General features: G+C 62.0%; 203 protein-coding genes, 2 tRNA genes, 2 rRNA genes, 1 pseudogene and 1 riboswitch (2 of these 209 cut by a window edge). Of the genes and pseudogenes, 122 read left to right on the forward strand and 86 right to left on the reverse strand.

Annotated features, from left to right (window positions below):
* From ACFQ2F_RS03745 to fae, 3 genes are all read left to right on the forward strand, one after another.
* Positions 1–1,063: ribosomal RNA gene (locus tag ACFQ2F_RS03745) — 23S ribosomal RNA — on the forward strand; it begins 1,680 nt to the left of the window's first position.
* A 153-nt stretch (positions 1,064–1,216) separates the two neighbouring features.
* Positions 1,217–1,331: ribosomal RNA gene (rrf, locus tag ACFQ2F_RS03750) — 5S ribosomal RNA — on the forward strand.
* A 235-nt stretch (positions 1,332–1,566) separates the two neighbouring features.
* Complete coding sequence (gene fae / locus ACFQ2F_RS03755; protein WP_379085888.1) at positions 1,567–2,109, forward strand: formaldehyde-activating enzyme; 543 nt, start codon at positions 1,567–1,569, stop codon at positions 2,107–2,109.
* An 87-nt stretch (positions 2,110–2,196) separates the two neighbouring features.
* Here fae and ACFQ2F_RS03760 read toward each other — a convergent pair whose 3' ends face one another.
* A complete protein-coding gene (locus ACFQ2F_RS03760; protein WP_379085891.1) occupies positions 2,197–2,910 on the reverse strand; it encodes a cell wall hydrolase in 714 nt (237 codons plus the stop codon).
* A 172-nt stretch (positions 2,911–3,082) separates the two neighbouring features.
* On the opposite strand from ACFQ2F_RS03760, the gene ACFQ2F_RS03765 reads away from it, so the two are divergent.
* The gene (locus ACFQ2F_RS03765; protein WP_379085894.1) at positions 3,083–3,538 is read left to right on the forward strand and encodes an NUDIX domain-containing protein; all 456 of its coding nucleotides are present in this window, start codon (positions 3,083–3,085) and stop codon (positions 3,536–3,538) included.
* 144 nt (positions 3,539–3,682) lie between these two features.
* Positions 3,683–5,518 (forward strand): YbhB/YbcL family Raf kinase inhibitor-like protein, encoded by a 1,836-nt coding sequence (locus tag ACFQ2F_RS03770; RefSeq protein ID WP_379085897.1) that lies wholly within the window; start codon positions 3,683–3,685, stop codon positions 5,516–5,518.
* Here ACFQ2F_RS03770 and ACFQ2F_RS03775 read toward each other — a convergent pair.
* A complete protein-coding gene (locus tag ACFQ2F_RS03775) occupies positions 5,515–6,330 on the reverse strand; it encodes a phosphatase PAP2 family protein (RefSeq protein ID WP_379085900.1) in 816 nt (271 codons plus the stop codon). The two genes, ACFQ2F_RS03770 and ACFQ2F_RS03775, sit on opposite strands and share 4 nt — an antisense overlap.
* Before the next feature lie 33 nt (positions 6,331–6,363).
* Positions 6,364–7,854, reverse strand: a complete 1,491-nt coding sequence (locus tag ACFQ2F_RS03780; RefSeq protein WP_379085903.1) for an ArnT family glycosyltransferase — start codon at positions 7,852–7,854, stop codon at positions 6,364–6,366.
* A gap of 81 nt (positions 7,855–7,935) precedes the next feature.
* On the opposite strand from ACFQ2F_RS03780, the gene ACFQ2F_RS03785 reads away from it, so the two are divergent.
* From ACFQ2F_RS03785 to ACFQ2F_RS03855, 15 genes are all read left to right on the forward strand, one after another.
* Positions 7,936–8,694: a glycosyltransferase family 2 protein gene (locus tag ACFQ2F_RS03785; RefSeq protein WP_379085907.1), complete on the forward strand. Its 759-nt coding sequence runs from the start codon at positions 7,936–7,938 to the stop codon at positions 8,692–8,694.
* A gap of 37 nt (positions 8,695–8,731) precedes the next feature.
* The gene (locus ACFQ2F_RS03790) at positions 8,732–9,064 is read left to right on the forward strand and encodes a lipid-A-disaccharide synthase N-terminal domain-containing protein (protein ID WP_379085910.1); all 333 of its coding nucleotides are present in this window, start codon (positions 8,732–8,734) and stop codon (positions 9,062–9,064) included.
* A 24-nt stretch (positions 9,065–9,088) separates the two neighbouring features.
* The gene (locus ACFQ2F_RS03795) at positions 9,089–10,060 is read left to right on the forward strand and encodes a phosphatase PAP2 family protein (RefSeq protein ID WP_379085913.1); all 972 of its coding nucleotides are present in this window, start codon (positions 9,089–9,091) and stop codon (positions 10,058–10,060) included.
* 226 nt (positions 10,061–10,286) lie between these two features.
* The gene (locus tag ACFQ2F_RS03800) at positions 10,287–10,460 is read left to right on the forward strand and encodes a hypothetical protein (RefSeq protein WP_379085916.1); all 174 of its coding nucleotides are present in this window, start codon (positions 10,287–10,289) and stop codon (positions 10,458–10,460) included.
* 154 nt (positions 10,461–10,614) lie between these two features.
* Positions 10,615–11,505 (forward strand): cation diffusion facilitator family transporter, encoded by an 891-nt coding sequence (locus ACFQ2F_RS03805; RefSeq protein ID WP_379085919.1) that lies wholly within the window; start codon positions 10,615–10,617, stop codon positions 11,503–11,505.
* A gap of 163 nt (positions 11,506–11,668) precedes the next feature.
* Positions 11,669–11,745 (forward strand) — tRNA-Met (locus ACFQ2F_RS03810).
* A gap of 494 nt (positions 11,746–12,239) precedes the next feature.
* Entirely contained in the window at positions 12,240–13,415 is a 1,176-nt protein-coding gene (locus ACFQ2F_RS03815) for a transporter substrate-binding domain-containing protein (RefSeq protein WP_379085922.1), read from the forward strand.
* Positions 13,415–14,005, forward strand: a complete 591-nt coding sequence (locus ACFQ2F_RS03820) for an ANTAR domain-containing response regulator (RefSeq protein WP_379090590.1) — start codon at positions 13,415–13,417, stop codon at positions 14,003–14,005. The genes ACFQ2F_RS03815 and ACFQ2F_RS03820 overlap by 1 nt, the downstream gene beginning before the upstream one ends.
* Before the next feature lie 274 nt (positions 14,006–14,279).
* Entirely contained in the window at positions 14,280–16,334 is a 2,055-nt protein-coding gene (locus tag ACFQ2F_RS03825) for a hydantoinase/oxoprolinase family protein (protein ID WP_379085925.1), read from the forward strand.
* A 27-nt stretch (positions 16,335–16,361) separates the two neighbouring features.
* Positions 16,362–18,374, forward strand: a complete 2,013-nt coding sequence (locus ACFQ2F_RS03830) for a hydantoinase B/oxoprolinase family protein (RefSeq protein ID WP_379085928.1) — start codon at positions 16,362–16,364, stop codon at positions 18,372–18,374.
* A gap of 113 nt (positions 18,375–18,487) precedes the next feature.
* Positions 18,488–19,729 carry an urea ABC transporter substrate-binding protein gene (locus ACFQ2F_RS03835; RefSeq protein ID WP_379085931.1) on the forward strand — a complete coding sequence of 414 codons (1,242 nt, stop codon included), beginning with the start codon at positions 18,488–18,490 and terminating at the stop codon, positions 19,727–19,729.
* Between the two features lie 101 nt (positions 19,730–19,830).
* Positions 19,831–20,697, forward strand: coding sequence for a branched-chain amino acid ABC transporter permease (locus ACFQ2F_RS03840; protein ID WP_379085934.1), 867 nt, complete (start codon positions 19,831–19,833; stop codon positions 20,695–20,697).
* On the forward strand, positions 20,694–21,755 hold the full coding sequence (locus ACFQ2F_RS03845; RefSeq protein ID WP_379085937.1) for a branched-chain amino acid ABC transporter permease: 1,062 nt from the start codon (positions 20,694–20,696) through the stop codon (positions 21,753–21,755). The genes ACFQ2F_RS03840 and ACFQ2F_RS03845 overlap by 4 nt, the downstream gene beginning before the upstream one ends.
* Complete coding sequence (locus ACFQ2F_RS03850; protein WP_379085940.1) at positions 21,752–22,474, forward strand: ATP-binding cassette domain-containing protein; 723 nt, start codon at positions 21,752–21,754, stop codon at positions 22,472–22,474. Before ACFQ2F_RS03845 ends, ACFQ2F_RS03850 begins: the two co-directional genes overlap by 4 nt.
* Positions 22,471–23,142, forward strand: coding sequence for an ABC transporter ATP-binding protein (locus tag ACFQ2F_RS03855; RefSeq protein ID WP_379085943.1), 672 nt, complete (start codon positions 22,471–22,473; stop codon positions 23,140–23,142). Before ACFQ2F_RS03850 ends, ACFQ2F_RS03855 begins: the two co-directional genes overlap by 4 nt.
* Before the next feature lie 123 nt (positions 23,143–23,265).
* On the opposite strand, the gene ACFQ2F_RS03860 is transcribed toward ACFQ2F_RS03855, so the two are convergent.
* The gene (locus ACFQ2F_RS03860) at positions 23,266–23,814 is read right to left on the reverse strand and encodes a helix-turn-helix domain-containing protein (RefSeq protein WP_379085946.1); all 549 of its coding nucleotides are present in this window, start codon (positions 23,812–23,814) and stop codon (positions 23,266–23,268) included.
* A 713-nt stretch (positions 23,815–24,527) separates the two neighbouring features.
* Here ACFQ2F_RS03860 and ACFQ2F_RS03865 point away from each other — a divergent pair.
* Positions 24,528–25,427, forward strand: coding sequence for a hypothetical protein (locus ACFQ2F_RS03865; protein ID WP_379085949.1), 900 nt, complete (start codon positions 24,528–24,530; stop codon positions 25,425–25,427).
* A 401-nt stretch (positions 25,428–25,828) separates the two neighbouring features.
* Here the strand turns inward: ACFQ2F_RS03865 and ACFQ2F_RS03870 are convergent, their stop codons facing one another.
* Positions 25,829–27,490 carry a recombinase family protein gene (locus tag ACFQ2F_RS03870; protein WP_379085952.1) on the reverse strand — a complete coding sequence of 554 codons (1,662 nt, stop codon included), beginning with the start codon at positions 27,488–27,490 and terminating at the stop codon, positions 25,829–25,831.
* A 342-nt stretch (positions 27,491–27,832) separates the two neighbouring features.
* On the opposite strand from ACFQ2F_RS03870, the gene ACFQ2F_RS03875 reads away from it, so the two are divergent.
* From ACFQ2F_RS03875 to ACFQ2F_RS03890, 4 genes are all read left to right on the forward strand, one after another.
* Positions 27,833–28,066, forward strand: a complete 234-nt coding sequence (locus ACFQ2F_RS03875) for a hypothetical protein (RefSeq protein ID WP_379085955.1) — start codon at positions 27,833–27,835, stop codon at positions 28,064–28,066.
* Positions 28,067–28,108: 42 nt separating this feature from the next.
* On the forward strand, positions 28,109–29,317 hold the full coding sequence (locus ACFQ2F_RS03880; RefSeq protein ID WP_379085958.1) for a tyrosine-type recombinase/integrase: 1,209 nt from the start codon (positions 28,109–28,111) through the stop codon (positions 29,315–29,317).
* Positions 29,275–29,391: transfer RNA gene (locus ACFQ2F_RS03885), tRNA-Phe, on the forward strand. Before ACFQ2F_RS03880 ends, ACFQ2F_RS03885 begins: the two co-directional genes overlap by 43 nt.
* 205 nt (positions 29,392–29,596) lie before the next feature.
* The gene (locus tag ACFQ2F_RS03890; RefSeq protein ID WP_449288917.1) at positions 29,597–30,418 is read left to right on the forward strand and encodes an abortive infection family protein; all 822 of its coding nucleotides are present in this window, start codon (positions 29,597–29,599) and stop codon (positions 30,416–30,418) included.
* Between the two features lie 13 nt (positions 30,419–30,431).
* Here ACFQ2F_RS03890 and ACFQ2F_RS03895 read toward each other — a convergent pair whose 3' ends face one another.
* Both ACFQ2F_RS03895 and ACFQ2F_RS03900 read right to left on the reverse strand, forming a co-directional pair.
* On the reverse strand, positions 30,432–30,635 hold the full coding sequence (locus ACFQ2F_RS03895) for a hypothetical protein (protein WP_379085964.1): 204 nt from the start codon (positions 30,633–30,635) through the stop codon (positions 30,432–30,434).
* Between the two features lie 336 nt (positions 30,636–30,971).
* Positions 30,972–31,202 carry a hypothetical protein gene (locus tag ACFQ2F_RS03900; protein WP_379085967.1) on the reverse strand — a complete coding sequence of 77 codons (231 nt, stop codon included), beginning with the start codon at positions 31,200–31,202 and terminating at the stop codon, positions 30,972–30,974.
* Positions 31,203–31,573: 371 nt separating this feature from the next.
* Between ACFQ2F_RS03900 and ACFQ2F_RS03905 the strand changes: the two genes are divergently transcribed.
* The 3 genes from ACFQ2F_RS03905 to ACFQ2F_RS03915 all read left to right on the forward strand — a co-directional run bounded on the left by ACFQ2F_RS03905 (position 31,574) and on the right by ACFQ2F_RS03915 (position 32,816).
* On the forward strand, positions 31,574–31,804 hold the full coding sequence (locus ACFQ2F_RS03905) for a hypothetical protein (protein ID WP_379085970.1): 231 nt from the start codon (positions 31,574–31,576) through the stop codon (positions 31,802–31,804).
* Positions 31,805–31,912: 108 nt separating this feature from the next.
* Positions 31,913–32,287: an ankyrin repeat domain-containing protein gene (locus ACFQ2F_RS03910; RefSeq protein ID WP_379085973.1), complete on the forward strand. Its 375-nt coding sequence runs from the start codon at positions 31,913–31,915 to the stop codon at positions 32,285–32,287.
* Positions 32,288–32,345: 58 nt separating this feature from the next.
* Positions 32,346–32,816: a hypothetical protein gene (locus tag ACFQ2F_RS03915; protein ID WP_379085976.1), complete on the forward strand. Its 471-nt coding sequence runs from the start codon at positions 32,346–32,348 to the stop codon at positions 32,814–32,816.
* Between the two features lie 36 nt (positions 32,817–32,852).
* Here ACFQ2F_RS03915 and ACFQ2F_RS03920 read toward each other — a convergent pair whose 3' ends face one another.
* On the reverse strand, positions 32,853–33,164 hold the full coding sequence (locus tag ACFQ2F_RS03920; protein WP_379085979.1) for a hypothetical protein: 312 nt from the start codon (positions 33,162–33,164) through the stop codon (positions 32,853–32,855).
* Complete coding sequence (locus tag ACFQ2F_RS03925) at positions 33,157–34,827, reverse strand: type IV secretory system conjugative DNA transfer family protein (protein WP_379085982.1); 1,671 nt, start codon at positions 34,825–34,827, stop codon at positions 33,157–33,159. Before ACFQ2F_RS03925 ends, ACFQ2F_RS03920 begins: the two co-directional genes overlap by 8 nt.
* A gap of 117 nt (positions 34,828–34,944) precedes the next feature.
* Between ACFQ2F_RS03925 and ACFQ2F_RS03930 the strand changes: the two genes are divergently transcribed.
* The 4 genes from ACFQ2F_RS03930 (at position 34,945) to ACFQ2F_RS03945 (ending at position 38,732) form a co-directional block, all read left to right on the forward strand.
* Positions 34,945–35,847: a hypothetical protein gene (locus ACFQ2F_RS03930; protein ID WP_379085985.1), complete on the forward strand. Its 903-nt coding sequence runs from the start codon at positions 34,945–34,947 to the stop codon at positions 35,845–35,847.
* A 550-nt stretch (positions 35,848–36,397) separates the two neighbouring features.
* The gene (locus tag ACFQ2F_RS03935) at positions 36,398–36,751 is read left to right on the forward strand and encodes a plasmid mobilization protein (protein ID WP_379085988.1); all 354 of its coding nucleotides are present in this window, start codon (positions 36,398–36,400) and stop codon (positions 36,749–36,751) included.
* Between the two features lie 15 nt (positions 36,752–36,766).
* Positions 36,767–38,191: a relaxase/mobilization nuclease domain-containing protein gene (locus ACFQ2F_RS03940; protein WP_379085991.1), complete on the forward strand. Its 1,425-nt coding sequence runs from the start codon at positions 36,767–36,769 to the stop codon at positions 38,189–38,191.
* Between the two features lie 94 nt (positions 38,192–38,285).
* Positions 38,286–38,732, forward strand: coding sequence for a hypothetical protein (locus ACFQ2F_RS03945; protein ID WP_379085994.1), 447 nt, complete (start codon positions 38,286–38,288; stop codon positions 38,730–38,732).
* Positions 38,733–38,807: 75 nt separating this feature from the next.
* Here ACFQ2F_RS03945 and ACFQ2F_RS03950 read toward each other — a convergent pair whose 3' ends face one another.
* The gene (locus tag ACFQ2F_RS03950; RefSeq protein ID WP_379085997.1) at positions 38,808–39,143 is read right to left on the reverse strand and encodes a hypothetical protein; all 336 of its coding nucleotides are present in this window, start codon (positions 39,141–39,143) and stop codon (positions 38,808–38,810) included.
* A 652-nt stretch (positions 39,144–39,795) separates the two neighbouring features.
* On the opposite strand from ACFQ2F_RS03950, the gene ACFQ2F_RS03955 reads away from it, so the two are divergent.
* The 3 genes from ACFQ2F_RS03955 to ACFQ2F_RS03965 are packed head-to-tail and all read left to right on the forward strand — an operon-like array spanning position 39,796 to position 47,895.
* A complete protein-coding gene (locus tag ACFQ2F_RS03955; RefSeq protein ID WP_379086000.1) occupies positions 39,796–42,852 on the forward strand; it encodes a BPTD_3080 family restriction endonuclease in 3,057 nt (1,018 codons plus the stop codon).
* A complete protein-coding gene (locus tag ACFQ2F_RS03960) occupies positions 42,852–45,776 on the forward strand; it encodes a site-specific DNA-methyltransferase (RefSeq protein ID WP_379086003.1) in 2,925 nt (974 codons plus the stop codon). Before ACFQ2F_RS03955 ends, ACFQ2F_RS03960 begins: the two co-directional genes overlap by 1 nt.
* Positions 45,777–45,783: 7 nt before the next feature.
* Positions 45,784–47,895: a 3'-5' exonuclease gene (locus ACFQ2F_RS03965; protein ID WP_379086006.1), complete on the forward strand. Its 2,112-nt coding sequence runs from the start codon at positions 45,784–45,786 to the stop codon at positions 47,893–47,895.
* A 14-nt stretch (positions 47,896–47,909) separates the two neighbouring features.
* Here the strand turns inward: ACFQ2F_RS03965 and ACFQ2F_RS03970 are convergent, their stop codons facing one another.
* Entirely contained in the window at positions 47,910–49,202 is a 1,293-nt protein-coding gene (locus tag ACFQ2F_RS03970) for an ATP-binding domain-containing protein (RefSeq protein WP_379086009.1), read from the reverse strand.
* Positions 49,199–51,013, reverse strand: a complete 1,815-nt coding sequence (locus ACFQ2F_RS03975; protein ID WP_379086014.1) for an ATP-dependent nuclease — start codon at positions 51,011–51,013, stop codon at positions 49,199–49,201. The genes ACFQ2F_RS03970 and ACFQ2F_RS03975 overlap by 4 nt, the downstream gene beginning before the upstream one ends.
* Before the next feature lie 330 nt (positions 51,014–51,343).
* Between ACFQ2F_RS03975 and ACFQ2F_RS03980 the strand changes: the two genes are divergently transcribed.
* Positions 51,344–51,703: a DUF2958 domain-containing protein gene (locus ACFQ2F_RS03980; protein WP_379086018.1), complete on the forward strand. Its 360-nt coding sequence runs from the start codon at positions 51,344–51,346 to the stop codon at positions 51,701–51,703.
* Positions 51,704–51,757: 54 nt separating this feature from the next.
* Here ACFQ2F_RS03980 and ACFQ2F_RS03985 read toward each other — a convergent pair whose 3' ends face one another.
* Positions 51,758–52,354 (reverse strand): DUF3841 domain-containing protein, encoded by a 597-nt coding sequence (locus ACFQ2F_RS03985; RefSeq protein WP_379086021.1) that lies wholly within the window; start codon positions 52,352–52,354, stop codon positions 51,758–51,760.
* Positions 52,355–52,603: 249 nt separating this feature from the next.
* On the opposite strand from ACFQ2F_RS03985, the gene ACFQ2F_RS03990 reads away from it, so the two are divergent.
* Entirely contained in the window at positions 52,604–53,518 is a 915-nt protein-coding gene (locus ACFQ2F_RS03990) for an ArdC family protein (RefSeq protein ID WP_379086024.1), read from the forward strand.
* 141 nt (positions 53,519–53,659) lie between these two features.
* Here ACFQ2F_RS03990 and ACFQ2F_RS03995 read toward each other — a convergent pair whose 3' ends face one another.
* Entirely contained in the window at positions 53,660–55,210 is a 1,551-nt protein-coding gene (locus tag ACFQ2F_RS03995; RefSeq protein WP_379086027.1) for a Fic family protein, read from the reverse strand.
* A gap of 482 nt (positions 55,211–55,692) precedes the next feature.
* On the opposite strand from ACFQ2F_RS03995, the gene ACFQ2F_RS04000 reads away from it, so the two are divergent.
* Together ACFQ2F_RS04000 and ACFQ2F_RS04005 are read left to right on the forward strand one after the other, a co-directional pair.
* Positions 55,693–56,229, forward strand: coding sequence for a hypothetical protein (locus ACFQ2F_RS04000; RefSeq protein ID WP_379086030.1), 537 nt, complete (start codon positions 55,693–55,695; stop codon positions 56,227–56,229).
* Between the two features lie 14 nt (positions 56,230–56,243).
* Positions 56,244–56,615: a hypothetical protein gene (locus ACFQ2F_RS04005; RefSeq protein ID WP_379086033.1), complete on the forward strand. Its 372-nt coding sequence runs from the start codon at positions 56,244–56,246 to the stop codon at positions 56,613–56,615.
* A gap of 20 nt (positions 56,616–56,635) precedes the next feature.
* On the opposite strand, the gene ACFQ2F_RS04010 is transcribed toward ACFQ2F_RS04005, so the two are convergent.
* Both ACFQ2F_RS04010 and ACFQ2F_RS04015 read right to left on the reverse strand, forming a co-directional pair.
* On the reverse strand, positions 56,636–57,955 hold the full coding sequence (locus ACFQ2F_RS04010; RefSeq protein ID WP_379086036.1) for a type II toxin-antitoxin system HipA family toxin: 1,320 nt from the start codon (positions 57,953–57,955) through the stop codon (positions 56,636–56,638).
* Positions 57,955–58,206, reverse strand: coding sequence for a helix-turn-helix domain-containing protein (locus tag ACFQ2F_RS04015; protein WP_379086039.1), 252 nt, complete (start codon positions 58,204–58,206; stop codon positions 57,955–57,957). Before ACFQ2F_RS04015 ends, ACFQ2F_RS04010 begins: the two co-directional genes overlap by 1 nt.
* 133 nt (positions 58,207–58,339) lie before the next feature.
* Here ACFQ2F_RS04015 and ACFQ2F_RS04020 point away from each other — a divergent pair, with 133 nt between their 5' ends.
* Complete coding sequence (locus tag ACFQ2F_RS04020; protein ID WP_379086042.1) at positions 58,340–58,669, forward strand: hypothetical protein; 330 nt, start codon at positions 58,340–58,342, stop codon at positions 58,667–58,669.
* A gap of 310 nt (positions 58,670–58,979) precedes the next feature.
* On the opposite strand, the gene ACFQ2F_RS04025 is transcribed toward ACFQ2F_RS04020, so the two are convergent.
* Together ACFQ2F_RS04025 and ACFQ2F_RS04030 are read right to left on the reverse strand one after the other, a co-directional pair.
* Positions 58,980–60,152 (reverse strand): hypothetical protein, encoded by a 1,173-nt coding sequence (locus ACFQ2F_RS04025; protein ID WP_379086044.1) that lies wholly within the window; start codon positions 60,150–60,152, stop codon positions 58,980–58,982.
* A 10-nt stretch (positions 60,153–60,162) separates the two neighbouring features.
* The gene (locus ACFQ2F_RS04030; protein WP_379086047.1) at positions 60,163–60,807 is read right to left on the reverse strand and encodes a helix-turn-helix domain-containing protein; all 645 of its coding nucleotides are present in this window, start codon (positions 60,805–60,807) and stop codon (positions 60,163–60,165) included.
* A 612-nt stretch (positions 60,808–61,419) separates the two neighbouring features.
* Between ACFQ2F_RS04030 and ACFQ2F_RS04035 the strand changes: the two genes are divergently transcribed.
* The 10 genes from ACFQ2F_RS04035 to ACFQ2F_RS04080 all read left to right on the forward strand — a co-directional run bounded on the left by ACFQ2F_RS04035 (position 61,420) and on the right by ACFQ2F_RS04080 (position 75,268).
* Positions 61,420–62,238 (forward strand): transporter, encoded by an 819-nt coding sequence (locus tag ACFQ2F_RS04035; RefSeq protein WP_379086050.1) that lies wholly within the window; start codon positions 61,420–61,422, stop codon positions 62,236–62,238.
* A 204-nt stretch (positions 62,239–62,442) separates the two neighbouring features.
* A complete protein-coding gene (locus tag ACFQ2F_RS04040; RefSeq protein ID WP_379086053.1) occupies positions 62,443–63,726 on the forward strand; it encodes a 4-aminobutyrate--2-oxoglutarate transaminase in 1,284 nt (427 codons plus the stop codon).
* Positions 63,727–64,062: 336 nt separating this feature from the next.
* Positions 64,063–66,084, forward strand: a complete 2,022-nt coding sequence (locus tag ACFQ2F_RS04045) for a hydantoinase/oxoprolinase family protein (RefSeq protein ID WP_379086056.1) — start codon at positions 64,063–64,065, stop codon at positions 66,082–66,084.
* Between the two features lie 9 nt (positions 66,085–66,093).
* Complete coding sequence (locus ACFQ2F_RS04050; protein WP_379086059.1) at positions 66,094–67,878, forward strand: hydantoinase B/oxoprolinase family protein; 1,785 nt, start codon at positions 66,094–66,096, stop codon at positions 67,876–67,878.
* A 191-nt stretch (positions 67,879–68,069) separates the two neighbouring features.
* Positions 68,070–69,311, forward strand: coding sequence for an ABC transporter substrate-binding protein (locus ACFQ2F_RS04055; protein WP_379086062.1), 1,242 nt, complete (start codon positions 68,070–68,072; stop codon positions 69,309–69,311).
* 78 nt (positions 69,312–69,389) lie between these two features.
* Positions 69,390–70,268: a branched-chain amino acid ABC transporter permease gene (locus ACFQ2F_RS04060; protein ID WP_379086065.1), complete on the forward strand. Its 879-nt coding sequence runs from the start codon at positions 69,390–69,392 to the stop codon at positions 70,266–70,268.
* Positions 70,269–70,271: 3 nt separating this feature from the next.
* Positions 70,272–71,291: a branched-chain amino acid ABC transporter permease gene (locus ACFQ2F_RS04065; protein WP_379086068.1), complete on the forward strand. Its 1,020-nt coding sequence runs from the start codon at positions 70,272–70,274 to the stop codon at positions 71,289–71,291.
* Complete coding sequence (locus tag ACFQ2F_RS04070; protein ID WP_379086071.1) at positions 71,288–72,091, forward strand: ABC transporter ATP-binding protein; 804 nt, start codon at positions 71,288–71,290, stop codon at positions 72,089–72,091. The genes ACFQ2F_RS04065 and ACFQ2F_RS04070 overlap by 4 nt, the downstream gene beginning before the upstream one ends.
* Positions 72,091–72,804 (forward strand): ABC transporter ATP-binding protein, encoded by a 714-nt coding sequence (locus ACFQ2F_RS04075; protein WP_379086073.1) that lies wholly within the window; start codon positions 72,091–72,093, stop codon positions 72,802–72,804. Before ACFQ2F_RS04070 ends, ACFQ2F_RS04075 begins: the two co-directional genes overlap by 1 nt.
* A gap of 13 nt (positions 72,805–72,817) precedes the next feature.
* Positions 72,818–75,268: a GcvT family protein gene (locus tag ACFQ2F_RS04080; protein WP_379086076.1), complete on the forward strand. Its 2,451-nt coding sequence runs from the start codon at positions 72,818–72,820 to the stop codon at positions 75,266–75,268.
* A 196-nt stretch (positions 75,269–75,464) separates the two neighbouring features.
* Here the strand turns inward: ACFQ2F_RS04080 and ACFQ2F_RS04085 are convergent, their stop codons facing one another.
* Complete coding sequence (locus tag ACFQ2F_RS04085; RefSeq protein WP_379086079.1) at positions 75,465–76,085, reverse strand: helix-turn-helix domain-containing protein; 621 nt, start codon at positions 76,083–76,085, stop codon at positions 75,465–75,467.
* A gap of 316 nt (positions 76,086–76,401) precedes the next feature.
* On the opposite strand from ACFQ2F_RS04085, the gene ACFQ2F_RS04090 reads away from it, so the two are divergent.
* Together ACFQ2F_RS04090 and ACFQ2F_RS04095 are read left to right on the forward strand one after the other, a co-directional pair.
* The gene (locus tag ACFQ2F_RS04090; RefSeq protein WP_379086082.1) at positions 76,402–77,160 is read left to right on the forward strand and encodes an electron transfer flavoprotein subunit beta/FixA family protein; all 759 of its coding nucleotides are present in this window, start codon (positions 76,402–76,404) and stop codon (positions 77,158–77,160) included.
* Positions 77,160–78,089 carry an electron transfer flavoprotein subunit alpha/FixB family protein gene (locus tag ACFQ2F_RS04095; protein WP_379090592.1) on the forward strand — a complete coding sequence of 310 codons (930 nt, stop codon included), beginning with the start codon at positions 77,160–77,162 and terminating at the stop codon, positions 78,087–78,089. The genes ACFQ2F_RS04090 and ACFQ2F_RS04095 overlap by 1 nt, the downstream gene beginning before the upstream one ends.
* A 25-nt stretch (positions 78,090–78,114) precedes the next feature.
* Here ACFQ2F_RS04095 and ACFQ2F_RS15290 read toward each other — a convergent pair whose 3' ends face one another.
* Positions 78,115–78,399 carry a hypothetical protein gene (locus ACFQ2F_RS15290; RefSeq protein WP_449288921.1) on the reverse strand — a complete coding sequence of 95 codons (285 nt, stop codon included), beginning with the start codon at positions 78,397–78,399 and terminating at the stop codon, positions 78,115–78,117.
* A gap of 44 nt (positions 78,400–78,443) precedes the next feature.
* Here ACFQ2F_RS15290 and ACFQ2F_RS04105 point away from each other — a divergent pair, with 44 nt between their 5' ends.
* Both ACFQ2F_RS04105 and ACFQ2F_RS04110 read left to right on the forward strand, forming a co-directional pair.
* Positions 78,444–79,892, forward strand: a complete 1,449-nt coding sequence (locus ACFQ2F_RS04105; RefSeq protein WP_379086085.1) for an NAD-dependent succinate-semialdehyde dehydrogenase — start codon at positions 78,444–78,446, stop codon at positions 79,890–79,892.
* 159 nt (positions 79,893–80,051) lie between these two features.
* Positions 80,052–81,455: an NAD(P)/FAD-dependent oxidoreductase gene (locus tag ACFQ2F_RS04110; RefSeq protein WP_379086088.1), complete on the forward strand. Its 1,404-nt coding sequence runs from the start codon at positions 80,052–80,054 to the stop codon at positions 81,453–81,455.
* Positions 81,456–81,792: 337 nt separating this feature from the next.
* Here the strand turns inward: ACFQ2F_RS04110 and ACFQ2F_RS04115 are convergent, their stop codons facing one another.
* A complete protein-coding gene (locus tag ACFQ2F_RS04115; RefSeq protein WP_379086091.1) occupies positions 81,793–82,233 on the reverse strand; it encodes an Rrf2 family transcriptional regulator in 441 nt (146 codons plus the stop codon).
* A gap of 78 nt (positions 82,234–82,311) precedes the next feature.
* On the opposite strand from ACFQ2F_RS04115, the gene hmpA reads away from it, so the two are divergent.
* From hmpA to ACFQ2F_RS04160, 9 genes are all read left to right on the forward strand, one after another.
* Complete coding sequence (hmpA, locus tag ACFQ2F_RS04120) at positions 82,312–83,541, forward strand: NO-inducible flavohemoprotein (RefSeq protein WP_379086094.1); 1,230 nt, start codon at positions 82,312–82,314, stop codon at positions 83,539–83,541.
* A 116-nt stretch (positions 83,542–83,657) separates the two neighbouring features.
* Positions 83,658–84,257 carry an ANTAR domain-containing response regulator gene (locus tag ACFQ2F_RS04125; protein ID WP_379086097.1) on the forward strand — a complete coding sequence of 200 codons (600 nt, stop codon included), beginning with the start codon at positions 83,658–83,660 and terminating at the stop codon, positions 84,255–84,257.
* Positions 84,254–85,489, forward strand: coding sequence for a CmpA/NrtA family ABC transporter substrate-binding protein (locus ACFQ2F_RS04130; RefSeq protein WP_379086101.1), 1,236 nt, complete (start codon positions 84,254–84,256; stop codon positions 85,487–85,489). The genes ACFQ2F_RS04125 and ACFQ2F_RS04130 overlap by 4 nt, the downstream gene beginning before the upstream one ends.
* Before the next feature lie 342 nt (positions 85,490–85,831).
* Positions 85,832–87,082, forward strand: coding sequence for an MFS transporter (locus ACFQ2F_RS04135; protein ID WP_379086104.1), 1,251 nt, complete (start codon positions 85,832–85,834; stop codon positions 87,080–87,082).
* A 20-nt stretch (positions 87,083–87,102) separates the two neighbouring features.
* Positions 87,103–89,550 carry a nitrite reductase large subunit NirB gene (gene nirB, locus ACFQ2F_RS04140; RefSeq protein ID WP_379086108.1) on the forward strand — a complete coding sequence of 816 codons (2,448 nt, stop codon included), beginning with the start codon at positions 87,103–87,105 and terminating at the stop codon, positions 89,548–89,550.
* Positions 89,551–89,554: 4 nt separating this feature from the next.
* Entirely contained in the window at positions 89,555–89,887 is a 333-nt protein-coding gene (gene nirD, locus ACFQ2F_RS04145) for a nitrite reductase small subunit NirD (protein WP_379086111.1), read from the forward strand.
* Complete coding sequence (locus ACFQ2F_RS04150) at positions 89,888–92,554, forward strand: nitrate reductase (protein ID WP_379086114.1); 2,667 nt, start codon at positions 89,888–89,890, stop codon at positions 92,552–92,554.
* Positions 92,526–94,001: a siroheme synthase CysG gene (cysG, locus tag ACFQ2F_RS04155; RefSeq protein ID WP_379086117.1), complete on the forward strand. Its 1,476-nt coding sequence runs from the start codon at positions 92,526–92,528 to the stop codon at positions 93,999–94,001. The genes ACFQ2F_RS04150 and cysG overlap by 29 nt, the downstream gene beginning before the upstream one ends.
* Before the next feature lie 107 nt (positions 94,002–94,108).
* The gene (locus ACFQ2F_RS04160; RefSeq protein WP_379086120.1) at positions 94,109–95,293 is read left to right on the forward strand and encodes a hypothetical protein; all 1,185 of its coding nucleotides are present in this window, start codon (positions 94,109–94,111) and stop codon (positions 95,291–95,293) included.
* A gap of 74 nt (positions 95,294–95,367) precedes the next feature.
* Here ACFQ2F_RS04160 and ACFQ2F_RS04165 read toward each other — a convergent pair whose 3' ends face one another.
* Positions 95,368–95,673, reverse strand: coding sequence for a putative quinol monooxygenase (locus ACFQ2F_RS04165; protein WP_379086123.1), 306 nt, complete (start codon positions 95,671–95,673; stop codon positions 95,368–95,370).
* A 161-nt stretch (positions 95,674–95,834) separates the two neighbouring features.
* Here ACFQ2F_RS04165 and ACFQ2F_RS04170 point away from each other — a divergent pair, with 161 nt between their 5' ends.
* On the forward strand, positions 95,835–96,806 hold the full coding sequence (locus tag ACFQ2F_RS04170) for a GlxA family transcriptional regulator (protein WP_379086125.1): 972 nt from the start codon (positions 95,835–95,837) through the stop codon (positions 96,804–96,806).
* Positions 96,807–96,832: 26 nt separating this feature from the next.
* Here the strand turns inward: ACFQ2F_RS04170 and ACFQ2F_RS04175 are convergent, their stop codons facing one another.
* The gene (locus ACFQ2F_RS04175; protein WP_379086128.1) at positions 96,833–97,603 is read right to left on the reverse strand and encodes a competence/damage-inducible protein A; all 771 of its coding nucleotides are present in this window, start codon (positions 97,601–97,603) and stop codon (positions 96,833–96,835) included.
* A gap of 193 nt (positions 97,604–97,796) precedes the next feature.
* On the opposite strand from ACFQ2F_RS04175, the gene ACFQ2F_RS04180 reads away from it, so the two are divergent.
* Entirely contained in the window at positions 97,797–98,294 is a 498-nt protein-coding gene (locus ACFQ2F_RS04180) for a GNAT family N-acetyltransferase (protein ID WP_379086131.1), read from the forward strand.
* 26 nt (positions 98,295–98,320) lie between these two features.
* Here ACFQ2F_RS04180 and ACFQ2F_RS04185 read toward each other — a convergent pair whose 3' ends face one another.
* Together ACFQ2F_RS04185 and ACFQ2F_RS04190 are read right to left on the reverse strand one after the other, a co-directional pair.
* The gene (locus ACFQ2F_RS04185; protein WP_379086134.1) at positions 98,321–98,752 is read right to left on the reverse strand and encodes a MaoC family dehydratase; all 432 of its coding nucleotides are present in this window, start codon (positions 98,750–98,752) and stop codon (positions 98,321–98,323) included.
* Positions 98,749–99,726, reverse strand: coding sequence for a GTP cyclohydrolase II (locus tag ACFQ2F_RS04190; RefSeq protein WP_379086137.1), 978 nt, complete (start codon positions 99,724–99,726; stop codon positions 98,749–98,751). The genes ACFQ2F_RS04185 and ACFQ2F_RS04190 overlap by 4 nt, the downstream gene beginning before the upstream one ends.
* A 593-nt stretch (positions 99,727–100,319) precedes the next feature.
* Between ACFQ2F_RS04190 and ACFQ2F_RS04195 the strand changes: the two genes are divergently transcribed.
* The 10 genes from ACFQ2F_RS04195 to ACFQ2F_RS04240 all read left to right on the forward strand — a co-directional run bounded on the left by ACFQ2F_RS04195 (position 100,320) and on the right by ACFQ2F_RS04240 (position 111,196).
* Positions 100,320–101,528: an MFS transporter gene (locus tag ACFQ2F_RS04195; RefSeq protein ID WP_379086140.1), complete on the forward strand. Its 1,209-nt coding sequence runs from the start codon at positions 100,320–100,322 to the stop codon at positions 101,526–101,528.
* A 291-nt stretch (positions 101,529–101,819) separates the two neighbouring features.
* Positions 101,820–102,386, forward strand: a complete 567-nt coding sequence (locus tag ACFQ2F_RS04200) for an NAD(P)H-dependent oxidoreductase (RefSeq protein ID WP_379086143.1) — start codon at positions 101,820–101,822, stop codon at positions 102,384–102,386.
* Positions 102,383–103,609: a dimethylsulfone monooxygenase SfnG gene (gene sfnG, locus ACFQ2F_RS04205; protein WP_379086146.1), complete on the forward strand. Its 1,227-nt coding sequence runs from the start codon at positions 102,383–102,385 to the stop codon at positions 103,607–103,609. Before ACFQ2F_RS04200 ends, sfnG begins: the two co-directional genes overlap by 4 nt.
* Positions 103,606–104,838, forward strand: coding sequence for a 3,4-dihydroxy-2-butanone-4-phosphate synthase (gene ribB / locus ACFQ2F_RS04210; protein ID WP_379086149.1), 1,233 nt, complete (start codon positions 103,606–103,608; stop codon positions 104,836–104,838). The genes sfnG and ribB overlap by 4 nt, the downstream gene beginning before the upstream one ends.
* 4 nt (positions 104,839–104,842) lie before the next feature.
* The gene (locus tag ACFQ2F_RS04215; protein ID WP_379086152.1) at positions 104,843–105,397 is read left to right on the forward strand and encodes a flavin reductase family protein; all 555 of its coding nucleotides are present in this window, start codon (positions 104,843–104,845) and stop codon (positions 105,395–105,397) included.
* 139 nt (positions 105,398–105,536) lie between these two features.
* Positions 105,537–106,892: a carbohydrate porin gene (locus ACFQ2F_RS04220; protein ID WP_379086155.1), complete on the forward strand. Its 1,356-nt coding sequence runs from the start codon at positions 105,537–105,539 to the stop codon at positions 106,890–106,892.
* Between the two features lie 116 nt (positions 106,893–107,008).
* Positions 107,009–108,262, forward strand: coding sequence for a sulfite dehydrogenase (gene soxC / locus ACFQ2F_RS04225; protein WP_379086158.1), 1,254 nt, complete (start codon positions 107,009–107,011; stop codon positions 108,260–108,262).
* Complete coding sequence (locus ACFQ2F_RS04230; protein WP_379086161.1) at positions 108,255–108,824, forward strand: c-type cytochrome; 570 nt, start codon at positions 108,255–108,257, stop codon at positions 108,822–108,824. Before soxC ends, ACFQ2F_RS04230 begins: the two co-directional genes overlap by 8 nt.
* Before the next feature lie 151 nt (positions 108,825–108,975).
* Complete coding sequence (locus ACFQ2F_RS04235) at positions 108,976–110,070, forward strand: hypothetical protein (protein ID WP_379086164.1); 1,095 nt, start codon at positions 108,976–108,978, stop codon at positions 110,068–110,070.
* 508 nt (positions 110,071–110,578) lie between these two features.
* The gene (locus ACFQ2F_RS04240) at positions 110,579–111,196 is read left to right on the forward strand and encodes a TetR/AcrR family transcriptional regulator (RefSeq protein ID WP_379086167.1); all 618 of its coding nucleotides are present in this window, start codon (positions 110,579–110,581) and stop codon (positions 111,194–111,196) included.
* Between the two features lie 304 nt (positions 111,197–111,500).
* Here ACFQ2F_RS04240 and ACFQ2F_RS04245 read toward each other — a convergent pair whose 3' ends face one another.
* From ACFQ2F_RS04245 to cbiE, 7 genes are all read right to left on the reverse strand, one after another.
* On the reverse strand, positions 111,501–112,949 hold the full coding sequence (locus ACFQ2F_RS04245) for an LLM class flavin-dependent oxidoreductase (RefSeq protein WP_379086170.1): 1,449 nt from the start codon (positions 112,947–112,949) through the stop codon (positions 111,501–111,503).
* A 471-nt stretch (positions 112,950–113,420) separates the two neighbouring features.
* Positions 113,421–114,743, reverse strand: a complete 1,323-nt coding sequence (locus ACFQ2F_RS04250) for a type II toxin-antitoxin system HipA family toxin (RefSeq protein WP_379086173.1) — start codon at positions 114,741–114,743, stop codon at positions 113,421–113,423.
* A 164-nt stretch (positions 114,744–114,907) separates the two neighbouring features.
* Positions 114,908–116,299, reverse strand: coding sequence for a cobyrinate a,c-diamide synthase (locus ACFQ2F_RS04255; protein ID WP_379086176.1), 1,392 nt, complete (start codon positions 116,297–116,299; stop codon positions 114,908–114,910).
* The gene (cobA, locus tag ACFQ2F_RS04260) at positions 116,296–117,111 is read right to left on the reverse strand and encodes a uroporphyrinogen-III C-methyltransferase (RefSeq protein WP_379086179.1); all 816 of its coding nucleotides are present in this window, start codon (positions 117,109–117,111) and stop codon (positions 116,296–116,298) included. Before cobA ends, ACFQ2F_RS04255 begins: the two co-directional genes overlap by 4 nt.
* Positions 117,108–117,872, reverse strand: a complete 765-nt coding sequence (gene cobM, locus ACFQ2F_RS04265) for a precorrin-4 C(11)-methyltransferase (RefSeq protein WP_379086181.1) — start codon at positions 117,870–117,872, stop codon at positions 117,108–117,110. Before cobM ends, cobA begins: the two co-directional genes overlap by 4 nt.
* Entirely contained in the window at positions 117,869–118,252 is a 384-nt protein-coding gene (locus ACFQ2F_RS04270; RefSeq protein ID WP_379086184.1) for a cobalamin biosynthesis protein, read from the reverse strand. Before ACFQ2F_RS04270 ends, cobM begins: the two co-directional genes overlap by 4 nt.
* Positions 118,249–119,496, reverse strand: a complete 1,248-nt coding sequence (gene cbiE / locus ACFQ2F_RS04275) for a precorrin-6y C5,15-methyltransferase (decarboxylating) subunit CbiE (RefSeq protein WP_379086187.1) — start codon at positions 119,494–119,496, stop codon at positions 118,249–118,251. The genes ACFQ2F_RS04270 and cbiE overlap by 4 nt, the downstream gene beginning before the upstream one ends.
* Here cbiE and ACFQ2F_RS04280 point away from each other — a divergent pair.
* Positions 119,495–120,268: a cobalt-precorrin-6A reductase gene (locus ACFQ2F_RS04280; RefSeq protein WP_379086190.1), complete on the forward strand. Its 774-nt coding sequence runs from the start codon at positions 119,495–119,497 to the stop codon at positions 120,266–120,268. The two genes, cbiE and ACFQ2F_RS04280, sit on opposite strands and share 2 nt — an antisense overlap.
* On the opposite strand, the gene cobJ is transcribed toward ACFQ2F_RS04280, so the two are convergent.
* Genes cobJ through ACFQ2F_RS04320 form a run of 8 tightly spaced genes read right to left on the reverse strand, consistent with a single transcriptional unit; the run spans position 120,235 to position 129,194 of the window.
* Positions 120,235–120,999 carry a precorrin-3B C(17)-methyltransferase gene (gene cobJ / locus ACFQ2F_RS04285; protein ID WP_379086193.1) on the reverse strand — a complete coding sequence of 255 codons (765 nt, stop codon included), beginning with the start codon at positions 120,997–120,999 and terminating at the stop codon, positions 120,235–120,237. The genes ACFQ2F_RS04280 and cobJ overlap by 34 nt on opposite strands.
* A complete protein-coding gene (locus ACFQ2F_RS04290; protein ID WP_379086196.1) occupies positions 120,996–121,754 on the reverse strand; it encodes a precorrin-2 C(20)-methyltransferase in 759 nt (252 codons plus the stop codon). Before ACFQ2F_RS04290 ends, cobJ begins: the two co-directional genes overlap by 4 nt.
* Positions 121,751–122,398 (reverse strand): precorrin-8X methylmutase, encoded by a 648-nt coding sequence (locus tag ACFQ2F_RS04295; RefSeq protein WP_379086199.1) that lies wholly within the window; start codon positions 122,396–122,398, stop codon positions 121,751–121,753. Before ACFQ2F_RS04295 ends, ACFQ2F_RS04290 begins: the two co-directional genes overlap by 4 nt.
* A 12-nt stretch (positions 122,399–122,410) precedes the next feature.
* Complete coding sequence (cobG, locus tag ACFQ2F_RS04300) at positions 122,411–123,703, reverse strand: precorrin-3B synthase (RefSeq protein WP_379086202.1); 1,293 nt, start codon at positions 123,701–123,703, stop codon at positions 122,411–122,413.
* The gene (gene cobN, locus ACFQ2F_RS04305) at positions 123,700–127,137 is read right to left on the reverse strand and encodes a cobaltochelatase subunit CobN (protein WP_379086206.1); all 3,438 of its coding nucleotides are present in this window, start codon (positions 127,135–127,137) and stop codon (positions 123,700–123,702) included. The genes cobG and cobN overlap by 4 nt, the downstream gene beginning before the upstream one ends.
* 10 nt (positions 127,138–127,147) lie before the next feature.
* A complete protein-coding gene (gene cobW / locus ACFQ2F_RS04310; RefSeq protein ID WP_379086209.1) occupies positions 127,148–128,185 on the reverse strand; it encodes a cobalamin biosynthesis protein CobW in 1,038 nt (345 codons plus the stop codon).
* A 46-nt stretch (positions 128,186–128,231) separates the two neighbouring features.
* Positions 128,232–128,990, reverse strand: a complete 759-nt coding sequence (locus ACFQ2F_RS04315; RefSeq protein WP_379086212.1) for a CbtA family protein — start codon at positions 128,988–128,990, stop codon at positions 128,232–128,234.
* A 9-nt stretch (positions 128,991–128,999) separates the two neighbouring features.
* Positions 129,000–129,194, reverse strand: coding sequence for a CbtB domain-containing protein (locus tag ACFQ2F_RS04320; protein ID WP_379086215.1), 195 nt, complete (start codon positions 129,192–129,194; stop codon positions 129,000–129,002).
* 31 nt (positions 129,195–129,225) lie between these two features.
* A riboswitch (cobalamin riboswitch) is annotated at positions 129,226–129,418 on the reverse strand.
* 37 nt (positions 129,419–129,455) lie between these two features.
* On the opposite strand from ACFQ2F_RS04320, the gene cobU reads away from it, so the two are divergent.
* Genes cobU through ACFQ2F_RS04335 form a run of 3 tightly spaced genes read left to right on the forward strand, consistent with a single transcriptional unit; the run spans position 129,456 to position 132,110 of the window.
* A complete protein-coding gene (gene cobU, locus ACFQ2F_RS04325; RefSeq protein WP_379086218.1) occupies positions 129,456–129,995 on the forward strand; it encodes a bifunctional adenosylcobinamide kinase/adenosylcobinamide-phosphate guanylyltransferase in 540 nt (179 codons plus the stop codon).
* The gene (cobO, locus tag ACFQ2F_RS04330; protein WP_379086221.1) at positions 129,995–130,606 is read left to right on the forward strand and encodes a cob(I)yrinic acid a,c-diamide adenosyltransferase; all 612 of its coding nucleotides are present in this window, start codon (positions 129,995–129,997) and stop codon (positions 130,604–130,606) included. The genes cobU and cobO overlap by 1 nt, the downstream gene beginning before the upstream one ends.
* A gap of 28 nt (positions 130,607–130,634) precedes the next feature.
* Entirely contained in the window at positions 130,635–132,110 is a 1,476-nt protein-coding gene (locus ACFQ2F_RS04335; RefSeq protein ID WP_379086224.1) for a cobyric acid synthase, read from the forward strand.
* On the opposite strand, the gene cbiB is transcribed toward ACFQ2F_RS04335, so the two are convergent.
* Positions 132,100–133,074 carry an adenosylcobinamide-phosphate synthase CbiB gene (cbiB, locus tag ACFQ2F_RS04340; protein WP_379086227.1) on the reverse strand — a complete coding sequence of 325 codons (975 nt, stop codon included), beginning with the start codon at positions 133,072–133,074 and terminating at the stop codon, positions 132,100–132,102. The two genes, ACFQ2F_RS04335 and cbiB, sit on opposite strands and share 11 nt — an antisense overlap.
* Before the next feature lie 39 nt (positions 133,075–133,113).
* Between cbiB and cobD the strand changes: the two genes are divergently transcribed.
* The 6 genes and pseudogenes from cobD to ACFQ2F_RS04370 all read left to right on the forward strand — a co-directional run.
* Positions 133,114–134,142, forward strand: coding sequence for a threonine-phosphate decarboxylase CobD (gene cobD, locus ACFQ2F_RS04345; protein WP_379086230.1), 1,029 nt, complete (start codon positions 133,114–133,116; stop codon positions 134,140–134,142).
* Between the two features lie 54 nt (positions 134,143–134,196).
* Positions 134,197–135,087 carry a DUF1289 domain-containing protein gene (locus ACFQ2F_RS04350; protein ID WP_379086233.1) on the forward strand — a complete coding sequence of 297 codons (891 nt, stop codon included), beginning with the start codon at positions 134,197–134,199 and terminating at the stop codon, positions 135,085–135,087.
* A 50-nt stretch (positions 135,088–135,137) separates the two neighbouring features.
* Entirely contained in the window at positions 135,138–135,893 is a 756-nt protein-coding gene (cobF, locus tag ACFQ2F_RS04355) for a precorrin-6A synthase (deacetylating) (protein ID WP_379086236.1), read from the forward strand.
* A 144-nt stretch (positions 135,894–136,037) separates the two neighbouring features.
* Positions 136,038–136,895 (forward strand): MBL fold metallo-hydrolase, encoded by an 858-nt coding sequence (locus ACFQ2F_RS04360; protein WP_379086239.1) that lies wholly within the window; start codon positions 136,038–136,040, stop codon positions 136,893–136,895.
* Positions 136,896–137,042: 147 nt separating this feature from the next.
* A complete protein-coding gene (locus tag ACFQ2F_RS04365) occupies positions 137,043–137,930 on the forward strand; it encodes a phosphotransferase (protein WP_379086242.1) in 888 nt (295 codons plus the stop codon).
* Positions 137,931–137,954: 24 nt separating this feature from the next.
* A pseudogene (locus tag ACFQ2F_RS04370) lies at positions 137,955–139,175 on the forward strand (FAD-dependent oxidoreductase); the annotation flags it as partial.
* Between the two features lie 24 nt (positions 139,176–139,199).
* Here ACFQ2F_RS04370 and ACFQ2F_RS04375 read toward each other — a convergent pair.
* Together ACFQ2F_RS04375 and ACFQ2F_RS04380 are read right to left on the reverse strand one after the other, a co-directional pair.
* A complete protein-coding gene (locus ACFQ2F_RS04375; protein WP_379086245.1) occupies positions 139,200–139,883 on the reverse strand; it encodes a cysteine hydrolase family protein in 684 nt (227 codons plus the stop codon).
* Between the two features lie 79 nt (positions 139,884–139,962).
* Positions 139,963–140,556, reverse strand: coding sequence for a DUF1097 domain-containing protein (locus ACFQ2F_RS04380; RefSeq protein WP_379086248.1), 594 nt, complete (start codon positions 140,554–140,556; stop codon positions 139,963–139,965).
* Positions 140,557–140,661: 105 nt separating this feature from the next.
* Between ACFQ2F_RS04380 and ACFQ2F_RS04385 the strand changes: the two genes are divergently transcribed.
* From ACFQ2F_RS04385 to ACFQ2F_RS04405, 5 genes are all read left to right on the forward strand, one after another.
* Positions 140,662–142,113, forward strand: coding sequence for a glutamine synthetase family protein (locus ACFQ2F_RS04385; protein WP_379086251.1), 1,452 nt, complete (start codon positions 140,662–140,664; stop codon positions 142,111–142,113).
* Positions 142,114–142,155: 42 nt separating this feature from the next.
* A complete protein-coding gene (locus ACFQ2F_RS04390; protein ID WP_379086254.1) occupies positions 142,156–143,103 on the forward strand; it encodes a carbon-nitrogen hydrolase family protein in 948 nt (315 codons plus the stop codon).
* Between the two features lie 15 nt (positions 143,104–143,118).
* Entirely contained in the window at positions 143,119–143,799 is a 681-nt protein-coding gene (locus tag ACFQ2F_RS04395; protein ID WP_379086257.1) for a type 1 glutamine amidotransferase, read from the forward strand.
* The gene (locus tag ACFQ2F_RS04400; RefSeq protein ID WP_379086260.1) at positions 143,786–144,409 is read left to right on the forward strand and encodes a helix-turn-helix domain-containing protein; all 624 of its coding nucleotides are present in this window, start codon (positions 143,786–143,788) and stop codon (positions 144,407–144,409) included. Before ACFQ2F_RS04395 ends, ACFQ2F_RS04400 begins: the two co-directional genes overlap by 14 nt.
* Before the next feature lie 110 nt (positions 144,410–144,519).
* Positions 144,520–145,626, forward strand: a complete 1,107-nt coding sequence (locus tag ACFQ2F_RS04405; protein WP_379086263.1) for a linear amide C-N hydrolase — start codon at positions 144,520–144,522, stop codon at positions 145,624–145,626.
* A gap of 57 nt (positions 145,627–145,683) precedes the next feature.
* Here the strand turns inward: ACFQ2F_RS04405 and ACFQ2F_RS04410 are convergent, their stop codons facing one another.
* The gene (locus ACFQ2F_RS04410; RefSeq protein ID WP_379086266.1) at positions 145,684–145,905 is read right to left on the reverse strand and encodes a hypothetical protein; all 222 of its coding nucleotides are present in this window, start codon (positions 145,903–145,905) and stop codon (positions 145,684–145,686) included.
* Between the two features lie 158 nt (positions 145,906–146,063).
* On the opposite strand from ACFQ2F_RS04410, the gene ACFQ2F_RS04415 reads away from it, so the two are divergent.
* Positions 146,064–146,861 carry a hypothetical protein gene (locus ACFQ2F_RS04415; RefSeq protein WP_379086269.1) on the forward strand — a complete coding sequence of 266 codons (798 nt, stop codon included), beginning with the start codon at positions 146,064–146,066 and terminating at the stop codon, positions 146,859–146,861.
* 11 nt (positions 146,862–146,872) lie between these two features.
* Here the strand turns inward: ACFQ2F_RS04415 and ACFQ2F_RS04420 are convergent, their stop codons facing one another.
* The 4 genes from ACFQ2F_RS04420 to ACFQ2F_RS04435 form a co-directional block, all read right to left on the reverse strand.
* On the reverse strand, positions 146,873–148,426 hold the full coding sequence (locus ACFQ2F_RS04420) for a GMC oxidoreductase (RefSeq protein ID WP_379086272.1): 1,554 nt from the start codon (positions 148,424–148,426) through the stop codon (positions 146,873–146,875).
* A gap of 105 nt (positions 148,427–148,531) precedes the next feature.
* Positions 148,532–149,299 carry an SDR family NAD(P)-dependent oxidoreductase gene (locus ACFQ2F_RS04425; protein ID WP_379086275.1) on the reverse strand — a complete coding sequence of 256 codons (768 nt, stop codon included), beginning with the start codon at positions 149,297–149,299 and terminating at the stop codon, positions 148,532–148,534.
* Positions 149,300–149,351: 52 nt separating this feature from the next.
* Entirely contained in the window at positions 149,352–150,407 is a 1,056-nt protein-coding gene (locus ACFQ2F_RS04430) for an aldose epimerase family protein (protein ID WP_379086278.1), read from the reverse strand.
* Positions 150,408–150,537: 130 nt separating this feature from the next.
* Positions 150,538–151,530: an SMP-30/gluconolactonase/LRE family protein gene (locus tag ACFQ2F_RS04435; RefSeq protein ID WP_379086281.1), complete on the reverse strand. Its 993-nt coding sequence runs from the start codon at positions 151,528–151,530 to the stop codon at positions 150,538–150,540.
* Between the two features lie 209 nt (positions 151,531–151,739).
* Between ACFQ2F_RS04435 and cyoA the strand changes: the two genes are divergently transcribed.
* The 7 genes from cyoA to ACFQ2F_RS04470 are packed head-to-tail and all read left to right on the forward strand — an operon-like array spanning position 151,740 to position 157,569.
* Positions 151,740–152,684, forward strand: coding sequence for a ubiquinol oxidase subunit II (gene cyoA / locus ACFQ2F_RS04440; protein WP_379086284.1), 945 nt, complete (start codon positions 151,740–151,742; stop codon positions 152,682–152,684).
* A gap of 12 nt (positions 152,685–152,696) precedes the next feature.
* A complete protein-coding gene (locus tag ACFQ2F_RS04445; RefSeq protein WP_379086287.1) occupies positions 152,697–154,742 on the forward strand; it encodes a cbb3-type cytochrome c oxidase subunit I in 2,046 nt (681 codons plus the stop codon).
* Positions 154,739–155,347, forward strand: coding sequence for a cytochrome o ubiquinol oxidase subunit III (cyoC, locus tag ACFQ2F_RS04450; protein ID WP_379086290.1), 609 nt, complete (start codon positions 154,739–154,741; stop codon positions 155,345–155,347). The genes ACFQ2F_RS04445 and cyoC overlap by 4 nt, the downstream gene beginning before the upstream one ends.
* Positions 155,347–155,667, forward strand: coding sequence for a cytochrome o ubiquinol oxidase subunit IV (gene cyoD / locus ACFQ2F_RS04455; protein WP_379086293.1), 321 nt, complete (start codon positions 155,347–155,349; stop codon positions 155,665–155,667). The genes cyoC and cyoD overlap by 1 nt, the downstream gene beginning before the upstream one ends.
* Before the next feature lie 52 nt (positions 155,668–155,719).
* The gene (locus ACFQ2F_RS04460; protein WP_379086296.1) at positions 155,720–156,175 is read left to right on the forward strand and encodes a DoxX family protein; all 456 of its coding nucleotides are present in this window, start codon (positions 155,720–155,722) and stop codon (positions 156,173–156,175) included.
* Between the two features lie 14 nt (positions 156,176–156,189).
* Complete coding sequence (locus ACFQ2F_RS04465) at positions 156,190–156,639, forward strand: cupin domain-containing protein (RefSeq protein ID WP_379086299.1); 450 nt, start codon at positions 156,190–156,192, stop codon at positions 156,637–156,639.
* Positions 156,640–156,651: 12 nt separating this feature from the next.
* Entirely contained in the window at positions 156,652–157,569 is a 918-nt protein-coding gene (locus tag ACFQ2F_RS04470; RefSeq protein ID WP_379086302.1) for a VOC family protein, read from the forward strand.
* A 7-nt stretch (positions 157,570–157,576) separates the two neighbouring features.
* Here the strand turns inward: ACFQ2F_RS04470 and ACFQ2F_RS04475 are convergent, their stop codons facing one another.
* A complete protein-coding gene (locus tag ACFQ2F_RS04475) occupies positions 157,577–158,689 on the reverse strand; it encodes a helix-turn-helix transcriptional regulator (RefSeq protein ID WP_379086305.1) in 1,113 nt (370 codons plus the stop codon).
* A 167-nt stretch (positions 158,690–158,856) separates the two neighbouring features.
* Between ACFQ2F_RS04475 and ACFQ2F_RS04480 the strand changes: the two genes are divergently transcribed.
* Both ACFQ2F_RS04480 and ACFQ2F_RS04485 read left to right on the forward strand, forming a co-directional pair.
* Positions 158,857–160,257: an amidase gene (locus ACFQ2F_RS04480; RefSeq protein ID WP_379086308.1), complete on the forward strand. Its 1,401-nt coding sequence runs from the start codon at positions 158,857–158,859 to the stop codon at positions 160,255–160,257.
* A gap of 14 nt (positions 160,258–160,271) precedes the next feature.
* On the forward strand, positions 160,272–161,498 hold the full coding sequence (locus tag ACFQ2F_RS04485; RefSeq protein ID WP_379086311.1) for a M24 family metallopeptidase: 1,227 nt from the start codon (positions 160,272–160,274) through the stop codon (positions 161,496–161,498).
* Positions 161,499–161,586: 88 nt separating this feature from the next.
* Here the strand turns inward: ACFQ2F_RS04485 and ACFQ2F_RS04490 are convergent, their stop codons facing one another.
* The 5 genes from ACFQ2F_RS04490 to ACFQ2F_RS04510 form a co-directional block, all read right to left on the reverse strand.
* Positions 161,587–162,537 (reverse strand): cupin-like domain-containing protein, encoded by a 951-nt coding sequence (locus ACFQ2F_RS04490; protein WP_379086314.1) that lies wholly within the window; start codon positions 162,535–162,537, stop codon positions 161,587–161,589.
* Entirely contained in the window at positions 162,534–163,739 is a 1,206-nt protein-coding gene (locus tag ACFQ2F_RS04495) for a GNAT family N-acetyltransferase (protein WP_379086317.1), read from the reverse strand. Before ACFQ2F_RS04495 ends, ACFQ2F_RS04490 begins: the two co-directional genes overlap by 4 nt.
* A gap of 136 nt (positions 163,740–163,875) precedes the next feature.
* The gene (locus ACFQ2F_RS04500; RefSeq protein WP_379086320.1) at positions 163,876–164,706 is read right to left on the reverse strand and encodes a sulfite exporter TauE/SafE family protein; all 831 of its coding nucleotides are present in this window, start codon (positions 164,704–164,706) and stop codon (positions 163,876–163,878) included.
* Positions 164,707–164,865: 159 nt separating this feature from the next.
* Positions 164,866–165,261: a hypothetical protein gene (locus ACFQ2F_RS04505; RefSeq protein ID WP_379086323.1), complete on the reverse strand. Its 396-nt coding sequence runs from the start codon at positions 165,259–165,261 to the stop codon at positions 164,866–164,868.
* 18 nt (positions 165,262–165,279) lie between these two features.
* Positions 165,280–167,664 (reverse strand): efflux RND transporter permease subunit, encoded by a 2,385-nt coding sequence (locus tag ACFQ2F_RS04510; RefSeq protein WP_379086326.1) that lies wholly within the window; start codon positions 167,662–167,664, stop codon positions 165,280–165,282.
* A gap of 320 nt (positions 167,665–167,984) precedes the next feature.
* On the opposite strand from ACFQ2F_RS04510, the gene ACFQ2F_RS04515 reads away from it, so the two are divergent.
* Positions 167,985–168,533, forward strand: coding sequence for a hypothetical protein (locus tag ACFQ2F_RS04515; protein WP_379086329.1), 549 nt, complete (start codon positions 167,985–167,987; stop codon positions 168,531–168,533).
* 20 nt (positions 168,534–168,553) lie between these two features.
* Here the strand turns inward: ACFQ2F_RS04515 and ACFQ2F_RS04520 are convergent, their stop codons facing one another.
* From ACFQ2F_RS04520 to ACFQ2F_RS04545, 6 genes are all read right to left on the reverse strand, one after another.
* Positions 168,554–169,675, reverse strand: coding sequence for an ABC transporter permease (locus ACFQ2F_RS04520; RefSeq protein WP_379086332.1), 1,122 nt, complete (start codon positions 169,673–169,675; stop codon positions 168,554–168,556).
* A 3-nt stretch (positions 169,676–169,678) separates the two neighbouring features.
* On the reverse strand, positions 169,679–172,444 hold the full coding sequence (gene rbbA / locus ACFQ2F_RS04525; RefSeq protein ID WP_379086335.1) for a ribosome-associated ATPase/putative transporter RbbA: 2,766 nt from the start codon (positions 172,442–172,444) through the stop codon (positions 169,679–169,681).
* A complete protein-coding gene (locus ACFQ2F_RS04530) occupies positions 172,437–173,513 on the reverse strand; it encodes an HlyD family secretion protein (RefSeq protein WP_379086338.1) in 1,077 nt (358 codons plus the stop codon). Before ACFQ2F_RS04530 ends, rbbA begins: the two co-directional genes overlap by 8 nt.
* A gap of 100 nt (positions 173,514–173,613) precedes the next feature.
* Positions 173,614–174,831, reverse strand: a complete 1,218-nt coding sequence (locus tag ACFQ2F_RS04535) for a permease (protein WP_379086342.1) — start codon at positions 174,829–174,831, stop codon at positions 173,614–173,616.
* Between the two features lie 85 nt (positions 174,832–174,916).
* Positions 174,917–175,417, reverse strand: coding sequence for a DUF2231 domain-containing protein (locus ACFQ2F_RS04540; RefSeq protein WP_379086345.1), 501 nt, complete (start codon positions 175,415–175,417; stop codon positions 174,917–174,919).
* Positions 175,418–175,429: 12 nt separating this feature from the next.
* Complete coding sequence (locus ACFQ2F_RS04545) at positions 175,430–176,209, reverse strand: copper resistance protein B (protein ID WP_379086348.1); 780 nt, start codon at positions 176,207–176,209, stop codon at positions 175,430–175,432.
* Between the two features lie 250 nt (positions 176,210–176,459).
* On the opposite strand from ACFQ2F_RS04545, the gene ACFQ2F_RS04550 reads away from it, so the two are divergent.
* Complete coding sequence (locus ACFQ2F_RS04550; protein ID WP_379086351.1) at positions 176,460–176,921, forward strand: DUF305 domain-containing protein; 462 nt, start codon at positions 176,460–176,462, stop codon at positions 176,919–176,921.
* Positions 176,922–176,925: 4 nt separating this feature from the next.
* On the forward strand, positions 176,926–177,468 hold the full coding sequence (locus tag ACFQ2F_RS04555; RefSeq protein WP_379086354.1) for a DUF6692 family protein: 543 nt from the start codon (positions 176,926–176,928) through the stop codon (positions 177,466–177,468).
* 1 nt (position 177,469) lies between these two features.
* On the opposite strand, the gene fabI is transcribed toward ACFQ2F_RS04555, so the two are convergent.
* Complete coding sequence (fabI, locus tag ACFQ2F_RS04560; RefSeq protein ID WP_379086357.1) at positions 177,470–178,264, reverse strand: enoyl-ACP reductase FabI; 795 nt, start codon at positions 178,262–178,264, stop codon at positions 177,470–177,472.
* A gap of 263 nt (positions 178,265–178,527) precedes the next feature.
* On the opposite strand from fabI, the gene ACFQ2F_RS04565 reads away from it, so the two are divergent.
* Positions 178,528–178,764: a hypothetical protein gene (locus tag ACFQ2F_RS04565; RefSeq protein ID WP_379086359.1), complete on the forward strand. Its 237-nt coding sequence runs from the start codon at positions 178,528–178,530 to the stop codon at positions 178,762–178,764.
* Between the two features lie 84 nt (positions 178,765–178,848).
* On the opposite strand, the gene ACFQ2F_RS04570 is transcribed toward ACFQ2F_RS04565, so the two are convergent.
* The gene (locus ACFQ2F_RS04570; protein WP_379086362.1) at positions 178,849–179,646 is read right to left on the reverse strand and encodes an alpha/beta fold hydrolase; all 798 of its coding nucleotides are present in this window, start codon (positions 179,644–179,646) and stop codon (positions 178,849–178,851) included.
* 194 nt (positions 179,647–179,840) lie between these two features.
* On the opposite strand from ACFQ2F_RS04570, the gene ACFQ2F_RS04575 reads away from it, so the two are divergent.
* A complete protein-coding gene (locus tag ACFQ2F_RS04575; RefSeq protein ID WP_379086364.1) occupies positions 179,841–180,311 on the forward strand; it encodes a MaoC family dehydratase in 471 nt (156 codons plus the stop codon).
* Here ACFQ2F_RS04575 and ACFQ2F_RS04580 read toward each other — a convergent pair.
* The 3 genes from ACFQ2F_RS04580 to ACFQ2F_RS04590 all read right to left on the reverse strand — a co-directional run bounded on the left by ACFQ2F_RS04580 (position 180,274) and on the right by ACFQ2F_RS04590 (position 183,812).
* A complete protein-coding gene (locus tag ACFQ2F_RS04580) occupies positions 180,274–182,007 on the reverse strand; it encodes an FAD-dependent oxidoreductase (protein ID WP_379086367.1) in 1,734 nt (577 codons plus the stop codon). The two genes, ACFQ2F_RS04575 and ACFQ2F_RS04580, sit on opposite strands and share 38 nt — an antisense overlap.
* A gap of 116 nt (positions 182,008–182,123) precedes the next feature.
* Positions 182,124–183,137 (reverse strand): alpha/beta fold hydrolase, encoded by a 1,014-nt coding sequence (locus ACFQ2F_RS04585; protein WP_379086370.1) that lies wholly within the window; start codon positions 183,135–183,137, stop codon positions 182,124–182,126.
* Between the two features lie 81 nt (positions 183,138–183,218).
* Positions 183,219–183,812: a LysE family translocator gene (locus ACFQ2F_RS04590; protein WP_379086373.1), complete on the reverse strand. Its 594-nt coding sequence runs from the start codon at positions 183,810–183,812 to the stop codon at positions 183,219–183,221.
* A 250-nt stretch (positions 183,813–184,062) separates the two neighbouring features.
* Here ACFQ2F_RS04590 and ACFQ2F_RS04595 point away from each other — a divergent pair, with 250 nt between their 5' ends.
* The 4 genes from ACFQ2F_RS04595 to ACFQ2F_RS04610 are packed head-to-tail and all read left to right on the forward strand — an operon-like array spanning position 184,063 to position 187,701.
* Entirely contained in the window at positions 184,063–185,031 is a 969-nt protein-coding gene (locus tag ACFQ2F_RS04595) for a metal ABC transporter substrate-binding protein (protein WP_379086376.1), read from the forward strand.
* Positions 185,028–185,969: a manganese/iron ABC transporter ATP-binding protein gene (locus ACFQ2F_RS04600; protein ID WP_379086379.1), complete on the forward strand. Its 942-nt coding sequence runs from the start codon at positions 185,028–185,030 to the stop codon at positions 185,967–185,969. Before ACFQ2F_RS04595 ends, ACFQ2F_RS04600 begins: the two co-directional genes overlap by 4 nt.
* A complete protein-coding gene (locus tag ACFQ2F_RS04605) occupies positions 185,966–186,868 on the forward strand; it encodes a metal ABC transporter permease (RefSeq protein ID WP_379086382.1) in 903 nt (300 codons plus the stop codon). Before ACFQ2F_RS04600 ends, ACFQ2F_RS04605 begins: the two co-directional genes overlap by 4 nt.
* The gene (locus tag ACFQ2F_RS04610; protein WP_379086384.1) at positions 186,865–187,701 is read left to right on the forward strand and encodes a metal ABC transporter permease; all 837 of its coding nucleotides are present in this window, start codon (positions 186,865–186,867) and stop codon (positions 187,699–187,701) included. Before ACFQ2F_RS04605 ends, ACFQ2F_RS04610 begins: the two co-directional genes overlap by 4 nt.
* Here the strand turns inward: ACFQ2F_RS04610 and ACFQ2F_RS04615 are convergent.
* Positions 187,698–188,477 (reverse strand): helix-turn-helix domain-containing protein, encoded by a 780-nt coding sequence (locus ACFQ2F_RS04615; RefSeq protein ID WP_379086387.1) that lies wholly within the window; start codon positions 188,475–188,477, stop codon positions 187,698–187,700. The genes ACFQ2F_RS04610 and ACFQ2F_RS04615 overlap by 4 nt on opposite strands.
* Before the next feature lie 54 nt (positions 188,478–188,531).
* Between ACFQ2F_RS04615 and ACFQ2F_RS04620 the strand changes: the two genes are divergently transcribed.
* Positions 188,532–189,551, forward strand: a complete 1,020-nt coding sequence (locus tag ACFQ2F_RS04620; protein WP_379086390.1) for an MBL fold metallo-hydrolase — start codon at positions 188,532–188,534, stop codon at positions 189,549–189,551.
* Between the two features lie 140 nt (positions 189,552–189,691).
* Complete coding sequence (locus ACFQ2F_RS04625; RefSeq protein ID WP_379086393.1) at positions 189,692–191,824, forward strand: molybdopterin-containing oxidoreductase family protein; 2,133 nt, start codon at positions 189,692–189,694, stop codon at positions 191,822–191,824.
* A 105-nt stretch (positions 191,825–191,929) separates the two neighbouring features.
* Here ACFQ2F_RS04625 and ACFQ2F_RS04630 read toward each other — a convergent pair whose 3' ends face one another.
* Complete coding sequence (locus ACFQ2F_RS04630; RefSeq protein WP_379086396.1) at positions 191,930–192,328, reverse strand: response regulator; 399 nt, start codon at positions 192,326–192,328, stop codon at positions 191,930–191,932.
* 609 nt (positions 192,329–192,937) lie between these two features.
* Between ACFQ2F_RS04630 and ACFQ2F_RS04635 the strand changes: the two genes are divergently transcribed.
* The 3 genes from ACFQ2F_RS04635 to ACFQ2F_RS04645 all read left to right on the forward strand — a co-directional run bounded on the left by ACFQ2F_RS04635 (position 192,938) and on the right by ACFQ2F_RS04645 (position 196,203).
* Positions 192,938–194,302, forward strand: a complete 1,365-nt coding sequence (locus ACFQ2F_RS04635) for a porin (RefSeq protein WP_379086399.1) — start codon at positions 192,938–192,940, stop codon at positions 194,300–194,302.
* A gap of 267 nt (positions 194,303–194,569) precedes the next feature.
* The gene (locus ACFQ2F_RS04640; protein ID WP_379086402.1) at positions 194,570–195,346 is read left to right on the forward strand and encodes an ABC transporter ATP-binding protein; all 777 of its coding nucleotides are present in this window, start codon (positions 194,570–194,572) and stop codon (positions 195,344–195,346) included.
* Positions 195,343–196,203, forward strand: a complete 861-nt coding sequence (locus ACFQ2F_RS04645) for an ABC transporter permease (protein WP_379086405.1) — start codon at positions 195,343–195,345, stop codon at positions 196,201–196,203. The genes ACFQ2F_RS04640 and ACFQ2F_RS04645 overlap by 4 nt, the downstream gene beginning before the upstream one ends.
* A 78-nt stretch (positions 196,204–196,281) precedes the next feature.
* Here the strand turns inward: ACFQ2F_RS04645 and ACFQ2F_RS04650 are convergent, their stop codons facing one another.
* The 5 genes from ACFQ2F_RS04650 to ACFQ2F_RS04670 are packed head-to-tail and all read right to left on the reverse strand — an operon-like array spanning position 196,282 to position 201,167.
* Positions 196,282–197,031, reverse strand: a complete 750-nt coding sequence (locus ACFQ2F_RS04650; RefSeq protein ID WP_379086408.1) for an ABC transporter ATP-binding protein — start codon at positions 197,029–197,031, stop codon at positions 196,282–196,284.
* Entirely contained in the window at positions 196,991–197,788 is a 798-nt protein-coding gene (locus tag ACFQ2F_RS04655; RefSeq protein ID WP_379086411.1) for an ABC transporter permease, read from the reverse strand. The genes ACFQ2F_RS04650 and ACFQ2F_RS04655 overlap by 41 nt, the downstream gene beginning before the upstream one ends.
* Entirely contained in the window at positions 197,785–198,765 is a 981-nt protein-coding gene (locus tag ACFQ2F_RS04660; protein ID WP_379086414.1) for an ABC transporter substrate-binding protein, read from the reverse strand. The genes ACFQ2F_RS04655 and ACFQ2F_RS04660 overlap by 4 nt, the downstream gene beginning before the upstream one ends.
* A 3-nt stretch (positions 198,766–198,768) precedes the next feature.
* Complete coding sequence (locus tag ACFQ2F_RS04665; RefSeq protein ID WP_379086417.1) at positions 198,769–199,497, reverse strand: response regulator transcription factor; 729 nt, start codon at positions 199,495–199,497, stop codon at positions 198,769–198,771.
* Positions 199,494–201,167: a sensor histidine kinase gene (locus tag ACFQ2F_RS04670; RefSeq protein WP_379086420.1), complete on the reverse strand. Its 1,674-nt coding sequence runs from the start codon at positions 201,165–201,167 to the stop codon at positions 199,494–199,496. Before ACFQ2F_RS04670 ends, ACFQ2F_RS04665 begins: the two co-directional genes overlap by 4 nt.
* 434 nt (positions 201,168–201,601) lie before the next feature.
* Between ACFQ2F_RS04670 and ACFQ2F_RS04675 the strand changes: the two genes are divergently transcribed.
* Together ACFQ2F_RS04675 and ACFQ2F_RS04680 are read left to right on the forward strand one after the other, a co-directional pair.
* Positions 201,602–202,390: a hypothetical protein gene (locus ACFQ2F_RS04675; RefSeq protein ID WP_379086423.1), complete on the forward strand. Its 789-nt coding sequence runs from the start codon at positions 201,602–201,604 to the stop codon at positions 202,388–202,390.
* Positions 202,380–203,219 (forward strand): hypothetical protein, encoded by an 840-nt coding sequence (locus tag ACFQ2F_RS04680; RefSeq protein ID WP_379086426.1) that lies wholly within the window; start codon positions 202,380–202,382, stop codon positions 203,217–203,219. The genes ACFQ2F_RS04675 and ACFQ2F_RS04680 overlap by 11 nt, the downstream gene beginning before the upstream one ends.
* 18 nt (positions 203,220–203,237) lie before the next feature.
* Here the strand turns inward: ACFQ2F_RS04680 and ACFQ2F_RS04685 are convergent, their stop codons facing one another.
* The 4 genes from ACFQ2F_RS04685 to ACFQ2F_RS04700 are packed head-to-tail and all read right to left on the reverse strand — an operon-like array spanning position 203,238 to position 205,709.
* Positions 203,238–204,050: an energy transducer TonB family protein gene (locus ACFQ2F_RS04685; RefSeq protein ID WP_379086428.1), complete on the reverse strand. Its 813-nt coding sequence runs from the start codon at positions 204,048–204,050 to the stop codon at positions 203,238–203,240.
* A gap of 35 nt (positions 204,051–204,085) precedes the next feature.
* The gene (locus ACFQ2F_RS04690) at positions 204,086–204,529 is read right to left on the reverse strand and encodes an ExbD/TolR family protein (protein ID WP_379086431.1); all 444 of its coding nucleotides are present in this window, start codon (positions 204,527–204,529) and stop codon (positions 204,086–204,088) included.
* Positions 204,529–205,218, reverse strand: a complete 690-nt coding sequence (locus ACFQ2F_RS04695) for a MotA/TolQ/ExbB proton channel family protein (RefSeq protein WP_379086434.1) — start codon at positions 205,216–205,218, stop codon at positions 204,529–204,531. The genes ACFQ2F_RS04690 and ACFQ2F_RS04695 overlap by 1 nt, the downstream gene beginning before the upstream one ends.
* Positions 205,219–205,229: 11 nt before the next feature.
* A complete protein-coding gene (locus ACFQ2F_RS04700; RefSeq protein WP_379086437.1) occupies positions 205,230–205,709 on the reverse strand; it encodes a hypothetical protein in 480 nt (159 codons plus the stop codon).
* Between the two features lie 789 nt (positions 205,710–206,498).
* Here ACFQ2F_RS04700 and ACFQ2F_RS04705 point away from each other — a divergent pair.
* On the forward strand, positions 206,499–209,180 hold the full coding sequence (locus tag ACFQ2F_RS04705) for a TonB-dependent receptor family protein (protein WP_379086439.1): 2,682 nt from the start codon (positions 206,499–206,501) through the stop codon (positions 209,178–209,180).
* Positions 209,181–209,224: 44 nt separating this feature from the next.
* Here ACFQ2F_RS04705 and ACFQ2F_RS04710 read toward each other — a convergent pair whose 3' ends face one another.
* Entirely contained in the window at positions 209,225–209,362 is a 138-nt protein-coding gene (locus ACFQ2F_RS04710) for a hypothetical protein (protein ID WP_379086442.1), read from the reverse strand.
* A 168-nt stretch (positions 209,363–209,530) separates the two neighbouring features.
* Between ACFQ2F_RS04710 and ACFQ2F_RS04715 the strand changes: the two genes are divergently transcribed.
* Complete coding sequence (locus ACFQ2F_RS04715; RefSeq protein ID WP_379086445.1) at positions 209,531–211,810, forward strand: TonB-dependent receptor; 2,280 nt, start codon at positions 209,531–209,533, stop codon at positions 211,808–211,810.
* Positions 211,811–211,975: 165 nt separating this feature from the next.
* Positions 211,976–212,908: a pyrroloquinoline quinone biosynthesis protein PqqB gene (gene pqqB / locus ACFQ2F_RS04720; RefSeq protein ID WP_379086448.1), complete on the forward strand. Its 933-nt coding sequence runs from the start codon at positions 211,976–211,978 to the stop codon at positions 212,906–212,908.
* A 42-nt stretch (positions 212,909–212,950) separates the two neighbouring features.
* Here pqqB and ACFQ2F_RS04725 read toward each other — a convergent pair whose 3' ends face one another.
* The 9 genes from ACFQ2F_RS04725 to ACFQ2F_RS04765 all read right to left on the reverse strand — a co-directional run bounded on the left by ACFQ2F_RS04725 (position 212,951) and on the right by ACFQ2F_RS04765 (position 224,651).
* Positions 212,951–213,934, reverse strand: a complete 984-nt coding sequence (locus tag ACFQ2F_RS04725) for a CHAD domain-containing protein (RefSeq protein ID WP_379086452.1) — start codon at positions 213,932–213,934, stop codon at positions 212,951–212,953.
* A gap of 75 nt (positions 213,935–214,009) precedes the next feature.
* Complete coding sequence (locus tag ACFQ2F_RS04730) at positions 214,010–214,621, reverse strand: thiamine phosphate synthase (RefSeq protein ID WP_379086454.1); 612 nt, start codon at positions 214,619–214,621, stop codon at positions 214,010–214,012.
* A 14-nt stretch (positions 214,622–214,635) separates the two neighbouring features.
* A complete protein-coding gene (locus ACFQ2F_RS04735; protein ID WP_379086457.1) occupies positions 214,636–215,448 on the reverse strand; it encodes a thiazole synthase in 813 nt (270 codons plus the stop codon).
* 14 nt (positions 215,449–215,462) lie between these two features.
* Positions 215,463–215,660 carry a sulfur carrier protein ThiS gene (gene thiS, locus ACFQ2F_RS04740; RefSeq protein WP_379086460.1) on the reverse strand — a complete coding sequence of 66 codons (198 nt, stop codon included), beginning with the start codon at positions 215,658–215,660 and terminating at the stop codon, positions 215,463–215,465.
* Positions 215,638–216,645: an FAD-dependent oxidoreductase gene (locus ACFQ2F_RS04745; RefSeq protein ID WP_379086463.1), complete on the reverse strand. Its 1,008-nt coding sequence runs from the start codon at positions 216,643–216,645 to the stop codon at positions 215,638–215,640. The genes thiS and ACFQ2F_RS04745 overlap by 23 nt, the downstream gene beginning before the upstream one ends.
* Positions 216,646–216,664: 19 nt before the next feature.
* Positions 216,665–218,428, reverse strand: coding sequence for a gamma-glutamyltransferase (gene ggt / locus ACFQ2F_RS04750; RefSeq protein ID WP_379086466.1), 1,764 nt, complete (start codon positions 218,426–218,428; stop codon positions 216,665–216,667).
* A gap of 49 nt (positions 218,429–218,477) precedes the next feature.
* Positions 218,478–222,257, reverse strand: coding sequence for an error-prone DNA polymerase (locus tag ACFQ2F_RS04755; protein WP_379086469.1), 3,780 nt, complete (start codon positions 222,255–222,257; stop codon positions 218,478–218,480).
* Complete coding sequence (locus tag ACFQ2F_RS04760) at positions 222,254–223,843, reverse strand: Y-family DNA polymerase (protein ID WP_379086472.1); 1,590 nt, start codon at positions 223,841–223,843, stop codon at positions 222,254–222,256. The genes ACFQ2F_RS04755 and ACFQ2F_RS04760 overlap by 4 nt, the downstream gene beginning before the upstream one ends.
* Positions 223,758–224,651 carry an ImuA family protein gene (locus tag ACFQ2F_RS04765; RefSeq protein ID WP_379086475.1) on the reverse strand — a complete coding sequence of 298 codons (894 nt, stop codon included), beginning with the start codon at positions 224,649–224,651 and terminating at the stop codon, positions 223,758–223,760. The genes ACFQ2F_RS04760 and ACFQ2F_RS04765 overlap by 86 nt, the downstream gene beginning before the upstream one ends.
* A gap of 211 nt (positions 224,652–224,862) precedes the next feature.
* On the opposite strand from ACFQ2F_RS04765, the gene ACFQ2F_RS04770 reads away from it, so the two are divergent.
* The 3 genes from ACFQ2F_RS04770 to ACFQ2F_RS04780 all read left to right on the forward strand — a co-directional run.
* On the forward strand, positions 224,863–225,462 hold the full coding sequence (locus ACFQ2F_RS04770) for a L,D-transpeptidase (protein WP_379086478.1): 600 nt from the start codon (positions 224,863–224,865) through the stop codon (positions 225,460–225,462).
* A gap of 249 nt (positions 225,463–225,711) precedes the next feature.
* Complete coding sequence (locus tag ACFQ2F_RS04775; RefSeq protein WP_379086481.1) at positions 225,712–226,278, forward strand: type 1 glutamine amidotransferase domain-containing protein; 567 nt, start codon at positions 225,712–225,714, stop codon at positions 226,276–226,278.
* A gap of 252 nt (positions 226,279–226,530) precedes the next feature.
* Positions 226,531–226,997, forward strand: the 5' portion of a protein-coding gene (locus tag ACFQ2F_RS04780) for a peroxiredoxin (RefSeq protein ID WP_379086484.1). 169 nt of this gene lie beyond the right edge of the window; 467 of the gene's 636 nt are visible here — the first part of the coding sequence; its start codon is at positions 226,531–226,533; its stop codon lies beyond the right edge, outside the window.

Below are 226,997 nucleotides of genomic sequence, written 5' to 3' on the forward strand. Positions count from 1 at the left end.
CGTATAGGGTCTGACGCCTGCCCGGTGCCGGAAGGTTAAAAGGAGAGGTGCAAGCCTCGAATTGAAGCCCCGGTAAACGGCGGCCGTAACTATAACGGTCCTAAGGTAGCGAAATTCCTTGTCGGGTAAGTTCCGACCTGCACGAATGGCGTAACGACTTCCCCACTGTCTCCAACGCAGACTCAGTGAAATTGAATTCCCCGTGAAGATGCGGGGTTCCTGCGGTCAGACGGAAAGACCCCGTGAACCTTTACTATAGCTTTACACTGGTATTCGTGACCGCATGTGTAGGATAGGTGGGAGGCTTTGAACCAAGGGCGCCAGTTCTTGGGGAGCCATCCTTGAAATACCACCCTTGCGATCATGGATATCTAACCGCGGCCCGTCATCCGGGTCCGAGACAGTGTATGGTGGGTAGTTTGACTGGGGCGGTCGCCTCCCAAAGAGTAACGGAGGCGCGCGAAGGTTGGCTCAAGCTGGTCGGAAATCAGCTGTCGAGTGCAAAGGCATAAGCCAGCCTGACTGCGAGACTGACGGGTCGAGCAGAGACGAAAGTCGGCCTTAGTGATCCGGTGGTCCCATGTGGAAGGGCCATCGCTCAACGGATAAAAGGTACTCCGGGGATAACAGGCTGATGATGCCCAAGAGTCCATATCGACGGCATCGTTTGGCACCTCGATGTCGGCTCATCACATCCTGGGGCTGGAGCAGGTCCCAAGGGTTCGGCTGTTCGCCGATTAAAGTGGTACGTGAGCTGGGTTTAGAACGTCGTGAGACAGTTCGGTCCCTATCTGCCGTGGGTGTTGGAGATTTGAGAGGAGCTGTCCCTAGTACGAGAGGACCGGGATGGACGCACCTCTGGTGGACCTGTTGTCGCGCCAGCGGCACAGCAGGGTAGCTACGTGCGGAAGGGATAACCGCTGAAGGCATCTAAGCGGGAAGCCCACCTCGAAACTAGATCTCCCTTGAGAGCCGTGGAAGACCACCACGTTGATAGGCTGGGTGTGGAAGTGCAGCAATGCATGAAGCTAACCAGTACTAATAGCTCGATCGGCTTGATTGCTTTCATTGTCAGTGCCCGTCTCGGGACGCGCGGAATGCGTGTACGACGAGACAGGCGTCAGCGCTTCGAGGTTCTTTAAGGACCCGAAGCGCGTAAGAGACCAGACGGAGCTCTCGCAAGAGCTTCGCACCAGTGAAGCCAGTTCTTCGTTGGCCTGGTGATTATTGCGGAGTGCCCCCACCCGTTCCCATCCCGAACACGGCCGTGAAACACTCCAGCGCCGATGGTACTAAGCCCTGAGGCTTGGGAGAGTAGGTCGTCGCCAGGCTTACAAAGAACTGCTTTGCTTCTCGTAAGAGAGTTCATCGAGACCCCCTCTATATCGCGATCATAAGACAAGAACCGCCGATGGCCTTCGCGCCGCCGGCGGTTTTTTTGTGTCTTGAACGCCCTGCGTCGGTCGGTCTTAGGGCCTGCGGGTTGCGTGGCGCGTCGCCTCCGGCCATAGTCCGCCCGTCCTCGCGTCTTAAAACTTTCCATCCAATCAAAGGGAGAAGGACAGCATGGCTGAACGTATCGTGATGCGTGTCGGCGAGAGCCTGGTTGCGGGCCCGCCCATGACGGCGGCGGAGCCGGAAGTGGCGATCGGTGAAATGGACGGCCCCATGGGCACGGCCTTCGCCAATCTGCTGGGCGATCAGGTGAAGGGCCATTCCCGTGTTCTGGCGCTGATGAACACGGATGTGATGGTTCGTCCGCCGACGATCTGCGTCAGCAAGGTGACGGTGAAGGACAGCCGCTACACGTCGATCCTCATGGGCACGGTGCAGTACGCCATTGCGCGCGGCGTGCTCGACAGCGTCGCCAATGGCGATATCCCGAAAGAGAAGGCCAATGATCTCGGCATCATCTGCTCGGTCTGGCTGAACCCGGGCATCGTCGATGTTGAGGATCTGGACCACCAGGCCCTGTTCGACGTGCATCGCAAGGCGACCGCCCAGGCCATTCACAAGGCCATGAACAACCAGCCGTCCATCGACTGGCTCCTGGAGAACCAGGACAAGGTGGTTCACAAGTATTTCGAGAAGGGTCTCAAGGGCGAGTAGCAACCGCTACCACAGCTCAGGTTTTCAAAGCCGTCGCGGGGTCTCCTCGCGGCGGCTTTTTTTATGCCGAACCGACGGCGCTTTCGGCTACCAGCCGAAGGTCGATTTCTGAATGAGGGTGGTATTGGAGCTGGAGGCTTCCACCGGCTCTGCGAAGCTCGGCGTCATGGAAGCCGGTACGGGCGACATGCTGGCGGCTACGGGCGTGATCGCCGGCTTGAGTGGCTCGGCCTGGGCCGTTGCGGTCTCGGGCGCCGGAATCGGGGTCTGCTTCGTCTCGGCGACCGCCGAGGTGGTTTCTTCCGGCTTGGCTTCCTTCGCCTCGGCCACGGCGGTGGTGGAGCTCTCGAGCGGTGGAAGCTGATTGCCGCCCCCTTTGCGCTTCTCGTAGAAGGCGTTGCCGCCGGCGATCGTTACGTAATGGGTGTTCTTGTAGGGAATGCGGATGCGGGCGGCGTGGAAGTACTTCGCCTTGCCGACTTCTGCGGAGCGCTTGCCGGAGAGAACGTCGCCGGCCACTTTGTCGGCGAGGACCTTTTGCTTGGGATCCATATTGCGCCGGAGCACCCCATGGGCGAATTGCCGGTGCTGGCCGACCACGCCGCAGATAGTGTTGGGATATTCTTCGGAATCGACGCGGTTCATCACCACGGTGCCGACGGCCAGAAGGCCTTCTTCGCTATTGCGCTGGGACTCGAAATACATGGCGCGGGTCAGGCAGTCCCGTTCCTTGCCGGTCACTTCGATACCTTCGACGCCACCCAGATTCCCGGTGCAGCCGGAAAGCGAAATGCCAGCCACCCCCAGTAGGCCAATAGCGCACAGCTTTATTGCTTTTCGCCCCATTCCCCCTCGCAGGCGTAAGCTTGATCCCTCGCTATCGTGAGTGCCTCGCGAATGTGGCAGCCCGGAGGCGAAATCGCGACACGGTCCACGAGCGACACTTTGTGCAGAGCCACTCTATACTCTCGCGATGGCAAAGCGTAGCGCCGGAATCCTGATGCACCGAGCCAGGGGAAAAGGGCTGGAAGTGCTTCTGGTCCACCCCGGAGGGCCGTTTTGGGCCAAGAAGGACGCAGGCGCCTGGTCGATCCCGAAAGGGGAATATGAGGGCGAAGACCCGCTTGCCTGCGCCGTTCGCGAGTTCGAAGAGGAGCTCGGGCTGCGGCCGGACGGGGATTTCATAGACCTGGGAGAGATTCGTCAGGCCGGCGGCAAACAGGTGGTCGCGTTTGCCGTGGAGGGAGATTTCGATCCTTCAGCTCTCCTCTCGAACGATTTCGAGATGGAATGGCCGCCCAGGAGCGGCAAGCAGCAGAGCTTTCCGGAGATCGACAGGGCGGAATGGTTTTCCCTGGACGAGGCGCGGGTCCGCATCAACGCGGCCCAGGCGGATTTCCTCGACCGGCTGGTGGAGCTTTTGGGATAGGGCGGTCTCCGCTTCCGCCGACGCGGCGCTCCGAAACGGAACTTCGCTTCTCGGACTTGGTTGCTAGGCAAACGGCGCTTTTCATTCGGCGCCTCGCCAGCAGCTAAGGGCGGCGGATTCTTCCGCCGCCAGAGGAGCATTCCCATGCAGCACTGCGTGCTGACCGTCAGCGCCGCTTGCCTTCTGGTAGCGGCCGCATTTCCTGCGTCCGCCCAGGAAAAGACCACCGATGTGGAGATAACCGGTCATATCGTGAAGCCGAAGGCGCTTACGCCGACGGACAAGGATATCGCCGGTCTGAAGCTGCCCGACGGGTTCAAGCTGGAGACCTATGCCACGGGGCTGATCAATCCGCGGGTGCTGGCCGTCTCCGATGACGGCACGCTCTACGCCACGCGGCGCTCGGTCGGCGACGTCATCATGATCCAGGACCGCGACGGCGACGGGAAGGGTGAGACGGTGAAGACGGTCGCGAGCCGGCCGAACATGCACGGTATCGCGTTTCACGGCGACACGGTCTACCTCGTCACCATCAAGGAGATCTACAAGGCGGAGGTGAAGGAGGACGGCACGTTCGGCGAGCTCACCCGCATCGTCGACGGTCTTCCCGATGCGGGCCAGCATGCGGACCGGACCATCGCGGTTGGGCCGGACGACAAGCTCTATGTGAGCGTCGGCTCCACCTGCAATGCCTGCGACGAGCGCAATCCGGAGAACGCGACGATGCTGCGGGTCGAGCCCGACGGCAGCATGCGGACTATCTACGCTTCGGGCCTGCGCAATACGATTGGCTTCGCCTTCCAGCCACGCAGCGGCGACCTCTACGGCTGGGACCACGGGATCGACTGGCTGGGCGACGACGAGCAGCCGGAAGAGCTCAACCTGATCCGCAAGGGCAAGCAGTATGGCTGGCCCTATATCTATGGCGATGGCGGAAAGAACCCGGCCGATGAGCCGCCGGGCGAGATCACCCATGAAGACTGGGCGGAGGCGAGCGAGACGCCGGTGCTGACCCATACGGCCCATGCGGCGCCCATGGAGCTCGAGTTCTACGAGGCCAACCAGTTCCCTGCCGAATATCAAGGCGATGCCTTCGTCGCCATGCACGGCTCCTGGAACCGCAAGCCGCCCTCGGGCTACGAGGTGCTGCGGGTGCGTTTCGAGGACGGCAAGCCTGTGAAGCTGGAGCCTTTCGTGACTGGATTCCTGAAGGAGACGGATGACGGGTACGGCTATCTCGGCCGGCCCTTCGGTCTGGCGGTCTCCAAGGAGGGCGCGCTGTTCATCTCCGATGATGCCAACGGCGCGATCTACAAGGTCACCTTTCCGGAAGACGAGTCCGAGCTGGTGCAGGTCGGCGAACAAGTCGGCGATGTGGTCGACGACGTGCTCGACGTCGTGACGCCGGATACAGACGAAGAGACGGAGGACACCATGGCAGAGACCGATGAGAGCGGGGTGGTCACGGAGCGGACGGATGCGAAGCACGACGCCGATCTGGCGCTCGTGACGTCAGCCTTCGAACAGGAGCAGGCGATCCCGCACAAATATTCCGCCTACGGCCAGAATATCTCGCCTGCGCTGAGCTGGGAGGAAGGGCCCGAGGGTACGAAATCCTACGCCCTTCTGGTTGAAGATCCGGATGCGCCGATGGACAAGCCCTTCGTGCACTGGGTGCTGTTCAATCTGCCGGCGGACGTAACCAGCCTCGAGGAAGGGTTGCCGGGCGCTGCGGCGCTGGAGCAACCCGACGGGGCGCGGCAGGGCAATAACGGCATGGGCTCGACGGGCTATTTCGGCCCGAAGCCGCCGGACGAGAAGCCCCATCGCTATTACTTCCAGCTCTTCGCTCTCGATAAGACTCTGGACCTCGGTCCAGGCGCCGACCGCGAGGCCCTGATGGAAGCGATCGAGGGGCACATCCTGGCGCAGGACGTTCTTATGGGGACCTTCGAGAAGCCCGAGAACGCCGGCGGCTAAAGGGCGAGGCTGGCGGCGACCCGGCCGACCAGCCGCTGGCTGCTGCCGAAGAGCTGCCGCGGGGCGGCGGCGATTTGAGCCGCGGCGCCGGTCACCCTGCGGTGCAGACGGCGGTGGAGCGGCCCGCCCTCGGCAAAGGTCTGCGGCGACATCTCGAAGACCAGGGCGAAAGCGCCGCGCACGGCGAGCCCCATGAAGACGCCAGCGAAGACCACGTCGCTCAGGAAGTGGCTGCCGCTCGCGATGCGCATGAAGCCGGCGAAGGAGCCCACCGCAAGGCCGGCGAGAAAGATCTCCCGCCGCCGGCGGCGCGCCAGGAAGGCGAGCGCGAAGAAGACCGCATAGATGGACGAGGCTTCGCCGGAGACGAAGGAGCAGTTCTTCTCGCACTGGTCGGCATGTCTCAGGGCCGGGGTGAACTCCTTGGGACCGCCGAACTGCTCGACATAGAAGGGGCGGGCGCGGCCCCAATTGTCCTTGAAGATTACATTGGCGATGAGGCCTGGCCCCACGGTCAGGGCCAGCACGACGGCGACCCATTGAGGGAAACCGAAACCGAAGAGCTTCCGCCCCGTCACGATGCTGAGCCCCAGCCCGAAAAGGGCGACGAGACCGGCCATCAGGAAGACAAGGCGGAAGCTCTGGCGCAGCACATTGCCGAGCAGGGATGGGTCTGCAAGGAAGTGGCGCTTACCGAGATAGAAGAGGTCGGCAACCGCGAGATCGAGATGCGGGAAGCCGACGAAGATGACCGCCGCCGTGAGGCCAACGAGGCAGGTCAGCGTGAAGAAACTCGGGCTGTCGATACGCATTCACCCATCCCCCAGCGTATGAAGTTTGCCTTTTCAGTCCCCCTTAAAGCCGCTCATTGAAGTCAGGATGACAGTCCGGGTCGTCTTCGGGCCTGCGTCAATTTTCTCCACCCCGATGGGCTCGGCCGTCGAGAAATGCCGCGTGATGCGGTTGCGCGGTTCGCGCAGGGTGACGAGAAGGACGGGCTCCTTGGTGCCGCCGGTGAAGGGACGGGTGAGCTCGTAGTGATCTCGCGGGGGCCCATCGCTCGGCCAGGCCCGGATCGGGATGCCGCTGTCTCGCAGGTAATAGAGAAGCTCGGCCGTCATGGCGCGGTCGTCGGTGAGAATGGCGCTGTACTGCCCGTCCTCCACCGCCTCGCGCACGGCATGGGCCGTCTCGCGCCAGCCCATGGTACGGGCGAAGGGATCGCCGCCGGCGGGAAGCGTCAAGCGGTCGGCGATGGCCGGTGCCACGGCAAGCAGCAGGAGGACGACGATATTGATCCCAACGGTCGCCGAGAAGATCGTATCGCGCTTCAATCGCAGCATGGTCGCGGTGACGAGGATGGTGGCCGCGGGATAGGTCGTGGCCGCCCAGTTGGCATGGGCCCGCGACAGGAAGGCGATGACCGTGACGAGGACCAGCACCGGCACCGAGAAGGCCAGGAGATAGCGGTCTTCTTCCGTGCCGCCGCGTCTCAACGTCCGGATCGCGATCACGAGGAGCATCGGAAAGACGAACGGGCCGAAGACCCCGAGCTGGGCGATCAGGAACTCCAGCATGTTTCCGGGGTGGACCAGAGGGCCGCCAAGCTTCGCGTTGTCGGCGGTGTGGGCGAAGGTGACGAGCCCGTTATTGACGTTCCAGATCAGGTTCGGGGTGAGCAGCGCGAGGGGGAGGGCGAGCAAGGCCAGCCCTTTCCAATCCCGCAACAGCCAGCGCCCGGCGGGGCTGACGACGAACCAAACCGCCGCGCAGAGATAGAAATAGAGCATGGCGTATTTCGCCAGGGCGCCGAGGCCGATGGCGACGCCCAGCAGGATTGCCCAGCGCCAACTTCGCTCCGCCTGTAGCTTCACCGCGAAATAGAGCGCTGCAGACCAGAAGAAGAGGAGCGGCACGTCGGTTGAGACGATGTTGGCGGAAAACGAAATGCCGGGCAGCGTTGCGAAGATGACCGCCGACCAGAACCCTACGCGCGCGTCGAAAAGATCGCGCCCGGCAAGAAATAGGAAGATGGCCGATCCGGCATGAAACAGAGGGACGGAGGCGCGCACGCAGGCCTCACCGTCGCCGCAGACCGAGGTGGTCGCCCAGATAACCCAGGCGATGAGCGGAGGCTTTGAGAAGTAGCCGAAGCTGAGATCCTGAGCCCAGCTCCAATATTGCGCTTCATCGAAAAAGAGATCAGTCTTGGAAAGACTTAGCGCGACAAAACGCAGGAGCGTAATGACGGCCAGGAAGACGATAAGCTGGATGAACCAGCGGTCTTCAGCCGCGGATGAGGGGTGGTTTGCCTGCCCTGGATCAGCTTTTAGCATATCGCGCTCCTGCTAATTTTCCTTCATACGCGCGTGATAGCGGGCACCCATTCGGACGGTGCCGCAACAACGGGATGACAGATGCGTATCAGTGTGGTGCTCCCAGCCCACAACGAAACCGGCAATATCGGCCGGCTCGTGGAGGAGACCTATACGGTGCTTCCGCGCGACCTTCTGCAAGAGGTTATCGTCGTCGACGATTGCAGCGACGATGGGACCCGCGAGGAGGTGCTGGCCTTGCGGCCGCGCTACCGGTCGCTGCGCTATCTTCGCCATGGGACGCGGGCCGGGCAGAGTGCCGCGCTTCGTACGGGAATCCGGGCTTCGAGCGCGCCGGTGATCGCCATGATGGATGGGGACGCCCAGAACGATCCGGCCGACATTCCCAACCTCGTGGCCAAGCTGGGAGAGCCGGGCTCCGACGGGCCGGCTTTGATCGGTGGGCTTCGTGCCGACCGCAAGGATACGGGCTCCAAGCGCCTGGCCTCGCGGGCGGCCAACTGGATCCGCGACGCAGTGCTGAAGGACGACTGCCCCGATACGGGCTGTGGAATAAAAGTCTATTGGCGGGAGGCTTTTATGCGCCTTCCCTTTTTCTCCACGATGCACCGTTATCTGCCTGTCTTGTTTCTTACCTACGGCTACCGGGTGGACTACGTCCCTGTGAACGATCGTCCGCGCATGGCCGGGAAGTCGAAATACACCAATTTCGGGCGGGCGCTCATCGGTCTTTACGACCTTTTCGGCGTGACCTGGCTTCGCAAACGGACGGCCGTGCCGCCGGTGGCCGAAGACAGTGCCGAGATGGGCGAGATGTCGGAGCGCGAGACGGCCGCCTAAGGGCGGTGACGATATCCACGGATGGGAGGAGCGAAAAGTGAGTGCTGCAGTTGCTTCGGGTTCATTGCTGGCGAACGCGACACGGGCAGAGGTGATCTGGCTCGTGGTGGGCTTTGCGGCCCAGATGATGTTCGCCATGCGGTTTCTCATTCAGTGGGTCTACACGGAGCGGGCGCGGGAAAGCGTCGTGCCGGAGGCCTTCTGGTATTTCAGCCTGGGGGGCGGGCTCATGCTGCTGACCTATGCGATCTATCGCGCCGATCCCGTCTTCATTCTGGGCCAGGCCATGGGCTTGGTCGTCTATTCCCGCAATCTCTATTTCATCTGGACCCGCAAGACGGAGCTGCGCGCGGTCGCACCTGAAAAATAGAGGTGGCGTCGGGGGGTTAAAACCATGCAGGACCGGTCGGGGGGCCAGACGTTCAGCGGAATTCGGCAGTCGGTCGCCGCGATGCCCATGCGGGACAAGGCGATCATCGTCGGATCGCTCATCGCCTTCGGCATGTTCTTCCTCGATCCCCTGGTGCTTCATTGGGCGCGCGAGCTCGACCCCAATGTCCGGCACATCTTCTGGACCATCACCGATGTCGGGAAGTCCGGCTGGGTCCTGATCCTCAGCGGCACGGCTGTGCTGGCCTTCGTCGCGCTGGGCTACCGGGCGAACCACAAACGCCTGCGGATCGGGCGGCTCTATGCGGGCCAGATCGCTGCCTTCATCTTTCTCTCGGTGGCAACCACTGGGCTGTTCGCAGCCTTCTGCAAGCTGGCCATCGGGCGGGCCCGGCCGCGGCTCTATGACGAGGTGGGGTCGTTCCATTTCTCGCCCTTCGCCTTCGATGCGGATGTCGCCTCCTTCCCATCCGGCCATGCGACCACCACCTTCGCGCTTGCCACTGCGCTTGCGCTGCTCTGGCCGCGCTTCGCCGTGCCGCTGTTCACAGCGGCGGTGTGGATCGCGGCCAGCCGCTTCCTGATGGGGGCGCATTACGTCTCCGACGTGGTGGCGGGCGCGTTCGTCGGCACGGTAGGCACGCTCCTGCTTCGGGAGCTCATGTGCGAGCACCGCACGCTATTCAAGCGCAGCGACGGCGGCCCCTGCCTGCGCGGTCGGCGGGTTGCCTCCCGGTCGCGGGGTTCGCTGCTGCCGCAATGGGCGCTCAGCCCTTCGGAATGGCTGGATCGTGTGGCGCCGGAGCGGACGGCCCTGGGGCAATCGCCCGATGGGTCTTCTCCTCCGAGTTTGGAGAAACCGGCTGAGCCCCGTTCCGAAAAGTCGGAGAGCGATATGGGGGCCCGGCTTCAGTGTAGGCCTATGATCCCCCCTCAAAGCCAGTCTCATAGGCTGCACACCGTGTCCACCCCGTAAGTCGGATGGAGCGTGGCTCCCTCGGGGGCACGCGCTCTGGCCGCACTTCCCGCTTCCGTTGCAAACACGACCGTCTGCCCGCGTGCGCGACGTCCCGCCGCGCGCGACATCAGGCCACGAGACGTTTCCCTGCGCTTGGCGTTAAACACGAAATCGAACGCGCCCTCGGAGGCCGGGAAAGCGCGTATCTTAGGCGGAAAACAAGCGGCGGGAGACGACGATCGGAATGATCAAACTGACCAAGTTCCGTGTCATTGAAATCAGTGCGGCGGTCGTTCTGACATTGGCAGCGCTTTTGATTCTCGGCTGGCAGGCCTGGGCCAATAGCGATGCACGGGCGGTTTCTCTCGCGGACGGCAAGAGCCGGTCCGGCCCAGTGCACACCCAGCCGCTTCCCTGATCTTATAAGCGCTCCCGTGAGCGTCTCCAGGTGGACGCCTTCCGGCAAACGCCAATTGTTTGCATTGAAAAAGATTGCACTTGCGGCGCTCGCGCGAAGCTCCTTAGGTGCGGCCTGAATTCGAATGCGGCGCATCTAGAAATAAGTGACTTCCGTGTCTCCGGCGAATCAGCTCGCGATCGGTAGCATTGCCGTCAGCTTCCTTGTTCTGGGGCTCAAATACTGGGCCTATGAGCTGACGGGAAGCGTCGCGCTTTATTCCGATGCTCTGGAAAGCATCGTGAATGTCGCAACAGCGGTGACCTCCTACATGGCGGTGCGCATGAGCGCCAAGCCGCCGGACGAGAACCATCACTACGGGCATGAGAAGGCGGAGTATCTCTCGGCCGTGCTGGTGGGCGTGCTGATTGCGCTGGCAGCGCTTTCCATCCTCCGCGAAGCTTATCTCGAGTTTCAGGATCCGCGAATCCTGGTGGCGCCGGCGAAAGGCCTGGCCGTCAACGGCGTCGCGACCGTGCTGAACGGCATCTGGTGCTATGTGCTGATCCGCTTCGGCCGCGCCATGAGCTCCCATGCCCTTGAGGCGGACGGCAAGCATCTGATGACCGATGTGATCACCTCGGTCGGCGTGCTGGCGGGCGTGATCGTGGCCTATCTCACGGGCTGGGCGGTGCTCGACCCCGTCATTGCCGCCTTGGTGGCCTTGAACATCCTCTGGATGGGATGGCGTGTGATGCGCGATTCCATCGGCGGACTTATGGACGAAGCGGCGCCGGAGCCGGTGATGGACCGCATCCGCGAGATCATCTCATCCAATGCCGAAGGGGCGATCGAGGCCCACGATCTCAGGACCCGGGTGGCCGGCCGGCAGACCTTCATCGATTTCCATCTGGTGGTGCCCGGGAGTATGAGCGTGGAGGCCTCCCACGACATCTGCGATCGGATCGAGGACGCCCTGCGGGCCGACGTGGAGGGGGCCAAGGTGGCAATTCACGTGGAGCCGGAGGAGAAGGCAAAGCACCATGGCGGGGTGCCGATCGTCTAAGGCGTCAATGAACCGTCACAAGGCTTGATCGCAGGCCAAGAAGGGACTACATGTCTGCTCCACGGGCCGGGTCGCGGACAGAGTCCCACCGGCGGGGCGTCTATCGTTCCCTCTGGCCTTGAAGGCCACAGCCGGTTTCTCCGAGAGAGATTCGATATCTTGGCGCGGGGTGGAGCAGCCCGGTAGCTCGTCAGGCTCATAACCTGAAGGTCGCAGGTTCAAATCCTGCCCCCGCAACCAATTTTCCTAAGCAGTTAAGTCACTGAGTTGGCCGCCCTTCTTCGGAAGCCTTTCCGAATTCGGCCAGCGCAGCCTCAGCACATCTGTGCGGCCGTGAGGTTTCGCTTTCTTGCGAAATTCGCATTAGGCGTTTGTGGGACTTCGTCTGGTGGCAGTTTGCTCGCCACAACCGAGCTAGCACATCAAAACTGTGGGTCAGAGGTTCGAATCCTGGCGCCCAGCCACCTAGTCTGGCTGTCTCGCATTCTCTGTTCACTGGTCTGACTCCGCGCCGAAGGGGCGCCGTTCCGCCACTTCCTGTCGGCCCGCACACCCAATCTGTGACCAGAGGAAACGCCGGATTTGTTTCTCGGAATGCGCACTCGCGTTCCGAGGGTTCGTAAAGTGCCACCCCCTTGGTCTTGACGGAGAGAAGCGGATTTCCTAGTGTTAATGTCGAGATCAAAGAAGCTCTCACGGGTGTCCACCCGTGGGAGCTTTTTTTTGGGGGCAGCATGACGGCGATATCCGACGGGGTTTTGAGAGTAGGGCTGTTGTTTTCCCAAACCGGCCCAACGGCATTTGTTGAACGGACCCAGTCGAATGCGGCGCGCTTGGCGATAGTCCAGATCAACGATGCGGGCGGTATTGGCGGAAAGCGGATCGAGACGATCGAGTACGATGCCGAGTCCAATCCTCAACGTTTCGCCGAGCTTGCCGAACGGTTGCTGACTGAGGACGGCGTCTCGCTCATTATCGGCTGCTATATGTCAAGCACGCGCCAGGCGATAGTTCCGATCGTCGAGCGGCACAACGCTCTCCTGGCTTATCCGGCGCCCTATGAAGGGTTCGAATACTCGCCCAACGTCATCTACGGCGGAGCGGTCCCTAACCAGCACATCGTCAAGCTAGCCCGGTACATGATGCGTTGCTACGGGCGCCGCTTTTATCTTGTCGGGACCCGCTATGCATTTCCGATCGAATCGAACCGGGTGATGATCACCGTCGTCACCGAACACGGCGGTGAAGTCGTGGCCGAGCGATACGTGCGGCTGGACAGCACCAGGCACGAATTCAACGCGATCGTCGAAGACATCCGGAAAAAGCAACCCGATGTCGTCTTCTGCACTGTGGTTGGCGAGGCTGCGCGCCGCTTCTACGAGGCTTACGAGCAGGGCTTGACTGAAAAGCCGGCAGTGGCCGGTCTAACGATCACCGAAGCCGAAGTCGCCCTCATGGAGCCGAAGCTCGCAGCAGGACACGTTACCGCTGCGACATATTTCCAATCAATAGACTCGGCAGCGAACCGTAAGTTCTTGGCTGCCTATGACGAGCGTTACGGTGGCCATACGGATGTAAACGCGATGGCGGAAACGGCATATAGCCTGACCCGGCTGCTCCTTCGCGCGGTCGAAGAGGCCGGCTCGGCGCGGCCGGAGGCAATCCGCCGCGAACTTTGCAGGCTGAGCCTGGATTCGCCTCAGGGTCCGATCAGCATGGACCCGGAGAACAACCACTTCTACCTCTGGCCCCGTATCGGCAAACTTTCCGAAGCCGGCCAGTTCGAGATCGTCGAAGAGTCCGAGGCTTCGGTAAGGCCCGACCCCTATCTGATCCACCATACTATCGATACGAGATCCGTCGAGGCGGATCTCGATGACGAACTGACCGGCGGAGCGGGCTCATCGTGATGCTGAAGTCCCTCCGCGACCTTCGAAGTTTGAGGGTCCAGATCTTCCACCCGAAGGACCGCGACGGCGATGATCTCGCCGCTCAGATCCGCAGAATTGGCTGCGAGGTAGAAATCGCGTGGCCGCTGGAAGACCTCTCCGCGGTGCATGCCGATATCGCATTCCTTCTGTGCCGCCAGGAGTACCTGGACTCCGGCGCGCTAGCGATGATCGCTGCACGAGCGCCGAGCGTGACGCTGATCGGGATTATCGAGGCAGAAAGCCCCCATTTGATCGATACCCTGGCCAAAGATGGGACGGTCGCAGTCGTAACAAAACCGATCCGTCCCTTTGGTCTATTGACAACAATAGTGCTGGCTCATAATATCACCACAAGAAATAAAATTTCTCAGGAGAGAATATCGAAGCTTGAGACGCGGCTTACGACGGTAAAAAACATAGAGCGCGCCAAGTCGATCTTGATGATGAGGAAGGGGATAACTGAAAAGGAAGCATATGAATCGATCCGTAACGCTGCCATGAAGAGGCGGGTCAATATGGAGTTGATTTGTAATACGATTATCGAAGCAGACGAGGTTTACGGTCCATGAGGAGACCGAGCTAAGATCTGTAGGATATAGCCCGAAATCTCGGGCATGGCGCGAAGTGGTCTCGCGGAAACTGTCCAACCGGAGAGTTCCAAAAAGACATCAGCCATAGAACGATTTCATAGATCCCTCAGGCGACAAAGGTTGTCGCCGCAAGGGGAAGGCAACGAAAGCCGCTACCAGCTTGATCGCTGGGGGCGGCTTTTTTTTGGCCTGCTTCGCGCGGTGAACGTGGTCCGTGCCCGTCGGGCACGAAATCAAGGAGTGAGAAAAACAGATGACGAACGCTGAAACCTCGGAAAAGGCCATGCGCGTATCATGCGATGTCGGGGGCACCTTCACCGATATCTGCGTGCTCAACGAAAGCTCCGGCAAGATGCACGTGGCCAAGGTCCCGACCACCGCCGACCCGATTGAAGGGGTTCTGGAAGGGATCTCGCAGGGCGGGGTCGATCTCAACGACCTCATCCTGTTCTCCCACGGCACGACCCTTGCCACCAACGCCCTCATCACCCGGAATTTCCCGCCCGCCGTGATGGTGACGACCGAAGGCTTCCGCGACGTGATCGAGATCCGCCGCGGTAACCGCGACGATCTCTGGGACACCTACAAGGAGATGGCGAAGCCCTATATCGGACGCCGCAATCGCCTGGTGGTGAAGGAGCGCACCGACTATTCCGGCAAGGTGGTCACGCCTCTGGATGAGGAGGGGGCTCGTGAATTGGCGCGGATTATCCGAAAGCGCGACGTCGCTACCGTGGCTGTCTGCTTCGCCAATGCCTTCATGAACGCCAACAACGAGCAGCGGATGCGGGAAATTCTGCAGGAGGAGATCCCCGGCGCGAGCGTCTCCCTCTCGAGCGACATCATGCCGGAAATCTTCGAGCACGAACGCTTCTCCACCACCGTGGCCAACGCTGTCCTGGCGCCCGTTGTCGGAAATTATGCCAGCCGGCTTGAAGCGCGAATGAAGGAGGGCGGCTACGACGAGGATGTGCTGCTGCTGCATTCGGGCGGCGGCGTCATGACTGCAAAGACGGCTGAGCAGTTCGCCGCGCGGCTCGCTGCATCCGGTATCGCGGCGGGCGCTATCGCCAGCCGGTTCGTGGCCGAGAAGGCCGGTTACAAGAACTCTATTGGGCTCGATATGGGCGGGACTTCGACCGACGTCTCCCTCTGCGCCGATGGCGAACTGCGCATGACGAAGGAGTGGTTCGTCGAATACGGCTATCCGATCTCGTTCCCCTCGATCGAGCTTCTCACCATCGGAGCGGGTGGAGGCTCCCAGGCCTGGATCGATTCCGCGAAGTCGCTGCGCAACGGCCCCCATTCGGCAGGCTCCGTTCCGGGCCCTGCCTGTTACGGGCGTGGTGGCGAAAACCCAACCAATTGTGACGCGAATGTCGTGCTTGGCCGTCTCAGCGATCGTCTCGCCGGCGGCAACGTCATGCTCGACAAAGAACTTGCCACCGAAGCGATCCGAAAGAACGTTGCCGAGCCGCTCTCAATGTCGGTCGAGGAAGCAGCCTTGTCGGTGTTGCAGGTTGCGAACGCCAACATGGGCGATGCGGTGCGTCTCCTTTCGATCCGGCGCGGACACGATCCGCGCGATTTTGCCCTGGTGGTGTTCGGCGGCGCTGGCCCGCTTCACGGCGCGGCCCTGGCCAAAGAATTGTCGATCCCCGTTGTGCTTGTACCGCCGAACCCCGGCGTCACTTCAGCGCTTGGATGCCTGCTCGTCGATATCCAGCACGATATTACGCAGATGTTTCTGTCGAGGGCGGAGGACGTCTCCATCGAAGACCTGGATAAGAACTTCCGGGCTCTGGAGGTGGAGGGCCGCGAGCGTCTGGAGCGCGAGGGCGTCACACCCGACAAGATGGTTTTCCAGCGCCGCATCGATATGCGCTATCTCGGCCAATGGCGCGCACTTTCGGTGCCCGTCTCCTCTCCGGTCAGCTCCCTCGACGAGGCGATCGAGATCTTCCACGAGGAGCATGGCCGCGAGCACAACTACTCCAGGCCAGGCGCGCCGGTCGAGGTTTACCGTATCAGCGTCATTGCCACCGGCCTGACCTCTAAGGCGAGCTTTGCCGAGTACGAGCCGGTCGACGAAGAGCCGATCCCCGCGACCACTCGCATGGTCCGCTTCGAGGAGAACCCGGAGTCGGTCGACACCCCGGTTTACGATCGCTCCACCCTCAAGACGGGGATGAAGGTTCCGGGCCCCGCGATCATCGAGCAGGTCGACTCCACCATCGTCGTGCCGCCCGGCATCACCGCCGAGGTCGACCCCTCGCTCACCATCATCATGCGCATTCCGCAGAACTAGACCGGCAAGCAGTTTGAGGATTTGAAAATGAGCAACTATCGCAACGATCTGGACCCAGTGACCTTCGAGGTCCTCAAGAACGCCTACGTAAACATCGTCGACCAGATGGCTGAGCAGATCTTCCGGACCTGCTATTCCTTCGTCATCTACTCGCGCGATTTCTCATCCGCCCTCTGCGATGCCAATGGCGACACCATCATGCAGGGGAGCGGGGACATCGCCGCCCACGTCGGCACCCTCCATTACACGTGCAAGGCGGTGATCGAGAACTTCAAGGACGACATTCACCCGGGTGACGTATTCGTTGTGAATGACGTCTATCAGGGCGGCACGCACTTCAATGACACCCGCATCGTTCGGCCCATCTTCTACAAGGACGAACTGCTCGGCTTTTCCCAGGCCAATGGCCATTGGGCAGACGTCGGCGGCGCTGTTCCGGGTTCCTTCAACGTCAACGCGATCGACCATATGGGCGAAGGGTTGCGGATCACGCCGACACGTGTCTGGAGCAAGGGTGTCTACCTGACCGACGTGGGGCGCTTGATCTCATCGAACACCCGCGCGCCTGCCGATATCATCGGCGATATGCAGGCTCAGGCCGAAGCGACGCGCGTCGCCGAGCAGGAGATATGCCGTCTCGTCGAGAAATACGGCCTCGATACCATCAAGAGTTCGTTTGGGCTTGTTCAGGATTACGTCGAGACGCTCACTCGCCAGAGGGTTGCCGAGCTGCCGGATGGTGTGTGGGAAACTGAGGACTATATTGATGTCGATCCGGCGCAAGGGGAGGGGCTGATCCCGATCAGGGTCCGGATGACCATCTCGGGGGAGAAAGTCCATTACGACCTCTCCAAATCCCATCCCAAGGCGATTTCGAGCTTCCTGAATGCCTGTTTCGGTGGCTCATTCGCAGCGATCGTTGCAGGCACCAAGATGCAGTTCCCGGAGATCCCGCTAAACTCCGGTTTCTATCGCGTGGTGAGTGTTGATCTCGGCCCCGAGGGCTCCGTCGTCAATGCTTCCTGGCCAACGCCGGTCGCGGGCTTTTGCTCCGGTCCGTTCGAGAAGATCATGAACTCGATCTTCGAACTGTGGGCTGAGATCCTTCCCTCCCGCGCCATGGCATGCACCTTCAATCTCGACTACTTGCTGATCGGCGGTCGCGACGGACGTCAGCCCGGCCATCAATACTACATGTGGTACGACTGGATGGTCGGCGGCTGGGGGGCCCGGAACGGTCGCGACGGCTGGAGCGCGACCGGTCCTGTGTTCGGCGTCCAGCTCGGCACCCAACCTTTCGAGGGTCAGGAGCGTCTAGCCCCGGTGCTCACGACCCAGAATGAGCTGCTCGTCGATTCCGGCGGGCCGGGCCAGTTCCGTGGCGGTCTCGGTGTCCAGAAAAGTGTCATCATGACGGACATCGATCGCAGCGTCGTCTCCTATTGCTGCGACCGCGAGCGCTCCATCACCTGGGGGCTGTGGGGTGGATCTCCCTCCCTGCCTCACGGCGTCTGGCTCAACAAGGGCTTCGAAGAGGAACGCTTCCTCGGCTCCCTGTTCTCCAATGTCCCGCTGGAGTCCGGCGACATCGTCGGCCGGCCTTCCGCCGGCGGCGGCGGGCTGGGAGATCCGCTCGAGCGCGATCCACAGGAAGTCTGCGAGGACGTCGCCGACGGCTATGTCTCCATCGAGCGTGCCCGCACCGATTACGGCGTCGTCGTCGAGGAGGTGGACGCCGATCTCGCCGAGTACAAGGTGAACCGGGAGGCCACCCTCGAAGAGCGGACCTACATCCGGGCCAACCGTCGCAAGTGGCTGGACGAAGACGCGGAATCGGTCGCAGCCCGGTACCGCTCGAAGGAACTCGACATGTACGACCTGATCCGCCGCTACGGCGTGATCGTCGACTGGGGGGCCGGAGACCTTCTTCCCAAAACCACCGACCAATTCCGCGCGATGCTGAAGCGGCGGACGGTTCCCTATTGGGACAAGTCGGCGAGCGATCCTCGAGACAGCTCCATCACGCTCAAGGTCGCTTGAGCATCACATCATAAGCCTTCCGGGCCACCGGCCCGGAAGGTCTCCCCGGAGGAAACGCATAAGCAAGATAGGTGCAACGACACCACCCTTCCGCACGCAACAGGGGAACTTCCATGACTTCGAATCTCAATCGCAGAAACGTATTGAAGGCCGCCACCAGCGCGGCCCTGGCATCGCCATTTCTCATCAGAAAGAGTTGGGCCGCCGAGCCGATCCAGATCGCCGGTATCCACGACGCCTCCGGTGGCATCGACATCTACGGCCGGCCGATGATCAATTGCCTCACCATGGCCGTCGAAGAGCTGAACGAGGCCGGAGGCGTCCTCGGCCGCAAGCTCGATCTGAAGCATTACGACCCACAGTCCAACATGCAGCTCTATGCGCAATACGCGACAGAAGCTGCGACCCGCCAGCGGGCCTCCGTCGTATTCGGCGGCATTCTGTCGGCGTCCCGGGAAGCGATCCGGCCGATCCTTTCCCGTTATCGCACGCTCTATTTCTACAGCCTCCTCTACGAAGGCGGCGTGTGCGATCGCAACACGTTCTGCACGGGGTCGACGCCCGGTCAGACGCTGGAAAAATTCACGCCATACGTGATGGACCGGTTCAAGGGGAAGAAGATCTACACCCTCGCGGCCGACTACAATTACGGTCAGATCACCGCGAAGTGGATCCGCAAGTTCGCCCAGGAGAACGGCGGCGAGGTCGTCGCGACCGATTTCTTCCCGCTCGACGTCAACGACTTCGGCGCGACCATCCGCAAGATCCAGGAAGCCCAGCCCGACATCATCATGTCCGTCCTGGTGGGCGGTGCCCATAACTCCTTCTATCGCCAGTGGGTGGCCGCGGGCATGAAGGACAAGATCCCCATGGCCTCCACGACCTTCGGCATCGGCAACGAGCAGGTCCTGACGTCGCCGGAGGAGCATAACGGTATCATCGTCTCCTACGCCTATTTCGACGGCATCCAGACGCCCGAGAACCAGGACTTCCTCAAGCGCTACTACAAGCGTTTCGGCGACGATGCCGATGCGGTGACCGAAGGCGGAGCGATGACCTATCACGCCGTTAATCTCTGGGCGAAAGCCGCGGAGAAGGCCGGCACAGTGGAGCGCGTTCCCGTCATCGAGGCGCTCGAAACGGGAATCGATTTCGTCGGGCCGGCCGGAAAGACCACCATCGATCCGCCGACCCATCACAATATCCTCGACACCTATATCGCCGAGGTCCGCGACAACAAATACGAAGTCCTGAAGAGCTTCCCGCAACAGCCGCCGACCGACACTCAGGCAGTCTGCGATCTGGTCGAGAATCCCAGCGACAATCAGCAATACGTGATTGAGGTCCCGGAATAGGGGCCTGGGACAGGGCGCTTCGAACGCAGCTCCTGCGCCGGCCCATTGCGATGGGTTCGGCGCGGGAAACTGCCAACCGGCATCTCTAGATCGGGGCGGATATGGATTATCTCGTCATCATTCTTCTGCAGCTGGCGATCACCGTCGCCAACTTGCTGCTCATCAGCGCGGGTCTCGCCGTCATCTTCGGCATGATGCGCGTTATCAACTTCGCCCATGGCGAGTTCCTCATGCTTGGGGGATACGCCACCATTATTTCCCATCACCACGGTCTGAATCTTTGGCTGGCGATATTCCTTGTCGCGCCATTGGTTGTCGGCGTCGTCGGGGCGATCGTCGAGTATCTCGTGATACGCCATCTCTACGGGCGCATGATCGACACGATGCTCGCCACCTGGGGCATCAGCCTGGTTCTGATCGGCCTCGTGACGGTCATCTACGGCAATTCCGTCTCCGGTATCTCGACCCCGCTGGGTAGCGTGAGCATCGGCCGGTTCAGCGTCGGGCTCTACGACCTCGTGCTGGTTGCCGTTGCGGTCATCATGACCGTTGCCGGGTGGCTTGTCCTGACGCGGACCTCGATCGGCCTGATCGCGAGAGCGACGATGCAAAACCGCGAAATGGCATCGGCGCTCGGCGTCGATCAGGGGCTGGTCTATCGCTTTACCTTCATCGTCGGCGCTGCCCTCACGGGCTTGGCCGGAGGCCTGATCGCCCCGATCACCGGCGTCGTGCCGACCATCGGAGCGACTTATCTCGCCAAGGCCTTCATCACCGTCATCTCCGGCGGCGCGGCCATCATCGCGGGCACCGTCTCCGCCTCCGTCCTGCTCGGCAGCATCAACACGATCATGTCGTTTCTCACCACACCCGTCCTGGCGGAGGTCGCGCTTCTGTTCGCCGCTGTGATCCTGCTGCGTCTGCTGCCTCAGGGCATCACCGGCCGTTTCTTCAGGAGGTCGCTGTGAAACCTGTATCGATCCTTGGATATGTCCTGCTTGCGGGCGCCGCGGCCTATGCGCTTCTGGTCGTGCCGGCAAGCGGGGACATGAGCCTGATGATCAATGGCTCGATCTACGCAACCTACGGCATCCTGGCTCTGTCTCTTGCGCTGGTCTGGGGGTTCGCTGGTATCCTGAGCTTTGGCCAGGCGTCTTTCTTCGGACTGGGCGGCTACGCCTACGCCGTCGTCGCTCTAAATTCCGGCGACACGACCCTGGCGGCGTTCGCAGCCATCGCCGTGGCCGCACTCTTCGCGCTCATGCTCGGATACTTCATGTTCTGGGGCCGGATCAGCGACGTTTATCTCGGTGTGATCACCTTGACGATCTCGCTGATCCTCTACCGCTTCTTCAATCAGACGGCGGGCTCGGAATGGACCATTGGCGTGGCGCCCCTCGGTGGGTTCAACGGCATCCCCTCCACGCCGATCCTCACATATATAGGGCAACCGGATCAGCCGTTATGGCCGGAGCAGATCTACGTCCTCGCCGTCCTGGTGCTGCTCTTCTTCTATGTTCTCAGCAAGGCGGTCCTGACCACACGCTTCGGCAGGATCGTCGTCGCCATCCGCGAGAACGAGCAGCGGGCGGAGCTGCTGGGGTATGATTCCAGATTTTACAAGCTCGGCATCTTCACCCTCGCCGGTGCGATGGCAGGGGCGGCCGGGGTCCTGTTCGCCAATTGCGTGTTCGTCAGCCCTAACATGTTCAACCTGCAAACCAGCAGCCAGCTGCTGATCTGGGTGATCGTCGGCGGGCTGGGCACGCTGGCCGGACCTGTCATGGCCTGCTTCCTCCTGCTCATGCTCTCGACCTATCTGGGCACGGTGAACAGCTCCGGCGGTCTCGCCTGGCTCGATCCGAATCTCGTGCTCGGCATTCTGCTTACCGCTGCCGTCCTCCTGTTCCCAAAAGGGCTGCTGCCCATGGTCACCGGGGTCGTCGAACGGCTGTTCCGGGCGATCACCGCTCGGCGCAGCGGCAGCTCCGTGACCGCCGCATCGACCGAGAGGCCAATGCCATGAACGATTTCTCAATCATGAAGACCGAGAAGCTGACCATGCGCTTCGGCAGCGTTGTGGCGGTGGATGGGGTCGATTTCAGCATCCGCGAGGGCGAGCTACGCTGTCTCATCGGCCCCAACGGCGCCGGCAAGAGCACATTCTTCAAACTTCTGACCGGCCAGCTTGTGCCGTCTTCGGGAACGGTTCGTTTCAAGAAGCGTCCGATCTCAGGACGTTCGGTGGCCGAGATCGCAAATGCCGGTATCGGCATCAAGACCCAGGTGCCGAGCGTGTTCGACAAGCTCAGCGTCGCGGCGGGTATCGAGCTGGCCGCGGCGCGAAAGCTACCGTCGGAGCTTGCCAAAAAGCGCACCGAGGAAGTGCTGGAACGGGTGGGGATCACTGCTCTGGCCAAGTCGCATGTTGGCGAGCTCGCCCATGGTCAGCGACAGCTCGTCGAGTTGGCTATGGTCGTCGCGCCGGCGCCCGATCTCATCCTTCTCGACGAGCCGGCGGCCGGCATGACCGGCAGCGAGGTGGAGCATATCGGCGAGCTCATCGTCGAGCTCGCCCGGTCGAGCGCCGTCGTCGTCGTGGAGCACGACATGGAGTTCATTCAGCGCATCGCTCAATCCGTCACCGTCTTCAATCAGGGCGCGATCCTCACCGAAGGCCCCGTCGAAAAGGTACTCGCGGATCCGCGCGTGCAAGACGTTTATCTCGGGAAGGCAGCAGCATGAATCTGCTCGAAGTCGACGGGCTGGGATCCGGCTATCAAAGCATTCCTATCCTTCGTGACGTTTCCTTCTACGTGGTGGAAGGGGAGTTCCTGGGCATCCTCGGCCATAACGGCATGGGGAAGAGCACTCTTTTGAAGACGATCAGCGGTGAGATCAAAGCGACCAGCGGGACGATCTCCTTGGGCGGAACCGACGTGACTGCGATGCCGGCCCATAAGCGCGCGAGGAGCGGCATCGGCTTCGTCCCCCAGGGCAGACGCATCTTTCCAGGTTTGACCGTGCGGGAAAATCTCGAGGTTGCCGCCTTGGCTGCCGGAAAGAGCCCTGCGGTCGTGGACGAGGTGCTAAAGAGCTTTCCGAGGCTGATGCCGATCCTGGACCGGGCGGGGGCCGTCCTCTCCGGCGGCGAGCAGCAAATTCTCGCCCTTGCAAGATGTCTATGTGGCGGGCCGCGGCTCATTCTTCTGGACGAGCCGACGGAGGGAATTCAGCCGTCGATCCGCGCGGAGATCATCGATCTCCTGAAGGAGCTGGGGCAGAAGCACGCCTTTGCCATGGTGCTCGTGGAGCAGAACGAGCAGTTCCTCTCCAGTCTCTGCGAACGCACATATGTGTGTGAGAAGGGCAGGTTGAAGGAGCCCGAATTCGTTGCAGACGGAATTGGCTGAGCAGCCGGTCCTGAGGTGCACTTCGATGTCCCGACCCGTATTCTCGAAGCACACGAGGCTCAGCATCGAAAATGGGGGCCCGGTTGCCAGCGGACGCGGAAGGCCGCTGCACCCGGATTGCCCTCAGCTTCCCCTCGGCGTGTTGACCCAGATGATCTTGGTTCCTTCGGCGCTTCGGCAGCGCCAGGAATGGGGGCGGTCGGTACGAAAATTGATCGAGTCCCCTGCCGCCGCCCGATAAAGCTTCCCATCCACGACCAATTCGATCTCCCCCTCCAGGACGTAACCGAATTGCTCGCCTTCCCGGGTGGCCGGTTCGCCGCTGGAGGCATCGCTGGCCAAATGAAGGAGAGTGCACTCAAGCATGCGGCCGTCCGAGTTCGCCGCCAGCGGCTCAATGCGGCTTCCATCGCCGATCTGGGGATCGTCGAACGAAAGCCGCTTGGCCGCCGCCATGACAGGCGCGTCGGTGTCGCCTTCCTGTTCGAAGAGCTCGCTGACTGTGAATCCTAGAGCGGTGGCAAGTCTCTGCAAGGTCTTTAGCGACGGCGCGGCGCGGCCGTTCTCGATTCTGGAGAGCAGTGACTCTGAGCATTGGGCCAGATCGGCGACCTCCTTCAAGGTCCGGCCATGCAACCTTCTCGCAAAGCGAATCTTGCTTCCCAACTCCATGGGATTCCCCTTCCCGTGCACATGCCCGATATACGTCTCCTTGAACCGAAATCAAGCGAAAACACCATGGTTCTAGGGAACTCGCTTGGCATTTTGCGAACAGCGGGGCCAATTCAGCGAAATATCATTCGGCTATTCATCGGAATCTTGTTCCAGGTGGAAGCTCCGAATTCAAGGTTTCCCTGAACCTTGCAAAAAATTCAAGAAAGTTGTCGCCGCATGGTGCAAGACGGCAACAGCGCAATGACCAATTATTGACCAGAGGGGTTTGGCCTAACGATCTGGAATATATTGATATTGAGGTGGTTCGGCCCATATTTTCGGCGGTGCCGATTTATTCAACAGAGACTGCTAACTTTCACTTCATTCATGGCGCTTGACATATACGCATGGCTTTCGCAAACCAGAAGGCATCGCAGATCAACTGCAACTTCGGGGGATAAGCCAATGTATTTGTCAGTAGAACGCAGCAGCTCGACTGTCGGGTCCGCCACGCCTTCGGTGCTCGCCAGCGTCGCTTTGGTAACAGGCATCAATAATGCCTCCGGAGCGCCGGTGGCCCGACTGCTCCATGCGCCGGCTCAGCCGGTCTAACTGAACCTCACCTCAAATCTGAACGAACGACGTGGCGTTGCCGTCCCGCCGGACGCCGTCACCCGCGCGTCAAAGCGAGCTTGCCGCCGAGCAGGCGGACGAACGGAAAGGACCGAATAATGAAAGTCAGAGCAAACCCGAAAGGGACCGCCAAATACGCATCACGAATTTATTGGCTGGCATGGGCTATTGCCCTTTGCTTGGTACTAGCGCTGCCGGCGCAGCGCGCGCTCGCGGGCGGGACCTCCGCGCCGGGCTTCACCTCGGGGATTCCGATCTACGCGATCTTCCCCAAGGGGATGTACTATCTCAACCAGACCTTGTCGAATGAGCGTGAGGTCGGCGAAGTGGACAACCGATCTAACGCCAATGTCTTCTTCTTCTACTATCAGAGCGATATTGAGATCGCGAATGGTCCACTTTCATTCGTCGTCGCGCCCACGGTTTTCGACGTGACCACAACGGCCGGCTATCACAACACTGGCCTCTACAACACCTACTTCGCGACTCAGATCAGTTGGGAGATCGCTGACGGTCTCTATGTTGGCGGCCGGCTAGGCGGCTATATTCCGCAGGAGGACGATATCGCCTACAATTATGGAACCATCGAGCCGCGGTTTGGTGCGACCTATCTCAAAGGCGGTTGGCAGGCGACGGCGAACTTCATGTTCGGGTTTCCGACCGGCGGCTCCGATGCGGATATCGCGCCGAACTACTTCGTCACGGATTTGTCGGTCACCAAGGCCTTTGGAAAATGGAGCGTGGGACCGGTGGCCCATGCGTCGGCTGATCTCGAAAGCCCGTATCCAGGCTATGAGGAGCAGAGCCAGTTCGCCTTGGGGGGGGCTTGTTGGCTACGATTTCGGGGGCGCAAGCTTACAACTGAAGCTGACCCGGGATATCACCGAAGAGAACTATGGGGGCAAGGAGACCGCCGTCTGGACCAATCTGTTGGTCAAACTTTGGTAAGAAAGTTCGGCGTTCCCGTGGATTTGGTCCATGGGGACGCCGCTCTCTAGAGCGACCTTAGGATGGTCCTCTTGCAGCGATTTAGTCCATCTTTTCCCATAGGCAGTCGTCTCCGTGAGGATGCGAGGCCCGCTGCCCCGCTGAGAGTTAGCTAGGGGATGCCCCGCTAAGGTATCTTTGGCAGAACGGTGCGCCGGTAAATGGCGGCACAATATCTGACGGCTCCGTGCGCGTCCTCACCGATGATGGGGGGCTCATCCAATGGACCAAAAGACGCGCCCGGTTTTCGGAAGCGGCCTGGCTCATCTGTTGGCGGCAGGACAAGATTTTTCCGATGCCGATCTTCTATTGGAAACGACACTGCTTTAACTAGCACATTTCCTAGCACACATAGCATTCCTAGAGATAATAAGCTTTCGAAAACAATTTTTTATTGGGTCCGTCATTCGTCTCATAACCTGAAGGTCGCAGGTTCAAATCCTGCCCCCGCAACCAACTTTGTAGACTCCCGAAAATCGCCGCCCTTCCGGGGCGGCTTTTTCGTTTCGGCGGCCAGGCTCAGGATACCGGCCAGATCGCCGTGCAGGTCGATGGCCATGGTGGTTTTGGAGCCTTCCGGCTGCGGATGCAGCACGATCTTATCGACTAGGTCCCGGATGATGGCGACCGCCTCATGGCGATGGTCTTCATCGGCCAGAGCGTCGTGCAAGCGGTCAACTTCCTTGCGGTAGTGCTCAGCCATGTTCGGATGCAGCAGTGCCGGCGGCTCTTCCGTCTCATCGATCAGGCGCTGCAGCTCTGCCTTTCGCCGTTCAAGATTGAGCATGCGCTCTTTGACCTGGGAGGCCGGCACGCCGTCCGTGATGGCATCGATCAGCCGGTCGGTGTTTCTGGTCACCTTGCTCAGCTCGGCCTGATAGCCGGCAAGCTGACTGGTTGCTTCGATGCGCAGCTTGTTCATGTGACGCGTGTACTCTTCACAGAAAAGCGCGAACAGCTCGGGCTCCATCAAATGATGGGCGAGCGCATCGAAGATCGTTGCCTCTAGCAGATCACGGCGCATGGTGCGGCGGTTATCGCAGGTGCCCTTGTTTCGCGCATTGGCGCAGCCGACCCGCACACCGTTGAGGTTGACAATCCCGCCGCCGCAGACACCGCAACTCATCAGCCCGGAGAACAGATAGCGCGGACGCTTGCGGTCCCAAAAGCCGCTCGTGTTCCAATCTGCTTTTTGTGAGTCTTGCCGTGCCTTCACGGCCTGCCACAGATCATCGTCGATGATCCGCAGTGCCGGCGCGTCCTGGATGATCCAGTCCTTTTCCGGGTTCAGACGCGAAACGCGCTTTCCCGTCTCCGGGTCTTTGATATAGCGCAGCCGGTTCCAGACGAGCCTACCGATATAAAGCTCGTTATTGAGAATGCCGGTGCCGCGTTGACGGTTGCCGTGAATGGTTGACGGTCCCCAGCCCTTATTGCCCCTTGAGCCCGAAGGGCCGGCAATCTTTTCGGCATTGAGGTCTTTGGCGATCGCGCGCGGAGACCTTCCGGCGGCATATTCGCTGAAGATGCGACGGACGATATTGGCTTCGGTGTCATTGATGGTGCGCTCGCCACGCTGCGGTGTCCCGTCTGACGCTACCTTGCGCACCACATCATAGCCGTAGGAGTTGCCGCCGCCCGACTTGCCGGCCTCGACACGTCCGCGCAGGCCGCGCCGTGTCTTATCGGCAAGGTCTTTGAGAAAGAGCGCATTCATCGTGCCTTTCAGGCCGATATGTAGATCAGAGATATCACCTTCGGACAGGGTGATGATCTGGACATCAGCAAAGCGCATGCGCTTGTAGAACGATGCGATGTCAGCCTGATCACGTGACAAGCGATCCAGAGCCTCGGCAACAACGATCTCGAATTTGCCGGCAAGTGCATCTTCGATCAGCCGCTGAATGCCATGGCGCAGCATCGAAGCGCCCGAGGTGGCGTGGTCTTTGTATTGGCCGGCGATTTCCCAGCCTTCGGCTTCAGCGCGTTCCTTACACAGCCGGAACTGATCCTCGATTGAGGCCTCTTGCTGCTGGTCGGAGGAGTAGCGGGCATAGATGGCGACGCGAGTCATTGATCGTTCCCTCCGCAGGGGCGTGGGCGGCTTTGCTGATCGTGTTCGGATTGCAGAGCGGCATAGTCGCGTTCGGCAGCGCGCTTGGCAAGATAGCGCACCAGGTCAGAGAGGCGCTCAAAGCTCTCCCGTCTATCCTGGGCCGTCTTCTGATTTTGCCGCGCCTGTTCCATGTCTCCGTTATGGAGACGAAGGGCAGAATCCACACGGTCACGACCTGGTCACGCCGGAAGCCTTTCTCACAGCGCCGTAACAGATAGAGTTAATATTATGTTAAATAGTTGTATAGGATAATAAATATACAACCTTTGATTATATACCTATTGAAGAGAGGCCTGAATCATGGATATGCCAAAGTATATAAACCTAAACCAAGCGCGTCTGTTGCTGGATAAAATGGGCGTCAATCTATCCGACAGACAAATCAAGCGGGCGGCAGAGCCGGATGTACATGGGCGGCGCAAGCTGCCCTTTTTTATTGATCCGAGTGATGGAAAACTGAAGATAGAGCGCGGTTCACTGGTGCGAATTTACAATCAGTTGCAAGTAGACGCTGAAAAGAACTTGCGTGAATAAAGCAACTGTGATTCTTTATAAGGATACTGAAATTGATTTTATATGTCAGATATTAGGAAGCGGGTAGGTAGCAAAGGCACCACGTACCAAGTCCGATACCCCAGCACGAAAACCAAATCGGGCTACGCATACGCCACCTTCAACACCATGAAGGAGGCGAGGGCTTTTCGTGAGGACGCCGCGGCGCGGCAATCCTTAGAAGCTGCATCTCAGCCGCTCTCAGTTAGCGAAGGCGTACAAATCTGGCTCGATGTTTGTGAGAAGGAAGGACGGGGCGGCCGCAGTCCGGTAACGACCTACACGCTGAAAACCTATCGCTATCGTGCTGAGATCATCAAAGCATATGACTGGCCTAAGCCACTCAATGAGCTGACAGCCCCGGATGTCGTGGAGTTCCGATCATGGCTTCTCAAAAACCATAGCCGCGATCAGGCTCGCAAAGTCCTATCTTACTTTCATTCTATGGTGCTCGAACTTGTCAATCGCGGCCAGCTAAAGCATGACTTCGCCGCGGGTGTGCGGGTCACTGCGGCATCCCGTTACGACGAGCCGGTGCAAATCCCTACTGAGCGTGAAATTCATCAGCTTCTCTCGGCTGCCGATCGGCTTGCGAACCATCGCAACCAACAGATCGCTAAGACGTGGGAACGCTACCGCCCGATGCTGTACCTTGCTGTGGACAGCGGTATGCGGCCCCAAGAGTATCTCGTTCTGCCGCGAGAAAATCTGACTGACCGCGGCGTCACAGTGGACCGCGCCCTCGACGCCGGAGGCAAACACATATCCGCCACCAAGACGGCAGCAGGTCGCCGCTTCATCGATCTCAGTCCCGACACCATCGATATGGTCAAGCACTATGCCGATCACATTGCCCCCCCGAACAAGTTCGACCTAGTCTTCCCAACTGCAAACGGAACCTGGCTCAGCTCAAACAACTGGCGTCGAAGAGGTTTTCAAACGGCGTGTGTGGAAGCTGGGCTCGTCGAAGAAGAGGAAATAGACGGCGAGACGGTCGCAGCGCCTAAGTACAAGCCTTACGACCTCAGGCACTTCTACGCATCGATGTTGATTGCGAATCGCGTCAATCTGAAAAGGATTCAGAGGTTGATGGGTCACTCGGATATTCAGACCACCCTGAATATTTATGGCCATGTAATAGAGCGTGTCGAATGGGAAGAACAGGAGCAGACTTGCTTGATTGCGTCGATGTCTCGAAAGTCATGTGGCAAATCTGTGGCAAGTTCTCCCTAACCCTTAGAACCCAAGGCTTTTAGTCAGGACTGAAAATCCTTGTGTCGGTGGTTCAAATCCGCCCCGAGGCACCATTTAAAATCAATGACTTAGCACGCAAACACTAAGAGAAACAGCGTTTAGAGGTGTCTTTTGCCACAAAATGCCACCCCTCTGTAACCCGCAAGAATCCGCCATTCTCTTATTTGAGCTTTTTCGCCTTGTGGCAAGTTTGTGGCAACAATACTCTCTGGGTTATTATGGAGGCGAGGCTCTATGGTTGCTCTAAAGCGCTCCGAAATGCGTTTGATTGATGAAATATTCGAAATGGGTGGCGGTTATGTGCTCGATTTCTCCAACCGCAGTTTCGCTGAATTTTTCGAGGACGAGTTCGGAATCGACATTTACAGCGGCAAGTACGACGCGCGTGGGACTTCCAAAGCAAACCACCTGCGCTCCCTAATCGAGCTTGAGGACGGATATTTCGTTGGACAGGTATTGCGAAAGCTATGGGCTTACCGGGGCGACATGCGCGGGCCACAGCACATCGGCACGCAGGAAGATATGCGCGATCAGGAGAAGCTGTTCGGGCTGATCCAAAAGATCGAAGCGGGCACGCGAGCGCCGGTTACGACTTCACTGTCCGGCGCGGCCGGCATTCTGAATCTCGATACGGTATCGCGCGATCTGCAACGTGCGCTCGATAGCGCCAAGACCGACCCTGAAGACGCAGTGACGGCTGCCTGTTCGACCGTCGAAAGCGTCTGCCGTTCCATTCTTGTCGAGTTAGGTGAACCGCTCCCTGCAAAGAAAGATATCAAAGGGCTCTTCAATGCCGTAAAGAAACCGCTCGGTCTTTCGCCGGATCGCACCGACATCGATCCGCAGATTACAGACGACGTGCGCAAGGTCCTGGGCGGTCTAGCCACCGTCATTGAAGGCGTTGGGGCGCTGCGTACCCACGGCGGCGATGCCCATGGTCGCGAACGGGGCTACACCCGGATCGATCAGCGCATTGCCAGTCTGGCCATCCATGCGGCAAGCACCGCTGCGCTCTTTCTGATCGAAACCTGGCAACGCAAGTTCCCGAGCCGTGAATTGCCACGCGCTGTCGAAGAGTAATGGAAGCGCCCCCTTACGGGGACGCTACCGGCTGCAGGTGGCGGGAAAGCCGGCGATTCAGTTCGCGCTGGACATTCTCGTGTGAAGCGATCGCATTGCTGCGCTGGTGTGAACCAGCCTTGCTGCAGGCAAGCTCTTGGTCGATTGCGGCGAGCAGCGAAAACAGCTCGGCGATGCTGTGGGTTTTGAGTTCCTGGGCCAAAATCAGACGGCTCATTGTCTCCTCCTTTGTCTGGAGGCCCCGCCCATCGGGACCTTTCCTGGAGGAGCGCGGAATCCGTTCCGCATAGGCGCAGCGCACCTTTAGGCCGCAACGAAAGTGGAGGAGCTTCGTCACTTGTGACGAACGCTTGCGCCTGATGCCTATCAGGGCGGTATCCCGGTTTTCAGAAAGGTTCTGTGGCGGTAGTCGTCAGGGTAGGAGGAGAAGTCGAGCCTGCTGGTTATGGCTCTGGTACGCGAAGCGCGCAGGACAAATGAGTTGCTTTCCGCTGCTCGCGCTTAGGCGCAAGAGTCACTGCCTAAAGCCGGACTGACTGCATCCGGGGCGGCATTAATCGCTGTAGTCAAAAAAGTATTCTCTCTGCAACCGGCTGACAATGTGAATGAAGGCGTGCTTGCACTCCCAGCTTGTTCCGGGCTCGTCTATCCGGTTGGCGCTCCAATCACCATCATCGCCCTGAGCCTCAACCGATGCGCGAATGGTTTCGCAGCCCTCCTGGCGAAGCTCAGACTCGATCATCGTTTCGAGCTCGGAGGCGGTGCTTCTCTGTCTTTGGTCCATATCTCCTTATAGGCTGAGTCGGCCCGCTTTCTGCAATCCGCCTGCCGCTTGCCGAACCCGCGATCAGTTGTGCTTTGAGTCGCTTCGCTCATGTTTCTAGCGATAGGAGGCAGGCGGCGCTTGTTCTCGAAACGTGCGGTGGTGTTTCGGGATTTCGCTAAACGCGCGCCATTGGTCTGCTTCCGCCGTTTTCAAGAGGGATTGCTCTTAATCGACGCCAACTTGGCCGCCTTTGCCGCAGCTGCAACAGCTTGCCCGCTCCATTCGCGTGCGCTCCCGTGTGAGCTGTTCCCCTGGCGGTGCAGCTAGCGGACTGCAGCCGTCCTGATCAGTGGGCGTAAAGAGCAACCCACTTGAAAAGGAGAAAGACAATGACACGTGATAAAAACCAAAACACAAGCACCAACCGCGAATCCAAAGCGCCGGCCTTTATCGCCTGGCACGTTTCAGAGCGGGACGAGAAGTCCTTCTGGAGCCGTATCGGCGCGGCCTGGGATCACAAGGACGGCGAGGGCATGACCCTTCAGCTGGAAACGGTTCCGATGAACGGACGCATCGTTCTTCGCAAGCCGCAGGCTGATGAGGACGCTGGTCAGTCCTAATCCGAAGAGGGGTGCAAAAGATGCGCCCCTCTTTTTCTTAGCCACGCACTTGACCTTAAAGCTTAAACCCGTATAGATAATTTCTATAACAATAAAAAGGATGTATTAATGCTTGTATTAAGAGATATATTTCATTTTAGACTGCGCTCTAAACAGATAAACTTGTTGGCTGCCATAGAGAAAGACGATATTTCCAAGATGGAGGGGATTCTCTCGGAAGGCCTTAACCCGAACCGGGTACTGGCTCTGCCGGTCAAGGAGCACCGTGTGCCGCCGTTATTTTTCGCAGCGTTGACTGGCAAGAAGGACGCGGCTGCCCTCCTACTTCGGTACGGCGCGGATGCGAATTACGCCGACGACAACGGGTACACCGCACGTGACCGTGCCGTCGAGTTTGGCCATAGTGAAGTGGCAAACATGCTTGCGAAAGCTGAGCTCGCGCAGTCGAATGGCAAAGGTCCCCAGCCGCCGCAACCAAAATGATCTCGCGTTGACACCAGGGCCTTCGCGTTATTGACTTGCTCGCAGGCCGGGGGCAGTCATGGCAACGCTTCCAGACATAAGCGAGTCTGAACTTGATTCTCTGAGCGAGGTTCAGCTCACAGCTCATTCTAAAGAATACTTGACCACGGGCGATCACGAGATCGCGCGCTATTATCAGGAAGAGCTCTTAATGCTGGGTGGCCAGCCGGTATTCGGAGCGCCCGGCTTGTCCCCCGAGGAACTAAAGAAGCAAGCAAAGGCGCTGTCGCGCGCTGTCAAACGTTTCGCAGACAAACACATGGAGAAGCTGAGAGAGCTCTGCGTCCGCTTCGACTATTGTGCGAAGATGGCACAAGCTGCGGGCAGGTTTCAAAACGAGCTTCCAGTCCTCAAAGGTCTCGCTGAATTCGGCTCGTTCAGCATGCTCGGTGCACCTGTCTTCAGCCTGAGCTGGTACCTCATGAAGTACAGGGTCCTCGACAAGTATATTTGCCAGTGCGACCAGCAGGGCGCCGCGCCTGCACCCTGAGTCGTGCAGCTTCCTATCCTCACGGGTTACAGCTTCCTAATGCCAGTCAATCGGCATGATGCGGACATAGCTGCACTGGCCGTTTACCGGGCGGCCATGGCGCCAGCCCTGAATGCCGATATAGCGGCAATCGCTGTAGGTGACGCACTGGCCGTAGGCCTTGTGACACCGATAGGCGATCATCAGGTGCGGCGTGCCGTAGATCAGGCCCAAGCTGATTATGACCAGAAGCAGCCAGGTCTTAATCCGCGGGCGGATAAGCCAGCGCAGGGCGGGACCGATGGCGATGCGGCCTCGGTTGGGAGTGATCCGGCGCGCGCCGGTAACGGTGACCTCAAAGTCAGACATTAGCTTCCTCCTTCTTTTGATAGGTGAGCGTGACAAGCGGTTTGCTTTGCGGATGCGCCCCTTCGACAGGGTTGGGCGCAGCCCAATGGTTCCAGGGCGCGACATCCCAGAAGGCGACTTTGTCGGCCAGCACCGGCGGCAGGCTTTTGACCAGCAGGAGCTGCTTGATTGCCGGTAGCTGACGGATTTCATCGGCGGAGAGCAGGGGACGTCCGGTTTCGCCGAGCGTTTCACCGACCTGATCGTCAGCCTCGCGGCCAAGATTGAAGCTCTTGGTCTTCATCGTCCTGGTGCCGAGCTGGCTTGAAAGCGCTTTGGCCAGCTCCGGGTTCTGGACGGCGAAGAACTGTTTGACCTCGGCCTGCGAGGCGATGGTCTCGGTGGTTTCGCGGCCATAGACGCGGCGCAGATCAGCAAGCTCCTGGACGATCATCCAGACCCGCACGCCCAGACCCGGCAGCGCGGTCAGGCTCTCGGCGAGACCGGCGAGCTTGCCCATATTGGCGAACTCATCGAGCATGAACAGCACGGGGGAGCTGCCCTGGGTCCGGCCCACGGCGTCGATCGCCTGCTTGGTCAGCAGACCAAGCCATGCGCCGTGCGTGGCGATCCGATCCGGCGGAATGACGAGATAGATCGAGACCTTTCCGGTTTTCAGCTCGCGGAAAGAAAAGTCCGAGCCCATCACGCTTTCGCCGACATACCCGTTGGGATCAAAGATCGACACCGCCTGGGCCGCGCCTTCGCGGAAATCCCCGAACTGCTCGGGCGTATCCGCCATCACTGCCGACAGGTCGCTCGCGAAATCAGCCACGACGCCGTGAAGCGCCTCGCTGCCTGCCATGGCGATCAGCGTGTCTTTGAGGCGCGTGACGTTCTGAATCGTGCGCCACAGCTCGGGCAGGGTGCATTTTTCGGGCTGACCCCGCGTTGCGAAATGCAGCATCAAGGCGCGCAGGATTTTGCGGCTGCCTTCCCGGAAATACCGGTTCTTCGCATCATTGGGCTCGGGCACCAGCTGCAGGGCGATCGCCGACGCATCTTCGATCAGCCCGCGCCGGAGGTGTTCATCGGCAGCTGCTTCGACCAGTCCCTGCAGCGGGTTGAAGCGATGCTGCGGCAGGCCGTGCAGTCCCCACGGGTTCAGCACGATGACTTTCTGGCCGAAGGTCTGGGCGCGGTGCGCGGCCGTAACGGCGGCAAGCTCGCCTTTGGGGTCAGTGATGAACACGCTGCCCTGGAAATGCAGCAGGTTCGGAATGACCACCGTAATGCCCTTGCCCTGGCGGGCGGGCGCGACGGTCAGCAGATGAGCTTTGCCATCGTAGAAGAGGGGCACGCCATCCTGAGCGCCGAGGAACAAACCGGCCGGATGTGTGAGGCCACTGGCCTGCAGATCATCCAGGCCGGCAAAGCGCGCATTGCCGTAGGTGCCGGAAGGCAGCGCGGCAGCTTCGCGGTCACGTTTGACTTTGAGTTCGCGCTGGAAAGTCTGCGTGCCTTTGAGGACGGTGACGCCGCCGAGAAAACCGCAAAGACCGGAAGCGATCCATTGCTGGGCGTAGGCTGAGCCCTCCGGCCACAGCCAGTAACCCAATCCCATCAACCCGAAACCGAATGCGATCTCGGCATAGGATTTGGGTTCTTTGCGCTGCGTGTTCATATTCATCCTCTTGGCTGTTAGCTTTGGTTTGCTGTTGCCCAGGAGGATAGGGATGCGACCCGTCCAGCCCCAGGTCACGGTCTGGTCACGGGAACTAGAGGGACAGCGGTAGGAGAAATGGCCGAACGGTTTTCTCAGGTTCAGCGGGCGGCGATCCGGCGCGCGCTGCAGCGCTATAAGGACAGCTACAAGCTCGGCCGTGAAAAGCTCGCCAAGGCGATCGAAGAGCGTCTGGGCTTAGACGCTCTGACCATTGACGACCGCACGCTGGAGCGCTTTCTCAAAGACTCCAAGGAAACGCTTGATGCCACCATCGCCTATTACAAGCAGTTCGCCGAAAGTCTGGACGATCCCGAGCCCATCTATGATCTCGGCGATGCCATCGCCGATTTTTATGAGCTGCCGGAAGGCTTCGCCGAACGCAAAGCCTATATGCAGCGCATGCGGGAGCTGCATCTCGGCAGGTATGAAGTCTGGGATTTTGGTGGGGAACAGGCACCGAGCGAGCCGCTGGCCGAGCTTAGGATCAGGGAGGTGCCGCATTCGCCCTTCTTTGAAGCGGACGAATTATTTCACGGGCGTAAGGGCGATCCTTCCGGCAGGGATTTTACAACAGGTTTTGAAGGGCTATGCCTGCCGCGCGGCGACGATCTCCTGATCCTGCTCAAGGAGCTCGGATCATGGCACGAAAAATTCTACATCATGCGTGCGGTCAAACCGGAGGACGTCGCCGTCTGGAACGACGCTTACGGCTATATCGGCAACGTTGTCGATAAGCGGCTGGATTCCAGCCCCGATCCCCAGGGGAATATGGCCAGCTTCTATCGCGTGCACTTCCAGCGCATCCTGGCAGACGATCACGTCTATTCCGAGTTGCACGGTAAGGCGACCTCGGAAGAGCCGGACTATGTCGAAGTAGAAGATGCGGATGAGACGGATGTCCCGGAGGACAATTCAGGGGCCTCAGACAGGATAAAGCAGAGTGAGGAGGATGAGGCTCGCGACGCAGATTCGAAGTGACCGATAATGGTCAGTGTGGAACGATGCAGATCGTTTCGGATTGATCTGTAGAGTTTTTTGCGCTGAAGTTTGAGACCGTGCCGAAAGCCCCGTATCATAGGTGATATGGAGGTTTTGGTTTTATGCAAGATGTGCGCGGTACCACCGCGCCACCTTGGCAAGGGGGCTCAAATGCCGCCCCCGTTGCATCCCCCGCTCGATATCGCCGGACTTCGGGTATCGAACCCTGCACCGGCGATTGATGCGTTTATCTACCGCCGATCCGAGGCCGCACAGCGGCACGGATCAGGACGCGTGAGTGGGCTCACGAAAACGCATCACGGGCAAAAGGAAATCCCGCTTTCCCTTTGCAATCCCTGCGGCTGGGAGGAGCTGTCGCGCTGCCCCCAAACCCCCATCGAACAGGGGGACGGATCGCCGTCCGCCTGTACCCCTCGCGATCAAGACTTTCGCGTCCTGAACCACGACCAGCCATGTCATTGCTGGACCGCGCCCATGGGCTCTGCCCCTGGACCCCGTGCGCCGGCTTTCCGCTTTTTCGAGGTGCCTCATGGTAGCTAGCGGCAGCGAAAACCGTGTCCGCTCTGCCGCCCTTCGCGTGCGGCTTTCCCCTGAAGAAGCCGAACAAATCCGCGCCCGTGCCGACCGGGCCGGGCTGTCGGTTTCGGCTTATTTGAGGGCCATGGCCCTTGAGGGAAAGCCGCTGCGGGCGGAGCGTCAGCCCGGCGTCAATCGCCAGCTCGCAGCACGGCTGATTGGCGAGTTGGGTCGCATGAGCCATGCCTTCCGGCAGGCCGCCGATACTGGCGACCCGAAAGCATGCGGCGATGTGATTGATGCCGTTCACCGTGATCTTGCCGAGCTTCGAGCGCTCTTTTTCGAAGCGCTGGGCCGCGAGCCGTAAGCGGGAGCGGCGGCCATGATCCTCAAAGGCAATGCCCGCAGCTCCGGTAGCGATCTCGCCAGTCATCTCCTCAATCTCTACGACAACGATTCCGTCGAGATTGACGAGCTGACCCAGACCCAAGCCACCGATCTTCACGGCGCATTCGCTGAATTCGAAGCCGTGGCCACCGGCACGCGCTGCCGCAAGCCGCTTTACAGCCTTTCGATCAATCCGGCCGAGCCGCTGACCCGTGACCAGTATCGTGCCGTAATTGATCGCATCGGCGACAAGCTCGGTCTGTCTGATCAGCCGCGCGCGGTCGTCTTTCATGTCAAGCAGGGCGCGGATGGCGTTGCGCGCGAGCATTGCCATGTCGTCTGGTCCCGTATCGATGTGACCGGCATGAAAGCGGTGCAGCTTTCCCATGACCGCCAGAAGCTGCGCTCGGTGGCCCAGGAGCTCGCCGCTGAATTCGAGCATCCGCTGCCCGAGGGCTTGGCGCGCAATCGCGGCGCAGAGCGCTATAACGGTCAGGCGCGTGACGTCGGTGTGGGCGAGCTGGCGCAGTCCGGGCGCTCAGGCCTGCAGGCCGATGCCCGGCGCGCCGCCATCACGGAAGCTTACCTCAACAGCGCGCGCGGCAAGGCCTTTCAGGCGGCACTGGAACAGCGCGGCTATTTTCTCGCGCGTGGCGATAAGCGCGGTTTCGTCGTCGTTGATCGCGCCGGTCACGTGCACAGCCTTCCGCGGCAGATTAGCGGTGCCAATACCAAAGACGTGCGCGCCAAGCTGGCACCGCTTAGCCCTGATGATCTGCCGGATGTGAAAACTGTGCGGGCGCGCATCGCCAAGATGGCCGATGAGGAGCAGCTTGATGATGAGGAGCTGCCGCGCTTGCGGCGCTCGCCCGATGAGCTCAAACGCCGGCAGGCGGGACGGCGGGGCGCGCTGAATGGCAGGCTGCAGAAGCTTGAGCTCAAGCAGCGTGGTGAGCGCCTGGCCCTGCACAAGGCGCAGGAGCAGGAAAGAAAGCGACCGTTTGCGCGCGCGGCCAGGGCGGTCATGGCGCTTGCTAATCGCGTGCCGGTCCTGCGCTCGGTGTTGGGACCGCTGGCGCGCAAGCCGTTCGCTCGGCTCGAAGAGCGCCACAAAGAGGAGAATGAGGCGCTCGACCGGCGTTACGGAAATGAAGCGAAGCCGTTGCGAGGACAGCAGCAAGCCTTGAAGCGGATCGAGCAGCGCGAAAACCGGTCACTTGCTTTCGATCGCAAGCGACTTGAGCGCGCCCAAGCGCTGCAGGCTGAGACGCGGCGGCAGACTCTCACCGATGAGATGCGGCAGGCCGGTCAGGAGATGACCGCGCGGCAGCGTGAGGTCAAGCGCCGGCTCGAAGAAGCGGAAAAGCGGCGGCAGCAAAGGCACCCGCGGCCACGACGGCCGCGCGGGCCAGGTATGTAGCAAGCTTTGCGCAGCGCGTTAACCAATTATTATCTATGTTTTACTTAAAATGTATCAGTGTAGATAAAAATAATATTGTTTAGTTGGGGTTATTATGGAGGGCGTTTCAAAATATCCGGGTGTTGGAAGGTTTCATCTAAGAGGGTTTGAGTACGACGACAGCAATGTCTATGCGGCCATACGCTACCAGGTGGGGAACTATATTCCCGATCGTAACTACGCGTTGCGCGACCATTCGCATCTGTCACTCAAATGCGACGTCGATCATCTCGGGGCCATGATCCAAATGCTCCCCGAGGGCGAAGAACGCGATTACATCGAGGCCGTGTTCGAGGTCGTCGAGGCCATGAACAGTTATAATTTTGACCTGCGCGAGGTTCTTGATTTCGCGCACATGCCATCGGCGACGCAGAGCTTCAACGAGATCATGCGTGACGGGTTCGTGCGCAAGAAGGAAGAGCTGGACAGCGCCATGAAACGGCTCTTGTCCTTTGACCCCGACACCGCCAAAGGAGCCAAGAAGGAATTCCCGCTTCATTAGCCGTGATCGCCCTTTGTCTGTTCGATCCGCGTTTACGAGAAAAGCCGCCCGGCTTCGCTGACCGGGCGGCTTTTACTATGGGGCGATAATAGCCGCCAGGATCGACACCGCCAGGATCAGTCCGAAAAAGCTGAGAACGGCGTACATAACCACCTTGAGGAACAGCTTCAGTCCTCCCTTGGCACGGCTCGCAGGTAACGCCCGGTTAGGCGTGAACTTGATGGTTCCGTATTGTTGAACCGGGGGAGTGCGCGGCGGCTTTAGCGGCGTTCTGTGCGGAGTTGGCCGTGCCGGCGGGACATAAACTGACCACGGGGCATAGGGATTACGCTGTCCGCGGCCGTCGGCGCCGGTAAGAGCAATCCACTCCTGCTCGATGGCGCTGTCGGGCTTTTTGTAAGTTCGGGGCATGGGGTGTCTCCTTTCCTCTATCTTCTGTTCCGTTGCTCACTTGGGTGAGCTGTAGATAGGAGGGCAGAGACGGCACAGCACGGTCACGACTTGGTCACGGATTAAGTGAGAGAGACGTTGTCAGTGTTTGGGCGCGCCCGTCTTTGCCGGACCGGGCTCTATTCGTGCTTGCGGCGTCATTCTTCACGCGCTGCGCGCTTCGAAGCCTTGGCGTTCACCGAACCCCTGCTTCGCACGGTTTCGGCCCATTCGGGTTACGATCCCTCGCGCGAGAAGAGACTTTCAGACTCTCCAGCAAAGCAGCTCTAAGCCTGCCGCACGATCGCCGCGCGTCGCCCCGGTCAGGGTTGAGGGCGACGGACGGCTCCGGCGAAGCAGGCTTTAAGGAGGCGCGATTCAATAAATGCGGGATTTTTCACTATAAAAATGTGTAGCCATTGGTTACACTTGCACGCATGAAGGATGTAGGGCTACGGATACGCGTTCAGAGGGAACTGCGAGAGCAGTTCCTCGAAGCCTGTAAGGCGCAGGACAAACCTGCCGCCCAGGTGCTGCGCGAATTCATGCGGGAGTATGTTCAAAGCAATCTGCCGACGGAAACTAAATCCGCAAGGCATAGTGCTGACCGCAAAAAGAAAGGCTGTACCCAAGTATGACCGAGACGTTCTACGAACAGCCGATCCTGAACTCTCCATATGAGGAGCCCACCCGGCATCACGCATTGGACGAAGAAGGCCAGCCGCTGGATCAACCCCCGGTCATGGGGCGCAGACGTTCTGAATTAATCACCCCTGTTCCCAAGCCGCGCAAACGCCGTGCGAAGTCTGACGACAAGCAAACTTCCATGAACCTGCAAGCTGATGATGGACTTTCATCGGACGAACAGGAGTACAATCCAACCCCGATCATCAATGAAATACGATCAGCTGTGGCGAGCTGGCGAAAACTTCCGAGCCAAACTGATTGGGGGGTGACCCCGACCACTGCGCGGCTACTTCAGCACTGGCGGCAATATGACTTCCAGGGCGTCCGCCCATTCTTCTGTCAGGTAGAGGCGGTGGAAACGATCATCTGGCTTACCGAAGTCGCTCGGAACCAGAAGACCTACAAGCACATATGGGATCACATCCAGGGGGCAAACGAACAAGCCAACCCCGATTTACTCCGTCTTGCGATGAAAATGGCAACCGGTGCCGGCAAGACGACCGTGATGGCCATGCTTATGGCTTGGCAAACTGTGAATGCTGTTCGTTCGCCTACAAGCAAGCTTTTCACTCGTGGCTTTCTTATCGTCACTCCTGGAATCACCATCCGCGATCGATTGCGTGTTTTGCAGCCTAACGATCCCGAGAGCTATTACAAAACCCGCGAACTTGTTCCGGCAGACATGCTGGAGGACATCAACAAAGCTAAGATCGTCATCACCAACTATCACTCGTTTCAGCTCCGTGAGCTGATGGATGTCAACAAGGTTGGAAAGTCGCTTCTGCAAGGTCGAGGTGAGCCACTTAGGACACAAGAGACCGAAGGCCAGATGGTTAGGCGCGTCGCTGAAGAGCTTATGGGTCTCAAGAATGTTGTCGTCATCAACGACGAAGCTCATCACTGTTACAGGGAAAAGCCCGGTAACGAAGATATTGACGACCTGAAAGGCGATGAAAAGAAGGAAGCCGAAGCTGAAAACAAAGCGGCCCGCGTTTGGATCAACGGCATCGAAGCTTTTAAGCGCAAGCTGGGCGTTCGGGCCGTATACGATCTGTCGGCGACACCCTTCTTTCTGAGCGGGTCTGGTTGGGCCGAAGGCACGTTATTCCCTTGGACCGTTAGCGACTTCTCACTCATCGATGCCATTGAGTGCGGAATCGTGAAGCTGCCACGCGTGCCGGTTGCCGATAACATCCCCGGTGCCGACGTTCCGATCTTTCGGAACCTCTGGGAACACATCGGCAAAGACATGCCAAAGAAGGGAAAACTTACAGGCGATCCCCTGGCAATCCCCGACAAGCTGAAGACCGCTCTTCACACTCTCTACAAGCACTATGAAGAAACGTTCGAAGTATGGGAGCGTGCGGGTATCGAGACGCCTCCGGTCTTCATCGTGGTCTGCAACAACACTTCCACATCGAAGCTCGTCCATGAATGGATTTCAGGGTGGCAACGACCAAACGATGATGGAGAGGAGGTCTTTGAGCACAACGGCCATCTCAAACTGTTCCGAAACTTCGACGAAAATGGCAACCGGTTTGCGCGACCCAACACCCTATTGATCGATAGCAATCAGATCGAGTCCGGCGATGCGTTGGATAAGAACTTCCGTGAGATTGCTTCTCTGGAGATCGAGCAGTTCAAGCGTGAAATCATCCAGCGATCAGGTGCTGGTGATGTTGGCGAAATTTCTGATGCAGAGCTTCTTCGTGAAGTGATGAACACGGTCGGCAAGAAAGGCCGACTAGGTGAGAAGGTTCGATGCGTTGTCTCCGTTTCGATGCTCACGGAGGGATGGGATGCCAACACAGTCACGCATATTTTGGGCATCCGCGCCTTTGGCACTCAGCTGCTTTGTGAGCAGGTCGTCGGGCGGGGGCTGCGGCGCTATTCGTACGAGCTGAATAATGAAGACCTGTTCAATGTCGAATACGCCGACATCATGGGCATCCCATTCGACTTTACAGCAAAGCCTCAACCTGCACCTGTCAAGCCGCCGAAGAAGACAACACGCGTCCATGCGGTCAGAGAGCGCTCGGAATTGGAGATTCTATTCCCGCGCGTCACCGGTTATCGCGTCGATCTTCCCGAAGAGCGTCTGACGGCAAACTTTAATGACGACTCGAAATTGGTTCTTACGCCGGAAGACGTCGGCCCGGGCCAGACATTGATGGAAGGTATCGTCGGTGAAGGGGTGATGATCTCAGCCGCCGAGGCGCAGTCCAAACGGCCAAGCACGATTGCGTACGATCTCGCTAAGCACCTTTTGATGAAATATTTCAAAGATGCCGACGGTGAGCCCAAGCTGCATCTGTTTTGGCAGATCAAACGCATTGCGCGTCAGTGGATTGATGATGGCTATCTGGAGTGCAAGGGCGACACCGGCATGTGGATGCTGGAGTACCTCAATGTCGCTAACCAGGCCACCGAACGCATCTATAACGCGATCGTCGATTCGATTGGCGACAAGCGTCGGGTTAAAGCCGTCCTTGACCCTTACAATCCCAGCTCCTCCACTTCGCATGTCGGCTTTTCGACGACGAAGGACCTTTACGAAACGGAGCCGAAAAAGTGTCACATCAACTACGTTGTGATCGACAGTGACTGGGAAGCTGAGTTCGCGCGTGTAGCCGAGCAACATCCGAACGTGATTTCCTACGCCAAGAACCAAGGACTTGGCTTCGAGGTTCCCTACAAAGATGGCTCAGCGGCGCGGCATTACATCCCTGACTTCATAGTGAAGATTGACGACGGCCACGGCAAAGAAGACCCGCTAAACCTCGTCGTGGAGGTAAAGGGCTTCAGAAACGAAAACGTAAAGCTGAAATCACAAACCGTGCGGACGCAATGGGTGCCAGGGGTCAATAATCTCGGTCTTTATGGCCGATGGGCATTCGAAGAATTCAATGATGTTTACGAGATCGACAAGGCATTTAAGGAACTCATCGATCGCGCAATCAATGGAGAGACTACAAAAACACTGCAAGAAGAGGGCGCAACCTGATGGCAAGAAAAACGACAAAGAAGAACAAGCAGGTTGAGACGCTGATCCATGAGGAGGCTACGCGGAAGAATATTCCAACTGCCGAGCTGCAATCTGCCGCGCAGCGCATCGAAGAGACGAGTCCTTTTGAGCCGGTAAGATACCCCCGTGCCGACCAGCTAACCGAAGGAGAAACACGACCACGCGACAAAGACCTCGACCCGCAGATCGTCTGGAAGGGAACGACGCTTCGCCTCAATAAGGACCAGATCAATCAACTGACGGAGACGGGAAAACTTGAGATTGGGAACGCTCAATTAGTTTGGCGAGGCAAGGACCAGAAGGATTGGTCCGATCTCGTAGTGCAAGCGCCCCCTCTTTACATCCAGGAAAAAATCCATCCCAAAGCGATCATTGAGGACCTGAAGCGCCAGACCAAGGAACGGGAAGAGGCGGAGTCCGATACACTCAGTTTATTTGAAGATTTCAACGGCCTCGATCCCGATGCAAAGACTGAGTTCTATCAGCACGACCAAAATTGGCAGAACCGCATGATCCTGGGCGACAGCCTTCAAGTGATGGCGAGCCTTGCAGAGCGTGAAGGGCTGCGGGGGCAGGTACAGTGCATTTATTTCGATCCGCCGTATGGGATCAAGTTCAATTCAAATTGGCAGGTGTCTACGAGAAGCCGCGAGGTCAAGGACGGGAAACTCGACCAGATCACCCGCGAGCCTGAACAGGTAAAGGCCTTCCGAGATACGTGGAAGGACGGCATTCATTCATACCTCACGTACTTGCGCGACCGGCTAACCACCATGCGCGATTTGTTGACTGAAAGCGGCAGCATATTTGTTCAGATTGGCGATGAGAACGTACACCGGGTACGTGCGCTAGCGGATGAAGTCTTTGGTGAAGAAAATTTTGTTTCTCAAATTGCATTTCAAAAGACGGGCGGCTTTTCTCAATCCGATGCACCAGCAGTATTAGACTATGCGCTATGGTACGCTCGCAACCGGACCCAAATGAAAGTCCGTAGACTATATGAGTCGTTGCCTGACCCGAGCCCAGCCGACCCGAATTATACATTATTGGAACTTCCCGACACCACGTTTAGACGCATGACGCCCGAAGAGAGAAGACGCGAAACTCCCTTACCGTCGGGTAGTCGTATTTTTCGCTATGGACCGCTTACTTCGGACGGGCGGAGTTCATCGCCTCAAGCGCTTATTTTCGAAGGTGAGGGGTTTGAGCCGCGAGGAAATTCTCATTGGAAAACAAACCTCCCAGGTATGGAAAGGCTTGTTCGGGCGGGAAAAATACTTAGAGCGGGAAACAATCTCGCCCACCGTCTGTATTGGGATAGTTTTCCGGCCAAGAGAATTCTTAACGTCTGGTTGGATACACAATCTGGCGGCTTCAACGACCCCAAAATATATGTCGTTCAGTCGACAAATAAAGTAGTCCAGCGCTGCATCCTCATGGCCACCGACCCCGGCGATCTCGTGCTCGATCCCACCTGCGGATCAGGAACAACCGCCTATGTCGCCGAGCAATGGGGCCGTCGATGGATCACCATCGATACCTCCCGCGTGTCGCTCGCGCTGGCCCGCGCCCGCCTCATGAGCGCGCGTTATCCTTATTATCTCCTTGCCGACAGCGAGGACGGCGGTCGGAAGGAAGCCGAGCTCAAGGGCAAGCCCCCTTCTGACGCGCCTGCCCGTGGCGACATCCGTCAGGGCTTCGTCTATGAGCGAGCGCCGCACATCACGCTGAAATCCATCGCGAACAATGCCGAAATCGATGTCATTTGGGAGAACTATCAGGACCGCCTCGAAGCTCTCCGTAAAAGTTTAAACGAGAGTGTCGGTGTAAGTTGGGAAGAATGGGAAATCCCTCGCGAGGCTGGTGACGGGTGGTCCGACGCAGCACTCAAGATACATGCCGATTGGTGGGAGCTTCGGAAGGCGCGTCAAGAAGAGATTGATAAATCCATCGCTCAAAAGGCAGACATAGAACTTCTCTACGATCGGCCATACGAGGACACCTCTAAGGTTCGCGTTACTGGGCCGTTTACGGTGGAAAGTTTATCTCCTCACCGCATCATTCCTGAGGGTGAAGAGGTTGCGTCAGCAAACGGTAGTGGCAACGACGGTATTGCTGAAAATCAAGAGGCACCTCTAAACGACTTCACGCAGATGATCATCGATAATCTGAGGTCGGCAGGTGTGCATCAGGCAGCGAAGGATGATCGGATTACGTTCACTTCAATAGACGGCTGGCCAGGCGCATATATCGCAGCTGACGGTCGTTTCCTGGAAGGCGAGACCGAGAAGCGTGCTGCCATCTTCATCGGGCCAGAATTCGGAACCGTAACACGAGCTGATCTCACTGCCGCGGCTCGGGAGGCACTAGACACGCGGTTTGATGCACTAATTGCCTGCGGCTTCAATTTTGAAGCGCACACTTCGGAGCTCACCAAGATTGGGCCGCTCCCGATCCTGAAAGCCAAAATGAATCCCGACCTTCATATGTCGGAGGAACTGAAGAACACCGGAGCCGGCAATCTGTTCGTTGTTTTCGGTGAACCTGACATCGAATGGGATTTCGATGAGGACGGCAACATCGTCGTCGAAGTTTTGGGTGTGGATGTATTCGATCCAAAAACTGGTGATGTTCGTGCTAGTGGCAAGGACGATATCGCCGCGTGGTTCATCGACACCGATTATAATGAGGAAAGTTTTTTCGTTCGGCACGCATACTTTATGGGCGCGAATGATCCTTACAAATCACTCAAAACGAGTCTCAAGGCGGAGATCGATAAGGAGGCGTGGGAAACACTCTACCGAGATAAGTCCCGACCATTTTCGCGCCCTTCAACAGGTCGCTTTGCCGTGAAAGTCATCAATCACTTTGGCGATGAAGTGATGAAGATTTTCGGGGTGTGAGCGCAGCATGCAGTTTCGGATTGCGGACAGTTTCACAAAAGCCTTGGCCAAATTGACGGCTCAAGAGCAATCCGCTGTCAAGATCACCGTCTTCGATTTGCAGCAAGACCCCTCTGCGCCGGGCCTTCAATTCCATCGTATCGATAAATCAAAAGACCCTAACTTTTGGTCTATACGCGCCAACCGTGACATTCGCGTCATTGTTCACAAGACCGCAGCCAGCTTCCTGGTCTGTTACGTTGACCACCACGATGAAGCTTACAGCTGGGCTGAACGTCGAAGGATTGAAACCCATCCCAAGACTGGAGCGGCGCAGATCGTCGAAGTGCGGGAGCGTGTGGAGGAAATCGCCATACCCACTTACGTTCCGGCTGAGCCTGAGACTAGGCCAACGCCGGTGCGACCAAGCGTGCAACCGCTGTTTGCTGACCTATCCAATGACGACTTACTTGATGTTGGAGTACCGCAGGACTGGATCGCGGATATCAGGCAAGCGTCCGAGGACGGCTTTCTTGACCTGACGGAACATATTCCGGCGGAAGCTGCCGAGGCTCTCCTGGAATATGCCGCTACAGGCATACTGCTAAAGCCTCAGGAAATCGCGCCCGATGTCAGCCCCTTTGATCACCCGGATGCGCAACGCCGGTTCCGTGTTCTGGAGAATGTCGAAGAGCTAGAGCGAGCGCTTGATTATCCCTGGGATCAGTGGGCCATATTCCTACACCCTTCTCAGAAGCAAGTGGTCGAGAAAGATTTCAATGGACCTGCAAGGGTTTCGGGCTCTGCGGGAACCGGGAAGACCGTCGTTGCGTTGCACCGAACAGCTGCCATCCTCAAGAAGGACGATCAGGCCAAGGTGCTGCTGACAACCTTTTCTGAGCCGCTGGCGAACTCGCTGGAGCACAAGCTAAAGCTATTAATCGGCGAGGACCAATCAGTCATCCACAGCGTGACTGTTCTCTCCTTCGATGGCGTGGCGCGCGATCTTTACACCTTGGCTTTTGGACATACCCCAAGTGCGGCTACCAATGAACAGATCAAGGGGGCGATCGAATCGGCTGCCAAAGAGCTTCAGGTTGCCGACTTCACGACCAGGTTTCTTGTTTCTGAATGGACGAACGTCGTTGACGCCTGGCAGATAAGTGACCTTAACGCCTATAAAGATGTTCCCCGGCTAGGGCGCAGGAACCGGATGGGCTCGAAGCAGCGTGAACGCGTCTGGCCCGTTTTTGTGCGCGCGCGTGAGATTCTTGAGTCGCAGGGCGTCAGTTCATGGCCAGCAATATTCGCCAAGGTTACGGCTTATTATGCGGAGCGCGACCACAAACCATTTACTCATATCGTAGTGGACGAGGCTCAGGACCTGGACGTGCCGGAACTGCGGATGCTTTCAGTTATCGTCGATCAGCGCCCCGATGCCTTGTTCTTTGCCGGCGATCTAGGTCAACGAATCTTTCGAGAGCCCTTCTCATGGAAGGCGCTTGGGATTGATGTCCGAGGACGCTCCCATACCCTGAAAGTCAATTACCGTACTTCGCATCAGATTAGAGAGGCCGCTGACCGGCTCTTGCCAACTTTGGTGCGCGATGTTGACGGCAATGAAGAAGATCGCCGTGGTACCGTGTCCGTCTTTAACGGCCCGGATCCCGTTATTCGCGTGTTTGCCAATCAGGAGGACGAGATCAGCGGTCTCACCGATTGGCTAAAGGAAGTCATCAAGTCGGATATCGATCCTGAAGAAATTGGAATCTTTGTTCGCAGCGTTGGCCAACTTTCTCGCGCGCGCGCAGTCGTCAAAAGCGCAGATCAGACTCCGCTGGAACTTTCAGAGCGTGTCGAAGAACGTAACGGGCGTGTATCGATAGGCACGATGCACTTGGCGAAAGGCTTGGAGTTTCGAGCAGTCGCGGTCATAGCGTGCGATGACGACATTCTGCCTCTACAGGAGCGTATTGAGACCGTTGCCGATGAAGGAGAGCTCGATGAGGTCTTTGAGACCGAGCGGCATCTGTTCTATGTTGCCTGCACGCGCGCGCGGGATCATCTCCTGGTCACTGGCGTAGAGCCAGCTTCCGAGTTTTTTGCTGACCTGTCAGTAAGCCACGGTGCCCTCTCGTGACCGTAGCGCGCCGCTTATTGCGGCTGGCCGGCCGCTGTGAAGGGCGGGCCATTCAGCAGATTTGGTCCCTGGACAAGAACAGTGCAGCTTCGCCGCGCGCGGGTAATGGCATTGTAGAGAAGCCGGCGCCTCTGATTGTCATCATTTGGTACCGTGTATGGCCAAAGCACAATCACATGATCGAATTCCCGGTTTTTAGCCTGCTGAATCGTCATCGCCGCAAATTGCGGTTCGTTCAAGTAGCCGTGTCGGCGCCGCAGCGATAGCAGGCGGCCTAGTTCCCGCCTGAGATCGTCAGCGGCAATCTCGTCAATTCCTTTCATGCTGCGCTGGCGCAATATCCAGTCCCGCAATGAATTCACGGCCGGCTCTGTTCGGTGCGGCGCAAGTGTCGCGACGGCCTCGTCAACGGTACAGTTCCCCGCAATTCCGAGGGCGCCCCATATTGCGGCTTTGTCTTCGTCATCGCTGCTTTCCCAGCGGATGCCGAACGGGCCGCTATTGTGATTGCCGACCGGGCGTTGCCCGACGCGGGCGACCGCATTGTCGGCAAACCCGCCTTGCCGGGAGGGTGTCAGCAAAGCGACATTGCCGCCGTCACCGCGCCACCTGATGCCGTTGGCAATCCACGTCGCCACATGATTGATGTGACCAGGCGTGGCCACTATCTTGAAGCGGTTGCCATTGCGTTCCAGCGCGGCACCATCGCGCACAGCATTGGCAGCGGCGATCAATTCGGCGTCGTCGGTGCGGCGGCAACCTTCCAGCGTTACGGGTTCGCAGTGATTGCGCAGCCAGCCTTCGATCGGAATCGGCAACAGGGCGGTGTTAAGGCACTGGAATTCATCGAAGGCAAGCAGGACATTGCCCGACTGAGTGAGGCCCCTGATGATTTCAGAGCGCTCATGGCTAAAGTCCTGCGCTTCGTCGATCACTACTACCGGATAGGATTGTGCCACCCATTGCCGGACACTGTCATTCTGAAGCAGTGCGGCTGCCAGCGTGCATGTTGCCCCGTACTGCCCGGCGGCAGGGATATCATGACCGTGATAGGCGGCGAGCCGGCGCCAGCGCTGCGTCAATCGCCATGCAAAACTGTCGAGGGTCACCGCCTGGAAACGCCTATTTAGCGCGTCAAGGCCGCGCAGCCTGGCATCAAGCCTGCGACGTGAGCCGTGCATGAATGTCAGTGCGATCACGCGCTGATGATCAGCAAGCGGATCACGGCCGATGACTTCACCGAGTTCGTCCATGAGCCGGTGCGTCTTGCCGGAACCGGCCGGGCCTTCGAACGCTACGACCGTCATGGGGTGAATACCAGCCTTGGTATTTGGCCGGCCGCCCGCGCTTCGCCGGCAAAGTAGTTCGTATCCGCGCCGGCGCAGGCTTCACTGATCGCATGCAACGCTTCTCTGGCACGGGTACGGCATAGCGGGCGTTCGGACAGCGCGTTGGCAATAATCTCGTAGGCAACGCCGTCGCCTTTCATGCCATTCTGTTCCCGCTCGCCTGATTTCAGGCGTGCGATCAGCGTTTGGCGGTCGCCCGGCGGTGGATCGAGATCATCGTCGAGTTTGGCAATAACGGCCGCGCTATCGGCATCGACGATCCATCCGATGAAATCCTCGATCGTCCAGCCGTCAGGCCAGCGCAGCACCTTGATTGCACCGGCACCCTCTTCATCGAGCGCGTCGGCGTACTGCAGGCCGGCCGCGTCGCCGTCCACAAGTGCGACAATGCCGGGATGCGCTTTAGCCAGGACTTCGCAGGTTTCCCTCACCTTGGCGTCATGCGTAGGCACGACACCGACCCGCACACCGAACAGGCAAGGCCCGGCATCCGCGCGGTCCATTTCAGCCACCCGCAAGAGCAGGGTAAGCCAATCGAAATCGTAGCGGCCTTCGGGCACCATGACGTACTCGCCCATCATGGCAGTTGCGGTTTCAACGCGGTTGATCTGGAACAGCCGCCGCGCCGCGTTGGTCGCTTCCTGCTGGAGCGGGCTTGCCAGCATCGGTCTGGCATCAAGCGTGCCGCCGGTATTGCGGACGATAAGCAACGAGCTTGCTTCGCAGTAAGCGGCAATCAGCGGCGAATGCGTCGAAACGATGGTCTGTGTAGACAGGGCCTGCAATCTTGACAGGACGCGGCGCTGCACCGGCGGCGGCAAATGCAGTTCGGGCTCTTCCAGCGCCATGAAAAAGCTTTCGCCTTCCTCAATACGCTTTTGCCCGAAATGAAGCAGAAGAAACAGGCTTTGCAGCGAGACCAGCCCGCTACCTTCGCGCTTGGAGGGTACCGGCGTGCCGTCCCCCGTCTGGAAATGCGGTATCACCGACTCAAGAACGCCCGCGCTGTCGGTTGCTGTCAGCCTCAGACGCAGCGGTGTGGATTTACCGAACAGCCGCGTAATCTCTTCATTGACCTGATCCACTACGGGCTTGAGGCGCTCGTCCTCTTCCAGACCAGGCTGCGGCTGGCGCAGATTATCACGCTCGTCGAGGATGGTCTGTGCCGGCAATCCGCCGGTCGAGCGGATGACCCGGCGGAATAGCTCGGAACTGAAAGACAGCATCCGATCCCATGACCGGTTCGCCGGAATCAGGAAGAATCCAAGATCGCGAATGAGCTTAGCGGGCACCGCGACATAGCTTTCCTCGGCAAACACATCAACATCTTCGCCATCATTGAAGAAACGCGCCGTATCCACTTCCAGCGTGTCACGATCAAAGCGGGCCGCGAAGATGATCTGGCAGGCGAGCTTTTGCCCGTCGCGCGTCTTTTCCGGCAGCACGTCACCATTTTCGGAATCATACCAGAAGGGCACCCCGCGCCCGTCGCGAAACCAGTCGGTATGAACCGTGAAATCCTCCGGCTCAAAGCCCGTCACCGTCGCGACGATCTTTATTCTGTCTGCCGCCGCCGGGTCGGAGCCGAAAAAGTCGTGTTCCGTCAGACTGCGCACCAGCCGATCGCGGCCAAGCACTAGCGCAAGGGCTTCCACAACTGTTGTTTTGCCGCTGTTGTTGGGGCCGACAAGTACAGTGTGCTCACGAAAATGGACTTCCCCGCGACGTATGCCGCGAAAATTTTCGATCTCCAGTAATGATATCTGCATGTCTATCCCCGGGAAATCTATAGTAAAACATAAACGAATATTTCCACACCAGCGTTTTTCTGTCGGAAGGCAATAAACTAATCGCTTATGGTTACAAAATATCTTCGTCCTATTGCGCTGGCTTCTCAATCTATGACGCTTATTTGGCCGGGCGCGCCGCCCGGTCAACTGCCTGCCCGCGTAACCGTGTGGCCAGTTCCCCCGCCATCGCCTTCGTCCTTCGCTGAAGCTTCGGACGACAGGTCGGCGACGGCGGGTGACCGTTCAGCTTGTACGCCCGGCCCTTCGTCTTCGCGTCTTGAGAAAACACCTCAGCGAAAGGAGACGGAGATGAAACTCTTGACCAATTCCATCCGTGAACAGCTCTTGCGCAATGGCCGCATCCGGCAGGCGCTTGCCGAAGAAGGGAAGGCTGACGCCGACTTTCTTCCCGTCGTCAAACTCTTCACGCCCGATGCAGGCTGCACCTGGCTGCTAACCGAGCTCGATCCTGACGACCCCGACATTGCGTTCGGGCTTTGCGACCTCGGTCTTGACTGTGCCGAGCTCGGCAGCGTTCGTATCTCGGAGATTGAGTCTGTGCATGGCCGGCTGGGTCTTCCGGTCGAGCGTGACCTGCATTTCTGCCCAACCAAGACTATTGCTGCCTATGCAGAGGAGGCACGATTGAAAGGGCGGATTTCTGTCTAGGGCGGCGCCAGAAGCTTGCGAGAATCCGGAGGCGACGCCTCCGGATTTCTAGTGCTAGCGCCCCACGGAAGTGAACGGTTTCGCTGATTTGATCTGGTCCTGTTTGATTTCCCAGAAGCAGGCCTGGATCGATTTGCGATCCATCGCGTAATAGCCCGGTTCAGTGAGGGCTTCCATGTCGATGACGCGTTCCCAGCTACCGTATAGTGTGCGGTTGAGTTCTTCCGCGAGTTCGGGCGTCGGTGTCAATTCGTACTGCCTGCACCCGGCGTAATACTCATCATCGTCATCGTCTGTGACGCTGACAAAGCCTTCGTTGAGGATGATGTGCCAAGCGTCATAGTCGGATAGCACTACGTGTTCGTCCGGCAGGTCGCATTCAATGAGCGTATATTTGCCCGGTGGATTGGTGCGAAAGCGCCAAAATCTTAGATCAGGCCTTTTCCTGGATTGCCCCCGGCATTGGTACCAGCCCCATAGCGGGATCATGCCATTGCTCGGCGGCGGACCAACGCGCTTGCTGAGCTGGTCGGTCATCCATTTATAAGCGAGGGGCCAGTCTTCAGATTGATGCTTCCGGCTTGCCCTGAGCACGCCGTGCTTCTGCAGATAGTCCCACGCAGCCTTGGTCTGAATCGTCCATAAGCGCATCGCTGCCTTTATTCCTGATTGCAGGCGGGTCGTCTACCCGCGGAGTCCTTCGCTGTCAGGGCCGTCCTTTCGCTGGCTTCTCGTTTGTGACGCTTGTTTGGCCGGTGGCACCGCCCGGTCAACTGCCTGCCCGCATAACCGTGTGGCCAGTTTCCCCGCCATACCTTTGGCGATGGCGGGTGACCGGTCCGGCTCTTTCCACCGGCCTCTTCTTTCGCGTCCGAGAAACAAAGCGAAAGGAGACCTCTCATGACAAGCAACGACACGCGGCCGGATATCTACAGCCGCATCACCAATCAGATCATTAGCTCGCTGGAAAAGGGCGTGAAGCCATGGACTCAGCCCTGGAATGCCGGTCATGCCGCCGGGCCTGTCAGCAGGCCGCTGCGCTTCAACGGTGAAGCCTATAGCGGGATCAACATTCTGAGCCTTTGGGCGTCAGCCATGGAGCGCCATTTTGCAGCGCCGATCTGGATGACCTACCGGCAGGCTGCCGAGCTTGGCGGTCATGTCCGTAAAGGGGAAAAAGGATCGCCCGTCGTTTATGCCAACACGATCGTCAAGACCGAACTTGACGACAAGACCGGTGATGAGCTGGAGCAGACCATTCCCTTCATGAAGGGATACACCGTCTTCAATGTCGAACAGATCGAGGACTTGCCGGCGCACTACTATGCGCTGCGCGAACCTGCCCGCAATCCCGATGAGCGTATTGCTCATGCCGAAAGGTTCTTTGCGACCGTGGGCGCGCGCATTCTCAATGGCGGAAATTCTGCTTACTACCGGATGGCGACCGATCACATCCAGATGCCGTCCTTTGAGACGTTCTTCAATGCGCAAAGCTACTACGCAACGCTCGCTCATGAGAGCGTGCACTGGACACGTCACCCCTCGCGGCTTGACCGCAGCTTCGAGCAGCAGCGCTACGGCGATACCGGCTATGCCAAGGAAGAGCTTGTCGCAGAACTCGGCGCAGCCTTCCTATGTGCCGATCTGGAACTAAAGCCCGAAGATCGTAATGATCATGCGGCCTATATCGGCTCCTGGCTCCAGGCGTTGCGCAATGACAAGAAGGCGATCTTTGCTGCCGCTGCGCATGCCCAGCGGGCGGTCGATTACCTGCATAACCTGCAGGAGAGCGATCAGGCCGTAGCGGCGGCCTAGCTGCTGATCATCATCATCGTCGTCACCGCCGCCAGACGGGCGGCGGTGATCATGATCCTGTCGCGTCTGTGATGATGATCATGGTGACGTTCGTGAAGTTGTTCATGAACGTCACGACCATCGGAGCTGCTTTTCTGGCGATCAAGATGGAATCGCTGCGGCGGGCTTGCCGGCCAGTGATTGCTCTGTGAGCTCGCCAAGAAATTTGCTGAAGGGAACAATGTTTTGGTGGACGCTGCCTTGTTCGAGTGCGGCCATGTAGTCGTCACGGCGCTCGACCGGAATCACCGTCCAGGGATACCCGCCCCCTGCCATCATCACATTCATCAGAAAACGGCCCATGCGTCCGTTGCCGTCCATGTAGGGGTGGATATAGACAAACACGAAATGCCCGAGCACGACACGGACGGCAGGATTCTCTTCGGCTTCCAGTAATTCAAAGAACACCGGCATGGCATCGCGGATCGCGGCCGATGATAGCGGAACATGCATTGAGCGGCGGATAAAAACCTGGCCGCTGCGATATCCGGCCAGATCACTCGCTTTAACAATGCCCGCCGTTACGCTCGGCGCAAATAATTCGCGATACCAGTCGCCGTGGTCCCGGTCCGCAACTGCGCCGGGGTTCTCATTGTTCAGAACGCCCGAGACGCTCTTTTTTACAGCCTGGAAAGCCTGATAGTAGCCGCGCGCCGCCATCGCGTCACGATGTTCGCGGTCCTCTTCACCGTCAGGGTTCCATTGCCCGCTGCGTACACGCTCGATCAGCGCGGGGCTGACGCGATAGCCTTCAATCGACAGGGAATGATAGGCGTCAGTGACGTAGGTATCTTCGACACGCGTCAGATATGCCTCGGCATCGTTCGGCATGCCGGGGCTTTGCGGGAAGTTGTCGATGACGCTTTTCCGCATCGCCTGCCACATCAGGCGAATCCGTCCCGCATAGGGTGAGACTTCCCGCTTTGGCAGCGTTATGTCGATGCGATCTTCAAACGGGTCCTTTTCTCGGACGTTATAGCCAGCGGCTTCCATGTTCTTGCTGATGTCATCGGCAAGGCGGTCTCTTCCGATATTGCGGAAGGCTCCCGCCAGACGTCCGGCAATGACGCTGTGCCCGCCCTCTAGCAAGTGAGCGAGGATTTCGGAGGCGTCAGGGAATAATGACAGCACGGTGCGCGCGTCAGTGCTGTGTTGCTGAAAGAATCCTTCGCTCACTTCGACCAGTGCCGCTGCCGGACTGAACAGCCGCAGGCCGTCAAGCTCGACGACATCGCGCGGCGCAGGCATCACTGCACGCATGTCAAATAGCGATGTGTTGTGTGGCAGCTGCGTTGGCTTATTGCCGCCCTTTGGAGAGCGGATCAGTAATTGCGGCGGAACTGACCGGTTGCCAGCATGAAGCGATAGCGACTGCTCCGGGGCAATGCACCACTCATTGTCAAAGCGCTCCGTTAGATAGGAAGCGCAGAAGTTCCAGAAGGACGCATACCAGGCCGTCGTCTCGCCGCGGTCGTCGTGAGGGCTTGCAGGGATGTACCAGCCCTTCATGACCTCCTGGAGAAAGCCGCTTTTGAGCAGGCGCTCCCGGTGGGTCCGTGAAAGATCGCGGGCCCTGATGGCGACGGCATTGTCGTCCTGAAGCGCTTTGAGCGCTTCAAGCGAGTCGGCCAGTTTTTCTTGTGGCGTAGCCATTTCCAGTTGTCTCCAGCGCCTTTGTTAGGGGTTAGCGCTGTGCCTTCGTTAGGTTATTATGATGTATCTCAGTTAGGTTTTTAAGCGTTATTGTAATTAGGTTATTGCGTTGTACCATTATTAGGTTATTGTGTCTAGGAAAAATAAGATTGTCAGAGCCGGCAGGCGCTCTGAGCAGCCTAGGCTCCCGTTGCGGGCAGCCGCGCCGCGGGGTTTTGCAGGAGCAGGGCAGGGCGGGTGAAGAGTCTACCGAAGGATTGGGACGGATGGAGATCGAGTGGAAGATCACGAACGATGACGTCACGCGCATCGACGCACTGCTTAGCCAGCAGTCGGACAATGCATTGGTAAAGGTCCGCCGAACCAGAAATCTTGCGGATATGAAGCCGCGGGTCAGTAGACAAAAATTCTGGTTTCGGATGGTCTGTATGCGATTGACCTCTATTTAACGGTCAGGGCCTAACAGCCATGTCGGGCGCTTCATGAGAACAAAGCCCTTTCCGCTGACTTATGAGGCAATGCGAGGGAGGCGGAAGCCGGAAACCTTCATAGCCAAAGCACTCAAGAATTCTGGCGGCATACGCTTTGGACCCGGCATCGCGAGCCAACTCAGTGCAAACTTCAGGCGGCTTGAAGACGGGGAATGGCGACGCACGCTTCAGCAGTGCAATCGCTTGCGCAAGCCGGTCTCGCAGGCCGTTGAGAAAGAAGTCGCCGAATATATTCAGGAGACCTTTCACGGATTCGGGCCCAAGCAATCGCGTAACCTTCTCCAGGCGCTCGGCCTCACCCGCTATGAAATTCCCATTGATAGCCGCGTTACCGATTGGCTGAACGAGTTTGGCTTCCCGGTCAGGTTGACCGCAGCAGGACTTGCGGACGGCAACTATTATGATTTCATCTCAGATGGCATTCAGGCGCTTTGCGCTGCCAGTGACGTTTATCCCTGTGTTCTGGACGCCGCCATTTTTGCGTTGAGGGACGGTGATTCATGGACCGAGGCTAACGCCATCTACTGAATATGAGGGGAACCATGGCGACGGAAAGAAATGTGCTCTATCCGCCTAAGACTGACGAGGAAATCGAGGCAGAGCGACAGGAGGACTTGAAGGAGTGGCGCAAGCGCGCCAAGAAATCGGATTCAAGTGAGCGCGACTTCGATCCCGGCACATATGGCTGTCACGAGGCGTTTCATACGGCATGGCTGATGGTCGTGAACGTTGCAGGCAATCTTTTAGAGCACCCCGCCATCATCCAGGACCCGGTCTGGTATCGTCATGCCTATAAAGCCCATGACGAACTGTTCAGGCTTTATCAGGAAATGGGTGCGGGACATGGGTCCGCCGTGCCAGTCACAACGTCGAAAAGCTCTAAGCCGAAAAAGAGCCGATCGAAGGGAAAATAGCTGGTCTTCAGACTTCTGGCCTAGGGGCTATCGACGAGCTCAAGGCTCCGAAGGCGGGCTTTGACGGCCGTGCTGACCGACTCGTGAATGTAGGCCGGAAAATCTGCGGGCAAGCTCGCCTGGACTCGCTCTATCGCACCTTCGGCATTTTCGGCGATCTCTTCTAGGGCTGACACCACGACTGCTTTTGGCAGGCGCGCCTCTCCGCCCGTCTGCACAAAATGCCGCGCATGTACTTGATCGATGCGGTAGCGACGTTTCTTGCCGACAGACATGGCGAGCTTCATTTGCTTGCGCTCAATCTGGCGACTATCGAGGCTTGGCTGTGCGGTCAGCACATCATAAAGCGGGGTCATACGGTAGCTATCGCCGGGCCCTAGAAAGACGCTGAAATTTTTGGCGTGCCCATCTGTTGCGCCAAGCAACCAGAACAGGATTTGGGCTTTGATGAACACCGCCTGATCTTCTGCCGGCGTATCACTGCCTTTGAGCAGATTCAGGATAGCAACCATGCCTGGCCCGCCATCACTTTGGTATTTTAGTGTCGGTGGCACCGATAGAGCCTGGCAGCAATCCTCTTGCGGCATGCGCAGGAGCCGGCCTTCTCTCGTCCACCTTCGGTCAAAGCGCTCAATGACGAGAGCAGTGGTCTCCCCGAAGGTTTTGATTTCGGCTGCGTTCACCGGCAGGCCGAAGGCCTCGATAAATTTCAAACTGTAATATTCATTCTCGACGCTGTTCGACAGATCGATCCCATTGGGCAACTGGCCGATCTGTGTCTTGAACATATGAGTGGTCGGCGTTGTGCCATGAGGTTTGAGCCACTGACCGTCATGCCAGAGCAGGGCGGTCTTTTCCTGTGCGCCGGCCACTGAAATCCTGAACTCGTCATCCCGGCTCAGGCCTAGCGGTGCCTGCTTCAGGCTACTGAGCAGTCTTTCGATAGCCGCGTCGTCAAGGGCGTCGCCTTCGATCGCACCGGTCGTATCGATCACCTCATCGCTATCCGCGATGAATTGTAGCGCGCCAACACAGTCACGGCCGATTTCAGCAAGCAGGCTATAGGCATCGCTGCCGCGCGCGCCGACCTTCTCGGCAACCGTGCGCCGTAAAGCATCTGAGTCGGGCAGAAGATTTTCAAAGACGGCAGCCACCGGCTCGCCGCGATAGGCGTCTTCGCGCAGCGGCAGCGAGAGCGAAACGGGCAGGGCATGCTCCCAGGAAAGCCAGCTTTCATCATACTGAAAGCCGATTGCGCCGCTCGGCTCCTTGGTAAGGCGGCCAACAAGGCGGTTATTCAGGTAAACGCGTAGAGGCTCATACTGGCGGCGGCGCGGCATCAGAATATGTCCTCGATGGAGCTGGTCTGGCCCTTCGAGCGCTTCGTGATATGGAATTCCAGGTCGAGAGCGGCCAGCACCGCAAGCATGGTCTCCAGCTTCGTGGCGGGGTTACCGCTTTCGATCAGCGATATGGTTTCCTGACGCAGCCCGGCTTTGTCACCAAGCTGCGTTTGGGTCCAGCCCAGCTTCCTGCGGGAGCGCCGGACTAGGTTGCCGATCTGTTTTGGAGTGCGGGCAAGGTCTGTCATACGCCCAATTATGACCTAAATCCGATAAGTATGCAATATCGGAATTGACACATAATATGAATTTATGCTCTAAGTCCAATAAACACTATTTATGCGAATTAGCGCATAGAGGTAACATAGGAACTTCGATGTGATGACAAAGCACAACTACGAGATTCCCCGTAAAACCGATGAGGAAATCGAAGACAAGCGCCAGGAAGAGCTGAAGAAATGGCACAAGCGCATCAAAAAGGAGGAACTTCACGAAGAGCCGTTCGCCCGGGGCGGTAAAGACTTCTATGCCACCTATCACCTGGCCTGGATCACGATGCTCAACGTAGAGAGCTATCTAGTCGAACATCCCTCAATTTTCGGCGATGAGTTGCTGTACCGCCGGGCCGTTCATATCCAGGACGAGTTGTTCCGCCTTTGTCAGGATATGGGTGCGTTGAACAGTGACGACTCTGCAAAGCAGGCGGAGTGACTCGCAAACGCTTCCGGCCTCAGCCCCGTAAGACTGCAGAGTCTACCAAAGCGGTTGCGGGCCCCCGCAACCAATTTTCCTAAGCAGTAAGTCACTGAGTTGGCCGCCCTTCTTCGGAAGCCTTTCCGAATTCGGCCAGCGCAGCCTCAGCACATCTGTGCGGCCGTGAGGTTTTGCTCTTTTGCGAATGTCGTGCGGAGCGCCGGTATGCGGTTGTTTGATGACTGTATGATCGGCTCTGCGAGCTAGCACATCAAGTTTGCGCCAGAGACAGTTGCGCACGAGTGGCGCCGCCGATGTCTCTATCGATTCATCCGTGGGTCTGCTGCGGCTGTTTGCGGTTTTCGATCACGGTTCCGAGCCCCGCCAGGATGGCGATCGCGAGTGCTACGAGAAGGGCGGAAGAATAGTTTCCGGCTTGTTCAAAGAGTATGGCCGAGACCCAGGGGCCCGAAAGGCCGGCCAAACCATAGCCAATCATCAGCCGGCCATAGACCGGTCCAATGGAGGCAGCGCCGAAGCGTTCGGCAACCACTTGAGGCATGATCGAGGCGGAGCCGCCAAAAACCAATCCAACCGCGCCGGTGGCAAAGAGTGCCGCAGCCGAACCATTTGCAAAAAACGCCGCGGCCAGGCCCAAGCCGAGTATGGCGAAGCTAAGCCGAAGGGCACGGACGGCGGAAATCTTTTGTACCAGCAAGCCGCCCGTCAGAGAGCCTGCGATATAGGTGGCGTTCAGGAGCATCGGGCCCCAAGAGAGATGGTCTTTGGGTACTCCGGCTTCGCTCAGGATGCCGGTGGAGTGGGCGACGAAGGTCAATCCGGGATAGCAGAGCGCGAAAAAGAGGAACCCGAGGAGGAGCATCGGGCCGAGCGTGGCGCGGCTCGCGTTGGCCGTTTGAGGGGCTGCAGACTCCTGCTCTGGGCTTCGAACGGCGAAGGCAATGATCAGGCAGACGAGAGCACCGATCACAAGCAGGGCGATGCCGATGTCGATCAGCACCGCTCGGACTCCGGCAGTCTCGATCAGGTGCGGCAGGAAGTTCGATAGAACGATGCCACTTATGGCGAAACTCGCTGTGGTTATGCCAATGGAGAGACCGCGTCGCGCGTCGGGCATCTTGGAGGCGAGCGCCAAGGCCAGCCCGTACCCCGACCCGCACCCAAACCCGAACAGGATGGCGTAGCCGACCAGGAGCGCCGGATAGCTAAAAATGGCGCCGGTGAGCAAGAACCCGCCGCCTGCCAGCGCGAAGGTAAAGATGGCGAAGCCGATCCAATTTATGCGACGCAGCAGCGCGTGGTGGACGACCATGCCCAGGGTGAACATTCCGAGCGCCACGGCGGGGCCAACACTGAGAGCTCCGCGCGATATCCCCAGCGCTTGCTCCAACGGGAGCATAAAGAGGCTCCAAACATAGAGCACCCCCATCGCCGCATTGGTGACGACGGCGCCGAACAGGAGATTTGCTTGTCGGATCATTGCGGGGCGGTCAGTTCTTGGGCGGTGTCGTGATCCAGATAATCTTGGCGTCTTGGCCGCCTAGAATTTTCCAGGAATGCGGACGCTCGGACCGAAAGTGGAAAGAGTCTCCCGCAACTGCGCGCTGGGGTGCCCCGTCGACCGTGAGTTCAATCTCCCCTTCGAGCACATATCCAAACTGTTCGCCTTCTTGGGTGGCTGCCGACGGCGCGGCGGCATCGGCTCCAAGTAATAGGAGACGGCATTCGAGCATTTGGTTTTCGGCGTTGGGCGCCAGAGGCTCGATGCGGCTTCCGCGGCCTAGCTGTGGAGCGTCGAAAGAAATCCGCTTGGCCGCGCTCATCACCGCGAGATCTTCGTCGCTGTCTTCGGTAAAGAGTTGGCTGATACTCATGCCCAGAGCGACCGCCAGCCGCTGCAGCGTCTTGAGCGACGGATCGGCGTGACCATTCTCGATCTTGGAAAGCAGCGATTCCGAGCAGTCGGCCGCCTCCGCCACTTCCTTTAGCGTCAGGCCCCGAAGTCTCCGCGTGAAGCGGATCTTGTTTCCAAAGTTCATTTTCCCCCGCCCTCTCTGTTCGGCTCCACCCTCAGGCACCCAGATTTTCAGCCCCGACCTTTGCCGGGAAGCACCGCCGGCGAAGACATCGGGCATGGGGCGACCGGATACGGGGCGCTCCCTTCGCGATTGTCTCAGGTCCTCGATCCTCGGGAGGCCGACAAGGGCATTAACGCGCCGTACCGGTGATGCCTTCCCAAGTGTCCGCAAAGGATGTCCCTTCCACTATACCGCGTGAAAAACTTGATTGATTAGAAAGCTAATTAATCAGCGTTCACGTGGCTTTCATAGCATGACTTAGACCTCGATGCAGCAGGCCTATTGTCAAGGTCCCCGGATAAGCCTCTTGAACCGCTCCAAAGCGATTGCGGATCGCTAGGGGACTGTCACAACGATCAAAACTGTCCACAGGGCCGGCTTCGCAGCTCCGTCGGAGCCCCTCCGAACCCCAGTTTCTCATTTTCTTCGGCAGCTGCTGCATAACTGCAACAGGCCCTAACGATGAATTTCTCGCCATAAAAATTCACAAAAGATTTGTATTTATGGCCACTTAGCTAGACTCGTTCATTGAAGTTTCCGCATTGCCAAAAATTTCATCGGCTTCACGCATACTTTCTTATCATTCATGTCGCTTGACACTGGCTCATCCCGGTCGCAAACCAAGAGGAGGTTCAAGAGCGCTGAACGCGGATTTTTGGGGGATAGAAGATGTTTTTGCCGATGAAACGTAAGGTCTTGGCGGGCGCCTTTGCTGCTTTTGCCGCCATTGTGGGGATCAATACGGAAGCTGCTGCGGGTGGGATGTCCGCGCCGGGATATACGTCCGGCCTGCCGATCTATGCGATCCTTCCGAAGGGGATGTACTACCTCAACCAAACCCAGTCGAATGAGCGAAGCGTTGCCGGCGACGACATTCGGACGAACAGCAACATCTTCTTTTTCTACTATCAGAGCGATATGGAAATTGCGGGCGGTGCAGTGTCGTACGTCCTCGCTCCGACGCTGTTCGACTACACCTCCACGGGCGGCTATCACGCGCTCGGGATGTACAACACCTATCTGGCTTCTCAGATCGACTGGGAAATTGCGGACGGGCTGTACTTCGGTGCTCGTTTGGGCGGCTATGTCCCGCAAGACGGCGAGCTCGCCTATGACTACGGGGCCATCGAGCCGCGCTTCGGCTTCACTTATATGAAAGATGGCTGGCTCGGCTTGGCGAACTTTATTTTCGGCTTTCCGGCCGGTGGGACTGCCGGAGATATGGCGCCGAATTATTTTCTCGCCGATTTCTCCATCACCAAAGCCTTCGGGAAGTGGACCATCGGTCCGGTCGCTCATACGTCGACAGATCTCGATACACCCTATCCGGGCTATGAAAAGCAGAGCCAGTTCGCCGTGGGCGGTCTCATTGGCTACGACCTAGGCGGTGCCACGCTTCAGACCAAACTCACCACCGACCTGACCGAAGAGAACTACGGCGGCAAGGAAACCGCCCTTTGGACCAATCTTATTCTCAAGCTCTGGTAGGCGTACCGAACTTGGATTCAGCGTCCCTGCGGAGGCTGAAAAAGAGGGCGCGATCGACGGTCAACGTCGTCGCGCCCTTTTTGGCGTTTGCGGACAATCAAGAAATTTGGCCCTTCCCCAGGGGCGGAGATCTCCGCGATCGATGGCGACGACCTTCGAAGGCGCGGTGCAAACTTTGAAGACGAAAGGGAGAGGAACCTCGGAATGTCGAATAGCCAGCTGGAGACCAGGCGGTCGGACGTTATTGCGCGCGGTGTGGGCGTCGCCACAGATATCTATGCCGAGAAGGCGGAGAATGCAGAGATTTGGGATGTCGAAGGTCGTCGCTTCATCGATTTCTCCGCCGGCATTGCGGTGGTCAATACTGGCCACCGCCATCCGAGAGTGATCGAGGCGGTCAAGGAGCAGTTGGATCGCTTCACGCACACCTGCCATCAGGTCGTGGGCTATGAGAGCTATGTCCGTCTGGCCGAACGCCTCAACGATCTGGTTCCGGGTGATTTCGACAAGAGAACGATCTTCGTCACGACAGGCGCCGAGGCGGTCGAAAACGCGGTCAAGGTGGCGCGCGCCGCCACCAACAGACCGGCGGTCATCGCGTTTACCGGCGGGTTCCACGGACGGACCTTCATGGGGATGACTCTGACCGGCAAGGTGGTGCCCTACAAAACCGGCTTCGGGTCCATGATGCCCGACGTCTTCCATGTTCCCTTTCCGGTCGAGTTGCACGGCTCCTCGGCCGATGACGCGTTTGCCGCGCTCGAGAAGATGTTCAGATCCGATGTCGCTCCGTCGCGGGTGGCGGCCTTCATCATCGAACCGGTCCAGGGCGAAGGTGGGTTCTACGAAACCCCGCGCGCCTTCATGAGCCGCCTTCGAGAAACCGCCGACGAGCACGGCATTTTGCTGATTGCAGACGAGGTGCAGACGGGATTCGCCCGAACAGGGAAGATGTTTGCAATGCAGCATTACGATGTTGTTGCCGATATCACGACCATGGCGAAAGGGCTCGGCGGCGGCTTTCCGATCGCCGCCGTCACCGGACGTGCCGACGTCATGAACGCCGCGATGCCTGGCGGACTCGGGGGCACCTACGGCGGCAGCCCCGTTGGGGTGGCAGCCGGCAATGCCGTGCTCGACGTCATCCAGGAGGAGGAGCTCTGCGACCGGGCGCAGATGCTCGGTGCGCGCTTGAAGCAGCGGTTGCAGTCGCTTGTCGAATCCGTTCCGCAGATTGCCGACGTGCGGGGACCGGGGTTCATGAACGCCGTAGAGTTCAACGTACCGGGAGCCGGCAAGCCGGATGCGGATTTTGCCAACAAAGTACGCCGGCGCGCGCTGGACAAGGGATTGATTTTGCTGACCTGCGGCGTCTACGGCAACGTCATCCGCTTTCTGTCCCCCCTTACGGTTCAGGACGAGGTCTTCAGTGAGGCGCTCGATATCCTGGAAGCCACGTTGCGGGAATGCGCAGCCGAGGCCTGCTGAGCGCCTTCAGACTTCGGCTGCCGGTCGGGCCGGGACTGTAGCCCTGCCGATCCATCTCTGAAAATCCACAAAGCGACGACTGCATCGTCGGCCGCCGATAGCCGATCAGGCTGTCGGCGCCATCCCCTTTGCCTAATACCCTGTTTCGACGGGGAGCGGAGGAGCCGCCATCTCGAACGCCTAGAGATTATGCATCGAGGTGAGCACAGTGCTTTCACTTGGAGCAAAAGTGATATTGCGGCGCAATAATTTCACTCTTCTGCCGAAAAGAATTGACATCGTATTTTTCATGAAGTGAACTTTGGCAGACAAAAATTCATATGCAGGGAGACACTCATGTGGCGTGTAGGTATCGATGTTGGCGGAACATTCACTGATCTCTTCGCGTGGAGTGAAGAAGACGGCTCTTACAAGACGGCGAAAGTTCTCACGACAAAAGACGACAGGTCTCGGGGCGTTCTGCAGTCCATTGAAAAGGCCGGCATTCCCTTCGAGCAGATTTCGTTTCTGATGCACGGCACGACGACCGCCACGAACTCGCTGATCGAGAGAGACTATCCAGACGCGGCTTTCATCACAACCGACGGGTTCCGCGACACAATCGAGATCGGCAGGCAGCATCGCAAATATCTTTACGATCCCTATCAGGTGAAGCCTGAACCGTTGATTCAGCGCCGCAACCGGTTCTCGATCAACGAGCGCATGTCGGCCAAGGGCGAGGTGCGGCGCGAACTCGATGAAGGCGCCGCCCGGGAGCTTGCCCGTACGATCAAAGAGGGTGGGTTCCAGGCCGTCGGCATCGGTTTCATCAACGCCTATGCAAATCCCGCCCATGAAGAGCGGATGCGCGAGATCGTGCTGGAGGAAGCGCCTGACGCCCATGTGGTGATCTCGGCGGAGACTCGCCCGATCTTCCGCGAGCATGCCCGGTTCTCGACCACGGCGATCCGCGCCTGCCTCATGCCGGTCATGACAACGTATTTCGATCGTCTTTCAGAGGCCTTGGGCGAGCGCGGCTTCAAGGGCACGTTGCTCATTCTGAAGAGTAACGGCGGCGTGATGGGGCCGCAGAACGCGAAGCTGCGTCCTGAAGAACTGATCGAATCCGGCCCTGCGGGCGGCGTCGCTTATGCCGCGTATCTGACCCACACCACGGATTTCGACAACATCATCCATACCGACGTGGGTGGCACCAGCTACGACGTTTCGATTGTCGAAAACGGCAGCGGTCTGATCACGCGCGACTACGAGTTGGAGTGGGAGGTTCCGGTCTCGGTTCCTATGCTCGACATCCACAGCGTCGGCGCCGGGGGCGGCTCTATCGGTTGGGTCGACAACGGCGGCTCGCTGCGTGTCGGCCCGCAGAGCGCGGGCTCCGAGCCCGGGCCAGCATGCTACGGCCGCGGTGGTACCGAAGCCACGATCACTGATGCCAATTTGGTGTTGGGCCGTCTCAATCCTTCCCTGAGCGACAAATTCGAACTGGACATGGCGGCAGCGGAAGCCGCGATCGACCGGCTTGCGGAAAAGGTCGGGCTATCTCGGCTGGAGACTGCCGATGGCATGATCAAGATCTCCTGCGAAACGATGGCCCAAGCCGTGAAGGGTGTCGTGGTGGCGCGTGCTCGCGATCCGCGTGACTTCGTGCTGGCCAGTTTCGGCGGGGCGGGGCCCATGCATGCCTGCTTCGTCGCGCAGGCGATGAGTATTCCGAAGGTGGTCATCCCGGGGCAGGCTGGTGTGGCATCGGCATTTGGTGCCACGGCAATGAACATTCGCCATGACATCGAAGCCTTCCACTATGCGCCGCTGGCCGATGTCAATGTTGACGACCTGAACCGGATCTATGACGGGCTCGAGGAAGAGGCGAAGACGCGCCTCGCCGCCGATGGCATCGACGTGGAGTCTATGGAGCTCACGCGTACTGCGCAGATGCGCTACATCGGCCAGACCTACGAAGTCGACACCGACGTGCCGGCCGGCGTGTTGAGTGCCGGTGACTCGGAAACGATCGCCACGAGTTTTCACAAGGCCCACGCGAAGGAATTCGGGGTCTCCAACGAAAGCTTTCCGATCGCATTCATCGCGTTGGCCGTGACTGCTACGGGCAAGCTGAAAGAGCCGCCGATCTACGATTTCGGCGCCAAGAAGCCCCTAGAAAGCCATGCATCCCGGAGCGTCTATTTCGACGGCACCTGGCATGACGCGGCTCTGTACGACGGAAGTGCGATCGGACCGGGCAGCAGCATGTCAGGCCCGGCGATCGTCGAATATCTCGATTCAATCGCGGTGATCCCGCCGGGGTGCGGGGCGGTCGTGGATAACGGCGGCAATCTGATCGTCACAATCGGTAAGTGAGGAAACATCATGAGCGTTCAAGAAACTCAAGAGCCCGCCGGTCACTTCGGAGACGTTGACCCGGTCACATTCGAGGTGCTCCGCAATACGTTCGAGTATGCCTGCAACCGAATGACCACGATCATGCAGAAGACGGCCTTCTCGCCAATCTTGGCGGACGTGCTGGACTTCTCAAATGCGGTGTACGATCCGGATCTCCGGTTGCTGTCTCAGGCGGCGAACTGTCCGGTGCATCTCGCTGCGATGCAATACAGCGCCGACGCGGCGGTCAAGAAATACCCGATCAAGGATATGAAACCAGGCGATATCTTCGCGCTGAATGATCCTTATCAGGGCGGCACGCACACCAACGACATCACCTTCATCATGCCGATCTATCTCGACGGCGAGCTTCTCGGCTTTGCCGTGAGCCGTGGCCATTGGATGGATTTCGGCGGCGGTGCAGCGGGTGGCATGTCCTTCTCAACCCATGTGGCTGCCGAGGGTCTGCGCATCCCGCCAATCAAAGCCTTCGAGAATTACCAGGTGAAGGACGACTTCCTGGCGATCCTCCTCAACAACACGCGTACGCCGTTTTTCGTCGAAGGCGATCTCCAGGCGCATCTCGGTGCGCTCAAGGCTGCCGAGCAGGAAATGCAACGGGCGGCCGCGCGCTACGGTATCGAGACCGTGAAGGCCGCGATGCGCGAGCTGATCGGCTATACCGAGCGGATCATCCGCAAGAGCATCGAGGAGATTCCGGACGGCATCTATACGGCATCCGATGTCGCCGACACGGACGGCTTTCAGATCGAACCGGTCACGGTGAAGGTCACGCTGATCGTGAAGGGATCGGAGATCCTGGTGGACTTCGAAGGGTCCGATCCGGTCTGCAAGGGGTCGATCAACTCGCCCTATGCCAATACGGCGTCGGCAGCCTTCTACTCATTGCAGTTCTTCCTGGCGCCCCACGCGCCGTCCAATTGGGGCATGTTCGCGCCGATCACGCTGAACATCCCCGAAGGCACCTGGCTCAATCCTGAATGGCCGGCGCCGGTCATCGGCTGCACCACGCTGACCTCCTCGAAGATCACGAGCGCGATCTGGCAGGCTCTGGCTCAGGCGATCCCAGATCGGGTGACCGGCTCGACCTGTTCAGAGTGCAATTGGTTCGTGGGCTCGACAAAGGACGAGTTCGGAAACGCGAATGTGTTCTCGGACCTTCCGGCCGGCGGATGGGGCGGCACGCCCTACAGCGACGGTATGAGCGTCACCATGGATCCGTTGGGCAACTGCATGAACATGCCAGCCGAATCCGCCGAGCTGCTCTTCCCAATCGAATACGAGGCGTTCGAGCTGCGGCCCGACTCTGCCGGGGCCGGCAAGTTCCGGGGCGGCCTGGGCGCCGTTTTCAAGGTCCGCTTCCTCTACGAGGGCGACATGAACATGGAGACGTCGCGGACACGCGAAGGCAGCCCCGGTGTGGGCGGTGGTGAGCGCAGTGCCGTGCAACGCACGACCCACCTGTATCCCGATGGCCGCAAGGTCGTCATCGGCGGGACCGACGACGACGGCAATTGGGTCAGCCCGCTGTTGTCGGAGCACCCGTTCGGGAAGGAAGAGGTCTTCATGTTCGAGAGCACCGGAGGTGGCGGATGGGGCAACCCCCATGAGCGGCCGGTCGAGAAAGTCCTCGACGATGTGATCGACGGATATGTCTCGCTGGAGAAGGCGCGTGAGAGCTACGGGGTGGCCATCGACCCGGCCACCATGACCGTGGACGAAGTGGCGACGGCGAAGCTGCGCGCGGCCTGATCACGACAAATCGCAAGGCGTATGGCGGGGGAAATCCCCCGCCATACGGAGAATACCTGCGGGCATGCTGTCCGCGGGGTGGCCCAGCTCATCTGCAAGGAGAGTGAGAGATGACGAAGTCAATAGGGAATAAGCCAACCTCGCGGCGCGCCTTTTTGGGAGGTACCGCAAGTGCCGCACTCGGCGCGGGGATGCTGGCGTCGATCAATCAATCGAAGGCCGCCGAGTCCGGCACGATTCCGATCGGGCAGATGGCGTCGCTGACCGGCGGGCTGGCCGTGGATGGTATCGAGCACAAGAATGGTTTGGAGATGGCGTGCGAAGAGATCAACGCCGCCGGCGGTATTCTCGGCAAGAAGCTGGAGCCGGTCACCATCGACAGTAAGGGGCAGACCGCCGAAGAGGTCACGGCTGCCGCGCGACAGTTGATCGACCGTCACGAGGTCCATGCGATCATCAACGGCTACAATGTCGGTGCCAACCAGGCCGAATACGACTCCATTGCCGACGCCGGTATCATCTACATCCATTACAACACATCGATCGGGCATCACGAGGTCTTCGAGAGCGATCCCGAGCGCTATACCGGCATCTTCATGGCTGATCCGGCCGAATATTATTATGGCGTCGGCCTGCCGATCATGCTCGACCGGATCCGGAAGAAGGGCGTTTGGAAACCAGAAAACAATAAGATCGCACTCGTCACCGGCTCGCTCCCGTATTCCATCGTGATCTCCAACGCGATCAAGAAGACCGCTCCGAAATACGGCTTCGAAGTTTCGTTCGAGGAGGTCGTGCCGGTTCCCACCACGGATTGGGGTGCCGTCCTCAACAAGGTGCGGGCTCAGAATCCGGCAGTTATCGCCAACACGCATTTCTTTCCCGCGGATCTGGCACAGTTTCAGATCCAGTTCGCCGAGAACCCCACCAATAGTCTGGTCTACATGCAGTACGGCCCGCTGCTGAAAACGTTCTCGGAAATCGCGGGCGAGGCGGCACGCGGCGTGATGTCTTCCTCCGTGATCGGCATTCTGCCCGATGAGATGGGCAACGAATTCCGGCAGGCGTATTGGAAGCGCTTCGGCAAGGATGCCGAGGCCGATCCGGGTGCCTCGACCTACTCGGAAATGTACCAGTACGCGCTTGCTGCGGCGCTTGCCGGCGGCACTGGCGAACCGGGCAACTACGAGCAGAACAGGAAGATCGCGGACAACTTGCGCAGGTTTGGATACCGCGCGCCGTTCGGCACGCTGCGCTATGTGCCGAAATACAATGCGGCGATCCCCTATCCGACCGTATCGGATGACCCGTCCCTGGCGATGCCGCATCTGCTGTACCAGATCACCGATCCGAAGGCCGAGGTTCCGAAGAAGCTCATCTTCCCGGAGCCTTACAACGAGATCGAGTTCTCGGTTCCGGCCTGGTTCTCATAGTCGCCTGTATCCCGGCCTCCTTCAAAGGGAGGCCGGGATCTCATTCCAAAAAGCACACCGCAAGAAGAGGGGCGAGGGATGGCGACGCTGTCCGGCATTCTGTCCAGCGCTATTACGCTGGGCGCAATATACGCCGCAAGTTCGGTTTCGCTGGCGCTGCTTTGGGGCAGCATTCGGATGCTGAACCTGGCGCACGGCGCATTCATCGTCGCCGGGGCCTATGGCTCCGTAATTCTGGTCACCTTCCTGGGACTGCCCTGGTGGTGCGGGTTGCTCGGCGGGGTGCTGGGCGGCGCGTTGGGGGGGCTCGTCGTTTATCTGGGCTTGGTGCGCTGGGTCTTCGGGCGTCCCGGCTTCGATCTCAAGATCATCATTCTCACCATGGCGATGAGCACGATCGCAGTGGACATGATCAACAACCTGATCGGTCCGCGCATGCAGTCTCAGCCGTTTCGTGTCGACGGCCGGTTCGACTTTCTCGGTCTGAACATGCCGCTGCAGACACTCTTGGTGGTCGCCGGTTGCGGCGCCATGGTCGTCGCCCTGCAATTGATCGTCGAAAAGACGAGTCTTGGCCGTCTGATCCGGGCGGTGTCCCAAGACATGACTGCGGCGCAGCTGAACGGCATTCCGGTGCAATGGGTCGTGCTGCAGGTCATTATCCTGGCCGGGGTGGTCGCGGGTCTGTCAGGCGTGTTCCTAACGACCTTCACCACGGTCTATCCCACCGCCGGTTTCGACCCGCTTCTCAAAGCGCTGATCGTTTGCGTCGTGGGCGGGCTCGGGAGCATTCCCGGCGCCCTGATCGCCGCGTTCCTGCTGGCGCTAATCGAGGCGACGGTTCAATACACGCTTGGGGTCAAGTGGGGCTTTCCGGTGCTGCTGCTCTCGGTGGTGGTGGTGCTGACCTACTTTCCCAACGGCCTGTTCGGACGCCAGGAACTGGTGAGGAACTGAGCCATGAAGACGCTATCTCCCCTTCAACGTGACGATCTCCTGTGCCTCGTCCTTGCACTGGGGCTCATCGCCATCCCACTGCTCGGGCCCTCGAACTACCTGCTTGGCCAAATCACTCTTTTCGTGCTCTGGGCTGCCGTAGTCACCCAGTGGAATCTTGTTTTCGGCGTGGCCGGCATCCTGTCGATCGGTCACTTGGCTCTGTTTGCCGCGGGCGGGTACGCGACGGCTTTGTTGGGGGTCTATTTCGATCTGTCGCTGTGGCTAACCTTGCCGGTGGCTGCGCTGGCGGGACTTGCGATCAGCCTCTTCATGGGGCTGACCACATTGCGGCTCCGCGGGGCGTATGTGGTCGTCATGACCCTGGCCATCGCCATGACGCTCTACCAGATCATCGTGACGGATGTGGCCTGTTTCCGGCAGTCGCAAACCGTCTGCTATTCGTTCAGCGGCGGCGCGCGCGGTCTCTCGCGCTACGGCGATTTCGGTTTCCGGGAACTGCTCGGATACAAATGGATCGCGATCGGGAATTTCTACGTGGCCGTAGCCGCGCTGGTTTTAGGCACGCTCGTTGCGATCGCCATCATTCATAGTCCCTACGGCAAAGCCTTCCAGGCGATGCGCGACAACGAAGTCGCCGCCTCCGCCCGCGGCATCGAGGTCCACAAATATCAGCTGATCGTTTTCGCCGTGGCGGGCTTGTTCACCGGGCTGACCGGCGGGGTCTACGCGGGCGTTATCGGCACCTTCGGACCACAAGTCTTGGAGTTGCCAACGCTGCTGTTCCTGCTTTCGATGATGGTCGTCGGTGGCCCCGGAACGGTGTGGGGGCCGATTCTCGGCACCGCCGCGCTCGCCTTCGTGGATGAAGGATTCCGCGATCTCGCCGAGTGGCGAAACACCGGCTACGCGGTGATTTTGATCATCATGATGCTTGCGCTGCCCGACGGAATTGTCGGCGGTATGAAGCGCCTTGCGAAGAGCATCCCCCTTGGGAACGTCCGAGCGGGAGGCGAGCAATGACGCGCAAGAAGAAGCAGGCGCCACTGTTGCAAGTGGAAGGCCTCACGAAAGCCTATGGCGCGATGAAGGCGGTCGACGATCTGAGCTTTTCCGTCAATGCCGGAGAAGTTCTGGGCATCGGCGGGCCTAACGGTGCGGGCAAGACGACGTTGTTCGATCTGCTTTCGGGGGTCACGCCGCCGAGCAGTGGCAAGGTGACGTTCGACGGGCATGACATCACCACGCTTCGGGCGCCGGAGATCTGCCATTTGGGGCTGAGCCGGACCTTTCAGCTCAACGCCGTCTTCAATTCCATGACGGTGCGCGACAACCTTCTGACAAGCACATACTTCGGTGTGGAGAACCGGCGGGTGCCCGGGCTCGTCTTCGATCGGAAGGCCCGTTCCTACACCGATGAGGTGCTGCAGCTCACAGGGTTGACCGACCACGCGGACGTTCTGGCGGGCGATCTACCTGTCGTACAGCTCAAGCTCCTGATGCTGGGCAGCGCAATCGTCAGCCGGCCGAAGCTGGTCTTGCTGGATGAGCCTGTGGGTGGGTTGAACCCGGCCGAAATCGAGGCCTGCGCCGAGGTCTTCTCTCATCTGCGTGAATTCCACGGCATCACCATCGTGGTCATCGAGCACGTGATGAGCTTCATGACCGCCTTCGCCGACAAGGTGATGATCTTGCATCACGGCGCGAAGCTTCATGAAGGACCGGCGGGATCGCTCTCCGACAATCGCGAAGTTGTGGACGTGTTTCTGGGAACCTCCGGAGCTGCCGACACCGACAAGTCCGAAGAGCAGGGAGCGGTCTGATGGCGTTGCTCGAAACCCAGAAACTGACCGCCTCCTACGGGACCGGGAACGTTCTACACGACATCGACTTTTCGATCGACGAAGGCGAAGCCGTCGGCATCGTGGGACCGAACGGCCATGGCAAGACAACATTGCTGCGTGCCATCTCCGGGCTGATGCCCAGGAGCTCGGGCCGGATCTTGTTTGCCGGCGAGTCCATCACGAAAAAGGCAGCCGACAAGATTGCCGCTTCTGGGCTCGTCCACGTGCCTCAGGGCGACCTCGTGTACCCCAACATGACCATCCTCGATAACCTTCTGGTCGGGGGATATTCCAACGCCTCGCAACAGGTCACCCAGGCGCAGCTCGGAAAGGTGTTCGGGCTGTTTCCCAGGCTGCGCGAGCGGACCGGACAGATGGCTAGTTCGCTGTCCGGGGGCGAGCGCCGAATGCTGGGAATCGGGCGCGGCCTGATGATGGCCGACATCCGGATTCTGATGCTCGACGAACCCTCGCTCGGGCTCGCGCCGGTCGTCATCGAGCAGATCTACCAAGCCGTTCAGGATCTGCGCGCAGACGGCATGACCGTGATCATCGTCGAAGAGAATGTCATGCGCGCCGCCAGCGTTGTCGGTCGGCTGCACCTCATGGACAGCGGTCAGTTCGTCTGGAGCGGCACACCCGACGAGATGAAAGAAAACAAACAAATTATCGACACCTACCTAGGGGCATGACGCGGAGGACTTCATGAGTACACCAAGCAAAGCAGACGTCGTGATTGTCGGAGGCGGCATTACAGGCTGCGCCATCGCCTATCATTTGACAAAGATCGGAGTCACCGACGTCGTCCTTTGCGAACGCAAGCAACTGACCTGCGGCACCACCTGGCATGCGGCCGGTCTCGTCACTCAGCTACGCGCCACGCGCAACATGACGGAACTTGCGAAATACACCGGCGAGCTGTTCCGCGAACTCGAGACAGAGACCGGGCAGGCGACCGGTTTCAAACAGAACGGTTCGGTGCGTGTAGCCGGTAACGAGGCGCGTTTCGAGGAGTTGAAGCGCGGCGCTTCGATGGCTCGCAATTTCGGGCTTCCCGCCGATGTGATCAGTGCTGAGGAGATCAAGGAACGCTGGCCGCTGGTGAATGTCGACGATCTGCTGGGCGGGATCTGGATGCCCAATGACGGGCAGATCAATCCGGCGGACGTGACCCTCGCGATGGCGAAGGGTGCGCGGATGCGGGGCGCCAAGGTGCTTGAGAATACGCCGGTGAAGAAGGTGATCGTGGAGAATGGCCGTGCCGTCGGGGTTGAGCTCCCCGATGGCGAAATTCGGGCCGACAAGGTGGTCATCGCCGGCGGCATGTGGTCGCGAGAATTCGCTGCTCAGATCGGTGTCTCGCTGCCGCTTCATGCGGCCGAGCATTTCTACATCGTGACCGAATCCATGGAGGGATTAACGCGCGATCTACCTGTGCTGTTTGTTGGCCACGAATGCTCCTACTACAAGGAGGATGCGGGGAAATTGCTGCTCGGCTGTTTTGAGCCGGAGGCCAAACCCTGGGGCCATGAAGGGATCCCGGAGGATTTCTCGTTCGACAGTTTGCCGGAGGATTTCGAGCATTTCGAACCCATCCTCGAACAGGCGGTGAAGCGCGTTCCGCAACTGGAGGAGACTGGTATCCAACTCTTCTTCAACGGCCCCGAAAGCTTCACACCGGACGATCGCTATCTGCTGGGCGAAACGCCCGAAGTGCGGGACCTCTTCTGCGCCTGCGGTTTCAATTCGGTTGGCATCCTGTCTTCGGGCGGGGTCGGCAAGGCGTTGGCCAGCTGGATCAAGGACGGCCATTCACCGATGGAGCTGGCCGACGTGGACGTACGGCGCATGCAGCCGTTCCAGTCGAACAGCAAGTATCTCTACGACCGCACGAAGGAAACATTGGGGCTCCTCTACAAGATGCACTGGCCGTACCGGCAGTACGAGACGGCGCGGGACGTTCGCAAGAGTCCGTTCCACGACCGGCTTCTCGCCATGGGTGCATCGATGACGGAAGCCGCCGGCTATGAGCGACCCGGATTTTTCGCAGGCGACGGCAGCTCCACCGAGATCGGCTACTCCTTCGGACCGCAAAGCTGGTTCGACGATGCCAAGCGAGAGTCCCTCAATACCGAAACCAACGTGACCCTCTTCGACCAGAGCTGCTACGTGAAGTTCCGGGTCGAGGGGCGCGATGCCTGCAAGGTCCTCAACCACGTCAGCGCCAACAATGTCGATGTGGAGCCGGGCAAGGTCGTCTACACGCAGTGGCTGAACGAGCGCGGTGGCATTGAGGCGGACGTGACCATCACGCGGCTGTCGGAGACGGCTTATATGGTGGTGACGATCGTCGCCTCTCAAATGCGCGACTTCTCCTGGCTGCAGCGGCACATCCCCGAAGACGCCCACGCGATCGTCACCGATGTCAGTCCCGCTATGGCGATGCTGGCTCTCATGGGGCCGAAGTCCCGCGCTCTGCTGCAGAAAGTGTCGACGGCCGATCTGTCCAATGAAGGTTTTCCCTTCGGGACAAGCCGCGAAATCGAGATCGGATACGCGATGGTTCGGGCCAGCCGGCTGACCTATGTCGGCGAGTTGGGCTGGGAACTTTATATCCCGTCGGACTTCGCGCTGCATGTCTTCGACCGCATCGTCGAGACAGGCGATGAGTTCGGCCTGCAATGCGGCGGCTTCTTCGCGATCAACTCAATGCGAATGGAGAAGGCTTACCGTCATTGGGGCCACGATATCGGCGAGGATGATACGCCAGTGGAGGCTGGGCTGAGCTTCGCGGTTGATTTCGATAAGCCGTCCGGCTTCATCGGTCAGTCCGCAGTGGTTGCCCAACGTCAGGCCGGCGTTCCGACCAAGCGACTCGTTCAGTTTCAACTCTCGGAAATCGAAACGCCGCCGTTGCTCTATCACGAAGAGCCGATCTGGAAAGACGACAAGATCGTCGGATCGATCACCTCCGGCGGTTATGGGCACAGGATCGGCCGTTCGCTCGGCATGGGCTACGTGCATTGCGAAGATGGCGTCGGGAAAGACTTCCTGCGCGACGGTGGTTTCGAGATTGAGGTGGCCTGCGAGCGCTATTCGGCCGAACCCTCGCTCAGCCCGTTCCTCGATCCTTCCCGTAGCCGAACCCAATCCTGAAACGCGCCTCCGTCTCGGACGGTGTACGAGTCGTCGGCATCGGTCTATTTGCTCCCAAGGCGACCGGTGACCGACGATCCTATCCCCGCCTTTCCCTCCGGGGGGCGGGGATAGGCGCAAGCGCTGGGTCGATAAGAGAACCCGTTTCCCGAGCAGGGAGCTGCCATGCGGTCCTCATGGTGGGGCCGGGAGGTTCTCAGTAGCTAGGCGGGGAAATCGACCAGATGAGCACGGCCTCTTCATCGCCTTCGTTGGCGTAGCGATGCGGGATCGTACTTTCGAAGGCGAAACTGTCGCCGGTTTCCAAATCGATGCGCCGCCCTCCGAGCCAGAGGGTGAGAGCGCCGGAAATGACGATGCCCGCCTCTTCGCCGCGGTGCTCGTAGGGTTCTGTGCCGCTTTCCGAGTGCGGGGCAAACGTGCAGCGGAGCAACTCAATTCCCCGCCCGAGATTCGGCGAAAGAAGTTCGTCGGTGATTCCGCTTTCGAACTTCAACTGACGCCGGTTCTTCCGCCGCACGATATATTCGTCCAGCTCGTCGCTTTCGTCCTGATTGCGCGGGAAGAACCATGAGATATTGACGCCAAGAGCCCGGCTTATGGAATGCAGCGCCTTGATCGAAGGCGAGGAAATGCCGCGTTCTATCTGGCTGAGATAGCCCTGGGACAGGCCAGTTGCCTTTGCGAGCTGCGACAGGGTGACGTCGCTCGCCTTCCGCAGGTCCTTAATTTCGCGACCGACACCCTGGTCGTTCTCGAGCACCGTCCCGATGTCCTTTATCGGCTCTGATTGGGCAGGGCCGCGCAGCGCCGCCATCCGCGAAAGACTTACTTTATGGTCCATTCGTTGCCTCCCTTAACTGTGTCTGAATGTGGCTAGCGGATTTGGCTGCGTAAAGGTATGTGACCCAAAATAGTGGTATAGTGAATTTCTTCACACAAAAGTTCACTTTTGTGCTATTTGGTTTCGGGACATAAAGATGTAGCCGAGCCGCTCTTCCTCTCGCAACCGATGAGAGATCAACCCAGCCGTTTTCACCTCATCGCCCCCGGGCATTTTAGGAATGCTGCGCGTGCGGATGCCACTGAATAGCGCGCGAGAGCGCGGCTTTTGAACAATGAGAAGGGTGGACATGAAAGTTCTCGTGCCAGTCAAGCGCGTGGTCGACTCCAACGTGAAGATTCGCGTTGCGGCGGACGGATCCGGTGTCGATCTGGCCAATGTAAAGATGTCGATGAACCCATTCGACGAAATCGCGCTCGAAGAGGCGATCCGATTGAAAGAAGCCCAGCTGGCGGAAGAGGTCCTCGTTGTTTCCATCGGTGCGGAGCGCTCGCAAGAGACCTTGCGCACGGCGCTGGCCATGGGCGCAGACCGCGCGCTCCTGATCGATACCACCGACGACGTCCATGCCGATATCGAGCCCCTCGCCGTTGCGAAGCTTCTCAAGGCGGTGATCGACGATGAGCAGCCGCAGCTGGTTCTTGCTGGGAAGCAGGCGATCGACAACGACATGAACGCCACCGGCCAGATGCTGGCCGCCCTGCTCGGGTGGCCGCAGGCTACGTTTGCCAGCGCGTTGACGCTGGAGGACGGAACGGCACGCGTGACGCGCGAGGTCGATGGCGGTTTGCAGACGATCGAGGTCAAGCTACCAGCTGTCGTTACTGTCGACCTTCGGCTGAACGAGCCACGCTATGCGTCGCTGCCGAATCTCATGAAGGCGAAGAAGAAGCCCGTGGAAACGAAGAGCGCCGGCGAGTTGGGGGTGGACGTCGAGCCTCGCCTCGAAATTCTCAAGACTTCGGAACCGCAAACCCGCCAGACAGGAGAAGTCGTTCCGGACGTGGACGCGCTGTTCGCCAAGCTCCAAGAGAGGAAGATCGTATGATGAAGGTTCTGCTGCTCGCCCAGATCAACAACGGAGCGCTGGCGCTAGACTCGACCGCGAAAGCCGTCAGCGCTGCCGGCAAACTCGGTGACGTCACGCTCCTTTGTGCCGGGGAGCAGGTTGCCGACGCTGCCGCCGAAGGCGCAAAGATCAGTGGCGTCGCCAAGGTCCTGGTCGTGGAGGATCCGCAATACGGCCATAGCCTGGCCGAACCGGTTTCCGCGCTCATTGTCTCGCTGGCGGGCGACTATGATTTTCTCACCGCTTCCGCAACCACGGAAGGGAAGAACATCATGCCGCGCGTCGCGGCTTTGCTCGATGTGATGATCTTGTCGGATGTGTCGGGCATCGTCGATGGCGAGACCTTCGAGCGTCCGATCTATGCGGGTAACGCCATTCAAACCGTGCGGTCACAGGACCCGAAGCGCGTCATTACCTTCCGGACGTCGGCCTTCCCGGCTGCTGGGCTCGGCGCGGCGGCCCCGGTCGAGACGGTCGCTCCGGCGCAGGATCCGGCACTGTCTGAATGGATCGAAGACAAGATAGATCAGAGCGACCGGCCGGAACTGACCTCGGCGGGGGTCGTCGTTTCCGGAGGCCGCGGGGTTGGCTCTAAGGAGGACTTTGGGCTTGTGGAGAAGCTGGCCGATAAGCTCGGTGCGGCTGTGGGAGCCTCCCGGGCCGCGGTCGACTCCGGCTATGCCCCTAATGATTGGCAGGTCGGGCAGACGGGCAAAGTGGTGGCGCCGGAGCTTTATCTTGCCTTGGGCATCTCTGGCGCGATCCAGCATCTGGCGGGGATGAAAGATTCCAAGATCATCGTCGCCATCAACAAGGATCAGGACGCGCCGATTTTTCAGGTCGCAGATTACGGGCTTGTGGAGGACCTGTTCACCGCCGTTCCGGCGTTGATGGAGAAACTCGGCTGATCCAGTTGGGGAAGCTCAAGACGGGTTAGGTGCGTCGGGCGACGTGGTCCTGAAAGTAGTGCTGTGACATCGTCAACACGCCAGCCCCCGGCATTGTCAGAGGCACTTCCTGATCGATGAAAGCATTCGCGACGCCTTCCTCGGCAAGCTGGTCGAGGCAGCCAAAGGATTCTTGCCGGGTGATCCTCTCGACCCGACGGCCGGATTTGGCCCCATGGTCTCCCATGCCGTTTGGCGGGTTTAAGCAATCGGGCTTCGGCCGCGATCGCTCGCTGCATGCTCTCTTCAAATACGCGGATTTCAAATCCATCTCCCAAATCCGTCTCTCTCTCACTCCGCTGACAGGGGATTCCCATGACCGATGAAACCAAGACATATCCGACCGACGCCTTGATCGACGGTGCGTGGATTGGCGCCGACAGGACCTTTGCGGTCACCGATCCGGCGACCGGCGATGAGATTGCGAAGGTTCCCGATCTCGGCGCTGCCGAAACGACGAAGGCCATTGATGCGGCTTATAAGGCCCTGCCGGAATGGTCGGCCAAGACCGCCAAGCAGCGCGGGCAGATCCTGAAGAAATGGTTCGATCTGGTGACCGCGCAGACCGAGAGCCTGGCCCGCCTCATGACCCTGGAGCAGGGCAAGCCGCTCACCGAATCCCGCGGGGAGGTCGCCTATGGCGCGAGCTTCATCGAGTGGTTCTCCGAGGAGGGAAAGCGGGCCTACGGCCGCACCATCCCCACCACGGTGGAGGGCAAGCGCTACGTTACCATCAAGCAGCCCATCGGTGTCTGCGCGGCGATCACGCCGTGGAATTTTCCCATCGCCATGATCACCCGGAAGGTCGCGCCTGCGCTTGCCGCAGGCTGCACCATGGTGGTCAAGCCGTCCGAAGAGACCCCGCTCTCTGCGCTGGCCATCGCCGAGTTAGCTTTGGAGGCGGGCGTGCCGGCGGGCGTCTTCAACGTCGTCACCTCAACGGATGCGCCCTCTGTCGGCAAGGTGCTCTGCGAGGATTCCCGCGTGCGGAAGCTGACCTTCACGGGCTCCACCGCCGTCGGCAAGACGCTCTACCGCCAGTGCGCCGATACGGTGAAGAAGTTGACCCTGGAGCTTGGCGGCAACGCGCCTCTCGTCGTCTTCGACGATGCCGACCTGGATAAGGCGGTCGCCGGCACGCTGGCCTCGAAATACCGCAATGCCGGCCAGACCTGCGTCTGCGCCAACCGCATCCTGGTGCAGTCCGGAATCTACGACCGCTTCGCCGATGCGCTGCTGGAAGCCATCCAGTCCTATGGCGTCGGTTCGGGCCTGGAAGAGGGCACGGTCATCGGTCCGCTGATCAACAAGGATGCGGTGAAGAAGGTCGAGAGCCTAGTAGCCGACGCGGTCGAGCAGGGCGCCAGCATCTCGTCCGGTGGCAAAGGCGAGGGCGACGGCGAGCTCTTCTATCGTCCCGCCGTCATGCGCGACGCCACGACCGATATGCGCATCACCAGCGAGGAGATCTTCGGCCCCGTCGCGGCGCTCGTGCGCTTCGAGGCAGAATCCGAAGCCATCGATCTCGCCAACGATACGCCGTTCGGACTGGCGGCTTATGTCTTCAGCGAGAACCTCTCCCGCGCATGGCGGGTGGCCGAGAAGCTCGAGGCCGGCATGGTCGGCGTGAATGAAGGCATCTTCTCCAACGAGGCTGCCCCCTTCGGCGGCATCAAGGAGTCGGGTCTGGGGCGCGAAGGCGCATCAGAAGGTCTCGATGAGTACATGGAAACGAAGTTCATCTGCTTGGGAGGTATCGCGTGACCGTAGCGGCTCCAGTCCGGGACGTTGATGGCTGTCGTGAGCTCGACCGCATCTATGCCGCCGACATCGACGGTCCCGTCGGGAAACGGGCCTATATCCAATGGCTGGCCGCCATATCGTTTTAAGGGACAGTAGAAGCGCCGGACCGAATATCAGTATATGCACGCAAAATCTCCCACAGGGACAAAGAACGGCGGGATCTCGTTCTGGTATGACGATCTCGGGGGTGTGCCTGCCTATCGCAAGCCACTCCCCGGCGATATCGAAGCGGATGTCTGCATCGTCGGCGCTGGCTTCACAGGCCTTTGGACGGCGTATTATCTGAAGCTGGCCCGGCCCGAACTCTCCGTCGCTGTTATCGAGATGGAGTTTGCCGGCTTCGGGGCGTCCGGACGCAACGGCGGTTGGTGCACGGGCAGCTTCGCCTGGAACCGCGAAAAATATCTCCGCACCGGCAGCCGGGCGGGGCTCATCGAATTTGAACGCCAACTCCGCGGCACCGTCGATGAAATCGTTCGCGTGACCGAACAAGAGGCGATCAACGCCGATATCCACCGCACCGAACTCCTCACCTTCGCCTGTTCTGCGGCTCAGATGCAGCGCCTCCGCGACGAATACGAACAGGACATGGCTTGGGGCGTGCCGAGGGACCGGCTCGAACTCATCGGGCCGGCCAAGGCCAAGGCCCGCATCGAGGTCAAGGATGCCGTGGGAGCCCTCGTCGCCCGTGGCGTCGCGCGGATACAGCCTGCGAAGCTTGTCCGCGGACTGGTTATGGCGGTCGAGCGCATGGGCGTGAAGATCTACGAGCAGACCACTGTCACGAAGATCGAGGCAGGCTGCGTGACGACGGATCGGGGCATCGTCAAGGCAGACCGCATCGTTCGTGCAACGGAAGGTTTCACCCACGGCATCCCGGGAAACGAACGGGAATGGGTGCCCCTCAACAGCGCGATCGTGGTCACCGAGCCGGTGCCTGAGACGCTATGGAATCAGATCGGCTGGGATGGCGCCGAACTCCTGGGCGATGCCAGGCACGCCTATTGTTACGCCCAGAGAACCCGGGGGAACCGCATCGCCATGGGGGGGCGAGGTATTCCATACCGTTTCGGATCGAAGACGGATCAATGGGGGCGGACCCAGTCTGCGACGATCGATCAGTTGAAGACCATCCTTCACCGCATGCTCCCTCAGACCCAATCGCTCAAGATCGACCATGCATGGTGCGGTGTCCTCGGCGTCCCGCGCGACTGGTGCGCGACGGTGGGGTTAGACGCCGAAACCGGAATTGCATGGGCAGGGGGATATGTCGGGATCGGTGTCTCCACCTCGAACATGGCGGGCAGGACCCTGGCCGATCTCCTGCTCGGCGAGGAAACGGAGCGCACCGCACTTCCATGGGTGAACCGGCGTCCGCGCAAATGGGAGCCCGAGCCACTCCGATGGATCGGCATTCATTCGATGTACTGGCTCTATCACATGGCTGACCGCTACGAAGCCCAGGCCGGGGGAACGAGCACCTCGCTTCTGGCAAAGATCGCCAATCGGATCTCTGGCCGATAGGCATGCCAGGGCGCCCCAGTAACGAGTCATGGTCTTTCCGCCCAAGCAAAGATAGCTACGTGCGAGGAGCCTCAGCCCGTGGCGGATTGGCCGGTACTGTGCTCAAATTTCGCATATCCGAATTCGGCCAGCGCATGCTTTAGCACAAACAAACTTTACTTCAGATTTAATTATCTATTTCAGAGGGTTGGTACGCAGGTTATTCGGCTCATAACTTGAAGGTACCAGGTTCAAATCCTGCCCCCGCAACCAATTTCCATACATTCGAAGCGCTGAACCGGAAGTCCTTCAGGGCCGGCCAGCAAAGCCTTGGCGGCTTTCGGCCAAGCGGATCCTTTTACGATGGCCGGATCTCGTTCAATGCCTTGAAGATTGCGCGGTTGCCCGCGGCGTCGGCCAGGGTGTGCTGGTTCAGATTGTCGAGGAAGGAGCGGGTTGCCTCGTGCAGATAGCGCTTCAGGCGGCACGCATCGATGATCAGGCAGCTGTTCGTGTCGCGGTCGAAGCACTCCACGATATGCATGTTGGGTTCCAGCTCCTCGATCAGGTCGCCAAGGCGTACCTCCTTCGGATCGCAAGCCAGCCGGATGCCGCCGCCTTTGCCCTTGGTGCTGGCGATGTAGCCGAGCTGAGCGAGGCGGTGGACGACCTTCACGAGATGATTGCGCGAGATGCCGTAGCGCTGGGCGATCTCGCCCACGCTGCAAAGCTGGTCCGGCCGGCTGGCCAGATACATCAGGCTGCGTAACCCGTAATCGGTGAACATGGTGAGCTGCATGGTGCGGCCTTATAGCCCGTTTCGACGGCGCGTGGATTATAATATGTATTCAAAATACATATTCAAAGGAGGGACGCCATGTTGAGCGCTGAAACCATCTCGATCGTCAAATCCACCGTTCCGGTTCTGCAAGAGCATGGGGAGACCCTGACGCGGCATTTCTACAAGCGGATGTTCTCACACAATCCGGAAGTGAAGCCATTCTTCAATCAGGCGCACCAGCAGGCCGGACTTCAGCAGCAGGCCCTGGCCGGTGCGATCTGCGCCTATGCGGCGAATATCGACAATCTCGGTGCGCTGGGCCCGGCGGTGGAGCTGATCGCCCAGAAGCATGTCGCGCTTCAGGTGAAGGCTGAGCACTACCCCATCGTCGGCGAGAACCTGCTTGCCTCGATCACGGAGGTGCTGGGCGACGGGGCGACTGACGAGGTGATCCAGGCCTGGGGGGAAGCGTATGGCGTTCTGGTCGATGTTCTGGTTGATCGCGAAAGCGCCATCTACGACGAGATCGCTTCGGAGCCGGGCGGTTGGGCTGGATTTAAGCACTTCCGGATTGCCCGCAAAGAGGTCGAGAGCGACGTCATCACCTCGTTCTATCTGGAGCCCGTCGACGGAAAGGCACTGCCCCATTTCAAGCCGGGTCAATACGTCACCGTCCGTGTGCCGACGCCCGATGGCAGCACGACCATGCGGAATTACAGCCTGTCGGACCGGCCGGGCCAGGGGCACTTCCGGATCAGCGTAAAGCGGGAAGACAGCAACAGCCCGGATGCGCCGGACGGCTATGTCTCGACCCTGCTGCATCGCGAGCTCGAGGTTGGTGACGAGATCGAGGTGGCCGCACCGTGCGGCGAGTTCTTCCTTCAGCCCGATCTCCATCCGGAGCGGCCGCTCGTGCTGCTCGCCGGCGGGGTTGGAATCACGCCGCTGATCAGCATTTTGTCGGATGCGTTGCAGACCACGCCGGACCGCCCAATCGTTCTGGTGCATGGCGCTATCAACGAAGATATGCAGGCCTTCCGCCAGGTGATCGACCAGCTGGCCGAGCAGCATTCGAACCTGCGGCGGCACTATTGTTACGACGAGCCGGCCAAGAACGGTGCGGCACGGGAGGAGCACATGACCACCGGTCTGGTCGACGAAGCGCTGCTCGATCCGCTGCTTCCGGACGAGGATGCGGAATACTATTTCTGCGGCCCGAGGCCCTTCATGACCTCAATCTACCGGCAGCTGACGGCGCGGGGGATCCCGGCCGAGAATCTTCATTTCGAGTTCTTCGGCCCGCGCGGCGCGCTTGAAGCCAACTGAAGCTTGGAGTGCGGCGGCAGCGAAGCGCCGCACTCTCCCTTCCAGCGGCTGCCGCTTTTTCAGCACTCTTCCGGTATGGGCTGGCCTTCGTGTCTCGGAGCCGTTAGCAAACGCTCATGCCCAACGCTCTCGCGATCCTCGTCATCGATGAGAATCAGATCCGCGCCTCGATCATCGAGGCCGGTCTGCGCGAGGCAGGCTACGAGAACGTCACCCTCATCCACGACATGGCAGGGGTCGCGGGACGGATCGCGGAGATCAACCCGGACGTCATCTTTATCGATCTGGAAAACCCGAACCGCGACATGCTGGAGAACATGTTTCAGCTTTCGCGCGCGGTGAAGCGCCCCGTGGCGATGTTCGTCGACCGCTCCGACGAAGCCTCGATCGAGGCGGCGGTCGATGCGGGCGTGTCGGCCTATGTGGTGGACGGGCTGAAGAAGGAGAGGGTCAAGGCGATCCTCGACATGGCGGTCAGCCGGTTCAATGCTTTCTCGCGGCTCTCGCGGGAACTGGAAGAGGCGCGGGGCGAGCTGGAGAACCGCAAGGTGATCGACCGCGCGAAAGGTATCCTCATAAGTTCCAAGGGGCTGTCGGAGGAGGATGCCTACGCGCTGCTGCGCGCAACCGCCATGAACCAGAACCGCAAAATTATCGAGATCGCCCAAAGCCTCGTCACGGCGGCGGGACTGCTCGATCCGGGAGACAAGTCGTGAGCGACGCCCCTTACAAGATCGCCGCCGGCATCATACCCCTGCTCGACAGTGCGCTTCTCGTCGTGGCCAAGGAGAAGGGCTTTGCTGCAGCCGAAGGGGTCGACCTCACGCTGATCAAGGAAAGCTCCTGGGCCAATATCCGCGACCGGCTCGCGGTCGGGCATTTCCAGGTCGCACAGATGCTGGCGCCTATGCCGATCGCCTGCAATCTCGGCCTGACGCCCATCGGGTCCCACACGGTCGCGCCCATGGCGCTCGGCCTCGGCGGCAATGCGGTGACTGTCTCGAAGCGGCTCTGGGCGGAGATGTCCGATCAAGGTGCGCCTCAGGGACTCGATCCCAAAGCGGCCGGCGCGGCCCTGAAAGCCGCGATCGCGCAGCGCCCTGAGAGCGACGGCAGGCTTCGCTTCGGCGTGGTGCATCCCTATTCGGGACATAACTACGAGCTGCGCTACTGGCTCGCCGCCTGCGGCATTCATCCCGACCAGGATGTGGAGATCCTCATCCTGCCGCCACCCCTGATGGCCGATGCGCTCGCCTCCGGCACTATCGACGGTTATTGCGTCGGTGAGCCTTGGAATACGGCTGCGGTCATCGCGGGTACCGGCCGCATCGTCACGGTGAAATCGGCGATCTGGCGGTCGAGCCCGGAAAAGGTGCTCGGCGTCCGCTCCCAATGGGCAGAGCAGAATCCGGAGGCGCTCGCAGCACTGCTGCGGGCGATCTATCACGCGGCCCAATGGTGCGCGCAGCGCGACAATCGCGACGAACTCGCCCGGCTGTTGGCAGAGACCGCCTATGTCGATCGGCCGGCGGACTGGATGATGCCTGCGCTCACCGGCGAGATCGCCACGGGGAGCGGCGAGACGATCGAAGTGGCGGACTTCTTCCTCACCCATGCCAAGGCGGCGACCTTCCCATGGAAGAGCCATGCCCTGTGGTTCTACAGCCAGATGGTGCGCTGGGGGCAGGTCGAGCATTCGGCGACAAACGCCGAGATCGCTTTGCAGACCTATCGCCCGGATCTCTATCGAGCTGCCCTGAAGCCGCTCGGCGTGGCGCTGCCCGGCGCCAATGCGAAGGTCGAAGGGGCGCTGCAGGCAGCAACCCCCGTGGGGTCCGCGGGCGCGAGCCTGACCCTCGGGCCGGACGGGTTTTTCGATGGCAGTCTGTTCGATCCTGACGAGCTCGATGCCTATATCGCTGCGCAGGCCTCCGACCCCGGCGAATAGGCGCCGTTCGGTGCCGCACTGCACAATCGATAAGCGGTCCGCCTAGGCAATTGCCAATGGATCGTTCGGCGAGAGGCGTTGTCCGCCTCGGCCGCCGAATATCTAATCCATTGAACTAGCGAACTTTTCTCTCGAATTTGCGAGTTGGCACGGTTCCTGCTGCGCTTGTGGCAGGCCATCGTTAGGCCAATCCATATTGGCGTCCAATGGCGGGCGCCCCAGGCAAAGCTGCCGATCAGGACACCGCGACCCTTCGTGTGGGCGCGGTCTCCTGGCCGGCAGCTTTTTTTGTTTCTGGAGCAGTCGCGGCGGCCACAGCGTCGCCCCACACGGGAGAATGAGATGACAGACACTCTGCTCAAGAAGATCGATTGGACGTCCGACGCGACGCGGGCGCTCAGCCTTTCGACCGTCGCTTTCACCGCGTGCTTCGCGGTGTGGACTATTTTCTCGATCATCGGCGTCCGGATCGGGGAGGATCTCGGCCTGACCGAGACGCAGTTCGGGCTTCTGGTCGGCACGCCGATCCTGACCGGTTCGCTGTCACGCATCGTGCTCGGCGTGCTGACGGATCGCTACGGCGGCCGGATCGTATTTACCGCCACCATGGTAGCGGCCGCCCTGGCGACTTTCCTTCTTGCCCATGCCGAAAGCTACATCGCCATTCTGGGCGCTGCCGTCGGCGTCGGGCTGGCCGGCGGGTCCTTCGCGGTCGGCGTGGCCTATGTCTCGCGCTTCTACCCTGCGAAAGCTCAAGGCACGGCGCTCGGCATCTTCGGCGTCGGCAATGTCGGGGCTGCGATCACCAGCTTCGTCGCGCCCTTCGTGCTCGTCGCGCTGGGGTGGCAGGCTGTGGCCCAGATCTGGGCCGGCGTCCTGGTCGCCGCCGCGGTGGGCTTCTGGTTTCTTTCCGAGAACCCGCCCTCGGCCAGTGAAGAAGGGCAAGAGAAGCGAAGCTTCTGGGCCGAGTTTGAGCCGCTGCAATACGCCCAGGTCTGGCGCTTCGCGGCCTACTACTTCTTCGTGTTCGGCGGCTTCGTCGCTCTGGCCCTCTGGCTGCCCCGCTACCTGATCGGCAGCTACGGCTTCGACATCGAAACCGCCGGCATGATCGGTGCGGCCTACTCGCTGCCCGGCGCGATCTTCCGCGCCTATGGCGGCTACCTCTCCGACACGCTGGGTGCGCGGAAGGTGATGTACTGGACGCTGGCCGTCTCCTTGGGCGCTTGTGCGATCCTTTCGATGCCGGCGTCCCAGGTCGGGCCGTTCCTCTTCATCGGCATCGTCTTTGTGCTCGGCTTCTTCATGAGCCTGGGCAAAGCGGCGGTCTACAAGCACGTGCCCGTCTACTACCCGGGCCATGTGGGCGCGGTCGGCGGCCTTGTCGGCATGATCGGCGGGCTCGGCGGCTTCTTCCTGCCGCTGGCCTTCGGCGCGCTGCTCGACACCACCGGACTTTGGACGAGCTGCTTCATGCTGCTCTTCCTGCTCGTCGGCGGTCTTCTCCTTTGGATGCACTCGGCCGTTCGCCGGATGACGCGGGAAAGCGCGGAGAGCGCGCCTGCGTCAGAGCCCGAGCTCGCCCTGCAATGAATCAACACGGAAGCAACGACATGAAAGAGAAACTCATAATCATCGGCAACGGCATGGCGCCGGGCCGCATGCTGGAGCATCTCTTCGAGCGCGCTCCAGATCGCTACCAGGTGACCATCTTCAACGCCGAGCCACGGGTCAATTACGACCGGATCATGCTCTCGCCGGTGCTCTCCGGTGAAAAGGAATTCGAGGAGATCGTGATCCATGGCGACGGTTGGTACATCGATCACGGCATCACCCTCTACAAGGGGCACAAGATCGTCGAGATCGACCGGGAGGCGAAGACGGTCCGGTCCGATCACGGGGTGACGGAGAGCTACGACAAGCTCGTGATCGCGACCGGCTCGGTGCCGTTCATCCTGCCGGTGCCGGGGAACGATATGCCCGGCGTGCTGACCTATCGCGACCTGGACGATGTGGACGCGATGATCCTCGCCGCCCAGTCTCACGCGAAAGCGGTGGTGATCGGCGGCGGGCTGCTGGGGCTCGAAGCTGCGGCCGGACTTCAGATGCGGGGGATGGACGTCACGGTCCTGCATCTGATGCCGACGCTCATGGAGCGGCAGCTCGATCCATCAGCCGGCTACCTGCTCCAGCGGGCGCTGGAAGACCGCGGCATCAAGGTCAAGACCAAGGCCGAAACCAAGGCGGTGATCGGCAAGGGCAAGGCGGAGGCGGTGGAGCTTGCCGACGGCAGCACCATCGATGCCGACCTCGTGGTCATGGCCGCCGGCATCCGGCCCAACGCCTGGCTCGCCAAGGAGGCGGGGCTGGAGACGGGCCGCGGCATCGTCGTCGATCACGGCATGCGAACCGAGGATCCCGACATCCTGGCCATCGGCGAATGCGCGGAGGTCGGTGGGCACACCTACGGTCTGGTGGCCCCGCTCTACGAGATGGCGAAGGTCGCCGCGGCCCAGCTCGCCGGCGATACCGAGGCTGCCTTCGTCCATAGCGACACGCCGACCAAGTTGAAGGTGACGGGGATCGACCTCTTCTCCATCGGTGACTTCGCCGACGGCGAAGACCGGGAGGAGATCGTGCTCCGGGACGCAACGGCCGGCGTCTATAAGCGGCTGATCCTGAAGGACAACCGGATCATCGGCTCGGTGCTTTATGGCGAGACGGCCGACGGCGCCTGGTTCAACGATCTGAAGAAGCGGGAAGTCGACGTGTCGGAAATGCGCGACACGCTGATCTTCGGTCAGGCTTACCAGGGGAGTGCCCCGCTGGACCCTATGGCGGCCGTTGCAGCCTTACCGGATGACGCGGAGATCTGCGGCTGCAACGGCGTGTGCAAGGGAAAGATCACTGAAGCGATCGCGTCCGAAGGGCTCAGCTGCCTGGAGGACGTTCGCACACACACCAAGGCATCCGCATCCTGTGGGTCCTGCACCGGCCTGGTCGAGCAGCTCATCGCGGCGACCCTCGGCGATGCTTACACCCCGAACGAGATCCAGCCGGTCTGCGGCTGCACCGAGCTTGGTCATGACGAGGTCCGCCGCCTGATCAAGGCCAAGGGGCTGAAGACCATTCCCGAGGTCATGCAGGAGCTGGAGTGGAAGACGTCGTGCGGCTGCGCGAAATGCAGGCCAGCGCTGAACTACTATCTGGTCTGCGATTGGCCGAACGAATACGCCGACGACTACCAGTCCCGCTTCATCAATGAGCGGGTCCACGCCAACATCCAGAAGGACGGCACTTATTCGGTCGTGCCGCGGATGTGGGGCGGCGTTACAAACGCCGATCAGCTGCGCACTATCGCCGACGTCGTGGACAAGTACGACATCCCGACGGTGAAGGTGACCGGCGGCCAACGCATCGACATGCTGGGCATCAAGAAGGAAGACCTGCCGTCGGTCTGGGGTGATCTCGGCAAGGCAGGGTTCGTTTCCGGCCACGCCTACGCAAAGGGCTTGAGGACGGTAAAGACCTGCGTCGGCACCGACTGGTGCCGATTTGGCACCCAGGATTCCACCGGGCTCGGCATCCGCATCGAGAAGTTCATGTGGGGCTCCTGGACCCCCGCCAAGGTGAAGATGGCGGTGTCGGGCTGTCCCCGGAATTGCGCCGAGGCGACCTGCAAGGATGTGGGCGTGATCTGCACCGACGCCGGTTTCGAGATCCATTTCGCCGGTGCGGCCGGGCTCGACATCAAGGGCACGGAGGTGCTGGGCCATGTCGAGACCGAGGATGAGGCGCTGGAGCACATCGTGGCGCTCGTCCAGATGTATCGCGAGCAGGGCCACTACCTCGAGCGCATCTACAAATGGGTGAAGCGCGTCGGTCTCGACGAGGTCCGCCAGCAGATCATGGAGGACCAAGAGAAGCGCATCGCGTTCTTCGACCGCTTCGTCTTCAGCCAGAAATTCGCCCAATGCGATCCGTGGTCGGAGCGCGTCTCGGGCAAGGACAAGCACGAGTTCAAGCCCATGGCGGCGCTTGAGCTCGAGGCTGCGGAGTAAGCCCATGCGCTGGATCGAAATCGGAAACCTCAACGATATTCCCCGCCGCGGCGCGCGCTGCGTCGCGACACCGGTCGGCAAGATCGCCGTATTCCGGACCGGGGACGACCGGGTCTTCGCCATGGAGGATCACTGCCCCCACAAGGGCGGTCCCTTGAGCCAGGGCATCGTCCACGGGGCGGCGGTCACCTGTCCGCTGCACAACTGGGTGATCTCCTTGGAGAACGGCCAGGCCATCGGTGCGGATGAGGGGAGCGTGCAGACGATCCCCGTGAAGTGCGAGGGCGAAACGCTTTTCATTTCCCTAGACGAGCTGGGCAGGGAGCGGGCGGCTTAGATGAGCTTCGAAGAGCCACAAGCAATCCGGACCACCTGCCCATATTGCGGGGTGGGCTGCGGCGTGCGCGCCAGGCAGGAAAGCGACGGGAGCGTGCAGCTTTCCGGCGATCCGGAGCATCCGTCCAATTACGGGCGGCTTTGCTCGAAGGGGTCGGCCCTGCCGGAGACGGTCGGGCTGGCGGGCCGGCTGCTTTATCCGAAGTTGGATGGTCGGCGCGTCGCTTGGGACGATGCGCTGAACGCCGTTGCCGATGGGTTCACTCAAGCCATCGAAGAGCACGGGCCGGATTCCGTCGCCTTCTACTGCTCCGGCCAGCTGCTGACTGAGGATTACTACCTCGCCAACAAGTTGATGAAGGGCTTCATCGGCTCGGCCAATATCGACACCAACTCGCGGCTCTGTATGGCCTCGGCAGTGGCCGGGCACAAGCGGGCGTTTGGGGCCGATACGGTGCCCTGCACCTACGAGGATCTGGAAGAGGCGGACCTCGTGGTGCTGGTCGGCTCCAACCTCGCCTGGTGTCACCCGGTGATCTATCAGCGCATCGCGGCGGCCAAGGAGAAGCGGCCGGAGATGAGGATCGTGCTGATCGATCCGCGCCGCACCATGACTGCCGATATCGCCGATCTGCATCTGCCGATCCGAGCCGACGGCGACGTTGCGCTCTTCACAGGGCTGCTGGCTTGGCTCGACGAGCATGGCGCGGTCGACCGGGCTTATGTCGAGAAACACACCGAAGGCTTCGGGGATGCGCTGAAGGCGGCGCAGCCCGCGAGCCTTGAGCGCATTGCCATGCTGACCGGTCTCAATGCCGAGCGGCTCACCGTCTTCTACGAGCTCTTCGCCCGCACCCAGAAGACCGTGACCCTGTTCAGCCAAGGGGTGAACCAGTCTCAGAGCGGCACCGACAAGGTCAACGCGATCATCAACTGCCACCTCGCCACGGGCCGCATCGGACGTCCGGGCATGGGGCCGTTCTCGATCACCGGTCAGCCAAACGCTATGGGCGGGCGCGAGGTGGGCGGTTTGGCCAACACGCTCGCCGCGCACATGGAGCTGGAAAATCCGGAGCATCGCGAGCGGGTGCGGCGCTTCTGGAAATCACCGCGGATTGCCGAGAAGCCGGGCTTGAAGGCGGTGGAGCTCTTTCAGGCGGTGGACGACGGCCGCATCAAGGCGCTCTGGATCATGGCGACCAATCCCGTCGATACGCTGCCCGAGGCCGATCTTGTTGAGCAGGCGATCAAGGACTGCCCCTTTGTGGTCGTCTCCGATGTCGTCAGCGAGACCGACACGGTGCGTCATGCGCATGTGAAGCTGCCAGCGGCGGCCTGGGGCGAGAAGGACGGCACGGTGACGAATTCGGAGCGCCGCGTCTCCCGTCAGCGACCCTTCCTACCCATGCCGGGCGATGCCCAGCCCGATTGGTGGATCATCGCCGAGGTCGCCAAGCGGATGGGGTTCGAGGATGCCTTCGCCTATGACGGGCCGGACGAGATCTTCGCCGAGCATGCCGCGTTGTCGGGTTTCGAGAATGAAGGCACGCGGGATTTCGATATCGGCGCTTGCGCGGATCTCGACCGCAAGGGCTACGATGCGCTTCAATCCTTCCAGTGGCCGCGGCCCAAAGGGAGCACGTCCGCCGGCCGGGTCTTCGCCGATGGCGGCTTCTTCACCGAAAGCGGGCGAGGGCGCCTCATTCCCATATCGCCCAGCGTGCGCCGCGATCACGATCCCGCTTTCCCCATGACATTGAACACCGGCCGCGTGCGGGATCATTGGCACAGCATGACGCGCACCGGGCGGAGCCCGCGGCTCTCCCAGCATCTCGCCGAGCCCTTCGCGGAGCTGAATCCGCGAGACGCCGCGCGCCATGGCATCGCCAATGCCGACATCGTGCGGTTGTCCAGCGGAGACGGCGCCATACTGGTGCGCGCGCTGCTGACGGATCGGCAGTCGCCGGGCTCCGTCTTCGTGCCCATGCACTGGACGGATCAGTTCGCCTCCAATGCGCGGGTCGACCGGCTCGTGCCAGCGGTGACCGATCCTTTGTCGGGACAGCCCGCGTCGAAGAACGCTCCGGTGCGGATCGAACGCTTCGTGGCCACGACCTATGGCTTCGCCGTTCTGGCCCACAAGCCGCGCAACCTGACTGCCGAGTATTGGGCAATCGCGCGTTGCGAGGGCGGCTGGCGGGTCGAGCTGGGCTTTGCCTATCCCAGCGCAGATTGGCGACAGCTTGCGCGCGAACTTTTCGATGCGCCGGGTAGCGCCGAGCTTCTTGCCTACGAAGACCATCACGGCGGCCAGCAGCGCTTCGCGAGCTTCGAGGGCAGCCAGCTCACCGGCGCGCTTTATCTCGCCGCAGAGCCCGTGCCCGTCTCCCGAAGCTGGGCCACGGATCAGCTCCTCCGCGGTCATGAAGAACGCCACGCGCGGCTCGCGGTCATCGCAGGCCGGCCGGGCGGCGACGTGCCGGATCGCGGCGCCATCGTCTGCACCTGCTTCGGGGTCGGCGCCAACGAGATCGCTAGAGCTGCCGCCGGCGGATGCGCGACCGTGGAAGCGGTGGGCGAGGCACTCCAGGCCGGCACCAATTGCGGTTCCTGCCGCGCAGAGATCAAGGGGATCATCGATGCGAATCGTCTCCAAGCCGCCGAGTGAACGGCGTCCTCAGCGCATGGCCGATCTTTCGGTCCTGCCGGTCTTCTTCACCCTTGCGGGCAAGCGCGTCGTCGTTGCCGGCGGGACGGACGCAGCAGCCTGGAAGGCGGAGCTTCTCGCCGCGACGGGTGCGGAGGTTCATATCTATGCAGCGCCCGACGAGATGGAGGGGGAGCTGCCGCGCCTGCTGGCGGCCGACGAGGACGGACGACTGATCCACCACGAGCAGGCCTGGACATCGGACGGCCTGGAAGGCGCTGCGCTGGCGGTGGCCGATGCGGCTGACGATGAAGAGGCGGCCGCCATCGTCGAAGCGGCTCGCAAAGCGGGCGTGCCGATCAATGTCATCGATAAGCCGGCCTTCTGTCAGTTTCAGTTCGGCTCCATCGTGAACCGTTCTCCCGCCGTGATCGGCATCTCCACGGCAGGTGCTGCACCGATCCTCGGCCAGGCGATCCGGCGGCGGATCGAGACCTTGCTACCGCCTTCGCTTGCCGATTGGGCGAAGCTCGCCGCGCGCCTGCGTGACCGGCTATATGAGACATTGGCAGTGGGTGCGCCGCGGCGGGCTTTTTGGGAGCGTTTCGTCGACCGTGCGTTCGGTCCTGCGCCGGAGCCGGACGCAGACGAGATGCTTCTCGCCGAGGCGAGCCGTATCCGTTCCGGCAACGATGCGTGCCAAGGGCGGGTCACTCTGGTTGGGGCGGGTCCGGGCGACGCCGAGCTCCTGACCGTGAAGGCGATCCGCGCGCTTCAGGCGGCCGACGTCATCCTGTTCGACGAGCTGGTCTCAGACAATGTGCTTGAGCTTGCAAGGCGCGAGGCGAAGCACATCCTGGTGGGCAAGCGCGGCGGACGCCGGAGCTGCCGCCAGGAGGATATCAACGAGATGATGGTGAAGCTCGCCCGCGGCGGTAAGCGCGTCGTGCGGCTCAAGGCGGGCGATCCCATGATCTTCGGCCGCGGCGGCGAGGAGATCGCGCAGCTGGAGGCGGCCAATATTCCGGTCGATATCGTGCCCGGCATCACGGCGGCGTTGGCCATGGCGTCGGCGCTGCGGGTCTCCCTCACCCACCGCGATCTCGCCCGGTCGGTCCGCTTTGTGACCGGACATTCCAAGTCGGGCGGGCTGCCGGACGATCTCGATTGGCGCGCGGTGGCCGATCCGACCGCGAGCACGATCTTCTATATGGGCGGTCGCATGGCGGCGCGGATCGCGGAGCGGCTTCTGGCCGAGGGGCTGGCGCCGGAGACACCGGTGGCGGTTGGGAGCGCCGTAAGCCGGCCGGATCAGCGCCTGTCTCAGGGGCGTCTGTCCGAGCTTGAGAAGACGGTTCTGGACGTCGACACGACTGCCCCGGTCATCATCGGGATCGGCGGCGTCTTCGGCCAGCGCGCGGGAGCAGCCGCGGCCGACCTCCCGCTCCTCGCCAATCACGCCCAATAAGAGAAGGAGGCTTCATGCCGACCCGACACGATATCCTTGCGCATATTTCCAGTTGGGTCGCGGCGTCGGCTCTTCTCCTGCTGCTCGTTTGCGCAACGACTCCAAGCATGGCTCAGGAGCGTCCTGAAGGCGTTCCTCATACCGGGATCATGAATGGCGAGATCTGGTTTGCCAGCCGGTACCGTTACGAGTTCGTGGAGCAGGCCAACAAGCCGGCGGATGCGCGCGCCTCGACATTGCGTATCGCGCCCGGCTTCGAGACCGGCTACTTCCACGGCTTCCGCGCCGCGGCGCAAGGCGAGTTCGTCGTCCAGATCGGGCCCGACGACTACAACGATACGATCAACGGTAAGACCCAGTATCCGGTCGTGGCGGACGTTCCCTCATCGGAACTCGACCAGGCCTATCTGGAGTCCTTCCATCTCCCCGGCACCGTCATCAAGGGTGGGCGCTATGCGGAGAATCTCGACAATATGCGCTATGTCGGGTCGGTGGCCTGGCGGCAGAACGACCAGACCTTCGACGGCGCCAAGGTGACCACCGAGGTGTTCCCGGGGGCGACCGCACTCTACGCCTATATCGGCAATGTGAACCGCATCTTCAGCGACGATTCCGAGGTCGGGAACCTCAACTCGAACATCCACCTCATGCATCTGAAGAGCGATCCGCTGCCTTTCGGCACGCTCACGGGCTACGCCTATCTCATGGATATCTACGATGCTCCGGCGCTCTCCAACGCGAGCTATGGCGGCTTCGTGGAGGGGGAACGCGAACTCAGCGGCGGTATGACGCTCGATTACCGGGTGGAGCTGGCGCTGCAGACCGACTTCGGCGACCAGCCCGTGCAATACGATGCGCCTTATGCGCGGGTGGCGCCCGGCCTGTCATGGGACGGTTTTCGCATCTCGCCGGTCTACGAGCTGCTCGGCAGCGACGACGGCAGGGCCGCGTTCCAGACGCCGCTCGCGACGGGGCATGTCTTCAACGGCTTCGCCGACATCTTCCTCGTCACGCCAGCGACCGGCCTGCAGGATTTCTTCCTCGAGGCCTCCTACAAGATGCCGGAGAGGGAAGGGTCTCTGCGCTGGCTCAACGGCCTTTTGCTGCTCGCCCAGTATCACGAGTTCCGCTCCGATGTCGGCGGTCTGGACTACGGCTCGGAATTTGACGCCTACGCCAACCTACCGCTCAGCCACGGCTTCTACGCCGAGCTCAAATACGCGAACTACCGGGCTGACGAATACGCCACGGATACGGAGAAGGTGATCTTCGGGCTAGGGTTTGTGTATTGAACATATCGCAGGTTCAAATCCTGCCCCTCCGCAACCAATTTCCTATCTAAAAGACGCGCGGCCCCACGGCGTCCCTAGATGCCTTTATGGGCAATTGTCTTCGCGGGATGGATCACGGGCTCTTCTGCGAGGAGATCGGGCACCGTCGCGAAGATCTGCGCGGCCGCATCGCCTTTCATATGCGCCTCGCGTGCCGCCTCGTCCGTGAACAGATCGACGAGAAAGACGCAGTCCGGATCGACTTCCGAGTGAAGAACCATCCAAAGCGGTGTCCCTGTTTCTTTCTCAACATGGGGGAGGGCATCGGCGAGTGCTTGGGCGACGTCTGCGCCCTGGCCCGGTTTTGCCTTGAATGGAATCACGCCGGCGATCTTGCTCATCTTTGTCTTTCCTCCGAATGCGAAAACGATGGAGCAGCGAGACCATCTTGGCGGTCCACCCTGCTTGAGCCGCACCATGCGCGCCTCATGTCGCCGGGGCAGGGTGGCGAGTTTGCCATTCTTCGTGCAAAGATCGCCAAAACTCGTCGGGGAGAGACTCCGTGAAGATCGTCGTTTTGGCTGCGGAAGGATGCCTGCCGTCTGCCTTCGTAGGATTGGTGGATGTCTTGACCCTCGCCCAATGGGCCACGGCCGATCGGTCTGCTCGGGCCTTCGAAGTCCTGTCGGCCAGCATCGATGGCGCAGCGATAACCGATGGAAGGGGAGGCCGTATCGAAGTCGATCGCGGCTTGTCCGAAATCGAAGTTTGCGATGCGGTGATCATTCCGGGGTTCCTGCCCGACAGCACGCGACGTCCGCCCTCAATGGCGGGACTTGCACCGGCCGCCGCGTGGCTGCGGTCCCGTCATGCTTGCGGCACTCTGGTCTGCGGCTCCTGCAGCGGGGTCTTTCTGCTTGCCGAAGCTGGTCTGCTGAATAGCCGGCGCTGCACGACGACATGGTGGCTGCATGACGAGTTCAAGCGCCGCTATCCTCGCACCCGCTCGATTTGGGCCTCCCCGCTGATCGAGGAGGACAGGGTCGTAAGCGCCGGCGGACCGCTCTCCTGGATCGATCTCGCGCTGCATGTCGTCCAGCGGCTCTGCGGAAGTGAAGCCGCGCGGCTCGCGGCGGATTTTGCCGTCATCGACACGGCCCCATCAAGCGGCGCAGCTTATATGCCCATCGGGTATCTGACGCGGACCGGCCCCCTACTGACCGAGGCCGAGCGAATTGTCCGCCATGCAGGGCCGGAATGGATCGGCGCCGGTGAGCTCGCGCGCCGCCTCGCGCTATCCGAACGGACCTTCCACAGGCGTTTGAAAGATGCGACTGGAGAATCGCCGAAGCGCTTCATCGACAGGGTGCGCATGGAAATGGCGCGGACCCTGCTGGAGTCAGGAAGTCAGCCTATCAAAGACATATCTCTATCCGTCGGCTACGAAGACGAGAGCAGCTTTCGCCGTACCTTCAAGCGTCTTGTCGGAACGACACCCGCCGCCTACAGGGACGCGGCGCGGCGCCGTTCGTAGCGGGGCCCTCGAAATCGGACCACTAATCAGCCTTCGGCGCTGGCGCTCACCTCCGCGTATCTGGTCCCCGATGTCTCGAGAGCACCGCGAAGCGCCCGGGCGGCATTGTCGATGAGATCCACGTCCTTGCTTCGAAACACGACGTGCGTTCCATATCCGCTCTCTTCAAAGAACGGATAGCTTCCGATACGCACTTTCGGATGGGCAGCCTGCAAATCGGCGAGGGTCTGAGCGACCTCGCCTTCGACGGCATCCACTCTGATGCATCGGGAGCTGACGCGCGTTCCCGTGTCCAGCCGGCGGACGACGTTGTCCATCATGGTCCGCATGATGAGGGGAACGCCGGCCATCACCACCACGTTGTCGATCATGTAGCCGGGAGCGCCCGACAGGGGGTTGGGCACCAGTTCGGCGCCTTCGGGCAGTCGTGCCATGCGGCGCAGGCCGGGCCCCAGCTCCTTGCCGGGGAAACATTCGCGCATAGCCTCTATGGCGCGTGGATCGTCTTCCACCACCGGCCGGGCGAGGGCACTCGCGATGGCGTCGGTCGTGACGTCGTCATGGGTCGGTCCAATGCCGCCGGTGGTAAGGACATAGTTGAACTGCTGCCGGAGGCTGTTGACCGCGCCGGAAATCTCCGCGATCCCGTCCGGCACGATGCGGACCTCGCTGAGAGCGATGCCGATCCGGTCCAGGCTCCCGGCGATATAGGCAATATTCTCGTCCTGGGTCCGGCCGGAAAGGATTTCCTCTCCGATGACCAGCAGCGCCGCGGTTACCGTTTCCTGTTCAGTCATCTCTCGCCTGTGCCGTCGCTCTTTATGAGCAGCGCTCTCTGACCGGCCTATGCCGAAGGGCCCTTGCGACCTGGCGATGCCATTTTCCGTGCCCATGGGAGTCCCGAAACGCTATAGACCTTTCGGTACAAGATTAGGGACGAATGTGGCCCGAGGGCAAGGCGTCGTTTGGGAATGAGGAGAACAGACATAGATGGCGACCATACGTGACGCCACAGAGCGAGATCTTTCCAGCATCCTGCGGATTCTCAACGAGGCGATCGAGACCACGACCGCAAGCTGGGATCACGATAAGAGCACGCCGGAGCGCTGCACGGATTGGTTTGAGCAACGCCGGCAAAAGGGCTTCCCGGTGCTCGTTGCCGAGGGCGCGGACGGCGTGATCGGGTTTGCGTCGTTTGGCATTTTCCGACCGTTTCAGGGATTTCTGCATACGGCCGAACATTCGATTTACGTCGCCAGTGAGGCGCGCCGCCAGGGCGCGGGCCGGGCTCTGATGGAAGAGCTCATACAGCGTGCGCGCGCCCTGCAGATGCATGTCCTCGTCGCCGGCATCGAGGCCGGCAATGCGGCCTCGCTCGCCCTCCATCAGCAGGCCGGCTTCGAGGTCGTGGGCCGGCTGCCTCAGGTTGGACGGAAGTTCGATCGCTGGCTCGATCTCGTTTTCATGCAGAGATTTCTCGGCTCCTGAGCCCAGGCAACGTTTGGTGCCGGTCTCTAGACCGGCACGGTAAAGGTGGTTGCCTTACCGCTCAGGCAGATATCGCCATGCTGATTGGTCACTGTCGTTTGCAGATTGCAGATCGGCTTGTCGTCACGCGCATCAATCACCTCGATGCGGCCGGTGATAACGTCACCGACCAGAACGGCCTTGGTGAAGCTCCACTCGACATTTAGGAAGACAGTCCCGGGGCCGGGCAGCTTCTCGGCGACGATGGCGTTGAGGATCCCGGAGGTCACGCCCCCCTGGACGATTAACCCGCCAAATACCGATTTCTCGGCAACCTGCCTGTCATAGTGGAGAGGGTTCTTATCGCCGGTGATCTCGGTGAAAAGTTCGATATCCCGCATGGTTACCTCGTTCCGAAGCTCGGCAAACTCGCCAACCTTTGGAACCGTCCCCCGCATCGTTTCCACCCATGCACTCATCCCGTCCTCCTTGTCCCTGTTTGCTCCCTGAAATGGCCGCAGCACGTTGTTTTTGTTTCTAAGTACCGATCGTTCGTTCCATTCGGCGGTATAGTATGTGCTACCCTTGATTGCACCAAGATTCCAAACTTCGCCATGGAGTCGACCTTGATCGGGTTGTCGGACAGCAGCTTGATCCGCGTAAGTCCGAGCTCCTTTAGAATCGCAGCCGCGAGCCCGAAGTTCCTCGCATCGTCTTCCCATCCGAGAGAGTTGTTGGCCTCCAGGGTATCGAGCCCCCGCTCCTGCAAGAGATAGGAGCGAAGCTTGTTGGTGATGCCGATCCCGCGGCCTTCCTGGTCCAGATAGAGGATGACGCCGCCGCCTTCCTCCGCGATGCGCTCGACGGCACGGTGAAGCTGGGGGCCGCAATCGCACCGGAGGCTGCCGAGCACGTCCCCGGTGAAGCAGGCGGAGTGGATGCGCACTGGGGGCGCGCTTCGAGCGCGCGGGTTGCCGATGATCAGGGCAAGATTCTCGGAGCCGTCGGCGAGGCCGCGATAGGCGACGATCCTGGCGCTCGAGGATGCCGCAATCGGCAGGCTGGTTTCGGTAATGCGCTCCACCGCCGGCGGCTGGTTGAACTGGGCCGCTACATCGTCTGCCTCGATCGAGGGATAGCCCGCCTCCGCGAGCCGCTTCGCCTCGTCCGGCGTCGTTTGCCAGATCAGCAGCGCCGGAAGGAGCCGGGTCTGCTTCGCCAGGTCGACAGCGACATTGCCGTCCATAGGGACCGCTGCAGTCTCCCCGAGAGTTTTTACGAACTGGGGAGCGGTCGGGTCCGCGAGCCCGCGTAGACGCTCGAGTATCAGATCTTCCGGACGGAGCCGGAAGGCCAGCATCGTCTCGGGCGGGAAAAGAGTGTGGTGTCCGAGGTCGCGCGCCCTGCCAGCAGCAAGAACCAGCACCGGAAAGGAGGTGTCGAACTCCGCCAACTCCTCCAGATTGAGGCGAGACAGGGATTCTATCGCGAGTGTGATGAGAGGACGTTTCCCCCTCAGCAGGAGAGGAAGCCCGTCCCGCATCGCGGACATCGCATGCCGTACCGAACGCAGCCGCTGCTCGGCGACACGGTCAGAGAACCAGAGTTTTGAATTTTGCATTTTAGATGCGGGAGACCTCGGCGGAAACGCTTTGGAGCGGTTGAAGACGCCGGATAGCCGAACCAAGCGCTTTCATTGATCCCCTGGGGGGATCCTCCTTGCGCAGAGGCACGTTGCGGTATGGTGCATCTTTGCCGGCGCCTGCCATTTCCCATCCTCCCAATTGACTTGACAGAGATTGATTGATTAGGAGTAGGATAGACCGGTCGGTACATGCTGACCAGCGAAAATTCCTGGAACAAGATGTTTCGGGAGTCATGGGGGGAGCGCCGAGAGTTGCTGCATGTAAATTGCGGCTCCGCGCTGAGAATAAGGCAGGGTAGCCTGTGCAAAAACAAAGCAACGTTGTGACCGCGGACGGAAGAAATTCTTCTCTATCTTCCACGCAAGATGGAGATGGCTCGAATGATGCCTCTGCCGGCCAGGTGAGCTCGGAAAAGAGCCTCCCGACGCTGCTGCTGCTTTGCCTATGTGTGGTTCTTTCGATGACGACGTGGTTTTCCGCCACGGCCGTCATGCCGCAGCTCCAGACCTACTGGGACGTCACCCCACAGCAGAGCACGTGGCTTGCGATCTCGGTACAGCTCGGCTTTGCGATCGGGGCCGTTGGCTCGGCCGCCCTGAGCCTGTCGGACATCGTGCCCCCGAGGATCCTCATGGCTGTTGCTTCGGCGGCGGTCGCCCTGACCAATTTCGGGATCCTCTTCGTCCCCGACGCCAATAGCGGCATCGTCCTTCGCACTGTGACCGGTGTGCTTCTTGCCGGTGTCTATCCGCCGGCCCTCAAGCTGATCTCGACATGGTTCCGCAAGGGGCGTGGCGTGGCGCTGGGCAGCGTCATCGGCGCGTTGACCCTCGGCTCAGCCATGCCTCACGCCATCAATGCGCTGGGCGGGCTCGATTGGCGGATCGTTATCGTCACGACCACGATCGCCAGTCTGCTGGCGGCGGTCCTGATGATCGCCTTTCTCCGCGAGGGGCCCTATCCCTTCGCCAAGACCACCTTCAACCCGTCTCAGATCAAGCAGGCGCTGGCCAACCGTGTCTTCGTGTTGGGCACCCTCGGCTATCTCGGCCATATGTGGGAGCTCTACGCCATGTGGACGTGGCTGTTGTTCTTCGTGAAAGCCCGGCTGGTCTCGAGCGACATCGACAGCGGCTATATGGCGTCGCTGCTAACATTTCTGATCATCGCTGCCGGCGCACCGGCCTGCATCATCGCCGGAGCCGCGGCCGACCGCATCGGCCGTACCGCGATGACGTTCATCCTTATGGTCATCTCGGGCGCCTGTGCCGCCCTGATCGGGTTCACCTTCGACGTGCCCCTCTGGGTCTTCATGGTGATTGGGCTCATCTGGGGCGCCACGGTCGTCGCTGACTCCGCCCAGTTCTCGACCATCGTCACCGAAGCCGGCGATCCTCGACTCGTCGGAACCGCGCTCACGGTGCAGCTCGGTTCGGGCTATGCCCTGACAGTGCTGGCCATCTGGCTACTCCCCATGGCGGAAGAGTGGCTCGGCAGCTGGCAATGGGTGTTCCTGTTCTTGGTGCCCGGGCCGGTCATCGGGGCGATCGCCATGGCGGCCCTGCGGCAGCTGCCCGAAGCAACGCGCATCGCTCACGGCCGGCGCTAAAGAACTCCCCGGATTCCCAGGCTTACGAGCAGTCGAGGCGGCGCAAGCCCCTCGGCTGACCGTTGCGCTTATGTGACAGAGACTGGCTTTTTTCGGGGCTAACTCCGTTCGGATGCGCCAAAAATAACCTTTTAAATCAGCAGCTTGGAGCGGCTTCCGACGCATATTTCGGCAGCTGCATAGATATTTCGCAGCTCTTGAAGATTTCCGGTTGCGTCCTCGCCTCCGAGAGTCCACGATTGATGGACCGGTCGGTATAATAATATGATGGCCGGGCCAAGGGAGAGGAAAATGTGTCTCATTGTCACGGTGAATGGGAGCCCAAGGGAAGGCGGCCGTACAGCCGCTCTGCTCCGCGAAACCGCTGACGCGGTCTGTCGCCAAGTGGGCGGGGCACGCGTTGACGAGGTCAGCCTCGCGGCCGAATGGAAGGATGTCTTCTCCGGCCTCTGGCGCCCGCAAATTTCAGAGCAGGCGGAACAGGTGGTGCAGCGCGCCGAGCAGGCCGATCTGTTGATCATCGGCTCGCCGATTTACCGGGGGAGCTACACCGGCCTTCTGAAGCACTATTTCGATCTGGTCGATCGCGCCGTCATGGTCGGCAAGAAGGCCATCATTACGGGTACGGGCGGCTCGCCGCTTCACGGTTTGGCTCTTGAGCATGCTTTTCGCCCCTTGATGGGCTTCTTCAACATTCAGACCGTCGCCACGGCTCTATACGGCGTCGAGACCGATTTCGACGATGTGGTCATTCGCAGCGATCTCTTGCGAGCGCGAATCAAGCGGGCGGCGGGCGAAGCCGCAGACCTGCTGGAGGTTTCTCAGCGGGCCGCACCCGCCGTCGAGGCAGCGCTATGAGCCGGCTCAGTCATCAGGACTATCATGACCATGGCGGCATGAAGTTCGCCCATTGGGTGCCCAATGTGAGCGGCGGGCTCGTCGTGAGCAAGATTCCGCAGAGGACCGATTGGGGTCTCGAATATAACATCAAGCTGGCGCAGATCGCCGAAGAGGCAGGGTTCGAATACGCCCTGACTCAGGTCCGGCTGATGGGTAGCTACGGCGCAGAGTACCAGCACGACTCCGTGATGTTCTCCGCTGCCATCCTGTCTGCTACGCGGCGTATCAAAATCATCTCTGCCATCATCCCTGGCATTTTCCACCCGATCGTGGTGGCGAAGCAGGGGGCGACCGCGGATCAGATCTTCAACGGCCGCTGGTCTATCCACATCGCCACCGGGTGGAACCGTGAGGAGTTCGACGCGCTCGGCATACCGTTCCTTGAGCATGACGAGCGGTACGCGCGCTCTCAGGAATTCGTCGAGATCCTGCGCGGAGCATGGACAGAGGACAATTTCTGCTACGACGGAAAATATTGGCAGATCAAAGATTTCACTCTCCGTCCAAAGCCGCTTGCACTGCCGGACCGGCTCACACCCGACATCTTCCAAGGGGGTAATTCGACGGCTGCCCAGGAAATGGCCGCCGCCGTTTCCGATTGGTATTTCATGAACGGCAACACGCCGGGCGACCACAAGCAGCAGATCGACAACATCAAAGAGATGGCCGCCAAGCGAGGGCGCAAGGTCCGCTTTGCAGTGAACGCCTTCGTCATCGCCCGGGATACGGAAGAGGAGGCGCGCAAGGAACTCGAGCGCATCGTGAGCAATGCCGACGGAGAAGCCGTCAACAAGTTCAGGCTTTCCGTGAAAGAGGCCGGGCAGGCTACCAAGGACAATGTCGGCATGTGGACCGATTCAAACCTGCGCGACCTGGTCCAGTACAATGACGGGTTCAAGACCAATCTGATCGGAACGCCGGAACAGATCGCCGAGCGCATCTATGCGCTGCGCAAGATCGGCGTCGACATGATCCTGTGCGGCTTCCTCCACTTCCATGAGGAGACGAAATTTTTCGGCGAGCGGATCCTGCCGCTCGTCCGCGAGCTTGAGCGGGGTGAGCCGCTCAAGGGTAGGGAAAAGCACGGGCCGGCTCGACCTCATCCGGGCCGGTCCGCCGCCCGCCCGCGCCTCGTCACCCAGACCGACGCCGACTCCAATCGCGATGGAGGCCGGCCATGAGCGACGAAAAACAGTCGAAGTTTCTCTCCTTCCCGGCGATCGAGAGCGCGATCAGCAGCACCGAGGAGATCATCGAAGAGGCCCGGAACGGCCGGATGTTCATCCTGGTGGACGACGAAGACCGGGAGAACGAAGGGGACCTCATCATCCCGGCTCAGTTCGCCACCGCCGAAGCGATCAACTTCATGGCGCGCTACGCGCGCGGCTTGATCTGCTTGGCGCTCACGCCCAATCGCGTGGAGAAGCTCGGATTACCCCCGATGACGTCCCGCAATGGCGGGCAATTCGAGACGGCCTTCACGGTCTCGATCGAAGCCCGTACAGGCGTGACCACAGGAATCTCGGCAGCCGATCGTGCGCACACCGTGGCCATGGCGATCAACCCCGAGACGGGCCCGTCCGACATCACCATGCCCGGCCACGTCTTCCCGCTTTGCGCCCGCGACGGCGGCACCTTGATCCGAGCCGGTCATACGGAAGCCGCGGTGGACGTCTCGCGCATGGCCGGCCTGAACCCGTCGGGCGTCATTTGCGAGATCATGAATGACGACGGCTCGATGGCGAGGCTGCCGGATCTGGTGTCTTTCGCCCAGCTCCACAATCTGAAGCTCGGAACCATCGCCGATCTCATCGCCTACCGCCGCAAGACCGAACGTCTAGTGGAGCAGGTTGCCGAATCCGGTCTGCATCATCCCTCGTTCGGAGAGTGGCGGCTTCTGGTCTATCGCGACCAGGTCGAGAACGGCGAGCATATCGTGCTCTGCAAGGGCGACCTCAGCGATCCCGAGCCGCTCCTCGTGCGCATGCATGCCACCGATTTCATCACCGATGCGCTGGGCGGATCTGGCGGTGTTCTCCACCAGGCCATGCATCGCATTACGCGCGAGAGCCGCGGGCTGGTCGTTCTCATCAACGATCCCCGTCCCAATGCCATCTCGTCCCGGGTGAGCACTGTCAGCCCTCACCGCCGACCGGATCCGCGTCAGCGGGATTACGGCATCGGAGCCCAGATCCTGACCGATCTCGGCGTGCGCGACATGATTCTTCTGTCGGATCGCACGACGACCCTGGTCGGTTTGGAGGGTTACGGCCTGAACGTGATCGATCCCAATCAAGAGGTCGACACGTCGCAGCGGACGCCTCGGGAACCGGAAACCACGGAGGCGGAGGAGATCTCCTCGCCCACCCAATCAGAAGAAACCAGCAATTTGGTTCAGAAGAAGGGATGAAGAAGTGAGTTCACAGAACCAAAAAATCGCGGGAGCGCAACCGGCTGCAACGGCCAACAACATTGCCTATAACGGCCAGCCGCGCGTGGACCCAGACATCTTCAGGTCCGCCATGCGCCAGCTCGCCGGCGGCGTCACCATCATCACGACGGTCGATCGAGGCACGCTTCACGGCTTCACGGCCACGGCATTCTGCAGCGTGTGCGCGGAGCCTCCGACGGTCTTGATCGTCGTGAACCGCACGGCGCGGACCCATCCGCATATCGACGCACGGCGTCACTTCGCAGTGAACCTCCTGTCCGATTCCCAGACGGATCTGGCCAACCGGTTCGCAGGCAAGATGGAAAACCAGTTCGAAGGGATGGCCTACACGCTTCCCGAGGGTGGAGCGCCCGTGTTCGACGGGGTCGCGGCGCACTTGCAGTGCATCGTCAGCTCGCGGCTGGATGTCGGCACCCACACGATTTTCATCGGCGACGTCATCGGGGGCGGCACCTCCGAGAGCGGGCCGCTCGTCTACCATTCCGCCCGCTTTGGGCGCATCGAGCAGATCGACTGATCTAACACTTCAGCAGGGGGATCGAGGCTGATGGCACGCAGGATACGACCCGGCTAAGCCGCTAGGAAATTTCAGAAAATTTCACCGCTCCGGAGCTGCTCCGAGAGCCTTTGACGGAACACGCACAGTGAGACGTACCATGAAGCTCGACCAAATTTTGGCCATTGCGGTTGCATTAAGCGCCGTTCTGGTTGCACCGGCCAGCGCTCAAGACGCCGCCGAACCAGTCTACAAAGGCCCCCTTTCCGGGCCGGCCAGCAGCCTGGCCGCCAAGGGCATCGACCTACACGCCGATGTCTACAACTTCTTCAACTCCAACCCGAGCTTCGGCTTGGACCTCGGCCATACCGGCAACTCCGCCTACTGGGTGACGGGCGTCGATATGGACCTGGAGAAGATGCTCGGCTGGAAGGGTACAAAGGTCCATTTCAAGGAGACCTTCTTCAACCTCGTTGAGAACAACGACTACATTGCCGGCCAGTTCGGCGACAGCGCCATCGGCTATCAGACCACCTACATCCAGCGGGATTCCCAGCTGAGCCAGCTCACCCTGGAGCAGTCCCTGTTCAACGGGAAGGTGAACATCGAAGCCGGCCGCACCCATCCGTTCTTCTACTTCACGCCGATGACGTGCGAGACCTTCAACACCTGCTATCAGGACACGCTCTACTACAACGCCGGCTACATCTCCCCGCTCTTCTCGGTCTGGGGCGGTCGGGTGAAGGTCGACCTGACGCCTGACAGCTACTTCCAGGTCGGCATGTTCTCCAACGACAGCGGCTGGCACTTCCACACCGGCTGGGACTGGGGTCGCGAGATTCCCAACGGCGTGCTGTCCCTCGCTGAGTACGGCTTCAACACCGCCTACGGTCCGGGGGGCGCCTATACGGGCAAATACGCTCTCACCGGCTACTACAATTCCGGGGACCACCTGAACAACAACACCACGACGGCGGGCCGCTCGCGCGGACTGTTCCCGGACGATACGGCTCGTACCGAGAGCGGCACCGGCGGCATCGTGCTCAACAGCACCCAGATCGTCTGGCGCGAGGACGGCGGCAGCTCCTCTTACACCTCGCCCCGCACTCTCTCGTTCTATACCGGCGCCGGCTACTCCTTCGACACGACGGTGCCGGTCGAGGCGGATCTCTATGCGGGCTTCAACCTCCATGCGCCTCTGAAGTCGCGGCCCAACGACAAGCTCGGCTTCAAGCTGCGCTACGAGAAGATGAACGACAGCTTCAACGACTTCCTGGCCCAGGCGAATGCCACGGCTGGGGGCTCCGGCGCGCCGTTTGACGACAAGGTCATCTTCGAGCTCAACGCTCACATCGACCTTTTCAACGGCATGATCCTGGAGCCGGTGGCCCAGTACATCTTCAACCCCAACAGCTACTACAACCCGTACACCGCAGACCGTCCCGAGGACGGCATGTATGTCGGCGGAACGCTGAAGATCCCGCTCGGCAAGTACGCAGGCATCTCCCCGCAATAGTTGAGTTCGCGACGCCGAGGCCGGCGCACGACCAGCCTCGGCTCGCTTGAAAGGGAAGGGAAATGACCGCCGACAACCAAAAAAGACCCGACGAAGACTGCCCTTGTCAGGAGGGCATGTTTCCCAAACGGGTGTCGCGCAGAAACATCTTGGCCGCCGCGGCCAGCGGGTTACCGCTGCTGCTGGCCGGCCGGGCCGTCGCCGAAGAGGTGACCAACGCGGACGGTGAGAAGATCGACGTCCCTGCGGACCCGACCAAGGTGCCGGGCCGTCCGGTGGGGGCCGATGGCGGATACGGCTCGCGCTCGCCTTTCGAGACGGAAAAGCGGCTGACGGAGAAGTCGAATCCAAGCCAGATCACCAGCTGGTCCTATACACCGCTGGCAACCCAGATCGGCAATCTGACGCCATCCGGGCTCCATTACGAGCGTCATCACGGCGGCATTCCGGCCATCGATCCGGCACGCCACGAGCTGTTCATCCACGGCATGGTCGAGCAGCCGAAGAAGTTCAGCATGGCTGATCTGAAGCGGATGCCCTCCATCACCCGCAAGCATTTCATGGAGTGCTCGGGAAACACCCTGACCGAATGGGAAGGGCCGACGGCGAAGACCGTCCAGGTGACCCATGGGCTGCTCAGCACATCGGAATGGACCGGTGTCCCGTTCAGCTATCTGGCGCGCGAGATCAAGCTCAAGCCGGGCGCCGCCTGGGTGCTCGCGGAAGGGGCCGACGCGGCGGTCATGACCCGCAGCATCCCCCTCGACAAGATGCTGAAGGATGCCTTCCTCGCCTATGGGCAGAACGGCGAAGCGATTAGACCCGAGCAGGGCTATCCGCTGCGTCTCGTCCTGCCGGGCTACGAAGGCAACATGAACATCAAATGGCTGCGGCGCCTGGAGATCAGCGACCGGCCATACATGACCCGCGAGGAGACCTCCAAATACACGGGGCTCAACGCGAACGGTATTGCCGACAAGTTCGTCTTCGACATGGAGGCGAAGTCGGTGATCACCTTTCCCTCTGGCGACATGAAACTGCCCGGGCCGGGCTACTACGAAATTGCCGGGCTTGCTTGGTCGGGCCGGGGGCGCGTCCGCTCCGTCGAGGTGTCCCTCGATGGCGGCAAGAGCTGGTATCCGGCCCAGCTGGAGTCCGAACCCGAGCCCATGTGCACGGTGCGCTTCACCTTCCCGTGGCGTTGGGACGGAAAGCCGACGGTGCTCGCCAGCCGCTGCACCGATGAGACCGGCATGACCCAGCCGACGCGCCGAGAGCTCGTCGACCTGCACGGCCTCAACTACGTCTACCACTACAACGCGATCCAGAACTGGGCGGTCGCTTCCGATGGAGGCGTCAGCAATGCCTAAGCTGATTTGGATCTTCACCGCGGCAGTCGCCGCCATTCTCCTTTTTTCCTCGGCGGGGGCCTGGTCCCAGTCGACCGAAGAAATCGCCATCGGTTTCGGCACGCCGCTGAAGCCGGCGGATCTGGAAGAGTTCTTCGCCATCCCGCCGGACGGCGCCGGGCTCCCCGAGGGCAGCGGCATCGCCAGCCATGGCGAGGAGGTCTACGCCAGCGCCTGCGCCATGTGTCACGGCCAGAAGCTGGAAGGCATTCATGCCACCGGGGCGCCACCCCTGGCTGGCGGTCGCGGCACCCTGAAGAAGGTGCCCGCGCTGAAGACGGTCGAGAGCTACTGGCCCAACGCCACGACTCTGTTCGACTACATCAAGCGCGCGATGCCCTTCCACGCGCCGGGCTCGCTGACCAACGACCAGGTCTACGCGGTGACGGCCTACATCCTCCACTTCGACGGAATCATCGAGGAAGACGAGGTCATGGATAAGGACTCGCTTCCAAAGGTGAAAATGCCGAACGCAGACGGATTCCGAGCTTACAGAAGCCCGGACATTCGATTGTACAAGTAAAGAGGGACGTAAAACCCACCGTAATCGACTTTAAAAGGCGCATCTATCTCGGAAACAACCGAAGAACGGCTTTTGGAACAGTCTCCATAAGAGCGGCTGCGGAAGCAAAAAGAAAAATGATGCAAGAGGAAACGCAACAAAGGGTAGAGCAATGCAAAAGGTTCAATTTGCGGAGGGCATCGAAGTTGCTCCTCTGAGGCTTGGAACAGCCTTCAGTGGAGCGGCTTGGATTTACGGCCTGACGATCGCGTCATGCGCGCTCGTCAATATCATCGTCACTCACTTCCCGATCGGGCCCTGGGAAGGTGCGGAGATTGCGAAGCAATTTTGGCTCGACAATGTGACTTGGCAGATATTCGCCGCAGGCTGGGCATGTCTGTTCGCGGTCTGCAGCTTCTGGCCATTCGACAAAATGGAGAATCCGCTCACGCGCGGGATCTACGTTGTGATCGCATCCTGGGTTCTGGGGTGGATCACGGCGAAGTCCATTTACGTCACGGGGCTAGGAGCCGACTGGGTCTTCCCATTGGTGGGAACGTCGTGGTTCTTCCTCGCCTTCTTCTGCTTCAACGGCGAGAACTGGATTGTTCAGGGGCTGAAGCCGGCAAGGCAATTCTTCATCCTGTTGATCCTCATCGGCGGTCTCACCTTCGTTCTGACTCACACGGATGTTGGTTGGATTCCGGCTTGGTGGTTCCCGTTCAATCTCGTCGGCGCCGGCACCGGCACGCTCGCCTATCTGACACGCGGTATGCGTCAGCCGGAGAAGTCGGTGACCCAGATGTCCCTTTTGTTCCTGGTTGCCGGGGCCGTGATCTGGGCCTCCATGGGGCTTGGATTCTGGGATGCCGATGCCGAGGGTGTGGCTGCGTTCTGGAACATGGGTGCCATCGGCGCGGGCAATGAGTGGCTCGTCTTCTTCATGGTGGGTACGTCCATCAACTTCGCGCTGCCCGTCCTGTTTCACAACTGGCCGTTCAGCCATATCCCGATGCCTTGGGGCGGGATTCTGGCTTGCTGCTTCTATCTGGTCCTGGATGTTGTGGTCACCATGGTCCTGCTGGCGGGTGTCGGTTCGCTGTACTCTCAAGAGACCCTGCTGACCTATGCCTATATGGGCGTGAACTGGTCCTTGGTGATCCCGCTCGTGTTCGGTGTTGGATTGAGCAAGCCGTATCTGTGGCGCGGTCAGCGGACCCCGGGCAGTTGGGAAGACGTTGATGAGACAGTGCCTAGCGCCGCCTAGACACCAGTCACGATAATAAGCACCAATGGAGGTTGGGTTGTCCGGAATCGAAGCTGACGATTGCTGCAGCGGTTCCGGCCATCCCGCCTCCATTTCTTTTGCACCCAGGGCTGAGAATTCCGGCCCTGTTCCAGGCAGATTTTCCAGCCGACATGACGTACAGCCCCGCCGCTCTTGGCGGTTGCGCGACAGGTTCTATCGCGTCATAGTTAGCTGCCGAGCTAAACCGAAACCTGCCGCTCAGGGATCGCGCCCGACACAGCCTGGAGGATCGGTTTCGCCGGCCGGTTCAACGCGACAACGCGTTGGAAACGGGGCGGGGATTGTCCGGATTGTTTCGTTTGGCAGCGCCGCTCCGACAAGAATTGACAGAAACTGCGACGGCACACCGCGTGGGAGCAGGTTGCCGCAGGCGGCGTTCTCCTGCAAATTGACATGCCCCCATTTCGGCGGGGCTTTCCCGTCACCAGACCGCCGTGCCGTATGCCTCATAATGGGATGCTAGACCTTGGTTGAGACCGCAACGATCGATACTTCCAAGCCTGAAAAGCCGCAGAAAGAGCGGATCAGACGGATCACGGCAAAGCTCTTTGCAGAAAAAGGCTATCAGGCCGTAGGCGTTGCGGAGATCGGTGAGGCGGTCGGCTTGGGCCGCGGCGCTCTCTACTACCATATCGGCAGCAAGGAAGATCTGCTCTACGACATCGTGATCCGCTACATCACCGATCTGGTGACGGCGGGGAACACGATCATGTACGAGTACTCCGATCCCCATGAGCGCATCACACAGCTGAGCCGCTATCTGATGCGGACGATTTCCGAGCATCTTTCCGAGCTGACGGTCTGCTTCCGCGAAGCCGAGGCGCTGACCGGTGAGCGCCATGACGAGGTTTCGCGCCTGCATTTCGACTATCAGGAGATCTGGGCCCGCGCGATCCGGGAGGGCGCGGAGCAGGGGACGTTCCGGGTGCTGCCCTCGGTTGCGCTCAAGGGCATCCTCGGCATGTATTTCTACAGCTTCCTGTGGCTCAACCCGAACGGCCGTCACAGCTCCGACGAGATTGCTGATGTGTTCGCGGATATCGTCTTCCGCGCGGCCGACAAGAACCCTTCCAGAGACTCCTAGCCTTCCGAACGGATCCGGGGCAGAACGCCGGCGCTGATGCCCGGTCGTCTTTCTCACTATGGGATTGGAAGTGCTAGTCTAACGCCATTGAGCGGCGGCATGCAGGGAGCGCATGCCACCGCCCAAGACGCGATCGTCTTCTTTGGAAGGTGAGAGCGTGAAGACGATCCGGGTGCGGTACAGCCTCGCGGGAGAGGAGGTTGCGGTGCTGCACTACGGAGGGTCCTTCTAAAGTTTCGTCCGCTCCGGTTAGGCGGCGGACGGTGGGGCGGGAGCCATACGGCTTCCGCCCCTTTTCGTCCGGCTACTGCGCCGCCTGAGGAATCTTCTCTTCGGCGAAGTTGGACTCGGTCGTCTTGTCCTGGACGCTTTCCTTGCCGGCATACGCACCGCGCTGCTCGGCTGCAGGATGGGTGTCTTCCGTGTAAGGCGTCTCGGTGCCGATCAGCTTCTCGCGGAAAGTGCCTTCCTTGTACTCGGTCTGAGCACGGCCCCTCTTCACCAGTTCCGGAACGATGTAGTTGATGAAGTCCGAGGTGGAGCCCGGGGTCACGGCATAGGCCAGGTTGAAGCCGTCGATACCGCCTTCGTCGACCCACTCTTCCAGCACGTCTGCGACCTTCTGCGGGCCACCGACCAGGACCGGACCCAGACCGCCGATGCAGCGTTCGCGGATCACATCCTTCACGGTCCACGTCTTGCCGTCATGGCCGCTGGTCAGGGACTCAAGCGTTGTCCGCAGGGAGTCGTTCTCCAGAGCCTCGAGGGGCTGGTTCGGATCGTAGGTCGAGAAGTCGATGCCGGTCCAACCGCCATAGAGCGCCAGCATCCCTTCCGGGCTCGCATAGGAGAGGTACTCCTGATACTTGCGCTCGGCGGCTTCGTCGGTCGCCGCGGTGATGACCGTCAGCAGCGTGAAGATCTTCACCGAGTCACGGGAACGGCCCGCAGCCTCGACCTGATCGCGGATCTTCGTGGTCACGGCCTTGGACTGTTCGATGCTCGTGGTGAGGATGAACATGCCCTCGGCGTGACGGGACGCAAAGGCCTGACCCTTGGGCGACGCACCGGCCTGGAAGATGACCGGGGTCCGCTGCGGGGACGGCTCGCAGAGATGGAAGCCAGGGACCTTGTAATACTTGCCGTCGTGGCGGATCGGGTGGACCTTCGCCGGATCGGTGAAGACGCCGGATTCCTTATCACGGTGGACAGCACCCTCTTCCCAGGAGCCCTCCCAAAGCTTGTACATGACCTGCATGTACTCTTCGGCCATGTCGTAGCGTTCGTCGTGGCCGATCTGCTTTTCCATGCCGATGTTGAGCGCGGCACTGTTCAGATAGGACGACACAACGTTCCAGGCGACGCGGCCCTTGGTCAGGTGATCCAGCGTGGAAAGACGGCGGGCCAGCACATAAGGCTGCTCGAAGGTCACCGCGGCGGTGACACCGAAGCCCACATGATTGGTAACGGCGGCCATGGCGGAGATGGCACCGAAGGGGTCGTTCACCGGCACCTGATCGGCGTCTTTCAGCGCCGCGCCGGCGGAGTTGCGGTAGACGTCGTAGACGCCAACCACGTCGGCGATGAAGAGGGTGTCGAAATGACCACGCTCCAGCTCGATCGCCATGTTGGTCCAGTACTCGATATCGTTGTACCGGGACGCCTGGCTTTCCGGATGGCGCCATGTTCCGGCCGCCTGGTGACTGACGCATGTCATGTCGAAGGCGTTCAGAATAATACGCTTCTTCGTCATACTTCTCAGCTCCTTGGGTTTCCCTAGTCTGTTGGTTTGTGCTTTCTTTAGACGTTCCGGATTACCGGCGAAGTCGGACATCCATCGATGGTGCAAGCTCCCCCTTCAGGGTGCGAAACGCCTGTTCAAATACCGTGAGAGCGGACGCCTTTTGTGTGACTGACCCCCACCCCGAATAGAGCGCCTCTTAACCCACCCGAAGCGCCCTGTATCGATCGGTATATACAACATGAGAGTCAAAGAAAGCCGAGTCAAGCGGCTTTCAGATGTCGTTCCCGCGGAGCGGCATAAAATCCAATAATAGCGGAAACTTAGCTCTCAACGTGTTGCCCGTGTGGTGACTTCCTGCTGCCGTGGTCTGGCCTCTGAGAGAACCTCAAAGCATGCGTGGGGTGGGTTTCCGGCGGATGTTCAGAAGGCGGGAAATTGTCTGGCACCAGGTCCGGAGCTGGGGCGCGCCGGCACGCAATCTCACGCCTCTGACGCCGAGCGGTGCAGCTTGCCGATCCGTTGGGTCATGACGGATTTGATGATCTCGTGGATCGGCTCAAAGAGGGCGTCGTTCAGGCTCGCTTCCACCGCTGCGATTGCCGACGGAGCCTCGTCGGCAATTTCCTCCATGACTGTCTTGGCAAAGCTGCCCGATAGGCCGGCCTGTTCGGCGGTCTCGACAAAATGGCGTGCGCCGATCTCGGCGATCGTATGCTGCCGGTCGGCGCCGACCGACATGGCCAGCCGCGGGTTCAGCCCGCCGGCAGAGCCATCGGCGATACTCGGCTCAACGGTCAGGATGTCGTAGAGAGGGGCAAGCCGGAACGCGCCCCCGGGACCGAGGAAGATGCTGAAATTCTTGGCATGGCCATCGGTGGCGCCGGTGAGCCAGAAGAGGAGCTGTGCTTTGAGCACTATCTCCTGATCGCGGGCCGGATCGTCGCTTCCTTCGAGCACTTTCAGGATCTGAGCGACGCCGGGTCCGCCTTTGCGCTCGTATTTGATCGAGGGGTGCACCGACAGGGCCTGACACATATCCTCCTGGTGGAGCCTGACGAGCTGGCCCGTCTCGTCGTGCTTTCGGTCGAAGCGTTCGACAACGAGGGTGCGGGTGTCGCCAAAAACCCGGATCTCCGCATTCGCCACCGGCAGTCCGAAGGCCTCGGCGAGCTTCAGGCAATAATATTCATTCTCGACGCTGTTTGAGAGGTCGGTGCCGGTCGGCAGCTTGCCGATCTGGGTCTTCAGGATATGGGTGGTTGGCGTCGTGCGGTGGGGCTTGAACCATTGCCCGTCCTGCAAAAGGAGCGCGGTCTTCTTCTGAGCGCCTGCGACAGCGATGCGGAACGGATCGTCGGGAGCAAGCCCAAGTGGAGCGTCTGAAAGCCCCTGCAGCAAGGCCTCGACGCCCTCCTCGTCCAGAGGCTCGCCTTCGATCGCCGTGAGATCGTGTTCGCTCGGATCGCCGCCCGGAACGATGTGAAGGGCGCCGGCGCAATCGCCGCCAATCTCTGCAAAGAGGCTGTAGGTATCCGCCCCGGCCGCCCCGACCCGGTCGGCGATCTGGTCGCAATGGGTTTGCGAGTCCGGCAGCAAGTTGGCGAATAGGGCCAAGACCGGCGCGTCCGTGTAAGGCTCTTCCCGCAGCGGAAGCGAGATCGAAACGGGCGGAGCATAGGCCCGGGCGAGCCAGGCTTCGTCATAAGAGAAGCCAACCATACCCTCGGCGTCTTTGCTGAGCTCCCCCACGCGCTGATCGTTCGTGAGGATGGTCAAGAAGGCGGGGCCGAGGTGGCTAGGCATAAGCAATCCGCCCCCGTCTGGAGAAGAGGGAGCCTAGCGGGTGTATGGGCAAAGAGTGCTGCAAGCCGAACCCTCAAGACTGGATGGCGATACGTGTTGATCCCGTAGAAACCCCGAAACCACTTCCAATCGAGTATGTACCGTTCGGTATATGGAAAGCAAATTTATCTAGATGGCCCAGCGGCCTCCTTGCTGGATTGACCAGGCGATGTGGGGGCGTGAGACGCGCCGCCCTTGTCGATCAGGTGGAAGAAGGCACCGGTGACGCTGCCGCGGCGGGCGCCCGTGTCCTCGACGGGGTCGCCGCCTGAGTTCACGATCGTGGCCAGCGGCGCATCGGGTTGGTCCAGGATCGCGGCATAGTGGAATTCGTGGCCGTAAAGGGTGCCGCCCGGGAGCGCCGGCGCATCGGCGGTCAGCTTCGCTTTCCGATACCCAAGATGAAGCTTGCGGTGTGCGAACGACGTTTTGAGCCCGAGCAGGCCCAGCATGGGATGGGTCTTGCCGTCGGCGTCTTCGAGGCTCTCGCCCAGTACCATGTAGCCGCCGCACTCCCCATGGATCGGCACGTTTCGTGATGCGGCTTCCTGCATGGCGGCTTTGAATGCGTTGGCCGCGGAAAGGGCTTCACAGTGAAGTTCGGGATAGCCGCCCGGCAGCCAGATGGCGTCGGCGCTTTCGTTCGGCCCTTCGTTGGCCAAAGGCGAGAAGGGGAGGATCTCCGCGCCCGCGGCGCGCCATTCGGCGAGAAGGTGCGGGTAGATGAAGGAGAAGGCCCGGTCCTGGGCCAGGGCGATGCGCTGCCCCGGGGGCTCCAGAGCCGCGCGCGGCTCGCCTTGAGCCGACGTCAATTGCAGCGGGCGTGCCATGGTCCGCACCTCATCGAGGAAGACGGACTGGGCGACGAAATCCGCGATGGCGTCGAGCGTTTCGCATAAGTCCGTGGTCTCCCCAGCCTGGACCAGGCCGAGATGACGTTCGGGGAGGCTCAGTCCGCTCTGCCGCTTGAGGGCGCCGAGGAGGGGCAGGCCGATCTTACCAAGCGCCTCGCCGACCATTTGCGCGTGACGCGGACTGCCGACGGAATTCAGGATCACGCCGGCGATTTCGATATCGTCGCGATAGGTCTTGCAGCCGAGCGCCACCGCTGCGGCCGTTTCGGCCTGCGCTGCGACATCCAGGACGAGGATCACGGGCCAGCCGGTGAGCGCGGCGAGATCCGCAGTCGATCCGCTTCCCGCCTGGCCTTGCGCGCCGGCCCCGTCGAACAATCCCATGACGCCTTCGACGAGGCAGAGCTCGGCACGCGAACCGAGGCTATGGGCGAGGTGACGGAGCAAGGCCGGGCGCATGGCCCAACTGTCGAGGTTCACGGCCGGCCGGTCGGCCGCCTCGGTCAGAAACGCTGGATCGATATAGTCGGGTCCGCATTTGAAGGGCTGGACGGTGACGCCTTGCTTGTGAAGCGCACGGGTCAGCCCGAGGCTCACGGTCGTCTTGCCGGCACCGGAGCGCGGTGCGGCGATGATGATCCCGTGTGGTGGCAAAGGGCTCATGGGACGGCGCCTGCCATGGCAGTGCGGAGCTTGTTCCCCAGGCCTGCGATCTCGCCGATCACGACGATGGCGGGGGCGCTGAGGTCGTGGGCCCGCACATCGCGCAACGCCGCGGAGAGCGTCGTCTCGACAATCTCTTCGTCCGCCAACGTGGCCGAGGCGACGATTGCGACGGGCAGATCCGGTCCGGCGCCCGCGCGCATGAATCCCGCAACGATGGTTTCGAGCCGCGACATGGCCATGTAGAGGATCACAGGTTGACCCGTCTTGGCGATGGCCTCCCAGTCTTCCTCGTCCGGGTGGCCTTCCGCCCGGTAGCCGGTCGCCAGGATCACGGCGTGGTTGGTGCTCCTCGTGGTTGCCGGAATGCCGGCGAGGGCCGCGCCGGATAGCCCGGCCGTCAGGCCCGGCACGATGCGGAAGGGGATGCTCGCCTCTGCAAGGGCGTCCGCCTCTTCGCCGCCGCGTCCGAACACGAAGGGGTCGCCGCCCTTCAGGCGCAACACTTTACGCCCCGCCCGGGCGAACGCGATGAGCTGTTCGGTGATCTCGCTCTGCTGAGGCGAGGGCTTGCCGCCCCGCTTGCCGACACTCCGGATCGTTGCGTTCGGGCGGACGAGCTCGAGCACTCTTGGGTCGATCAGGGCGTCGTGGACGATGGTGTCCGCCGAGCGCAGAGCATGAAGTGCCATCAAAGTCAGAAGGCGCGGATCGCCGGGGCCTGCGCCCACCAGCCAGACCTCGCCGGGGGCGAAATCCGGGAAGGATGGGAAGCCGCCGGGCAGGGTCGGTATGGTCGCGTACTGGTTCATGCCGGCCGCCGGCGATAGCGCCGCTGATAGCCCGCGTCGTAGAGCGCGCTGTTGCGAAAGTCGTGAGCACTCAGAACAGGCCCGACCAGGATCAGAGCCGTCCGGTCGATCTCCTCGTGGGCGGCGAGATCGGAGACCATGCTCGCCAGAGTCCCACGGATCACTTTCTCCTCCGGCCAACTGGCGCGATAGACGACGGCCGCAGGGCAGTCGGCGCCGTAATGAGGCGTGAGCTCGGCAACGACCGACTCCAGGGATTGGATGGAAAGATGGATGGCTAGGGTTGCGCCTGTCGCTGCGAAACGCTCCAGCGTCTCCTTCGGCGGCATGGCCGAAGCGCGGCCGGGCGTCCGGGTCAGGACGACCGACTGGGCGATCTCTGGCAAGGTGAGCTCCTGGCCGAGGGCGGCGGCGGCCGCGGCGAAGGACGGAACGCCCGGCGTGACGGTATAGGGAAGACCCAGCGCCACCAGCTCTCGGATCTGCTCGCCCATAGCGCTCCAGACCGAGACGTCGCCGGAATGGAGCCGCACGACGTCTTCATTTGCATCCGCCGCCCGCCGATATTCGGAGACGATCTCCTCCAGAGACATTGGGGCGGTGTTCACGATGCGCGCGCCCTCCGGGCAGAATTCGAGCAGCGCTCCGGGGATCAGCGATCCGGCATAGAGGCAGACCGGGCAGCTTGCGATCAGGTCGCGTCCGCGCACGGTGATCAGGTCCGGCGCGCCAGGGCCGGCACCAACGAAGTGAACAGTCATGATGCGCCTCCGATCGCGATGGCGCAGGTGGCGCTGCGGCTGGAGACTTTGGGGGCGAGCAGCCGGGAGTTGGGGCCGGCGGCAGCAAGAGCTGCGGTTTCGGCGACGGACGGCACGCCCTTCAAAGCCACGACACGATCCGAATGGCTGAGCGTTCGTGCGGAGGCCTCGGGCAGGATGTCTGCTTCGACAGGGATCAGCGGAAGCAAAAGCTCGGCCGCCAGGGCCTTCAGGGCCGGCTCGCCTTGTTTCTCGGCAGGTGTAGCGAGCGCTTCGATCTCGGCGCGATCGACGCCGCAATGGGCGACGGCCAATAAGAAGGCCTCGGTGAGGTCGTCGAGGGACGCGCCCTTCCGGCATCCGAATCCGGCAACCATCATGATTTCACCACGTGCCAGTGGGTGATGGGCATGGCGGGACGCCAGCCATGCAGGCTGCCGACCGTATCGGCGCGGACGAGTTGGATGCGGGAGAGCGACCCGTCATGGGCTTCGAACCCCGCGAAGAGTTCCCGTTCGCCCTCCAGCGTGACCGCATTGGCCGCGAGCCGGCCACCGGGTTTCAAGGCGTTCCAGGCCACCTCGAGCACGCCGTCGGTCAGGCCGCCGCCGATGAAGATGGCGTCCGGGGCGGGCAGACCTTCCAGGGCATCGGGGGCTTTGCCTTCGACGATCTCAAGCTGAGGCACGCCGAGGGACGCGGCATTGCGGGCGGCCCGCGCTGCACGATCGGCATTTGCCTCGATGCCGATGGCCCGCATGGCGGGATCGCGCAGCAGCCATTCGATGGCGATGGAGCCCGAGCCCAGGCCGATATCCCAGAGCAGCTCTCCGCGGCGAGGCGCGAGAGATGACAGGACCACGGCCCGCACCTCCCGCTTGGTGAGCTGCCCGTCGCTTTCGAACAGGGCATCGTCGAGCCCCGGAGCGAGACCGACAATCGGCGCATCGGCGTCTGCCATCACCTCGATGGCAATGGTGTTGAGCGGGTCGATTGCATCGAGAGCGCAGCTATCGGCGCGTGCCGTCCGGATACGCTCGGCGGGGCCACCCAGCCGTTCCAGAACTGTGATCCGTGTCTCGCCCATTTTCCGTTCGCTCAGAAGTGCTGCGAGCTTTGCGGGCGTGGTCTCGTCCCAGGTCAGCGCCAGGATGCGTGCGCCGGGTTGGAGCGCCGGAACGATCCGCTCAAAGGGGCGGCCATGAAGAGAGAGGGTCGTCACATCCTGCAGCGCCCAGCCCATACGGGCGGCGGCAAGGGAGAAAGCGGAGGGCTGGGGCAGGCAGGCGATCTCGTCCGCCTGGACCAGGGCGGCAAGCTGTTTGCCGATGCCGAAATGAAAGGGATCGCCCGAGGCGAGAACGACGACGGCTTCGCCGCTCCGGGCCAGGATTTGGGCATAGGCCTCGTCGATTGGGCTGGGCCAAGGCAGGCGCGTCCCCTGGATCAGCGGGTCTGCGAGATCGAGATGACGTTTGCCGCCGACCACCAGCTCTGCGTCCTCGATGAGGCGGCGCGCGATTGGCGAGAGGCCATCGATCCCGTCCTCACCGATCCCGACGATGGACAGCCAGCGTCCGGCCATGCTGTTTGAGGCGCTCGCATTCATCTTAAGGACGGCCATGCGGATCCTCATTCTCGGCGGAACGACGGAAGCTAGCGGGCTCGCCAAGCAGCTCGCGGGCGATGCGCGTTTTTCGCCGATCCTGTCCCTGGCGGGCCGGACCGCGTCTCCGGCCGCTCAGCCCGTGCCCTGCCGGATCGGCGGGTTCGGCGGCGTGGAGGGGCTGGCGGCTTGGCTGAAGCACGAAGGGGTCGATGTGCTGGTGGATGCCACCCATCCCTTCTCGACTGGCATCTCGGCAAATGCGGTCGCAGCGGCGGAGGCGACGGGTGTCCCCCTCCTCACTTTGGTGCGGCCCGGATGGGAGGCGCAGCCGGGCGACCGCTGGATCGACGTGAACACTTTGGAAGAGGCAGCTTCTGCGCTGGGCGAGACACCGTTGCGCGTTCTGCTGACCATCGGCCGGCAGGAGATCGCCGCCTTCAAGGCCGCGCCCCAGCACCATTATCTGATCCGCTCCATCGATCCGCCCGTGCCGGACGATCTGCCAACCGATGCTGAGCTGCTGCTCCGGCGCGGTCCCTTCAGTGAGGAAGACGAGTTGACGCTGTTTCGCGATGCCGGCGTGGAGACGATCGTTTCGAAGAATGCGGGCGGTGCGGCCACGTACGCCAAGCTCGTCGCTGCACGGGCCCTCGGCCTTCCCGTGGTGATGGTGGCGCGGCCGGAGAAGCCGGGCGGCCATCGGGTCGAGACGGTGGAGGCTGCGTTTGCCTGGCTGGAAGCGCGGCTGTCCGATCATCGCGGGGCCCCCTCGGAGCGGGGCGTATAGACCCATGGGGTGCGGCCTTCCCGCCGGATCAGCCGGGTGGTCTCCGCGCCGACGATCACCAGGGTGCGCATGTCGGCTTCCGTGCCGTCGGCCTCGCCAAGCGTTTTCACTGTGAGCTTTGCTTCCGGCGTTCCGGCCGCGCGGACGAAGATCACCACCGTCTTGTCCGGTTTGTGCTGCCGCAGAAGTGCGAAGGCCTTGCCGAGCTGATCGGGCCTGGCCTTCGAGGCCGGATTATAAAGCGCGATGGCGAAATCGGCCTGGGCCGCCAGGACGAGGCGCCACTCGATGGTTCCCCAGGATTTCAGATTGTCGGAGAGCGAGATGGCGCAGAAATCGCCGCCTAGGGGCGCGCCGGCTTCCGCGGCCGCCGCCAGCATGGCGGAGACGCCGGGCTGCACCTCGATGGTCAGATCGCGCCACGAGGGGTCGCCTGCATCGACAACCTCGAAGACCGCCGCCGCCATGGCGAAGACACCGGGATCGCCGCCGGAGACGACGGCGACATCGCGGCCAGATGCTGCGAGGGACAAAGCATGGCGCGCCCGGTCGAGCTCGTAGCGATTGTCGGAGGCGTGGACCTCTTGCTCCGGCCGGAGATCGGGCAGGCGCTTCAGATAGGTCTCGTAGCCCACGAGATCGCTCGCCTGGCGCACGGCGTTTGCAACGGCGGGCGTGGTGAGCTCCGGGCTGCCGGGGCCAAGCCCCACGATGGTCAGCTTTCCCGTCATAGGCGCCGCCCCTCACCCGGGATCAGGATCATCGCGAAATAGGGACCGGTGCGATCGCCTTGCTCGCGCAAAGGCACGATCCGCTCCGCCGCCATGGTGCCGCGCTCCACATAGATGGCGCGGTCCAGGAGCCCGGCCATCTCCACGGCCCGGCGCACCTTCGCCAGGTTGCGGCCGACCTTCATGATGACGGCGGCGTCGCAGGCCGTGAGCCGCTGGGCGAGCGCGTCTTCCGGAAGGGTGCCCGGGAGGACGGACAGGATGTCGTCGCCCCAGGTGATCGGCACATTGGCGCGGGTCCAGCAGCCCGACATGCCGGTGACGCCGGGAACGACCTCGACGGGGAAGTCGCCTTCCAGCCGGTGCCACATATGCATGAAGGAGCTGTAGAAAAACGGATCGCCCTCGGCGAGAAGGCCGACGGAGTGTCCGCGCCCAAGCGCTTCGGCGATCTGCGAAGCGGTCTCCGCATAGAAGGCTGAGATGGCGTCGCGATAGGCCGGATCGGCAACGGTGATCTCGTCCGTATAGGGATATTCAAACTTGAGCTGGCGGCAATTCTCATCAAGCAGGGGCGCGACGATGGTGCGGGCATTTCCGGCCCGCCCGCGCTTGGCGAAATAGGCGATGACATTGACCGAGCGCAGAAGGCCCGCGCCGCGCAAGGTGAGATAGCGGATGTCGCCGGGGCCGACGCCGATGCCGTAGAGGGTGCCCGGCTCGGCGCGCCCTGCGATTTTCTCCAGAGCGCTCATTCGGCTTCGCTCGCCAGCGCGTTCACGGCCGCCGCCGCGATGGCGCTGCCGCCCTTGCGGCCCTTCACGATGAGATAGGGGACCTGGCCGTAGGCGGCCAACGCCTCCTTGGATTCCGCCGCGCCGACGAAGCCAACGGGCACGCCGATGATCGCGGCCGGTTTCGGAGCGCCGTCTTCTTCGAGCATCTCAAGCAGGCGGAAGAGTGCGGTCGGGGCATTGCCGATGGCGACGACGGCGCCTTCCTGCTTCGGGCGCCAGAGCTCCAGGGCGGCGGCGGAGCGGGTGGTGTCCATCTCGTGCGCGAGCGTGGGCACGCTCGGGTCGGACAAAGTGCAGATCACCTCATTGCCGGCAGGGAGCCGTTTGCGCGTGACTCCGTGGGCGACCATCTGGGCATCGCACAGGATCGGCGCGCCCTTCAGGAGTGCGCTCCGGGCGGCGTCGGCGAAATTCGCCGACATGACGATTTCCGGCGCGATCTCCACCATGCCGGTGGCATGGACGATGCGCACGGCGACTTTCTCGGCATGACCGGAAAAGCGCGAGAGATCCGCTTCATTCCGGATGATGGCGAATGAGTTCCGATAGATCTCGGCGCCGTCGCGGATATAGGCGTGTTGGGTGTGTTTGGCTGGAGTCATGGGACGGCGGTCCTAGAGGGTCTCGACGAGGTGCCGCAGCCGCGAAAGCTGTGTCCGCGGCACCACGGCGCGCGGGCTTTCCTGGGCTGTGGCGTCACGGTTCAGCCCGTAGCCATCGCCCGATCCCACCAGCACGAGATCGGCGGCGCGCGACCGCGCACAGCCCTTGGCACAGCCGGAGATATGGCAGGAGAAGACGCCGAGCCGCTTGAGATGGGGCGCCAGATCGCGGGCCGCCTGACGGGTGTCGAGATGGGTCCGTCCGCAGCCGGGTGCTCCAGGGCAGGCATCGATGGCGAGGAGGGGATCGGCGGCATCGAGAATGAAGCCGGCCTCGGCCGCCATGGCCGCCAGGGCGTCGCCCGCGCCATGATCGATAAGCGGGGCGTATAGGGTGCGCCAAGGCGACAGTCTCACCTGCGGTATGCCGAGCCTGGTTTCCTCGGTGGCAAGCCGGTGAAGTTGCCCGGCCTCGATGCGCCCGAATGGTACCGCCATGGCCAAGGCAAACGCGGCGCCGTTCCGCTCCAGGATGCCCAGGGAGCGATCCGGTGAGGTCGTCAGCGGCGGACAGGCGAGGGTGGGCAGAACGCTCGCCACTCTTGTCCGGAGGATAAGGTAGTCGGCCTCGGCGAGATCCCGCAGCCGTCGCGCCTCTCCGGACTGGGGAGCGGTGCGGCGCATCTCGAGAAAGAGATGCGCTGCCGCCGATGCCATGGTTGCAGCTTGGTCCACGGTCGTGGAAGCGACCCAATCGACGCCTTCGAGCCGGTCCAAGCCGAGCGCCATGGTCGTTTCGCCTTTTTTGGTGACCACCTGGAGCCGGATATCGGCCCGCTCGTTTGCGATGGAGAAGGCGCCGCCGCCATCGACGCTGAAGCCAAACTTGCCGGGCAGGGACCAGAGCCGTTCGTCACTGGTGAGCCGATTCTCCAGGGCTCGGGCGACGGGACGCGGGTCGGCAATCTCATCCGGCGCAAGACCCGCCAAGGGGCTCACCATGACATTGCGGACGGATTCTGCCTCGGCGCTCTCATCCAGCAGACCCGTTGCGGAAAGCGCCTCCCAAAGAGCGGGCAGGTCTGCATCGCGCAAACCGCGGAGTTGCAGATTGGCGCGCCGGGTGAGGTCGATCTGGCCATTGCCGTAGCGAGCGGCGAGATCAGCGATCACACGGAGCGCGGGCGTTGTGAAGGCGCCGCCGCGCGGACGGAGCCGCACGATCAGCCCGTCGCCGCTTTCCATGGGGCGGAGCGCGCCGGGACACCAGCCGCGAGGAGCGGGACTGGAAGGCGTTCCGCTCATGACTTGTCTGCCTCGGACATGCGGCTTGGAGCGGTGCTCCGCGCGTCGTCCAGTTCCCCGTGCACGGCGTTCCGTTTTGGCGTCCAAAGTCCGCGCTGCAGGAGATCGGCCAGCCGGTCGAGCATGGCGGCAAGCGCTTCGGGGTTTGCGTCTGCGATCGCCGAGCGTGTTTGCGTATCGGCGATCAGAGCCTCGTGCACCTCGTCGAAGAGATGTGCGGGCACGGTTTCGGTCCCGGCGGCGAAGGCGTAGAGCGCGTCGACCCCCTGGGCCATCTCCGCCACGCCGCGATGGCCGTGGTTCAACATGCCGGCGATCCAGCGCGGATTGGTGAGACGGCCGCGCACGATGCGGGCGATCTCCTCGGCGACCGTCCGGGTGACCGGCGTTTCAGGCTTGCTGGTGTCCAGGTGATAGAGAGCGGGGGATTTCTCGCCGAGACTGGCTGCAGCGGCCGCAAACCCGCCAACGAAATCGGCGATCCCGTCGCCGTCGAGCAGGTCTCGTTCCCGGTCGTCCTGAGGATGGACGAGCGCGTCGGCTCCGGCGATCCGGGCAGCGAAATCGTCTCGCGCCGCCGTGCCGGTCTCGCCCGACCCGTAGGCGTAGCTGCCGGCCGCAAGATAGGCTTCCGCGAGATCGGCGCGGGTGCCCCAGTCGGTTTCAAGAACGGTGTCGGCCATACCGGCGCCGTAGCTGCCCGGCGCCCCGCCGAAGATGCGCGACAGGCTCTTGCCGCTACGTCGCGCGGCGGCTAGCGGGTTCCACGCGTCGTCCTCGTCGCGCTCGGCGATCTTACGCACCGCCATGTCGAACAGCGCGATCTGGGCAGGGAAGATGTCCCGGAAGAGGCCCGAGATGCGCAAGGTCACGTCGATGCGCGGCCGGTCGAGCTTGGCCAAAGGCAGCACCTCGATCCCCGTCACCCGGTTGGAGCGGGCATCCCATTGGGGGCGAACGCCGAGATAGGCCAGCGCCTGGGCGAGGTCGTCGCCGCCGGTGCGTAAGGAGGCGGAGGCCCACAGATCGAGCATCAGCGCGTGAGGGTATTCGCCCTGGTCCTGGAGGTGCCGGCGGATCACGTCGTCGGCGGCGCGCGCGCCTATGGTGGTGGCGATCCGGGTCGGGATGGCGCGCGGATCGATGGTGGTGAGATTGCGTCCCGTTGGCAGAATATCGAGGCGTCCGCGGCTGGGTGCACCGGCGGGACCGGGAGGAACGCGGCGCCCGGCAAGCGCGGCAAGCAGACCGTCCCGCTCGGATGCGGCGCTGTCGGCGATCAGCGTCTCGAGCCAGTCCGTCGTGACGCTGCCTGAAGAGGAGCCGAGGCTCGCCAGGGTCGCGTTCGCCAGCCGGCTTGAGGCTTCTGGTTCCGGCGCTTGGCCGAAGACATGGAGGCTGTCGCGGATGGCGAGATCCTTGATGTCGCAAAGCTGAGCATCGAGCTTGGCGATGGCCTCGCGGGGGGCGTCGTCGCGGGAGACGCCGCAATCCTCGGCGAGACCGTTGCGCCAGGCGACCTCCAGGATCTCGGCTTCCAGAAGCGGCATGCGGCGGCGGTCGACGCCGTCGGCTTCCATGTATTCCTCGATCAGCCCTTCGAGCTCCGCCATGGGGCCGTGCAGCCCCGCCTCGCTCAAGGGCGGGGTTAGATGGCCAATGGTCACGGCAGAGATGCGCCGCTTGGCCTGCACCGTCTCGCCGGGATTGTTGACGATGAAGGGGTAGATGACGGGCAACGGACCCTGCACCGCTTCGGGTAGACAGTCCTTCGACAGCGCGATGGCCTTGCCCGGCAGCCATTCCAGGGTGCCGTGGGTGCCGAGATGAATCAGCGCGTCGATATGCTCGGTCTCGCGCAGGGCGAGATAAAGCGCGGCATAGCCATGGCGCGGCGGACAGTCAGGATCGTGATAGCCCTCCTTGCGGTCCGTTCGCGAGCCGCGGTCGGGCTGAAGTACGATGGTGAGCTTCCCGGCGCGCAGGCAAGGGAAGCGGAATTCGCCATCGACGAAGCGCGGGTCGTCTTCCGGCGCCCCCCAAGCGTCGGCGATCGTCTCTGCCGCTCCCGGATTGTCCTCAAGCCAGCGGCGGTAGGTGGCGAGGGAGACCTCCAACGTCTCTTGCGGGTGCGTCTCGGTCAGGCGCGGGACGATTTCCTCGGAGGGCCAACCGGCGGCACCGATATCGTATCCAGCCGCACCGAGGAGTTCCGCGATGGCTGTCACGCTCGCCGCGGTGTCGAGGCCGCAGGCATAGCCGGTGCGGCCGCCGCGGGCCGGATAATCGGAGATCATCAAGGCAAGACGGCGCTCTGCAGGCGGCAGGCTTCGCAGCCGGGCCCAGCGGGTTGCGAGTGCCGCCACGTAGTCGATCCGGTCGAGGGCGGGCGCGTGCATTGTGGCGGAATATTGCAGGGCCGGATCGGCTTCCCTTTCCTCCTTGAAGGAAATCGTGCGGGTGAAGAGGCGCCCGTCGAGCTCCGGCAGCACGACATTCATGGCGAGATCGCTGGGAGAGAGGCCGCGGCCGGCCTCCGCCCAGGCCTCTTCCGTAGAGCCCGCCATGGCCACCTGGAGAACGGCAGTGTCGGCGTTATCGAGCACCGTGGTGTCGTCCTCGCGCCGGGCGGAGAAAGCCGTGGCGTTCAGGATCACCGACGGCGTCGTCCGTGCGATGAGAGCTTCGACCGTTTCGGCGGCTTGCGGGTCCTTCAGGCTGGTGACGGCAAGCGCAAGCGCATTCAGCCCCTGGCGCTCCAAAGCATCCATGAGCTTGGCGATGGGCGCCGAGTCGGCCGCCAGCAGATTGGCGCGGTAGAACAGGATAAGACCGGTCGGCTTCTTCGGATCGCCGCTTTGAAGCGAAGCGGGATCGGCCATGGCACCGGTCCGGTCCATGGCGATGGCCGGACCCAACGCGACCGGCTCTGCGGTTTCCATCTCCCGGCCAAGAAGACTCGCCGCCAGCCGCAGGGCATTGCCGAGATTTTCCGGGCCGCCTTCGCGGAAGTAGCGGTCGAAGCGGGCCACCGCATCGTCCGGCGCGGTGCAGAGCGCCGCCAGCCGCGGATCGGGCCGGTCGTCGCCGGGCAGGGCTACGAACTGGATATCCTTTTCGCGGGCGACTTGCGCGATCCGCTCGAATCCATAGCGCCAGTAATCGAGACCGCCGATACCGCGGATGATCACCAGGCGCGCGCCTTCGATGACGCTCTCGATATAGACATCCACCGACATGGGATGGCGGAGACGCTTAAGGTTCGCCAAGCGCAGAGTTGGCAGCTCGTCGCGCGTCGCGGACCACGCCGAGGCGAGGGCCGAGAGATCGCTGTCGGAGAAGGAAAGCACGACGATCTCCGCCGGCGTTTGCTCCAGATCGACGGCTGTCTCGACCTCGTCGAGTGTGGCGGTCTCGGTGGCGAGAAGATGCATGCGGTGACGTCTACTCCCCGGCGATGGATCGTGTGATGGCGGCCTGGTCCAGCCCCTTCTGGCCGATCACGACGAGGCGGCCCTGGCGCGTCTCGTCCGGCCGCCAGGGACGGTCGAATTGCTGCTGGATGCGCGAGCCCACCCCCTGAACCAGGAGCCGCATGGGCTTGCCTTCGATGTCGAGGAAGCCTTTGACGCGCAGGATGTCATGGTCGCCGGTCGCGGCCTCGATGCGGGCGATCATCTCATCGGCCGTGGAGACCTGCGGCAGATCGAGCACGAAGGTTTCGAAATCGTCGTGGTCGTGCTCGCCCTCCGCGTCGTGATGGGAGGGGCGCGATGCGAGATCGGCTTCGGCTGCGGCGCCCAAGCCGAGCAGCACGCTGCCATCGATCCTGGCGCCTTCGGTCTCGACGATCTTCACTTCGCGGGGCACGGTCCGCCCGATCTCGTCAGCGACCGTCTTGCGCGCGGCTTCGTCCATCAGGTCGGTCTTGTTGAGGACGATGAGATCGGCGCAGAGGAGCTGGTCCTCGTAGACCTCCTCCAGCGGGTTCTCATGATCGATGGAGCTGTCCTCGCTGCGCTGTGCGGCGAGCGCTTCAGTGTCGTCGGCGAAGCGGCCGGCGGCCACGGCAGGCCCGTCCACCACGGCGATGACGCCATCGACGGTCACCCGCGAGGCGATAGCCGGCCAGTTGAAGGCCTGGACCAGCGGCTTGGGCAGTGCCAGGCCCGAGGTCTCGATGACGATATGCTCCGGCGGTTTCTCCATGGCGAGCAGACCTTCGAGCGCCGGTACGAAGTCGTCCGCCACTGTGCAGCAGATGCAGCCATTGGAGAGCTCTACGATGCTGTCTTCGGAGCAGCCTTCGATGCCGCAGCCTTCCAGGATATCCCGGTCGATACCGACATCGCCGAACTCATTGATCAGGATGGCGACGCGGCGGTTGCCCGCGGTCTCCAGCACATGACGGAGCAAGGTGGTCTTTCCGGCGCCGAGAAAGCCGGTGACGATGCTGCAGGGAATCTTGGCGAGGTCCGACATGAAAACTCCAAATCCGATCGTGTTGCGATCCGCCGCGTGGTGGATATCAGGCCGAAGCCGGGGCCAGCCTGCGCCACCAGAAACCGACGAAAAATCCGCTCAAAGCCCAGAGCGATGCATGGACGGCGAGAGATGCCCCGGTGAATTGGGCGGCGAGATGCGCGGGCACGGCGCTTTCCGCATGGCCTTCGAGATGGGGTGCGCCCCAGATATGCGGGGCCAGCAAGACCAGGACGCCGAGGGCCTTCGCCCAACCATGCTCGGAGCGGAGAATCAGCCAGAGCGCCGCGGCCGTGCAGAGTGCGGTGGCGAGCCACCAGGCCTGACGGCTGACCAGATCGGCCGCGGGCATGCCGGGCAGTTCGGGCGAGAGCCCCAAGGAGGGGGAGAGCCCCGTGGCCACGAAGCCCGCTGCCGCCCACCCAATGGCGGTGGTCTCGGTGATCCGGTCGCCGGCAAGCAACATCCCCGCGAGCAGGACAAGGGCGAAGCCGATGGCCGTGCCGACATTGGCGATGCTGGTGAAGACGGTGCGCTCCAGCCCGTCCTCGGGCATCCACATCCCGGCGTCTTCCGCCGAATGGATTTCGATGAGGGCCGCGCCGTTTGCTGCGGTCTTGAGCACCGCGTGCTGCAAGAGAGCAGACGCAGCCGTCAGGCTCTGGGCATGATCATGCCCATGCCCGCCTTCGAAGCTCTCAGCCTCAAGAATGAGCGGGGTAGTGGTGAAGGCCTGCAGGACAGCAATGGCAAGCCCCGCCAGGAGGCCGGCCAGCAGCCCCGCCGCAAGAACGCGCGAGATCATGCTTAGCCCCTAGTGGCAGGGAAAGCCGAGTGCGTGGCGCGTGTCGTGTGCAGCGTTGTGGAGGGCGCTGGGGTGTGCGAACCCGGTCGTGAAGACCAGGGAAAGCCCCAGGGCCAATGCCAGGCCGGCCGCTGCGAGAACGCCGGAGCGTTCCGAAGTCAGCGTGCCTCTATTGGCGATGGAATTATCGAGATGCGTATTCAAGACTGCCTCCTGGCCACCCCTCCGGGGCCGTTCGAGTGATATATGGACGGCAGGTCTCCTGGCTCTCGGGTCTTCGTCTCGGCCACCTTCCCGGGTTTCCCCAGTGGTCATACGGCCGATAACTCACCGATTACAGTTGCGGGGGCAGCTGCGGAATTTGCCGAAGGGCAGCACCGCATTCCCTTTCAATCCCCTTGCGGGGAACCGTGCCAAACTTGATAAGGGGTCGCTTCCGTCGCCGTCAATGGAATTTGCTGCCGAATGCAGAACCCTTTGCCACACCGGTTGAGCCTCGTGCTGGGTGGCGCGCGCTCCGGCAAGAGCCGCTACGCGGAGAGCTTGTTCACGGAAGCCCCGGGCCCGTGGATCTATCTGGCCACGGCGGAGGCGCGCGATGACGAGATGGCGGAGCGGGTGCGCGAGCACCGCGCGCGGCGCGGTTCTGAATGGCGAATGATCGAGGCGCCGCTCGATCTCGCGACCGCTATGAGCGAGGCCGGAGAGACGCCGGTCCTCATCGATTGCCTCACCCTCTGGCTCACCAATGTCATGCTTGCCGAGACCGATCTCGACGTGGAGATCGCGCGGCTTCTTCAGGCGCTCGAAGAGACGCCGGGGCCGGTCGTGGCAGTCTCGAACGAGGTGGGGTTGGGCATCGTGCCGGACACGCCGCTTGGCCGGCGGTTCCGGGATGCACAAGGGAGACTCAACCAGCAGGTGGCGGCAATCGCCGATCGTGTTGTGCTAATGACGGCGGGGATTCCCCTGACCGTGAAGCCGCAATACGCCGGAGGCCGATGATGAGCGATGCGTCCCAAGACACCGAGCGCCATAAGCATAAAATGGCCAATCGCAAGGCGGTTCAGGATGCCGAGGTGGCGGAAAAGACCATCGAGAAGGGCCTGCTCATCGTGAACACGGGCAAGGGCAAGGGGAAGTCCACGGCCGCCTTCGGTCTGCTTCTCCGGGGGCTTGGTCGGGGCTTGCGAATCGGTGTCGTCCAGTTCGGCAAGGGCGCCTGGGATACGGGTGAGAAGACGGCCATCGAGGCGTTCGGCGACCAGGTCGTGTGGCATACGCTGGGCGAGGGCTTTACCTGGGAGACCCAGGATCGTGAGCGGGATGTGGCCGCGGCGGAGCGTGCCTGGGGGAAGGCCCAGGAGCTCATGGCCGATCCATCGATCCGCATGCTGATTCTCGATGAGCTCAACATTTCGCTGCGCTACGGCCATCTCGATATCGAAGAGGTCGTTGCCGACCTCAAGGCGCGGCGGGGCGATCTCCACATCGTGGTTACGGGGCGCAACGCCAAGCCGGAGTTGATCGAGGCGGCGGATCTCGTGACCGAGATGACGCCGGTGAAGCATCATTTCGATGCCGGCGTGAAGGCCCAGAAGGGCATCGAATTCTGATGGCTGCCATGGTTGCGGATTTGCGCTCATGAAGACCATCATGTTTCAGGGCACGGGCTCCGATGTCGGCAAGTCACTGCTCGTGGCCGGCTTCGCCCGGGCCTTCAGGAGACGCGGCCTGAAGGTCGCGCCCTTCAAGCCCCAGAACATGTCGAACAACGCCGCGGTCACCGCCGACGGTGGTGAGATCGGCCGGGCCCAGGCGCTCCAGGCGCGGGCCGCGGGGTTGCCGTTGAGCGTCCATATGAACCCGGTGCTCCTGAAGCCCCAGAGCGATATCGGTGCTCAGGTCGTGGTGCAGGGCAGGGTGATGGGCAATGCCAAGGCGCGCGCTTATCAGACCCTCAAGCCGAAACTGCTGGCGGCCGTGCTGGACAGTTTTGGGCGGCTCGGGGCAGAGGCCGATCTTGTCCTCGTCGAAGGGGCGGGGTCCCCGGCGGAGGTGAACCTCCGGGCTAACGATATCGCCAATATGGGGTTCGCGCGCGCTGCCGATGTGCCGGTCATTCTGATTGGCGATATCGACCGGGGCGGGGTGATCGCGAGCCTCGTGGGCACGAAGACAGTGATCGCGCCTGAAGACGCTTCGCAGATCGTCGGCTTCGTCGTGAACAAGTTTCGGGGCGATCCGACCCTTTTCGCCGATGGCATGACGCGCATCGCCGAGCTCACCGGTTGGCGGGCGCTCGGGCTCATCCCTTATCTGCACGCCGCACAGCGGTTGCCGGAGGAAGATGCGCTCGGGGTGAAGGCGCGGCCTGCCGGGGCGAAGGGCGAGAAGGTGCGCATTGCCGTGCTCGCCTATCCGAGAATCTCCAATTTCGACGATTTCGATCCGCTGGCCCAGGAGCCCGGTGTCGAGCTCCTTTACCTAAATCCGGGGACGCCGCTCCCCGGCGATGCGGATCTGGTCATCCTGCCGGGATCGAAGGCGACCATCGCCGACCTGAAGGCGCTGCGGGAGACGGGATGGGATGTTGACCTTGCCGCTCATCTGCGCCGCGGCGGTCAGGTGCTGGGCATCTGTGGCGGCTATCAGATGCTGGGCAAGAAGATCTCAGATCCGGAAGGCATCGAGGGCGAGCCGGGCAGCATCAAGGGGCTCGGCCTTCTCGATGTGAAGACGCGGCTTACGGGCGAGAAGCTGCTGCACGATGTGAGCGGCAAGGCTTTTGCGTCAGGCCTGCCGTTCAAGGGCTACGAGATGCATGTGGGCCGGACGGGCGGTCCGGACTGCGCGCGGCCCATGCTTCTCTTTGCCGACGGTCGGGAGGACGGCGCTTCGAATCCCGCAGGCAATGTGCAGGGGTGCCATGTCCATGGGCTGTTCACCGACGATGCCCAGCGGGGCGCCTGGCTGGAGCGGCTCGGGCCCGGGCCGTCGGGGCAGAGCTACGATCAGGAGATCGAGGACGCCTTGGAGGCGCTGGCCGATCATCTGGAGAACCACGTCGATTGCGATGCGCTTCTGGACCTGGCGCGGGAGCCGCGCCTCAAAGGCTGAAGACGAGCAACGCCAGCACAGCCACCGCGCCGGCCTGGAGCAGTGCGGCGATGCGAAACAGCCGCAGCGCCTGCCGGATATCTGAGGCATTGGCGTCCGCGCGCCCATCACCCATCCAACGATCGTCCACCACCGTGCCGCCATAGATGCGCGGGCCGTTGAGCTTGAGCCCAAGCGCGCCGGCCATGGCCGCTTCCGGCCAGCCGGCATTGGGCGAGCGGTGGTGGCGGGCATCGCGGCGGATTGTTCGCAGGGCGCCAGCGCTGTCGCCGGACGGAAGCAATGAAGCGGCGGCAGCGAGGGAAAGCGCGGAAATCCGCGAGGCCGGAAGGTTCACCAGGTCGTCGAGCTTGGCGGACGCCCAGCCGAAGGCTTCGTAGCGGTCGTTCCGGTGGCCGATCATGCTGTCGGCCGTGTTGATGGTCTTGTAGAGGGCCGCGCCCGGCAGACCACCGATGACCATCCAGAATGTCGGGGCCGTGATCCCGTCGGAGAAATTCTCCGCCAGGCTTTCGATGGCCGCCCGCGCAATGGCCGATTGGTCCAGGCTTTGCGGATCCCGCCCGACGATCTGGGAGATCGCGGTCCGGGCGTCCTCCAGGGATCCGCTCTCGAGCGCGGACGCGACGGCGGCGACGTGATCGTCGAGGCTTCTCTGGGCGATGAGGCTGCTCGCGGCGAGCCCCAGCAGCACGAGTGCGATGGGATTTGGGAGGAGCCAATAGAGGCCGAACGTCACCGCGAGGCTTGCATCGAATGCCAGGCAGAGACAGAGGAGCAGGGTCACGATCCCGGCCGAGCGCCGCGCATCCGCGCTTCGGCCTTCCCCGTTCCAGCGCCGGTCGCACCATGTTATGAGCCGCCCGATCCAGCTCACCGGATGGCCGACTCTCGCGAACAGCCAGGCCGGATAGCCGAGGCCGGCATCGAGTGCGAGGGCAATCAGGGTGAGGGGTGCGAACATGGATGGGCCGGCAGCGGTCGAGGTCGAGCAGGAGGTAGCATGACGACGAGCCCGCCGGAACCGGGACTGCATGAAGGGGAGTTCCATGGCGGCGATCTCGATGCCGCGCGCCGCCGTTTTCCGAATGCGCCGGCGCCGTGGATCGATCTTTCCACGGGCATCAACCCGCACGCCTATCCCGTACCCGATCTCGATACGTCGCTCTGGGGTCGCCTGCCGCAAGCCTCCGACGAGCGCGCCTTGGCCGAGGCCGCCTGCAAGCGTTACGGCGCTGCGCGTCCAGATATGCTTGTCGCCGCGCCCGGAACACAAACGTTGATCCAGCTTCTGCCGCGGCTCTTGCCGCAGGGCGATGTGGCCGTCCTCAGCCCGACCTATAGCGAGCACGCCCGGGCCTGGCGCCGGGAAGGCCATACGGTGCGAGAGGTAAGTGATCTCGACGAGATCGGGACGGCGAAGGCTCTCGTGATCGTGAATCCCAACAATCCCACGGGGCGAGTCTTGCCCGTCGAGCGCTTGCGCGCGCTGGCGGCGGATCTCGAAGCGCGGGACGGGGTTCTGGTGGTGGACGAAGCTTTCATCGATGCCATGGAGGGCTCGGCAAGTTTGGTCCCGCAGCTTCCCCCTTCGGCCATCGTGCTTCGCTCTTTCGGCAAGATGTATGGCCTGCCAGGTTTGAGGCTGGGGTTCGCGGTCGCGAGGCCTGAGATTGCTGCGCGGCTTCGGGACAACCTCGGTCCTTGGGCAGTTCCGGTGCCGGCGCTGCAAGTGGGCGCGGCCGCATTGAATGACGATGCGTGGCTCCAAAGGACGCGCGTGACCCTGGAGGAGAGTGGTGACCGGCTGGAACGCCTGCTTAAAGGCTGCGGCTGCGAGATCGTCGGCCGCACGCCGCTGTTTTGCCTGATCGCACACGACGATGCGGGCACTCTCGCCCTGGCGTTGGGTGAGGCGGGCCTCTATGTGAGGCAGTTCCCGGAACACCCGCGCTGGCTTCGTTTCGGCCTGCCGGGAGAGGAGGCCGCCTGGGGCCGGCTCGAAAAGGTACTTCGCCCCCAGGGTCAATAGCGAACCCGGCAGCCATCGGTTACAGCCGCGCCAAGATCGTGTAGAGAGCCGCCCATGAGTGTCACCCAAGACGTGTTGCGCCTATCGCCCTGCATCGGGGTCTGCAAGCTGGACGAACGCACTGGCTATTGCCTCGGCTGTGGCCGGACAGGCGATGAGATCGGTGCCTGGGGCGGGCTCGATCCCGCGAGCCAGGATGAGATCTGGGCAGAGCTGCCGGCCCGACTCGAAGCGCTTTCGGTTCGAATCAGGCTGCTTTCCCTCATGGGCGAAGGGTTCGCCGATTGGGTGGCCGAAACGATCCGCGAAGGCCAGGGCACCTGGGTTACAGGCGTGCCCGGGGCGGTCGCGGAGTTTCCCTGCCACGACCGGGACGCTGAAGTCGTGCGCGAGGGCGAGACGGTCATCGCCACGGTGCCGAAAGCGCGGTTTCGTCTACACCTCCACGAAAAGCTGCGGGCCTTCGCCTTCGATGGGGATGGTCCGGTCGTTTTGGGTCTGCCGAAGCGCCGCGCAGTCTTGCCGCTGGCTGAGAGCTTCACGTCCCTTGGTGCGGACGAGGCGGCCATTGCGCCGGAGAACCGTAGTGAGGAGCTGTTCGATTTCGGTCTCGGCCGTCCGGCCCATCGATTCTGCATGCGGACCGGCGATGCGGCCTTTGCCGAGACCCTCAAGAAATACGAAGGCCGGAGCTGGGCGGATGTGATGGCGGCGCTCGGAGCGGAGATCATCGAGAAGAGCCCGACGCGGGTGGTCGAGTCGGCGCTCGCCCGGATCGAGGTTTCTTCGCAGATTCCGCCGCCGGGCGGGCAGTCGCCTTCGGGTCCGCACACCCATCTTCTGCCGAGTTTCCTGGCCGCGGGCGAGGACGCTCCGGAGGGTCTGAAGATCCCGGAATATGCATCGCCTGTCGCGATCTTCTATCCCGGTAGCCCGCCGGCGTGAGCCTTTGATCAGCCTGCTTGCCGGGCACCGAGAAAGGGAGCGCCGAAGGCGTGAAGAGGATCCTCGTTATCGGCATCGGCACCGGGAATCCGGAGCATATGACCGTCCAGGCCATTGCTGCATTGAAGCAGGCGGATGCCGTCTTCGTCCTCGACAAGGGCAGCGAGAAATCCGATCTCACGGATCTCCGGAAGGCCATCGTCGCCCGCTTCACGGAAGGTGATGGCCCGCGATGGGTCGAGGCGGAAAGCCCGAAGCGGGATAGTGCCGCCCCTTATGAGGCGGGCGTCGACGATTGGCATGGTGCGAAGGCGCGAGCGTTTGCACGAATGATCCGGGACGAGATGAAGGAAGGGGAGACGGCCGCCCTCCTCGTCTGGGGCGATCCTTCTCTCTACGACAGCACCTTGCGCATCCTGGAGCGCATCGCCCGCGACGAGGGGATCGCCTTCGAGCACGAGGTGATCCCCGGGATCAGCAGCCTTCATGCTCTCGCTGCGGCCCACAAGATCCCTTTGAACGAGATCGGCGAGCCGGTGCTGATCACCACGGGGCGCAAGCTCGCAGAGCGTTTTCCCGACACCCAGACGATCGTCGTGATGCTCGATGGCGGCGCCGGGCTCGATGCGCTCGAAGGCCGGGACGCGGAGATCTGGTGGGGGGCTTATCTCGGAAGCGAGGACGAGGTGCTGGCCGCCGGTCCCGTCAGGCACGTCCTTCCTGAGATCAAGCGCATCCGCGCCGAGATGCGGGACGCCAAGGGATGGATCATGGATATCTATCTGATCCGACAGAAGCGCAGCTAGCCGGTTGTCGGGTCTGCCAAGGCCGCTGCGACGACGGCGATCTTCTATTCCGCCCCGGCGATGGCTTAGGCTTGCTCAGCCCGTCGCAGGATTGCCGAGAGGGAATAGACCATTGGAAGGAAGAGACCGAACTCGGGACGCTCCATGACCGAGCACTTGCGCATCCTCGAGCCCTACCCGGGCATCTTCGCCTATTACGACGGGCGGGTGCCCGGTAAGCGGCTCCATTCCGACGAGCCGAACTGGCTGGACGACGGGGCCTTCAAGCTCGGCATTGCGTCTTATTCGATTATCAGCGGCGAAGAGGCGCTGATCTACGACACCCATATCTCCCTCGACCACGCCCGCGCGGTGCGGCGGCATGTGGAGGCGCAAGGTGCGAAGACGCTGACGGTCGTGCTCAGCCATTTTCACGATGATCATGTCGCGGGGAACGAGGTCTTCGCCGATTGCGAGATTATCGCCAACGAGGAAACGGCGCGGCTGCTCGAGGCCGAGCGGGCGAACTTCGCGCAAGCCAAGCCGCCCATCGATCCGCTGGTCATGCCGAATCGGCTCTTCGTCAGCGATCTGTCTTTGACGATCGGCGACGTTCCGGTGGAGCTCCGGCGTTTCGAGATCCACAGCGCCGATGCGACCGTGATGTGGCTGCCGGAGCGGAAGCTTCTGTTCGCAGGCGATACGCTGGAGGACACGGCCACCTATGTCGCCGATCCGGACAGGCTGAAGACCCATCTGATCGAGCTGGACCGGCTGGCGGAGTATCCGGCCGTCAAGATCCTTCCCTGCCATGGCGATGCGGACCGCATCGCGGCAGGAGGCTACGATCCCTCCTTCATCGATGCGACCCGCAGCTATATCTCGAAGCTCTTGGCGCTTCCGGCCGATGCCAAGCCGCGGCTCGCTGACCTGATGGCCGACGAGATCGCCAACGGGAGTTTGATCTATCTGCCGGAATACGAAGAGGTTCATGCGGAGAACCTCGCGGCGCTGCGCGGGTGATGTCTGCGCTCGGTTGAGCGAAGTCAGTTCCGGTCTGCGGCAGATTGAGCTTAGACCTTGCGCAGGCGCATCAGATCGGGAACGATTTGAGCGGGCCGGCTTGTTGGCCAACGCAGGGGACTGGAAGCAGGGAATGCGCTTCGAGGGATGACGAGTAGCCGCGGCGAAATTGAAGCGCGTATTGCCGCCCTGGACTATTGGGACGGCGCGGTCGAGATGGAGCCGCTCGGCGGCGGCATCACCAATCACAACTTTCTCGTCAGCTGCAATGGACGCCGCTATGTCGCGCGGATCGGTGACGATATCCCCGAGCATCTGGTGCTGCGCTCCAACGAGCTGGCGGCGAGCCGGGCGGCCGCGGATGCGGGGCTTTCGCCCGCTGTGCTCCATGCCGAGCCTGGCATCCTGGTCCTGGATTATATCGATGCGCCGCCGCTTTCGCCGGAGCAGGTACGTGAGCCTGAGATGGTTGCGCGGATCCTGCCGCTGATCCGCAAATGCCATCGCGAGGTTCCGAACCATTTGCGCGGTCCCGTGGTGATGTTTTGGGTCTTCCATGTGATGCGGGACTACACGAGCCGCCTTCTGGAGGAGGGGAGCCGTCACGCGGCGCGCCTCACCGAACTCAAGCGCCAGGCGGCGGTCCTTGAGGAGGCGGTAGGGCCCATCGAGGTCGTGTTCGGCCACAACGACCTTCTGGCGGCGAACTTCCTGGATGCTGGCGACCGGCTCTGGCTGATCGACTGGGACTATGCGGGATTCAACTCGCCGCTCTTCGATCTGGGCGGGGTTGCCTCCAACAACGAGTTCACCGAAGCGGCCGAGCGCGACATGCTTGAGAGCTATTTCGAGACGCCGCTGACAGATGCGCTGTGGCGCCGTTACGCGGCGATGAAATGCGCCTCGCTCCTGCGCGAGACGGAATGGTCGATGATCTCCGAGATCCATTCCGAGGTCGAATTCGATTACGCCGCTTACACGGCTGAAAATCTCGCCCGCTACGAGCGGGCCTTCGCCGATTTCAAAACGCTTTGAACTTTCTGACCCTGTGAGGATCGTATGAGTGATCTGCCTTCGAGCGCCAAGGTCGTCGTCATTGGCGGCGGAATCATCGGCTGCTCCACCGCTTACCATCTGGCCAAGGCCGGCTGCGACGAGGTCGTGCTGCTGGAGCGGCACAAGCTCACCTCAGGCAGCACGTTTCATGCGGCGGGTCTCGTGGGGCAGCTTCGGTCTGATGCGAACATCACGGAGCTGCTCACCTATTCGGTGAAGCTCTATGGCGAGCTGGAAGCGGAGACAGGTCTTGGCACGGGCTGGAAGGGCAACGGCGGCTTGCGCCTCGCCTGCAAGGAGAAGCGCCTGGAGCAGCTGAAAGAGCAGACCAAGACGGCGCAGTCCTTCGGCCTGCCCATGGAGATGCTGACGCCGGAGGAGGCCAAGGAGCTTTGGCCGCTGATGGATATCTCCGATGTGATCGGCGCGGCCTTCCTGCCGACCGACGGTCAGGCGAACCCGTCAGACGTCACCCAGGCCCTGGCGAAGGGCGCGCGCCAAGCGGGCGCGAAGATCAAGGAAGACGTCGGCGTGACCGGCTTTGAGATCGAGGACGGCAAGGTGACCGGCGTCGTCACCGATCAGGGCACGATCAAATGCGAAAAGGTGGTGAACTGCGCCGGGCAGTGGGCGCGGGAGCTTGGCGCCATGGCGGGCGTGAACGTGCCGCTCTATTCCGTGCAGCACCAATACATGATCACCGAAGCGATCGACGGGGTGACGTCTAACCTTCCCACTCTGCGCGATCCGGACCGGCTGACCTACTACAAGGAAGAGGTGGGCGGCCTGGTGATGGGCGGCTACGAGCTGAACCCGATTCCCTGGGCGGAAGACGGTATCCCGAAAGGCTTCCACTTCACCCTGCTCGATTCCGACTGGGATCATTTCGAGCAGCTCATGGAGCTGGCGCTGCCGCGTGTCCCAGCGCTGGAGACGGCCGGCATCAAGGAGCTGGTGAACGGGCCGGAGAGCTTCACGCCGGACGGCAACTACATCCTCGGCGAAGCGCCCGAGTGCAAGAACTTCTTCGTCGGCGCCGGCTTCAATGCGTTCGGCATCGCAGCGGGCGGCGGGGCCGGCATGGCGCTGGCCCATTGGGTGATGAACGGCGAGCCCCATGCCGATCTCGGGCCTGTCGATATCCGCCGCTTCGGCGAGGAGTACCGCGATATCGAGAAGGTGAAGGCTGAGACGCTGGATGCTTACGCGCATCACTATGCGATGGACTGATCTGCCGGCGGGCGCAGCCTACGGCAGGTAGGAGACCAGCTCGTCCTTCGACATGACGGCGCAGTAGATCATGTTCATGATCTCGATCTCCTGCATGTGGAGCTCATCCGTTCCGGCCGCGCAGGCGTCCTCCACCACGATCACGTCGAAGCTTTCATCCGCCAAGCTGCGTACGGTGGAGGAGACGCATTGGTCGGTGAAGACGCCCACGCAGACCACGTGTTTGATGCCCATGTTGTGCAGGATCAAACGCAAGTTCGTGCCGGTCAGTGCGCTGTCGGTGGTCTTGGTCACGACGATCTCGTGTTCGCCAGGCGCGATCTCCTCGATGATCTGAGAGTCGAACTCGTTCTTCGGCAGAAGCAGGTTGTTCCAGCCGGGTTTCTTCTGACTCAAGGACCGGTCGCGCCCGTCTGGAAGCTGGCAGGCGATGCGGGCGTGGAGCACCGCCATGTTGCGGTCGCGGAACTCCGAGATGAGAGAGGCGATGGCCGGCGTGACGATCTCGTCCATGCGCTTGTGGAACGGCTCCCAGCCTTCTGGGATCTCGGGCTCGCCAGGCTCTCCCGGGGCTTTGCGGTGCAGGTAGGTGTTCTGCACATCGATGACGAGGAGAGCCGTGTCCTCGCGGGTCAGCACCGGATCTTCGGGCTCGGGCGCGCCTTCGTAATAGAAGCTGCGATAGTCGGTCTTCCAGTTCATGTGGGTCCCTATTGCTGATCTGGCTTCGCCGCCCCGCGAACCTGGAGGGGTGGGCGCGGGGCAGCGAAGGAGTCTCGCCTTAGCTCGCCGGTTCTTCGGCGGCAAACAGGGTCGAGAGCTTGGCAGAAGCCGTTGCGAAGAGCGTGCCAATAAACATCGACACTGTCACCACGACGAGCGCGTTGGAGAAACTCGGCGACAGCATCGCCTTGTAGGTGAAGGCGTCCGGCGTCTGGCCGAGATAGGCGAAGGTCGTCGCATATCCCAGCGTCACGGCCGGGACGGAAGAGAAGAGCGGGATTTTCGAGGCCATAATGTAGAGCACGACGCTGATGAGCACGAGGCCGCCGGCCCAGATCGGCGTGGCCAGCCCGGCAAAGGGGTTGGCCAAAATCAGCAGCCCCACCAGCCATGCGACGAAAACGCCGAAGGTGTTGGAGCCGATATTGAGCTTGATGGCTGCGTTATCTCCACCGACCGCGAAGTAAGAGGCCCAAGCAACGAAGGCCGCCCAGATAAGAAGGGTGCCCACTTGGAGAAAGAGCGCAGTTGCGATGCCGCCGAGGATTCCGACGCCCAACGCTGTTGCCAATGGCTGTTTCATAGTTTTTCCCTGACGTGATAAAAAGCCTCTCGGAGCCATCATCGTTCGAAATTTCTCGTTCAGTGTCAATTTTTATTCTTGACGATAAAAATATGGTGTGGAGTTAAATGAAGTAAGTTCGCCGCTCTCACGGCGGTTCGAGCTCCCGTCAATGAAGAAACTCAGAGGAAGACTATGGGACTGAACGGTGACTCTTATATCGAGCGGCATGGGCTATGGACCGATGACCAACACAAGCGCGCCGAGGAGATTTGCGAACAGATAGAGCGCGACGGACTCAAAACGGTCCGGCTGGGTTGGGGCGACCAGCACGGCATCGTGCGGGGCAAGACGATCAGCGCCGCGCAATTCATGGACTCCCTGAAAAGCGGTAAGGATTTCCAGCTCGTCACGGCGATCTTCGACACCACGAACCATCCGATCGTGCCGCCGTTCGGCGCTTCGAACGATCTCAACATCCCGGAGATGATCGGTCTTCCTGACGGTATCCTGGTTCCCGATCCTTTCACCTTCCGGGTGCTGCCCTGGGTGAAGGATACGGCCTGGTGCCTGAGCGACGCCTATTTCGCCAGCGGCAATCCTTGCCCCCTCTCGACCCGCCAATTGCTGCGTTCGCAGGTGGAGAAGCTTGCGGCGATGGATTTCGGGATGAAGGTCGGGCTTGAGTTCGAGTTCTACGTGTTCCGGATGCTCGATCCGATGCTCTCCCCGGAGGACAGCGGCTATCCGCCCACCCCGCCGGAGGTGGAGATGATCTCCCACGGCTATCAGTATCTCACCGAGAACCGGGGCGACGAGGTCGAGGGGATCATGTCGTATCTGCAGGAAAGCCTGGAGCAGGTTGGGCTGCCTATCTCGACCATCGAAGACGAGTGGGGGCCGGGGCAATGCGAGGTGACATTCGATCCGCTGCCGCCAGTGGAAGCGGCCGATGCGGCGCTGCTATTTCGCTCCGCCGTCAAGCAGCTCTGCCGCCGTCAAGGCTTCCATGCGAGCTTCATGGCACGTCCCAAGGTGCCCAACGTGTTCCCCAGCGGCTGGCATATGCACCAATCGCTGACCAACCTATCGGACGGCTCCAACGCCTTTATGGCGGAGTCCGGCGACGATCCGCTTTCGGACGTTGGCATGCAGTATCTCGGTGGTCTGCTGGCGCATGCCTCGGGCACGTCGGTCCTCACCACGCCGACCATCAACGGCTACAAACGTCAGATGCCCGATAGCTTCGCACCGTCAAAGGCAGCCTGGGCGCGGGAGAACCGCGGCGCCATGTTGCGGGTCATCGGACGGCCTGGCGATCCGGCCTCGCGCATCGAGAACCGCATCGGCGAGCCAACCGCCAATCCTTATCTCTATATCGCATCGCAGATCATCGCGGGGCGTTCGGGGATCGAGACAAAGGCCGATCCGGGCGAGCCGGCGATCGCCGCCTATCTATCGGACCGTCCCGATCTGCCGTCCAATCTGATCAAGGCGGTGGAAGGCTTCAAGGCGAGCGAGACCATGAAGGCGGAGCTCGGCGAGACGTTCCACAACTACTACGTCATGCTGAAGGAGTTCGAGATCAACCGCTTCATGTCCGAAGTCACCGATTGGGAGCAGAATGAATATTTCGAGATGTACTGAGCTAATGCCGAGCGTGCTGACCGCCGGGATCGGACTCCTATCATGCGAATAGGGGCGGCTCAGCTTCGGCCGCGCTGGCTCGACAAGGCTGGCACGGTGCGGAAGGTCATCGAGGCGATAGGACAGGCGGCTGCGCAAGATGTGCAGTTGCTTGCCTTCCCCGAAGCCTTCTTGAGCGGCTATCCCTTCTGGCTGTGCCGGACAAATGCAGCGGCCTTCGACGAGCCCTTGCAGAAGCAGGCCTACGCCCAGTTTCTCGATGCTGCGGTCGAGGTACCCTCTGCGGAGATTGCCCAGATCGTCGAGACGTGCCGGGATCACAAGGTCTCGATCTTTCTCGGCGCCAACGAACGGGGCAGCCAGATCGGCCGCGGCTCGATCTATTGCGCGATGATCGCGATCGATGCGGAGAGCGGGGTCCGGGGCGTGCACCGAAAGCTGGTTCCGACCTTCGATGAGCGTCTTTGCTGGTCACCGGGCGACGGCAACGGGATGAAGGCGCATGCGTTCGATGGCGTCCGCGTCGGTGCGCTGAATTGCTGGGAAAACTGGATGCCGTTTCCGCGCTTCGCGATGTATGCCAGCGGCGAGGACGTTCATATTGCGGCCTGGCCCGGCAACGCCGCCGTGGCGGGCGTCGCGCCGCAATTCATCGCGCGCGAAGGCCGCGTCTATGTCGTGAGTGTGATGGGTCTCCTTTCGCTTGCCGATATTCCGGACGATTTCGCATTGAAGCCGGAGCTTGCTGCGCAAGATGAGACGGACTTCTTCACCGGCGGGACGGTTATCGTCGCTCCGACTGGAGAGCTGATTGCCGAAGCAGCGAGCGGGGAGGAGACCATCGTCACGGCCGAGATCGATCTGGCGGCGGTCCGTGGAGAGCGGCAGAACTTCGATGTATCGGGACATTACAACCGCCCGGACGTTTTCGATTTCTCCGTGTCGAGACGCCGTCCGGGTCCGGTGGATCAGGCTGACGACGAGAACTGAGTTTTAGGGAGCGGAATGAAAACACTGGTGCTGCAGAACTCCGAGTTGGCCGGGCTCGGGATCTTTCAGGAGATGATGGAAACCACCCATGCGCTTTCGGTGGATACGGTCGATGCGCAAACCGTGCCCTTCGCGGAGATCAATAGCGACCAATACGATCTCGTGGTGACGCTCGGCGCGCCGGAGGGCGTCTATCAGAAGGAGCATGGCTGGATCGCGGAACAGCGAGATTTCGTCCGCAAGCTGCTGGACGAGGGCAAGCCGCTGATCGGCATCTGCTTCGGCGGTCAGATCATTGCTTCCGCACTGGGGTCGGATGTGCGGCCCATGACACGCGGACTGACCCGGGGGTGGATCGAGAACGATGTGGCGGTGGACGAGACCTGGAAGGGACCGTGGTACCGTTGGCACAAGGACATGTTCGACTTTCCCAAGGGTGCCACGGTGCTTGCTGCGGATACCGACATCCCGCAGGCGTTCCAGTACGGCAATGCGGTCGGTCTGCAGTTCCACCCCGAGGTCGACGAGGGGATCATCGAATCCTGGGTCAAAAGTCAATCTGGCGATATCGAGTCGCTGGACGAAGAGGGTGCGCTGTTTCTGGCGGACTCGAAGGCAGGGGTGGGTCACGCAAGAGAGAGGACCGAAGCCTTGCTGGACAACCTGTTGAAGAGGGTGCTGCGTGGCAGAGGATAGCAATTCAAACGGGGCCCAGGAGCCGGAGGAGCGGATGATCGGTCAGGAGATCAAGCGCCGCCGCCAGGCCAAGGGGTGGACGCTGGACGATCTCAGTCAGCGCAGCGGTGTCTCTATCGCGGCGATCTCAAAGATCGAGAAAGGCCAGTCCAACCCGTCTTTCGACACCATCCTCCGCATCACCCGGCCGCTGCAGGTCAATTTCGTGGAGATGATGGAGGGACCGGCGACGACCGCACCGACGGCGCGGCTGATCTCCACGCTCGCCGGAGAAGCCGAACTCCACCAGACCGATCACTACGATTACGAAGTGCATTCGGCTTCCCTGAAGCACAAGGTGATGGTGCCGCTGAAGATGCGGATCCACGGCCGCACCCCCCCGCCGCGCGAAGAATGGAGCATCCACGACGGGGAAGAATTCATCTACGTGCTGAAGGGCGTGCTGGTGTTCCACACCGAGCATTACGCGCCGCTCACTCTCAAGGAAGGCGAGAGCTGCTACCTCGACAGCACGATGCCCCATGCCTTTGCGAGCGGTACGGACGGCCCCGCCGAAGTGCTGTCGATTTGTCTTTCGATCCAGCCTTTCGAGAGCAAACGCGGGGGCTGAAGTCCTTGATACGTGACGTCCGGCAAACGGTTTCTTGAAGGTTCTCTGGTTTGGGTGGCGGTCATATTCGCTGCCGCCGCAGCAGGACTAAGACTTCAGGGAGCGCTCATATGTGCACATCGCTCAACTACACGGACGCCACTGGCAAATGCTATTTCGGGCGCACGCTGGAGATGACCGTCGACCTGCCGTATCAGGCGGCTCATTTCCCGGTGGGCGCGTCCTTCACGTCGGAGATGGAGGGGCATCCCGCGCTGACCTACGAGGCGAAGCACGGATTCCTGGCCATCACCATGCCGGACCGGGTGCCGACGGCAGACGCGCCGATCGGTCTTGCCGATCTCAAGGCATTGGAGGGGCTCAACGATCAGGGGCTGACCTTCAGTCTGCTCTCCTATCCCAATGCCAGCGGCGCGCAGCAAGCGGTCGACGTCACCCGCGCGGTGCTTTCGGCGTCGGATCTCGGAAGCTGGGCGCTTGCGCAGTTCGCCAGTGTGGCGGAGGTGAAAGCCGCGTTAGGGGAGCAGCCCGTGATGCTGCAAGCGCTTGCGATCCTGGGCGGTATCGAGTCGCCGTTCCATTATGTGGTGCACGACGCCTCCGGCGCGTCCGTCGTGATCGAGTTCAATCGGGGACAAATGTCGGTGCACGACAATCCGGTGGGCGTGATGACCAACGGGCCGGAATTCACCTGGCATCTGACCAATCTCGACAACTACACCTTCCTGAGCAATGTCGATCAGTCCGCCGCGACGTTCGGAAGCTATCAGGCGACGCAGCCGGATTCCGGGATCGCGACGGCAGGGCTGCCCGCATCGAATACTTCTGTGGGCCGCTTCGTGCGAGCGGTCTACTACGCGCAGTTCGCCGAGAAGGTGTCGGACCCCGATCAGGCCGTTCAGACGCTTGCCCATGTGATGAACAATTTTGACCGGCCGCGGGGTATCACCATCGATTATCCGCGAGACGGCGGCGGGCAGCTCGAGGTCGCCGGCCTCGATCAGGGGAGCGGCGAGGCGTATGCCACGGAGTTCACCTGCTGGACGAATTTGTCGGATTTAACCCGCAAGCTGTTCTTCGTCCGCGACTATCATGGGATGAACTACACGAAGTTCGATCTCACGACGCTTGCTGCGCTGAAGCAGCCGAAAGTGGTGCCGCTGGCGAAGCTCTCGGCGCTTCCCGATGACGCGACCGAGGCGTTGCTCGCTGCTTAGGTCCTACGCGCCTGGCATTCGGTTTTTTGCCGGCCGGATCGCGTCTCCGAGCCCAGCTCACTCTGCGCTCGGGCTCTGACGGTGCTTCTTCTTGAAGAGCCGACGTCGGTCCTGATCCTCATCCTCTGGTGGATGCCATTTGCCGTTCTGATAGTAGCCGTCGTCGAGGTCGGTGCCGTCGTCATCCATTCCCATGGCGAAGCTCTGGGACGGGTGGATGGCCAGGCAACCGGCGGCCAGGAGCAGGGCGAAGACAATGGTGCGAGTGTGGGCTGACATGGCTGCGTCTCCTTCAGCTTCAGGATAGCCAATGCGCGAGGCTATTCTCGGTTCTTGGCGCTGGCGTGTCGTTTCCGCCTATTCGAGCGCGTCGGCGATACTTGCACGCCGAGGTCACGGGGCCGAGATGACAGTTCCAGTCGGGTTGGAGTTTTAAGATGAATGGCAGTGACGAACGTACTGTGGAGTGGTTTGAGAATACGCGGAGGCGATGTATCGATCACCTGCGGGCGCTACTTTCCATAAGGATCGCGCAGGATTCTATCAGATCGATTCGTGGGGATTGGGAAGAGCGCAATATCGTAACGCAAGCGGCTCTTCACTCAGCCTGTGTGATTGCCTACAGCCGACCTTTTGTAGGCGCGAGATCCAAAGCCGGGAATCTCTTCTACGGGATCAGCAAACTACGGAAGGCCGAAGGCTTCGATGTTGATCTCCACCGGCACCTGTTGGAGCTTAGAAACAAAATCATTGCCCACAGTGACTACGATATTTTTCCGTCAACGATGTTCACCGAAACAGTCGGTGATGAGAAGTTGCCGGTACAGCTCGGCATCAATGTAAAAGCTATGATGGGGATAGAAGATAGGACGCTTGCCACACGTTATGAAAGCCATATTGGCGCATGTGCTCTCGCTATCGAGAGCGAATTGAATTCGGATTGTGGTGAGCTAGTGGCTGCTATTTTGGAGCATCCGGAGACATTCGCGGAAACCCACAATATAGCAGAGCACAGCAGAGAATTGCCGAGCGCAGAAGAGTTTGCGGACCTACCTCCACCGGAAGGACCAGCGGCGCAGGTGGAGAATCCGCCTTTTGAAGAAGGGCTAGCCGGCTATCGTTACTCAGCCTTACGGCATCAGGTTCCTCTCCTGAAGAGCGGGAAATACAAGATAACCGTTGATGGCAAAGAAGCTGAGATAGAGTTTTCTATTGGTCGGGATAGCCAGGATTAGGTCCTTCGACCCTACCCCATCCGCTCCATGAGGTGATCGCCGACGCGCATGGCGTTGGCGATGGCCGTCAGGGACGGGTTCACCGCGCCGATGGAGCAGAAGAAGCTGGTGTCGACGACGTAGAGATTGTCCAGCTCGTGGGCCTTGTTGTTGGTATCGAGCACGGAGGATTTCGGATCGGTGCCGAAACGGCAGGTGCCCGCCTGGTGGGCGCAGCCGGCGATGGGGATGTCGGTCTTCATATAATAGTGGTGCGGGATCAGGTGATCCGGATGCATGCCGATGGAGCCGAGCATGGATTTCAGCTTGTCGTAGAGCTTCTGGCGCGGGACCTGATTGTTGGGCGTGTAGCTCAGGGTCATCTTGCCCTCTCTGTCGACAGTCACGCGGTTGTCCGGGTCGGGCAGGTCTTCGGTGGTGAGCCAGAAATCCACCGCATGCATGGCGATGTCCTGAAGCCCCTGCAGGGGGAGCGGTGCGGTGAGGATGGGTGACTGGGCGCGATACATCGGGCCTTGGGACTTGCCCATCATCTGGATGTTGCCGACGGGATATTCGAAGCCTTCCATGCCGAAATAGAAGTCGTTTAGGGCGAGGGTCTTCTGGAACATGGTCGGGTTGGGCTGGAGCGAGAAGGCCAAGACCGCCTGGCTGTTGTGATACATGTAGTTGCGGCCGACCTGGTCGGAGCCGTTGGCGAGACCGTTGGGGTGCGCATCGTTGGCCGACATCAAGAGCAATTTCGCGCTGTTGGCCGCGCCGCAGGACACCACCACGATATCGCTCTTGAAGGTCTGGGGCTCGCCGTCGACCTCCGCGTGGATCGTGGTCACGGTCTTGCCTGACGCGTCGGTCTCCAGCTTCGAGACATGGGCGTTGCGCTGAAGGGTGACGTTATCAAACTCCACGGCGGGCCGCACGGCGCAGACTTCGGCATCGGACTTCGCGTGCACCAGACAGGGATAACCATCACAGGTCCTGCAGCGGATGCAGTTGCTGTAGGCCATGTTGGCCTCGTTCAGCTGGATCGCGCAGGGCGCGGGGAACGGCTTGTAACCGGCCTTCTGCATGTCTTCGAAGATCTGCTCGATGCGCGGCTCTGACGAGACGGGCGGGTAGGGGTAGGGCCCGCTCGCCGGCGGCTCGGTCGGGTCGGTGCCGCGCTCCCCATGGACGAAATACATGGCCTCGGCTTTGCCGTAATAAGGCTCCAGCTCCCCATACTGGATCGGCCAGGCGGGCGAGATGCCGTCGTAATGCTGCACCTCCTGGAAGTCACGCTCGCGCAGGCGATAGAGTGCCGCGCCGTACATCTTGGTGGCGCCGCCGACGAAGTAATGCACTTGGGGCTGGAAGGCTTTGCCGTCCCGGTCGTACCAGGTGTCTTCGGTGATGTAGCGGTTGTCCTCGAACACCACGGCCGGGTCCCAGTTGCCGGCCTCCCGGGGGAGCCAGTCGCCCCGTTCCAGGATCAGGATGCTCTTGCCCGACGGGGCGAGGTGGCGGGCGAGCGTACCGCCGCCGGCGCCCGATCCGATGATGATGACGTCGTAGTGCTTTGCCATGATGCGTCCCAGTTCCGATCCCAACCGTGCGATGCGGGATAGCGATTAGTCTATTTGGCGCATGACCTTGCCCGAAAACCGGTGCCCACTTTTCGGGATCATGCGCTAAAGCCCGACGCTGCCCTGCATGATGCCGCCATCGGCGAAGATCGTCGTGGCGGTGAGATAGGTGGCGCCGTCGCCGGCGAGGAAGGCGACGACATTGGCGATCTCTTCCGGCTTGGCCATGCGGCCCAGCGGAATCGCGGCGTCGAGCTTCTTGAGCAGTTCGGGATTGTCCATGGTCGAGGTGTTGATCGGGGTCTCCACCGCGCCCGGGCCGACGCCGACCACCTGGATGCCGTGGGGCCCGAGCTCCACGCCAGCGGTGCGGGTCAGCATGCGCATGCCGCCTTTGGCCACGCAGTAGGCCGTGTTGCCGGGCATGGGCCAATCCTCATGCACCGAGGTGATATTGATGACGCGGCCGCCGCCGCCCTGCTTGATCATCTGATTGGCGGCGAGCTGGGTGCCGAAGAAGGCGCTCTTCATGTCGATCTCCATCACCTTCTCGTACTGGTCCTCGGTGGTATCGAGGATAGAGGTGCGGGTCTCGACGCCGGCATTGTTGACCATGATGTCGAGGCGTCCGTACTTCTCCACCGCCGTGTCGACGAGCTTCTGGAGATCGGCGATCTTGCTGACGTCGGCCTCGACACCTGTGGCCTGCTCGCCGTAGCTGACGATCTCCTTCTCGAGCTCTTCGGTGGCCTGCTCGTTCGCGACCCAGTCGATGACGACGCTGGCGCCCTGGCGGGCAAGCGCGCAGACGATGGCCTTGCCGATACCGCTATTGCCGCCGGTGACGATGGCGACCTTCTTCTCCAATGACATCCCAATATCTCCTATCGGCTCTAATCTCTTGATGGGGCTTCGCTGGGCCGCATCAGGCGGTGGCGAAGCGATACTCCGTGCGACTTGCGAAGTTCTGACCGGGCCGCAGGACCGTCGACGGGAAGTCCGGCCGGTTCGGCGAATCCGGAAAATGCTGGGTCTCGAAACAGACGGCTGTGCGGGGGCCGTATGCCGCGCCGCCTGGGGCTTTCAGGGACCCGTCGAGATGATTGCCCGAATAGAGCTGCAGCCCAGGCTGTGTCGTGTGGACTTCCAGCACGCGGCCGGATCTCGGATCGAAGCAGCGCGCTGCGAATTGCGGCGTCCGGCGCGGTGTGTCGGCGAGAACGAAATTGTGGTCGTAGCCAGAAGCGTATTTCAGCTGCGGATCGTCGTCATCGATGCATGCGCCGATTGTGTGCGGGGTGCGGAAGTCGAAGGGCGTGCCCGCGACGTCGCGCAGCTCGCCGGTCGGGATCTCGTCCGCGTCGATGGGTGTGAAGCGGTCGGCGGCGATCGTCACCTCGTGATCGAGAACGTCACCACTGCCGGGGCCGGACAGATTGAAATAGGTGTGGTTGATGAGGTTGAGCACGGTCGGCCGGTCCGTCTCGGCGCGGAAGTCGATGGCAAGCGTGTCGCCGCCGGTCACCGTGTAGGTCACCTCGGTCCGGAGCGTGCCGGGGAAGCCCTGGTCGCCGTCGGGGCTGACATGGCGGAGGGTCAGGCGCGGTTCCGGCGCATCCTTCCATTCGACCACTTGCCAGACGCACCTGTTGAAACCGACGCGCCCGCCGTGGAGGCAGTCGCCATTGTCGTTGTCGGAGAGGTGGTATTCGGTGCCGTCCAATGTGAAGGCCGCGCCGCCAATGCGATTGGCGTAGCGGCCGACCAATGCACAGAGATAGGCCTCCTGCGCCACGTAGTCGGAAAGCGAAGCAAGGTTCAGCACGACGTTGCCGTCGACGCCGTCGCGGTCCGGCACGTCCAGCCCCACGATGGTGCCGCCATAGGTGATGACATGGGCGACGAGGCCGGGCGCTCTCCCCAAGGAGAACAGTTCGACCGGCGTGCCGTCCGGCATGGTCCCGTAGCTTCGCGCAAGCATCCCAGCCTCTCGTTGCGCCGTCGCTTTTGTTTTTCAGGCGCGGTGTTCGCCGCTCCTCATCTCACGCACCACCAAGCACAGTAATCTTTAGATTGAGTCACCACCGCCGTTACAGCTTGCACGTTCAAGGTCACATGACGATGGCGCCGCGACTCCTGAGCTTCGCCTGCCAGATCAGCTTATCGCAGCAGATGAAAAGGGTGTCGTTGTCCGGTCCGCCGAAGGTGAAATTGGCGACGCCGGGCGCCGCGATCTCGCCGATCAGATCGCCGTCTGGCGTAAACACCTGCACGCCGGTGCCAGACGATGTGTAGACGCGGCCTTCAGTGTCGAGCTTGATGCCGTCGGGCACGCCGGGGCTCACCACGGCGAAGAGGCGTTCGTTCTGGAGATAGCGCCCGTCCTTCACATCATAGGCCTTCACGTGATGGGGCAGGCCGGGAAAGTAGGTGCCCGGCTCCTGATTGGCGCCGGTATCGGTGATGTAGAGGACGCTCTCATCGGTCGAGAAGGCGAGGCCATTGGGCTTGTTGAAGCTATCGGCGACCACCGCCGTCTCGCCTGTCTTCGGATCGTGGCGATAGACGTATGCGCCGACCTCCGGCTTTCCCTTGAAGCCCTGGATCTCGCCGTAATTCGGATCGGTGAACCAGATTGTGCGATCGCTCTTCACCACCACGTCGTTGGGCGAGTTGAAGCGCAGGCCACGCCATTCATCGACCACCGTATCGATCTTGCCGGTCTCCATATCCATGCGGCTTATGCGGGCCGGCGTTTCGCCATGGCCCTGCTCGCAGATGACGAGATTGCCGTCCCGGTCCAGGGTCATGCCGTTCGCCATGTTGGAGGGAAACTGGATGGTGGTGAGCTTGCCGGGGCTGAACGGAAATTCCTCGCCCTCCAGCTTCAGCCGCTTGATGGCGATTTTCTTTGGGGTCTTCTTCGGCCCCTCCTCGGGAACGGTAGTGAAATAGAGCGCGTGCTCTTTGGCGATATAGACCGGACCTTCGTGGGCATTGGTCTCGATCAGAAGGTCGCGCCGGAAATCCTTGCCGATAACGTCTTGGAATTCGTCACGAAAGGCGATCGTCGCTTCCGGGGCCGAGGATGAAGATTCAGTCACGCTTCTGAGCCTCACGAAGGGTGTAATCGGAAGAAGCAGGAGATGGATCGCTTCGACTCATCTCATGATTCTCGTCTCATTACCGCATCGGGCGTTCGAAGATTATAAACGCTGTTCCGCTACACACTCGCGCAACGAAAAAGAATCACGCTACACCTTGTAGCTGAATGCGAGCGCCAAACTGCTCACTCGAACCGCTAGGCTTGATCGTGCGAACGCTAGCCCATCGACTGCCGACCCTAGCCGTCGTCTTGAGCGTGGCTCTGCTGTGCGGCGGCTGCGGCATGTTCTCGAGCCCGGACCTGAATCCGAAAGGTCCGATCTCGATGACCGAGCGCCAGCTTCTGTTCGACGCCTTCTTCATCATGATGATCGTGATCGTGCCGGTCTTTGTCATGGCCGCGCTGTTCATCTGGCGCTATCGCGGCACCAACCGCAAAGCGCGCTACGACCCCGGCTTCGTCTATTACTGGCCTGTCGAGGTTCTGGTCTGGGGCGCGCCGGCGGCGATCATCATTTGGCTCGGCTTCCATCTGTGGGACACGACCCACAAGCTCGACCCCTATGATCCGATCGACAAGGGCGTGGAGCCTCTTGAGGTCCAGGTGGTGGCCCAGGACTGGAAGTGGCTCTTCATCTATCCGGAGCAGAATATCGCGGTGGTGAATGAGCTCGTCTTCCCGACGGGCAAGCCGCTGTCTCTTAAGATCACCTCCGACACGGTGATGAACTCCTTCGTCATTCCGGCCCTGGGCGGGCAGATCTACGCCATGGCGGGGATGCAGACGAAGCTGCACCTGCTGGCCGACGAGAACGGCGAGTATTGGGGCCGAAACGTGCAGTACTCGGGCTACGGCTTCGCGGACCAGCAGTTCCACGCGATCTCGGTGTCGGATGAGGATTTCGAGAAGTGGGTCCAGAAGGCGAAGGATGCCGGCAAGACGCTGGATAAGTCGACCTACGAGGCGCTTGCCAAGCCCAGCTCGAAAGTGCCGGTGACCTATTATTCGGGCGTCACGCCGGGGCTCTTCGACTCGATCATCTACAAATACACCAAGGGCAACGCCCACGGTTACGCCATGCAGTGCACGACGCCGGAGCTTGCCCGGGCTTCCCAAGTGCCTGGCGGCGAGACCGGCAGCAGGGCCGAATAGGAGGGGGACGCGGTGGATTTCTTCGGCAGGCTCACCATCGACTCGCTGCCCTTCTACAGCGCGATCGCCGCTTCCGGGGCGGGCGTCACCGTGCTCGGCGGGCTGTCGGTGGTGGCGCTGGTCACCTATCTCGGTGCTTGGAAGACCCTGTTCGGCGAATGGCTCACCAGCCTCGATCACAAGAAGATCGGCATCATGTATGTGGTGGTCGCCCTGGTGATGCTGATGCGCGGCTTCATCGACGCCGCCATGATGCGCTCCCAGCAGGCCATCGCCTTCAACAGTGATGGTTATCTGCCGCCGAGCCATTTTGACCAGATCTTCTCGTCCCACGGCACGATCATGATTTTCTTCATGGCAATGCCGTTCCTGTCAGGACTGATCAATTTCGTGATGCCCCAGCAGATCGGCTCGCGGGACGTCGCTTTTCCCTTCATGAACGCGGTGAGCCTTTGGTTGACGGCGGCGGGTGCCGGGCTGGTGCTGATCTCACTCGTGATCGGCAAGTTCTCCACCGCCGGCTGGACCGGCTATCCGCCTTACTCGGGGTCCGAATATACGCCGGGCGTCGGCGTCGATTACTGGCTCTGGGCGGTGCTGGTCTCTGGTGTCGGCTCGACCATGAGCGGCATCAATTTCCTGGTCACGATCCTGAAGCGCCGCGCGCCGGGCATGACCATGTTTCGGCTGCCGCTCTTCACCTGGACGGTGTTCGTCGCCGCCGTCCTGATGATCTTCGCGTTTCCCGCCCTCACCGTCGCCTGCGTAATGCTGGCGCTGGACCGCACGCTGGACTTCCATTTCTTCACGAATGGCGACGGCGGCAACATGATGAACTACATCAACCTGTTCTGGTTGTGGGGGCATCCGGAGGTCTACATCCTCATCCTGCCGGCATTCGGTGTGTTCTCCGAGGTGGTCGCGGTGTTCAGCCAGAAGCGGCTGTTCGGCTACATCTCGCTGGTGCTGGCGACAATGGCGATCGGCATCCTGTCCTTCACGGTCTGGCTGCATCACTTCTTCACCATGGGGTCGAGCGAGACGGTCAATTCCTTCTTCGGGATCATGACCACGATCATCGCGGTGCCCACGGGCGTGAAGGTGTTCGACTGGCTGCTGACCATGTTCCGGGGCCGGCTGATCTTCAAACCGCCGATGCTCTATACGCTCGGTTTCCTGGTCACCTTCGTTATCGGTGGCCTGTCCGGCGTGCTGCTCGCCATGCCGCCGGTCGACTATCTGATGCACAACACGACGTTCCTGATCGCCCATTTCCACAACATGATCATCCCTGGCGTGCTGTTCGGCTATCTCGCCGGCTACATGTTCTGGTTCCCCAAGGCGTTCGGCTTCAAGCTCAACGAATGGTGGGGGGCGGCGTCGTTCTGGTGCTGGATCATCGGGTTCTATCTCGCCTTCATGCCGCTCTACGTGCTGGGGCTGATGGGCATGCCGCGGCGCATGGAGCACTACGACATTGCCTCCTGGCAGCCGCATCTGATCGTGGCGGCCATCGGCGCCTTCATCATCTTCCTCGGCATCGTCTGCCTCGGCGTGCAGCTTTGGGTGAGCGTGCGCGACCGCCGATCCGCCTTGGACCTGACCGGCGATCCCTGGAACGCACGTAGCCTGGAATGGCAGACCTCTTCGCCGCCGGCGCCCTACAACTTCGCGGTGCTGCCGAAGGTGCAGGCGATCGATGCGTTCTGGGACATGAAAGAGCGCGGCGTCGCCTATGAGAAGCCAGCTTCGTACAAGCCGATCACAATGCCGAAGAACACGCTGATCCCGCTTATGATCGGCGGCACGGCCTTCGTCTTCGGCTTCGCCATGGTCTGGTGGATCTGGTGGCTGGCGATCGCGAGCTTCGCCTTTATCGGTGCGCTGATCATCGTGCGGTCCTTCGATGACGATCCGGATTTCACAATGCCGGCGAGCACGGTGCAGGCCATCGAGGACCGGCGCTATGAAGAGCTTGCCAAGGCGCCCAGAAACGAGATGGCCGACGATCCGGGCTACGCAGGCGATCCTGGAGCTTTACCGGAGGGGGCGCGATGAGCACGGCTACGGCAACAGACGCAACCCTGGTCCATCCGGGCGGATCGCCGGAGACGGAAGAGAAGGCGTTCGGCTTCTGGATTTATCTGATGAGCGACGCGATCATCTTCGCGCTGCTCTTCATGACCTATCTGGTGATGTTCGGGAACACGGCCGGCGGACCGGAGGCGAAGGACGTCTTCAGCCTGGGCCGCGCCTCGGCGGAGACCTTCCTGCTGCTGGTCAGCTCAACGACCTTCGGCATGGCGAGCATCGCCGCGGCCCGGGCCGACCGGGAGCGGGTCGTCATGTGGCTCGTAGTGACGGCGGCGCTGGGGCTGGGCTTCATCTTCCTGGAGTTCGGTGAGTTCCGCGGCATGATCGCTGAGGGCGCGGGTCCGCAGCGGAGCGGTTTCCTGTCCGCCTTCTTCACGCTTGTCGGCACCCATGGGATCCATGTCAGCGTCGGCCTCGTCTGGATCTTCGTCATGCTGGGCCAAGTCTGGATGAAGGGGCTAACCGTGCCCGTGCTCTCGCGGCTCTACAGGCTAGGGCTCTTTTGGCATTTCCTCGACATCATCTGGGTCGCCATCTTCTCCATCGTCTATCTGCCGGGGCTGCTCTAATGGATGCATCTGGTCTACCCAACGAACGGAGCGCCGCGCCCTATCTCTTCGGCCTTGCGCTTGCGCTGATCCTGACTGCCGTGCCCTTCGGCGTCGTCTATTTCGACTTCCTGCAGAACAGCACGACCCTGATCGTTATCGCGTTCTTCGCCGTGGCGCAGATCCTGGTTCACCTGCGCTTCTTTCTGCATATCGGCTTCGATTCCACGCCGACGGAGAACCTGGTCGTCATGGCCTTCGCCATCGTGCTCATGTGCATCATGGTGGGCGGCAGCCTCTGGATCATGTTCGATCTCGACTGGCGCATGATGGTCCAGTGACCAGACGCCGGACGAGTTGCCGCGAAGCATTGAAATCTTAGGAGGGGGAACGATGGATGCTCTGATCAACGATGTGCTGCCGACTTTGGCGCGCATCTTCATCGTATGGATTTTCCCGTTCAGCTTTCTCGACAAGATCATCAACTGGGATGCGGCGGTGAAGCAGGCCAACTCCGGCTGGCTGCCGGGCGGGCCGGTGCTGCTGGTGCTGGCGATGTTCGTGGAGCTGCTGACCCCGCCGATGATCGTCTTCCATTTCTATGACGGCATCGCGGCCTTCGTGCTGGCCGGCTACTGCGTGGTCACGGCGCTCATCTATCACAATTTTTGGGCCTATCCGCGCTTCTGGGCGGCGGACACGGCGGGCCATCCACATGTTTGGGACTTCTTCAAGAACTTCGCCATCGTCGGCGGGTTGATCTACGTGATGTATCAGAGCGGCTTCATCCGCGAAGCGGAAGGCGACCTCAACGAGCTGACCCAGCTCCTGGGGAGCATGCTGGCGTAGCGTAGGAGAGGCTTATGAGTGAGAAGGCGCCGGAGCTTTATTACTGGCATGTCTGGACCGACGACGAGGGCGTCAGCCACCAGAAGCGCTGCGCTCTGACCGACTTCGCCAAGAAGAGCATGGGCGGCAAGGCCGCGCCCCAGTGGAACGACGATATTCTGACGGGCGAATGTCACCTCATGGTTTGCGAGCTGCCCGTGGGCTGGGTTGGCGACTGGCACGAGAACCCGAAGCCGCAATGGATCGTGGTGCTGCAGGGGAGCTGGTTCGTGGAGACCATGGACGGGATGCGGGTTGAGATGGGGCCGGGTGAGGTGATGTTCGGCGCTGACCAGAACACGAAACCGGATGCGGACGGTCACGCGGGCCATCGCTCGGGCACGGTGGGGAACAAGGCCTGCCGGCTGATGCTGGTGCAGCTTGGAGACAAGTGGAAAGCGGCGCAGCCCGGCGCGTTTGATTAGAGTCTCTCCTTCATGCCAGTCACCAAGCTCATCAGGGTCAGCATCACCGTTTCGGATCTCGCGCAAACGGCTGCCTTCTATTCGCACGCGCTGGGGCTGGAGGTCGGCACCCAGCAGCCTTTGAACGATCCGGCCTGGACAACGCTGCTTGGCCTGCCCGACGGGAGCTATGCCCACGGGGTCGATGTCTCGCTCGGCTCGGAGACCATCAAGCTCGTCTCATTCGATCCGCCGGGCCGCGACTATCCGCCAGCACACGCCTCCAACGATCCGTGGTTCGAGCATCTGGCGCTCGTGGCCGGCGATATCGAGACCGTCTGGACCACGCTGGAGAAGGCTTCGCCGGAGACGATCACCGAGGGCCCGCCGGTCGTGCTGCCGCCGAACACGGGCAGCGTCACAGCCTTCAAGTTCCGCGACCCTGAGGGTCATCCGCTGGAGCTGATCTCGTTTCCCGACGGTGTCGGCGATCCGCGCTGGCAAATGGGCGGGGCGGGCATCCGCGGTTACGATCACACGGCCATCGCGGTGACGGATCTCGAAAAGAGCCTCGCCTTTTATGAAGGGCTACTCGGTCTAGAGAAGGTCGGCCAGTCCCTGAACCGGGGCCCGGAGCAGGATCATCTCGACGGGCTGAAGGGCTGTGAGGTCGATGTCGTCGCGCTGGCGCCAGCTGAGCAGAAGACGCCCCACCTGGAGCTGCTGCTTTATCGCCTGCCGCCGTCCCCGCACGGGAAGCAGCTGGTGCAGGCGAACGACGTTGCATCGGCGCGGCAGGTCTATGCCGTCGACGATCTCGATGGACTTGTCGAACATTTAAGAAGGGCTCGCACGACCTTCGTGTCGCCTGAGATCGCGCAGCTCAAGTCCGGCGGACGCGCCGCCGCGGTTCGCGATCCTGACGGGCACATGATTGTGCTGATGGGCTAGAGACCGCCTAGCGGTTGGCGATGATCAGCTCGAAGAACATGCAGAACAGCTCGCGCTCGGTGGTGATGTCGAGCTTGTAGTAGAGCCGGTGCTTGTGGTTGCGGATGGTGCCGGCGGTGAGCCCCATGGTCTCGGCGATGAGGGCCGGGGGCACGCCTTTCAGGATATAGCCGACGATTTCCGTCTCCCGCGGCGTGAGAGCATGGCGGTTGGCGAATTGCTCGACCAGCTCGGTTTCCGACAGGTCCACGTAGCTCGGCGAGGCTTCTTCCAGGAGATAGGCGCGGCCGCCGGGTGCGACGGCATTCTGCTGATCCAGGGTCTCCCAATGGACGATGAGATCGTCCTCAAGCGCTTCGAAGCCCTCCGCCCGGTCGCCTGACAGCGCGCGGATCTCCTTCTCGCGCGCCTTGCTGACGCGGCTTTCCCAAAGCGCGTTGCGGAAGGCGATCTGGCCTTGGGTGTCGATCATCATGAAGGCGATCTGGCTGTCGTCGAGATAGCCGCCGCGCCAACCGAACACGCAGCGATCCACATGGAGCGCGTGGAGATTGTTTAGCAGCGGGAAGAGCTGCGCCGCAGTCGCGATCTCGCGGGGACTGAACAATGTGTCCGCGCGGTCGACGCAGATCGCGGTCCAGATGCCGCCGGTGGTGGGCAGCAGGATCACCAGTTCGTCGAGGATCTCGGCCGTCTGATACATGCCCTCGTAATAGAGGGTGTCGGCGCCGCTCTGGCGGAGCTGGTCGAAGGTCAGCACGTTCTGCTCCACGCCTGTGCGCACCATGCGCAGCAGCGGGTCGATGCGGTAGTAGCGGGCGAGATAGTTCTCCACCGCCTCGTCGGTCATGGAGGTGTTGACCAGGAATTCGGGTTTGGAAAACTTCGCGTAGCGGATGACCAGGGCGCGGTCGGAGTGAAGCGCGCGGGTCACACAGTCCGCGGCGGCCTCGTAGAAATGCGAGCTGCCGACGGCACCCGCCACGCCGGCGAGGCTTTCGAACAGCGGGTCGAGGCCCGGCGGCACGGAAGCGCGCCCGGCGTCTTGAGTCTCGCCGTTCTTCTTGTCCGGCCCTTCGCGCCGGTCGATATCCCGCAACCGCTCCTGCAGCAGGGGCATATTTGCTCTCCTGTCAGCCGCTTTTCCGTTGCGGGGCGGCCATCCTAGTGCAGATGGGCTGAAGCCATAAGGGGGCGCGGCATTGGCCCCTATTTGAACCGCTGAGGTGCCGCGTGGTGACGTTTGTCACCGTTGTATGGTCGCGTGCATCAATCGATCTTAATCCCATGAGCTATAGAAGCGCTCGCGACATCCGGGAGGCGGTGCTTTCCGGCGATACGACGTGCGAGGCCGTGGTCGCGGGCGCGATCGCGCGTGCCAAGGCTGTCCAGCCTGAGCTCAATCCCTTCACGATCCTCCTGGAGGACGAGGCGCTGGAAACGGCTCGCGCGCTCGATGCCGAAGGACCGGGAGAGACGCCCTGCCTACTGCACGGTGTGCCCCTCGTCATCAAGGACATGACGCCCACCAAGGGCCATCCCACCACCATGGGGTCGCTCACGACTGGCGACGGTCTGACCGATCACGATGCGGTGGTGGTCGAACGGCTTAAGTCTCAGGGCGCTATCGTCATCGGCAAGACGACCACGGCGGAGTTCGCCTTCTCCAGCTTCACCCGCTCGAAGCGTTATGGCTTCACGCGCAATCCCTGGGATCCTGAGCGCACGCCCGGCGGGTCGTCCGGCGGCTCGGCGGTGTCGGTTGCGACCGGCGTGGTGCCGCTCGGCGAGGGTACGGATATGGGCGGCTCGGTGCGCATCCCGGCGGGGGCTTCTGGCATCGTTGGCTTCAAGCCTAGCCTGGGGCGGATCCCGATGACCATCCTGCCCAACGGGCTGAACACCATCTCCCATTTCGGGCCGCTGGCGTCCTGTGTGGAGGATGCGGCGTTGTTCGTCGCCGCCACGGCGGGGCAGCATCCCGGCGATCTTCTTTCTCAGCGAACCCCGTTCCAGCTGGCCGAAACCGTGCCGGTCCCTGTGAAAGGCCTGCGCTTCGCGCTTTCCGTCGATCTCGGCTATTGCGATGTGCAGCAGGATGTGGCGGACGCCATGCACCGTACCGCAGAGCAGATCGCCGCGAACGGTGCGGAGATCGTCGAGGTCTCCTTGGGGTGGACGCGCGCCGTCTATGACGAGTGGCTGAAGCAGTGGAACCAGCTGCTCTCGCTCTTTCCAACCGGCCAGACTGAAGAGCAGCTCGCCCAGTTGGATCCGGCGCTTGCCGAATGCATCCGCGATGGCCGCGCGCTGTCGGCTACGGAGTACATGGCGGTGGATCGCTTGCGCACGGAGATGAGCCTGCAGCTCGGCGAGATCTTCGAATCTTGCGACGCGCTGCTCTGCCCGACAAATGCGGTGGAGGCGCCGCCGGTGGATGCGCCGGAGGCCGAATACGAGAAGGATACGGCCGAGGGCAAATTCCGCGCCTTCGACATGACCCATCCCTTCAACATGGTCTCCAGCCTGCCGGTGCTTTCGCTGCCCATCGGGCTGACGCAAGCCGGCCTGCCCATCGGCATGCAAATCGCCGGGCCAGCGCACACGGACGAGCGCCTGCTCGCCATCGCCGGCGGCATCGAAGCCCTGCGCGGCCCGTTTCCCGCGCCGCCCACTTTTCAACAGTAACGAAGGAGTCCCCTATGCCCGGACCTCAAATCAGCGATGAAGAATTCGCCCAACGCCGCGAGACCGCGAAGCGCCTGGCCAAGGAGCGCGGGCTCGATGCGCTCCTGATCTGGTCGCGCAGCGGCCATACGGTGGAGGCCTACGGAGACCTCTATTACCTGACGAACTTCAACTCGCTGTTCCCGGCGGTGCCGGACCGCAAGAGCTGGGCGAGCCGCGGCCACGGCGCGCTGATCCTTCCCGTCGACGGCGGCGAGCCGGTGCTGATCACTGACTATCTCGACGACCCGGAAGACCGGATCAAGGTGAAGGACGTGCGAGCCGTGCCCGATATCACGGTCTCGACCGTCGATGCCTTGCGCGAGATGGATCTGATCGACCGCAAGATCGGTCTGGTCGGCGGCATGTCCTTCCTGATGAGCGCCTGGCGCCGGATGGAAGAGCGGGCCGGCAACCACAAGCTGGATTTCGTCCCGGCCGACGACATGTTCGAGCGCATGCGCCTGATCAAAAGCCCGGGCGAGATCGAGCTGATCCGCCATGCGGCTGGCGTGGGCGTGAAGTGGATGGACGCCACCATGTCGGCCATCGCCGAAGGCAATACGGAAGGCGATGCTGTGGGTGAAGGCCTGAAGGTGCTGGCTGCCAATGGCGGCACCCAGCAGGATATCGCCATCGCCAGCGGCCCTTTCGCCATCAACTATATGGGCAGCTCCGGCATTCCCCACTGGAACGTGACGCGGCCCATGGAGACCGGCGATCTGGTCCATTGCGATCAGTGGGGCCCGGTGGACGGCTACTACACCGACTTCGCCCGTTCGACGGTCGTCGGCGGCAAGCCGAGTGACGGACAGCGCGAGCTGCTGGAAGGCAGCATGGCCGTGATCCATCACATCATCGACGGCATCAAGCCGGGCGAGACGACCTTTGCCGATCTCTACCGGCGCGGCGAGAAGTGGCTCGACGATAACGGCTTCGCCAATCACAAGACCTCGGCCGACGAAAGCAACGCGTTCAGCAGCCTGTTCCCCTGCTTCGGCCATTCCATCGGGCTCGGCATCGACGGGCCGTGGATCATGGAAGACGAAGACACGGTGGTGGAGCCGAACATGACGCTTGCGGTGGAAGCCCTCGTTGGGCGTCCGGGCGTCGGCGCGGCCAATTTCGAAGAGAACATCATCGTCCATGAGGACGGGGCGGAGATCATCACGGCGCCTTGCGAGGGAAAGCGCTGGGAGTAGGTCTCAGGACAGGATCTGAATATGAAAAGGGCGCGTCCATCCGGCCGCGCCCTTTTTATTTGCAGGTTCTTGCTGAACGACGCGTGGCCTAGTTGGCGAGGCCTTCCTCGTTCTTCTGGCCGCGATAGTAGTAGTTCGCGTTCTTGCCCAGCGCGATCTTGCGGAAGAACTTCCGCAGTTCCTCGGATTTGCGCAGCGGCGAAGCGACGGCCGAGGCGGTGGCGATGAAGGCCACCTTGGCGGCATCCCAGCTCGGATGAACGCCCGGCGCGGCCTGGGGAAAGCCCCGGTCGCGCAGCATGGCGTTGGCGATATAGAGCTGGTTCCGCCGCTTGGTCTCCTTGGTCTTCCAGGTGATGGCGACGGAGATAGAATAGCTATCCTTGGTCTTCACGTAGTGGGGCCAGAGATAGGGCACGAAGACGCCTTCGCCGGGCTTCAGATCGTTGTGCATGGCGCGGGCATCGAAATTGTCGTTATAGGCGACATTCCGGTGCTTGGTGATGCAGTGCTCGATCTGGTCCTCGTTGGCGAGCGACCGGTCTTCGTTGTCGAAAATGCTGAACAGCTTGTCGCCGTGGATCTGGACGAAGAAATTGTCCTCGCTGTCGATATGGAACGGCGTGGTCGAATGGGGCGAGGAGACGAAGAGGAAGCCTTCCACGTTGGAGAAGCCGGCCTCTTTCAGGCTGTCATGGCCTTGGGCATGGGCGACGGAGAGGAGCGCGTCCTCCAGAAGCTGCTTATAGGCCGGATGCGCCTCGATCTTCTTCAACACCATCCAGGCGCCGGCGCTCTCGACCCGCTTGATGATCTCTTCCGGCGGCAGATCCACCAGGGGCGTGGCGTCGGGGTCCTGGCTGATATTGGCCTGGCCGGAATTGTATTCGATGTGATCGCCCGGCAGCGCCTTCACGAGCTCCAGGATCGCATCGAGCGTAAGCCGCGGATCGTTCTCCAGATTATGGGTGATCCGGAACGGCTTTTTGGGGAAGAGCGTCTCGAACGCGGCGCGTTCGGCGGTGAGCACGTCGGTCATGTCGTTTTCTTTCTCTTGCGGGGCGTAATGAGCCCGCCGTCGACAAACTTTAGATAGGCAGTCTTGACCCTGGCGCGAAGGGCGGCGCGGCTCTTGATGGCTGCAATGCAGAGCTGGGGCAGCGCGCCTTTGCGGGTGGGGATGAGCATGTCGCCGACGCGCCGGCGCTCGCGCCAGACATGGTCGATCATCGGATGACCGGGAGCGGCGGTGGAGTCGACATAGTCGACTTCTCCCTGTTCCGACAGGTGCCGGGTCAGGAAGACCGTGAGCTGTACGCCCGGGGAGTAGCGTGAGAAGGCTTCATTATAGGCGGTCTTGAAGTAGAGCGCACTACGGCCCGATCGGATCACGATGCCGGAAGCGATGGCGTTTCCGTTAGAGGTCAGCTCGACGATCTCGATGGCGCGGCGGGCGGCGAGATTGCGGGCGGCATCTGTAACGAAGGCGCGGTCGGCCTGGTCTTGGGCGAGGCTCGATCCCTTCTCGCCCTTCCAGCCATTGGCCTCCAGGGTGAGGAAGCGGCCCAGCGCTGCAAGGATTTCCGGCTCGGAGCGGGAGACGGTCCAGTCCGCCGGGCCCATATCCCCAAGACGGTTGTTCTGACGGCGAAGCTCTTTCAGCTTTTTGCTGCCGAGCCCGTCGCGCAAATAGCTTTCCGGATCTTCCGGAACTTCGAGAGCCGCCCGTTCGTGGACATTGATGGCCTGGGCCTGGAGACCGCGCTCGGAGAGCACCTTCTCGATCGCCTGCGCGGCGGGACCGTCCAGGGCCACCATGGGCAGGCCGATGGCGGCGATGCCCTGGTCGGCCGCCGCGTCGATCAGGCCGGCAACGGTCTTCTCGATATCGTCGCCGGCGAGCAGCGGGGTCCCCAGGGTCACGTATGGGAAAAGCCCAATGGCGGCGGGAATGGGAAGCTTCAGGGCGTGATAGGCGGTCCGGAAGGGGATGAGCCCGGCCAGCGCGCCATCCGGACTGTGGTTCTGCAGGACCTTGCAGGCCCCCGGTGACAGCATATGGCGGCAGACGGGGAGCAGGAATGCTGGATCGCTGAAGCCGTTCGGATCGGCGGCGCTTTCGGCGAGATGCTCCCAGCGGGGCAGGGACACCTGGTCGAGCGAAACCAGCCCACTCCGGGACCGTTGGGCGATCCTTCGTGGGGAAATCCGCGGATTTTTGGCTTGCACCAAGCTCGTCATCAAAGCCCCTCCGAGGGTCCAGACCCGGGACCTATGGGGTTGTACACCGCGGATTATATCACACGGCGCGAAAGCTCTTCTTTGCGTTAACGTTCATTGAGGGCCGGTTCGGGCCGACTTCCGCGGGCCCTCAGGTCTATTGAACAGCCGACACTAGCAGCCTGATTGAGACCGCAATGAGGAAGATCGCGAAGGCGAGCTCCAGCTTGCGGCGGGAGATGCCATGGGCCAGCCGCACGCCGAGGGGCGCGGCGGCGACGCTCACCGGAATGATCACCAGGGCTGCGATCACGCTGACATAGCCGAGGGAGTAGGGCGGCAGGCCGGGCTCGCCCCAGCCGGCCCAGATATAGCCGAGCAGTCCGGGGATGGCGATGAGGGGGCCGAAGCCGCTTGAGGTCGCCACGGCCCGCTGCATGGACCAGCCGCAGAGTGCAAAGAGCGTGACGAAAAACATGCCGCCGCCGATGCTCATCAGGGTCGAGACCAGGCCGACGGCGAACGCGATAAGATTGACGATCCAGTTGTCGGGCAGGCTGTCGGCGACCCGCCAATCGTCCCGGCCGAGCAGCATCTTCACGCCGACGGCCATGCTGAAGACGATCCAGATCCAGGTCAGCGCCTCGCCGGAGACGACGGCGACCAGGGCGATGCCCGCAGCCACGCCAATGAGGACATAAGGCGCGAGGCGCTTCAGCACGTCGAGGTCGACGGCATTGTGTTTCCTGTGGGACAGGAAGGAGCGGACGGCCGTGGGCACGATGACGGCGAAGGAGGTGCCGAGCACCATGGGCATGCGGACCTCGTCGGGCGTGCCCAGAATGGCGAAAAGCTCGAACAGGACCGGGACGAGGATGCCGCCTCCGCCAATGCCGAGGAGGCCGGCGAGAAAGCCGGTAAGCGCGCCGCCGGCAAGCAGGGCGATGAGGAGGGTAATCATCTCGCCGCTGGCAAGATCCACCGTCATTTCGAAATCCAGATCAAAGGCGGATCGCGGACCGGACGTCCGCAGCCGCTGGCAAGGGGTCTATCAAGAACGGGACCGCGAATGCGCCCCCAAAAAGAGAATAGGCCCGGCCGTGGGGCCGAGCCTAATCCGTTTCCAGTTCTTTGGCGTTGCGCGAGACTACTGCTTGCGCAGGCTCATGCTGCCGGTGCCGCGCGGGCTGGTGAAGCTGACGCTCTGGCTGGAGCCGCGCATGGTGACGCTGAGCCGGCCCGATACGTCGAACTGGGAATTGTGGAAGTCGCCGACATAACGGGTGTCGTTGACCTGAAGCAAGGAACCGGTCTGGCGAAACTTGTTGGAGCTCGTGGCGCAAAGCGCGTTGACGCCAACAACCTTCGGGCTTTCACGGCGATAGGTAACCTTGCAACGGATCGACTCCGCCTTGCCGTTTTTGGGATTGGCGGTGCCGCTGCCGCTCCAGGTGCCTTCGATGCCCGAGGCGGCTGAGGCCGGGACGGTCGAGACTGCAAGGGCAAGCGGAGCCACAAACAGAAGCAGTTTCCGCATATTCATCGTATCTCCTCGTGAGTTCTAACGTTCTTGGGGTTTGCGGGTGTTGGCCCAACCTTCCTCGGGTTCAGGGGATAACAACCTACGGCCCATGCGATAACGCGACGTGACCAGAATAAGTGCCGGGAGGATAATTAGGTCCGCCAGCAGTGCAAAGATTAGGGTCGACAGACATATCAGGCCGAATTGACGGGTCGGTGGCACAGCGCTGAGCTGCGTGATCGATAGACCGGCGACCAGAACCGCAGTCGTCAGGATCAGAACCGTGCCAATCAATCTTAGCGTGCGATCCACCGCTACAGCAACGGATTCGGAGCGCTCCATTTCCAGCTCGAACCGGTTGAGCACATGAATCGCGTGGTCGACGGCCAAGCCGAAAGCAACGGTAAGCCCGACAATCGTGGCGTAATCAAGCCCTCCCTGGAGAAATGCCAGCCAAGTCGCCGTTGCAAACAACGCAAATAGGTTCGGTATTGTTGCAAGTCCAGCATAGAGCAGGGACCAGAAGGCCAGCCCGATGACGGCGATGACGATCGCGATGGCGCCGAGCATGGAATAGCTGAGCTGAGAGATGATTGCGGTGGAGCGGGTCGCGCCGACGCTGGCGATGCCGGTCAGGCTGAGCTGGAACCCCGGATTTGCCGCCTGAACCTCTGCAAGCTGAGGTTCCAGATCCTCGCGGATCTGAAGGATTTCCTTGGCCTCCAGATCGCCGATATAGCCGGAAACAAGGGCGGCGTGGCGCTCTCGGTTCACATAGCGGCTCGCCACCTCGGGCGGCATCATCTCCATGAGCCGGGCGCTCGCATCATCCGGCGAGAGGCCGCTCGATTCCGCCCATTGCTGCAGATCGTTCAGGGAGTTGACCTTCCCGATCTTGGGATGGCCGTCCATGATCCCATGCACCTGGGCGATCACCTGGCGCACATCGGGCGACTGCGCGGTCTCGTCCTCGGGCCAGTCCACCACAACGCGGAGAGGGAAAAGGCCGCCGAGCCGGTTTTCGATCTGCTTGGACACCTGGGACGCGGTGCCCTGGTCGGGCAGCATGTCGCTCAGGCGATAGCGTGGCTCGAGCTGGAAATAGGCGATGGCAAAAACGATCGTCAGGATCGTGCCGCCCACGGCGATGGGCGTTGCCCAGCGGAGCACCAGAGCGCTGACCGCGGCGGAGGCGCTGTCGAGCAGCTTCACGCCCCAGTTGGCTTTCTCCTCGACCAGATATTTCGCCTGACCCTCTTTCAGGAAGAGAGCGGCGAGAACCGGCATCACCGCGATCACCAGAAGCAGGGATACGAGGATGCACATGCCGGCCATGATGCCGAATTTTTGGATCAGGGCCGAGTTGCTCATGGCGAGCGAGAAGAGCGCGATGGATGTGGTGAGCGAGGTCAGCGCGCAGGCCGGGCCGATCTCCACGATGGTTCGGTGGATCGCCGGCTTCTTGCTCATGCCCTCGTCGAGATTTCGGCATAACCCGAAGAGGAAATGCATGGCGTTGTTGATGGTGACCACCAGCACCAGGGGCATCACCGCATTGAGCAGCGGATTCATCATGGTGCCGGTCCAGCCGAAGAGCCCCAAGCACCAGACGATGGCGAGCACAGCCGGGCTCAGCGCGATCACCACCAGGCGGACGCGGCGGAAATAGAAGCCCAGCGCGACGACGCCGACCAGCAGGCCCACGCCATTGAAGGTGCTGATGTCCTTCTTCGTACCGCTCACGACCTCCGCCTTCATGGTGGGCATGCCGGCGAGGCCGATCTTGAGGTCCTTCGCAGCCTGGGAATTTTGGGCGATCTCGCGCACTTCATCGACGACGGTCGGCAGGCCGCGTTTCGTTATCTCATCGTGCTGCAGGGAGACGACCAGGAGCGCGAGGCGGGTCCCGTTCGTGTCCGGCGAGATCAGCCGGCTTTCGGCCAGCGGATGGGTCTCGATGTCATGCTGCAGCTCGGCCAGCGCGTCCTTGTCCTCAGGGAGCTCGTCCGGGATCAGCGCGGCGGGCGTTCCTTCGTCGGGCAAGGGCTGGCGCAGGGAGAAGATCGAGGTGATCGACTCCACGCCGTCGGCGAAGAGGAGATCGAAGTTCAGCTCGCGGAGCTGGTTCAGATGCTTCGCGCCGAGAAGATCGTCGCCTTCGACCGCCAGATAGATGTCGAGATCGCTGGCGGGAAAGCGTTCGCTCATGCGCTCGAAGACCTGATAGTCCGGGCTGTCGGAGCGAAGGAACTGATCGAGTGAATCGTCGGTCTTCAGCTTGCTGAGGCCGATGCCCATGACGACGGTCATGAGAAGCAGCACGATCAGCGATATGACGGGATAGCGTGCCGGGATCTCACCGAGGATGAGAATCGGCTTGCTCGTCCGGTAAATCCAAGTCGGTGGTCGTTCTTCACCGGTCATGCAGTTTACGTCCCTCTCGCCGTTGACGGCGCGCCCCCGCATGGCACGCGTGACTCCCCGCTGGGCTCTTTCGCCCAGCCTCGAACTCTGTCCGCCCGCATAGATAGCAGCGGAGGCGGAACCGGTATAGGCAGGTTTCGCCTTTTCATGGCCGTTCGAGCCAGAAGAATCCGCCATTTTTCGGGCCGCGGCCGAGCTTCCTGCTCGTATGGTGAAAATCCGAGCGCCGGCTCTTGGGCCCAATGGCGGGTCATATTTCCATATACAACTTCGATTGGACTGCTAGCCTTCGGTGCCGGGAGCAAGGTTTGGGGGGCGTCATGTCTTGGTTCGCATTTCGCGTATTCGGTCTTGGCCGCGGCTGCGTGGCCACTCTGGTTCTTGCCTGCATATCGATTGCGACAACGAGCGCCGCGCGGGCCGATTGCGAGAACCCGCAGGTCTGGCGGACCTATCACAACGACCGGTTCGGCACGGAGGTGATGCTTCCTGTCGACTGCCTGGAGATCCAGCCCCCGCCGGCCAATGGCGACGGGCAGACCTTCGTTGCGCCAAACGGTGTCGCCTCGGTCTCGGTGTTCGGGTCCCACAACAGCACGGGGTCGAAGCTTGGCGCCATCCGCCAATCGATGCTGGCGGCGCCCGCCTATGGCGAGGTGACCTATTCGCCGAGCGGCAGCAATTGGTTCGTTCTTTCAGGCTACCGGGACAACGCCATCTACTACGACAAATACATCCTCTCCCATGACGGGCAGATCCTGAACGGCATGCTGGTCACCTATTCGCCGGCGGTGAAGGAGATGTTCGAGCCGATCGTGGAGCGGATGGAGAACACGTTCAAAGCGGGCGTCGGGATCGGCACGCCTTGAGCGCGCAAGACCTGAGATGCTTACGCCATGGTGCCGATGGTTTTGCGGAAACGCATCAGGGCCAGGGTGAAGAACACGGTTCCGATCAGCAGAAGGGCTGCGAATTGCGGCCAGACGATCGAGAAGCCCGCGCCCCGATAGAGGATCGACTGGGCAAGGGCCACGAAATGGGTGTTGGGCGCGGCCAGCATGATGTTGCGCACGACGTCCGGCATGCTTTCCCGTGGCGTCGACCCGCCCGACAGCATCTCAAGCGGCAGAAGCACCAGGATTAGCAGCAGGCCGAATTGCGGCATGGAGCGCGCCAGGGTGGCGAGGAAGATGCCGATTGAGGTGGTGGCGAAGAGGTGGAGCGCAGCGCCCACCAGGAAGAGGGTGATCGATCCCTCGATGGGCACCCGCATCAGCCCCTGAATGATGAAGAGAAGCGCAAACCCGCAAGCCACCAGCACCACCAGCGCCATGGACCAGACCTTGCTCAGCATGATCTGAAGCGGGGTGAGGGGCATGACGAGAAGATGTTCGATAGTGCCGTGCTCGCGCTCGCGGATCAGCGCCGCGCCGGTCAGGATGATCGACAGCATGGTGACGTTGTTGATCAGCTCCATGATGGAGCCGAACCACGTCTCGTTCAGGGACGGGTTGAAGCGGGCGCGCAAGGTGAGCTCGACAGGGAGATCCTGGATGTCGCGATAGCGCTGGGCAAAGGCCCGGGTCACGTCGTTCACAATGGTTGAGATGTAGCCGCTGCCGGTGAAGGCCTGGGTCATGCGTGTGGCATCGACGTTGAGCTGGATCTCCGGCTGGTGTCCGGCGAGCACGTCTTCCTGAAAATCGGGCGGGATGATCAGTGCGAAAGTATCGAGGCCGGCATCCATGCGCCGGTCCATCTCGGCAGGGGTGATCAGCTTCGGCGGCAGGAAGTAGGGCTCGTAGAAGGCGCTGATGATGCGCGTTGAGAGCTGAGAGCGGTCCTCGTCGACGATGGCGATGGGCGCCTTGTTGAGGGTCTCCGGCACGGCGGTGGCGGCGGCATAGATGGCGAGGCTGAAGGCGTAGAGCACGAAGATCAGCATCACTGGATCGCGGCCCAGGCTGCGCAGCTCCTTGATCCCGAGGAAATAGACATTGGCGAGGGGCATCGGTCAGCGCTCCTGTTTCCGGAGGAACAGCGCGCTGAGCGCAAGCAGCACTGGGACCGAAGCGGCGAGCGCGAGGAACGCCGTGTCCAGATCGCCGAAGCCGAGGGATTTGGAGAAGATGCCGCGGACGATGGTGAGGAAATAGGTCGTCGGGTAGATCTCGCCGATCATGCGTCCGAAGCCCTCCAGGGAGGAGACGGGGTCGATCATCCCAGAGAAGCTCGCCGCCGGCAGCATGGTGAGGATTGCGGTGCCGAAGATGGCTGCGATCTGGCTGCGCATGAAGCTCGAGATCAGCAGTCCCATGGCCGTGGATGCCGTCACGTAGATCAGCGCGGCCAGGGTCAGCAGCAGCGCGCTGCCTTTCAGGGGCACTCCGAAGAAGAACACCGCGAGGAGGGTGAGCACGACGAAGCCCGCCATGGAGAGCACGATATAGGGGAGCTGCTTGCCGAGCAGGAATTCCAGCTTGGTCGTCGGCGTAACGTAGAAATTGACGATGGAGCCGAGCTCCTTTTCGCGCACCACACTGAGTGCGGCGAGCATGGCGGGGATCATCATCAGAAGAAGCGGTACGACGGCGGGAACGATGGCGACCAAGCTCTCGACGTCGGGGTTGTAGCGGAAGCGCGTCTCGATCTCCGCCAGGGGCTGGAAGCCGGCGCCGGCGCCGGTCTCGCGCGCCTTGGTCGCCAGCCAATGAGAGTGCATCCCCTCCACATAGCCGCGGATGGTCTCTGCCCGGGTGGGCATGGCGCCGTCGATCCAGGCGCCGATCTCCACATTGCGGCCGCGCGCCAGATCGCGCGCGAAGTTGGGCGGGATCTCGATGGCCAGGCTGATATCGCCGGAGCGCATGCGCCGGTCGAGATCGTCGTAGCTGGTGATCGGCGGTTTTTCGATGAAGTAGCGGGAGCCCGCGATATCGAGGACGTAGCTCTCACTCGTCGTGGTCCGGTCGCGGTCGAGCACCGCGAAGCTCAGATCTTCCACGTCGAGGCTGATGCCGTAGCCCATGACGAAGAGCAGGATGGCGCTGCCCAGGATGGCCAGGGTGAGGCGGATGGGATCGCGGGCGAGCTCCAAGGCCTCGCGGCGCGCATAGCTCATCATGTGGCGCGGATCGAAGAACCGGCGCCAGGTGGGCCGCCGCTGCTCAGATGCCGGCGCCGATTTCTCCACAAGCGGCCCCGTCGTGTCCGAGGCGGGGCCTTTGGCGGCGGCCTCGGCTTCGGTCAGGTAGGCGATGAACGCCTCTTCCAAGCTCTCGGCTTTGCGCGATGCGACGATCTCCGCCGGCTTGCCTTCTGTGAGCACTTCGCCGGCATGCATCAGGGCGATGCGGTCGCAGCGCTCCGCCTCGTTCATGCGGTGGGTGGAGATGAAGATTGTCACGCCGTCGCGGCGGGAGAGCTCGGCGAGCATGCGCCAGAAATCGTCCCGGGCGATGGGGTCCACGCCCGATGTGGGCTCGTCGAGGATGAGAAGCTCCGGCCGGTGGATCATGGCGACGGCCAGAGACAGGCGCTGGCGGTGGCCCAGGGGCAGGGCATCGGGGAGCTGATCCATCACTTGGGTGAGCCCGAAGCGTTCGGCCATCTCCATAATGCGCGGGCCGCGCTCGTCCTCGGGCACGCCGAACAGCCTGGCGTGGAGCACCAGGTTCTGGCGCACGGTCAGCTCTGTGTAGAGCGAGAAGGCCTGGGACATGTATCCGACTCGGCGGCGGGTATCGAGATCGCGCGGGTCGAGCTTGTGGCCGAACAGGAAGGCCTGGCCTTCGGTGGCCGGAAGCAGCCCAGTCAGCATCTTCATGGTGGTGGTCTTGCCGCAGCCGTTGGAGCCGAGGAAGCCGTAGATCTCGCCCCGGCGGATACGGAAGCTCACATGGTCGACGGCGGTGAAGTCGCCGAACCGCTTGGTGAGGCCTTGTGCCTCGATGGCGATATCGCCGTCGTCCTCCTTCGCCGGCGGAATAACGACGGGCTGATATCCCTGGCGCTGCTCCTCGGGCAGCATGGCGATGAAGGCTTCTTCCAGGGTCTCCGTGCCGGTGTGTTTCAGAAGCTCATCCGGGGTGCCGGTGGCGAGCACCTTGCCGTCGTCCATGGCCGCCAGCCAGTCGAAGCGCGCCGCCTCGTCGAGATCGGTGGAGGCGACCAGCACGCTCATGCCGGGGCGGCTTGCCCGGATCTGGTCGATAAGCTCCCAGAACTGGCGGCGCGACAGGGGATCAATGCCGGTGGTGGGCTCGTCGAGGATCAGGAAGTCCGGATCGTGGATCAGGGCGCAGCAAAGGCCGAGCTTCTGCTTCATGCCGCCCGAGAGATGACTGGCGAGCCGATCCTTGAAGGGGGCCAGTCCCGTGGCCTCGGTCAGCCGGTCGATACGGCGTTCCCGTTCGGCTTTCGTGTGGCCGAACAGGCTGCCGAAGAAGTCGATATTCTCGTTCACCGAGAGCGATGCGTAGAGGTTCTTGCCGAGCCCTTGGGGCATGTAGGCAATGCGTGGGAAGCTCGCATTGCGGTGGGCGGCCTTGGCCATATCGCCGTCTAGCGCTTCCACGGTGCCGGACTGGATCTTGCGGGCGCCGGAGACCAGGGCGAGGACGCTCGACTTGCCGACGCCGTCCGGGCCGATGATGCCGGCCAGGCCGCCGGCGGGAATGTCGAGGCTGATATGGTCGAGGGCGACGACGCTCTTGTAGTGCAGGCTCACATCCCGAAGGCGAGCCACTGGCGGAGCGGCGGCGGATCCCGCTTCACTCACGCGGCATCCTCACTTCGAGATCCTCGGGCCAGGGCTTGGTCCGGTCCAGGCGCACATAGGCGATGCCCGGCAGGCCGGTCTTCACCTGATCTATATGCTTCTGCAGCACCTCGGTCGGGATCTTGGCCTTGATGCGGAACATGAGCTTCTCGCGCTCTTCTGCTGTCTCCACCGTCTTGGGCGTGAACTGGGCGACGTCGGCGACATAGGAGATGGTCGCGGGCACGACGTATTCCGGCGCAACATCGAGGATGATGCGCGCTTCGGCGCCCATGGCGACCCGGCCCGCCTGGGAGGTCGGTAGGAAGAAGGTCATGTAGACGTCGGAGAGGTCCACCATGTTGAGGACCGCGCCGCCGGCATTGAGAACCTCGCCGGGCTCCGCGACCCGGTATTGAATCCGCCCGTCGCGGGGCGAGCGGAGCTTGCTGTCTGCGATATCGGCTTCGATGCGCTCGATGGTGGCTTGGGTCGCCTCCACATTCGCTTCCGCCGCCACGACGTCGGACTCGGCGGAATTGATGCCGGCTTCGGCTGCGGCCTGCTGGGCTTGTGCGGCGCTGAGCGCAGCCTTTGCCGCCTGGAACTCGGCCGTGTCGTCGTCGAGGCGCTGCACGGGCACGGCGTTGCGTTCGACGAGCTGGGTGCTGCGGGAGAGATTTTTCTCGGCGATGTCGAGCTGGGCCTGGCGCTGGGCCACGACGGCTTCAGCGGACGACCGTTCGGCCTTCCGCTGAGTGACGACGGCTCTCGCAGCTTCCGTGGAGATTTTGGCGCGCCGGAGATTGGCCTTCGCCTCGCGGAGCTGGGCTTCGAGGGTGGCCGTGTCCATCTTGGCGAGGAGCTCGCCCTTCTCGATGAAGTCGCCTTCGCGGACCAGGATCTCGGCAACCCGGCCCGGCGTCTTGGTGGCGATATCGATCTCCACCGCCTCGATGCGGCCGTTGCCGCTGGCGAAACCTTCCGGCAGCCCCTCTGAGCGCAGGAAAAGCCAGGCGGCGCCCGCCACAACAAGAAGGATGGCGCCGATGACGACGACCCGCAGTATCGGTTTATTCCAATGAATCATAGCTGCCTGCAATATCACGGCAGCACGCTTATAGCGTTCTTACGTTGCGTTTTGGAGATGCCGTCCGGCGCGATTTGTCGCCGGACCCCAGTGTCGTGGGTTAGCCGCCCACGCCGAACAGGGGCAGGGCGAGGCCGATCGTGAGCCAGGTAAAGGCGATCAGCGCCAGCCAGAACAGGATCTGTTCGCCGAGCGGATCGGGCAGGCTCATGTCGAAGCCCATGGATTTGGTCTTCCAGACCAGGAAGAACGCGCTGAGGCCTAAGAATGCTAGGTTCAGGAACAAGGTGTAGTCGACGCCGAAGAATTCCCGATCGGTAACGCTCTGGGCGTTCGCCGTGTCGGGCAGGGCGCCGAAGGCGGCGAAGCCGTAATGCATGATGACGGCCGTGGCGACCAGCACGGTGAGAAAGATGCCGATGATGTAGAGGGCCATCTTCCACCCGTAATATTTCGCCTGGATGCGCAGGACGGGGAAGACCACGAGGTCTGAGAAGATGAAGGCCATGATGCCGGCGAAGCTCACGCCGTTGGAATAGAGCACGGCCGCAAGCGGGATGTTGCCCATGGAGCCGATGAAGGTGAAGAAGGCGGCGATGGGACCGACGACGGCCTGGGCCAGCACTTCCCAGAAGGCCGGGTCCTGGCTGCCGGAGCCGATGAAGAGCGCTTCGAAGAAGCTCTTCGGTACGAAGGCGGCGATGATTCCGGCGACGGTGAAGCCGATCATCACGTCCTTCCAGACCATGCGCCATTCCATGACGTAGCGCATGGCGACCATGCGCCAGCCTTGGGCGGATTTGATCAGCTTGCGCCAGTCGGGGATGTCCTCATCGCTCTCGGCGCCTTCTTGCTCTCGCGCCTTCTCGCGGGCTTCTTCGACCAGCTTCTTCGGATAGGTGAGGCGGACGAGCAGCCACATGAGCAGGATCAGGAGCACGCCGCCGACATATTCGCCGACCACGAACTGCCAGCTCAGGAAGACGGCGATCACGATGCCGAGCTCGATGACGAGGTTGGTGGAGGCGAGCAGGAAGGCAAGGGACGGGATCAATCCGGCACCCTTGGTGAACAAGGAGCGGCTGGTTGCGAGCGCTGCAAAGGAGCACGAGCTGGACAGGAAACCGAACAGGGTGCCCAGCCCGACGCTGGTGGCGCCTGCCTCGCCCATGGATTTCTTCATGCGCTCGCGGGTAACGAAGACCTGGATCATGCTGGAAATCAGATAGCCGAAGCCGAAAGCCCAAAGGGCCATCCAGAACAGGCCGACCGTGGTGTAGGCGGCTGTATGCCAGGTTTCGAGAAATCCTTGTTCCATGCGGAAAGGCGCCCCCTAGCGTCCTCTTAGATTTGCGTTACCTCGACGGGGCCAACGCGAAGGAGGCAAAAATGATCCCTGCCGGTCAGTGGTGGTGATCGTCGTCGCCGTGGGAATGACCACCTGCCTCGCCGGACGGGTCGGGGAGGCTCTGGACGCCAAGCCCATAACGGAAGACGAGGCGGCCGCCCCACCAGGCGGTCACCGTCAGCGGCGCTGCCGCGGCCAGGAGACAGATGGCGAAAACAATCGACGGTGGGCTGTTGCGGCGGAACAGGCGCCAGGCGCCGAGCAGGGTGAAGGCGGTGAACGTCGCGAGCGCCCAGTTGCGGTGGATATGGGTGGCGGCGTGAGAGGCTTCGTCCTGGGTCACCTCGTGATAGGCGTCGAAGCCCGCCATCACGGCACCTGCTGCCGCCAGCCAGCCCAAGAGCAACATCCAATCCGCGGCGGTTTGCAGCGAGCCGCTCCAGCGCGCGGTCCGGCCAATGCTGGCCACGATGGTTGCGACGCTGGCGGTGAACAGGAGAGCCACCGCGAAGTGCACGAAGATCGGATGGATGTTCGGTTCGATCAGGCCTGTCATCGAGACGCCCTCCTAGTACCAGATCCGCAAGCCGGCAACGAAGGAGGTGGTCTCCACATCTTCGCCGGCGGCCTCGGCGAAGTCGGCGGTCTCGCCGAACTGCCGCGTATAGGAGACGCCGATATAGGGCGCGATCTCCTTGATGATCTCATAGCGTAATCGCAGGCCTAGCTCGCCGTTCCGCAAGCCCGAGCCCTGTAGGTGTTCGGGGTCTGCCTGGCCGGCGAGATTCATCTCGATGCGCGGCTGGAGGATCAGCCGCTGGGTTAGGAGGATGTCGTATTCCGCCTCGAACTCGCCGAGGGTATCGCCGTGCTCTCCGATGAAGATCGCGGCGTCGAGCTCGAACCAATCGGGAGCGAGGCCCATGATGCCGATGGCGCCGTAGGTCTTGGAATCGGGTTCCAGGCTCTGGCGCACGCCCGCCTGAAAATCGAAATATTTGGAGATCGCCCGGCCGTAGAGAAGCTGGACCTCGGCGTCTTCGAAGGCGTCCGCGTCGGTCAGATAGGCGCCTTCGGACTTGCCCCAGATGCGGTTCAGGTTATTGCCGACCCAGCCCTGCATGTCCCATTCGAAGAGCGGGTCGTCGGCAACGCGGTATTCCAGCCGGTCCGCCTCGAAGAAGAAGTGCTTCTGGCCGCCTGCGTTGTGCTGCTGCTCGTGCTTGCCGCCCGCCATCCCGGCCGGGTCGTGATGCTGGGTCGCCGCGTCGGTGCCTCCAGAAGTGCCTTGCGCGAAGGCGGGGGCGGTGAGGAGCGTCAGCAAAAGAACGAGTGCGATACACCACATATAGCTATGCCTATCCCGGTGAGGTGGAACTCCAGCTTACGGCCGGTCAGGCGTCGATCACGATTCGGTTCAAGGCGTCTCAGGGGAGAATAGCTCAAACTGAGGTGGGGTACGTCCTCCAATCCAATGCCGTTGGACTGATCCTCTGACGTTTCGCGCTCAGTGCGCCATCCCGGCATTCTGGAACCGAACATCTTCCCCCTTGTTACGAACTTCACAGGAGAAAATGGCGTCCTGGGGAGAAGCACGCATGTCTTATATCAGATTTTTCGCGATGATCGCGACATCGACCATCGTGATGTTCGGGTTGATGTACCTGAACACCTACGCAGTTGAGCACATCTTTTTCAGCGAGACGCGGGTCTACATGGCGTTGCTCATGGGAGCCACCATGGCAGTCGTCATGCTCGGTTTCATGCTGGGGATGTACAAGAACAGGGCGCTGAACGTGGCGATCTTCGGCGGCGCCGTTCTCGGCTTCGCCCTCTGCCTTTTCTTGGTGCGCGATCAGACGACCGTGGGTCAGGTCTCCTACATGAAGGCGATGATCCCCCATCACTCCATCGCGATCATGACCAGCGAGCGGGCCGAGATCACCGATCCGCGCGTGCGCAAGCTGGCGCAAGGGATCATCGATGCCCAGCGGCGGGAGATTGCCGAGATGCGTTATCTGATCCGAGATCTCGAGCAAGACGACGAGCAGGAGGAGTAGAGCAATGACACTCAAGATATTCGGAAAAGCGACGTCCCTGGTCGCAGCTCTGCTCGTCGCCGGCGCGTTGGGCGGCTGTGAGGAGAACACCTATCGCGGCAACGACCGGTCCGCAGAAGAGGTGCCGGAGAGCCCGCCCGCCGAGCTTGCCGATGCGGCGACGGCGGTGAAGGAGGCGGATCCCGCTCAGGTCTATCCGCTGCCCATGGGACGCGACGAGTTCACCAAGGTCGTCTCCAGCGATGAGGCCTGCAGCTTCCGGATGACCTCTTCGGATTTCCCGGTACTGGTCCTCACGACCGGCGGCGAAGGCGAGGATGGCGCCAAGGCCGTCATGAAAGCGAACGGAAAGCTTTTCGAGCTCACGCCGGCCACCTCATCAAAAGACAAGATCGCTTTGAAAGCTGACGGCGTCCGGGCGTCCGTCACGCCCGCAAAGGGTGACGACGGGCTTCGGGAAGCGACATTGCACTTCCAGGTGGATGGCGCCGAGGAGCTCGGCTTTCGAGGCTATTTCAGCTGCGGCAAGCTCGGCTCCACCAGCTAGCTCACGCCATGAGGTGGGCGCCGCCGTCCACGGGGATGATGGTGCCGGTGATACGCTTGGCGGCGTCGCTGACCAGGAACGCGGCGAGATTGCCCACATCGTCGATATCCACCAGGTGGTGCTGGGGCGCGCGGGCGGCCGCCTCGTCCATGAGCTGATCGAAGCGATCGATGCCGCTGGCCGCGCGGGTCTTGATAGGGCCGGGCGACAGGGCATGAGCGCGGATGCCCTCGGGCCCCAGCTCAGCGGCGAGATAACGGGTGGCGCTCTCCAGGGCCGCCTTCACCGGCCCCATGAGATTGTAGTGCTCCACCACGCGCTCCGATCCGTAGAAGGTGACGCCGAGCAGGCAGCCGCCGTCCTTCATGAGCGGCTCGGCCAGGCGGGCCATGCGGATGAAGGAGTGGCAGGAAACATCCATGGCGATGCCGAAGCCTTCGGCGGACGAATCCGTCAGGCGTCCGTGGAGATCCTGCATGGGCGCGAAGGCGATGGAGTGCAGCAGGAAGTCGAGCCCGCCCCAGTCCTGCTCGATCTTCTCGAAGACAGCCTCAAGCGAGCCTTGCTCGCGCACGTCGCAGGGCAGCAGCATTTCGCAGCCGAGCGGGTCGGTCACCTCTTCGACGAAGGGCTTCGCCTTGTCGTTGAGATAGGTGGCCGCGAGCCTTGCGCCGGCGGCCTTGAAGGCGGAGCCGCAGCCGGCGGCGATGCTGTGCCGGTTGGCGATGCCGACGATAAGGCCGCGCTTGCCTGAAAGATCGACGATGGGTCGCGTGAGGGGAGTGTTGTCTGTCATGTGCTCCTCTTTTTTTCTTGATTGCGGGCGGTCGTCTTTCGAAACGGGGCCGTTTGGGGCGGTTCGATTTGCCAAATCATCCCGGTTGATCCGGCCTCTTCTTCTTTAGCGAATTGGCAAGGTTGCAAGCCGCCGATCTACCCCAAAGGGTGGACTCAGGCGTTAAAGTGGGATCAATTGTCGCAGTCAGAACGTTGCAAAGGGAGCGGGCCGGGGAGGTCCCGGCTTGCCAAAAGTCAACGCACGACACAGGAGGAAACGACATGCGCACTTTGATGATTGCCGGATTCCTTATTGGAGCCGTGAGCGCGCCGGCTTTGGCTGCGGACGAAGGCAACACCTGGATCGTGAAGGATTCGGTCGAGAACTGCTCCTTGCTTCCCCATAAGCCGGGTGAAGAGACCGGTCTGACCATCATGGGCGACAAGGCGGGGTACGGCTCGCCTGAGGGCGCCGACAAGGCTATGCGCGAAGCGGACTGTGCGGGCATCGTCGAGTAGTCGCATCGCCAGATAACGATGGATTGACAGTGGAGACGCTGTCGGGAGCCGCCGGTCCGCACGGGCCGGCGGTTTTTTATTTGCCTAGCGAAGAGCGAGGGTCAGGAACCTGTCCACCATGGTGTTGACCTGATTGGGGATCTCGATCTGGCAGAAATGACCGGCGCCGACGGTCTTGCCGTAGATCATATGGGGCGCGACTGCCTGGAAACGCGCCATCTCCCTGGGCGGGCAGGGCTCGCGGGTGGCGAGATAGAGGCAGGGCACGGGAAGCTCTCTGCCGTGATCGGCGGGCTCGTAGGTCTGGAGATTCTCCAGGCAGGAAACCATGACGTGATGCGGCGTGGCCGTCATGACGTCGATCAGCCGGTCCTTGCGGACGGGATCGTCGTATTCGAGGAAGAGGATGTCCTCGGCGTACTCCCGCAAGGTCTCGCGATAGTCCTCGCCCCGGAGCGCCTCCAGGAGCTCCCCAACTCTTGCCGTTTGCGAGTCGGGCAGTACCGTGGCCGAATCAAGCATCACACTCGCGGCTGTCAGATGCGGATAGCGCATGCCGATCTCGAAGGCGATGATGCCGCCCATTCCGTGGCCGATGATGATCGGCCGCCGGATCTGCAGGTCGGCCAGGAGCAGGGCGATGTCGTCGGCGAAGACCTGCATGGTGTAGGGCGCCTCCGGCTTGTCGCTCTTGCCGTGGCCGCGCAGATCCAGGGTGACGACGGTGTGGCCGGCGGGCGCGTAATGGGAAAACTGCTCCGACATGAAGGTGTGGTCGCCGCACCAGCCGTGGATAAGCACGACTGGCCATTTGCTGCCCGTGGCCTTGCGGAAGTTGATATTGACCGGCGTGGGGTTGGGTTCAGGGTCGTCTTGCGCCATAGGGTTCGATCCGTCGCGGCCTCTTCTTGTTGGTGCGCGCCAAATTGTCCGCGCCGGGTTTCGGCTTCGCCGGCAGACGCCTATCTGCGGGAGGGCGCAGAATCGAAGCTTCAGGCGCTATCAAACATGGAAAGCATCGAGATTGGCAAACCCGCCTTCGCGGCGGCATCCGTCAAATCGGTGCGGGGGACGGTATGAACGGCAAGGCAATCTCCGGCGGAACGGATTTCTATCTCGAGGATCTCTCGGTCGGGCAGGTGTTCCAGACCGGGCGCCACCGCATGGAGGTGGACGAGATCAAGCGGTTCGCCCAGCAATTCGATCCGCAGATCTTTCATACGGACGAGAGGGGCGCCGAGGGGAGCTTCTTCGGCGAGCTGGTGGCGAGCGGCTGGCATACGGGCTCGGTTACCATGCGGCTCTTGGTGGAGAGCCGGTTCCTGGCGGACGGCTTCATCGGCAGCCATATCGATGTGACCTGGCCGCGGCCTGTGAAGCCCGGCGACGTCCTGCGGGTGCAAGGGACGATCCTCGAGATCGATCCGTCCAAATCGCGGCCCGAGCGGGGGCGCATCACGGTCAGCGTGGAGACCCTCAATCAGCGTGACGAGGTGGTCCAGAAGATGATCACGACGCTGCTGGTGCATCGCCGGCCGACTGCGTGAAGGTCGCCCTTTTGCGGTCTGCGCTTCCCGGCTGGCTGAGATAGGTGTGGATGGAGCGGACGACGGCTGCGCCTTCACCTATGGCGCCGCCGATGCGTTTCACTGATCCAGCCCGCACATCGCCGATGGCAAAGACGCCGGGCAGGTTCGATTCGAGGGGCAGGGAGGAGGAGCCGTTGCCCTCGTTGCCCGTTTCCACGAAGCCGGCCTTGTCGACGGTCACTCCGCAGCCGTCCAGCCATTCTGTCTCGGGCTCGGCGCCGATGAAGAGGAAGACGTCGCGAATGTCGCCTGTGGTTTCCTCGCCCGAGCCGTTGTCGCGCCAGCGGACGCGCTCCAGGCCGGTGAGCTTGTCCCCTTCCAGGCCGACCACCTCGGTTCCGAACATCAAATCGATATTGGGGGCGGCGCCGATGCGGTCGATCAGGTAGCGGGACATGCTGTCTGCGAGGCTGTCCTTGCGCACCATCATCTTGACCTTGTCGGCGTAGCCGGACAGGAACACGGCCGCCTGGCCGGCGGAATTGCCGCCGCCGACGAGAATGACCTCGCGTCCTTGCGTACGCTGGGCCTCGATGGGCGAAGCCCAATACCAGATGCCGCGGCCTTCGAGATCCTCCAGACCGTCGAGCGCCGGGCGGCGGTATCGAGCGCCGCTTGCGACCACCACGGTCCGGGCGCGGATCACGTCGCCGTCGCCGGTGTGGAGCTGGAAGGTGCCGTCGGCGCGGTCGCAATCGAGTTTGGTGACGGTGACGGGGATGCGGATCTCGACGCCGAATTTCTGGGCCTGCACGAAGGCGCGGCCGACCAGGGCACGTCCGGTGATGCCCGTCGGGAAGCCGAAATAGTTCTCGATCCGCGCGCTGGCGCCGGCCTGGCCGCCATAGGAGCGGCAGTCCAGCGCGATGACGGACAGCCCTTCGGAGGCCGCGTAGACGGAGGTGGAGAGACCGGCCGGCCCTGCGCCGACCACCGCCACGTCGAAGATCTTGTTCTCGTCGGTCCGGCCGAGCATGCCCATGGTGCGGGCAAGTTCTCCTTCGGTTGGGTTTTGCAGGATCGTTCCGTCGGGGCAGAGCACCAAGGGGAGCTGGTCGCAGGAGGCGGAGATGCGCTCCAGCACCGCGGCGCCCTCGGGATCGATGCAGGGGTCGATCAGGTGGTAGGGCTGGCCGTTGCGGTTCAGGAAGCCCTGCAGGCGGATGACGTCCGCGTGATCGGGCCGGCCGACGATGAGCGCGCTGCCAAAGCCACTCTCCAGGAGGCCGACGCGGCGCAGGATCAGGGCGCGGGTGATCCGCTCGCCAAGATCGGCTTCGGCTACGAGAAGAGCGCGCAGTTTCTCGGGCGGGATGAGCAAGGCCTCAACATCGTTCTCAGCCCGGATATCGACGAGGGCGGCGCGATCCGAAAGCTGCCCGATCTCGGCCAGGAACTGGCCCGGGCCCTGCTCGATCACCGGCGTGACATGGCCGAGCCCGTCGCGCTGGGTAACCGCGACCTGGCCTGAGAGCAACACGAACATTCCGGGGGCCGGTCTACCGGCTTCGAACAGAAGCTCGCCGGCCAAGTAGCGGCAGGACGTACCGAACCGCGCGATCCGGTCGATCTCGTCCTTGGTCAGGGTTGGGAAGGTCTGCTCGTAGCGTGGCGGGTGCACGGGAGGTGCGACGTCGGAATTCGGGTCTGCCATGGCTCAGGCTCCGTTGCCGTCCAAAGGGCGATGCGCCGATCATATAGGAGGCTCTGGCCGATCGGCTCGCTCTATTTGATGCGTTGGAGAAGACCGAAAAATGACCGCCAGTGCCGTCAGTCGAGCAGGTCGGTGATTGCCTGATCGAGGAAGGCGTCGAAGCCCGGGTCCTTGCCGGGCGAGGCGGCACAGTGGCCGAACTTGGAGACGTAAGGGCGAAGCTCGGCGTGGGGCATGCGCTCTGCCTCAAGGGCGTTGTCTTCCGGCGGAAAGTAGAGATCGGTGGTGGAGGGGATCAGGATCGCCTTGGGCAGGATGCCGGCCAGCGCCTTGTCGAAATCGCCGCCATAGCGGGAATTGGCGCTGATATCACCCTGCTGCCAGGCCCAGAGCTTCGCGAGGAGATCGTTGGCGTCCCAGTTGTCGACATGGTCGGCCTCCCAGCCTTGCAGGAGATCTTCGACACTCTCGAAGCCGAACTGGCGGTAGAGCCCTTCCCGGTAGAAGGCCTGGGAGTAGGCCCAGCCGGCATAGACTCGGGCGAAGGCCTTGAGCCCGGTCACTGGTTGGGTGCCGTAGTCGCCGCCGTTCCAGGCGCTGTCGGCCTGGAGCGCCGCCTTCACGCCTTCGAGAAAGACGAAGTTGTGCGGCGAGGTCTTGGCGGACGCGCAGAACGGCAGGATCGCCTCCACCATGTCCGGATAGAGTGCGCCCCAGTGATAGGTCTGGCAGCCGGCCATGGACCAGCCGGTGACGAGCGCCAGACGGTCGATGCCAAGCTCCTCGACGATGAGCCGGTGCTGACAGACCACGTTGTCGTAAAGGGTCACATGGGGGAAGCGCGCCCCGGCCTGCTCAGGGATCGTGTTGCTCGGAGACGAGGAGAGGCCGTTGCCGAACATGTTCACCGAGACGATGAAGTGGCGCGCCGGATCGAGCGCCCGGCCGGGACCAAAATAGGCTTCGTTGCGCGTATGGGTGCCCGTGTAGAAAGTCGGCATCAGCACCGCGTTGTCGCCTTTTGGCGAGAGGGTGCCGTAGGTCTTGTAGGCGAGCTTGGCGTGCTTCAGCGTCTCGCCGGATTGCAGCTGCACGTCGCCAAGAGCGAAGGATTCGTATTCGGCAGTCATTCGGCTTTCCTTACGAGGCTCCCTTGCAGTCTCCCGTTTTCGCTTACCTTACACGCTCTTCGCTTCGCATGGCGGTGACGATCAAAGCCAGAAGATCAGGGCCGTGAGCGCCGTCAGGACGGCTAGGCCGCGATTGATGGCGATGAGCCATTTTTCTTCCGTGAGGATCTGGCGCAAGCCTGCGCCGAAGCCCAGCCATGTTGCCGAGCAGGGCAGCATGACGATGACGAACACCGTGATGAGCAGGACGAGAGAGGCCACGTAGTTGGGCCCCGGCGTCGTGTAGGCCGCAACAGCCGTGACCACCATCACCCAAGCCTTGGGATTGGCGAACTGGAAGAGGGCGGCCTGGAAGAAGCTGATAGGCTCGGCTGCTTTCGCTTCCGGCATATCTGCGGCGCGCCACAGTTTCCGCGCCAGCCAGAACAGATAGAGGGTGCCGGCGATCTTGATGACGAGCTGAATCCGCGGCTCGACGGCGAAGACCGCGCCGAGGCCTGCACCGACAATCGCCATCTGGACGGCGCAGCCGGTAGGGATGCCCAGCATATGGGGCAGAGTCCGCCGGATGCCGAAGATCAGGCCCGACGTGGTCAGCATCATGTTGTTGGGGCCCGGCGTGATCGCCATGACGAAAACGTAAAGGGCGATGGGCGCGGCCAAGGCGAGGTTCATCGGAAGCTCGGGAGATAGATGATCGGCGGCGTGACGCCGTCCGTATAACGAAGACGTGCGAGTATGGTCATTCAATGGGCCGGGACCACGGGTGATGTCCATATGGGATCGCACGACGCGGTAAGAACCGGGCCAATTCGCCGCTCCTTATTTAGTTGCAAATCATTCGCAACTAGCTTACGTGCATAAGACGATAAGGGCGGGGAAACCGCCCGGTTGAGATTTGGGTTTGCTGCAGGAGAGTGTTTGCATGGGATATCGCGCCTGGGCCGCGCAATTGGGAAAGCTCTGCCGCGACGGCGCGGGCGCCTTGAGTTTCTTGCGTGTTTGGGGTCTGGCGATCCTGATCGTTCTTCCGCTTGCCGCCTGTGGCGACGAAAATTCCAGCGCGGCCGACGACGGCAAGCTGAAGGTGCTGACCACCTTCACGGTGATCGCAGACATGGCACGCAACGTCGCCGGCGATAAAGCGACGGTCGAATCCATCACCAAGCCGGGCGCGGAAATCCACAATTATCAGCCGACGCCAGGCGACCTGATCAAGGCGCAAGGGGCCGATCTCATCCTGTGGAACGGTCTCGACCTGGAGCGCTGGTTCCAGAAGTTCTTCCGGAACCTTCAGGAGGTTCCGGGTGTCGTTATTTCAGATGGGGTAGAGCCGATCGGAATCGGCGAGGGACCTTATTCCGGAAAGCCGAACCCCCATGCCTGGATGTCGGTGTCCGATGGCGTGATCTATGTGGAGAATATCCGGGACGCGCTGGTCGAGGCGGATCCTGAGAATGCGGAGACCTACAAGAAGAATGCAGCCGCCTATATCGAGAAGCTCGAGGCCATGGCGAAGCCGATCCGCGAAACCCTAGACCAAGTGCCGGAGAACAAGCGCTGGCTCGTCACGAGCGAAGGCGCGTTCAGCTATCTGGCCCGGGATTACGGGCTGAAGGAACTCTATCTCTGGCCGATCAATGCCGATGCGCAAGGCACGCCCCAGCAGGTGCGCGCGGTCATCGACCAGATGAAGGCCCAGGACATTCCGGTCATCTTCTCCGAAAGCACGGTCTCGCCGTCCCCGGCCGAGCAGGTGGCGCGCGAGACGGGCGCCAACTATGGCGGCGTGCTTTATGTGGATTCCTTGAGCGAAGCGGACGGACCGGTGCCGACCTATCTCGATCTGTTGCGGGTCACCTCCGAACGGATCGCCGAAGGGCTGACGGAATGAAGCCAGAGCTCGGCGAAATCGACCAGGCCCATGGCGGGGCAGCCGTGTGCGGCATTGTGGTGGACGACGTGACGGTGACCTACCGGAACGGGACCACGGCCCTGCGCGATGTCAGCTTCGCGATTCCCACCGGCACCATCACGGCGCTGGTCGGCATCAACGGTAGCGGCAAGTCCACCCTGTTCAAGGCGATCATGGGGTTCCTGCGGGCCGGCAAGGGCTCGATCTCGATCCTCGGCCGAAGCGTGCGGCAGGCGCTGAAAGAGACGCTGGTCGCTTATGTGCCCCAGGCCGAGGAGGTCGACTGGAACTTCCCCGTGCTCGTCGAGGACGTCGTCATGATGGGCCGCTACGGTCACATGAACATGCTGCGGATACCGCGCAGGCGCGATCACGAGGCGGTGGCGGCGGCGCTGGACCGGGTCAACATGACCGAGTTCGCCAAGCGTCAGATCGGCGAGCTTTCCGGCGGCCAGAAGAAGCGCGTGTTCCTCGCACGCGCGCTGGCCCAGGACGCCCAGGTGATCCTGCTCGACGAGCCCTTCACCGGCGTCGACGTGAAGACGGAAGAGGCGATCATCAAATTGCTGAAGGGGCTGCGGGACGAGGGGCGGGTGATGCTCGTCTCCACCCATAACCTCGGCAGTGTGCCCCAGTTCTGCGACCGGACGGTGCTGTTGAAGCACACGGTTCTGGCCTCCGGGCCAACGTCGGAGGTGTTCACGGAAGAGAATCTGCAGCGCACCTTCGGCGGCGTGTTGCGCCATTTCGTGCTGCCGGGCGAGCGCGGCCCGGGCGGTCAGCCCGGCGAAAGCGTGACCGTGATCTCCGACGACGAGCGGCCCTTCGTGGTCTATGGCGAAGACGGCAGCGAGGCGCCGCCAAAGCCGAAGAAGAAGCCGGCGCCAAAACGGCGGACCAGGAGCGGCAGCAAATGATCGCCACGCTGCTCGAACCCTTCGGCTACGACTACATGGTCAACGCCATGTGGGTGAGCGCGCTGGTCGGGGCTACGTGCGCGTTTCTCTCAGCTTATCTGATGCTCAAGGGCTGGTCGCTGATCGGCGATGCCTTGTCCCATTCCATTGTGCCGGGCGTTGCGGGCGCTTTCATGCTGGGCCTGCCGTTCTCATTCGGCGCTTTTCTTGCCGGCGGGCTGGCGGCGGGCGCCATGCTGTTTCTCAACGAGCGGACCAAGCTGAAGGAAGACGCGATCATCGGGCTGATCTTCACCTCCTTCTTCGGGCTCGGCCTGTTCATGGTCTCCCTGTCGCCGACCTCGGTCGACGTGCAGCAGATCGTGCTGGGCAATATCCTGGCGATCACGCCTGAAGACACGCTGCAACTCGTGCTGATCGCGGGCGTCTCCCTCGTGTTGCTGACCCTGAAGTGGCGGGATCTGATGGCCGTGTTCTTCGACGAGAACCACGCCCATTCAGCCGGGCTCAATCCGCCCGCCATGAAGTTCCTGTTCTTCACGCTGCTGAGCGCCTGCACCGTGGCGGCGCTGCTGACCGTCGGCGCCTTCCTGGTGATCGCCTTGGTGGTGACGCCCGGCGCCACGGCCTATCTGCTCACCGACCGCTTTCCCCGGCTGATCGTGATCTCCATCCTGATCGGCGCCGTCACCAGCTTCCTCGGCGCCTATGCGAGCTACTTCCTGGATGGAGCGACAGGCGGGGTGATCGTGGTGCTGCAGACGCTTGTCTTCCTCACCGCCTTCGTCTTCGCGCCGAAGCACGGGATGCTGGCGGCGCGGCGTAAGGCGGCGGAGGCCCTGGAAGGGACTTCGGAGCTACACTCTTCGGAAGTGGATGCCTCGGAGGCGCGCGCATGAACACGTTCCTGGCGCACCCGGAAGCCCCGTTCCTGTTTACCTTCATGCAGCAGGCTTTCATCATCGCGGTCTGCGTGGCGGTGCCGACGGCGCTGCTCTCCTGCTATCTGGTCCTGAAAGGCTGGGCGCTGCTGGGCGATGCCACAAGCCATGCGGTGCTGCCGGGGATCGTCCTCGCCTATGTGGCGGGGATTCCTTTGGGTGTGGGCGCGTTCGCCGCGGGCATGGTCTGCGCGCTCGCTACCGGCTTCCTGCACGAAAACAGCCGGGTGAAGCAGGACACCATCATGGGTGTGGTGTTCTCCGGCATGTTCGGGCTGGGCATCGTGCTCTACACGCAGATCGAGACCAATCTGCATCTCGACCACATCCTGTTCGGCGACATGCTGGGCGTGGGTTGGAACGACATCGTCCAATCGGCGGTCATCGCTCTCGTCGTGGTGGGCGCCATCGCGCTGAAATGGCGGGATCTTCTGCTGCAGGCCTTCGATCCTCAGCAGGCGAAGGCGATCGGGCTGCCGGTCCGCACGCTGCACTACGGGCTGCTATGCATCCTGTCGCTTGCCATCGTAGGCGCGCTTCAGGCGGTGGGCATTATCCTCGCCATCGCCATGCTGATCGCGCCGGGCGCCATCGCCTTCCTGATCACCAAGCGGTTCGGCCTGATGCTGCTGACCGCGGTCACCATCGCGGTGGGGTGTTCGCTGCTCGGCGTCTATCTCAGCTTCTTCATCGACAGCGCGCCGGCGCCCACCATCGTGCTGCTGATGACGTGCGTGTTCATCGCGGCTTTCGTGGCGACCCGCCGCCCGGCCGCTGCCGAGGCGGTCTAGCTGCCGCGCACGCCGGCAAGCCGTGGCGGTGCGCCGAATGCCTTCCGGAATGCATGGCCGAAATGGGCCTGGTCGAAGAAGCCTGCCGCATGGGCGGCTTCGGTGCCGCTGCTCCCGTTTGCGGCCTCGCTGATGGCCGAGCGGAGCCGCCGCCAGGTGCGGTACCGGCGCATCGGGACGCCGACCGTCTCGGTGAAGAGATGCTGCATCCGTGAGACGGAGAGACCGACCTCCGCCGCGAGGCTTTCGGCCGGGATCTGCTCCGTCAGGTCTTCCGACAGGCGCCGCACCAGAGTGGCGATGCGCGGATCGATCTCGGTGAGGGAATTCCGGCCGGCGTAGGAGACGACATCGGACAGGGCCAGATGCGCCCAGCGGTGGCTCTCCGGAGATTCGAAGAGCTCGCGGAAAACCTCGAGGGTCGCGGGACGTCCTATGATCACGCCATCCTCTGCGGATGCCTCCTGCAGGATGGGGGCGAGCGCCTCCAGTCCGGCAAGATCCGGTTCCAGATAAAGGACGGAGAGCGGCTCGCCGCCCATGTCGAACTCGTAAGAGGTGCTGGCGGGGATCATGGCGGCGTGGGCGAGGCGCCAGTCTCCGCCCTCGACGCGCAGGCGGAACGCGCCGTAGAGCCCTGTCAGCAGAACCGGCGTGGCGTGACGGTGGGGCACGTTATGGCCGAGCGGACCGGCGAAGAACGCGCGGTCTGGCTCAACATGCCAGAGCGGCCGCGGATCTTGTTGGCCGGCAGCAGATTCATACAAGCGCGTCATGGGCTTCGTCGCTCAGTCTCCCAATCCGATCAATCATCGATATGGAGACGGAGAATGGCAGACGGAGTGAAGCGGCGAAAGCTTGAGATGACCCGGCGCGAGGCGCTGACCGCCGCGGCAGGGGCGACATTGCTCACCCTGTCCACGGGGCTTTCCGTTGGGCAGGCGCGGGCGGCGGCGCCTTACCTCGGTGCGTCCTACCCCACCCATTACCGGTTCCGGCTCGGTGGCTTCGAGATCACCACGATCATGGATGCGCGGGCGATGATCGACGGGCCGTGGCCCATCGTCGGCGAGGATCAGCCCCAGGAGAAGATGGAAGCTTTGATGCGGGAGAATCTGCTTCCCCCCGCGCGGTTCCGCCCAGGCTTCACGCCCACGGTGGTGAATACGGGCAAGGAGCTGATCCTGTTCGACACCGGCAATGGCGACGACGGGTTCGTGCCGCGGCCCGACGGGGGCTGGCTGGCGGCTCAGCTCGGCCCGGCGGGGTTCAAGCCGGAAGACTTCGACGTTGTCGTCCTCACCCATTGCCATCCGGACCATGTCGGCGGGCTCCTGGAAGGAGGGAAGCCGCTCTTTCCCAACGCCCGCACCGTGATCGGCGCGAAGGAGTTCGACTTCTGGCGCAGCGATGTCGCGCTTTCCGCCGACAAAGAGAGCAACGACTACAACAGTGCCGTGCTGTTTCGAAGCCATGTGGCCCCGCTCGATGAAAAGCTGACGCGCATCAAGCCGGGGGATTCGGTGGCGCCGGGAATCGAGGCGGTCGCGGCGTTCGGCCACACGCCGGGCCATCTAGCCTTCCATCTGGAAAGCGAAGGCAAGCAACTACTCTTGTGGGCCGATTGCGCTCATCACGAGGTGGCATCCCTTGCGCGCCCCGACTGGCATGCGCTCTTCGACATGGACAAGGAGCAAGGGGCGGAAACCCGGCGCAAGATCTACGCAATGGCGGCCAGCGAGCGTCTGCCGGTGGTCGGATATCACATGTCCTTCCCGTCGGTCGGCTTTGTCGAAAAGCAGGGTTCAGGGTATCGCTGGGTGCCCGTCACCTACCAACTGGACCTGTAAAATTCTCAACCTTCGCTTGAATCAAAAAATTCTATCGCGTGATTTGAATTCGTAATCGACAAATCCTACATGCCTGAGTAGTGTGCGCCCCGACACAGTCGAAAACGACGGTCCAAGTCTGGGGAGGACTTATCGGGAGCATGAACGAACAACTACCAAGCTCTCGGTTTTATGGCGGGTGTCCGCACGATTGTCCGGACACCTGCGCCATGGTCTACGAGGTGGTAGACGGGCAGCTCGTAGAGGTGCGCGGCAACAAAGATCACCCGATGACCCGCGGCACGCTCTGCGTGAAGCTAAAGGATTATCACGACCACCATTACAATCCGGATCGGGTGCTTTACCCGCTGAAGCGGTCGGGGCCGAAGGGCTCCATGGAGTTCGAGCGCATCTCCTGGGATGAGGCTCTGGACACGATCAAGACCCGGTGGACGGAGATCATCGACAAATACGGCTCGCAGGCCATCATGCCCTACAGCTATCTCGGCAACGAGGGGCTGGTGCAGGGGCTGACAGCGGGCGACGCCTTCTTCAACAAGCTCGGCACGACCGTGAACGAGAAGACGTTCTGCGCGTCGGGCTCATCTACCGCGTGGCTTTTGAGCGTCGGGCCGACCGGCGGCGTGGATCCTGAGAGCTTCGTCCATTCGAAGTTCATCGTGATCTGGGCCTGCAACTCGATTTCGACCAATCTGCATCACTGGCCCTTCGTGCTGGAAGCGCGCAAGCGCGGCGCCAAGGTGGTGGTGATCGACACCTACCGGTCTCGCACGGCGAAGGCCGCCGACTGGCATATCTGCCCCAAGCCCGGCACGGACGGTGCCCTGGCCATGGGCATCATCAATGCCATCGTCGAGGGTGGGCTGGTCGACCAGGATTATGTCGACAACTACACGGTCGGCTTCGAGGACCTAAAAGAGCGCGCCTCGGACTTCACGCCCGAATACGTGGAGAAGATCACCGGGGTGCCGGCGGAAGAGATCACCCAGCTCGCGAAGGAATTCGCCACCACGCAGCCGTCCGTGATCCGGCTCGGCGTGGCGCTTGAGCGCCATGCGGGCGGGGGCCAGACGATCCGCGCGGTTTGCGCCATTCCGGCCCTGACCGGCTCGTGGCGTCACGTGGGCGGCGGTCTGCTGCAGATGCCGCTTTGGGAGTTTCCGGTCCATTGGGACCGGGTCTCGCGGCCCGACTGGATCAACCCGGGCACCCGCGTCGTCAACAACCTGCGCCTCGGCCGGGCGTTGACCGGCGAGATGGAGCTCGATCCGCCGATCATGAGCTTCTTCTGCTACAACACCAATCCGGTCAGCCAGGCGCCCGACACCGACAAGATCGTCGAGGGCCTCAAGCGCGAAGACCTGTTCACGGTGGTGGCGGAGCATTTCATCACCGATACGGCGCGCTACGCCGATATCATCCTGCCGGCGACCATGGCCGGAGAGCACGACGACATGATGTTCTCCTGGGGCCATTTCTATCTGACGCTCAATCAGAAGGCGATCGAGCCCCGGGGCGAAGCGGTCTCCAACTCGGAGATTTTCCGCCGGCTCGCCAAGGTCATGGGCTTCGACGATCCGCGCTTGCAGATGTCCGATCAGGAACAGATCGAGCATTTCCTCGATTGGGATGCGGACGCCATGGGCGGGATCGACATGGATTATTTCCGCGAGCATGGCTTCTTCCATCTCGCGGTGGGCACGCCCGACGACCGGCTGCCCCATGCGGAAGGCAACTTCCCGACGCCATCGGGCAAGGTGGAGTTCAAGGTCGAAGGTGCGAAGAACTTCGTCGCGCCGCCCTTCCGGCACATGTACGAGGAGATGCAGTCGGGCGAGGATGTCGATCCGTTGCCGGGCTACGTTCCGCCGCGGGAGAGCCCGGAAACCAATGAGGATCTGGGCAAGCTCTACCCGCTCAATATCGTCTCGCCGAAGAGTCACGGCTTCCTGAACTCGTGCTACGCCAACGAGCCCCACAAGATTAAGGGCCAGGGCGAGCAGTTCGTGATGATCAGCCCTGAGGATGCCCAGGCGCGCCAGATTCGCGAGGGCGATCCGGTGCGGGTGCATAACGGCCGGGGCGGCTTTGAAGGTTATGCCAGGGTCACGGACGACGTGCCGGCGGGCCGTGTGGTGGCGACGCTGGGCTATTGGCGCTCGCTCAACCGCTCCGACGGCTCGGTCAACTCGATCTCGTCGGATGCCCATTGCGGGCTCGGCAATGCGCCGACCTTCTCCGACAACCTCGTCGAGGTGACGCGGGTTAACTAGCCCCGCTGCCGCCGACGCGCCGGTTTCTCAAGCAACCTTTCCAACAGACGGTCCTGGACGGGGCCTAATCGCGCTGTGGGCGTGCTTGTGTCGTGACGAGGCTTGTTATGCCGTGATCAGGCTCGCAGCCATGGCGTCGCGCAGATCCGAAAATGCGAACGGCTTCTGGAGGACCGGGCGATCGCGATAGGTCTGGTCCAGGGAGGCGACGCCCAGCCCCGTGGCAAACAGGAACGGCACGCCCTTCGCGGCCAGAGTGTCGGCCACGGGATAGACGAGCTCGCCGGCGACGTTGAGATCGAGGATCGCGAGATCCGGCATTTCCTGGTCGAGCAGCTCGATGGCGTGCTTCACCCGTGCCGCCGGCCCGACGACCTGGCAGCCCAACTCCTGGAGCATGTCCTCCAGATGGAGTGCCGCCAAAGCTTCATCTTCCACCACTAGGATATGCTTGCCGGACAGCCGACCTTCGTCGCCGGCTTGATCGATTGCGACTTGATCCATGTCGAACGCTCCCCGCGCGTTTGGCTTTGCGCCTTATGCTTGTGATGCTTTTGGTTCTGGGCGCCGCCGACCGGGCGACGCATGACCATCGACCCGATCCTATCTCATGGCGGGCCGAAAGCGCTAGCAAGTCTCTGCGGCGGTGGAAGGCAAGTCCTTTAGTGTCGCAGCATCCCTCAGAGGCGGCAAACCCGGAGGGAATCGCCCCTGCCTGCCGCCAAATTGTGCAAACACCCGGTTTCGGGACACGAAATCGGGCTCAAAAAACAACATCTGAGTGACTACGAAAGCGGCATTCTCCTCAGAGTGCCAACGAAACCGGGAAATTTTCCCAGATCTGTTGCCAGAGGCGCAAAACACCGCACGCGACCGGATGCCGCAGAATAACCTACTGTTTTTATTGAGTTTTTAGGAACGACCGGAAAATCGAGAGGGTCAAAGGGCCGTCAATCTTTCGTGGCTCAAATGTCACAAGAGGTCCAAAAACCTAGCCGCCTGCTTTGATAGCAATTTACGTTGTCCGGGGAATCCGTATAACCAACATCAGAACTCTCTCAAGGGAGGGACTGTCGCAAAGGCGGCAGTCGGGCACTGGGGGATAACCAACCCATGCAAATCCAGCCTGAGAGTTTGGATGGGACTTTTAATTTAGGGAAGGTGGAGATGGATATGTTCGGGGGACTGAAAAAAACATCCAGCCGCATCACCATCGCGACCGCACTCGGATTGACGCTTGGCGTTTACGCCATGAGCGCCAGCCCGGCGAAAGCCGCGGATTTCGGGGGCGATTGCTGTGCTGATCTTGAAGAGCGGGTGGCTGAGCTAGAGGCAACGACGGTTCGCAAGGGCAATAAGAAGGTGTCCGTCACGATCTCTGGCTGGGTCGTCAAGTCGTTCAACGTTTGGGATGACGGCTTCGAATCCAACTCGGTCGTTGGCGATAAGGACTACGACCTTGGTAGCCGTTTCGCTATCACGGGTGAGGCTCAGATCTCTCCCGGTTGGTCGGCTGGTTACAACATGACTGTTCTGGCGCCGGCCGATGTGTTCGGCTTTGCGTCGAACCAGATCAACGACGACCAGTTCAACAACATCAGCACGCTGTACTCCTACATGTACATCAAGAGCGATAAGTGGGGTACTCTGAACTGGGGCACGCTGAGCCCGGCCTCTGACAACGCAGCGGTTCTGGCCGACGCCTCTGGCACGGTCATCGAATCCAACGCGGTGTTCTTCGAGGGCCCTGGCTTCTTCCTGCGTACGCCCGGTGGAGGCACCAGCGCTCTGACCTGGGGTAACTTCCTCGGCTGCTACGGCATCGGTGGTGCAGGTATCGGTGTCGACTGTAATGGTGTCGCTTATGACGCTGTTCGGTACGACTCGCCGACGATCGCCGGCTTCCGCCTCGAGGCATCTTGGGGTGAGGACGACAAGGGCGACGTTGCTGTCTTCTACAACGGCAACTGGGGCTCCTTCACCACGACCGCTGCGTATGCCTACACGCACACCAGCGGCAATGGTACGGGTCTCCCGATCGCCACGGCAGACTCCGACCTTCACCAGGCCGGTGCTACCGTCATGCACGATCCTTCGGGCCTCGGTCTGTACGGTATGTACCAGTACGAGACGCTGGACCTCGTCGGAGCGCCTGACACCAACGTTTGGTACCTGAAGCCCTTCCTGAAGAAGTCCTTCATGCCGATGGGTGCGACCACCTTCTACGGTGAGTATGGCAACTACGAAGACCAGTACTTCTTTGCCAACGCTGCTCTGGGTGCGCAGGTCTTCGACGGCTCGGAAGTCGAGCGCTACGGTCTGGGTGTGGTCCAGGAGATCGACGCTGCTGCGATGCACCTCTTCGGTCGCTGGCAGCACCAGTCGCTGGACGCGGACTTCAGCGCTGCAGCCGGCGGTGGCTCCTTCGCTACCGAAGACTGGGATCTGTTCCAGGTTGGTGGCGTGATCTTCTTCTAGATCGAACCACAGACGACGAATACGGAAGCCGCCCTTCGGGGCGGCTTCTTTTTTGTCTGCTTGCCTGTCTTTTGCGTGGTGCGCGGGAAGCGGATGCCGCTGGAGGACCCCGGCGAAAGCGGGTTAGCCCGACCTTTCAAGAACATTAACACCGTGCAGGCCGCCGGCCTCGGGCTTGTGTCGGTTCTGACCGACCGCTATCTCTGATGCAGGGAAGAAACAAAGGCGGGCCGTGGCCATCGTCGACGGCGCGAAAGACGTCAATCCATGCAAAAGGAAGTCAAGTCGAACGCGTCTGCCGGACCGGTTCTGAGCGTCAAGAACGTCTCCTACTATTACGGTGAGAAGCAGGCCTTGGACGATGTCAGCTTCGAGGTCCTGCCCGGCAGGGTGACGGCATTGCTGGGGCCGAACGGCGCCGGCAAGACCACGCTCTTCTCGCTTATCACCCGCCTGTTCGATGCGCCTATCGGCCGGATCGAGATCTGCGGGCTGTCGCCGGCCGAAGTGGGCAGCCGGGCGCTCGGACCGCTCGGTGTCGTGTTTCAGCAGCCGACCCTCGATCTGGACCTGACGGTCAAGCAGAACCTCCGCTATTTCGCGGCCTTGCGCGGCATTCCCCGCAAGGAGGCGGACGAGCGCATGGCACGGGCGCTGGATGCGCTGGATATGCGCGAACGGATCGGGGAGCGGGTGCGCTCCCTCAATGGCGGCCATCGGCGCCGTGTGGAGATCGCGCGCGGTATCCTGCACAGCCCTTCCTTAATGCTGCTGGATGAGCCGACCATCGGCCTCGACAATCCCACCCGCATGGCCATCGTGGACCACATCCACCGGCTGGCTGAGGATTCCGGAATCGGGGTGCTCTGGGCCACCCATCTGTTCGACGAGATCGAGCCGGACGACGATCTGATCGTGCTCGACAAGGGACGCATCGTGGCGCGCGGCCGGGCCAAGGATGTCGTCAAGGAGGCGGGCGCGAAAGATCTGGGTGAGGCCTTCAAGACGCTCACCTCCGATCCCGAGGAAGGTATCGCGGCATGAGGACAGGTCATCTGATCCGGGCGTTCAACGGTATCGTCGGGCGCGAGATGCTTCGCTTCCTGCAGCAGCGGGAGCGCTTCTTCGCGGCCATGGTGCGGCCGCTGATCTGGCTGGTCGTGTTCGCAGCCGGGTTCCGCGCGGCGCTGGGCGTCAATATCCAGCCGCCCTATGAGACTTACATCACCTATCAGGTCTATATCACGCCCGGTCTGCTGGCGATGATCCAGCTCTTCAACGGGATGCAGAGCTCGCTATCCATGGTTTACGACCGGGAGATGGGCTCGATGCGCGTGTTGCTGACGACGCCGCTGCCGCGCTCCTATCTGCTGTTCTGCCGGCTGTTCGGCAGTGTGCTGGTCTCCCTGGTGCAGGCCTATGCGTTCTTGTTCGTCGCCTATCTGTTCGGGATCGACCTGCCGTCCGTCTCGGTCAGGCTCTCCGAGGGCGGGCCGCTCTGGACGCTGCCGGATCCGGTGGCTCTGATCACGATCCTGCCGGCGCTGATCCTCACCGGCATGATGTTCGGCGCCATGGGCATGGTGATCTCATCGACCATCAAACAGCTGGAGAACTTCGCCGGCGTGATGAACTTCGTGATTTTTCCGATGTTCTTCGCCTCCTCGGCGCTCTATCCGCTGTGGAAGATGCGGGAGGGCAGCGAGATCCTCTATTACATCTGCCTCTGGAACCCGTTCACCTACGCGGTGGAGCTGATCCGCTTCGCCTATTACCAACAGATCGACTGGGAAGCGCTGGCCGTGGTGGGCGGCTGCACCATCGTCTTCCTGGGGCTGTCGGCGTGGGCCTACGATCCGTCACGGGGCATCCAGCAGCGCAAAGCGGGCGCGGCGGCGTAAAGCCGTGCGTCTTACTTTTGGCTGGCGTCCTGCGTTTGACGGATGTCCTGCCGGTCCTGCGGGAACAGCGTTGCGCGCCTAACCGGTGAAGTTTTCCGGATAACGCTTGAGCAGATCGGAGAAGATCTCCTCGATCATCGCTGGCGTCCGCTCGTTCTGCGGCACGTCGATCGGTATCGTCTCCAGCACATGGGTTGGCCGGGGCGCGAGCAACACGAGCTCGTCGGCCAGCATCACCGCCTCGCGCGGGTTGTGGGTCACCAGCACGGCGGTGGTCGGCCTCGCCTCCCAGACCTCCAGAAGAAGCCGGCGCAGGCGATCTGCGGTCGGCTCGTCCAGGGAGACGAAAGGCTCATCTAGAAGCAGCAGATTCGGCCGGGTGGCGAAGGCGCGGGCCAGCGCCGCCCGCCGTGCCAGGCCGAGGGAAAGCTCGTTGGGGTAGACATCCAGCTTGTCGGCGATGTTGAGGGCGTCGGCCAGGAGGACCATGTCCTCCTCGGTGAACCCTTCATCGGCCACCAGCTCGATATTCTTGCGCACCTTCCGCCAGGGCAGCAGGCGGGGCTCCTGAAACATGAAGCCGATGCGGGTGTCCGCCGGCATGTCGATGCTGCCGTCGAAGCTTTGGTCCAGTCCGGCCAGGACGCGCAGGAAGGTGGTCTTTCCGCAGCCGGACGGGCCCATGAGCACGGTCATGCTCTGGGGCTTTATCTGGAGATGGAAATCGCGAATGACCGAGACCGGCACGCCATCGGCGCCGGTATAGGTCTTCTCCGCAATATCGATCTCAAACCGGCCGGTTTCGCCAACGGGTCGTGTAACGTTCAAAGGGCTGCACCAAGAAAAATTCGATTGCGAGCATCACCGCCACGAAGGCGATCGTGTAGCCGAGGATGGCGGTGACATTGAAGAGCTGAAAGTTGAGATGGAGCTGGAAACCGACGCCGTTGGAGCGGCCGAGCAGCTCCACCACCAGAACGATCTTCCAGATCAGCGAGAGGCCCGTGCGGGACGCGGCAGCGATGTAGGGCTGAAGCTGAGGCAGGAGCACGTGCTTGAGCCGGTCCATGGCCGGCATGCGATAGGCCCTGGCCATCTCGTCCAGACCGGGATCGAGGGAGCGGGCGCCTTCCCGCAAGGTGACGATGACGTTTGGGATCTTGTTCAACGCCACGGCGCCGATGGCCGCCACCTCGGTCAGGCCGAACCACACATAGGCCAGGATGATGATCACCAGGGCCGGGAGGTTCAAAAGCACGATGAGCCACGAATCCAGCCATCGGTTCAGAATGGCCGACTCGCCCATGGCGATGCCGATGACGCAGCCGATCACCATGGCGATGACGAAGGCCGCCGCGACCCGCCACAAGGTGATGCCGAGCTCCGAGAGGAGCGGCCCATCCACGGCCTCTTCGATGGTGAAGGCCATCACCTCCACGGGCCCGGGCAGCAGCTTGCTGTCGGCGATATAGGCTGCAAGGAACCAGACCGCGACAAAGCCCAGGAAGGAGATCAGCGTTACCACGGGCCCGGACTGGGTCCAGGGGAGCGTGGTCCGCCGGGTTTTTGCGTGGGTGAGGGTCACGAGCCTTTGCCGATCCAGAAGGTGCCGGGCGCGAGCTGCTCGCTCGGACCCACCAGGCGCTCGCCGCCGAGCTCACGCAGGAATTGATAAAGCACCTTGGCGTCCGCTTCGTTCTGAGTGGTGGTCCGCTCAGGGATGCCTTCGCGGTAGCGCCGGCGGAGCGCTTCGAAGGTGGCTTCGTCCTCGGCCTTCATCATGGGGCGCAGACGGTCCCAGGCCTCGTCGGAAGTGGCGAGAAGCTCGTTGGCGGCAGAAGCGGCCTCCAGGAACCCGTCGATGGCCTTGGGGTTGTCCTCGGCCCAATCTTCGCTGAACACAAATCCGACCATGGAGACCTCGCCCTTGGCGCCGAGCTCCTCGACGACGTCCTCAAGCCCGATCAGCTCGCTGAAGCCCTTCGCTTCGAGACGCGCGGCGTAGGGCCAGTAATTCAATACGGCGTCGAGCTCGCCTTGGATCGCTTTTTCGGAGAGCAGGGGCGGGGCGCCGTAGACCTGGCGGGTCTCTGTCCGGAGGTCGATATTGGCCGTGCGCTTGGCATAGGACACGATGAGCAGCCAGCTCTTGTCGAGGGGACCACCGGCGATGCCGAGAGTCTTGCCCTTCAGGTCGCCGAGGGTCTGGATCGGCGAATCCGGCGGCACCATGATGGCGCCGAGCGCCGTGGTGAAGGGCGAGAAGGTGAAGTCCGATCCGCTGGCGCGCTCGCGGGAGACCCAGAGCCAGTCGGTGGCGATGATGTCGACTGAGCCGCCCTGGAGGCCCACGGCGGTGGCCTGGTTGCTGGCGAGCGGCAGCATGTCGAGCTTGATGCCGGCCTTCTCGTCGAGCTTGTAGTGCTGGATCGTGTCGAGGAGCCAGCTCACGGTGCCGAACTTCAGAACCCCGACGGAGATCTCGTCGTCTTGCGCGGATGCGGCGCGGGCGAATGGCAGCACCGTTACGAAAAGCAGAAAAGCGACAATGAGATTACGCAACGGTCACTCCTTCGGTGCAGTTGAATTGGCGGTATCGGCGGCTTCCGGCTTGTCGTTCACCGCTTTGAGGCGATAGCCGTGACCGCGGACGGTTTCCAGCAAGGGCTCCTTCTCCTCCGTGTCGATCTTGCGCCGGAGCCTGGCGATATAGACGTCGACCACGTTGGTGAGCGGATCTTCGGAGTAGCCCCAGACCTGATTGAGGATGCGAGTGCGGGAGAAGACCCGGCCCGGCGCGCCCATGAGAAGCTCCAGGATGGCGAGCTCCTTGGCGGTCAGCTTGATGGTCTCGCCTGCGCGGGTGACCTCGAGGGCGTCCCGGTCCAGCACGAGATCGGCGACCTGCAGCTTGTTGGAGCTCGGCGCGAAATTGTGGGAGCGCCTAACGAGCGCTTCCATGCGGGCCAGCAGCTCGTCGAAATCGAAGGGCTTGGGCAGGTAGTCGTCGGCGCCGATCTTCAGGCCTTTGATCTTGTCCTCAAGGGTGTCCATGGCCGTCAGCATGAGGATGGGGGTGTGGTTGCCCTCAGCGCGCAGCCGCTGGCAAACGTCGTAGCCATGCATGTCGGGCAGCATGAGGTCGAGGACGATCACGTCGAACTCGCCACCCTTGGCCACCTCGATCGCCTCGCCCCCGGCGGGCGCGACCGTGACGCCGTGGTTCTCCGCCCGCAGCCCCCGGTCGATGAAATCTGCGACCCGCGGCTCGTCTTCTACCAGCAATACGTTCACGTCTGCGCCTCCGCTTTTCCGGCGGACTTCGCCTTTGAGTTGATGGTTTTGGCCGAAGGTTTGCCCGCGCTCTTGGAAGGCGCCGTGCCGGTTTCGTCGGCCGGCAAGGTGACGATGACTGTGGTGCCTTTCCCCAGGCGACTCTGCATCTTGATCTCTCCCTTATGGGCTTCGACGATGGCCTTCGCCAACGGCAGGCCGAGGCCCATTCCTTCTTCGTTGTGATCGGTCGCGTTGCCGCCTCTGCGGAAGCGTTCGAAAACGCTTTCGAGTTCCTCTGGGGCGATGCCGATTCCGTCATCGACAAATCGCGCGGTCAGGATATCGCGGTTGCGCGTCAGGCTCACCTTCACGGCGCCTTTGGTCTTGGAGTAGCGGATCGCGTTGTCCAGCACGACTCCGAAAAGCTGGCGGAGCCGCGCGGGGTCGCCATGCATGCGGGTATTCTTCGCCTTGCTCTCGAAGCTCACCTCGACGCCCTTGGACTTCGCGACGACGGAGATATCGTCGCAAACCCGCGCCAGCAGCTCGGCCAAGTCGATATCCTGTACATTCATCTTCGCGGCGCCGGCGCCCTGGCGGGCGATGAAGAGCAGGTCGTTCACCAGAACCGAGAGATGCTTCGCCTGCTGCACGATGCGCTCGATGGAGTGCTTGTATTCGGCGATGCGCTTGGTCTTGCCGCGCAGGGTGATCTCGCCCTCGCCGCGGATGATGGTGAGCGGCGTGCGCAGCTCGTGGCTGATATCGGCGAAGAAGCCGCGTCGGGTCTCGTCGATATGGCGCAAGGATTCGTTGGCCCGGCGCAGCTCCTCGGTGCGCTCGGCCACCATGGTCTCCAAATTGGCGTGGGCGGCTTCCAGGGCCTTTTGGTGAGCCTGAAGGTCGGCGGCCATCTGGTTGAAGCTCTGGCCGAGATCGGCGAACTCGTCGCGGCCGGTAATGGCGATGCGGTGAGAGAGATCGCCTTCCGCCAGGGAACGGGTGCCGCGCAAGAGCTCCGCAAGGGGCGCGCGCAGTCGGTGCAGCAGCAAGATCACCAGTCCGAGCGTGGCCAGGATGGCGATGCCTGCATGGATCTGGCTGATCCGCTCCAGGCGGGCGAGAAGCTGGGCGGCGTCGGCGTCGATGCGGGCCACTTCGGCCGTCTCGTCGGCGACGGCCGCCTCCACCAGCTCGTTGAGCTTCTTGTCGATGCCGCCCTTGAGAAGCTCGATCAGGCGCTGCCAGGCGATATCGGGCCGGCCGCGGCTTCTGAGCTGCTCGACTTCGGCGAGCTGATCGAGCGTATGCTGGAACTCTCGCTTGATGGCATTGAGGCGGATGAGTTCCTCGTTCTCGACCTCGGCCTCTTCGGGGCCGACCAGCTGCATCTCCCGGCGGCTTAGCTCCTCCAGGGTGGAGAGGTCGGATTCGATGACTTTCTCAAGATAGGCGGCGCCGAAGGGGCGTTCGGATGTCCCGGTCAGCAGCGTGTCCGTCCAGGCCTTGAAGAGCTGACGGCTATGGCGGGAGAGCTGGAGCTGGTGCTCCAGCTCCTGGTGGGCGATGCGCGATCGCTTCAGGTAGTCGTGGGACTGGGCAACGCCCCAATAGGCGAGACCTGCTGCCGATAGGGAAAGCATCAGCAATACCCCGGCCGTAAGCAGCAGCTTGGTCTGATAACGCATTGCAAATCTCGCGCTCTGAGACCCGGCACCGGCGGCGGTTCCGATCTCCCGCCCCAGCGTCGCTGCCAGGCAGTCATCATGTGCCTCTCAGGCCAGACAATCCTCTTCCCCTCTATACCTCATTTTCCCGGTGTCCTGCCGAGGGTTGCAGGCGATGGTAATTAGATTTTCATCTGGACTTCATCTGCCATTCATCTCGGTTGTGGGGAAGAGGCCCGGAGCACCGAAACTTGTGGCTTTCGGGCCACCCGATGCCAAATCTTCCCGGCGCTATTGCCACGATCTCCGTTTTTCCGTTTGCGCGCCTCAGGCGCGTGGCTAGGCTGTGCACAAATCGTCGGCAAGGCGATCTATGGTTCCTAGGTTTGGCTGTCGGGGGGAGCCGCTTGAAACCGCTTCGGATTGTATCGCGTCAGAAGAGGGAGAGCGGAGCCGTGGTTGCTGTTGCCGCGGCTACGGTAATCGCGTGCGCGTCATCGGCGGCACATGCCGAGTTCGAAATTCCACAAGTCAACGCGGAGGCCGGCTCGATCGAAGCGGAATATCGCGGTGCGACTCATGACGGCCTCCTCTTGGCCGAGCCCGGCGAGGAAGCGTCTCTCGAACAGAGCCACGAGCTGGAGTTCCAGCTCGCGCCGGCCGATTGGTGGATGTACCGCATCACGCCGGGCCTGACCCAGCCCATGGGCGGTGACCTCCAATACACCGATTTCAACTTCGAGACGCAATTCGTGCTGCTGCGCCGCCCGCCCGAGGGGCTCGGGGTGGCGTTCATGTTCGGCTACACCCACTACTTGAACGACCTGCAGGATCTGCCCGACGAATACGAATACGGGCCGATCATCGAATATGCGACCGGCGACTGGCTGCTCACCCTCAACCCGCTGCTGACGGGGCTGAGGGGCAGGGACGCCTCGAGCGCGACCGGCTTCGAATATGCCGCTCAGCTGCAGTACCGCTTTGCCAAGCATTGGGCGATTGCAGCCCTTGCCTTCGGCGAAATCGAAAATCTCTCCGACAGCTCGCCCTTCGAGGATCAGGTCCATCGGGCCGGGCCGACGCTCTATCTGCTCCTCGGTGAGGAGGAGTTCGACGAATTTGCGGAGGAGGAGGCGGGAGACGAGCCGGAGACGGCCTGGAAGATCGGGCTCGGCGCCTTGTTCGCGCTCACGCCCGCGACAACGGATCTCTCTTTGAAAGCGATGGTGGCCCTTGAGTACTGAGTGCAACAGATGGATCGCCAGGGGCGGTCTCGCGGCAGCCGCAGGTCTGGTGTTGGCGATGTTGCCGTCGGACGCCGCGCGCGCGGAATTCGAGGTCCAGGAATCCACGATCGATGCGGGCGAGATCCAGCTGCAATATCGCGGCGCGGGCCATACGGGTCTGGCGGCGGCGGAAGAGGACGAAGACGAGAAGCCGCTGCGCCAGAGCCAGGAGTTCGAGCTGCAGATGAGCCCGACGAGCCACTGGCTACTCGCGTTCACGCAAGGCTACACGGTGCCCGATGGCGAGACCTTCGAGATCAACGCTATCGAGTTCGAGACCCAGGTCGAGATCATTACCCTGGAGGGCGACGGCATCGGCTTCGCGATGCAGGGGGGCATCGAACGAGGCGTTGGCAATGCGCCGGAAGGCTCGGGAGATTTCCATTTCGGGCCGATCTTCGAATACGGCCGGGGCGACTTTCTGCTCACCAACGACATTCTGTTCTTCGACGAGTACGGGCCAGACAGCGAGAACGGGGTGTGGGGCGTCGAATACAGCCTGCAGGCAGCCTACAACGTCACGGACCGGCTGATGCTGGCGCTCGAAGCCTTCGGCGAGGCAGAGGATATCGCTTCCACGTCCTTCCAGGAGCAGGAACATTATATTGGTCCCGCCTTCTATTTCACGTGGGGCGAGGACGACGACGAGGCGCTGATAGAGGAGTCAGAACGCGGCGTGCCGGGGAAATATGACGAGTTCACCGTGAGCTTCGGCGTGCTGTTCGGGTTGACGGAGGCGAGCTCGGACGTCGCGGCGAAGGTCTTCGTCGGCTACGAGTTCAACTAGCCCGCATCGTTTCCGGCGCTAACGCCGTTCGCGGACGCTGAAATTGTAGGGCACCACCAGGGTAAACTTCTGATTGCCCCAATCTTTCGGGATCGCAGGGAAGGGAGCTGAGCGCTCGATGGAGGCGATGGCTGCCTCATCCAGCACCTTGGAGCCGGAGCTCTTCTTGATCTCGCGGAAGATCAGCTCGCCGTTCCGGTTGACCGTAAAGCGCACGAGCACCGTGCCGGCGAAGCGCGAGCGCGGATTGACCTTGTTCTTCTCCAGATGGGTGCGCAGCGAGCCGATATAGGCGGTCTGGCTCGTGGTCTTGCCGCCGGTACGCTCCTCACCGGAGCTCTGCATCTTCTGGACCGTGGTTTCCTGGAGGATGGTCGCGACCTGGGGGGGCGGCGGCGGCGTCGCCTCCTGCACCTCCGGATCGACCTCGACCTCTTCCGGCGGATCCTCTACCGGCTCCACCTCCGGCTGGATATCGAGCTCCTGCTCCGGGCCTTGCTCGGATTCGATGACCTCGGTGTTCTCCAGCGGCTCCACCTCCTTGGGCGGGGCGGGCGTCGGCTCGGTCAGCTCTGCCGTCTCGATTGGCTCGGTGGTTGGCACCGGCGGGCTCGGCTGAGCCGCCTGCGGCGGCGGCGCCTCGACCGGCTCAAGAGAGATTTCGTCCTGACCCAGGGCGGACAGGCCTTCGATGGCGACGCCCTGCTCGACGACGAGAAGATCCTCGCCGGAGCCTTCCTGCAGAGCTTCGCCGCCGGGCTTATAGAGGAAGAACGCGGCGAGGCCCACGTGGAGACTCAGCGAAATCAGCCATGTCAAAAGACGGATCATTGGAATAGGCCGTTATCTGTCGGCCGCTTGACCGTTCACTCCTCGCCGCCCGGCTTGGGCTGCGACAGCAGCGAGACGCGGCCATAACCGCTGCGTCCCACCATGCCGAGAATGTCCATCACGTTGCCGTAGACGCTCGCCTTGTCGGCCCGCACATAGACGACCGTGTCGCCCTCTTCGGCGCGAAGGGACTGGAGCCGCGGTATCAGATTGTCCTGGGTCACCTGCTCGTCGCGGATATAGAGCTCGCCGTCGGCGGTGAGCGAAACGATCATCGGCTTTTGCGGATTGCTGACCCGGGTGGCGCTGGTCTGCGGCAGCTCGACCGGCACGCCCGCCATCATCAGGGGCGCGGCCACCATGAAGATGATCAAGAGCACGAGCATCACATCCACCATGGGCGTGATGTTGATCTCGGCCATGGGCTGATAGCCGCCGCCTTCCTGGCCCCCGCCGCCATTGCCGACGAACATAGCCATTATTCGGCAGCCTTTCTGACCGCGGGCCGGCCATGGGGAATGCGCCGGGCGATCTCCATGACGGAGCTGTTGGCGCGATTCGAGGCCCGGCCGAGGGAGACGGCGATCATGTTGTAGGCGACCACCGCGGGGATAGCCGCGGCGAGGCCCAGCGCGGTGGCGATCAGCGCTTCGGCGATGCCCGGCGCCACGACGGCAAGGCTTGTATCCTTGGCGTTCGCGATGGCCGTGAAGCTGTTGACGATGCCCCAGACGGTGCCGAACAGGCCGATGAAGGGCGCGGCGGAGCCGGTGGTGGCCAGGAACGGCAGCCCGGTCTCCAGTTTCTGCAGGTCGACCCGGAGCGCTGCTCTCATGGCATGCTCCAGCCGGCCGCGAAATTCGGTCAGGGATTCGTTGCCGAAGGTGCTGGCCTCTTCCTCGGCCTCGGCCGCGTTCAGCACATCGGCCACCAGACCGCGCTGGCTATGGGCCGGCGGCACCGTGCCATCGGGCTGATGGGCCACGCGGGCCAGCCGTTTGATCTGGCGGTTCAGTGCGGCCACACGGATGATCTTCTCGAAAATGATCGCCCAGCACGCCACGGAGGCGAGGACGAGCATGATCATGACCCCCTTCACCACGGGGTCGGCGGCCATGACGAGGCCGTAAACTGTGAAGTCCGGAGAGCCGGTTGCGATATGCTCCACGTCAGTCGCCCTTACTTAGTGAGTTCCGCGTCGGCGCGGGTTGAAACGGAAAGGCCGGAGAAGCAGTCGTCGATGGCGCCGCTATCGGTGCTGCACTCCATGATGTCGTTGATCAGGAAGCTTCCGATCTCCTCGCAAGCGGTGTCTGCAATGTCGAAAAGCTTGACCAACGTCTTCTCCGGGCGAATGGGTCCGAGATCGATGGCGAAGCGGTGGCCGATGATCCCGTCGGTACGAAACTCAATCAGATCCAGCTTGAAGCTTTCATAATGGCGGTCACCCTGATTCCGGATGACGACATAGGCGCGGCAGCTGTCTCCTTGCTGCACCAGCTTGTTCAGCTCCAGGGCAACGCCGCCGGTCTCGGATGCCGTTTCCGGCGACTCGGCCGCCGCGGATGTCTCGGCTGCGGCGCCGGAGTCCGGCGCCGTCTCGTCGGCCTGTTGCGCGAGGCTCGCGCCCGAACCGGCGAGGAGCAGCATCGCGGCCAACCACAAGCCTCTCAGGCCTTGGCGCAACATCCCTTGTCGAGAAATCGCATTCGAAGCTGCTGAGGCCGCCTTTCGGCGCGAAGACGATTTAAAGCACATTATCGGACGACCCACGCGATACACATCCCTAGATCCGGCCGTATTCTTCTCCGTCATCGCGATGATAGACGGCGACGCTACGGGTGGCGGCTCGGTCCGCCATTTCTCTCATTTGGGACGGGACAGTCTTCCCCGTCCGGAATTCCACTGTTCCGGGTCTTCTTCAGTGTCCGCGCGCGTCTTGCGACACTGCGCCGACGCTGGAAGACCGCGGCAATGGGTAGCGGGAGTTCCCAAACGAATCAACTACCTTGGAGGGTGGGCGGATCGGACATGGCATGGGATTGGGGGGCTGTCGGGGTGCGGCAAAGCCCTTGCCAAGCTATTGAAAAGCAAGCCTTGACCGGAGCGGCTGGCAAGCGAATTACCATGTTTTCCCGACGGTCATGGGATGGCGTTAATAGATACTTCATGTTCTATTCACTTTGAAACTGCGACATTATCGCAGAGCACCGAGCGTCGGTTTTGGGGGGCGATTCGGGGCGCGAAAGCAGGGACGCATCGCCAAAGAGCGAACGGGAACCAAAGGCTGGGGGAAAGGCCAAGAGTTCCCTTAAAGAACAATTACAAGCTGTTTTGCCAGCGCTGACGAACATTCCCTCCCTTACTGCCGAATGACATCGGTCCAAGAATCAGTGCCGCCGGGCATAAGAAAATTCGGCGGGCGTCACGGACTGCAGGGGGTTGAGAATGGCTATCAGGGGGTTGGGGCTTGGCGTCCTTTTGAGCGGATTTCTGCTGATGCCGGAGGGCCTGCGCGCGCAAGAAGGCGAGCGTGAGGGCGAAGGCGGGCAGCTCGAGCAAGAGGTTCAGGCGACGACGACCGAAGGCGACGCAGAGGTTCCGCCGGTCGAGGTCATTCAGGAGCATGAGCAGCCGGTCGAGCCGGCGCCCGCTCCGCGCCAGGAGACAACGCGCGCCCCGCGGCCAGCTCCGGCGCCGGCTCCAGTTCCTGCCGTTGCGGTTCCAGTGGAGCCTGCTCCGCTTGAGCCCGAACTCGTTATCCCCAATCAGATCGTGCAGCCGCTGCCGGAATATTATGGTCCCGCGAGCGGCGTCGGGAATTACGAGCGTACGATGGAATCGGCGCAAAGCCCCATTGTGCCCACCGACGGCATCGTGCCTGGCGATCTGATGGATTTCTCCAGCGCCGCGAGCCGCATCACCCGACAGAGCATCAACGAGCAGGATCCGCTCTCCACCAGCGATATTGTCTCCAAGGCGCCGGGCGTGGCCATCATCAACGACGACGGCTTGGGCCGCCACGGCGGCATCAGCATTCGAGGCACCCCGGCGCGGCGCTCGCGCAAAGTGGGTGTCATGGAAGACGGCCGCTTCATCAATCAGAGCATCTGGCTCGATCCGTCGACCCATTACATTCCGCCGCCCGAGCGTATCGAATCGGTCGAGGTGCTGCGCGGCACCAATATCGTCTACGGTCCGAACAACAATTCGGGCATGGTCAACTTCCGCAACCTGCAGCCATTCGGTCCGAACGAAACCGTCGTGTCGGGCGAAGGCGGCACGGTGTCGCTCGGCGGATCGGACCCCGAAGATTCCTCGGCCGCCAAATGGCACGTGCACACACGGCAAAGCACCGATAATTGGGGCATCGTGCTGTCCTATACCGGTGCCAACGCGGCCGGCGCGTGGGACAGCGAGCGGTTGCGCTACCACGATTTCTACGGCGCGATCGGCTGGCAGGGCGAGAAGTCCGACTTCACCTTTTCAACCGTCTATTTCGCGCAGCGCGACAATTACGACGAGTCGAACCTCGAAGGGGACGACGACGGCGCTCCGGGCGAAATCGAACGGGAATTCTTCAACGACTTCAAGCACTGCAAGACGTGCTTCAACCCTGGTTCCGTACTCAACGAATACAACGCCGATATCCTGCTCATGCAGGGTGTCTACAACTACTATCTGGACCAGGACACGACAGTGTCGGCCCGGGTCTATGGCCAGATAGTGGAGCGGAGCCGGTTCTTCAATCTCGAGGAGGAAGATCCTCGCGCTGCCGACGGCAGTCTGAGGCCGGTCATCGCCGAGGAAGACGGCGAGCTCGTCGCCCTGGCAGCCGAAGGCTCGATGCAGGGCAATCCGCGAAGCTTCGACCATATCGGTACGGAGTTGCGCACGGAGCTCGCCAACCGGCCCTTCCTGTTCGGACTCAATCAGGACATGCAGGTCGGCGTGCGCTACGAGCATCACGAGTTCAAAGATCGCAGCTTCGTCGGACGTCAGGGGCAGATCCTCGACGGCTTCGACTCGCAGGGGCTCGATGTCTGGAATCGTGAGTTCAAGGCCGACGCCTTCTCCGCCTTCATCCAGTCCGACATCGCCGTCAACGACCGGCTCAATCTGGTCCCCGGTGTGCGGCTTGAGCATTATCGACTCTCTCGTCTGACGAACGTCCTCACGACGGACGACGAGGAAGGCGAGGGCGCGGAGTGCGCGCCGCTCGGCGATGCCGACGAGTGCATAATCTACGAGAACTACGACGACGATCCCTTCAAGGAAGGCTTCACCCGGACCCATGTGCTGCCTGCCATGGCGTTCGCCTACGGGTTCGGCGGCAAGGACCTGCCTGCCGATTACGGTTCGAAGTCCCTGAGCAATTCGGAAATCGAGCCGACGCACACCACTACGCTATATGGCGGTTATCACCGTGGCCTGACCATGCACGTGCTGCGTGAGGTGACCTTCCCAACGGGCAGCGAGCTTGGCGACAATTACCAGCTTGGCGTGCGGTCCGTGGCGGTGAAGGGGCTCACCTTCGATGTTGCTGGCTTCCATCAGAGGATCCAGGACTACCAGTTCGCCAGCGAGATCGATCTGGCGGGCGACAGGACCTTCGACTCCGTGGACGAGGTCGAGGTGAATGGCTTTGAAATCTATAGCCGGCTCGACTCGCGGCCCTTCACCGGCTGGAAGCTCAATCCCTACGCGGAAGGCAGCTTCACCTACGCCGATACGACGGTCGCGAGGGGCACAAGCCTCAACGGAGACGACGAGCTGGTGTCGGTCGCGGGTAATGAGATCCCCGAATTCCCGCGGGAGTTCGCTTATCTCACCGCGGGCATCGAGAGCACGTCAGGCTGGAACGCGAGCGTGAGCTGGATCTATCGCGGTTCGTTCTACACCGACATCTTCAACACGCCACTCGGCGGTGATCCTGAAGGTGAGGCGGGCACGGTCCCGAGCGTTTGGTTGCTCGCTGCGCGGGCGAACTACACGATCCCGGACACAAACATGGTGCTGTACGTCTCGGGCGAGAACCTGACCGACGAACTTTATATCACTGACCGCGCCGACGGGATTAAGCCCGGTATCGGCCGGACCGTCATGGGCGGAGCAAGATTCCAATGGTAAGGGGGTTGAGAATGATTATCAGGGGGTGGGGACTATGCGTCCTCCTAGCCGGATTGCTTCTGTTGCCGGTTGCTGTGCAGGCGCAGGACGGCACTCCAGAACAGCAAGAGGTTGAGACAACGGCGCCGGAAGCTGCCGAAGCCGAAGGTGAGGCCCAGGTTCCAGCGGTGGAGGTCATCCAAGAGCAACCTCAGCCGGAGCCCGCGCCCCAACCGCAGGTGACGCGTGCACCGCGTCCGGCACCTGCACCGCCAACGCCACCACCACCGGCCGAGCCTGTGGCGGCTCCCGTCGAGCCGTTCGAGTTGGATCAGTCCATTTCGACACTGCCGCCGAGCGGTGGCATTGCCATGTCTCCGGTCAAGGGATCCGAAATCCCGGCCAAGCTCGTTCCCAGCGCCTTCTCGTATGTGAACGGCGAGGCCTTCGGCCGGCAGGATTACGTGGATCCGCCGGCTGAGATCCTGGAGCAGCAGGTTCCGGGCGTGGTCCAGTCGGATCTGCAGGGCAACGAGTTCCAGACCAACATCCAGTTCCGCGGCTTCGAGTCCTCGCCTGTGCAGGGCGTGGCCCAGGGCCTGGCGGTCTATCAGAACGGCGTCCGGATCAACGAAGCCTTCGGCGATATCGTGAACTACGACTTCCTGCCGGAGATCGCGATCCAGGATATGACCATCATCACCGGCAACCCGATCTACGGCCTGAACGCCCTGGGCGGCGCGCTGACCATTCAGATGAAGGACGGCTTCAGCTATCAGGGCGCCGAAGTGGTGACTCTGGGCGGCTCATTCGGCCGTGTGCAGGGCAATGCCCAGGTGGGTATGCAGAGCGGCAACTGGGCGGCCTATTTCGCCGCCGAGCGCATCAAGGACCAGGGGTATCGCGACTTCTCCGAATCCGACCTGCGCCGCATGTATGCCGATGTCGGTTTCCGCAACAGCAAGGGCGAGTTCCACGTCAACTTGACCGCGGCCGACACCTCCTTCGGTGTCACGGCGTCCGCGCCGATCCAGCTGCTGGCGGTCGACCGGGAGCGGACCTTCACCTCGCCGCAGACGACGGACAACAAGATGATCATGCCGTCGATCAACGCGAGCTATAACGTGAACGACAACATCACGGTGTCGGGTCTCGCCTATTATCGCCGCTTCGAGCAGAGCCACGACGACGGCAACATCTCCGAGGCCGAGCCTTGCGACGACGATCCGGGCATCCTCTGCATGGAGGGTGAGGAGGCCACGGATATCACCGGCAACCTCATCCCGACGCCGGACGGCGAGCTCGGCTCCATCGACAGCACCGGCCAGACGGCGGATAGCTGGGGCACGGCCATCCAGATGGCCAACGACGCCGATCTCTACGGCCACGGCAACCACTTCATCGTGGGCGCCAGCTACGACCATGGCCAGGTGACCTTCAATGCGCAGAGCGAGCTGGCGGTCTTCCAGCCGCGCTTCGTGGTCACGCCGACGGGCACGACCTTCGGCGGTCCCGACGAAGTGGCACCGAAGCTGATCGACACCGAGAATACCTATGTCGGCCTCTACATCACCGACACGTTCGAGGTGAACGACCGGTTGGCGGTTACCGTCGGTGGCCGGTACAACTACGCCAGCATCGAGCTGACCGACCTGACCGGCGAGGATCCGGCGCTGAACGGGACGAACACCTATGAGCGGTTCAACCCGGCGGCCGGCCTGACCTATCAGCTGACGCCCGGCATCACCGCTTACGGCGGCTACTCCGAAGCGAACCGCGCGCCGGTTCCGGCGGAGCTCGCCTGTTCCGATCCGGAGCGTCCCTGCCTGATCGAGAGCTTCCTGGTGGCCGATCCGCCGCTGGAGCAGGTGGTCTCGAACACCTGGGAGCTGGGTCTGCGGGGCGAGAACATCGCCACCGATGGCTCCTCCAAGCTGACCTGGAACGCCGGTCTGTTCCGCACCTACAACAATGATGACATCATCACTGTGGTGACGAACTCGACCCGCGGCTACTTCCAGAACGGCGCCGATATCCTGCGCCAGGGCATCGAGGCCGGTCTGACCTATCAGACCAGCAAGTGGCAGGCTTACGCCAACTACGCCTATATCGATGCGACCTACGAGTCCGACTTCATCCTCAATGCGCCGGACAATCCTTCGGCACGTGAAAGCATCTGCGACGCGTCAGACTTTGAAGAGGAAGAAGAAGAGGGCGAAGAGGAAGGCGAGCTGGCCTGTATCGCAGTCCGGCCTGGCGACAAGCTTCCCGGCATTCCGCCGCACCGCTTCAAGGCCGGCATGGACTACTGGGTGACCGACAAGTGGAAGGTCGGCGGCGACATCATCGGTGTCAGCAGCCAGTACTTCTTCGGCGACGATGCGAACCAGCAGCCGCAGCTCGATGGCTACTGGCGGGTGGATCTGCATACGAGCTATCAGATCACGCCGCGGATCCAGCTCTTCGCACTCGCCAACAACGTCTTCGACAAGGAGTACGGCGTGTTCGGGACCTTCTTCAATCTTGCCGGCGGCAACGAGGGTGCCGAAGCCGACCCCGATCTGGGCGAGGACTTCTTCACCAACCCGCGCACCATCACTCCGGCCCCGCCGGCGGTTATCTACGGCGGTGCCAAGATCGCGCTCTGGTAGAGCGGTTTGATTACCCGGGCGGGGCCCCTAATCCCGCCCGGGCACCTTTACTGAAAGACCCTGAGCTACTCTGGGCCTCCGGCGAAAACCGGGGGCCCTTCTTTCATGAACGGGCCATTAAGTGGCTTGACGGGCATGCGTCACATTGGCCATGCAACAGGCGCTATGCAGATCAAGGTTTTAGGATCGGGCGCAGGCGGTGGCCTGCCGCAATGGAACTGCGCGGGGCGGAATTCCGCAGGCGTGCGGGAAGGTGTGGCCGGTTTGCGGGCGCGGACCCAATCGTCGCTGGCCGTGAGCGCCAACGGCAAGGATTGGGTGCTGCTGAACGCGACCCCCGATCTTCGCCAGCAGATCAACGAGACGCCGGAGCTTCATCCCGATCCGAAGGGGCCGGTGCGCAACAGCCCGATCAAGGCCGTGGTGCTGACCAACGGCGATGTGGATCACGTTGCCGGTCTGTTGAACCTTCGTGAGGGCCAGCCCTTCACCATCTATGGCAGCGAGCGGGTGCTGGGCGTTCTGGCCGAGAACTCGATCTTCAACGTCCTTAACCCTGAGATTGTCGATCGCGTGCCCATGAAGCTGGGCGAGGCGTTCGCGGTGGAGGGGCCGAACGGCCCCGTGGGCCTTGAGGTCGAAGGCTTTGCTGTGCCTGGCAAGGTGGCGCTCTACCTGGAAGACGAATCCGCGGGCGAGGATTTCGGCACCCAGGAAGGCGACACGATCGGTCTGAAGGTGACCGATACGAGCTCAGGCGACCATTTCTTCTACGTTCCCGGCTGCGCCCAGGTGGACGATGCCCTGAAGGAGCGTCTCAAGGGTGCACCGCTCGTCTTCTTCGACGGGACGCTGTTCACCAATGACGAGATGCTGCGCCAGGGCATGCTCCAGAAGACCGGGGAGCGGATGGGCCATATGAACATGTCGGGCCCGACGGGCACGCTTGCCGCCTTCGAGGATCTCGATGTGGCGCGGAAGGTGTTCATCCACATCAACAACTCCAATCCGGTCCTGCGCGAGGATTCGGAGGAGCGTGCGGCTGTCACGAAAGCCGGTTGGGATGTCGCCTTCGACGGGATGAAGCTGGAGCTCTAGGGCGTTCGGCTTGGCCTGCTGACGCAGTGCGGCGGCGCCGGATCAGCCGGTCTGGCTTTCCGTGCTGCGGGTACCTTCAAAGAAAACCACGTTACTTTCATCGGCCTCCGGCTCCGGATCGGCATCGGCGGGATGTGCCGCTTCCGCGGCGGCATTCCAGCGCGCTTCGATCCGGCCGATGAAGGTCTTGGGCTTGTCGGCGAAGAGGCGGGCGCCCAGGGCTTTGGCCTCGGCGCGCATGGCTTTCTGCTCCTTGCGGCAGCGCTTGACGAGCTTCTCGGTCTCGTCGGTCCCGCCGAAATTCATGGCGGGGGCCGCGGCGAGCTGGTGCAGATTTGCGAGGTCGTGATCGTCGCCGAGCATCTTGGCCAGGCTATGCACGTGCTCGGCCCGGGCTTCCAAGGTCGCCGGCCAGCAGGGGCTGAGCAGCTGGAGCTGACGCCAGTGGCGCTGCACCTGCTTGCGCCATTCATGCAGCGCTTCGTCGGTCTTCTCCTTGAAGGCGGCGCGATAGGCGTCCCGGCAGGCGCGGTACTGTTTCTTCGCGCCCTCGCCGATGGGTTCGAAATTGTCCGGAAACACGGAAAGCTTTGCCAAGGTAGGGCGCAGGCGGTCGAGATCCTCCCGCGCTTCCACCACGGGATCCGCGCCACCGTTCTCGATCTTAGCCCGGCGGTTCTCCAGCCATTCGCGCATCTGTCCGAAAATCTCGCTCTGGGCCAGCTTCGGCCATTTCCGCTCGAGCTTGTCCAGGGTCTCGATGAGGGCCTGGGCATCGCGGGCGGGAGACAGCTCCCGGCCGATATCGCGAAGGCGAGATTGCAGATATTCGAAAAGCGGCACCGGAATGCCCGGCTCGATCAACTGGAGCAGAGAGCGCAGCCGCTTGAGGCATTTGCGGGCGTTGTGGATACCAGCATGGATGTCGTCGTCGGCAAGCCAGGATCGCGCGCTGTCCAGCTCGCTGAGAGCCACCTGGCGGACACTATGGGTAACCGGCAGTGCCGGATCGAGACTGTAACCCATCCCAGCTACTCCTACGCGCGGCGTAAAAATTCCCTTATGGGCGTGCCGCTCAGAATATCCCGGCACTATAGAGTTTCAGCGGTCTTCTCGCCACCTCTCAGTAGCGGCGATCCATTGTCGCGTCCGGGCCTCCGGATTCTGGTCCGTTACGATATCTGTGATGACGGATGCGCTGTCCGCGCCCGCCTCCAAAACGCCGGCCGCCCGCTCCACGGTGATCCCGCCGATGGCGACCAGAGGACAATCCAACGCCGCACGCCATTGTTTGATCCGTGCCAGGCCCTGGGGCGCCCAGGGCATCTTCTTCAGCTTGGTCTCGTAGACCGGGCCGAGAGCCACGTAGTCGGGCTCGGCTGCCTTGGCGTTGCCGAGCTCTTCGAGGGAATGGCTGCTGATGCCCAGCTTCAACCCGGCGCGTTTAATGGCGCCGAGATCGGCTGCCGCCAAATCCTCCTGGCCGAGATGGATGAACTCGGCGCGGAGCTCGATGGCCTCTCGCCAGTAGTCGTTCACCACCAGGAGGCAGTCATGCTCGGCGCAGAGCTGCATGGTCTGGGCGATCTCGGTCCGGATGGTTTCAGCGGACGCATCCTTGATGCGCAGCTGCAGAAACCTCACGCCTTGCGGCACGAGTCGGGCGGCCCAGGCGAAGTCCGGGACGATGGGATAGAAGGGGTCGAGCTTCACGAAGCGTCCGAAACTCAGGAGACGCCGCCGGAGCGTGCGAAGGGCGTGCCGGCCACCGGCGTGGAGGGGCTTGCCATGTCCTGGGGCTCCATCAGCCCGGCGACGAAGGCCTGGTGCCCGGCCTCGATCGCCTTGCCGAAGGCGGACGCCATCCGTACGGGATCGCCGGCCTTGGCGATGGCCGTGTTGAGAAGCACGCCGTCATAGCCGAGCTCCATGGCTTCGGCGGCGTGGGAGGGTGCGCCGATGCCGGCATCGACGATCAGCGGGATGTCCGGGAAATAGGATCGCAGCGCTTTCAGACCTGGCCGGTTGGACAGGCCGCAGGCCGACCCGATGGGCGAGCCCCAGGGCATCAGCACCTCGCAACCTGCCGCGACCAGACGCTCCGCCGTGCTCAGATCCTCCGTGCAGTAGGGCAGGATCTGAAAGCCGTCGCTTGAGAGCGCCTTGGCCGCCTCGACGAGGCCGAAGAGGTCCGGCTGGAGCGTGTCGTCATTGCCGATCACCTCCAGCTTGATCCAGTCCGTGCCGAACAATTCGCGCGCCATCTGGGCGGTGGCGATCGCTTCCTTCGGCGTATGGCAGCCGGCGGTGTTGGGCAGGACCTTGAGGCCGAGCTCCTCGATAAGCTGCCAGAAGCCTTGCCCCGTGCGCTGACGCGCCGATTCCCGCCGGAGCGAGACGGTCACGATCTCTGCACCCGATGCTTTCGCGGCGCGGGCCAGGATGTCGGGCGAGGGATAGCCCGCCGTGCCCAGCAGCAGCCGGGAGGCGAAGCTCTCGCCGTAGAGTGTGAGCCGGGGATCGGGCATGTTTTCGGTCATCTCAGCGGCGATTCTTATCCGCCTTGGCGTGGCGCGACGATCTCGATCTCGTCGCCATTGGCCAGGCGGGTTTGGGCGCGGGCGGCTACCGGCACGAAATCGCCGTTGCGGGCCGTGGCGATCTTGGCGTCGGCGAGCTCCAGCTCGGCGCAAAGCGCAGCGAGATCGTCCGCTTCGGTCGCCAGCGGTTCACCGTTCAAGAGAATCTGCAAAGAGGTCCTCCTCGCGCGTGCCGTCTTCCAGATAGTTCGCGACAAGTTCGGCCAAGGCCGGGGCGAGCAGAAAGCCGTGCCGGAAAAGGCCGTTCACATAGATATAGCGAGGTGAGACGATAATCCTAGGGCGGTTGTCGGGAAAGGCCGGGCGGACGCCGGCGCCCTGGGCGACGATTTCCGCCTCCCCGAAGCGGGGGTCGAGAGCGTAAGCCGCGCCCAGTAGATCGAGGGTGGAGCGCACGCTGATCCTGCCGCCTTCGTCGCTCTCGAGGGCCGTGGCGCCGAGCATGTATTCGTGGTTGCCGCGCGGGACGACATAGAGGGGCTGGCGCGGGTGGAGCAGGCGGATCGGGCGGGACAGCGCGATCTCCTCGCTGCGCACGATGATACGTTCCCCGCGCACCCCGCGGAGCTCCGGCAGGTCGGCCCGGGCGCCAAGGCCCCGGCAATCGATGACGAGATCGGCTGTCTTGTCGTATTCCTCGGTCCCAAGCACGAAGCGCGCGCCTGCCTCTTCCGCGGCTTTTTGCGCCCACGCCATGGCGGCTTCCGGCGGGAAGTGGGCTTCGTCTTCGAAGAAGAGCGCCATCTCGAACCGGTCCGCGAGGCCGGGCTCCAGCTCTTCGATCCGCTCGCGGCCGATGCGCTCGTGCTGACTCGTCATCCGGGAGAACCGTTCAAGGAGCGGCCGGTCCCGGGGCAGCGTTAGCACCAGGCTGCCGTTTACGATCGTGCCGGGGTAGCTCTCCTGCCAGAGCGCGATGCTGCGCAGGCCCAGATCCCGTACGAACGCTTCTGCACTTTCCTCCTCGCAGCGGGGTGCGAGCATGGCGGCGGCGTAGCGGCTCGCAGTGTCGGCGAAGGGGGCTTCCGATCGCTCGTAGACGGTCACGTCATAGCCTTTGCGCGCGAGCATGAGCGCCTGCCAGAGACCGGTGATGCCGGCGCCGCGAATGGCGATTGTGTTAGGGGAATCGCTCATGGTCGAGCCATAGCGCGCATCAGTGCCCCAACGCCACGCCTTCGCGTCTCGGATCGGCGCCGCCTTCGAGGCCCTCAGCTGTGACCGCGATGACGTGCAGGCCGCTGGTGAGGGACGAGCGCTTTACCTTGTAGCCGAGCGCCTCCAGCTTCCCGGCGAGATCGTCCAGGCCGGGATCGGTCTCCAGGAGGAGCGTGTTGCCGACCGCGCCGAAATTGGCGACGTCCACGGCGGCTTGCGGATCGAGATGCCAATCAATCATGGCGAAGAGCGTCTTGGCATTGAACAGGATGATCCCCGGTCCACCGGGTGAGCCGAGCACGTAGCGCAGGCCGCGGCCGCCGTTCTTATCCGTAAAGGCGATGGTCGGATCCATGGAGCTGCGCGGGCGCTTGCCGGGCTGGACGCGGTTAGCGACCGGGCGGCCATCCTTGTCCTTCGGCTCGAAGGAGAAGTCGGTCAGCTGATTGTTCAACAGGAAGCCGCCCACCATGGTGCGGGCTCCGAAGGCCTGTTCGATGCTCGTGGTCATGGAGAGCGCGTTGCCGTCTCTATCCACGATGGAGAAGTGGCTGGTGCCGGGCCGCTCATCCGTGGCGTCCTTGCCGAAGCGGTCGGGATCGACACCGGGCGGAATGCCGGGTTCGGCTTTAGGCAGGCGTTTGCCTGGCGTGATCAGCTTCGCGCGCTCCGCCAGATAGGCCGGATCGAGAAGACCCTTCACCGGCACGTCGACGAAATCGCTGTCGGCGAGATATTCGCCCCGGTCGGCGAAGGCGAGACGCTCCGCATCGGCAATAATTTGCGTGGGCGGCAGAGTCAGGGGCTTGTCTCCCAGATCGAAGGGCTCGGCGAGCTTCAAGATCTGTCCGACGGTGATACCGCCGGACGATGGCAAGCCTGCGCCGCAGACTTCGATCTTGCGATAGAGCACGCAGGCGGGCTGGCGCTCCTGGGCCTCGTAATCGGCGAGGTCCTGCGCGGAGAGCTTGCCGGGCGCGCGGGGATCGTTGGCGACGGTCGTGGCGATCTCGCCTGCGAGCGCGCCGGAATAGAAGGCGTCTGGGCGGTCCTCGGCGATGGTTCGAAGCGTCTTCGCGAAGGCGGGATTCTTAAGCGTGTCGCCCGGCTGAAGCGGGGCGCCACCGGGATAGAAGTAGTTCCGGGCCGAAGGCGCGAAGTCGCCGGGTTTCATATTATCCAGCAAAGTGGAGAGGCGCTCCGAGACGGGGAATCCGGCTTCGGCGATACGAATCGCGGGCTGGAACAGCTGCTTCCAGGGAAGCTTGCCGTAGCGCTCATGCATCTTCCACATCATGGCGAGGACGCCGGGCGTGCCGATGGATTTGCCTGAGGCCACCGCGTCCTTGAACTTCAGCGGCTTGCCGTTCTCATCGAGAAAGAGGTTTTCGCCCACGTCCGCAGGCGCCGTCTCGCGCCCGTCGAAGCCTGAGAGCGACTTCGCCTCCTTGTCCCAATAGAGGGCGAAGGCACCGCCGCCGATGCCCGACGATTGCGGCTCGACGAGGTTCAGCACGAGCTGCACGGCGATGCCCGCATCGATCGCGCTGCCGCCTTTCTCCAGCATCTTCAGGCCGGCTTCCGCGGCAAGCGGATGGGCGGCCACCACCATCTCGTGCTTCGCTTTGACAAGCGGCTTGGTGGCGATGGCGCTTCCGGCCTCGGGCTGGCGCGTGTCGCTTTGAGCCGCGTCTTGAGCGGGGGCGGTGGCTGGGGAGAGAAGGAGGAAGGTGAGAAGGAGAGAGGTGAGCGTTCTTTTCATGGCCCGAAGATAAGCCTTTTGTGCTGCCGTACCAGCGGCTGCGGGGCTGTTAGTGAAAATCCCTCGATTTCGGGATGATGCGTTCGGCCCTAGGATGCTTCGGGCGCCAACGCGGGTGGGGCCGGCTGTAGCGGTCCTGTTTTTCTTCCGTCCTCGCCTTGGCGCGGGCGCGTGCATCCTCGCCGCCATGTTTGACGTGATCGCCATGTGCCACGGGAAGGTCGAAGACGGCTTCCTGTTTGCGCTTGTCCAGCTTCGTCCCGCGCCAGGAGCCGGGATCGGGGCGGCGGACCTCGTCGGCATTGGCCAACAGGTCGTTGGCCTCCAGCCCGCCCTCGGAGAGCAGGCCCAAAAGATCACTGCGGTCTTCCAGCCGCTCGGAGACGATATGAATGATGTCCTCGTGGCGCTGGATGCGGCCGTGGATAACGATGAGCCGGGAGCCCATGACCTCACGCCGGAACCTCTCGAAGGTCTTCGGCCAGACGACGGCGTTGCCCACCCCGGTCTCGTCTTCGATGGTCATGAAGACGACGCCTTGGGCGGAGCCCGGCCTTTGGCGGACGAGCACGACCCCGGCGACATGAATGCGGCTTCCGTCGCGGGCGGTTTTGAGATCGGCGCAGGTCGCGGCGCTGCGCTTGGCGAAATAGTCGCGCAGGAACTGCATGGGGTGGGCCTTCAGGGAAAGACGCAAAGACCGGTAGTCGTTCACCACATGCTCGGGCAGGGGCATCTCGGGCAGCTTCGCTTGCGGCTCTTCGCCCATCTCCTTCGCATCGGCATGCTGGAAAAGGGGAAGCGCTTCCGTCTCTGGGAGCCCGCGCACGGCCCAGAGGGCTTGGCGCCGGTCGAGGCTCAAGGAACGCATGGCGTCCGCCCCGGCCAGTCTCTCTAAGGTGGCGCGGGAGAGACCGCTGCGGCGCCAGAGACTGTGGAGGTCGGTGTAGGGGGTTTTCTCGTTTTCTGCTCTCTCTGAGCCCGGCGGCAGGAGAGCCGCCGGTGGCGCGAAGATATGAGGCTCGCTGTCGGGCGGGCGGTTGTCGCGTTTCGCCACCAGGGTGCGTGCATCGTCTTCCTTGAGGCCGTCGATCTGGCGCAGGCCGAGGCGCAGGGCGAAGGGGGTGGTTACTGGATCCCGGCTTTCGCCGGGATGACAGCCGAGTTTTGGGTGAGGCGGTGCGTCATTCGCATCGTCTTCGATCCGCTCCAATGTGCAATCCCAGAGGCTGTGATTGATGTCGGCCTCGCGCGCTTCCACACCATGCTCGCGGGCGCAGCGGACGATCTGGGCCGGGGCGTAAAAGCCCATGGGCTGGGAATTCAGCAGCGCCGCGGCGAAGGCCGCCGGGTAGTGGCATTTCAGCCAGGACGAGACATAGACGAGGTGGGCGAAGCTGGCGGCATGGCTTTCGGGGAAGCCGTATTCGCCGAAGCCCTTGATCTGGTTGAAGCAGCGCTCGGCGAAATCCCGCGGATAGCCGCGCGCGGTCATGCGGGAGACCATCTTATGCTCCAACTTGCCGATGGTGCCGCGGCGGCGAAAGGTGGCCATGGCGCGGCGTAGCTCGTTCGCTTCTTCGGAGGAAAACTTGGCCGCCACCATGGCAAGCCGCATGGCCTGCTCCTGAAACAGCGGCACGCCCATGGTCTTGCCGAGCACCTGATGGAGTTCGTCTTCGGGGCCGTGCTCGGGCGCGGGCGAGGGGAACTCGACTTTCTCGTCGCCGGAGCGGCGGCGCAGGTATGGATGCACCATGTCGCCCTGAATTGGGCCGGGGCGGACGATGGCGACCTCGATGACGAGATCGTAGAAGCAGCGGGGCTTCAGCCGCGGCAGCATGTTCATCTGGGCCCGGCTCTCCACCTGAAAGACGCCGAGAGAGTCGGCGCGGCAGAGCATGTCGTAGGTGGCCGGATCGTCGCGGGGCACGGTGGCGAGCGTCAGGTCGCGGCCGTAATGGGTTTTCAGCAGGCTGAGACATTTGCGGATACAGGTGAGCATGCCGAGCCCCAGCACATCGACCTTCATGAGGCCCAGCGCGTCGAGATCGTCCTTGTCCCATTCGATGAATGTGCGGTCGGCCATGGCGCCGTTGCCGATAGGTACGGTCTCGCAAAGCGGCCCGCGGGTGAGCACGAAGCCGCCGACATGTTGGGAGAGGTGCCGGGGGAAACCGATGAGCTCCTGGGTCAGCTCCAGGGTGCGGGCGAGGAGCGGGTCGTCGGGGTCGAGGCCGGCCTGGCGGACATACTCCTCGGGGAGCCCGCGATTTGAGAGACCCCAGACCGTGCCGGAGAGCGCCGCGACCGTGTCTTCGGAAAGGCCCATGGCCTTGCCGACCTCGCGGATGGCGGAGCGGCCGCGATAGGAGATCACCGTGGCGGCGAGACCGGCGCGCTCCCGCCCATAGCGGCCGTAGATATACTGGATCACCTCCTCGCGGCGCTCATGCTCGAAATCGACATCGATATCGGGGGGCTCGTTGCGCTCCGGCGAGATGAACCGCTCGAACAGCAGGTCGATCTCCGCCGGGTTCACATTGGTGATGGCGAGGCAGTAGCAGACCACGGAGTTGGCCGCGCTTCCGCGCCCCTGGCAGAGGATAGCGCGGCTGCGCGCGAAATGGACGATGTCGTGGACTGTGAGGAAGTAGGGCGCGTAGCGGAGCTGATCGATGAGGGTCAGCTCTTTCTCGATCAAGACACGGATGCGGTCCGGCACGCCGTCCGGGAAGCGCCAGTGGGCGCCCGCCCAGGCCAGCTCTTCCAGATGGGATTGGGGTGTCTTGCCCTTGGGCACCGGCTCGTCCGGGTATTCGTATTTCAGCTCGTCGAGGGAGAAGCGGCAGCGATCCGCGATCTCGATGGAGCGGGCCAGAGCGTCTTCATGGCCTTTAAACAGGCGGGCCATCTCCGCCGCGGTTTTCAGATGGCGCTCGGCATTGGCGCGCAGATGGAAGCCGGCTTCCGAGATGATGCATTTCTCGCGGATGCAGGTGAGCACGTCCTGGAGCGGGCGGCGATGGGCGGCGTGATAGAGCGCGCCAGTGCTGGCGACGATGGGGGTGCCGGCCTCTTGTCCGAGCTTTGCGAGAGCCGCGATGCGCGCGCGGTCGTGGCCCGCGTAGGTGTGGCGCGCGGCGAGATAGAGAGGTGCGGGGAGTGCTTGCTTGAGGCGGCGGAGCTGGGCGGGGAAGTCGGCTTTCGATGACGTGTCATCGCCCGATTCGACCGATAGAGCGTCATAACCTCTCCCCGTCGGGGAGAGGTCGGCGCTGCAAGCGCCGGGTGAGGGGGATGAAGAATCGATGGGTAGGTCCCCCCTCACCCCGCCCCTCTCCCCCGAGGGGAGAGGGAGATCTGTGTTGCCGGGAAAGCGCAGGATCTCTGCGCGCGGGGGAGCGGGGGGCTTGGTGTCGTGTGCATCGTCGAACACCAGATTCTCCGGCGGGAGAGCGATGAAGATCAGCCCTTCGGCGAGTTCCGCCACATCCTCCAGAGAAAGAATGCAGTCGCCCTTCTCGGCGCGGCGCTGGCCCAGGGTGAGCAGACGGCAGAGACGGCCGTACGCAGCGCGGTCGGTCGGGTAGGCGAGCAGGCTCGGCGCGTCCTGAAGATCGAGCCGGGCGCCGACGATGAAGCGCATGCCGATTTCCCGTGCGGCGAGGTGGCCGCGGGCGACGCCGGCCAGGGTGTTGCGGTCGGCGATGGCGATGGCATCGAGACCCAGAGCCTTGGCCGTGGCGACCAGCTCTTCGGGATGGGAGCCGCCCTCCAGAAACGAGAAATTGCTGGTGACGTCCAAGGCGGCATAGCGGGGTGTCACTGGAACACACCCTGCAGATACCAGGCGGGGTCCCCGTCCTCGCTCTCCTGATAGAGGCCTTCGCGATAGACCCAGTAGCGGCGGCCGTCTTCATCCTCGACGCGGTAATAGTCGCGAGTTTTCGGAAGCTGTAGGCGCCACCATTCCGGGGCGATGCGTTCGGGGCCTTCGGCCTTCACGATGCGGCGGGTGACCCGGCGCCAGGTGAAGCGGGCTGGCGGACCTTCGGGGATTTCCGCCAGAACCTGGAGCGGCTCGGGCTTGCGAAGAAAGAGAGCCGGGCGTGGCGGCTTGGCTTTGAGCACGCGCAGGACCTCCTGCACTTTCGGGATTGGCTTATTCGGAACGGGCTTGGCGCTGAGGGATCGTGCACGCTGGGCTCGCTCGGGCAGATGGCTCTGGCGAGGCTCCAGCCGGCGCACGGCGCGGGGACCCAACCGGTTCGTCAGCCGGTCGGCCAGGGGTGCCAGCGCCGCGCGGCCCGTATCTTTGGTGAGGGCCGTCTGATGGGGCGTCAGGGATTCCAGGGCGAAGGCGGTGAGGTGAAGCGTGTCGATGCCGAAGCCGAGATCGAGACCTTCCAGCTTTTTCTCCAGCAGGTCGCAGAGATGATGCGCCTCCCGGCAGGGCGCGCTGAAGCCGGCGCGGACGATAGAGGCTCCGCCATCGGCCCGGGTGAGGCGGAAGGCGACCCGCCGCATGCCGAGATGGGCGTCGGCCAGGTTTCCGCACAGCTCATCGGCGAGGGTGGCGAGCGCGGCGACGATTCCCTCATGGGTGATGAGCGGTTCCGGAAAAGAGAGATGGGCCGTCTGCGGCGGGTCCTTCAGGAGGGGTATGGCGCGCTCGTCGTGGCGGCCTAGCGCCTGGTCGAGACGGCGCAGCACGGCGTCTGCGATCTCGCGGGAGGCGAAGCGGCGTTTCAGGCTCGTTCGGGGCAAATCGTAGAGCTGGCCGATGCGCTTCAGCCCTAAGCGCCGCAGGAGACGGGCCGCGTCATCGCTCAGACGCAAGCCTTCCACGGGAAGGGCACTAAGAGCGGTTTCCTGTTTGCCGGGGGGTACGACGGAGAGAGGTTCGCGTCCGAACCGTGCGCAGGCCCAAGCGGTGCCCAGGCTGTCTGCGATGGCGAGATGGACGGTCAGGCCCAGCCGGACGAAGGCGCGTTCCATGCTTTGCAGCAGCGCCTGTTCGCCGCCGAAGAGATGGGCGATTCCGGTGGCATCCAGCCAGAGCCCGTCGGTGCCGTCGGTGTTGCGCCAAGGGCTGAAACGTTCCGCCCAGCGAGCGAGGGCCAGAAGCGCCTCGGCATCTCTTTCGAGCGTGGCGGGTGCGGTGAGCAACTGCGGATAAATCGCGCGGGCGTCGGTCAGGGCCTGGCCCTCGCTCAAGCCGGCCCGCTCCGCAGGTGCGTTCAGGGCGGTGATGAGCAGTTTCTGCCCCTCGCTGCCGACAAGTGCGAAGGGGTGGCGTTCTATGGTCTCGATTTGGTGCTGCCGCTCAGCTTGAGGAGCGGCGCTTCTGGTCAGTTCCCGCTTCAGCCGCTCGATCGGCCAGTGGGGCAGCCAGACGGAAATCATACGCATGACGGTTCCATTCCAAGATCCAGCTTCGTCCGGGGGGCTCTCTGTTCGCCCGCTCCAGGGTGAGACGCCAGCGGGGCGGGCCGGGGCTTTGCTTGTCGAACGGTTCGGGGCCGCTCAAAGACGGTGCGATGCGCCAGCGGGTGAGGCTGCCGGGCAGGCTCGCTTGCCGGTGATCCGACAGGAGGAGGCAGGGGAGGCCGCCTTGCTTGGCAGCGAGCCCCAAGCGCCGTGCCATGACCGGCTTGTCGATCTCCGCCTGACCCAAAAGTCCGGCCAGCGCGCCGCTCTTCAGCCCTTCCTCCAAGGTCCAGGCGGCGTCGGTGGCATTCCTCACCCGAACGATGAGAAGCCGGGCGGGGTCGAGGCCGAAGCCGAGCAGGCCGGGGGCGTAGGGCGCCCCCCACTCCTTCAGCTGGCTCTCGGTGAGGCACCAGAGAAGCGGCGCGTCGTCTTCGACGTCCCGCACCTGGCAGCGTAAGACGCCGAGGGCGAAGCCAAGCGCGGCAGGGGTGTCGCCATAGCGGTCCGGCTTCAGCTCATGGAGCCCCGGCTCGCCCAGGCGGTGGAGCGGCGGAAAAGCCGCCTCATCCTGTGCTTCGGTGCCAACAAGAGAAGATGAGAAGCAGGCGGACGGTGCGGCTTCCGCATCCGTCGCGGGGGGGTGGTGATGGAAGGACACGGGCACCTGCTCGAGCTTGCGAATGAGGGACCGCAGCCGCTCAATCAGGTGTTTCTCCCGCCCGCCTGCTTCGGCAACGCCAGCCGACGTGACGCTCGACCTCTCTGCGCCGTCTGGGTTGTGGGCCATGGGACAACTCCGAACGAATGTTCCTATTTTGTTCTACAGTCGAGTCGGGGCGGGAGTCAATCAGGCTCTCAAAGGGCCAGCACAAGAAAACCCCAATTTGGACGCCTCCCACGCCCCAAAAGTCAGATTCTGCTCAGAAGGGAGACGGCTTTAACCGGCTGGAAACCAAAATCGTGGCAAGACAGTGGGCGTTTAAAGACGGGGTTTTGTTATGCGTATCGTCTTCTCCCGTGCGGCGCTCACTGGCGTCGCGCTGCTCGCCCTGTGTGCGAGCTCATCTTCGGCCTTCGCCTATGCCGGCATCCTTGGCGGCATCTTCCAGCCGGATAATCCGCGCGCGACTCAGGCGACATCCGGGGCAAGGCTGGTTTCCTTCACGCCGCGGGTCGACCCCGGCACCATCCTGGTCTCCTTCGCCGACCGGAAGCTCTACTACGTGCTTCCCAATGCGCGGGCGATCTCCTACCCGATCGGCGCGCCCATGGCCCATGCCCGCTGGCAGGGCGTCATGCATGTGACGGCCAAGAAGGTGAATCCGGGCTGGACGCCGACGGCGGACATGCGGCGGGAAAATCCGGCGCTGCCGGCCTATGTGCCGGGCGGCCATCCGCGCAATCCTTTAGGTCCGCGGGCCATGTATCTCGGCGACAGCCTCTATCGCATCCATGGAACGGACGCGCCCTGGACCGTCGGCCAGGAGGTCTCCCATGGCTGCATCCGAATGTATAACCGCGACGTGATCGACCTGTATCAGCGGGTGCCGATCGGGGCCAAAGTCGTGGTGACCTGGCAGCGCTTCGCTCAAGGCTAAGCGCCCAGGCTGAAAAGTTTCCGGCCCCCCAGCCGTAGACCTTGTAAAGGTCGGAAGGCCGTCCGGTTCGCACCCGGGCGGCCTTTTTTTGTGCCTCCTCCGCTTCGTGCGATCTCGCCCATCTTATCTTCGGTCTTGCGTCGATGGGGCGCGCCCGCTTGCCCGATAACTTGCCGAACAAAGCGCGGCGGCCATGCGTTTAGCCTCCCAAGAACGCCTGAGAAATGTTGTTTTCCAAGGAGGTTTCTCATGAACGAGCTGACCGGAAAGAAAATCGCCATCCTGGCCACCGACGGCTACGAAGAGTCGGAGCTGATGGTGCCGAAAGAGACGCTGGAAGAAGCCGGCGCCGAGATCGAGATCATTTCGCTTGAGAAGGGCGAGATCAAAGGCTGGAAGGGCAAGGACTGGTCCGGCAACACGCTCTCCGTCGACAAGACAGTGGACGAGGCCAAGGTCGAAGACTATGCCGCACTCGTCATCCCCGGCGGCCAGATCAACCCGGATCTCCTGCGCGCCAACGAGACGGCCGTGACCTTCGTGCGCGACTTCTTCAACACCCAGAAGACGCTTGCTGCGATCTGCCATGCGCCGTGGGTGCTGATCGAAGCCGGCGTGGTGGAAGGCCGCGAGATGACCTCGTATCACTCCATGGCGACGGACGTGAAAAACGCCGGCGCGAAGTGGGTGGACAAGAAGGTCGCCGTGCATCAGGCGCTGGTCACCAGCCGCAATCCGGACGACCTGCCGGCCTTCTGCGACAAGATCATCGAGGAAGTCCTCGAGGGTCGTCACCAGAAGCGCCAGGCAGCGTAAGTCCAGACTTCACACTCAGATGGCCGGAGATATCGCTCTCCGGCCATCGGCGCCTCTGCCGCATTAGCGGTTCTGTCGCGCGATTGCTACATAGAGAGCATCCGCCCTATGCGGGATGAGCTCTTGGCGGAAACAAATTGCTTTTTTGCAGGCGGCGATTGAAAGCCTGCCCTGTCGATTTCTACATCCCATGCAAGACCAAGGTCGGGCCCGTTCTCACGGACCGGCCGAACATTTCAGTTGGAGATTACGATGGCTCTACAGATTGGCGATACTGCCCCCGATTTCGAAGCCCAGACGACGGAAGGGCCGATCAAGTTTCACGAATGGCTCGGCGATTCCTGGGGCGTTCTATTCTCGCACCCGAAGAACTTCACGCCGGTCTGCACCACCGAGCTCGGCGCCACGGCGAAACTGAAGCCGGAGTTCGACCGGCGCAACGTGAAGGCGATCGGTCTCAGCGTGGATCCGCTCGACGCCCATGAGGAGTGGTCGAAGGATATCGAGGAGACCCAGGGCGCGGCGGTGAATTTCCCGCTGATCGCCGACCCTGAGCGGAAGGTGGCGAATCTCTATGGGATGATCCATCCAAACGCCTCCGACACGCTGACCGTGCGCTCGGTCTTCGTCATTGGGCCGGACAAGAAGATTAAGCTGACTCTGAACTATCCCGCCAGCACGGGCCGGAATTTCGACGAGGTTCTTCGCGTCATCGATTC

The organism is Methyloligella solikamskensis (genome assembly GCF_042676065.1).
Classification (GTDB): Bacteria; Pseudomonadota; Alphaproteobacteria; order Rhizobiales; family Methyloligellaceae; genus Methyloligella; species Methyloligella solikamskensis.

Bases quoted from the DNA above. Each gene is read 5' to 3' on its own strand.
- fae (WP_379085888.1), top strand. From the start codon at position 1,567: ATGGCTGAACGTATCGTGATGCGTGTCGGCGAGAGCCTGGTTGCGGGC.
- ACFQ2F_RS03765 (WP_379085894.1), top strand. From the start codon at position 3,083: ATGGCAAAGCGTAGCGCCGGAATCCTGATGCACCGAGCCAGGGGAAAA.
- ACFQ2F_RS03770 (WP_379085897.1), top strand. From the start codon at position 3,683: ATGCAGCACTGCGTGCTGACCGTCAGCGCCGCTTGCCTTCTGGTAGCG.
- ACFQ2F_RS03775 (WP_379085900.1), bottom strand. From the start codon at position 6,330: ATGCGTATCGACAGCCCGAGTTTCTTCACGCTGACCTGCCTCGTTGGC.
- ACFQ2F_RS03780 (WP_379085903.1), bottom strand. From the start codon at position 7,854: ATGCTAAAAGCTGATCCAGGGCAGGCAAACCACCCCTCATCCGCGGCT.
- ACFQ2F_RS03785 (WP_379085907.1), top strand. From the start codon at position 7,936: ATGCGTATCAGTGTGGTGCTCCCAGCCCACAACGAAACCGGCAATATC.
- ACFQ2F_RS03795 (WP_379085913.1), top strand. From the start codon at position 9,089: ATGCAGGACCGGTCGGGGGGCCAGACGTTCAGCGGAATTCGGCAGTCG.
- ACFQ2F_RS03800 (WP_379085916.1), top strand. From the start codon at position 10,287: ATGATCAAACTGACCAAGTTCCGTGTCATTGAAATCAGTGCGGCGGTC.
- ACFQ2F_RS03815 (WP_379085922.1), top strand. From the start codon at position 12,240: ATGACGGCGATATCCGACGGGGTTTTGAGAGTAGGGCTGTTGTTTTCC.
- ACFQ2F_RS03820 (WP_379090590.1), top strand. From the start codon at position 13,415: ATGCTGAAGTCCCTCCGCGACCTTCGAAGTTTGAGGGTCCAGATCTTC.
- ACFQ2F_RS03825 (WP_379085925.1), top strand. From the start codon at position 14,280: ATGACGAACGCTGAAACCTCGGAAAAGGCCATGCGCGTATCATGCGAT.
- ACFQ2F_RS03830 (WP_379085928.1), top strand. From the start codon at position 16,362: ATGAGCAACTATCGCAACGATCTGGACCCAGTGACCTTCGAGGTCCTC.
- ACFQ2F_RS03835 (WP_379085931.1), top strand. From the start codon at position 18,488: ATGACTTCGAATCTCAATCGCAGAAACGTATTGAAGGCCGCCACCAGC.
- ACFQ2F_RS03840 (WP_379085934.1), top strand. From the start codon at position 19,831: ATGGATTATCTCGTCATCATTCTTCTGCAGCTGGCGATCACCGTCGCC.
- ACFQ2F_RS03850 (WP_379085940.1), top strand. From the start codon at position 21,752: ATGAACGATTTCTCAATCATGAAGACCGAGAAGCTGACCATGCGCTTC.
- ACFQ2F_RS03855 (WP_379085943.1), top strand. From the start codon at position 22,471: ATGAATCTGCTCGAAGTCGACGGGCTGGGATCCGGCTATCAAAGCATT.
- ACFQ2F_RS03860 (WP_379085946.1), bottom strand. From the start codon at position 23,814: ATGGAGTTGGGAAGCAAGATTCGCTTTGCGAGAAGGTTGCATGGCCGG.
- ACFQ2F_RS03865 (WP_379085949.1), top strand. From the start codon at position 24,528: ATGAAAGTCAGAGCAAACCCGAAAGGGACCGCCAAATACGCATCACGA.
- ACFQ2F_RS03870 (WP_379085952.1), bottom strand. From the start codon at position 27,490: ATGACTCGCGTCGCCATCTATGCCCGCTACTCCTCCGACCAGCAGCAA.
- ACFQ2F_RS03875 (WP_379085955.1), top strand. From the start codon at position 27,833: ATGGATATGCCAAAGTATATAAACCTAAACCAAGCGCGTCTGTTGCTG.
- ACFQ2F_RS03880 (WP_379085958.1), top strand. From the start codon at position 28,109: ATGTCAGATATTAGGAAGCGGGTAGGTAGCAAAGGCACCACGTACCAA.
- ACFQ2F_RS03890 (WP_449288917.1), top strand. From the start codon at position 29,597: ATGCGTTTGATTGATGAAATATTCGAAATGGGTGGCGGTTATGTGCTC.
- ACFQ2F_RS03895 (WP_379085964.1), bottom strand. From the start codon at position 30,635: ATGAGCCGTCTGATTTTGGCCCAGGAACTCAAAACCCACAGCATCGCC.
- ACFQ2F_RS03900 (WP_379085967.1), bottom strand. From the start codon at position 31,202: ATGGACCAAAGACAGAGAAGCACCGCCTCCGAGCTCGAAACGATGATC.
- ACFQ2F_RS03905 (WP_379085970.1), top strand. From the start codon at position 31,574: ATGACACGTGATAAAAACCAAAACACAAGCACCAACCGCGAATCCAAA.
- ACFQ2F_RS03910 (WP_379085973.1), top strand. From the start codon at position 31,913: ATGCTTGTATTAAGAGATATATTTCATTTTAGACTGCGCTCTAAACAG.
- ACFQ2F_RS03915 (WP_379085976.1), top strand. From the start codon at position 32,346: ATGGCAACGCTTCCAGACATAAGCGAGTCTGAACTTGATTCTCTGAGC.
- ACFQ2F_RS03920 (WP_379085979.1), bottom strand. From the start codon at position 33,164: ATGTCTGACTTTGAGGTCACCGTTACCGGCGCGCGCCGGATCACTCCC.
- ACFQ2F_RS03925 (WP_379085982.1), bottom strand. From the start codon at position 34,827: ATGAACACGCAGCGCAAAGAACCCAAATCCTATGCCGAGATCGCATTC.
- ACFQ2F_RS03930 (WP_379085985.1), top strand. From the start codon at position 34,945: ATGGCCGAACGGTTTTCTCAGGTTCAGCGGGCGGCGATCCGGCGCGCG.
- ACFQ2F_RS03935 (WP_379085988.1), top strand. From the start codon at position 36,398: ATGGTAGCTAGCGGCAGCGAAAACCGTGTCCGCTCTGCCGCCCTTCGC.
- ACFQ2F_RS03940 (WP_379085991.1), top strand. From the start codon at position 36,767: ATGATCCTCAAAGGCAATGCCCGCAGCTCCGGTAGCGATCTCGCCAGT.
- ACFQ2F_RS03945 (WP_379085994.1), top strand. From the start codon at position 38,286: ATGGAGGGCGTTTCAAAATATCCGGGTGTTGGAAGGTTTCATCTAAGA.
- ACFQ2F_RS03950 (WP_379085997.1), bottom strand. From the start codon at position 39,143: ATGCCCCGAACTTACAAAAAGCCCGACAGCGCCATCGAGCAGGAGTGG.
- ACFQ2F_RS03955 (WP_379086000.1), top strand. From the start codon at position 39,796: ATGACCGAGACGTTCTACGAACAGCCGATCCTGAACTCTCCATATGAG.
- ACFQ2F_RS03960 (WP_379086003.1), top strand. From the start codon at position 42,852: ATGGCAAGAAAAACGACAAAGAAGAACAAGCAGGTTGAGACGCTGATC.
- ACFQ2F_RS03965 (WP_379086006.1), top strand. From the start codon at position 45,784: ATGCAGTTTCGGATTGCGGACAGTTTCACAAAAGCCTTGGCCAAATTG.
- ACFQ2F_RS03970 (WP_379086009.1), bottom strand. From the start codon at position 49,202: ATGACGGTCGTAGCGTTCGAAGGCCCGGCCGGTTCCGGCAAGACGCAC.
- ACFQ2F_RS03975 (WP_379086014.1), bottom strand. From the start codon at position 51,013: ATGCAGATATCATTACTGGAGATCGAAAATTTTCGCGGCATACGTCGC.
- ACFQ2F_RS03980 (WP_379086018.1), top strand. From the start codon at position 51,344: ATGAAACTCTTGACCAATTCCATCCGTGAACAGCTCTTGCGCAATGGC.
- ACFQ2F_RS03985 (WP_379086021.1), bottom strand. From the start codon at position 52,354: ATGCGCTTATGGACGATTCAGACCAAGGCTGCGTGGGACTATCTGCAG.
- ACFQ2F_RS03990 (WP_379086024.1), top strand. From the start codon at position 52,604: ATGACAAGCAACGACACGCGGCCGGATATCTACAGCCGCATCACCAAT.
- ACFQ2F_RS03995 (WP_379086027.1), bottom strand. From the start codon at position 55,210: ATGGCTACGCCACAAGAAAAACTGGCCGACTCGCTTGAAGCGCTCAAA.
- ACFQ2F_RS04000 (WP_379086030.1), top strand. From the start codon at position 55,693: ATGAGAACAAAGCCCTTTCCGCTGACTTATGAGGCAATGCGAGGGAGG.
- ACFQ2F_RS04005 (WP_379086033.1), top strand. From the start codon at position 56,244: ATGGCGACGGAAAGAAATGTGCTCTATCCGCCTAAGACTGACGAGGAA.
- ACFQ2F_RS04010 (WP_379086036.1), bottom strand. From the start codon at position 57,955: ATGCCGCGCCGCCGCCAGTATGAGCCTCTACGCGTTTACCTGAATAAC.
- ACFQ2F_RS04015 (WP_379086039.1), bottom strand. From the start codon at position 58,206: ATGACAGACCTTGCCCGCACTCCAAAACAGATCGGCAACCTAGTCCGG.
- ACFQ2F_RS04020 (WP_379086042.1), top strand. From the start codon at position 58,340: ATGACAAAGCACAACTACGAGATTCCCCGTAAAACCGATGAGGAAATC.
- ACFQ2F_RS04025 (WP_379086044.1), bottom strand. From the start codon at position 60,152: ATGATCCGACAAGCAAATCTCCTGTTCGGCGCCGTCGTCACCAATGCG.
- ACFQ2F_RS04030 (WP_379086047.1), bottom strand. From the start codon at position 60,807: ATGCCCGATGTCTTCGCCGGCGGTGCTTCCCGGCAAAGGTCGGGGCTG.
- ACFQ2F_RS04035 (WP_379086050.1), top strand. From the start codon at position 61,420: ATGTTTTTGCCGATGAAACGTAAGGTCTTGGCGGGCGCCTTTGCTGCT.
- ACFQ2F_RS04040 (WP_379086053.1), top strand. From the start codon at position 62,443: ATGTCGAATAGCCAGCTGGAGACCAGGCGGTCGGACGTTATTGCGCGC.
- ACFQ2F_RS04045 (WP_379086056.1), top strand. From the start codon at position 64,063: ATGTGGCGTGTAGGTATCGATGTTGGCGGAACATTCACTGATCTCTTC.
- ACFQ2F_RS04050 (WP_379086059.1), top strand. From the start codon at position 66,094: ATGAGCGTTCAAGAAACTCAAGAGCCCGCCGGTCACTTCGGAGACGTT.
- ACFQ2F_RS04055 (WP_379086062.1), top strand. From the start codon at position 68,070: ATGCTGGCGTCGATCAATCAATCGAAGGCCGCCGAGTCCGGCACGATT.
- ACFQ2F_RS04060 (WP_379086065.1), top strand. From the start codon at position 69,390: ATGGCGACGCTGTCCGGCATTCTGTCCAGCGCTATTACGCTGGGCGCA.
- ACFQ2F_RS04065 (WP_379086068.1), top strand. From the start codon at position 70,272: ATGAAGACGCTATCTCCCCTTCAACGTGACGATCTCCTGTGCCTCGTC.
- ACFQ2F_RS04070 (WP_379086071.1), top strand. From the start codon at position 71,288: ATGACGCGCAAGAAGAAGCAGGCGCCACTGTTGCAAGTGGAAGGCCTC.
- ACFQ2F_RS04075 (WP_379086073.1), top strand. From the start codon at position 72,091: ATGGCGTTGCTCGAAACCCAGAAACTGACCGCCTCCTACGGGACCGGG.
- ACFQ2F_RS04080 (WP_379086076.1), top strand. From the start codon at position 72,818: ATGAGTACACCAAGCAAAGCAGACGTCGTGATTGTCGGAGGCGGCATT.
- ACFQ2F_RS04085 (WP_379086079.1), bottom strand. From the start codon at position 76,085: ATGGCGGCGCTGCGCGGCCCTGCCCAATCAGAGCCGATAAAGGACATC.
- ACFQ2F_RS04090 (WP_379086082.1), top strand. From the start codon at position 76,402: ATGAAAGTTCTCGTGCCAGTCAAGCGCGTGGTCGACTCCAACGTGAAG.
- ACFQ2F_RS04095 (WP_379090592.1), top strand. From the start codon at position 77,160: ATGAAGGTTCTGCTGCTCGCCCAGATCAACAACGGAGCGCTGGCGCTA.
- ACFQ2F_RS15290 (WP_449288921.1), bottom strand. From the start codon at position 78,399: ATGGATTTGAAATCCGCGTATTTGAAGAGAGCATGCAGCGAGCGATCG.
- ACFQ2F_RS04105 (WP_379086085.1), top strand. From the start codon at position 78,444: ATGACCGATGAAACCAAGACATATCCGACCGACGCCTTGATCGACGGT.
- ACFQ2F_RS04110 (WP_379086088.1), top strand. From the start codon at position 80,052: ATGCACGCAAAATCTCCCACAGGGACAAAGAACGGCGGGATCTCGTTC.
- ACFQ2F_RS04115 (WP_379086091.1), bottom strand. From the start codon at position 82,233: ATGCAGCTCACCATGTTCACCGATTACGGGTTACGCAGCCTGATGTAT.
- hmpA (WP_379086094.1), top strand. From the start codon at position 82,312: ATGTTGAGCGCTGAAACCATCTCGATCGTCAAATCCACCGTTCCGGTT.
- ACFQ2F_RS04125 (WP_379086097.1), top strand. From the start codon at position 83,658: ATGCCCAACGCTCTCGCGATCCTCGTCATCGATGAGAATCAGATCCGC.
- ACFQ2F_RS04135 (WP_379086104.1), top strand. From the start codon at position 85,832: ATGACAGACACTCTGCTCAAGAAGATCGATTGGACGTCCGACGCGACG.
- nirB (WP_379086108.1), top strand. From the start codon at position 87,103: ATGAAAGAGAAACTCATAATCATCGGCAACGGCATGGCGCCGGGCCGC.
- nirD (WP_379086111.1), top strand. From the start codon at position 89,555: ATGCGCTGGATCGAAATCGGAAACCTCAACGATATTCCCCGCCGCGGC.
- ACFQ2F_RS04150 (WP_379086114.1), top strand. From the start codon at position 89,888: ATGAGCTTCGAAGAGCCACAAGCAATCCGGACCACCTGCCCATATTGC.
- cysG (WP_379086117.1), top strand. From the start codon at position 92,526: ATGCGAATCGTCTCCAAGCCGCCGAGTGAACGGCGTCCTCAGCGCATG.
- ACFQ2F_RS04160 (WP_379086120.1), top strand. From the start codon at position 94,109: ATGGCTCAGGAGCGTCCTGAAGGCGTTCCTCATACCGGGATCATGAAT.
- ACFQ2F_RS04165 (WP_379086123.1), bottom strand. From the start codon at position 95,673: ATGAGCAAGATCGCCGGCGTGATTCCATTCAAGGCAAAACCGGGCCAG.
- ACFQ2F_RS04175 (WP_379086128.1), bottom strand. From the start codon at position 97,603: ATGACTGAACAGGAAACGGTAACCGCGGCGCTGCTGGTCATCGGAGAG.
- ACFQ2F_RS04180 (WP_379086131.1), top strand. From the start codon at position 97,797: ATGGCGACCATACGTGACGCCACAGAGCGAGATCTTTCCAGCATCCTG.
- ACFQ2F_RS04185 (WP_379086134.1), bottom strand. From the start codon at position 98,752: ATGAGTGCATGGGTGGAAACGATGCGGGGGACGGTTCCAAAGGTTGGC.
- ACFQ2F_RS04200 (WP_379086143.1), top strand. From the start codon at position 101,820: ATGTGTCTCATTGTCACGGTGAATGGGAGCCCAAGGGAAGGCGGCCGT.
- sfnG (WP_379086146.1), top strand. From the start codon at position 102,383: ATGAGCCGGCTCAGTCATCAGGACTATCATGACCATGGCGGCATGAAG.
- ribB (WP_379086149.1), top strand. From the start codon at position 103,606: ATGAGCGACGAAAAACAGTCGAAGTTTCTCTCCTTCCCGGCGATCGAG.
- ACFQ2F_RS04220 (WP_379086155.1), top strand. From the start codon at position 105,537: ATGAAGCTCGACCAAATTTTGGCCATTGCGGTTGCATTAAGCGCCGTT.
- soxC (WP_379086158.1), top strand. From the start codon at position 107,009: ATGTTTCCCAAACGGGTGTCGCGCAGAAACATCTTGGCCGCCGCGGCC.
- ACFQ2F_RS04230 (WP_379086161.1), top strand. From the start codon at position 108,255: ATGCCTAAGCTGATTTGGATCTTCACCGCGGCAGTCGCCGCCATTCTC.
- ACFQ2F_RS04235 (WP_379086164.1), top strand. From the start codon at position 108,976: ATGCAAAAGGTTCAATTTGCGGAGGGCATCGAAGTTGCTCCTCTGAGG.
- ACFQ2F_RS04245 (WP_379086170.1), bottom strand. From the start codon at position 112,949: ATGACGAAGAAGCGTATTATTCTGAACGCCTTCGACATGACATGCGTC.
- ACFQ2F_RS04250 (WP_379086173.1), bottom strand. From the start codon at position 114,743: ATGCCTAGCCACCTCGGCCCCGCCTTCTTGACCATCCTCACGAACGAT.
- ACFQ2F_RS04255 (WP_379086176.1), bottom strand. From the start codon at position 116,299: ATGAGCCCTTTGCCACCACACGGGATCATCATCGCCGCACCGCGCTCC.
- cobA (WP_379086179.1), bottom strand. From the start codon at position 117,111: ATGAACCAGTACGCGACCATACCGACCCTGCCCGGCGGCTTCCCATCC.
- cobM (WP_379086181.1), bottom strand. From the start codon at position 117,872: ATGACTGTTCACTTCGTTGGTGCCGGCCCTGGCGCGCCGGACCTGATC.
- ACFQ2F_RS04270 (WP_379086184.1), bottom strand. From the start codon at position 118,252: ATGATGGTTGCCGGATTCGGATGCCGGAAGGGCGCGTCCCTCGACGAC.
- ACFQ2F_RS04280 (WP_379086190.1), top strand. From the start codon at position 119,495: ATGCGGATCCTCATTCTCGGCGGAACGACGGAAGCTAGCGGGCTCGCC.
- cbiE (WP_379086187.1), bottom strand. From the start codon at position 119,496: ATGGCCGTCCTTAAGATGAATGCGAGCGCCTCAAACAGCATGGCCGGA.
- cobJ (WP_379086193.1), bottom strand. From the start codon at position 120,999: ATGACGGGAAAGCTGACCATCGTGGGGCTTGGCCCCGGCAGCCCGGAG.
- ACFQ2F_RS04290 (WP_379086196.1), bottom strand. From the start codon at position 121,754: ATGAGCGCTCTGGAGAAAATCGCAGGGCGCGCCGAGCCGGGCACCCTC.
- ACFQ2F_RS04295 (WP_379086199.1), bottom strand. From the start codon at position 122,398: ATGACTCCAGCCAAACACACCCAACACGCCTATATCCGCGACGGCGCC.
- cobG (WP_379086202.1), bottom strand. From the start codon at position 123,703: ATGAGCGGAACGCCTTCCAGTCCCGCTCCTCGCGGCTGGTGTCCCGGC.
- cobN (WP_379086206.1), bottom strand. From the start codon at position 127,137: ATGCATCTTCTCGCCACCGAGACCGCCACACTCGACGAGGTCGAGACA.
- cobW (WP_379086209.1), bottom strand. From the start codon at position 128,185: ATGTCGGACCTCGCCAAGATTCCCTGCAGCATCGTCACCGGCTTTCTC.
- ACFQ2F_RS04315 (WP_379086212.1), bottom strand. From the start codon at position 128,990: ATGATCTCGCGCGTTCTTGCGGCGGGGCTGCTGGCCGGCCTCCTGGCG.
- cobU (WP_379086218.1), top strand. From the start codon at position 129,456: ATGCAGAACCCTTTGCCACACCGGTTGAGCCTCGTGCTGGGTGGCGCG.
- cobO (WP_379086221.1), top strand. From the start codon at position 129,995: ATGAGCGATGCGTCCCAAGACACCGAGCGCCATAAGCATAAAATGGCC.
- ACFQ2F_RS04335 (WP_379086224.1), top strand. From the start codon at position 130,635: ATGAAGACCATCATGTTTCAGGGCACGGGCTCCGATGTCGGCAAGTCA.
- cbiB (WP_379086227.1), bottom strand. From the start codon at position 133,074: ATGTTCGCACCCCTCACCCTGATTGCCCTCGCACTCGATGCCGGCCTC.
- cobD (WP_379086230.1), top strand. From the start codon at position 133,114: ATGACGACGAGCCCGCCGGAACCGGGACTGCATGAAGGGGAGTTCCAT.
- ACFQ2F_RS04350 (WP_379086233.1), top strand. From the start codon at position 134,197: ATGAGTGTCACCCAAGACGTGTTGCGCCTATCGCCCTGCATCGGGGTC.
- ACFQ2F_RS04360 (WP_379086239.1), top strand. From the start codon at position 136,038: ATGACCGAGCACTTGCGCATCCTCGAGCCCTACCCGGGCATCTTCGCC.
- ACFQ2F_RS04365 (WP_379086242.1), top strand. From the start codon at position 137,043: ATGACGAGTAGCCGCGGCGAAATTGAAGCGCGTATTGCCGCCCTGGAC.
- ACFQ2F_RS04375 (WP_379086245.1), bottom strand. From the start codon at position 139,883: ATGAACTGGAAGACCGACTATCGCAGCTTCTATTACGAAGGCGCGCCC.
- ACFQ2F_RS04385 (WP_379086251.1), top strand. From the start codon at position 140,662: ATGGGACTGAACGGTGACTCTTATATCGAGCGGCATGGGCTATGGACC.
- ACFQ2F_RS04390 (WP_379086254.1), top strand. From the start codon at position 142,156: ATGCGAATAGGGGCGGCTCAGCTTCGGCCGCGCTGGCTCGACAAGGCT.
- ACFQ2F_RS04395 (WP_379086257.1), top strand. From the start codon at position 143,119: ATGAAAACACTGGTGCTGCAGAACTCCGAGTTGGCCGGGCTCGGGATC.
- ACFQ2F_RS04405 (WP_379086263.1), top strand. From the start codon at position 144,520: ATGTGCACATCGCTCAACTACACGGACGCCACTGGCAAATGCTATTTC.
- ACFQ2F_RS04410 (WP_379086266.1), bottom strand. From the start codon at position 145,905: ATGTCAGCCCACACTCGCACCATTGTCTTCGCCCTGCTCCTGGCCGCC.
- ACFQ2F_RS04415 (WP_379086269.1), top strand. From the start codon at position 146,064: ATGAATGGCAGTGACGAACGTACTGTGGAGTGGTTTGAGAATACGCGG.
- ACFQ2F_RS04420 (WP_379086272.1), bottom strand. From the start codon at position 148,426: ATGGCAAAGCACTACGACGTCATCATCATCGGATCGGGCGCCGGCGGC.
- ACFQ2F_RS04425 (WP_379086275.1), bottom strand. From the start codon at position 149,299: ATGTCATTGGAGAAGAAGGTCGCCATCGTCACCGGCGGCAATAGCGGT.
- ACFQ2F_RS04430 (WP_379086278.1), bottom strand. From the start codon at position 150,407: ATGCTTGCGCGAAGCTACGGGACCATGCCGGACGGCACGCCGGTCGAA.
- cyoC (WP_379086290.1), top strand. From the start codon at position 154,739: ATGAGCACGGCTACGGCAACAGACGCAACCCTGGTCCATCCGGGCGGA.
- cyoD (WP_379086293.1), top strand. From the start codon at position 155,347: ATGGATGCATCTGGTCTACCCAACGAACGGAGCGCCGCGCCCTATCTC.
- ACFQ2F_RS04460 (WP_379086296.1), top strand. From the start codon at position 155,720: ATGGATGCTCTGATCAACGATGTGCTGCCGACTTTGGCGCGCATCTTC.
- ACFQ2F_RS04465 (WP_379086299.1), top strand. From the start codon at position 156,190: ATGAGTGAGAAGGCGCCGGAGCTTTATTACTGGCATGTCTGGACCGAC.
- ACFQ2F_RS04470 (WP_379086302.1), top strand. From the start codon at position 156,652: ATGCCAGTCACCAAGCTCATCAGGGTCAGCATCACCGTTTCGGATCTC.
- ACFQ2F_RS04475 (WP_379086305.1), bottom strand. From the start codon at position 158,689: ATGCCCCTGCTGCAGGAGCGGTTGCGGGATATCGACCGGCGCGAAGGG.
- ACFQ2F_RS04480 (WP_379086308.1), top strand. From the start codon at position 158,857: ATGAGCTATAGAAGCGCTCGCGACATCCGGGAGGCGGTGCTTTCCGGC.
- ACFQ2F_RS04485 (WP_379086311.1), top strand. From the start codon at position 160,272: ATGCCCGGACCTCAAATCAGCGATGAAGAATTCGCCCAACGCCGCGAG.
- ACFQ2F_RS04490 (WP_379086314.1), bottom strand. From the start codon at position 162,537: ATGACCGACGTGCTCACCGCCGAACGCGCCGCGTTCGAGACGCTCTTC.
- ACFQ2F_RS04495 (WP_379086317.1), bottom strand. From the start codon at position 163,739: ATGACGAGCTTGGTGCAAGCCAAAAATCCGCGGATTTCCCCACGAAGG.
- ACFQ2F_RS04500 (WP_379086320.1), bottom strand. From the start codon at position 164,706: ATGACGGTGGATCTTGCCAGCGGCGAGATGATTACCCTCCTCATCGCC.
- ACFQ2F_RS04505 (WP_379086323.1), bottom strand. From the start codon at position 165,261: ATGAATATGCGGAAACTGCTTCTGTTTGTGGCTCCGCTTGCCCTTGCA.
- ACFQ2F_RS04510 (WP_379086326.1), bottom strand. From the start codon at position 167,664: ATGACCGGTGAAGAACGACCACCGACTTGGATTTACCGGACGAGCAAG.
- ACFQ2F_RS04515 (WP_379086329.1), top strand. From the start codon at position 167,985: ATGTCTTGGTTCGCATTTCGCGTATTCGGTCTTGGCCGCGGCTGCGTG.
- ACFQ2F_RS04520 (WP_379086332.1), bottom strand. From the start codon at position 169,675: ATGCCCCTCGCCAATGTCTATTTCCTCGGGATCAAGGAGCTGCGCAGC.
- ACFQ2F_RS04530 (WP_379086338.1), bottom strand. From the start codon at position 173,513: ATGATTCATTGGAATAAACCGATACTGCGGGTCGTCGTCATCGGCGCC.
- ACFQ2F_RS04535 (WP_379086342.1), bottom strand. From the start codon at position 174,831: ATGGAACAAGGATTTCTCGAAACCTGGCATACAGCCGCCTACACCACG.
- ACFQ2F_RS04540 (WP_379086345.1), bottom strand. From the start codon at position 175,417: ATGACAGGCCTGATCGAACCGAACATCCATCCGATCTTCGTGCACTTC.
- ACFQ2F_RS04545 (WP_379086348.1), bottom strand. From the start codon at position 176,209: ATGTGGTGTATCGCACTCGTTCTTTTGCTGACGCTCCTCACCGCCCCC.
- ACFQ2F_RS04550 (WP_379086351.1), top strand. From the start codon at position 176,460: ATGTCTTATATCAGATTTTTCGCGATGATCGCGACATCGACCATCGTG.
- ACFQ2F_RS04555 (WP_379086354.1), top strand. From the start codon at position 176,926: ATGACACTCAAGATATTCGGAAAAGCGACGTCCCTGGTCGCAGCTCTG.
- fabI (WP_379086357.1), bottom strand. From the start codon at position 178,264: ATGACAGACAACACTCCCCTCACGCGACCCATCGTCGATCTTTCAGGC.
- ACFQ2F_RS04565 (WP_379086359.1), top strand. From the start codon at position 178,528: ATGCGCACTTTGATGATTGCCGGATTCCTTATTGGAGCCGTGAGCGCG.
- ACFQ2F_RS04570 (WP_379086362.1), bottom strand. From the start codon at position 179,646: ATGGCGCAAGACGACCCTGAACCCAACCCCACGCCGGTCAATATCAAC.
- ACFQ2F_RS04575 (WP_379086364.1), top strand. From the start codon at position 179,841: ATGAACGGCAAGGCAATCTCCGGCGGAACGGATTTCTATCTCGAGGAT.
- ACFQ2F_RS04580 (WP_379086367.1), bottom strand. From the start codon at position 182,007: ATGGCAGACCCGAATTCCGACGTCGCACCTCCCGTGCACCCGCCACGC.
- ACFQ2F_RS04585 (WP_379086370.1), bottom strand. From the start codon at position 183,137: ATGACTGCCGAATACGAATCCTTCGCTCTTGGCGACGTGCAGCTGCAA.
- ACFQ2F_RS04590 (WP_379086373.1), bottom strand. From the start codon at position 183,812: ATGAACCTCGCCTTGGCCGCGCCCATCGCCCTTTACGTTTTCGTCATG.
- ACFQ2F_RS04595 (WP_379086376.1), top strand. From the start codon at position 184,063: ATGGGATATCGCGCCTGGGCCGCGCAATTGGGAAAGCTCTGCCGCGAC.
- ACFQ2F_RS04600 (WP_379086379.1), top strand. From the start codon at position 185,028: ATGAAGCCAGAGCTCGGCGAAATCGACCAGGCCCATGGCGGGGCAGCC.
- ACFQ2F_RS04605 (WP_379086382.1), top strand. From the start codon at position 185,966: ATGATCGCCACGCTGCTCGAACCCTTCGGCTACGACTACATGGTCAAC.
- ACFQ2F_RS04610 (WP_379086384.1), top strand. From the start codon at position 186,865: ATGAACACGTTCCTGGCGCACCCGGAAGCCCCGTTCCTGTTTACCTTC.
- ACFQ2F_RS04615 (WP_379086387.1), bottom strand. From the start codon at position 188,477: ATGACGCGCTTGTATGAATCTGCTGCCGGCCAACAAGATCCGCGGCCG.
- ACFQ2F_RS04620 (WP_379086390.1), top strand. From the start codon at position 188,532: ATGGCAGACGGAGTGAAGCGGCGAAAGCTTGAGATGACCCGGCGCGAG.
- ACFQ2F_RS04625 (WP_379086393.1), top strand. From the start codon at position 189,692: ATGAACGAACAACTACCAAGCTCTCGGTTTTATGGCGGGTGTCCGCAC.
- ACFQ2F_RS04630 (WP_379086396.1), bottom strand. From the start codon at position 192,328: ATGGATCAAGTCGCAATCGATCAAGCCGGCGACGAAGGTCGGCTGTCC.
- ACFQ2F_RS04635 (WP_379086399.1), top strand. From the start codon at position 192,938: ATGCAAATCCAGCCTGAGAGTTTGGATGGGACTTTTAATTTAGGGAAG.
- ACFQ2F_RS04640 (WP_379086402.1), top strand. From the start codon at position 194,570: ATGCAAAAGGAAGTCAAGTCGAACGCGTCTGCCGGACCGGTTCTGAGC.
- ACFQ2F_RS04645 (WP_379086405.1), top strand. From the start codon at position 195,343: ATGAGGACAGGTCATCTGATCCGGGCGTTCAACGGTATCGTCGGGCGC.
- ACFQ2F_RS04670 (WP_379086420.1), bottom strand. From the start codon at position 201,167: ATGCGTTATCAGACCAAGCTGCTGCTTACGGCCGGGGTATTGCTGATG.
- ACFQ2F_RS04685 (WP_379086428.1), bottom strand. From the start codon at position 204,050: ATGATCCGTCTTTTGACATGGCTGATTTCGCTGAGTCTCCACGTGGGC.
- ACFQ2F_RS04690 (WP_379086431.1), bottom strand. From the start codon at position 204,529: ATGGCTATGTTCGTCGGCAATGGCGGCGGGGGCCAGGAAGGCGGCGGC.
- ACFQ2F_RS04705 (WP_379086439.1), top strand. From the start codon at position 206,499: ATGGCTATCAGGGGGTTGGGGCTTGGCGTCCTTTTGAGCGGATTTCTG.
- ACFQ2F_RS04715 (WP_379086445.1), top strand. From the start codon at position 209,531: ATGTCTCCGGTCAAGGGATCCGAAATCCCGGCCAAGCTCGTTCCCAGC.
- pqqB (WP_379086448.1), top strand. From the start codon at position 211,976: ATGCAGATCAAGGTTTTAGGATCGGGCGCAGGCGGTGGCCTGCCGCAA.
- ACFQ2F_RS04725 (WP_379086452.1), bottom strand. From the start codon at position 213,934: ATGGGTTACAGTCTCGATCCGGCACTGCCGGTTACCCATAGTGTCCGC.
- ACFQ2F_RS04735 (WP_379086457.1), bottom strand. From the start codon at position 215,448: ATGACCGAAAACATGCCCGATCCCCGGCTCACACTCTACGGCGAGAGC.
- ACFQ2F_RS04745 (WP_379086463.1), bottom strand. From the start codon at position 216,645: ATGAGCGATTCCCCTAACACAATCGCCATTCGCGGCGCCGGCATCACC.
- ggt (WP_379086466.1), bottom strand. From the start codon at position 218,428: ATGAAAAGAACGCTCACCTCTCTCCTTCTCACCTTCCTCCTTCTCTCC.
- ACFQ2F_RS04760 (WP_379086472.1), bottom strand. From the start codon at position 223,843: ATGCGTATGATTTCCGTCTGGCTGCCCCACTGGCCGATCGAGCGGCTG.
- ACFQ2F_RS04765 (WP_379086475.1), bottom strand. From the start codon at position 224,651: ATGGCCCACAACCCAGACGGCGCAGAGAGGTCGAGCGTCACGTCGGCT.
- ACFQ2F_RS04770 (WP_379086478.1), top strand. From the start codon at position 224,863: ATGCGTATCGTCTTCTCCCGTGCGGCGCTCACTGGCGTCGCGCTGCTC.
- ACFQ2F_RS04775 (WP_379086481.1), top strand. From the start codon at position 225,712: ATGAACGAGCTGACCGGAAAGAAAATCGCCATCCTGGCCACCGACGGC.